Below are 214,904 nucleotides of genomic sequence, written 5' to 3'. Positions count from 1 at the left end.
AGTTATCCCGGTCTTACAGGCAGGTTGCCCACGTGTTACTCACCCGTCCGCCGCTCGTTCCACAAACGTCCATCCGAAGATTTCAGTTTGCTTCCCGCGCTCGACTTGCATGTATTAGGCACGCCGCCAGCGTTCGTCCTGAGCCAAGATCAAACTCTCCAATAAAGTTGTCATAAGACTGACACCGATCAGCCTTATCAATATCTCAGCTTCAAAAATTGATTCAGGGGGTCTAAGAAGCTCTCATCGGCATATAACCGATTTCTAGCTCCCTGCCTCTGACATCTGTTTAGGCATCTTTCTTGGTTGTTTTGTTCAGTTTTCAAAGAGCAAATTCAGTGCCGCCTCTCAAAAAGCGACTTTAATAATATACCATCTTTCAACCACAAAGTCAATAATTTTTTATTGATTTTTTGAAAGCATGTAGTTGCGCTGTTAACGACAACGATAATAAAAGTAACATGTTAACCTCATTGTTATCAAGAGGAAATTTTAAACGAAATCTGTCGGCCAAATTCAATATGAATTTTTGCGACGGATATAAATGTACCATGCATGATAATGAAAGTCAATAAGCATTTTCGAAAAGATTAAAAGCACTTTGTAAATGCCCAATATGAAGAATGATTTGTTCCCCCTTACTCATGGGATAGGAAATCTCCAAACTCTATCACCAACTCGAGTTATTTAACAAATCATACGTAGAACGCTATTGTAAATGCAAAACTGGCACCTGTAAAACAACTGACGATACATGCGTCACCACAATGAAGAACCTGTACAGCAACGGATTTGTCACATGTCTATCCGACGTTCTGATTTGACTTGCAGGACTAAACGGTAGCGTAAGGATTTTACACAGCAGAGAAATTCACCTCTATACCAAACATATCAATGAATACATCCATTTATTTGCGATTGTTTTTGATCATCATATATGTTTAACACTTTCCCATTAGAACTACTACCTTTTTAACACCCTTATGGACTTTTGTAGTGAGTGTTTCTAAGAAAGAATACGTCCTCAGAGCAATTTTATTAGGCTAAACCTCCGTTGACCCGACAATGGCCTATGCTTAGCTACGTTAGCGATATCCCATTTACTGTGGCTTTTAACTTCTTGATGCTTGTATTTGCAGTTCGGAAACAAACCTGGAGAGAACCAAAGGGTTTTAATGCAGTCATAATTCGTTTTTCGTACCATTCAGGTTTCAGGAACGATGGACAATTGAGCGGGTTATAGCGATCTCTTTCCCGAGGGGTGATTGATCCCCGCTTATTGTTGTTTGTAGCTCTCCTCATAATTGAAGTGGGAAACTTCTCATCTTTTATTCATGATAAAGTAAACAGAAACTACTCAAAACATTTCTCCATTCCTTCAAATAAACTTCCGACTGCATTCCTGACAACATACTGGCTATACCTAGCTCTCCTCTATATTCGCCAGATATTTGCGCTGATATACACCTGCAGCTTTCGTTTCAATTTTTTCTGTTGCCATAATTCCTTTTTCGGTCAGATAATTGAGCATTGCAGTCAGATCTAGTTCATACGGTCTAATACTAGGATTTTGTTTCATTTCTCCATATGACCAAGCATTGCTTTTTGTTTCCATAATATCCAATAAATGCTTTGCCGACGTCTTTGCCCTTCTGCTGATCGTAAAATCCGCAGCAATTATCATCAACTGCACTCGTTTAGCTATATCTTCATTGCTTTCAATTAATTCTTCATACAGCTTATATACTTCAGGGTCGATTTTCTTTACTTGGTTCCATAATGTCATTTCCGGATAGTACCCTTTTTCAATGATCGCGAGTCTTGCCAAATAGTGCAGCGAATGAACCATCCGGCTAAATGCATCTTTATACTGTTCGGACATGTAAAGGTCTTTTACCTCCGTATAACTTTTAAGCAATTTCCCAAATTCCATTGCCTTTCTTAAATCTCTTTTTTTGTGCGGGAAATTTCTTAGCTGTTCTTTTAAACCGGATATATACTCATCCCGCTCAAAAATAATGCTTCCTGCCATAATCCATTCGACTGCTTTCCTATACCCGCTTGTGTCGATCCATTCCCTTAATAAGTTTTCAGTTATCGTATGCATGACCGCTGTTTTACCATTGAATTCATAATGCTGTTCCTGCCAGTTCACTTCTGCTGTGCTTACAACAAAAAGTAAAATGACATCGAAATTATCGGTAATCGGGCTGTCCGGACGCCTTTTTTCAATTAAAATAGCCCCTAATGTATAAGGATTGTCCACACGTTCCTGATAAATTGGTCTTAATAAATCCTCCATTTCACAGTTCCTCCATTAAATTGGATACTATATATTATTCGTTACTATTTGGTAAAATCCTCTTTCAAAATCAAAAAAACTGGCTTGTCGTGAAGTCATTGGGTGAAAGTCTTCGTTCTTCCTATATAAATATGCTATACTAGCCTTGTATCCCGTATGTAACAGTCAGTAAAATCCATTACCACTATCTTGGGCAAATACAGAAAACTGCAGTGGATTTACTCCCGTAAATGTCCGATTCGGTTCAACTAACATTCAGCGGGGAAAGCACCCGCTGAATGAAGTTTCACTTTATCCCGCATGTAACGGGCAGTAACAACACGCTTCAAAAGTTTAAAATGAAACCAAGCTAGATTAGCGAGATTCAACTGCCCGTAAATGTCCGATTCGGTTCAACTAACATTCAGCGGGGAAAGCACCCGCTGAATGAAGTTTCACTTTACCCACACAACAAGGAGGACTCATCATGGCTGAAAAGTTGGTCTATTCCAGTAAAATAAATAAGATCCGTTCATTCGCGCTCATATTAATTTTTGTTGGGTTTGCAGTTATGTATGGGGGGCTGTTGTCCAAAAGTATTGAGTGGCTGATGCTGACATTATTTCTGCTCGGCCTGCTGTTTATTATCCTAAGCTGTGTCGTCTATTTCTGGATCGGGCTTTTATCAACGAAGGCCGTTCCAATTATGTGTCCAAGCTGTGAAAAGCCGACAAAAATGCTTGGCAAGGTTGATGCGTGTATGCACTGCAAACAGCCGCTGACACTCGATCAAGATTTGGAAGGCATGGAATTTGATGAAAAGTACAATAAGAAAAAGTACCGCAATGAAGTAAAAGCCAAGATGAAAAATGATCAATGAAAATGAAAAAATCCAGCCGCGAAAGCAGACTGGATTTTTTATTTCATACATTTAATGTTTTTGTGTCTCTACTTGCTGGCAGTCTTCACATTTACCATAAATTTCCATTCGGTGATGACTGACCTCAAACCCTGTTACTTGTTCAGCCAAGGACTCGACTTCATCCAACGTCGGATAATGAAAATCCTCAATCTTGCCGCATTCTTCACAAATAATATGATAATGTTCACTTGAGTTATAATCAAAACGGCTTGATGAGTCACCGTACGTCAATTCCCGGACAAGACCGATTTCGCGCAAAACACGTAAATTGTTGTAAATCGTCGCAACACTCATGTTTGGAAATTTACCTTCAAGGGCTTTATAAATATCATCGGCTGTCGGATGAACCATCGCGTTAAGGAGATACTCAAGAACCGCATGACGTTGTGGTGTTATGCGTACGCCAGAGTCTCTGAGTGTATCGATTGCTTCCTGCAATTTTTTATCAGACACCGTCATGCACCCCGCTTTCAGTATTTATTCAATCCAAAGTATTATTATATTATAATTCTTATAATTAAGTGTACCCGCTCTCACTGCATTCTGTCAATATAAGTATATTTCCATCATGTTCATATTATTAATCCAAAATGCAGAAAAGAGCGATACCAATTTTTGATAGTCGCTCCTTTCCGTGTTAAATATCCGCTTTTAATGTTATTTCTTTTCCGCCAAGTTTCTGGTTGACATATCTTGCTGCTACAAACAAAAAATCGGAAAGCCGGTTCAAATAGGATATGACAAGCGGATTGACCTCTTCCTGTTCATTCAGGGCTATGGCTGTCCGCTCTGCACGCCTTGTAACTGTCCTTGCACTATGCAGCGCACTTGATGCTGAATGTCCCGATGGCAGGATAAAATTCCGCAGCATTTCCAAATGCTGATCCCAGGCATCCATCTGATTCTCCAGCTCCTCGATATGTTCCTGCTTCAATTTCCAGGTCACTTCCTTATCATTTGGTGTTGCAAGCTCAGCTCCGACATGAAATAAAATCGTCTGAACACGGTGCATTTTTTTCAAAAAAGCTTCCTTATCCGTCCAATCCTCCTGATCGAGAAAGCTCAGTGCCAGTCCAATTATGGAATTGGCCTCATCACATGTCCCATATGCTTCAACTCGGAGATCATTTTTCGGTACACGTTTACCGGATATTAATGATGTGTTCCCTTTATCGCCTTTTTTTGTATAAATCCGCAATTTTTAATACCCCCTGGTGACATCAATTTTGTTCACGTAATCTGCTTCACCGTTCAGATAAGTTCTCAGGTTTTGTTCAAAAATGTCAAGCGCACGCCTCTGATAATGCGGAGACACACCGGATAAGTGCGGTGTGACGGTTACATTCTCTTCCTTCCAAAACGGGTGGTCTTTGGGAAGGGGTTCTTCTTCAAAAACATCCAGTACAGCATGGGTAATCTCCCCCGCACGAACTGCTTTTAAAATCACTTCTCCTCGGACAGCATCACCACGCCCCATATTCAGAAACACAGCATGATTCGGCATTCTCCGGAAATGATCATATGTAAAAAATTTGATTGTCTCCTCCGTGCTTGGCATAACAGATACGACAAAGTCTGCTTCAGGCAGCACTTGCTCAAGATCATCCTGTTTGACATTTTGATCAAAATACTCCACCGGGTGGCCGCTTCTTGAAATACCGTATACTTCCATCCGAAATGCCTTCGCAAGTCGGGCCACTTCCTGACCGATTGCACCGGTTCCGGCAATAAGCATGGTTTTGCCCGTTATTTCCTGCATTCGTACCGATTTATCCCAATTTTTTGCCGCTTCATTCGCCGTCAGTTGTTTACTTTGACGATATACTTGCAACAGCATGGAAATGGCATATTCAGCCATCGGGTATTTGTGAATGCCTCTCGCATTGGTAACCAGAATCCCCCGTGCATTGATGGCTTCAAATGGCATTTTATCGAGGCCTGCTGACAGCACCATGATCCATTTCAATTGCAGAGCCTCACTGATCAAACCGCCGTTAAGGTCTTCTCCATAGGTGATCAGAATTTCAGCATTGTCTATGTGCCTGGCTGCTTCGTCCATGTTACTGCAAAAAATAAAGGTTACATCAGGATAGCGTTCACGAAGCCTTATTTGATGTTTTTCCGAAATTTTTGCTGAAGAAAGGATCATCAATTTAATTCCTCCATTATATCTTTATCCCACCTCTATCGTAACCGTTTTCGAATGAAAAAGCTATTACTTCATACGCTGTTTTAATGCACGACAGATGATCACCATATCCCATTTCACTGAACAATTCCGGATATAAAAAAGATCATCCCTGATTTTTTTGCCGTAATTTTGATTGGTGTAGCCATTGATTTGGGATAAACATATTATTCCAGGTTTCACCCGAAGCCGTTGTGCCTGATACTGGTTATAATGATCTGCAATTTCCGGCACTTCAGGACTCGGCCCGACCAGACTCATGTCCCCTTTTAATACATTAAATAATTCCGGAATCCGATCCAGGTGATATTTTTTAAGCCAATTACCTGTTTGAGTAACCGTCTGCGTTGTATCACGTTTAAAATAAAAGGCATCCGGCACCCCATTGTCCCAGTTTTTTGGGAAAGGGTGCGGCGGAAGGGAACGGATCACCTTGGAGGAATTGGTCTTCGTGCGGAACCTCCACAAAACAAATATACGATGCTCCCTGCCAACACGGGCCTGCCTGAAAAATATCGGTTTCCCTTCTTTTTTCATCATCCGGCAGGCAATCCAGACCATGAACGGTGTCAATACAAGCAAACAGACCAGACTGATGGCAATGTCGAGGGACCTTTTTATCATGAAAAACAGCTGCTTATTCCTGACAGAGACAGATCGCAATCGGACATGCTGACGAATCTCCATGACAGCCACACACCTTTAATGTTTTATTCAGTAAATGTTATTCCGGAGAATGAACCTGTATAACATGACGCCTGCAATTATAATGAAACTGTAATATACGAAAGGGTGTGGGAAGCGTGACAGGATCTGATCCTCTGCCCTCCATAAATAATATAAAAACAGCCCATCCCAAAAAGACGGACTGTCGCATTTTATTAACCAGCTTCCCTTAAATAGTCAAGTGCTTCTTCCACATGCCCGTCCACTTTCACTTTACGGAACTCCTTTTGCAGATTCCCTTCTTTATCAATGATGAAAGTGGAGCGTTCGATGCCGTAGTATTCTTTGCCAAAGTTTTTCTTGAATTTCCACACTCCGTAGTCTTCTGCGACTTTATGATCTTCGTCCGCGAGCAATATAAACGGCAGATCGTGTTTATCAATAAATTTCTGATGACTTTCAACCGGATCGGGACTGATGCCAATAATAACTGCATCCAAGTCACTAAAGCTTTCATAAGCGTCACGGAAGTCACATGCCTCGTTGGTGCATCCCGGTGTCATATCTTTTGGATAAAAATACAGGACAACATGTTTGCCTTTGAAGTCAGACAGGCTTACTTGCTTTCCATTCTGATTCGGCAATGTGAAATCCGGTGCTTGTTTACCTAATTCTGCACTCATCGATATCCCTCCATAGAAAATGTCGATTATCTTCACTATAGCATATCTTGTCTCCTGTCTCTATTCTGCTGATTCGATTGCACCAGTTTAAGCACAAATGCTGTCGGCAGGATATATCCAATCAGCGCCTGTACGAGTGCAATAAGCCTGCCAATGCCGATTGGTGTAATATCCCCATACCCAATCGTCAATAATGTGACTCCACTGAAGTAAAGGGAATGGATAATGGAGCCGAGAATACTTACCTCACGCAGTTCCCCGTTCTCAACTAATAGAATATGGTTCATGGACAATATAAAATAGATCAGTCCAAATCCTAAAATGACAATTAAATAAATCATGAGTAACGTATAAAAAATCTCAGCAGAAAAACGACTCTCCCGCATTTGAAGCCGCTTGTGGAATATTCCGCCGCGAATGAAATCCATAATGCTGATCATGACAATCACAGCAATCCCAATTATGATTACCCAAGAAATAATATCCATAGAATCCCCTGCCCCTATATGATTCATATGCTTATTCACTTAAAGAATTGTCATATATTTTTCGTAATCCCTCCGATAGGATATAATCGGATTGAAGGATTTATATTCTTCACGGAGGATAATCTTATTTACATAAGTGAGAATTCATTTAGCAGAGAGGCATTTCCCTGTTGAATGTTAGTTGAACGAATCGGACGGTTACACCGGGACAAAAAGTAATATATCATACAGGAGGCATTTTTATGGATTTTTCAACATCAAAAGCATTGCACAAAGAAGCACTTGATCATATTGTCGGCGGGGTGAACTCACCATCTCGCGCCTATAAAGGTGTCGGCGGCGGCACACCTGTCTACATGGACCAGGCAAAAGGCGCCTATTTCTGGGACGTTGACGGCAACAAATATATTGATTATTTGGGAGCGTATGGGCCAATCATCACCGGGCATGCCCATCCACATATTGCAGAGGCCATAACACATGCTGCCAGCAACGGCGTCTTGTATGGCACACCAACTAATCTTGAAAACAAATTCGCGAAAATGCTTAAAGCGGCCATTCCATCACTAGAAAAAGTGCGGTTTGTCAATTCCGGAACAGAAGCAGTTATGACAACAGTACGGGTAGCACGCGCTTATACGGGCAGAAATAAAATCATCAAATTCTCCGGCAGCTACCATGGCCACTTTGACTCGGTACTGGTTGAAGCAGGCTCCGGACCAGCAACATTGGGAACACCCGATTCAGCAGGAATCCCGCAGTCTGTTGCAGAAGATGTCATTACTGTTCCATTTAATGACCTGGATACATTCCAGCAAGCAATGGAACGTTGGGGTGATCAGGTTGCAGCTGTCCTTGTGGAGCCGATTGTCGGCAACTTTGGCATTGTCGAGCCACATGATGGCTTTTTACAAAGTGTTAAAGATGTTTCGCATGATGCTGGTGCACTGGTTATCTATGATGAAGTCATTACCGCATTCCGGTTTACATATGGCAGTACACAGCAAATTTATGACATCGAACCAGATATGACGGCAATGGGCAAAATCATCGGGGGCGGATTGCCGATCGGTGCGTATGGCGGCCAGCAGGATATTATGGAACAGGTTGCACCACTCGGACCGGCTTATCAAGCTGGTACAATGGCCGGTAATCCGGCATCCATGGCAGCAGGTATTGCGTGTCTGGAAGTGCTTCAGGAAGACGGTGTGTATGACAAACTGGACCGGCTTGGTGAGCGTCTGGAAAATGGTATCTTGGCTAAGGCATCTGAATTGAGCGTTCCAATTTCTGTAAACCGTGTATGTGGTGCCCTTACTGTTTATTTCGGCGGTGATACTGTTGAAAATTATGAACAGGCAGAAGCCAGTGATGGTGAATCATTCGCCCGGTTTTTCTGGCTGATGCTTGAACAAGGCATCAACTTGGCACCAGCCAAGTTTGAAGCATGGTTTTTAACGACCGAGCATACTGAATCCGATATCGACAAAACCATTGAAGCTGCCGGCAGAGCCTTTGCTGCTATGGCTTAACGAAGCAAACAGATACGGCAAACAATTTTCAGATTTGAGGAAATTAGCGCATGCCGAGTTCAACAGACACGCTTACATAAATGCACGCCTTCCGACCGGAGGGGTGTTTTTCTTCTTTTAACTATCATCGAAACAAACGTGAAAAAGGGGATATTACATTTAATTTTCTTGCCCCTTTTTCCGGTTTTATTTCGATGGTAGCAGTAAGAAGGATCCCTTGGTGGATGCGCAAATTTGGCGTTGTCAGCGGTTTGCCGCTCCCAGCATCCTGCATTAATATCAAGATCCCGTATGAGCATCCAAATTTTGTACTTGATACAGATCATAATAATGCCCTTTTCGCTGCATTAATTCACGATGTGTACCGATTTCTTTAATCTCACCATCCTCAATGTGGACAATCCTATCAGCATGTGTGATGGTTGCCAGCCTATGTGCCACGATAAATGTCGTCCGATCAGAAGCAAGCCGTTCCATTGCTTCCTGAATAATATGCTCACTTTCCAGATCAAGCGCTGATGTTGCTTCATCAAAAATCAGGATTGGCGGATTTTTCAAGAACACACGTGCAATAGCAATCCGCTGTTTTTGCCCCCCGGAAAGCTTGACACCACGTTCACCAACCAGTGTGTCATAACCATTTTGCAGATTCTGGATAAAATCATGAGCATTGGCCGCTTTGGCTGCAGCAACAACTTCTTCATCAGTTGCTTCAGGATTGCCCATCCGGATGTTCATGGCGATGGATTCACTGAACAATATATTATCCTGCAGCACCATGCCAATATTATCACGCAACGAACGGGACTCCACATCACGAATATCCATACCATCAACCTTAATTGAGCCGCCCGTCACATCATAAAATCGCGGAATAAGGCTGATCAGCGTCGACTTACCACCGCCGCTCATACCGACAAATGCAATTGTTTCGCCGCTTTTAACATGAAGAGAAACATCGTGTAATACATCAGTTTCTTCGTCTTCATATTTAAATGAAACATAATCGATATCGATTTTGCCATCAATGCGCCCAATTGATTTCGCATCTTTTTTATCAACAATATCGTATTTTTCATTCATCAGCTCAAAAACACGGTCAATCGACGCAATTGACTGAGTCAGGACGGTTGATGAACTAATTAACCGCCGCAACGGACTGTAGACTCGTTCCATATATCCAGAGAAGGCAACCATGGTCCCGACTGTTACGTTCCCCTGAATCACCTGATAGCCCGCAAATGCAATAACCAATAGTGGTGCCAGATCAGTAATGGTGTTCATGACAGCAAAGGTCTTGGCATTCCAGTCTGTATGATTCAGCGCCTTGTTCAGAAAGTTTTCGTTTCGTGCATCAAATTGACCTTGCTCATAATCCTCCAATGCAAAACTTCTTGTGACCGGAATGCCCTGGACGCGCTCATGCAAGTGTCCCTGTACTTCAGCAAGTGACTGTGACCGTTCTCGTGTCAGCCTTCTGAGTCTTCCATAAAAATATTTCACAGAAAATCCAAAGAACGGGAACAAAATGATGGCGACAATTGTCAACCCAACATCCATCGTCATCATAATCCCGATTGCAATCAAGATCGTGATCATATCGAGCCAAATATTCATTAATCCTGTCACAACAAAATTTTTCGTTTGTTCGACATCATGTATTACCCGGGAAATAATTTCCCCGGTTTTTGTCTGAGAATAAAACCGCAGACTTAATTTTTGGATATGGTCAAACAGCTTATCCCTGATATCATAAAGGATCGTGTTGCCAACCCATTGCGCCAGGTATTGTCGAAAGTATTCAATTGGAGGGCGCAAAATAAGAAAGATGACAAATGCTCCACCCATTAACCAAAATAAATGCTCGAGCCTGGCTGCATCTGAGAGATCATCTGCATTAATTATATTGTCAATCACATACTTTAGAATCAGTGGAATAAGAAGGGGAATGCCAAATTTTAAGATTCCGACAATCACTGTTATTAAAATCTTCCACTTGTATGGCTTAACAAACTGTAAATACTGTTTAATACTGCTCATAAGCGTCAATTCCTTCATTATTGATAGGTTGAAGAAAAGCCTTGCTACAATCGTAACAAGGAACTTTCACATGGATACATATTGCATTATAAAGCTTTTCCGTCTTGATAATCAATCAATTAATTTGTGGTTAATAATACGTTAAGTACCGTTCATACCACTGGTCGATGAATTCGGCCGAAAAAGGACCTTGGCGTTGTCTGATCCATCTTAGCAAATGACCGATATGGTGATGCAAAATGCGATCCAGAGAGCCGGGATAGTTCATTTGTTTCTTGTGCTCCTCATATTCATCCTCATCCAGTAATTTATACGTCATATCCGGATACACCTTGACATCAAGGTCATAATCAATATATTTTAACGCTTCTCCATCAAATGCAAATGGGGAACTAATATTACAGTAGTAATAAATACCATCATTACGCAACATCCCAATGATATTAAACCAATAGTCTGCATGAAAATAACAGATGGCAGGCTCTCTGGTTATCCAGGTACGTCCATTACTCTCATTCACTCGGGTTTTATCATTTGCACCAATTACAATCATGTTGGTACCTTTCAATACCAGGGTGTTTTCCCACACACGGTGCAACTGGCCATTATGTTTGTAACTTTGTATTTCTATTGTTGATCCTGCCTGTGGAGCAGCCATCCAATCTCTCCTTAAAAAGTTCTTCAGGTAACAAATAGGAATTCCTTTCTCCGGAAATCCGCAATTCCTTGTCCCTTTATTATAATTCCAATCATCGTCTGTAACAAAGCAGAAGCTCCATTATGCTAAAGTCAGCGATTGGTTAAGCTGACAAATAAAAGAGCTCCCTGGGGAAGGGAGCTCTCTAATGCAAAAATTGGGGGTGGTTACGTTATTTCTTATTTTGCTGTGATTTTTGGTTTTTTTGTCTGACTGATTGTGCGTCTGTTTCAGATCCAAACTCAGTACCGAACTGACCTTGTCCTTGTTGTGCCTGCTGGTTTTGCTGTCTTACTTTTTGTACGTTGGTACCAGCAGATGTTTGGTTGGGCTGTTGTTTTTTAGCCATCAATATCACCTCCGCAGTCATACTTTTTCCATTTTGCAGGCTGTTATCCATCATAAACAGAGTTAAAATTAACTGTTACAGGTATAAAATGGAAAAGCATACCGCGTCAATGCCTGCATATAGTAAATAGGACAAGTTATACTGACTTCAGGTTATATATTGCATCATGTTTTGATGGGACACAGGGAATGGATAATTGTCCATTTCATTACAGCTCACAAATCGCAAGCGTTCGTCTGTTGTCTGATTACTTGCTGTGACCGCAGCAACAACTTCCAACTGCCAAATAATATGGGTAAATACATGTTTGAGTTCACCCTGTTTAGATAATAGTTCAACATCGATGCCGTATTCCATTTCAAACCAATTTTTCGCATGATCTTTCCCGATTTCATCGACCGGAACCATCGGGAACTGCCACATATTTGCCAGCAAACCGTTATCAGGGCGTTTTTCGATCAGGTATTCATTATTGTCATTACGGATTAAGAGTACGATATAAGGAACTTTTTTCTGTTTTTTTGCTTTAGACTTAATGGGCAGATCCTGTTCCATCCCTTCCTGAAACGCGCGGCAAAGTTCCTGAACGGGACACAGCATACACATTGGTTCCTTAGGTGTACATACTAAGGCACCGAGCTCCATAATGCCCTGATTGAATGAAGAAGGATCATCGTGTGAAATGAGCGTCTCCGCATAACGTTCAAATTGCTTTTTTACCTTTGGCTGAGCAATGTCGTCTTCTATTTTTAAAACACGCGAAAGCACTCGCATCACATTACCATCGACAGCCGGCTGTGGCTGATCGAATGCAATCGATAAAATGGCACCTTTTGTATACGGACCGACACCTTTCAGGGATCCTAATGATTTTGGATCATCCGGCACTTCACCGCCATACGAAGCAACAACTTCACGGACAGCGTTTTGCAAATTCCGTGCGCGGGAATAGTAGCCAAGACCTTCCCATGTTTTTAAAACATCCTGCTCGTCCGCATTTGCTAAATCATATACGGTTGGATATTTTAACATAAACCGTTGAAAATAAGGAATAACGGTATCAACCTTGGTTTGCTGCAACATGATTTCGGAAACCCAGACCTTGTACGGATCCTGATCATAGCGCCAAGGCAGATCGCGTTTATTATGTTGATACCATTCGATTAATCGTTCCTGGAATGCATAAATGTCAAAATTCTGTAATAATCTTTCAGTCATTCTGTTACATCCTTTTGTTACAATTAAAATTGGCTTTCAGCTTGCTTTCATTAAATCAATTTACAACATGAACCTAATCTAGGAGGAACCTGACTTATGGACACAGGCACCCATATTGTTATGGGGATTGCAATTGGCGGGCTGGCAACACTTGATCCCGCTGTGCAAAATGATCCTGCTTTATTTAACACTGTACTGGTCGGAACAATCGTAGGTTCACACGCACCAGACTTCGATACCCTTTTAAAATTGCGAAACAATGCTGTTTATATACGACATCACCGCGGAGCCACCCATTCGATCCCCGCTGTTCTCATGTGGAGCGTCCTGATAGCCGGCATCATTCATACAATCGTTCCAAGTGTCAATTTCCTGCATTTATGGGCTTGGACGGCACTTGCGGTTATCATCCATGTTCTTGTTGATATCCCCAATGCTTATGGGACACAAGCATATCGGCCATTTTCCAATAAATGGGTTGCACACGGATTTATTAATACGTTCGATCCGTATATTTTCCTGCTCCATATCGGTGGGATTGTTGCCTGGCTGCTTGGAGCAAACCCAGGCTATACGTTTCTGATCATTTATGCCGTCATTGCGCTTTATTACATGAAACGTTATATGGATAAACGGGAGATCATCCGAAAAATCAGGGAATTTTACCCGAACACCGAACAAATTGCAACCTCTCCAACCATTAAGCAAAACCGCTGGCGGGTTGCCATTACGACGACAGATTATTTTTATGTAGGGCTGGTAAAAGACAGCCATATTGAAATTGTCGATCAATTTGAGAAAGTTCCATTGCCTGACAACGACCTTTTTCGATTGGCAAAAAAGGATAAAAATGTTGATGCATTCTTGTCATTTTCCCCGGTTTATCGCTGGGAAGTCCACAACTTCGATGATTTCACCGAAATACGATTCATTGATTTGCGGTACCGTTCGAATGAACGCTATCCGTTTGTAGCTGTCGTCCAGATTGATGATAACATGCGCATTTTGACATCCTATACGGGCTGGATTTTTTCCGAGCAAAAACTGCAAAACAAACTTGAGATCGGCGACAATCCAATTTAAAGAAGAACCCGGTTTGCAACGGTCATATATCGGAAAGCGAATATGGAGAAATCGGTGATCAGCCGATTTCTTTATATTGCTTGAATAAATCAGCCGCTTAGCGATTACGCCTTGACCTTATCCCCCAGCAATGAAATCGGAAGCGCCTCTTCTTTTTCGTGCACTTCATTCAATAAGTTGACACGGTGACCCCAGGCAAACACGCCATTTATGTAATTGATTTTGAATTTATAGCCAGGATCGCTTTTCAGTTCATGTACATCCTGAGGGGAGAAATCATCCGGATTCAACATGTAGGCAATAGCAACCTGCATTTTCCTTTCATTAATCGCCACTTCACTAATATTTCCCAGCTGTTCAGCTTTTTGGGCTTTTTCCTTTAACCTGCCAACTTCTTCACGTAACTGTTCAACTGTATAATCACTATATCGATAATCCATTTTCCTAGCTCCCTTCTCTATCAGTTTACATTTTATCAATTGTTTAGCAAAATAGAAATCATAATAGTTTACGATATTGGAGGGGGATCCGATATGTCAACAGTTGCAATCACAGGGGCCGGAAGCGGTCTTGGACGTGCACTTGCCCTAAAATATGCCAATAATGATTATAAAGTGTATTTATTGGGACGACATGATACGAAGCTTCATCTGGTACAGAAAGAAATTCAGGAAAATGGCGGCAGTGGAGAGGTGATCCTTTGTGATGTCCGGGAGCCGGCTTCAGTCAGCATCGCTTTTCAGCAAATCGGCGAGCTGGATATTTTCATCAATAGTGCCGGCATCGGAATCTTTGGACCTTTGAAGGAATACACCAGCGAGGATATTGACAAAACACTGCATACCAATGTCAAAGGCGCCATCCTCTGTGTCCAGTCTGCACTTCCAATAATCCGAGAAAGCAAAGGACGGATTTTAACGATCATCTCAACAGCCGGTCGGCGGGGAAAAGTAAATGAATCCATTTATTGTGCAAGCAAGTTTGCCGTTAAAGGTTTTACGGAAAGCTTGCAGAAGGAATGGGAACATGAGCAGATTGCGATCACGGCTGTTTACATGGGTGGCATGAACACACCTTTTTGGAATCATTCATCGCATGTTGAGGATCCGTCCGTACTGCAAGAGCCTGCAGTTGTGGCCGAGCAGATTTTCAATGAGGATGACGGGCGGAACGAAATCATGATTGACCAATAAGAAGCTTCGTAAGCGCGCTGGCGAAAGATCTAATCACCGGATATCATTTTACAGTTATCAACCAATGATTACATTTTTCTACCAAATTATCGCGGTAACAACCAAATCTTCACGGTTATTTATTCAAATGAATTGTTCATTGGACCAGTTCCCAATCCTGTTTATTCTTCAAGATTTTCATTCAAAAACGTGTTAATCAAATCAATCGTAAAACCTTTTCGGTACAATGCTTCCTTCATTTTATTGCGAAGCTGGAAGCCGCTTAATTTTTGCTGGTGTTTAAACAGCAATTTTTCGCCTTGCTTAACAAGCGCTTCCCATTCAGCAGCATCATCTTTCTGTTCCTGGAGTTCTGCTGTCACAGCCTGTACAACATCACCAGAAAAGCCTTTTTGCATCAGTGTACCCTGCAGCTGCTGGATTTGTTGGCGGAACGACTTTCGATTGCCGGAATGAAGCTTTTTCTCTGCCAATTTCTTTGCTTTTTCATACTGCACGTCATACGTGTACAAATCAGCTGCCTCGCCGGCAATCGGCTCATCTACCCCTTTTTGCATCAGCTCTTGCTTGATCAGCATCGGCCCTTTACTTGACGTCTGCATTCGCGTCCGAACAAATGCATCTGCAAATTGCCTGTCATTAACCAGCCCTTCAGCGATGAGTTTTTCCATAATTTTAGATATATGCTCGTCGTCCACTTCCTTTTTGACGAGATGGTCATAAATTTCTTTTTTTGAGCGCATCCGGTAGCTTAAAAAATTGATCGCAAGGGTATATGATTTATGTAGCGTATCTTTATGGATGAGTGCCTTAATGGTTTCATCGTCAAGCTCCATATTTTTACGTAGCCGATATTCAATTAATATGGCTTCATCAACACTGAAACCATACTTCTCGGCTTTGCCGTCATCGAGAAAGATATTGTAGCGGTCTTTATGTTTCTTTTGTGTCGTGATCCGGGAAATTTTCGACAATATGACTCCCCCTCATGCATTATATTGTATCATGAAAATCGCCGGATGGATTAGTATACTATACGACATATTTTGGAATAAACTATAATGAAATGGAGTGAGTCACATGAACATTTTGATTAGCGGCGGAACCGGCTTTGTCGGCAAGCATCTTTCCAATGCACTAACCGAACAAGACCATTATGTATACATAGTAACACGCTCCCCAGAAAAACACAGGAACACCAGGAAAACATCTTTCATCAGTTATAACCATCCAATTGAAGATCTGCCAGAGATTCAGGCGGTCATTAATCTGGCTGGAGACTCATTATTTGGTTATTGGACCAAAAAGAAAAAGGAGGCGATCCGCACTAGCCGGATTGACACAACTCAGCACGTTATCCGGATGATGGAACAAATGGACAAAAAGCCGGATGTATTCATCAGCGGGTCAGCTGTTGGGTTTTATGGCACTTCCGAAGACCTCGTGTTCACCGAAAAAACTACTCAGCCTGGTGATAACTTCCTTGCAGGCGTTGTGACGGAATGGGAGCAAACTGCAAAACAGGCGGAAAAGCTTGAAATCCGTACCGTTTACACACGATTTGGCGTTATTTTAGGGAAAGAAGGCGCGCTGCCGTTCATGAAATTGCCTGTGAAAATGTTTGCCGGTGGCAGAATTGGCAGCGGGGAACAATGGATTTCCTGGATTCATATAAACGATGTCGTCGGGATGATCCAATTTTGTCTGTTTAATGACCATATTAGTGGTCCTGTCAATGTAACCGCTCCAAACCCAAAGCGGAATAAAGATTTTATCAGCGTACTGGCAAACGTCCTAAATCGCCCCAATTGGATTCCGGTGCCCGCCTTGATGATTGGGGCTGTGATTGGAGAAATGAGTATATTGGTTGCCAAAGGGCAATACGTTCTGCCCCAAAAAGCACAAGCATACCATTACGCATTTTCCTACTCAGATCTCAAAGAGGCTTTACAGGAAACAGAACGCTAGGAATCGATTTTGTGTATATTTTCAATGGGACAGGTAATCCTAGATGCAAAGTGAGGGATTATCTATGCCGAAAAAACCCATCGAACAGGAAAAATTTTTGTCCAAAACACAGGAAGTTCTTTACCAAAAAGAATTCAGACGGGCCGACCGAGCGTATAATCGGGTAACCCAAAGAGGAAACCGTAGTTAACAGCGCGGTTTCCTTTTACTAGTCCACCACAAAATATATGCGCTGTTGGTAAAGTGACACTTCATTCAGCGGGGCGTCCTACCCCTTCTGAATGAGTTTACGACGCACAGAACATGCTAGTGCAAGTATGCGACAGGACAAGGAAAGCTGCAGCAGGGAATACATCGCACGAAGAAAAAATGCTTTCCTGTTTCGAGGACGTCTGCACTTAACTGCCGGGCAGCTCACCCCCACTTACCCTTCTTCGTATTACCTCAAATCCTGAGGCGGGAGCTTGCTGACCAGTATATACGGGATTAATCTGTGAAATTCCTCCACATAAAGAGCAATTATTCACACATTTAGTGGATAACTTTCTTTGATTATGTGGATAATGAGGATAAAACTGTTTATTACTTTGTGTTAGCCAATGAAGATGTGGATAACGCTGGGGATGGATCCAGCACCCCTTTGGCCTCATTCAATGCTTCCAGTTTACATGCCCCAAATCCAAATCCTGTATTAATATCTTCCGTTTCAAGTACTAATGCCACCTGTAGAATGCTAGCTTTGTCCACATTCCATAAGTACATCATTACTGTATCTTTATCTATAACATGTATTTCAAAATCTTCTTCTTGAAACACTGCCCTAAGAATCGTAATTTTTGTCAGACTCGTAATCGTCTTATGGAACAGAATCAGACAGCTCACCATTTGTATCCCCTCCTTTAATGTGCCGTTTAAACACATAGTACTATATGTTCATATTAAGCACAACAAAATAGTCTTTATAAGCTTTAAGTCATGATAGGATTTAAATATCCTTGGAAGAATCAGGATAATTTGTCCATTAATATGCAGAGTGTGATAATATGAACTTGGAAAAGATCGCATACAACATTAAGTTTTTACGTGAGCAAAATGGCTGGACACAGGAAAAACTTGCAGCTAAATTGAACATATCTCGCTATGTTGTCATTCGATGGGAAACAAATAAAGTAATCCCGGATTTGGAATCATTAATAAAATTAAGTGAACTATTCGATGTGACCATTGATCATATCGTTGGTAATCATTCATTCCGGGAGGATTTACTGAAAGATTTCAAGCGGATATACAGTTCAAAAACAAAACCATTCGATGAGGAAGCAGTGGAGCTTATCCAATATTTAATGGAAAATCCCTCGTTTAAAAAGCAGGTTTTCCGCCTGCGCAATCTCCCGATTCGGAAGCAGCAGGCCGTACATGATATGCTCGAAAACTTTATCGAAAAGGTTGACAAAATATAATCTTCAACTGAATGGAGAATGAACTGACAGCCATCCTTTATACCGCAACCATCAACTGGCATTTGATCATTGAATAATATGACAAATGCCAGTTTTTCGTTGGTAAAGAATCCTTTTTGCACTATATCCCGTATGACAACTATATAATCAGATGGGAGTGTATCATGATGGAAGAAGTCAATTTATTCAATGACATCAATTGGGCTGTTATAGCACCAATACTGGTCATTCAAGGCATTTTAATAATCGTTGCCATCATCGACCTGATCCGGATTGACAAAACAAACGGACCAAAATGGATGTGGGGACTGATTGTCATACTGATTAACATTATCGGCCCCATTATTTATTTCATTTTCGGAAGGAGAAATGACTAAATGGTATTGCTTAACGTCGAAAATTTAAGCAAAAAATATGATAGAAAACCCGTCATCGATCAAGTCAGTTTTCAATTTGATTCCGGAAAATGTGTTGCCTTGATTGGTCCGAATGGTGCTGGAAAAACGACAACTTTACGCATCCTTTCCGGGCTGTTAAAACCGACGAGCGGATCAATTACATTTACCGGTATAAAACAACATGATGATATCCGGAAGATGATCGGCTATTTGCCGCAGCATCCTGTTTTTTATAAGTGGATGACTGGATGGGAGTTTTTGATTTATACCGGCCGGCTTGCGCACTTGTCAAAAAAGGAAGCAACAAAACGTGCTGAAAAACTGCTAGAACGTGTAAGACTGACCGAGGCCGCAAATAGGCGAATCGGTAAATACTCTGGCGGTATGAAACAACGGCTCGGGATTGCACAAGCCATGATTCACCACCCGACATTGCTTGTACTCGATGAACCGGTGGCATCACTTGATCCAATCGGCCGCCGTGAAGTACTTAGCTTAATGGAAGAATTGAAGACTGACATGACGATTTTATTTTCAACGCATATTTTGAGTGATGCCGACGAAATAAGTGATGAGCTTTTATTGCTGCACGATGGCAGGATCGTTGAGTCAGGGTCAATGGATGAACTTCGCAGCCAGTACCAGACCGCAAAAATGGAGCTTGGTTTTGACGGGAACTTGGATGACTATCAGAAAAAGGTGGTTGCCATGCCTGCTGTGACAACATGTTATATTGACCGGAACCTCCTGCATGTGACAGTGACGGATATCGGGGCAGCACGTCTGCAGATTTTAACGGCAGCTTCAACAGAACAATGGCCATTGACATCATTTGCAATTAACCGGGCATCACTCGAGGATATGTTTATGAAGGCGGTGAATAGCTAATGCAATGGTGGACACTTTTTCAAAAAGAATTGATCGAAAACGTCAGGAATGTCAAATGGATCTGGGTGCCGCTGATTATGATACTGATTGCGATCATGGATCCACTGACCAATTATTATTTGCCGCAAATAATTGAAGCTGTTGGTGGAATGCCTGAAGGTGCTGAGGTACAGCTACCCGAATACCAGCCAGATGATGTCGTCATGATGAGTTTAGGACAATTCAGCACTATCGGCGTGTTGACCATTGCACTCATATCAATGGGGACGATTGCCGGTGAACGTAACAGTGGTGTTTCCGAACTGATTTTGGTTAAACCCGTTTCTTATATGAACTACATTACGGCGAAATGGGCATCATTAGCACTGCTGGTCCTGACTGCCTTTGCACTTGGAATGGCTGCCAGCTGGTACTATATCAATATATTATATGGCGACCTATCTTTTGGAGCGCTGCTGCAGGTTTTATTCTTTTACGGATTATGGCTAACGCTGGTCATATCACTGTCTATTTTTTACAATACGTTATTCAAAACACCTGGGATTGTTGCATTTCTAACTTTAGCTACAATAATACTCATGGGTCTGATCACCACAATTTTTTCTCACGTCCTTGAATGGAGCCCGAATTATATGTCCGACTATATCCAGCAAATGCTCATAACCGGGAGTGTTCCAGGCGAATTAATCGGAACGGCAGGCGTTACCATCATTCTGGTCATTTTACTGGTTTTTGGCTCTGCCAGCATATTTAAAAATAAAGAATTAGCAGGTTAAACGAGGCTGGGACATCACTAAAATAAGGGGGCTTATAAGACGACCAATAGTCCGTTTTAGTGGTGGAAATATACGTAGACGCCAGCAGGAGGAAAGGCCTGAGTGAGATCCCGCAGTGCGAGTGCATGCGGGGCTCACCAGCCGTCTGCGGAAAGCGACGAGCGAAACTAAACTGCGAGTTGCGAGGAGTGCTGCTTCTCCGAAATCTCATTCAACACGACGAGCACCTAATATATTTCCGCAGCGGGATATACCTTGCTTTGTTTGTTCGGGTTCTTGTTTTATAAACGTTTTTTGTCACAGCTTTTTTTAATGGTGTTTTTGTTCGTCTCAATGCCAAAATCGGCTGAATCACTTATTTCCCCGCTCAAGCATCCAACCTCCGGAAAAAAGTGAGACATCCGCACTTATTACTATCTCACTTTAACCGTTGTAATCCTTCGCAAAAACAGAAAAGAAATGGCGTAAATAACTACTCCGATACCGAACAGCTGATAAAAGAATCCTAAATCAATATCAGCAACCAATTCAAACAAGAAATCAATCAGCCATCCCTGTGCTATTCCTATAAGACAGACAATCAGCAACACTCCCAGGAAGCTGCCGCCACCTGCCAGACCATACTTGTAGAATATCAAACCGATGATAAACATCACTGACAGGAAGAAAAACATGATAGACATATCTATTAAAATCCTTGTATACCATGTGTCATCCAGAAAATATGCCGGGTGAAGAAACATAAATAAATCAATCCCTGACACATTCAATAATGACATGACAAGCTCCTGCAGAATACTTGCGGCAACAGACATGGCAAATGAAAGCGCAAGGAAAAATATGCCAACACTGACAAATAAATTTTTACGTGTCGCCCCCATTTTAATTGAAAAAGGCACTGATTCCTTTACGGTCAAAAATCCCAGAATCGCACAATAAACATACATTGGTCCAGTAAGACTAAGTGTGAATAAAGCGTCATCGTCATCTATTCCAGACAGGAAATACGTAAACGCAAGCGAAACAACTAAAATCCCTAGTAAAATCGTCCAAAAGATGGTTAATGAATGCCTGATATCTGCTCCAAAGAAATAGAGTAATCCCTTTATCTGTCTCCCCATTGTTATGCCTCCTTCTTTTCCGTCAAGTAAATCATCAGTTCCTGAATCGGTATGCCTTCAGCCGTCAGCCCTGCTGATTTTGCCTGCTCCATATCACCGTAAATGTAGGCGGTCATCATACCGGCAAGCTCTTTTCTCTTAATAACCTCTTTATCCTTGATAAATTGTTCAACATCCTGAATTGGTCCGGAAACAGCATACGCTTGATTGCGCAGAACATCCGCTTCTTCTTTTAATACAAGTTTCCCATCCTGCAGAATCAGCACTTCTTCAAACATCAGACTGACTTCATCAATCAGGTGTGTAGAAAAGATAATCGTCCGTTTTTCTGTTTCATATTCTTCCAGCAGCATATCGTAAAACGTTTTGCGGGCAGCGGCATCGAGTCCGATATAGGGTTCATCAAAAATCGTGATCGGTGCCTTGCTTGACAGACCAACGATAATGCCTAGTGCCGAGGCCATCCCTTTCGATAAGGTTTTTACTTTCGCGTTCAGATTGAGATTATATTCTTCTATCAGTTCATCAGCCAGATCCTGATCCCATGTTGGATAAAAATAAGCATAAATTTGCAGCACATTTTTCACTTTTAAATCTTTTTTGAAATTATCGCCTTCTTTAATGAGGCAAATCGATTCGGTCAGAAGCTGGTTATCAAACGGGTTATTCCCGTCGATCAGAATTTCACCTTCTGATGCGAGGATCTGTCCCGACAAAATCTCCATAAACGTTGTTTTCCCTGCTCCGTTTCTTCCCAGCAGTCCATAAATTTTTGGCTCTTCCAGTGTAAACGAAATATTATCCAGTGCATTCGTTTCTTTATATGTTTTCGAAACGTTTTTGACGTTAATTTTCATTTCTGGTTTCCTCCCTGTTCATCATTTCCATTAGCTCACTCTTATGAATATTTAATTTTGCTGCTTCGTTTTTTAACGGCAGCACATAATGTTCATAAAATGTCTGTTTCCGTTTTTCGATTAAAATCGCCTTGGCATTTTCGGTCACAAACATTCCAACACCCCTCCGTTTTACCAAAATACCTTCATCCACCAGCTCGTTCGTCCCTTTCGCTGCTGTAGCTGGGTTGATTTGATAATATTTGGCGAATTCATTTGTTGAAGGGACACGTTCACCCGGTTGTACTGTTCCATTGATGATTGAGTCTTCCAGTTGTTCTTTGATCTGCAGAAAAATGGGCTTATTGTCATCCAATTGGAATTTCATAATCGGTGCTCCTTAGCTGATTGGTTAATTGCTTATGTAACTAACCATATAACTGTTTAATGTATTTGTCAATTCTTTTTTTAAAAAAAAGGTAACGGAAATCAACAATAATGATCAAAAGAAAACGCTAAAGTTCACATTCTCTCACCGTACCGGGGCTAATTATCCATAAAAAAACCCCGCACCAAATCAGCGCGGAGTCTATGTTTAATCTTCCCCTATTTTTTTATCCTGAGATTTCGGCAGACGTCCTGCTTTTTTAGCCGATTCTCTCAGCAAAAATTCCACATGACTATTGACGCTCCGGAATTCGTCCTTGGCCCAGACTTGAAGGATCTCATACAATTCCGGGTCTAACCTTAATGGGAAATTTTTCTTTTTAGCCATCGAAACCCTCTTTTTACTGGTAAAGTGTTCCCGTGTTGACAACCGGCTGTGTACCATTGTCCGAAACAATGGAAACGAGCAGATTATTAACCATGGTGACACGGCGCTCTTCATCTAAATCAACTATACCATCTTTCTCTAGCTGGGCAATCGCATCTTCCACCATTCCAACAGCTCCCTCAACAATTTGCTTACGCGCAGCAATAATAGCACTTGCCTGCTGCCGCTGCAGCATCGCCTGGGCAACTTCAGTGGAATAGGCAAGATGTGTTAGCCTTGTTTCAATAACTTCAACTCCGGCAACCGTCAGCCGTTCCTGAAGATCTCTTGCAAGCTGCTCTGATACTTCCTCCGCATTTCCGCGCAGGGTCATCTCCTTGTCCGTGAACGTATCATACGGATATTGTGTGGCAACAGCACGGATCGCTGTTTCACTTTGTATTTCAACATACTTTTCGTAACGGTCCACTTCGAAAACCGCTTTTGCGGCATCAACCACTTTAAATACAATGACAGCTGCGATTTCAATCGGATTTCCATTAACATCATTCACTTTCAGCCGGCTGCTGTTAAAATTCCGAACACGCAATGAAATCATTCTTCTTATGGAGAATGGGATTGTGATGACAATTCCTTCTTTCCGGATACTTCCCATATATTTTCCCAGAAAAATGACGACAGCTGCCTGATTCGGCTGGACAATCGTAATACCACTCCCCAATACAATAGCAATCACCAGCGCAATACCACCGATCACAAACTGTCCTTCCAGAAAGCTCATGACAGTAACTGCCACCAGTACAGCAATGGCAAGAATCCCGACATATCCATTCATCATCCACGCATCTTTTTCACGAATCACATTGACACACCTTCCCCGATTTGATATTTAAATTATATTTTTATGATATCAGTATTGTTTATTTCTGTAAAATACTATCCTGCTCTTAAATTGCTTGCTGGACGCTTTTCATTAAAAATGACAAAGCCTTTACCGTCCGTTCGAATCGTTATATCGCCAAACACTGCTGTCGGATAAATGGCCGTATCAACTTTGTGCAAATTTTCCATGACATGGTCGACAGGATGACCATACTCATTTTTTTTACCATAAGTCAGAACGGCGGCATTAGGACTTACTGCTTGTAAAAATTCCAATGACGTGCTCGTATGTGATCCATGGTGGGCCACTTTTAGAATTTCTGAATCGAGATCATGTTTTTCCATCAGTTTCTTTTCCTGTTCTTTTTCGACATCGCTCATCAGCAGAATATCCATTTTATGAAATGTGATTTTCAGAACGATGGACGATTCATTATTCGTTTTGGAGCCTGCATGTGTATTTAAAATGCGCATTTTTAATAATGGATCAATTTTAATAAGATCATTCCGATCAGCAATTTCAACCGGAATCTGCCGCTTTAGGATCTGGCTGATGTATTGGGCATACGTTCTCGTCGAATGAATTTTCCCGGTATCCATAATTCTATCCACTTCAAACGTTTTCATAACCTCTGTCAGTCCGCCAATGTGATCGATATCCGGATGTGTTGCTATCACTAAATCAAGCTTTTCCACGTTCTGCTCTTTAAGAAATGCGGCAACTTTCTTACCAGCACGTGGGGGACCGCCATCAATCAGGATGTTTTTTTCGGAGGGCGTTTGAACCAGAATACTATCCCCTTGCCCGACATTGATAAAATGAACATCCATATCCGGCTGCTCCCGTGCGTCTATGTATGCTGACGGAATGATTGTTACAGCGGTCAGCAAGATCATTATCAGTAACGTGATTCGCTGCTGCATATGAAACATCCTTCTTAAATCTGATTGCTTTTAGTTTTTCACCTATCAGGTTTACTATTATGCGGAATAATCCGGATAAATATGATGCATCCGGCTGAAGTTTTCAAAAAAGAAAGGCCGCTGAACAGTGTCAGCGGCCTTTCTTTTTATTAAGCAAAGTTTATTCGCTTTTTCCAACAACAATTTCGCCATCTTTAACGTCAACCTGAACGGTGTCAACTGTTTCTTCTTCCAAAATCAGATCGGTCAACTGATCTTCAATTTTGTCCTGGATGACACGACGCAACGGACGTGCACCAAAGCGACGGTCATAGCCGAGCTGAACAAGCTCATGTTTTGCAGCGTCCGTAATGGAGATGGAAATGGCATTTTCTTCGATCGTTTTTTCCAATTCTCCCAGCATTAAATCAACAATTTGCAGCAAGCTTTCTTCCTGTAGTTCGTTGAATTGAATAATGCTGTCAAAACGGTTTAGAAACTCAGGTTTGAAATAGGCACTTAAGTTTTCAAGGGTAGATACAGCATCATGTTCATCACGGTTGAATCCAACATTGATCTGTTTCTCACCGGTTCCGGCATTACTGGTCATGATCATAACTGTATCCTTAAAACTTACGGTGCGGCCGTGTGAATCGGTCAGTTGTCCGTCTTCCATAATTTGCAGGAACGTGTTTTGCACATCAGGGTGCGCTTTTTCAATTTCGTCGAGCAAAATGATATTATACGGATTGCGACGGACTTTTTCAGTCAACTGTCCTGCTTCTTCATGTCCGACATATCCTGGTGGTGAACCAATGATCTTGGATACTGCGTGTTTTTCCATATATTCGCTCATATCAAGCCGGATTAGACTATCACGTGAACCGAACAATTCTTCAGCCAGCGCTTTCGTCAGTTCCGTTTTACCGACACCGGTTGGGCCAACAAACAGGAATGAACCGATTGGACGATATTTGGATTTCAGGCCTGCACGGCTGCGGCGGACAGCTTTGGCAACTTTTTGCACTGCCTCTTCCTGGCCGATGACTTTGGCACTGAGATATTCGCCGAGGTTGCGCATTTTTTCCTGTTCATCTCTCTGCAGTTTTGTAACCGGAATACCCGTTTTTTCCTCAACAATCAATTGAATATCGGAAATATCCACATCGACAACTTGTTCTTCGTCTTTAGCTTTTTCCAATTGTTTTTGCAGCTGGATTTCCTGATAACGCAAGTGGGCTGCTGTTTCGTAATCTTCTTTTTCAGCAGCTGCCTCTTTTTCACGGACGACTTCATCCAGTCGGTTTTGGATGGAATCAGAATCTTTTTCCGCGTTGTCGAGATTCAGGCGTGAGCCGACCTCATCCATCAAGTCAATTGCTTTGTCCGGCAGGAAGCGGTCTTGGATATAACGTTGTGATAGTGTGACAAACGCGCGAATCGCTTCGTCGGAATATTTGACTTCATGGAATTTTTCATAGCGGTCTTTAATTCCCTGCAAAATCTGGACAGCGTCTTCCACGGATGGTTCTTTGACCATAACCGGTTGGAAACGGCGTTCAAGGGCAGCGTCTTTTTCAATTTGACGATACTCTTTCAGTGTCGTTGCACCGATTAATTGCAGTTCGCCACGTGCCAATGCCGGTTTCAAAATATTGCCGGCGTCCATTTGGGAACTTTCGGCGGTACCGGCACCAACCAGCAGATGGATTTCATCAACAAAAAGGATGACATTTTGCCGTTCCTGTAATTCCTGAACAAGTTGTTTCATCCGTTCTTCAAACTGGCCGCGCATACTTGTATTGGCCACAAGCGAGGCGACATCAAGCAGATAAATTTCTTTATCCATCAGTTTAGCCGGTACTTTGCCTTCCGTGATTTTCAGTGCCAGTCCTTCAGCAATGGCTGTTTTCCCGACACCGGGTTCACCGATCAGTACAGGATTGTTTTTATTCCGGCGGTTTAACGTTTCAATCACGCGTTTTACTTCGTTATCACGTCCGATGACCGGATCAATCAAACCAGCACGTGCTGCATTGGTAACGTTTTTGCCCATTTGATCAAGTAAGCCATTGCCATTACCGGATCCTTGCTGTGTTTTCGTTCCAGTGAATCCTTGATTTTGACCATTGCCCTGGAAAAATTTATTGGCAAAATCACCTTGCTGGCCTTGACCAAAATCACCGTTCATCATGCTGTTTTGGATTTCCTGGAAACATTCATTACACAAGTGCATATTCATTCGTTCGTTGTTAATTTGCATTGAGACGTTAATTGCTGCTGGACGAATACCACAATTTTGACATTGCATAATGTGATTCCTCCTTTATTGATTTCAAATGTATATTAAAAGGTTTGACTTTGACTATCTTTGACCTTTTACCGTCATTATACTCTGACCTTTTTTGACTTTCAAGTGTTTTTACTCAATTTTTTTCTAAAGCTATAAATCCTTCATCAGTGTTATTAACGTAAAAAAGGCCGCCCTAAACATAGAACAGCCTTCTTCATTGAAATACTTTTACTGTTTAATTTTTTCCTTCTCCCGCAATTCTATTCTCCTAATCTTCCCTGACGTTGTTTTCGGCAGTTCACTGATAAATTCAATTTTTCTCGGGTATTTATACGGCGCCGTCCATTCTTTAACATGATCCTGCAATGCTTTGACCAAATCCGGATTACCTGTGTTAACCCCTTCTTGTGGTACTATAAATGCTTTGACGATATTCCCGCGCACTTCATGCGGACTTGCCACAACTGCACATTCCTTAACAGATGGATGTTTGACCAATGCATCTTCCACCTCAAATGGTCCGATTGTATAGCCGGAACTGATGATAATATCATCACTTCGGCCTTCAAACCAAAAATAACCGTCTGCATCTTTTGATGCCTGATCACCTGTTACATAATAATCGCCGCGCCGGGATTTTTCCGTCCGCTCCGGATCTTTATAATATTCCCGGAATAGTGCCGGGCTGTCCAGTTTCACCGCGATATCACCGATTTCATTGGCAGGAACCGGCTGTCCGTTTTCATCCACGATTTCCACCTCGTTGCCTGGCGTTGGCTTCCCCATCGATCCGGGCTTTACTTCCATATCTTTCATAAAACCAAGTAATAAGGTGTTTTCGGTTTGTCCATAACCATCACGAACCGTCACATTAAAATACTTGCGGAATGTATCGATCACTTCACGATTTAACGGCTCTCCCGCTGAAACGGCACTATGAAGCGCTGGGAGCTGATAGTCATCCAAATTATCCACTTTGGCCATCAATCGGTACTCGGTTGGTGTACAGCATAATACATTGATGTCTTCATCCTGCAGCAATCCCAAGTAGGTCTTCGGATCAAATTTACCATGATAAACGAATCCGGTTGCACCCGAACCAAGTACAGATAAGAACGGGCTCCATATCCATTTTTGCCATCCCGGTCCGGCTGTTGCCCATACTTTGTCGCCTTCGCTTATACAGAGCCAATTCTCAGGGGCTGTATTCAAGTGAGCATATCCCCAGCCATGTGTATGTACGACCGCTTTGGGATTCCCAGTGGTGCCTGATGTATAGGATAAAAACACAATATCTTCTCTTGAAGTGTCGGCCATTTCAAGCTGATCCGATGCTTTTTTCTTCAAGTCATTCAGGTTATGCCAGCCATCGACTGACCCGCCGACAGAAAATAATATCAGTTGATCATATTCTTTAACATCTGTAAATTGATCAGCAAACGGATAATAACTGACGACAGCACTGACTTCACCATGACTGATCCGGTACTGCAGATCCTTTGTCTTCAGCATTTCCGATCCTGGAATGACAATCATACCGATCTTTAACGCAGCAAGATACGTTTCATATGCTTCTATCATCCGTGGGATCATGATGAACAATTTATCGCCTTTTTCAAGTCCATTTCTTTTGAAAGCGTTACCAATTTTATTGACATTTTTCATCAGCTGTTCATATGTCACTTCTTTTGACTGTCCTTGTTCATCATGCCAAATCAATGCTTTTCTGCTTGGAGTTTTTGCTGCAAAACGTTCCATTTCCATTACAATATTATAATCTTCCGGAGCAATTAAATCTGCTTTGTTCATCCTATTCACTCCCATACTAATATATCTTTTAATTATATCAGAATATATGTAAACTTTAAACAACTCATGTCATGTATGAAACAACAGAATTCCACTTAATATGCTACTTTTTTAATAGAAGTAAAAGAGGCTAGACAAACAATTACAGGGCAGGAAGTGCAGCATTTTGCTTTTTCAATAGTCACATCTTTATTCATCGTCGATATAACAACTACGAACGAGTGACAGTTTGTTTTGGTGCAGCCTTCCTTCCATTCTAATGTTAGTTACGTGCTATCATTCGCTCCGGCAGCATACTGCGCTTTCCATGGGCACGGCCTCAGCCTCCTCGGTAAGCAAAGACCTCTTCCCTGCGGGGTCTTCGGCTCGTGCTGTTCCCATAGAAGTCTCCGTATGCTTCCTCCGCTCACGTTGGGGTTGAACTTGCTGTCACCTGATGAGAACACGATTCTAAGCTGTGGAAAAATGCGACACGCCTGGGCAACAGCGCGAGCAGAAGATCCACTTTGCCAAGTGGTTTTCTTAGCAAAGTTAGCTGAGGCCGTGCCCCCGAAAAGAGCGTAATTTTCCGCAGCGACCATCATGCACTCACCAACAAAAGCATGGAAGAAAGCAAATCTAAGACCAAGTGACTTCTCAGTTGATAGATCATCGGCAACAAATGTTCAAACATACCTCAAAAGATACATCCGAACGGTTCCCATTATAGTGGAATCATCGTTCGGATGTATCTTTGGCTAATATACTTTTGTCCCAGCCTCTTTCGTTTTAAAAAAGTCCAGCAGGGGAATTCAATAGCCGTAAATCGGGCGCGGAAGTTTGTTTTTCAGCACAAGATGATCCAAGCTCCTGAATTGATAACCCTGCTTTTTCAACTCCGTAATCAACTTATCCAATGCTTTGGCATTATCGGACGACACAGTATGAAGCAAAATAATTGATCCCGGGTGCATATGATCCATAATATTTTCATATGCATATTGCCATCCCTTTTGCTCACTCGTTTCCCAATCAACGAACGCAGAGGACCAGAATATGTGAATATAACCAAGTTCTTTTGCCCACTCTAATGTTTTCCTGCTGAACATCCCTTTTGGCGGGCGTAAATATTTGATTTCTTCCTGATCTGACACTTCAGCAACTGCCTGTTCCAGCGTCTTGAGCTCTTCCCGCATTGTTTTTTTACTGACGACTGTAAAGTCCGGGTGATGATAGGAATGATTGCCGATAATATGCCCTTCATCTGCCATTCGTTTCACAAGTTCGGGCTGACTTTCCACGTAATGACCTGTCAGGAAAAAGGCAGCAGGAACATTTTGCGATTTCAAAACATCCAGGATCTCATCGGTATAACCTTCCTCATATCCATTATCAAACGTCAGGTATACTACTTTTTCACCGGAATCATCTGCATAGTAAGCACCATATTCCTCCAGAATCTGTTGATACTTTCCAACATTAGGAATCTTATGTTCCTTATTCTTTTTAAATCCCCACCCATAGCCATCAGCAGCATGCGTCACATCCTGACATGGAACAAAAGTAAGGCAGAACAGGATGATCGGCAATGCTACCGCAATGTATTTTTGCATAGCATACCCCACCTATTTTTTTCCTTACTTTGTCCATGTTTGGTCTCACTTATTCATCAACCGAACGTTTGATACTAGTCAGTATGCCTAAGATCATTAAACGACCACTTAAAGAACCATCGCAGCTGCCCAGCCGAATACAATTAAAGGAATATTAAAGTGAATGAATGTCGGAACACATGTATCCCAAATGTGATGGTGCTTGCCGTCAGCATTCAGCCCTGATGTTGGTCCGAGTGTACTGTCTGATGCTGGTGATCCGGCATCACCCAACGCACCAGCAGTTCCAATCAAAGCAGCCGTTGCAGGCGATGAAAAACCCGCTGTCAGACAAATAGGTACAAAAAGAGCTGCCAGAATTGGGATTGTTCCAAATGAGGAACCAATGCCAATGGTAACAACCAGTCCGACGAGCAACAGGATCAAAGCGATTAATGCTTTATTATCACCGAGAAATCCGGATGATACCTCCACTAACGCATCTACTGCGCCTGTTTCTGTAAGAATATGCCCAAATCCGGATGCCACCAGCATAACAAATGCAATTTGGCCCATCATGGCAATGCCATCAGCCATCACCTGATCACCTTTTTTAAACGGAACAACGACAAGTGCAAACATCAGTACCAGTCCAGTTAACGCACCGGCAATCAGATTTCCGGTCATCAATTGAACAGTCAATGCTCCCACAATAGCGATTAGCGTCAAAAGATGCTTTCTATTGAACGTCACGTTTCCAGCTTCCGGTGCAGTAAAGTTCGCCTCGTTCCCGCCTGCTCCTGGAATTGATTCACGATCTTTGCGGTATGTGAACAAGATGGCAATTAGCAATCCGACAACCATCCCTGCTCCAGGAATCAGCATGGCAAGTGCCGACTCCCCTATTGTAATATCGGCACCATTTTCAGTCATCCCGTTAACGATGGTTTCGTGGAAAATCCAACCAAACCCGGCCGGGATCATGACATACGGCGCTTTTAACCCAAATGTCAAAGCGGTCGCCACGCCACGCCGATCAATTTTCATTTCATCAAAAAGCTTTAATAACGGTGGAATTAAAATAGGTATAAATGCGATGTGCACGGGTACCAGATTTTGAGATAACGAAGCCACACCGGCAATTGCGAATAACATCATCGTTTTTTTGCCGGTCAATACTTTGATTAAATAGTTAACTAGAATAGCTGTAATGCCTGTATAACTGATCGCTACTGCGAAAGCGCCAAGCAAAATATAGCTTAATGCTGTACTTGCCTGGCCACCCATACCGCTCACAAGCATTTCAATAGATCCTATGACAGAATCCCCCGACATCAAGCCTGCCGTAAGTGCTGCGGCAATAATTGCAATGATGACGTTGATCCTTAACAAGCTAAGAATGGTCAACACGAATACAGACACGACAACAACCCATTCCATATTTGTTTCTCCTCTCTATCTCTTTCATAAGTGTTTAACTTTTAATACTTCATCATGATAAAGCATTAAAGTGCAAAAATCAACCCTCTTTGGAGTGGAAAATTATCCAATAGATGTCCACAGAGCGTGTAAAGAAAATAAGTTCCAGGGATGGGCTGTCTTCAAGCCGGACGAGCTGAGGTTCTCTTTCTCCAGCTGATAAAAACCCTCCGGGAAATCCCCGGAGGCCTTTATCCATCCACTTATTTAAGCTGAAAGGAAAATGACACGTGATCCTGTACTGGTATCCATGCACCGATTCCCTGCTTCGTAACATTTTTGATCACGATCGATTTATCGTACCCTTTCAATTGGAAGTACACTTCACCGAATGTCACTTGCCCCCGTTCATTGACTGCAGGTGCATATGCCTGCAGTTCCCCGTACTTTTTCGCCGGCACACTATACGAATTTTCCTTTTTCGTATTCTGACCGATAACAGTTGTATAAGCCAGTGGCAGTTCAATCTTATCTTTTGCTTTTAACAGCATCATTTTTTTAACATCATCCGGATTGCTAATTTTGTTCGTCAGGGCACCTTTAACTTCCCTTTTTTCCTGCTGGTTATATTGCATTTTCTGCTCTGAATCACCACCAATATTATTAAGTTCATTTGTGTTGATTGTTTGATATTCCCAGTTGATATTTGTTTCGTCCGACTGATAATTCAGCGGCCAGCGTCCAACATAAACCATTCCTCTGTAGCCAAAAGCAATTGGCGAGGGCTTAATGGACGTTTCATTGAGCATTTTAATCAGATCCGGATTTTCAATCGGAACTTCAACGCCTTCAATCAATTCCTCTGTCAGTTCACTGGGCTCAACAACTTCCTGATCCTCTGTTGAATTAGGATAAGTGTTTTCCTTTGATATGTTCAGGACATGACTCGGTACTTCAAATTCCTTTTTTGATTCTTCTTTTTCCTCAGCCAGACCGCTGTCAGGAAACAATAAAACCAGTGCCATTAATACGATAATGTAATATCGTTTATTCATGTATCCCATTCCTTTCGTTTGCGTAAACCACGAAAAGTGCTTCATCTTTATCGTTAGTTTTTTCGGTCACATGAATATTATACCTTGTTAAAATTTAACGGCTTAATTCAATCGTTTCCAGCGTTTCTTCAATGGTAATCGTGTCCTCGACTGAACGGATCATCGAGCAATTTTTTCTGGCCACCTCCAGATTTTTATACAATTTATCAACATCTAAATGATACCCCTTGATGACATAATGCAAAGCAATCCGCTCAATTCGGTTGGCATCGTCAGGGTTGCGTTCGACTTCCGCTGTCACCTTCATGTCTGCTATATCTGTCCGCTGTTTCTTTAAAATCTTCCGGAAAACCGATGAGCTGCAGCCTGCAATCGATGCAACCATCAATTGGTACGGGCGGAATCCAAATGCCTCATCCCCTGATATATCCAGTTGTCCATACTCCAAATCAACACGCATACCTTCTTCTTTTAAGTATAAATCCACTGTTTTCAACTCCCTTAAATGAAATCTTATATTATTATGTACCCTTAATCCTATACCATAACGTCCTTTTGGATGAAATATTTGAATTGACCTTTGTTGTGAAAAACATTACATTGAATGCAGCAGCATGAATGGGGAAGGAGAAGAACTATGGTATCCGCACAATCTAGGTTTTGGATCTTAATCGCACTCGTTTTCATATCCGGTTTCTCACAAGGCATGATCCTTCCATTATTGTCGATTATTCTTGAACAAAACGGTGTCCCCTCTTCGGTCAATGGGCTCCATGCAACCGGACTGTATATTGGAATATTGATCGCATCACCTTTTATGGAAAAACCGATGCGGCAGCTTGGTTTCAAACCGGTCATTATGATCGGTGGTATACTTGTATTCATTTCCCTGGCGTTATTTCCTTTCTGGCACGCTTTATGGTTTTGGTTTATTCTGCGTGTCATGATAGGCATCGGGGATAACATGCTTCATTTCGGCACCCAAACATGGATCACGACAACCAGTCCCAAGGAAACACGCGGAAAAAACATTTCGTTCTATGGTTTGTCATTCGGGCTGGGATTTACGATAGGACCGCTGATGACCCGGCTCCTGGAGATTCATCAGGCATTGCCGTTTCTCATATCTGCAGCACTTAGCATGCTTATCTGGTCGTTTATGTTTTTTGTCCGAAACAAGTGGCCAGATGATGAGGAGATTCATAGTGCTGGCGGTTCCAGCTCCTTACGACGTTTCATTCAAACCGGCAAACTTGCCTGGATTGCCCTGTTGCCTGCATTCGGGTACGGATTTTTAGAGGCGACATTACATGGGATTTTCCCGGTTTATGGATTGCGAATTGGGCATGACGTGAATATCTTATCATTAATCATTCCTTTTTTTGCAGGCGCAAGCATTATTACACAAATCCCTTTAGGCATGTTAAGTGACCGGTTGGGGAGACGAAACATTTTACTGGCGGTCCTATCAGGTGGCATAATCTGTTTTCTATTTGCGGCATCGTTTGAAACATCGGCCGCAGCATTGTTTATCTCATTTGCTGCATCAGGCATGCTAGTCGGTTCGCTATATTCGCTAAGCATCGCCTATATGACTGACTTGCTGCCACCTTCACTGTTACCGGCGGGCAATTTGATGACAGGGATTTCGTTCAGCCTCGGCAGCTTGTCCGGACCTTATTTAGGCGGATTATTTATTGAATACTTCCCTAGTATATCCTTTTTCTATGTTATCATTTTTATGCTCGCCCTCATGCTGATCGCCATATCTTTCAAAAAGGATACAGGACGTTTGCAAAGTTAACATTTAAAAGCCTGGGACACAATGAAAACTTTCCTCGCTAAAGACAAACAATACAGGCAGGAGTGCAGCATTTTACTTTTTCAACAGTCACATTTGTCTTGGTGCAGCCTTCCTTCCATTCTGATGTTAGTGGCGTGCGATCATTCGCTCCGGCAGCATACTGATAGGCACACGGCCTCAGCCTCCTCGGAAAGCAAAGACCTCTTTCCTGCGGGGTCTTCGGCTCGTGCTGTTCCGTATGCTGCTTCCGCTCATGTTGGGGTGCTGATTGTTGGAAGAAAAGAACTTATGGAGCAATATTGATTGAACTTGCTGTCATCTTATGAGAACACGATTCTAAGCTGCGGAAAGATGCGACACTCCTGGGGGAACAGCGCAAGCCGAAGATCCACTTTGCCAAGTGGTTTTCTTGGCAAAGTTAGCTGAGGCCGTGCCCCCGGAAAGGGCGTATTTTTCCGCAGCGACCATCATGCACTCACCAACAAAAGCATAGAAGCAAATCTCAGACCAAGTTACTTCTCAGTTTTATCGATCATTCGCAACCAATGTTCAAACCTATATCAAAAGATAAATCCGAACTGTTCCCATCATAGTGGAATCATCGTTCGGATGTATCTTTGGCTAATATCCTTTTGTCTCAGTCTCTTTTATTACAAAAATCTGCTGAACCTAGCCTCAAGCCGATCCTGCATGAATGAAATGAGCACACATATTGGCCAATAAATCAAGGCAACTAATATATACAACGTCATCGCATCAAATTCTCTGCCGACAACAATTTGGGTCCGCTGAAACAGCTCCGGTACTGTAATGACAGCCGCCAAAGACGTGGCCTTGACAATGTCCATAAATACATTCGTCAGTGGCGGTACAGCTATTCTGGTGGCTTGCGGCAAGATAACGATCCACAATGTTTGCCAATATCCTAAGTTGAGTGACCTGGCTGATTCCCATTGCCCAACATCAATACTATTCAGAGATGAACGATTAATTTCGGCTATATAGGCAGCACTGTTCAATCCGAATCCGAGTGATGCAGCTAAAACTGCTGTCAATTCCAGACCGATATATGGCAGACCAAAGTACAAAAGGAAGAGAAACACAAGTATAGGTGTACCGCGCATAAAGGAAATATAAACCCTGGCAGGCCACCTTAATATAATTCTGGATGAACCGCGGGCCAATGCGAGAAACAAGCCCAATATCATCCCGATGGCCATTCCAGCGATGGCTACACCAACCGTAGATGGAAGGCCGCCAAGTATAAATGGAAGACTTTCCAAAGCCAGCTCTACATCAAAAATCCCGCCAAAATTAACCCCATTCATACGTTAAAAGTCCAATCCGTCAATTTCCCGGATATCTCCCTCGGGCTCTTGAGAGGCATCCTCTTCATAAAATTCTTCGGCAAGTGTCGTTAAAGTACCATCTTCCCGCATCGATTTAAGTGCCTGATTAACTTCCGTTTGCAGCTTCTCGGCTCCATCCTCCATAATGACACCTTTTCTTGTCGGATGAAATTTTAATTCCGGGTGCAGTATTATATCAAAATCCGGAAAAGCAGCTATGCCGAATTTTGAAAGATAGTAATCATTAATGACCACATCAGTCCGACCATTATTCACGTCCCGGAGATAAGCCTCATTTGGAGCATTGCCATAGGTTTTAACTTCTGCACCAAATTTTCGGGCAATTTCACTGTATACGGTGGAAGCCGCTCCCCCAGCTTTTTTCCCTTCCAGATCCTCCAATTTTTCAATACCTGAATGTCCATCTTCTCTCACAACCATCGTCGTGTAAGAGTATTTGAACGGTTTGCTGAAATTAAATTTCTCCTTCCGTTTATCCGTGATGCCCATACCTGCCATATCAATTCGTCCGCTTTCAACAGCAGCTAATACACTGTCAAAGCCGATAATTTCAAACGTAATATCCAGATTAAGGCGATCGGCAATTTCACGCATGACTTCCACTTCATACCCTGTCAGGGCTTCTTCAATTTCTTCATCACCTTCGTAATAAGACCCCGCAATCAGTGTCCCGGAAGTGCCAACAACGATTTCACCAGCTTCCTGAATTTCATTCCATTTCTCATCTGCAGCATGATCTCCATCATCACTTCCACCGGAGTTATCGCTGCAGGCTCCTAAAATAAAAATAGCTGCAAGTAATATCGCCACGAACCTTTTTGTACGCATATGTATCCCCCAATCCAATGTTCTGTTATATTTAAAATTTATATAAAAGTATAACAGTTCCCAAATATTATTTCAACATTGTACAAATCTGTTGTTGTTACAATCATAAACTGTATTAATGATATCAATAAAAAACTGCCACACTCACGTGACAGCTTTTTTTATTTCAGGATCTCTTTTCCCGTAAAATCGCGTTTATCACACCACCGATCATAATAATGATGCCTGACAAGTAAAACCAAATCATCAAAACAATGACCGTTCCCAGACTGCCATATGTCGCTGAGTAATTAGCCATTGAATTGACATAAAAAGAAAATACCATTGATGCCAACTGCCAGCCAATGGTTGCAAATAAAGCCCCCCATACGACATTTTTAAAGTATATCCGTTTGTTAGGCGCCATTTTATAAAGAGCCACCAACACGATAAAAATAACCGTGGATGAAATGAGCCAGCGCATCGTGTCCCATATATTCAAAAATGATTCGGAAGCCCCAAAAAACGTAAAAACATATTCGCCGATCATTTTTCCGAAAACAGGCAGCAAAAAAGCCATACATATGACTAAGATCATAGCTATTGTTAAAATAATGGCAATTAACCGCACCACGATAAAAGACCGGTCTTCCTCAACTTCATATGCACGGTTAAATCCTCTCATGATAGCGTTAATACCGTTTGATGCAGCCCATAATGTACCGATGATACCAATCGATAATAATGATCTGTTTTGATTATTGACAAGTTCGGTCACGTTCTCATTGATCAGCCGAGATATTTCCCCGGGTGCATATTGTTCGATAAAATTCGTTATGTTTTGTGTTTCCAGCGGCAAATAACCGACCAGTGTCATCAAGAATAATAAAAAAGGAAATAAGGAAAGCAATAAAAAATAGGCAAGCTGGGCTCCTAACCCAAAAATGTCACCTTCCATAATGCGCTGAAACAATTTTTTAATGAAATCCACCGTTTCCTGCCACATTCTATCGCCCTCACATTATCGTTTACAGATTGTTATTCAATTCCTTTTTCTCTTTATTCGTAAACTGATCCAACGTGTTTTCCACTTGCTCTAATGCATTTATGGCATTATCAGCACCTTTCGTGAATTGTGCATTAAAACGATCAAAGGCATTTTTTGCGCCTTTTACTGCTTCTGATGGACGTTTTACATAGTAAGAAGATCCGCTTTTAACAACCGCCGCTTTTCCTTTTGCATAATATCGTGCATCACGGTCAAATAAAGAAAGTAAACCTCCTGCAACGGCACCAATAAATATCCCAAGACATAATTTTTGTTTTCCCATCTGAATTCGCTCCTTTAATGTTATATATTGTGTTTATTCCTGATATCATTCAGCAATTCATGGCAGCCCTTTGATACTAAATCATAAGTATAATCAAAATTGCCTGTAAAATATGGATCCGGGACATTCACAGCTTCTGCTTCGTCGACAAAATCCATCAATTTTGCAACTGTAACGTTATCACTTCCCCTGTCAAACGCCTGTAAAGCTTCTATATTCTGATCATCCATCGCAATTGTATAATAAAAATCGTGAAAGTCCCGTGTATGTAACTGGCGTGCCTTCATTCCTTCATAAGAAATACGCTGCCGATCAAGCATATTCATTGTCCCTTTATGCGGCATTTCACCAACATGCCAAGGACTAAAACAAGCTGAATCCACTTCGATTTTATCAGAAAGATTTTCTCTTTTCACCAAATCCCTGAAAATCGCCTCTGCCATCGGGGACCGGCAAATATTCCCGAGACATATAAATAATACACACATCACCATCCGTCAGCTCATACCCCCATTTCTTTTATGCTTTCATTATAATAGGAGGTGTTCGTAAATGCCACTTTCCCCCATTGCCAGGGAATAATAAAACTGTTTAACAGCCTATATAAGTGGTGCAATACACCCTTCATCATTATTTTTCGCCGAATTGACATAACTTGCGACATTATAGGCCTGCAAGTCCTCTGTTTCCAGTGATTCCAAAAAATGGTGGGCTTCTGCAGGTGTTTGATCACCAGCTGTAATCCAAGCATTTGCTTTATCCTTTGGCAAAATGACCGGCATCCGGTGGTGAATATCTTGCATAAAATCATTCGCCTCTTTTGTGAGAATGGTACATGTGAAAAGCTTTTTGCCATCGTTTTCCCATTTATCCCACAGTCCGGCAAACGCAAATAACGCCCGGTTGCCTGGCTGAATCCGTTTGGGCTGTTTTTCATTTTCACCCTGCTGCCATTCATAAAAACTGTCCGCCACAATCAGACAGCGTTTTCTGGCCATGAGCTGTTTAAAACTTGGCTTTTCATGCGCTGATTCACTGCGTGCATTAATCATCTTATACCCGATTTTTTCATCTTTTGCCCATGATGGGACAAGCCCCCAGCGCAAATAGCCTGCCCGTTTCTGCTTACCGTCGTGAATAATGGCGAGTACATTTTGTCCTGGTGCAATGTTATAACTTGGCTGATAATCCTCAATCGGCTGGTCAATTCCAAATTCCTGTAAAATCTCCAGTTCATCAGCAAGCAATGTATAACGTCCGCACATAGTTTCACTCCTCTCCTATTATAGAAAAGTTCGGCATCCGACTCATTCCAGAGTCAGACGTGAAAGGCCGGATTGGAGGTATCATTTAAAATATGCTTAAATCCCATTGTTTGGCAATATGCCGAAGCAGACGAATGCCGGCAATACTATTTCCTTTGTCTCCCAGGGCGGGACCATAAACGCCAATTCCGCAGCCGTCTGTAAAGGGCATCGCTTCATCCCGGACTCTTGGTGGCACCGCCGCTAAAATGCCGCCGGACACGCCACTTTTTGCTGGAATTCCTACATAGGTGGCAAATTTTCCCGACGCATCATACATCCCGCATGTCAGCATGAGTACTTTGCTTATCCGTGCCACTTGCCTTGGGATTATTTCTGCGCCGGTTTTCAGATCCATTCCATCATTGGCGAGAATGATGCCAATCTGGGCCAAATCATCTATCGTCACTTCAATTGAACATTGCTTGATATATGTTTCCAATGTGACGTCCAAATCCGACTCCAAAAAATCCATTTCCAATAAATAATACCCGATTGCCCGGTTTCGTGTTGATGAATCCTGCTCCGACTTATATACATCAACATTCAACTCGGGACGGTAGCCCAGCATCTTCTCAAGTAGTTTGAACACGGGTTCGAGTCGCTGATCCGATGTTTTCCCCGGCAAGGCAGACGTCACGGTTATCGCTCCAGCATTATTAAACGGATTAAATGGCTTTTTGACCGGTTTCATTTCGAGATGCATGATGGAATTGAATGCCTCTCCAGTTGGCTCCACATCAACTCTTTGCAGCATATACGACACACCCCGCTCCATACAGGCAACAATAAAACTGATGACTTTGGAAATGCTTTGCAGTGTAAAAGGTATATCTGTATCACCCGAACGCACCGTCAACCCGTTTTTACCAATGATCGCAATACCCAAATCATCCTGATCAGCCTCTGCTAAAATCGGAATGTAGGATGCAACTTCGCCATCACTGGTCTGTTTCCGGTAAAAGGCTACCCAGTCATCAACATATGCTTGCAGCCACTCCTGTGTCTGTCCGGTATTCCAGTTCACTGCTCCTTGTACCATACGATCACCTCATATAGTAGTATGCCTATATGAGGAATTCTTCATGATTTATTTCAAAAAATATGATGTCCAAATCCCATTACCTTCTTCTGAAAAAACGGAAATGCTTACTCTGTGATTGGCGTTGTTTGACAGGAATTTTCAAGGCGCCTGGCAGTTGCATTTGAATCAAGTGCATTTTCAATGATCCCCTGAATTTCTGCAGCCAGTTCACGATGCGTTTTATCTTCATACTCGTCGGGATAAATCGGATCAATTACGGTTAGCGTTATCGTTGAAGTTCCGATACACCCCTTACCTGACTCAAGCAGTTGATACGTCCCGTTAATCGCAACAGGTACGATCGGTACATTTGCCTTGGTCGCCAATTTAAGGCCACCGGATTTAAAGGAGTTAAGCTTGCTCCCTTTACCTCTTGTGCCTTCGGGGAAAATAACGATAGAGCGCCCTTCTTTCAAATTGGCTATTCCCTGATTGATGGCTTCGACCGATTGACGCCGGTCGCTCCGATCAATAAATACACAATTCAACTGCTTCATCCAATTGCTTACAATCGGCAGTTTTTTGATTTCTTTTTTGGCAATAAACCCAATCGGCTTTTCTAAATGACCGAGCAACGTTAAAATGTCAAACAACCCCTGATGATTGGCAACAATCAATACAGGTCCGTCCGGTAATTTCTCCCTGCCGCTCACATGAACGTCGGAGTTCGTCTTTTGAATGATTTTTTGTGAAACGTCTTTTGGGGTCACAAAAATTTGTTCCATAGTGAGGGACGTTCCTGGCTGATGACGTCTCCTTTTGACGTGCAGCAATTTAAAACCGGCCCCGATGATCAGTATACCCGCATATAAGTAAATTTGAAGACTCCTTTAACATTCCCCCTATTTTCCCTTTCATTATACCGTTGATAGAGAATTGTGAAAAGAAACGAAGCATGCTGTCCAAACAACGATAATATTCCAAACATGTTTCATCCTCTTGTGTTTTAATATGATTGGGAGTACGATTAAGTTTCGAGCTTATTGAGAAAGGCGTCATAACATGAATAAACGTGTTTACTTTTTAATGGTCGTCGCGTTCGTTGTCGGGATGGTCGAATTGATTATAGGCGGAATACTGGATTTGATGGCAGAAGATTTAGATGTGAACCTTGGTCAGGTTGGCTTTCTGATCACGATATTTTCCCTGATTTTTGCGGTCGGAGCACCAGTTTTGCTGATCCTTACATCGAGTATTGAACGGAAGCGGCTGACACTCATTTCACTTGCCGTATTTCTTGCTGGAAATCTGGTAACCGTGTTCAGTCCGACATATACTGTGGTCTTCATTGGAAGAGTGATCTCCGCCCTGAGCGGATCTCTGCTGATTATTTTGTGTCTCACGATCGCACCATCAATTGTTCATCCGAAATACCGCGGCCGTGCTATCGGGATTGTTTCTATGGGTGTCAGTGCATCGATTGTGCTTGGCCTTCCTGTCGGTTTGCTGCTGGGCAATGCCTTTGGATGGCGCGCACCGTTCATACTCATTTCAATTTTGACTGTCTTATCCATGGTTGGTGTGTTTTTTCTGATGGGGCATGTTGAACCAAAGCCATCCAGTCCGATCAAACGACAGCTGGCGACATTGAAAAGCAGGGGAGTATTTTTTGGACAAACCATCACCTTTCTGTTTTTGACAGGGCATACGATCCTATATGCGTATCTGACGCCTTTTGCCAAAACGGCTTTAGGTGTGGATGGTGCCTGGGTCAGTATCATTTATATGATTTTCGGTATTGCGGCAGTAAGCGGAGGCGGAATTGGCGGTACGCTCTCGGATATTTGGGGCGCAAAGAATACGATTATAGCCACCACCATTCTGTTTGGGCTGGTGATGTTTGCCATACCGTATACGACATTTGCACTGCCACTATTCCTTATGATCTTGGTCATTTGGGGCATGTTAAGCTGGACATTGGCGCCGGCCACGCAAAGTTATCTAATTAGCCTGTCACCCGAAACATCAGATATCCAGCAAAGTTTGAACAACTCGGCACTTCATCTCGGCATTGCCTTTGGGTCACTAATCGGCGGGCTGGTCGTTGAGCGTGCTTCTGTTGAACAAAATGCAACGATTGGTGGACTGTTTGTCATTCTTTCAATTGGAGCGGCACTGATTTCGATGTATGGACAGGGGAAAATGACAAAACAAAGGGACTGACCCATTAGATCAGTCCCTTTGTTCATCCTATTTACCCGCATATAATGGGAAGTAATCCCCCAAAAACGGGGGTTAACTGCCCATAAATGTCCGATTCGGCTCAACTAACGTTCAGCAGAAAAAAGCACTCTGCTGAATGAAGTTTCGCTTTACTTACCAATAAATTGTTGTGTCCAGTGGTTGCCTTGTTCTACATAGCCGACACCGATATGCGTGAAGTTCGGATTCATGATGTTTTCACGGTGGCCTTCACTCTCCATCCACCCGTTTACAACTTGCTCTGGTGTTTGCTGACCTTTGGCAATATTTTCACCGGCGGTTTGATATGAAATGCCATACTGTTTCATCATATCAAATGGTGAGCCATAGTTCGGGCTGTCGTGGGAGAAATAGTTATTCTCCGCCATATCACGTGACTTCTCACGTGCCACTTTACTTAATTCCGTATCGACTTCAAGTGGCTCCAGACCTTGTGCAGTCCGTTCCTCGTTTGTCAGTTCCACCACTTGCTGTTCAAATTCATTCAGCTGCTGTGACTGTGATTGATTTTGCTGTTCTTGCTGCCCTTCAGCTGGCTGCTGTGGTGTCTGAGCTTCCGGCTGTTCAGCTGGCTGTTCTTCTTGTTTATCTGTCTCTTGTTGTTCTGATTGATCTTGCTGTTGTTCAGAGTTGTCATTGTTTTCAGGCTGTTCCTGGTTTTGTTCAGGTTGATCCTGATTTGACTCTTCCTGTTTTTGTTGCTCTTCATTATTTTGCTTTGGCTCTTCCTGGTTTTGTTGCTCTTCATTATTTTGCTTTGGCTCTTCCTGTTTTTGTTGCTCTTCATTATTTTGCTTTGGCTCTTCCTGTTTTTGTTGCTCTTCATTATTTTGTTGCTTGTCCCAATTCCAATTAATTTGCGGGAAGTATTTATTTAAGTGGTTACTGAACTGATCAGATGATAATTCAGTCCATTCATTCCCGTTAATAGAATAATATACTTGTTGCTGATATGATTGACTCTGAGAATTATCTGCGTTTGCAGATGCGTCTGCAGTTGTTTGAAATGCTCCGCCAAATAACAGTGCTGCGGTCATTGAACCGGCCACTATTTTGTTAAACATTGATGTCACCTCTCCTGTGTTTTTTAATTTGCAAAATCATCATACCATGCTTTTTTTGTAATATAGTTGGCATCGGTTTCCAAATGACCATATTTCTCATAGATTTTTCAGAAAATGGCTCAATATCAGGCTATCGATTTTTTTATGCTAAAAGAATTACAGGAAAAGTTTTAATACAGTGGTAAAATTTACAACGAAATATCTATTGACACCTGTTCAAATTACGCTTCTATATTACAATCCACCGTAAATTGTAAACGAAATGTTACTTGAATTTTCATAGATTATCGTTTCAAATGAAGAAGACGTATAATCGTCCATGTCGAAGAATGGTGGTCGCTCCTAGTCTGACTGCCTCACAATTTAAAAGATTACGTCTGTTATTTCCGACTAAGTATTGTTTATTCACATACCCTGAAGCGAGAGGCTTACGGACGGCTGTCTAAAGGTAACGTATCGGTGGTGTATTAAGTTTCATCCCAGACAATATTTGTAAGTCATTTCCTACCCCCAAAAACTATGATAAATTAGAGAAAGGTATAGTAGTGAAATATGGACTTTTCTATCATAACTTAATTTAAGTATATTCCTATATTAATTGAATCGATTTTATTACATCATTGGAGGAACTAACATGTTATCAACTGCAGAAATCGGAATTGACCTGGGTACTGCCAATATATTGATTTATTCCAAATCAAAAGGAATTGTTTTAAATGAACCATCTGTAGTCGCCATTGACTTAAATACGAAAAATGTTGTAGCTGTCGGAACCGAAGCAAAGGAAATGGTCGGCAAAACGCCACAGAATATTGTCCCAATCCGCCCGTTGAAAGACGGGGTTATCGCGGATTATGATGTCACTGCCCAAATGCTGAAGGAATTCTTGAAAAAAGTCAGCAGGAAAATGGGATTATCCATGCGAAAACCGACTGTTGTTGTCTGCACACCATCCGGAAGCACAACAGTAGAACGGCGTGCGATTCACAATGCCGTCACCAGCTATGGAGCCAAACATGTCCATTTAATTGAAGAGCCTGTAGCCGCTGCAATTGGTGCAGATTTACCGGTTGATGAGCCAATTGCCAATGTCATCGTTGATATTGGCGGCGGGACCTCCGAAGTGGGAATTATTTCATTCGGCGGTGTCGTTTCTTGTAATTCCATTCGCTCCGGCGGCGACAAAATGGATGAGGAAATCATCAATTACATCCGGAAGAAATACAATATCCTGATCGGTGAACGTACCGCAGAAAATATTAAAATGGAAATTGGTTATGCATATGAAAATCATAGCGAGGAATCCATGGATGTCCGCGGGCGTGATATGGTAACCGGATTACCGAGAACAGTGTCTGTATCTTCAAGAGAGGTTTACACCGCATTAAAAGAATCACTCGAACAGATCCTCGAAACGATCCGATTAACACTGGAAAACTGCCCGCCTGAACTGAGTGGCGACATTGTCGATCGCGGAATTGTTCTTACTGGCGGCGGCTCGATGTTAAACGGTCTGAAGGACTGGCTTTCAGAGGAAATTTTTGTCCCTGTTCACATTGCACCAAGCCCGCTTGAATCAGTAGCGATTGGAACAGGTCGTTCACTGAAGATGATTGCAAAATTGCAAAAAGCTGCGAAGTAACCTGCCTGGTCTGGGCTAATAAATTTGAAAACCGCGTTTTCCGTAAAAGGAGCGCGGTTTTTTCATAGGATGATGAAATGACGTGCATGCGATATGTTATGAGGATTTCTGTTGATTCCCACTCTCTTCTGTCGATTCTCTCACGCTTTTCTGTTGATTGTCCTGCCGATCCTGCTCCTTATATTTTCGCACGTCTGCCACAATGCCAAAAATTATCAGCTCCTATAAAAAGGATTTTTCAAACTTATATGGAATTAGTAGTGTAAGGATGGAGAGGTGATCAAATGTATACAGTCATTTACCTTTATCGCGTTAAACAGGAACATGTTCAAACATTTACCAATATTAACAGTCAGGCTAGTGAAATTTATTTGTCAAACGGGGCACTGGAAGATAACACTTATCGTGCTGAAGACCTCAATGGAAATTATGGTGCCAAAGGATTGATTGATGTGATCCAAAAGGAAAAGAATGAGGAGATTTTTTTCGGCCAGTCCGTATTTCGGAACAAATCACACCATGATGACGTTATGGCGCAAGTGAATCAAAACCCTGAAATTAAAGAACTGTTTGATGACATCACTAATATTATTAACCTGTCAAACGTTGTGACAGCTACCTTTACAACAGAACAATAAATAGTTGTTTACAAATTTTTCAGAACAATATATAATAGAATTAATCATGTTAAAGCGGTTCCACGCTATGACGCATGATACATCATAAGCAGAAGTCATGTTGAAGGAAATCGCCGATTGGATTGATTTCCTTATAAAACATCTCTGGTACCAAATAACAAGTTGATAACTGCCTAATCTGTTAACAGTTCAATACCAGTTCTGATGCAACAGATAAAAGCCAGTTCAAATAGACTTACAGCTTTCTTTCTGTGGTCTTTTTGGAGTGGCTTATTTTATTCCGCATGAAGGCTAAGTTCCCATATCAAGACTTCCGGAAAGATCAGGAAATGTAATTGGAAGCAAATGCCCGTAAATCGATTTGGTTCAACTAACCTCAGCGGGGAATAAAAAACCCCAAACGACGGAAGTTTCACTTTATTGTTGTAAAAGGAGTGATGACGTGGCTGGAGCACTTGAAAACATCAAGATTCTCGATTTATCACGCGTGCTGGCCGGGCCGTATTGCACAATGATCCTTGGTGACCTTGGTGCAGAGGTTATTAAAGTGGAAGCACCAGGAGGCAGTGATGAGACACGGAAATGGGGACCGCCATTTCAAAATGGTGTCAGCGCCTATTATCTCTCGGCCAACCGGAACAAAAAAAGCATCACGTTAGACCTCAAGTCCCCGGAAGGCATTGAGGCAATCAAAGAGCTCGCACGTGAAAGCGATGTGGTCATCAATAATTTTAAAACCGGAACCATGCAACGACTCGGATTGGATTATGAAACGTTATCCGAAATCAATCCCGGAATCGTCTATTGCTCAATAACGGGATTTGGCGAAACAGGGCCATATAAGGATATGCCAGGCTATGATTTCATTATCCAGGCGATGAGCGGATTGATGAGTATTACCGGTGACAGCGAATCAGGCCCGCAGAAAGTCGGCGTGGCGATCACGGATATTTTAACCGGTCTGTATGCCTGTATCGGAATTCAGGGAGCACTGCTCGAACGGACACAATCAGGCAAGGGGCAAAAGCTCGATCTTTCTCTGTATGATTCAGCTGTTAGTGCGCTTGTCAATATCGGCAGCAACTATCTGATGGCCGGAAAAATTCCTGCAGCCTTGGGAAATCAGCACGCAAATATTGTCCCGTACCAGACATTTGCAACAATGGACGGTCAAATGGTGATCGCTGTAGGAAATGACAATCAATTCAACAGATTATGCAAGATTTTAGATAAGCCGGAATATGCATCAGATGAACGTTTTCAGACAAATCCGGACAGGGTGGCGAACCGGGAAGCCTTAATCCCGCTGCTTCAAAAGGTGTTCTCAACTAAACCAACCGCTTATTGGCAGGAAAAATGCCAGGAAAACAGTATTCCATGTGGGCCGATTCAAACAATTGATGAGGTGGCGAATGACCCGCAGCTGAGCGAACGGAATATGTTCATCAATGCTGAACATCCAACAGCGGGGGGTATCCAGATGATCGGCAGTCCGCTGAAACTTTCGCGGACACCGGCCAATGTCAACCGTCACCCGCCGGATGCAGGTGAACATACTGAAACGATACTGGAACAATTAGGACTAACGAAATCAAAAAATTAGGAGATGATCAGATGGATTTTAATTTTTCAGAAGAACAGAATATGCTCCGAGATACAGTCAGAAATTTTGTTGACAAAGAAATTATGCCACATATCGCAGAATGGGACCGCGTAGGAAAATTCGATCCTTCTATTATGAAGCGACTTGCTGACCTTGGACTGATGGGCGTCTGTATCCCGGAAGAATACGGCGGCAGTGGCATGGACTACAATTCACTGGCCATCGTGTGTGAAGAACTGGAACGCGGCGATACAGCATTCCGTACAGCGGTTTCTGTTCATACAGGACTGAACAGCATGACGCTGCTGCAATGGGGTACAGAGGAACAGAAGCAGAAATATCTCGTTCCCCAGGCTAAGGGTGAAAAAGTCGGTGCTTATGGGCTAACAGAACCTGGTGCCGGGTCAGATGTTGCCTCCATCCAGTCCACGGCCGTCAAAGATGGTGACCACTACATTCTGAACGGCTCGAAATCATGGATCTCCCTATGTGATACAGCCGATCATTTTCTTGTATTTGCCTATACCGATAAGGAAAAACGCCATAAAGGTATTTCTGCATTTATCGTCGAACGTGACTGGAAAGGGTTCGACTCGAAAGCGACAAAAGGAAAACTTGGCATCCGATCCGGTAATACCGGTGAAATCTTTTTCGATCATATAAAAGTCCCGAAAGAGAATCTGCTTGGTGAGGAAGGAGAAGGATTCAAAATCGCCATGGCAGCACTTGACAATGGACGATTTACGGTTGCTGCCGGTGCTGTCGGACAGATTCGTGCCTGCCTGGAAGCGAGTGTTAAATATGCCCATGAGCGAGAAACGTTCGGAAAACCAATCGGGCAGCATCAGCTTGTCCAGCGTATGATTGCCAATATGAAAGCCGGACTTGAAATGAGCAGTCTGCTTGTCTATCGCGCCGGCGAATTAAAAAATGCCGGTACACGCAACACAGAGGAAACGTCCATGGCCAAATGGCAGGCATGTGATTTCGCCAACAAAGCCGCTGATGATGCCATCCAGGTCCACGGGGCATATGGCTATTCGGATGAATATCCGGTTGAGCGGTATTTGCGCAACTCAAAGGCACCAGTCATTTATGAAGGGACACGTGAAATCCATACGATCATGCAGGCAGAATACGCATTAGGCTATCGGAAGGATAAACCACTCAATAAAATGCTGCCGGCATGGGAAGGCGATCGAGCTAAAGTCTAAATGGTCAAAGGAGGATTTCGACATGATGCTTAAAAGCAAAACAAATAGTATTTTTATCGACGGCAAGTGGCAAGATGTGGACGGACAGGAAACAGAAAGCGTCTATAATCCGGCAACACTTGAACCGATCACGGAAGTTACTTATGGCGGGAAAATGGAAGCCAAAGCAGCGATTGCAGCGGCGTCACGGGCGTTCAAAACGTGGCGAGAAATGACCGGCCGGGAGCGCTCACGCATTTTGTACAGAGCGCATGAATTGATGATGGATGATGCGCAACGCCTTGGAGAAATTTTGACAACTGAACAGGGTAAACCGCTGAAGGAAGCAATCGGCGAAGTGAAAGGTGCTGCCAACTTTTTGCTCTGGTATGCCGAAGAGGCAAGCCGAACATATGGAGAATGGATCCCGTCATCCATTAAATCCAAGCGGCTGCTTGTTATCCCACAGCCGGTCGGTGTTGTCGGGGCGATTACACCATGGAATTTTCCGGCATCCATGATCACTCGCAAAATTGCTCCGGCCCTTGCTGCCGGATGTACGGTTGTTTTGAAGCCGGCACCGGAAACACCGATGTCGGCCATTGAAATCGTCAAAATCCTGGAAAATGCCGGAATACCAAATGGCGTTGTCAACCTAGTGACCGGTGATGACGAGGCAATCGGCAATACGATGCTTGAAAGCAAGGATGTCCGCTTGATGACATTTACCGGATCCACTGAAGTCGGGAAATATTTGATGCGTGAAAGTGCCAATCATGTGAAGAAATTATCACTTGAGCTCGGCGGCCATGCACCAATTGTCGTGTTTGACGATGCGAATATCGATAAAGCTGTCTCACTAGCACTGGCGAGCAAATTCCGTAATAATGGCCAGACATGTATATGTGCCAATCGGATCTATGTTCACGAATCTGTTCAAGATGCTTTCAATGAAAAACTGACCGAAAAAATTGTAGCGCTTAAAGTTGGGAATGGCACCGAAGAAGGAACCGATCTCGGCCCGCTGATCAATGAGCAGGCATTGCAAAAAGTCGAGAAACACCTTGATGACGCTGTGGCAAAAGGGGCAAAAGTCGTTTGCGGTGGCGATAAATGGAACGGCGATTTTGATGGTTATTTCTATCAGCCTACCGTTCTGTCAGGCGTGACCGATGATATGCTCGTCATGAACGAGGAAACATTTGGCCCGCTTATGCCGGTGCAGACTTTCAGTGATGAAGATACTGTTATCGGGAAAGCCAATGATACCGACTACGGACTCGCCGCTTATATTTTCACTGAAACGACCAGCCGCGCGGTCCTAGTCTCGGAAAAACTTGACTATGGCATTGTCGGCATTAATGACGTCTTCCCTGCTGTTGCCGAGGCACCATTCGGCGGCATCAAACAGTCCGGTGTCGGCAAAGAAGGCGGCCACCATGGCATGGATGAGTTTATAGAAATGAAGTATGTATCGATGGGGATTGACAGTACCTATTAATAACTGATGGTCGCATTTCCTGCTGCAAAAGGTGGCTATTAGTTTTAATTTGACATTTTTTGAAATTACCGCTGTAGATTAAGCCGGAATCGCTATAGACTCGTATGAAATCGCCGTAGTTGGGATCATAACTATCCGGTACTGCTACTACAAACTGCATAAAGTGCAGTTGGCCAGCTGTCTGGCTTGTCGATCTGAAGAAGTAATCGCTGACCTTGGCTTGGGGCGATTACTTTTTTCATTCAGGTACACGACAAGCGTGACAATTAAAGTTAAAGTCGCTAACTGGGCCATGACAATAAAGAAGTTTCATTTGAATGGCCATAAAAACGCATTTTTCCTTCTAAATGTGCGCCTTATTTTAACCAAATAGTTGTTTGTTTTGAATCAACCGATAATTGTTAGTACAAAAATGTTGTGTAGGGAATCATTCCAATTTGTTAAAATAAAAGACATCCAGGTGTGTTATAGATTGGAAAAAAGGAGTCTTGAAGAATGGACTTTAAAATTAAAAAGAAAATAAAGCCCAACTTACTTAAAGAATTTGCTGAACTAAAAAATAGTCGAATAAACAATTGGCTTATCGAGATTTGATAAACCCCCAATTCCTTAAATATTATGCTATTTTGATAATGCGATTTTTATATGGGCTAAGTGATGCTCTTCATGCCAAGCTAATTTTGCAACCTTTGTTGCAACTGTTATTTTACCATTTATCTGATGAACAAAAGTTCGATCTAATTGCTCTGCAGTTAAACTATGACCCAAAGATACGATACGCTCATTTATACCTTCCAACATTTTTATAGAACATTCTACGGGAAGTTTTGTATCCGGTTGAATAGCCCACTTTTCTTCATCAAAAGCTGGTACTGTTGCACTCTCACCTGTTAAAGCCAGCTTCAAACGCTGATACATGTTCAACTGAGAGTCAGCAATATGATGAACAAGTTGACGAACTGTCCAGCTACCATCACGATAAGTTTTGCTTAATTCCTCATCACTTAATGAGTCGACAGTTTCTCCTAATCGAATCGTGTAAGTTTCGATTTGCTTTAACCATTCTTGAAGATTTTCAAATGTTACCTTTTCGGGAACTTGTAATTTGCCTATTGGGTATCTTACATCCATTTTAATCCTCTTTTCCCTTTTTTTAGATTTAAAACTCTGCAAATTCCAGAATTTTATCCACTTCCTGTTCGAGTATTTCGTCAATAATTTTAGGTAAACGATCCTTGCAGTATTCATGTAAGATTACCTCTTCCATGAATATTTTATTTAATTATATCACTTAAAGCTACGATACACTATATTCAAAATTGTTACAGAATCGTGCCCGTTAACGGTAAACTGTGTCTTAAAAAATCTAAGAGGGAAGTATAACGACCTTACCCACGTGCTGTCGACCTCGAAATACTTGCTGAGCCTTGTGAATGTCAGTTAACTTGAACGTTTTAGCGACTCGTGGCTGGATTCGACCCTCGTTTGCCTCATCAATCAGTTTCAGAAAGTGAGAAGGTGTATGCATGGATGAGCCGATCAGAAGTCTGTTGTTTAAATAAATTCTACGCAGATCAAAAGTTACTACAGGTCCCCCGACAGCACCGGCAATAACCCAACGCCCTCTTTCCCTGAGAAGAGGCAACAGCCACTCAAAAGTATTCCCACCAACGACATCCGCCACAGCATCCAAACCTGACGGTGCTGCAGCTGATATTTCCGCCGATAGATCAGACTTCTCACGGTCCACAATGGCATCCGTCCCAGATTCAGCAACCAAATCTCTTTTCGCTGAGGTAGTAATGGCAACGACGCGAGAACCACGTGCAGAGGCCAGTTGCACCAGGGCAAACCCGACTCCACCTGAGGCACCAGTTACAAGAATCGTATCACCTTTAACAATTCCTGCACGCTCCAGCATACCCATCGCTGTTCCATATGCAGTCGGTAAACATGCCAACTGCTCATCATTTAATGGGGAGTTGGTTACATCATGGGCTCGTGAATCTGCAACGGCTGCATATTGGGTGAAGCCTCCATCTACCTCACTTCCCAAGAGACCTACCGGGTTGGCATCATCACCAAGTCGGTCATAAAATGCAGGATCCACCAAAACCCGCGTACCCTGCTTCAGCGTTGTACATTTGGGTTGATCCTACATCAAGCGCCAATCCAAGATTGTGTTCACTATGACCTGCTGGCAAAGCATAGTCAGCTCCCTATTAACCATGACCCTCCCGGTAATGCTCATACTGCCGATACAAATCATGCAATGCCGAAACAAGCGCATTGCCAGCTTTTCCCAAATAATGATTTTTCATAGTTTCGGCAGGCTTGTCAATCCCATCCTGGAGACTGTGCCCCCTCAAAAGCTGATGCACGAATTGTCTGCCGTGTTCTGTCGCCAGGGTGCAGTTGGCTGCGACAATCACGCCATATTTTTTATCGATTTCAGCCGTTATCGTCAATGTCTCATAAATACTTTTGGCTGCCATTCCAGATGGTAATCTGGCATGCCCTGCGATAAAAACCGTATACATTTAACATCATCCCCCTGCTAAAAGTCCGGCCCGCGATAACCGAGTTTTCTGGAAATCGTTTCAGCCGTCACTTTTGATTTGGCTTTCAATAGCTCCAAATTCTCCCCTTCAAAATGACTGGATAACCCGCTGACCGCCAATGCAGCAATGACTTGATTGCTGTAATCATAAACCGGATACGATATGCCGGTGGTATCCGGGTCCTGTTCACCGATACTATACGCATAGCCTTCATCATAAATGGTTTGCAATTCTTGCAGCAATTTATTTTGATCAATCGTCCTATGATCAACAACCCGGCGCAGTTCCGATTCCTCTAAAATAGCTTCTTGTCTCTTCCTGGGCATGTTTGCCAACAGCATTTTAGGACCGGATCCCAAATAAAGTGGTGAACTTTTGCCAACTCTAGTATTCAGCCTTAGTGCCCTTGAGCTGTCCACCTTCTCGATATATGTAGCTTCATCCTGATTACTGATGACCAGATGGATAACCTCATTGATATCAGCAGCCAGTTTCTGCATATAAGGCAAGGCGACGTTCCGAATCTCCAGTTGATCGGAAACGATCTGTCCGAGCTCCAGCAGTTTAAGTCCTAACCGATACTTGCTGTCATGCTCGTTCTCTTTTGTTTTATATAAAAAATCACTGGATTCCAGTGCTGATAAAAGTCGGTAAGCGGTAGGTTTCGGGATTTCTGCATTATGGGCTATTTCCTTTAATGTCCATTCGGGTGTTTCCACTGAAAAATAGTTTAATAATTTTAATGCTTTGATCACACTTTGATTCATGGGAAAAAACTCCTTGCCGTTATCTTATTGAATGAATGTTCGTACATTTTATAGAAAAAAGGCTGCCTTATTAAAACAGAGCAGCCCTTGATCAGTAGGTTAATTTGTTACGTGTTCTTTTTCTGCACTGGTTGATTCATAAATAGTCACACCGCGTTTGGCCATTTCTTCTATATATGGATCACCTGGAACAATCTGTTCAGGCGGATAAACGCCTCGTTTTGTGATCGTTCCGCTAGCGATCATCTGGGCAACAGCTGAAATGGTATTGGCAGTGGCACGGGCCATGGCCGTCACGTTATGTTCCCTGTCTTTGTATGTGGTCATTTCGAATACATGCGTTTTCGGCTGTCCGCCTTTCTGACCGCTGACTTTAACCCTCAGAAGTACGACGTCATCTTTATCACGCAGTTCGACAATCGGATCGAGCACTTTTAGCAATACTTCCCGCGGATTGATTTCCTGGCCGTTAACATCAACCGAGTAGTCCATCCGGGTCAAATTCAGGTCAACGAGCAGCTTAAATTTCTCCGCATGACCAGGGTAGCGAATCGTCTTATACTCCAATGTCTTCAGATGCGGATATGAAATAGATAATGTCGATGTCCCACCTGATGTGTGGAATGCTTCAAGCGGGCCGAATTTTTCAAAATGAACGCGTTCAACCTCACTCAAGGATTCGATTTCCTGTTTGATGCCATCACGGATGATCAATGCCGGATCTGTATAATGATCGAAAACACCTTCCATAGAGAAAACATGGTTGTATTCAAACGGCGGCTCCGGATTGACCGGGATTCCACCGACATACAATTTGATCTCTTCCAGTTCATCCAGTTTTCCCGCTCCATGACCAGATAAAATATTGATCATGCCCGGTGCTACACCCAAATCAGGGATAAGCGTAACCCCCGCAGCCTGAGCATCTTCTTTCAGATCGAGCACTTTATCGGTAACATGACCGATATGCCCGCCCAAGTCAACGGAATGAACACCAACTTCAATGGCGGTTTTAGCAACGATTTCATTAAATGAATAAAATAATGCATTAATAATCACATCAAACTGCCGCATATAATTGCCAAGCTCCTGTTCATCCTTGGCATTAACCTGATAGGCTGAAAGCTTTGGGGAATTTAACTGATCAACAACCTGTTGTGCAATGTCCATATCGATATCGGCCAGCCCGACAGCTGTGACCCCTTCATTTGAAACCAAATCACGCGCTGCTTCCTTCCCCATTAAGCCAGATCCCAGTACACCTATTTTCATCTATTCACCACTCCCTGTAAAATACTTCATCTTCTTCAGCTTTTACTTCGTATTTCATTCTATTAGGGAGAGTCTCATCCGCTGTTTCTCCCTCGAATAAATGAACTCCTCTCCCGTTCTATCTCGCTATAATCCCACCATATTAATCATTTCAAACAGCTTATTCTGTATCAATCTGTGCGCGCTGAAGCTTGCCGCTGTAATCGACATAAACAGCTTTCCATTCGGTAAATACATCAAGTGCCTGCACCCCGGAATCACGGTGACCATTTCCGGTTCCCTTTGTACCGCCGAATGGCAAGTGAATTTCCGCACCGGTTGTACCAGCGTTCACGTAAACAATGCCTGTATCCAAATCGCGCTGTGCCTTAAATATACGGTTGGCATCTGTTGTAAAAATCGAGCTTGACAAGCCGAATGTTACACCGTTATTCACCTCGATTGCCTCTTCAAAACTTTTCACGGGGATGAGCGAAATGACCGGACCGAAAATTTCTTCTTGGGAAATACGCATATCCGGTGTGCAATCGGTAAATAATGTCGGTGCAAAATAATGCCCTTTCCTATAATCGCCTTCATCAAGCACATAGCCGCCTGCAATCATGCTGGCGCCTTCTTCCCTGCCAATCTGGGTATATTTTTGGATTTTTTCAAGGCCAGCTTTGTTGATGATTGGTCCTACCTTGTTCGCCTCATCCAGACCGTCGCCGATTGTCAGTTTTTCGATTTCAACAAGCAACCGTTCCTCCAACCGTTCTTTCACATCTTCATGTACAATCACCCGGCTGGCCGCTGTACAACGCTGACCGCTTGTGCCATATGCACTCCAAATAATGCCTTCCACAGCTAAATCCAGATCGGCATCATCCATTACAATAACAGCATTCTTGCCGCCCATTTCGAGGGAAACCTTTTTCAATTGTTTGCCGCACTCACTGGCAATATGGCGGCCAGTATCATTGGATCCGGTGAATGAAATAACCCGGATATCATCATGGTTTACCATCGCATCGCCAACGGACGACCCTTTGCCGTATACGACATTCAACACACCTTTTGGCAGTCCGGCTTCTTCAAAAATTTTCGCAAGTTCATACGCCATAATCGGTGTTTCAGTCGCCGGTTTCCAAATGACCGCATTACCCGCAACGATAGCTGGGAATGACTTCCACGTTGCAATCGCAATCGGGAAGTTCCACGGAGTAATTATTCCGACAACGCCGACAGGAAAGCGCTGGCTCATAGAAAATTTATTCGGAAGTTCCGCCGGTGTCGTGTGACCAAACAGACGACGTCCTTCACCGGCCATATAAAACGCCATGTCGATTCCTTCCTGCACTTCCCCGCGTGCTTCTTCAAGCACTTTTCCATTTTCCATCGTCAGCAATTGAGAAAGACGTTCTTTGCGTTCTTTCATCATTTGCCCAACTTTAAGCAAAACCTCTGCACGCTGTGGCGCTGGTACCAGTGCCCATTCTTTTTGCGCTTTTTTGGCCGCTTCAACGGCCGTATTGACCGACCCGTCATCCGACAAGGGAACATTTACGATTGTTTCACCATTTGCCGGATTCACAACTGCAGCAGATTCATTTGTTTCCACCCATTTTCCGTCAATAAAATTGTTTAGCTGCTCTGTCTTAAGCAAGCTTTGAGCCATATCAAATACCTCCTGTAGTTAATTCTATTTAGCACGATCACGGATTTGTGTAATCGTGGAAGAAACTGAAATCTGTTCCTGATCAGTCATCACCTCAATCACGGCCGGCACGTTTTTCTGCAATGCTGTTTCAAGTGATTCAGCAAACTGTTCTGGTGTGTTAGCCAAATATCCATCTGCGCCTATGCTGCTGGCCAAATCTTTAAATGAAACACGTCCTAAATCCGTTCCGATGACTTTTTCCGGATAATGCATTTCTTGATGCATTCGGATGGTCCCATACATTTGATTGTTAAACACAAGACAAATAACTGGAATATGGTATCTGACGGCTGTTTCCAGTTCCTGCACGGTCATCATGAACCCGCCATCACCGGACAGTGCAATAACCGGTTTATCCGGATAAGCGATTTTAGCCCCGAGTGCCGCCGGCATGCCATACCCCATTGCACCGGATGTTGGCCCGACATACGTATGTTTTTTCTTAAACGGATAATACGCATGGAACCAGCCGGCAAAATTCCCGGCATCATTGGTCAATAACGCATTGTCCGGCAAAATGCCCGCCATCATTGCCACTATATGCTTATTGATTGTGTTTTTATGCGAAACATCGAGACGACTGACCTCCTTGAAAGCACTTCTGCGCTCTGTGACCCAATTTTTCCAGCTGCCCTGGGCATCCATACCGGCTAATTTCTTTAACGCTTCCCCTGCATCTGCAACAATCCCGGCATCTGGACTGAATACTTTGCCAATAGTGCCATAGTTGATGTCAATGTGAATGAGTTTTTTCTCCGGTGTAATGATTTGATAATCCTGTGTCGTCACCTCTGACAAACGTGTCCCGATCGCCAGAATGGTATCTGCTTCCTCAACGGTCTGCAGTATTTTTTGATTGGTACCCAGCCCAAGATGCCCCACATATAACGGATGGTCATTTGGAAACACATCCTGCCTGCGAAAGGCTGCCATAACTGGCAAATGATATTTTTCAGCAAATGCCACGAGTGCTTCTTCGCTTTTTGAACTTTTCACACCCCCGCCGGCAATGATCAGCGGTTTTTCAGCAGAAGCAAACAGCTCTTCAACCTGCCTGACTTCCTCATTGGCAGGTGCCGGACGAGGCTTAACAGCAACAGGGCCAAATGTCATCTCTGCTTCAGCAGGCAGAACATCTTCCGGCAGCGCAACAACAACCGGACCTGGTCTCCCTGTCTTTGCGATACGGAATGCTCGTTGTACAATCTCCGGCATACGCTTCGGATCTTTCACTTCAGCCGACCATTTGGCGATATGCTGAAAATATTGATCCAAGTCTACTTCCTGAAATCCTTCCCTGCCCCGGAATTTGCTGTGTACCTGTCCTAAAAAAACAACCATTGGCGTCGAGTCCTGATAAGCGGTATGAACACCGATGGAAAGATTGGATGCTCCAACTCCCCGGGTAGCCATGACAACGCCTGGCTTCAAGGATGACTTTGCATATCCTTCTGCCATAAACGCTGCACCGCTTTCATGCCTGGCCGATACCAGTTTGATTGAATCTTCATCATGCAGCGCATCCAATAAAGGCAAATAGCTTTCTCCGGGAACGCAGAAAGTATGGCTGATACCTTCGATTTTCATACATTCCACAATCGCCCGTGCTGCTGTTACTGTTTTGACTGATCGTGCTGCAGTTGTCGTTTTCATTTAACTGGTCCCCCCTTCAAATTCAATTTTTCCATGCGGCTGATGACTTCATCGAGACGGTCAGCTGTAACTGTCAGCGCAACCCTGAAATACCCCTCTCCTCTTGAGCCAAATGCATTACCGGGGGTAACGATAACGCCCGCTTCCTGCAGCAATTTGTCTGCAAACGACATGGACGTAAAGCCATCCGGAACCTTAGCCCAGAGAAAGATCGTGCCCTTTGGCTTATCCGCCTCAATATCAAGCTGCCGAAAGCCTCTATGCAGTTTTTCCATTCGTTCCTGGTAGATTTTGTTATGTTCTGTCACTGCGGAAAAATTACTTTTCAACGCCGCAGCAGCAGCTTTTTGAATCGGGAGAAACTGGCTTGTATCGATATTGCTTTTAAACGTCGCCAGCGCCTGGATGATTTCCTTGTTCCCCACAACATAGCCAATCCGCCAGCCGGTCATATTAAAACTTTTCGACAGTGAGCCGATTTCCACTGCATGTTCTTTGGCTCGGGGAACCTGCATGGCGCTCGTTGTTTCATAACCGTTAAACGTGATCATGTCATATGCGGCATCATGTACGAGCAGAAGCTGATTTTCCCTGGCGAATGCAATCGCTTCCAAAAAAATGTCGAAATGAGCGGTTGCCGCTGTCGGATTGCTCGGATAGTTTAATAACATTAATTTCGACTGTTCGATGGTAGCACGATCAACCTGGTTATATAACGGCACATAACCATTCGCATCATCCAGCGGCAATGCAGCACTTCTCCCGTTGGCTAAATGCACAGCAGTCCCGTACACCGGATATCCAGGATCGGGAACCAAAACGGTATCCCCTGGGTTGATCGTGGCATGCATCAGATTGGCAATCCCCTCTTTTGATCCAATCACAGCAAGCACTTCCGATTCCGGATCCAATTCAACGTTATACTGTTTTTGGTAAAAATGAACGACCGCTTCTCTGAATTCCCTGCACCCGCTATACGTCGAATAGCGATGATTCACAGCAAGTCTTGATTCCTCAGCAAGCCGGTCAATAATAAAATCAGGGGTCGGCAAATCCGGAGCACCAATTCCCAAATCGATGACATCTGCTCCATTGGCCTCGAGTTCTTTTTTCTTCCGCTGAAACTCGGAAAATAAATATGGCGGTAAATTGCTCACTTTATCCGAGACAAAAGGCATCCAATATCCTCCTATTTCATATTATGAAACGCTATTTCATTTATCTGAAATGAGTGTAAATCACATTTTGGAAAATTGCAACTGCTTTTAAATAATAAATTTTAAATGGTATTAAAGTCTGCCTTTACCGCCAATTTACCAAACTTGTCAGCATTGTCCTGCTCTTTGACCAGACAACATGGTCGCATGATTATTCCAAAAGTTTAAACATATTAACATTCCAAACGTATCGGTTCCCTGTTATTATATAAGAAGCAATCTATTGAATGGGGTGCTATGATGAATATCGAAAAAACCTATGCAGCGAGTCTGGATCAGCAAGACGATCTGGCAAATTTCCGGAATGAGTTTTATCTGCCAAAAAATACGATATACCTTGACGGCAATTCACTAGGACTTTTATCGAAACGTGCCGAAAACAAGATTAATGACATGGTTGAATCATGGAAACATCATGCGATTGACGGGTGGACAGAGGGAAGTCAGCCATGGTATTACCTGTCCGAAAAGCTTGGTGCCATGTCAGCCCCATTAATCGGAGCCAAACCGGAAGAAGTGATGATAACTGGCTCAACGACAATCAACCTGCATCAGATCACGGCCAGCTTTTATAAACCTGAAGGCAAAAGAACAAAGATCCTCGCAGATACACTGAATTTTCCTTCTGACATCTATGCGCTGAAAAGCCAGTTAAAGCTAAAAGGCTATGATCCGGACGAACACCTTGTTCAGGTCAAAAGCAAGGATGGTCATACGCTTTCAACGCAGGATATTGTCGAAGCGATGACAGATGAGACGGCCTTCATCGTCCTGCCCGGTGTTCTGTACAGAAGCGGACAGGTGCTTGATATGCAGACTTTGACTCGAGAAGCACACAAACGCGATATTCCAATCGGATTCGATCTCTGTCATTCCATTGGATCGATACCGCATCAATTGTCAGAATGGGGTGTTGATTTTGCATTTTGGTGCACATATAAACATTTGAATGCCGGTCCCGGAAGTGTTGCTGGTCTATATGTCAATGAGAAACATCTCTGCCATGAACCGGGACTTGCCGGCTGGTTCAGCTCAGCGAAGGACAAACAATTTGATATGGAACACACATTGACCCCTGCTCAGGATGCAGGTGCCTACCAGATCGGCACACCACATCTGTTAAGTGCCGCACCGCTGCTCGGATCACTGGAAATGTTTCAGGAAGCTGGTATAGAAAAAATCCGTAAAAAATCACTTCAGCTCACGCAATATTTCATGGAGTTGATTGAATCTGAGCTGACAGGTTTCGGGTTTACGATCGCCAATCCTAGGGACACAGCAATGCGTGGCGGGCATGTTTATCTCGAACACCCTGACGCAGCCCGTATTTGCAAGGCTCTGAAGGCAGATGGTGTGATACCGGACTTTCGTAAACCAAATGGCATACGGCTGGCACCTGTCGCCCTTTACAATACCTTTACAGAGGTGTGGGAAACCATTCAAATCCTAAAGACTATCATGAAAGAGGAACGTTACCAATCCTATGTAAATGAAAGGGGAGTCATTGCCTAATGACACAAGCAAAATGGATCGATATTTCACAGCCCCTGACAAATAAAATGGCACACTTTCCCGGTGATACACCATTTAACTACGCGCTGACTTATACGAAAGAACAAACAGGCTCAGTTAACGTCGGACAAATTACGGGAAGTGTTCATACCGGTACACATATTGACGCACCATTCCATTATGACAGTAACGGCAAAACAGTTGACTTGCTTGACCTTGACATTTACATCGGTGAGGCCGTTGTACTTGATGTCAGCTATACGGATAAAATCACGGCAGATACATTGAAACAGTTTGATTTGAGCGGTGTTTCACGCGTTTTATTGCATACTTCACTGCCGAACAATCCTGAACGTTTTCCGGACCAGATGCCGGAGCTTGATCCAAGTATCGCAGCATTTTTGAACGAAAATGGCGTGAACCTGATCGGCGTTGACATGCCATCCGTTGACCCGCCTGAAAGCAAAGATTTGACTGCACATCATGCCCTTTATCAGCATGGCATTTTTATTCTGGAAAATTTAATGCTTGACGACGTAGATCCTGGCTGTTATGAACTGATTGCCCTGCCGCTTGCCATTGACGATGCTGACGGCAGCCCGGTTCGCGCCGTTTTGCGTCCAATTGACTAACAGGAGGGAAAAGAAATGAGCGACTATCCATTCGAAAACGAAAAAGGCATCCATACTGATTTTCTGGATAAGATGACATATGACGACTACCTGCAGCTCGATAATCTGCTCAACAGTCAAAAGCGTCTTTCAGATCATCACGATGAAATGCTGTTCATCATCATTCATCAAGTGAGTGAGCTTTGGCTGAAGCTGATCATTCACGAAACAAAAGGGGCCATTAAAGCGATTGAACGACATAATCTGAGAGCATCATTCAAAATGCTCGCACGTGTTTCAAAGACCCAATCACAAATCATCCATGCCTGGGATGTCCTGGCAACCCTGACGCCTGCTGAATATATGGAGTTCCGCGACAAGCTCGGGAGTGCCTCCGGTTTTCAGTCCTACCAATATCGTTTGGTTGAATTTGTTTTGGGCTATAAAACACCACACATCTTAAACATATACAAAAAAGATCCTGAGCTTTATGCCATATTAGAAGATGCTTATCACAAACCAGGGCTATACGATGTTGCCATTAAGGCATTGGCAAGGAGCGGTTTTGATATTGACCAGGAAATCCTCAACCGGGACTTTTCCAAAACATACGAAGAAAATGCTTCTGTTGCGAAAGCTTGGATGGAAGTCTACCGGAACGTGTCGGCCAATTGGGAGCTCTATGAACTGGCCGAAAAACTGGTTGATATTGAAGATTGGTTCCAGCAATGGCGTTTTCGGCACATGAAGACGGTTGAACGGATTATCGGTCATAAAACCGGGACTGGCGGTTCGTCAGGGGTCGGCTATTTAAAACAGGTGCTGAATCATTACTTTTTCCCGGAGTTGTGGGAACTTCGGAGCCATATTTAATCACTCTTTTGTTTGATTGTGACACCTCTCTAAAATGGTATATAATATTGGGTACACTTTGTGAAGAAATGGGGAACATAATATGCGTGATCAATGGTCATCCAAGATCGGATTTATTTTATCATCAGCTGGTGCAGCAATCGGACTTGGAGCAATTTGGAAATTTCCTTATATGACCGGGATGAATGGCGGCGGTGCCTTTTTCTTGCTGTTTATTGCATTTACTTTAATAATTGGACTCCCGCTATTAATTGCTGAATTTGTCATCGGACGCGGTGGTCAAAAAGAAGCAATCAGTGCTTATCAAAAGCTTGCTCCCGGAAGCAGCTGGCCTGTCATTGGCTACTGGGGGGTTATCGGGGCATTCATCCTAATGTCATTTTACAGTGTTGTCGGTGGGTGGGTGCTTATTTACAGCGTTTTATCCATCTTCGGCTCAGTAATTACCGAAAATGCCAATTATGAACAGTTGTTTGGCATGATTACCGGTGATCCCCTCATAGCCATTTCAGGTCTGGGGCTGTTTTTAATCATCACTGTCATCGTCATTTCGTTTGGCATTAAAGATGGGATCGAAAAAGCAAGCAAGGTGATGATGCCGTTATTATTTATCTTTTTTATCATATTGGTCATTCGGTCCGTGACATTTGAAGGTGCTGCGGAAGGAATCGAGTTTTTCCTGAAGCCTGACTTTTCCAAACTGACAGCAGAAGGAATCCTGTATGCCCTCGGACAATCTTTTTTCGCCCTGGCAGTCGGTTTTTCCGTCATGGTAACCTACAGCTCTTATCTGGGCAAAGATGTCAGTCTGCCATTCTCAGCAGGTTCCGTTTCGATCATGAATATTTTCGTATCATTGCTGGCTGGTCTGGCGATTTTCCCTGTCGTCTTTTCATTCGGACTTGAGCCGACAGAAGGACCTGGCCTTTTATTTATGGTGTTGCCGGAAGCATTCGCGCAAATGCTCTTTGGTGAGCTATTCCTGAGTTTATTCTTGTTATTGTTCCTGTTTGCCATTTTTACATCAGCATTCAGCATGCTCGAGATTATTACCGCAGCAGTCACTGCCAAGAAGAACTATTCGCGTACGAGGGTAGCATGGATTGCAGGACTTATCGTATTCATAGCCGGGATTCCTGCCGCATTGTCTTCCAGTGCACTGGCAGACTTTACGATTTTCGGTCTGACTGTTTTTGATGCCAGCGATTTTCTTGTCAGTAATATTTTATTGCCGGGCGGTTGTTTACTAATTGCCTTGTTCATTGGGATTAAAATGGACCGTGCGCTGATGAAACAGGAGTTTTCCAATGGCAACAAACTGTCTTCCGGTACGTTCCAACTCTGGTTTCAAATCATGCGCTGGGTTGTGCCAATTACCATCGTGATTGTATTTTTAAATTCATTGGGGATTATTTAATCGTTGGAAGTCTGCACAGCAGGCTTCTTTTTATAGTTTGTCTTAGTCGTTCATTCATTTTATCAATTCAAATGTGAACTTTAGCAAATTCATTTTGAGCTTTGGCATTCAAGGTTAAAAACCCGATTAAAAGGGAACTTTATCATGGAAGGAGGTCATCACATATGTCCAAAATAGTCGTCATTGTCGGTGGTGTTGCGGGTGGTGCGAATGTCGCAGCCCAGCTCCGCCGTGATGATCAGGAATCGGAAATTATATTATTTGATAAAGGGGAACACATTGCATTCTCCACTTGCGGCATGCCCTATTATATTGGCGGTGTTGTCGACAAGCGGGAGCACCTGCTCGTTAACGCTGATCAATTTGCCGAAAAATACAACGTAAATGTCCAAACCAATACAGAAGTTACGTTTATTGATCGGGGAAATAAACAGATTACGTATCGAAATAAGACAGGGAAACAGAGAAAATCCTACGATAAACTCGTTCTTTCACCTGGTGCTTCTGCCATCAAACCTGACCTGAAAGGGACGGATGACGAGCGGGTATTTACACTCCACTCCATACCGGATATGGATGCGATTCATAATTTTATACAAACCAAAAAACCAAGAACCTGTGCCATTATCGGTGCTGGCTTTGTCGGACTGGAAATGGTGGAAAATCTGAAAGCACTTGGTATTGACTGTACAGTTGTTGACCGCTCCGAACAAGTCATGAAGCTGGTTGACCAAGATATGGCTTCCATCATTGAGGATCACTTAAAAGCAAAAGATGTACAACTTATATTAAATGATCAGCTTGATTCATTTTCAAATAATAGTAAGACATTACACTTAAACAGCGGAAAAATTCTGCAGGCGGATATGACTATACTGGCTGCTGGGATCCGGCCAAATACAAAATTGGCCAGGGACAGCGAATTGGAAATCGGCAGCACTGGTGCCATCAAGGTAAATGAGTATATGCAGTCAAGTGATCCGGATATTTATGCACTGGGTGATGCAGTTCAAACAAATAACCCTTTGACCGGATCACCAAGACATGTTGCGCTTGCGGGACCAGCACACCGCCAGGCATTCGTCGTTGCAGCCCATCTTAACAGTGATGAGATTGAATATGCCGGAACATTAGGTTCAGCTATTTTCAAAGTGTTTGATATGACTGTTGGGTCAACAGGGCTGAATAAAGCAGTATTGGATCATTTAAAAATCGGATACATAGAAATTACACATGAGACATTATCACATGCTGGATATTACCCCGGGGCGGAAAATATTTGTATCAAAATCCTTTTTGATGAGAAAACCGGACGTTTATATGGGGCACAAGTCATTGGAGAAGAAGGCGTCGATAAGCGTTTAGCTGTGCTGGCAACAGCTATGAAAGCAGGACTGACCGTCCGTGGTCTTCCTGAATTGGAGCTCGGTTATGCCCCGCCGTATTCCTCACCAAAAGACCCGGTCAATGTTATCGGGTACAAGGCGGAAAAAGCGCTGGAATAGGAATTAAAAAGACATCAAAATGAATATTTGATATTTCTTTTGTGGTAAAATGAAGTGATTTTGAGTCAAAAACTCCCGAAAGCAAAAGCCTTCGGGATTTTAGTTTAAAAGCCCTCTTCAAATCGATAAACTAACCTGAACTTCTCTTCATCCATCAGATCTTTTACATGTACTTTCACATTATGACCGAGAAATACTTCATCATCTGTCATAGCAACAATCATAGCTTTTGTGTTGTTTTCCACATCATGGTAAATATCACCGACAACAGGCTTGTCAAAATTATCATTTTCTGCCATTAGAGCTGCCGATTCGTCTTCCTGGAGCTGTTCTTCTGAAACAAGTGCTTTATCATAGTAAGCTATATCATCACTACCCTCGGCTTTCCCCGGAACCATGACGACATATTCACTATGTTTCACACCATTATCTCTTGTTGTGACAACATTTCCGTCTTCCACATTATCTACCTTTTCAATTTCGTTAAGAGAATAATGATCCAAAAAATCAGGAGCCGGCTTAATAATTAAAATATAATCACCTGGTTCAGGCTTCTTATTTTTATCAATGGTATATCGTTTCCCATAAAAAATAAATGTATCATTATGTTTTGGCCGGCACGGTTCAATATTGTTGGCACTCGTTATATCCTGCTGCATATCTTTTAGGCGGTAGAGGTGTATAGATTGCTTGAACATCGGTTTTACGGAATAAACCTTATGAAGTTCATTTTTGTAATAAACAAACTGACCTTTCCTGACCTGAAATAATTTCATTTCTGATACCTCCTTTTATTTTATACATGATATCTTTTTTATTTTCCGCCATACCATATAAATTAAACATAAAATTAGAGAAAATACAAATTCAACTATTTCTTCTCATAACATTTCCAGTTTGGTTGTGGTAATTGCCATTATTTCGATACTACAGAGATGTAATATGTTTCAGTATAGCACAAACAGATACGAACATGATGTGAAAAATTGCAATTCTTTTTCATTATTTTTTTAAGTGGGGGAAAAATTCCGGAATTAGCAGCACCCGGACCGTATCATGATTTTTGCTCCAACTCCTCCGCCAAAAGTGAGAGCTCTTCCCAGCGTTCCATTTTCGCTTCCAATTTTGCCTCGGTTTCCTGTTGTTCCTTATAAAGCTCCTGCACTTTTCCAGCATCACTGCCGGCGTTGGCAATCCTTCCCTGCAGCTCCTCGATCATTGTTTCCAATTCTGTTACCTCATCTTCAATCGTTTCCCATTCCATTTTGTCATAGTAGGACATCTTTTTTCTAGAGGGTTTCGGTTGCGGTTTTTTGACCGGTTTTGAGGTCTGTTGTTTTTCCTGCTCTTGTTGATGTTCCAACAATTCGCTATAGTTTCCATAAAAGTGCTCAATCGGTTCATTCTCTTTGAAAACGAGCAGATGGTCAACGACACGGTCAAGGAAATACCGGTCGTGGGATATCGTTATGACAACGCCCGGAAATTGATCCAGATATTCCTCCAACACGCCCAATGTCTGTGTATCCAAATCATTGGTTGGCTCATCAAGCAGCAAAACATTCGGTTCAGACATCAGCACTTTCAATAAATAAAGACGTCGCTGCTCTCCGCCGGACAATTTCCGGATATAGTTCCACTGATCCGAACGAGAAAATAAAAAGCGCTCCAGCATTTGTTCAGCCGTAATGTCGTCCCCATTTTTCGTATGGATCACTTCGGCGATTTCCCGGATATACTCGATAATCCGTTTATCACCATCAAGCTCCTCGTCACCTTGCGTATAATAGCCTATTTTAACCGTTTGACCCATTTCTACCTCACCGCTGTCAGGGGCAATGCGTCCTGCTATGATATTCAGTAGGGTTGACTTCCCCGCTCCATTCGATCCGATAATCCCTAGACGATCACCAGGGACAACCAAAAAGTCAAAGTCTTTTATTAGGGACTTGCCTTCGTACGCTTTTTCAATACCTTCAAGCTCGATTACTTTTTTGCCGAGCCGGGTTGATCCGGCTTCAAAAGACACATCCTGCTTATCCGTATCAAATGTTTTCTTTTTCATTTCCTGAACTCGTTCAACCCGCGCCTTTTGCTTCGTTCCTCTTGCTTTGGGCCCCCGTTTCAGCCAGGCGAGTTCGCGGCGCAATGTATTCTGGTGTTTTTCTTCATAACTTCTTTCCAATGCTTCCCGTTCAGCTTTTTTATCCAAAAACAATTCATAATTGCCCTCATACACGTAAAGGCTGCCTTTATCCAGTTCAAAAATCTGATTCGTGACCCGGTTCAAAAAGTAGCGGTCATGCGTTACGAGGATCAGCGCACCTTTGTACGATGCCAAATAATTTTCCAACCATTCGACCGCTTCATTATCAAGATGGTTCGTCGGTTCATCAAGAATTAAAAGGTCAGCAGGCTGAATTAATGCCTTCGCAATCGCCACCCGCTTTTTCTGACCGCCTGAAAGCTCGGCAACATGTTTATGGAAGTCCGTAACCCCTAATTTCGTGAGGATCGTTTTAGCGGCTGTGTTTGCTTCCCATGCCTCCTGTTCATCCATCTGCTGCTGTTTATCGATTAATCGCTCCTGAATCTTTTTATTGTTCGGATCACGCTGCAAATTCAAAAGTACCTGCTCATATTCACGCATAACCTTCATCATCGTTGCCTCACCGTAATAAATTTGCTCGATCACGGTCAAACCAGGATCCAATTCAGGATCCTGCGACAGATATTCAATTCTGTAGTCCTTTGCATGTTGAATCGTGCCTTTTTCCGCCGTATCGATTCCGGCAATCACTTTCAGAAATGTGGATTTACCGGTACCATTCACACCAATTAATCCGATCCGGTCATTCGGCTTGATCGTACATGAAATATTGTTCAATAACGTTTTGTCGCCATAAGACTTATATATATTCTCAATCGTGTGCATCCTAATTACCTTCCTATTGTAGAGCCATCATTATTGCGACTATTAATCAGCTGCTTTACGAACATAACCATTAATAATAACAACCAGGATATAAGCCGCGTAAAGTGAAACTTCATTCAGTGAGGGTTCTATCCCGGCTGAATAGTAGTTGAACTGAAATTTAAAAAGAACCCCATCCCAATCCGATGATTGATAGACTCAAAATTTAATATAAATGTGTGCATTACATAATCCCTATCCATAGTGTATCTTATTGGCAGCGACCATGCCATCATGAAATATTGGCACTGGAAAGCGGAAAATGCTGATAAAAAGCAGAAATGCGCTGATAGCCAGCCGATTAGGATGAATGTCTCTCAGTGTTCAAACCTCTGCCGGGCACCTTAACATTAATTTATTTCTTTATCCATCTAATTCCCTGATAACATTTGCTGTTTCAATTGCTGCCATTGCTGCTTCCGATCCTTTATTGCCAGCCTTTGTTCCAGCCCGTTCAATCGCCTGTTCAATCGTTTCCGTCGTTAATACGCCAAAAATAACCGGCTTGCCTGATTCCAGCGCAGCATTGGATATCCCTTTGGCAGATTCATTGCAGACATAGTCAAAATGTGGTGTAGACCCGCGGATAACCGCTCCCAGTGTCACAACGGCATCATATTCGTCTTTAAGTGCCATTTTTTGTGCAACCACTGGAATTTCAAATGCACCTGGTACCCAGGCAATGTCCATGTTATCTTCCTGTACACCGTGCCTTTTCAAGGTATCCACCGCTCCACCTAGCAGCTTGCTTGTAATCAATTCATTAAACCGTGCTACGACAACGCCTATTTTCAAACCTGAACCAACCAGATTACCTTCAAACGTTTTTCCCAATGTAATCATCTCCTTTATCTGATGTTCAGAAAGTCTGGGCAATATGACATGCCACTTTTTTTGAATTCGCACTTTTAGTTACTGATGAAAACTGTATAAAGCGAAACCTCATTCAACGGTGCGCTTTTCCCCGCTGAATGTTAGTTGAACAGAATCGGACCTTTATGGACAGTTAGCCGTCGTTATCTGGCGGGTTACTGTTCGTTAAGGTGGGATAAATGTCCCATCTTATGATATTTTGTGTGAATATACCGTTTATTTTCTTCCCGCTCCCCTATCTCAATCGGTACGCGCGTGTTAATTTGAATCCCGTAAGACTGGAGTCCCTGCATTTTTTCCGGGTTATTGGTAAGCAGATTCACTTTTTCCACACCTAGATCCTTTAAAATCTGTGCACTTATGTCATATTCGCGCATATCCGGCGCAAATCCCAGCTGCTCATTTGCTTCAACTGTATCCATCCCTGCATCCTGAAGCTGGTAGGCGCGCAGTTTGTTAATCAGCCCGATACCCCGCCCTTCTTGACGCATATAGACTAAAACTCCTGCACCCGCTTCATTGATTTTTTTCAAGGCTTCTTGAAGCTGCGGTCCGCAATCACAGCGGTAAGATCCAAACACATCACCAGTCAAACATTCTGAATGTACCCGTGCCAAAATAGGTTCTTCTGCATGGATGTCACCTTTAACGAGGGCAATATGTTCCTTATCGTCCAAATCATTTGTGTAGCCGTATACGTTAAACGTCCCGAACGCAGTCGGCAGTACCGTTTCCACAGCCCGGCTAATGTGAACTTCATGACGCTTGCGGTAAGCAACCAGATCCGCGATCGTAATCAACTTTAAATTAAACCTGTCAGCCATCTCGCGCAAATCTGGAACACGTGCCATCGTTCCATCATCGTTAATAATTTCACAAATGACGCCTGATGGGAAGGAACCGCTTAATTCTGCCAGATCAACGGAAGCTTCTGTATGACCTTGCCGGGTTAGAACGCCACCATCTTTGGCAATCAGCGGAAATACATGACCAGGCTGCTTAAAATCCTCTTCTTTAATTTCTGGATTGAGCAGTGCCTGGATTGTTTTGGATCGTTCCTCAGCACTGATTCCTGTGACTGTGTCTTTATGGTCAATGCTGACGGTAAACGCCGTTCTGAACGGATCGCTGCTCTGACTCGTCATCATCGGAAGCTTTATTTTCCCGGCTAAATCCGGTTTGATGGATGTACACACTAAGCCTTTCCCATGCGTAATCATAAAATTGATAACTTCCGGCGTTGCTTTTTCCGACAATGCAACCAGATCGCCTTCATTCTCCCGGTCTTCATCATCAACCACGATAATTGGCTTTCCTGCTTTTAAGTCATCTATCGCTTCATCTATTTTATAAAACACCTAGTCCACTTCCTTTATTTTACGAGTCTTGATGAACTTGCTGCTGACTTAGCATGTTTTTCACATGTTTGGCGAGCATGTCGCATTCGATATTTACGATGTCCCTCTCGCTTTTATCTCCTATAATCGTTTCCGATACAGTATGCGGAATGAGTGATATTGTAAAAACATTACCGCTGATGCCAAAAATCGTCAGACTGACACCATCCACCGCAATAGAGCCTTTCATCATTAAATAGATGGTAAGCTCTTCAGGGATTTCGATATCATAATAAGTCGCATTTTCCTGCTTTTCTTTTCGGATGATCGTACCTGTTCCATCTACATGACCGGAAACAAAATGTCCGCCAAACCGGCCGTTTACAGGCATCGAACGCTCCAGATTTACGTTCGATCCTTCTTTTAGCATACTTAAGGACGTTGCGTTAATCGTTTCTAGTATCACATCCATTTGAAAAGTATCGTCCGAAAAGTCCGTTACCGTCAAACAGATGCCGTTAACCGAAATACTGTCACCGATATGCATATCTTGCAGGACCTTCGATGATCCGATTGTCAACTCGATTGATTGTTCGGAGACACGCTTGAGTTGTTTGATTTTGCCTTTTTCTTCAATGATTCCCGTAAACATCTGCATCATCCTTTCTAGGTTCAGCAGTCATTTTAATATCCTCATCGATCATCTCCACATTCGTGATTTTCAGCTGCACTGTTTCTGATATACTTTTAAAACCGCTTCCGGCAATGGATGTCGGAGCATTTTTTCCGCCAATCAGTTTTGGTGCCATATATTGCACAAGCTGATTGATTTTTCCGCTTTCCAGAAATGAGCCGTTGACCGCCGATCCCCCCTCCACGAATAGTGACATAATACCCTTGCTCCCCAAATATTTAAGAACAGTTTCAGGATCGAGTGAATCTAGCATGATGATGCTGACACCAGGTTTTTCTTTATACGGTGCCATTCGTTCTTCTATATTATTCCCGGTCAACATCCATGTATCAGCTTTTTGATCATTCACAACATTTGCATCCACTGGTGTGCGCAGATCTCCATCAAGAATAATGCGCAATGGATTTTTGCCGCCGTTTGGAATCCGTGCTGTCAGGCTCGGATTGTCAGCTATAACCGTGTTCACGCCCACAAGAATCGCATCGTGGGTATGCCGGTAATGATGGGCATCAAGCCTTGCAGCCTCACCAGTTATCCATTTACTGTCACCACTATATGTTGCGGTTTTCCCATCCAGACTGACGGCTGACTTCATCGTTACGTATGGCATTTTAGTCCGGGTATAATGGAAAAAGATCCGGTTAATTGCCGTAGCCTCTTTTTCTAAAACACCGAGTTCTGTCTGGATTCCAGCTGATCGAAGTTTTTCTATCCCGCGTCCGGCAACCTTCTCATTAGGATCCGTTACGGCAATGACGGCTCGACTGATTCCCTTTTCAATAATCAAGTCAGCGCACGGCGGCGTTTTGCCATGGTGGCTGCACGGCTCCAGTGTCACATAAATGGTGGCACCCTTTGCTTTTTCACCCGCCATACGGAGTGCATGAACCTCCGCATGTGCTTCACCAGCTTTCAGATGAGCGCCAAATCCTAGCATTTCACCATTTTTGACAACAACAGAGCCAACCGGCGGATTCGGACTGGTTTGGCCTGAAACAGATTTGGCCAGATTCAGTGCCATTTGCATATAATATTTATCGCTCACATCTCTTTCCTCCTTTTGGAAACCAGCACCGGGATTCAGCAGTTAGTCTTAAATGACCGCTTTACTGTTTCGTTTAAGGTACTAAAAAAACCCCTGAATTCACTTCAGAGGTACAAGGACAGAATTTTTAAAGGTATCATTTATTGTTCACAGGGATATATGACAATGGAAAAACGTCCATTGCATATACGTGAGCAAACGACCTGAAAAATTCCTTCTCCCATCCAGACTGTCACTGTCGGTTCCGGAGTTTCACCGGATCCACCGCATGGACTAAAACCGTGCGGGTAGCGGACTGGGAAGCTATACTTCATCACCGCCGATTGGGAATTTCACCCGACCCCGAAGGAATGTGCATTATGATTATTCATCTTAGTTATAACTGAAAAGCGATACTATCGCAAATAATCAGCTTTAGGTATGATTTTGGTTTAATTATGATTCATTTTACTTGTTGTTGACGAATGTAGTCAACAATTTGTCAACAACCTTAAGCATTTTCTTCATTTTTCTTCTGAACCTGCCCATGTCTTGCATCCTCCGTCTGGCTTGATAAAATTCTACATAGCCAAACAGCTCGGCATTAATCCGATGACACTATCACATTATAGAAGTGGTAAACGTCAAATTCCGCTTGAAACAGCGGTTAAACTTGCTGAAATACTGGAATGTGAAGTAACTGATTTATACATAAAATAAAAAATCCCCTCACTTGAGGAGTCAATCAACCGTCACTTCCATAACGTCATTCAAAGAAATTGCAGTACTATCTTCATTGTCAAACCGCAGCAATCGGGCCAAATTATCAACTAACAACAACTTCCCTTTGATTTTCTCATGCAGATCATGACTATAATATTCAATTTCGACGGTTAGATCGTTGCTTAATGCCAACTGCAACTGAGTGTTTATTTCAAATTGCTTTTGTTCGTCTAAAATAGGTTTCTCTTTCTATTCCTGTTCAGTCCATAATCGCCGGAGCATTTCCTCATGTTCCGGCATCATCATGGCAGTCCATTTTTTCGTATCTCTGTCATTCACTTCACTCATTATTATGACCTCCAGCACACAAACATTCGTTCGTATTATAGCATAAGAATAAGATACATATACAATGAATCTTTTTAACAAGTTTTAACTTTTCTTTTCAATGTTCTCTTATAGTCCAGAAAGCACCCGTTTGCTTAAGATTGAATTATGATTCTTTTATACGATAGAACCCGTTTGTATTACACCTAGTCATTTATATTCATGTTATTACTCTGAGATATTATAATAAGTATTAAAAGTACAAAATCTGGAAAAAATAAAAAGGAGTCTTTAGGAGTCTTTACTCTCCCTTCCTCCCCGGTAAACGCCGACGTTTTTTTGTCTAATCAATCACAACTTCCTTAACATCATCAAGTGGAATCACTGTGTGTTTCCTTATCATCAAATCGTAAGATCTTAGTAAATGTGTTCAGCCATAAGCAACTTTCCCTTTATTACTTGAAAGTCATGGACATCATGATCGTAATACTTAACCTCACCTGTGAGATCATTTTTGCCAGCTGCAACTTGGTATTACGAATTATCTTTATACAAAAAGTTAACAATGGCTTTTATGAAGTCCTCATATGAGGAAAAATATTTATTCCGCTGATTGTACCACTTTTGAATTGTTCTTACTAACCAAAACGGAACTGAATTCCCATCAATTAAATGATAGTATTGTTCATATCCTTTTTTTAAATGTTCCCAACGAAAATCGTTACCTGGTAGTACGTATTCAGAAACATCAAGTATTTTGGCCTTCCCATTTTGCAGTAGAATATTTTTCAGATGGATATCACGTGGGTTAAGCCCTTTGGCACGAACGTATTCTCTTGCACTCTCCACGTCATTTATAACTTGTTCAGGGATGTGAATTCCCTGTAGAATACAGTCAAAAAGAGTTTTTCCTTCCTCGTAACTTAAAATGAGGTACTCATCATAAGAAGCAAAAAAAGTTGAAAAGAAAGGTGAATCTCCTAATATTTGATAAACATTTGCTTCAACTTTTGCTTTAGCTACTCTGTCCTCAGCATATTTTTTAAACGCAAAAGCTGGAACGCTTAAAGATTGAAAAACTGCCGCATCCGTCCCTACACCTATACATTTTAAATCGTCAGCGTGACCCTTTATGGTTACAGGTTCATTATTGGAATTTGAAATAACAGTTATTTTGGAAAGAGTATCGAGGATTGTGTCCCAATCGTTTTTCATATAATTTCTCCCGTCATTAACATTTCCTTTGTAGCTCGAGAGTGTCTTTGTCACTCATCAAATACTGGTATCTGATTTAAGTATTTATTTATGTCCCATAAACCCATTCTATCACGGATTTTCGAAAAATAATTTGAAGAAAAAATTAAAAAATCCATTTTTTATCCGCCCCCTTTCATAACCTCTTTCGATATTAGTTGCAGAAGGGAATAATTATGGAAAGGAAAATACCAGGACACATTGTGGGTTTGGATCCGTAAGAGACATGCAGCATTTAGAAAACGTTTTAACAAATTCGATCCAAGAAAAATGGTCAACAATCGGTCAACAAATGAAATTTTGTCAACAAGTCCATATAGGAAAAAGACTAACAAATCAAGGGTTACGGAAGCTAATAAAAACGGGGTTGAGTGATTTTTCACCCGACCCCGAAGGAATGTCATGCATGTGTATTTAAATTTTTTACAGTATAGCACTAAGCAGACAGAATATACCAAAAATACTGTTTTGTACCTCCTTTATAACTACAAGCGATGAATAATCGCAAAAAGGGACAGGGAAAATGAAACATTTCATGTACCTTTTTCAGATCTGGCTTCAATTGTAGTAATGAAAGACAGACTTTTTATATGCGATATTTACACATTTGTTTAAATGTTTGAGCATTCATTTTTTTCATCCTAGTTCCTCCAGTCCGTTTTCATCATAAAGCATCTATATGAAAGTTTGATAAAAAACATATGATTGCTTTCAATGCATTGTCCAGCTACTGATATGTCTTTGATAAATACTCATACATTATACCTACTTTTCGCTATATTGATAGTTTTCAATAAATTTTTTCGCTACGAATCTACTATTTATATGGAAAACATTCTATTTTAAGATAATACTAGAAGGCGTTCAACAATTACTATTATCATTTAAGGAGGGTTATGATGCGTAAAACTTTTCTGCTTGTACTCACCCTAAGCATTCTAATTGCCGGCAGCATTCTGACAATGAATACAGGGTTCACAAATGCTGACAGCGAGAAAAGTAGTCTCAATTCACCCAACAATGGAAAGGTGAAAAACGTTATCGTCATGATCGGTGACGGAATGGGGCCAGCTTTCACCACTGCCTATCGGTACATGAATGATGATGAGTCCACCGCAAAAATGGAACAGACCGTTTTTGATCAGCATTACGTTGGAGATGCCGTCACTCATCCGCAAGACCCGGAGGAGAATGTAACAGATTCTGCGGCAGCGGCAACCTCAATGGCAGCTGGAATCAAAACTTATAATGGTGCTATTTCCGTTGATAACAACCGTGAACCTGTTAAAACAGTGCTGGAAGCAGCAAAGGAGAATGGCATGGCTACCGGACTTGTTGCCACATCACAAATCAACCATGCGACACCGGCAGCATTCGGGGCACACAATGAATCCCGTAATAATTATGATGAAATCGCGGATGACTTTTATGATGAAAAGATAGATGGCAAGCATAAAGTGGATGTCATACTCGGAGGTGGAACAGATTATTTTGATCGTTCGGACCGAAATTTGATTAAGGCATTTAAGAATGACGGCTACAATTATGTGACAAGCAAAGATGACATGCAGGCAAATGACAATGAGCAGCTGCTTGGCTTATTTGCGCCAGTCGGACTGCCCAAAGCAATCGACCGTGAGGAATCTATCCCTTCCCTGAAGGACATGACAAATGAGGCATTGGAGCAATTGGATAAAGAAAAGGAAGGCTTTTTCTTAATGGTTGAAGGCAGCCAAATTGATTGGGCAGCGCACGATAATGATTCAGTGAGCGCCATGAGTGAGATGGAGGATTTTGCTGAAGCATTCGAAACGGTTATTGAGTTTGCTGAAAAGGATAAACATACACAAGTGGTACTGACAGCTGATCACTCAACTGGTGGCTTTTCCATCGGCCGGGATGGCGAATATAATTTTAACCCTGAAGCAATTGAAGCAGCAGAGCGCACACCGGAGTTTTTGGCTGAAGAAATCATCGATGGTGCTGATATTGAAGATATACTGAATGAATATGTGCGTTTTGAATTCACTGAAGAAGAAATGGCATCTGTCAAGGAAGCTGCCGCAACAGACGATTTCGATACGGTTTACAGCGCTATTTCCGATGTGTTCAACAAACGTGCTGGTGCGGGATTCACAACTGGCGGGCATACTGGCGTGGATGTGCCTGTTTACGCATACGGTCCTAAAAGTGATATTTTCTCAAGGTTAATCGACAATACCGATATAGCTAACGAGATTTTTAATTTTATAAGATAGATTGTCAAGGGACAGGCTGTCACGTAATTGCTGTGGCAGTCTTTTTTATGGACGTGTTCAGATGTAAGCACCGTCTGCTATAATAAATGCAAAAAGGAGAATTAGCATGCTATTGCCAAAAGGAAAACACAACTGTATAACCGATATAGGCGGTGTAAAGGTCGGCCACGTTACATTGTATGAAAAAATCAGCAGCCAGGATACCATCTGCACTGGGGTAACTGCTATTTTGCCGCATGGTGGCAACCTTTACAGGCAAAAAGTGCATGCAGCAAGTTCTGTCATTAACGGGTACGGGAAAACAGCCGGGCTGGTGCAGGTTGACGAACTTGGGCTGCTGGAATCACCCATTATGCTCACCAATACCTTCGGCGTGGGAGCTATTATGCAGGGGACACTTCAATATATGCTTGATGACAATCCGGAAATCGGTGATACGGCAAGTTCACTCAATATTGTAGTTGGCGAGTGCAATGACAGCTACTTGAATTCAATGCGACTCCAGGCTGTTAAACCGGAACATGCCGTACAGGCAATCGAGCATGCTTCCAGTGGGCCTGTTGAAGAAGCCGCTGTCGGAGCGGGCAAAGGGATGATGTGCTTCGGCTATAAAGGGGGAATTGGAACAGCATCACGCACTGTGAAGAATTATACAGTCGGCTGTCTCGTGCTAAGCAATTTCGGTAAAGGGGAGGATGCCCTGTTTGCCGATTTTAGCAAACAAGAGAAGGAAACACCCGACGGATCTATTATGATGATAATTGCAACTGATGCACCGCTGTATGACCGGCAGCTGAAACGTCTTGCCAAACGCTGCGCCGCCGGGTTGGGCAGAACGGGCAGCCATATCGGTCATGGCAGCGGCGATATTGCCATTGCTTTTTCCACTGCCAATATATATGATCATGGAAATAAGACCGAAACGGAACATTTAACCTATGTCCGTGATGATGACCCAATTGTGAACGAGTTATTTCAAGCCGTCGTTGAAACAACCGAAGAGTCAGTTATTAACTCACTCCGTCATGCAGAAGCAACGAAAGGGCGAGACGGACGCGTGGTGGAGAAAGCGCCGTTGGATTGAATAGAGTGAAATTTAGCTTTTCTGCCTGGTTATTTGGCAATTCCGAATGATAATTATCTGGTAAACGATGTAAAAAAATAATCATCCTTATTCACAGTGAAAAATAGAGGCTGGAACAAAAGGATATTAGCCAAAGATAAATCCGTACGATGATTCCACTATGATTGGAACAGTTCGGATGTATCTTTTGAGGTATGTTTGAAAATTTGTTGCGCATGATCTATCAACGGATAAGTCACTTGGTCTTAGATTTGCTTGCTTCCATTCTTTTGTTGGTAAGTGCATGATGGTCGCTGCGGAAAAATACGCCCTTTCCGGAGGCACGGCCTCAGCTAACTTTGGCAAGAAACACACTTGGCAAAGTTGATCTTCGGCTCGCGCTGTTCCCCCAGGCGTGTTGCATTTTTCCGCAGCTTAGAATCGTGTTCTCATCAGGTAACAGCAAGTTCAATGAATATCGTTCTATAAGTTCTTTTCTTTCAACCATCAGAACCCCAACATGAGCGGAGGCAGCATACGGAGACTCCTATGGGAACAGCACGAGCCGAAGACCCCACAGGGAAGAGGTCTTTGCTTTCCGAGGAGACTGAGGCCGTGCCCATGGAAAGCGCAGTATGCTGCCGGAGCGAATGATCGCAAGCAACTAAAATCAGTTGGAGGAAGGCTACAACAAATTCCGCTTTCGCAGTCGTTATCAACGATCAATAAGGATGTGACTGTTGAAAAAGTAAAATGCTGCCCTTCCTGCCCTGTAATCGTTCGTCTTTAGCGTGGAAAGTTTTAATTGTGTCCCAGCCTTGTCACTGATTTTAAATGTAAATCACTTTTGCATGAACTTTTGATCTGAAATGTGAAATTGTACTTCTGCTGCATTTTCTATAAACTGCTTATCGTGTGATACAAATATGATGGTTCCTTCATATGAAGTTATAAAGTTTTCCAATGCTTCAATGGCCTGGATGTCTAAGAAATTAGTCGGTTCATCTAACAATAAAATGTTATATTCCCCTAAAAATAAATGGCAAAGTTGAAGGCGAGTCGCCTCTCCGCCACTTAGGTACTTCACACTTTTTTGTATATCTGTTCCGACAAACAACATGGAATGTAAAACACTCCGCAGAAATCCTTCATTATATTCTGAGCGATTTTTCACAAATTGCAATACCGTTTCATCGCTGGTAAATTGATAGCTCATTTGACGGAAGTAACCTAACTTTGCTTTTGGTGAAATGGTTAAACCTTTCCCATCGTATACAATATAGTGCAGCAAAGTGCTTTTCCCGCTTCCGTTGCTACCGGTGATTGCTATTTTTTTACCCAGTGGTATTTGGAAACTTACGTCATCTAATAACACTTTTTCACCCACACGGAGCGTTAGGCTGTCTGCCATAATTGGAAATTTGTTATGCAATTCCAATGCTTTTGACTGGCGAAACACAATTGGTCTTTCTTCTTGTACAGCTTCAACTTCCTCAAGCTTCTCCATTCGATGCTCAATTGATTTTGCCGCACGCTGTATGGCTTTTTGGCTCGAGCCTTTTGATTTTGTCTCAAACATACGATTTGCTTTTGCCTTCGATTCTTTTTTCGACATAGACCCATCTTTAGCAATTTTTTGAGCCTTTTTCATTTTTTCTTGGGAGGCTTTTTCGAGCCGGCTTTTTTCTTTCAAGTATTGTTCATGAGCCTGGCTTTGCTGTTCACGTTCCAACTGCTTTTGAGCCATATAGTCACTGTAATTTCCAAAATATACGTTTATTTTTCCATCATCTACTTCCCAAATCGTTGTAACAAGTTCGTCCAATACAGCACGGTCATGACTGATAAGCAGTAGCGCACCATAATAATAGCGCAGTTCATCAAGTAAAAAAGAAATACCATCGTGGTCCAAGTGTGTAGTCGGCTCATCAATTAATAAGGATTCGTAATAATGTGTAAACAATTGTGCCAGCTTCAGCCTCGTATGCTCTCCACCACTTAGCACATCAGCATATTGTGATACATTCAATTTTCCTAATAACGCAGGATCAGCTTCAGATGCTGTTGGAGCTTCCACCTGTTCAAAATAACCGAAATCTGCATGACAATTCACTTTTCCATTTGATGGTTGTACTATCCCTGCAAGCAGCTTCAATATTGTACTTTTTCCCGCACCATTTCTTCCGACGATACCAATACGATCAAACTGATGTACGGCTAAACGTTCAATCTTTAATACCTCTTTATCCAAATAGGTCACGTCAACATTTTCTAATTCAAAACATATTTGTTCCATTTTGCTACCTCCCGAAATATTGTGATTTCGTATCGATAGCTAGGACCGATACGAGCCTCTAAATCAAGCTCGTATCAAAAAAACAATAAAAATTGCACAGCTCTCCCCTCCTACTTTCACTTTCTTAATGATCATAAAAAATCACAGACTGGCTGCCTGTGATTTGAGAGTAAAGGGAATATTTCCCATCCTTTTCGATTAGGGTAAAGCTAACATTCTTTCCACAAATAACCCCTGTCATAAAAACAAAAGGGGCACAAAATACAAAGACAGACTAATCCGTCTTTCCTCATATGGCACAATTGTGTTTGAACTGAGGATTATTAAAAAATGACAGACTAATCCCATTTACTCCATTACACAAAACAGAGTCTTTGACCATATTCAATTACTGGTTCAAAGCTGGGAAACGCAGTCTCATAGCATGTGTCATTTTTTAATAATCCTCCTTAAAATTTTAAATTCATATGTATTGTATATACCTTTTAAAGAAAAGTCAAGATTATATGACCAAGTCCGTCAATTTCCCATGGATTTTAAAATTAAATACTTCGTCAGCACAAAAGGCAACTATCCTAATTGAACAACTGGTCCCAGTGGGACATGAACCCCGCATAACAAGCGAACTATGAAAATACAAGATTAGTTAGGGGACACACCGGCGAATACAAAAGGAGTAGTGATAAAAGAATGGATCCTGTCATTGGCCTGGATATCGCAAAAGGATAAAACCAGTTCCAAGCTTTTTTACACGGAAAATCATCATTGTCCTATCTAAATAGCGATGTGTTATGATTGATGTTACAAATATGTGACTCATCATAACCGTAATCTAGTCAATCGTACAAGGTGGTTTTCCAATGAGAAGAAAAGATTCTGATAAAAAAAGACACATTTTAATAACGGCGATGAAGCTTTTCTCATCCAAAAATTACAATCGGACATCTATGCAGGAAATCGCCGATATTTGCGACATTTCGAAAGGGAGTCTGTATGTCTACTTTAGGTCAAAGGAGGATTTGCTTTTAAATATTCTTCAATATTACTTTCAATATATTGAAGATCAAATTATGCTTATTGAAGAAGATGCCTCCTTGTCTGCAGCAGAGAAATTTATGAAAGAAATTGAAATCAAACTAGGTCATTATATTAAAAATCAGGAATTCTACAGATTACAAGAACAAGAACTTTCGGATTTGTCGGATAAGAACATTTATCACTATTTGCATCAACAAAAAATTGCTCAGGCTAAATGGTTTGAGCAATATTTAATCAAAATCTATGGAAATCAAATTAAACCCCACGCCGCTGATGGGGCGTTTTTGTTCATAGGAATGATCAAACAATACATGGAGCTGATCATCTTGAAACAGTTTCCTTTAAATATAAAAAAAGTTGTTCGGTTTTTAATGGCTCAAATTGACTTTATGATCAAAGGGGTATTGGATAATAATTTTGAACCGTTAATCAACGAAAATTTATGGTCTTTATACTTAGCAGAAGCCAGTGAAGAAAAGGTCCACCCTCTTGAATTGATTAAGCAAATGAAGAATCAATTAAAAACCGAGTCGATCCCTGAAACACAAAGTGAAGAAGCTCATCAGTCCTTAACTATCATGGAACAGGAACTGATGAGCATGCAACCGAGATCTGCTATTCTTAAGGGAATGCTTCATAACCTTGAACCGATTCGTTCGCTCAAGGAGACGAGGATAAAGTTAGCTGACAGTCTACAAATAAACAAGAATCCAAGTAAATCAGTGATTGAATCCGAATAGATCATGCTACTTAAGGCGTGTGTATATCGAAATTCAGCTTAGCACGGGTTTGAATGATATTAAAGTTGGCAATCCTCCCTCCTCCGTTCTCGCTGCCGAGACATAGGGGGACACGCCCTCACCACCCGGCTCTTGTCCCAGCAACGCTCTCCTTTCAAAACGATTGTTTCAACGGTCCAAACATATTTACCTGCGTAAGGGTTTGAATCGGCATAGAAGGTTTTGTGTGTACTTTTATTGTTCCATAGAATGATGTTAAAGTTCTCATTTTTATGGATACACCTTCATTGGAAGATGCGTTAAGGACTGACCTGGAGCTGAATCAGTTAAACTGTTCTCCAACTCGAATGATTCTACGGGGTCGATACGAGAAAAATTCTGTAAAAATGTCTTTAAGGCAAGCGTTATTTCTAATCGTGCAAGAGGGGCACCCAAACAGAAATGCTGACCCTTTCCGAATGTCAAATGCTTTTTATTGTTTGAGCGATAAATATTGAGAGAGAACGGGTCCTCAAACATCTCTTCATCCATATTGGCTGCGCTCATCCATGCAATGACCGCATCCCCTTTTTTCATTTTTGGACCTAATAAATCATTGTCTTGTTTCACGGTGCGGTCCCTCTTTGCGATCTGGAAACGATAGCGAAGCATCTCTTCAACAGCTTTTGGAACCAAATCTGAATCATTTCGTAGTTCTTGATATAGGGATTGATCATCGTAAAGCAATGAATAAAACGTATTAGCCAGCGCATGACTGGTTGTTTCAACCCCTGCACCTAAAAGAAACATGGATACTCGTACAATTTCATCATCGGTAAACTTCTCACCGTCTACCTCAGCTTTTATTAAGTCAGATAGAATATCCTCGGATGGATGGGATCGTTTCTCAACAACAATCGGGTAGAGATACTGATAATATTCTTTAGCAGCCTCTTGTTTTCTTCGCTCAATTTCCTCCTGGTTTTCTTTGTCATAAGGTTGGAAGAGGATATCCACCCAATGTTTAAACTGAGATCTGTCTTCTACAGGAACACCAAATAATGCTGTGATAACCATACTAGGCAAAGGACCTGCCAATGCTTGAACGATATCAACAGTGGAATTTTTCTGTATGTCGTCAATAAGTTCGGTCGCAATCTGCTGAATGCGAGGTTGCCAATTCTTTAAACTGCGGGGGGTAAAAGCTGCCGATAATAAGGAACGTCTCTTTTGGTGTTCCGGAGGGTCGACCATAATGTTTGTATTATCAGGAATCGTTCCTTCTTCGTTATTCGCTCCTACAGAAATGGATGTTCTAGGACCTTCAACCGAAAAGATTTCGTGATTAGTTAAAATTTGTTTAACGTCCTTATATTTAAAGACATTCCAAGTATTCGTTTTCTCATCGAAGTAAACAGGCGTATCATTGAGCATTTCTTTATACCAATTAAGCGGGAAGAACTCTTCTGAACGGGTTTGGAAGTTTTTAACCTCTTGCAATGAAATAATTTCTTTAGCCATCAGGATAACTCTCCTTTAAATTTAAAATTGAGATATAATACGTTACCGTTGTCATGACCCGTTTATTGTCTAATCCGTTAACGGCTGTATTTATTCTAAAGTAAATATCTCCTTTCAAGTTAAGCAAGTGAATCAAAACGAATTTAATCTTGCTTGCCAAATGGCTGGTCGGATAGCCTTACTGAATCCGTAGGGCACTCCTCAATGGCTTCTATCAAGTTATCCAGTTGATCCTCCGTTATAGGCACAGATCCTTGATTTTGATCTGCTTTCACAAACGCTATTCCATCTTCATCAAGGTCAAAAATGTCTGGAGCTATTTCCTCACAGTTTCCACAACCAATGCATGTTTCTTGATTAATAATCGCGTACTTTGCCATCATAAAACCTCCCATCTTTCACAAGTTTACACTGCCGAATTCGTCTTCATTTTCTCTAAGAGGAGTACAGTACTTAATATGACTTAATAGTTTCAAAATCGACTAAAGGGTCAATTTTACGTTAACATATTTAACAACTTTCAATAATGAGTCCTTCGAATGATTTTTGAAACGAATTCATTCCTAATATCGAGAGATTGTGAATTTCAGTGATAAGAATGGTACTATGACACTCTGGATGGTTTAGCTATCTATCGCTAGATAGATTGCGAAGGGCAATTCGCTTATCCGACAGACCTTCCTGGGTAAGTGCACAAGCTTCCTTTCCATGTACCCGCCTATTGCCCTTTCCTTTTGGTCGTTCGGCTTGATATGCAACCTCATTCAAGAATGACATCCTTATATAAGATCCGTGTTCCTCAGGTCGGAAATTTGCTTCCGTCTTCCTTCAGCTAACGGCTACCACAACCTTCACCGCTTGGGACTCCCCCCTAAAGCGTGTGCACATGCCGGGGCACATATAAAGTACCGTTCGGCTAACCGAACGGTGCTAAACAAGGTTGGGGTATTTAAGTTGTTAAAAATGTTTTCACCCTAAACTCACAAAAAACAAGTCGCTAAACTAGGGTTCGACACAATTGCACCCATAGTTGAAGAACCTTTACCTATTGGGGTTCCTAACAACAAAACTCTTCCTTAAAACAGTCGATTTTGTCGAAAACGTCAACGAGTTTTTTTAGATATTGAATGATACTAATAACCAGGAAACCCCAAACTCATAATCAAATAGCTCAGCAAACTCAACAAGAAACTACAAAATCAAGATTTAAAAACTTCCCTCATAACATAACCGTTTTACCTGGTAAAAGGTAAAGCGGTTTTTATATGCCAATGAATGGGAGATATAGATAAAGTTTTGCCATTCCTTGATTTAACCCCCACGCAAGAGATTAATATTGATATAATATTATTATTACTTAAATATTACATTGACAATAATAGTAATTTGATTTATATTGTATCTTGAAGGATGTTGGTGAGAGAAAATTAATAAATAAGGAGAATGCCATTATGGTTCAAACGAAAGAAACAATTATTGCCATTCGAGATCTTCAAAAATCCTATAAGGACCATCAAGTATTAAACAAAATCAATTTTTCAGTGAAAAAAGGCAGTATTTTTGCTTTGTTAGGTTCAAATGGTGCAGGCAAAACAACCACAATTAAAATCCTTTCTACACTTCTTAAGCCAGATAAGGGTTCTGCTGTAATCAATGGATTGGATGTAACGAAAAAGGCAGAACAGGTCCGTGAAATAATCAGTCTTACTGGGCAATATGCTGCCGTTGATGAGGGTTTAACAGGAAGAGAAAATGTACGTATGATTGGCAAACTGCGTCATGTCACTAATCCAAACAAAGAGGCTGATGCATTACTCGGAAAAGTTAATTTGCTTGAAGCAGCTGACAATCGGGTTGCGACCTATTCAGGTGGTATGCGCCGCCGACTCGATCTAGCCATGAGCTTGCTAGGAAATCCACCGGTAATCTTTCTTGATGAACCAACCACGGGATTAGATCCACAAAGCAGATTATCCATGTGGCAAATGATTAAAGAGCTAGCTGACTCAGGTACAACGGTGTTTTTAACTACACAATATTTAGAAGAGGCAGATTACCTGGCTGACCAAATTTCCATTTTAAATCAGGGAGAAATAGTAGCTGAAGGAACATCACAAGATTTAAAAAAGCTGCTGCCTCAAGGGCATATTGAACTTGGATTTCATCATGAAGAGGAAGTGGGAGCAGCATTTAGTTTGCTGAAAGAGTTTAATCCAAGTATCAATCAGGAAAGTCACAAAATTGTGCTTACTACTGATGGGAGCATCAAGCAAATGACAGACATGTTGAATCGATTAGATCAAGCTGGAATTCCTGTTGCTGAACTGACGCAAAAACAGCCGACACTTGAGGATGTATTCCTTACCATCATCGGAGAAAAGGAGGGTGCTTAATGGAAAAAGTTTCAAGTATGAAAAGTCAATTCAATGATACAAAAGTGATGATTGGACGTAGCATGCGACTCTCATTCAGAAGCCTTGATACAATGATTACCACCATCGCAATGCCGATTATGATTATGTTTGTATTTGTATATGTATTTGGTGGAGCAATCGAAACCGGCTATGAAAATTACGTCAATTATCTAGTTCCGGCAATTATTTTAATGACGATTGCTACAGGAGGTACTTATACTTCCGTCCGATTAAGTGAGGATATTCATAAAGGAATAATGGATCGCTTACGTTCGATGCCTGTTGCAAAGTCTTCCTTATTATCCGGGTATGTGTGGACATCTGTTGTATTTAATACTCTTTCGACTTTGCTAGTAATAATCTTCGCCTTTTTGATGGGATTTAGCCCAAATGCTAATGTTGGTGAATGGCTGCTAACACTTGTCTTTTTGTTTTTGTTTACACTTGCTATTTCCTGGATATCTGTATTATCTGCTTTGTTAGCAAAGTCGGTGGAAGGCGCTGCGTCGTATGGCTATCTCGTGCTGCTTCTTCTCTTTATTAGCTCAGCATTTGTACCAACGGATTCCATGCCTAAATGGGTACGTCTATTTGCTGAAAATCAGCCAATGACATCGATACTGGAAGCCATAAGAAACCTGTTGATAGGTGAACCTGTTGGCGACAATATTTGGATATCTTTTCTATGGCTATTCGGGTTGCTAGTTGTGACCTATATAGCATCCGTACAGGTGTTTAAACATAAAACATCTTAATTAGCTCGTATCTAAACACCTCTCAGAGAAATAAATAGAAATGTAATTGCAATAACAATACAATGAAGGTCAAAGTAATGTATATTATATATAGGAGGTGCAAAAAAAGTGAAAAATAAAGCTTCCTCTGATTTACTTAGAGGACATACAGATACAATTATTTTGAATTTATTAATCAGTGGAGATAAATACGGATATGAAATAACGAAATTGATTGTAGAATATTCAGCTGGAGAGTATGAGCTGAAAGAGGCGACCATGTATTCAAGTCTGAAACGGCTTGAGAAGGATGGCAGTATCGTATCCTATTGGGGTGATGAGACCCAAGGTGGCAGACGTAAATATTACAGGATAACGGAAAAAGGAAAAGATAATTATTACGAAAATAAAAGAAATTGGGAAGCATCCAAACGTATTTTAGATCAATTATTAGAGAAAGGTGGAAATGAAAAATGACGAACAAAATAAAAAAATATGTTGACGGCATATTGTTACCTTATGAAAATACTCACTCTGTTGGGGAGTTGAAGGAAGAGTTAAACAACAATTTACAGGAAAAATTAAATGACTTCATAGAACAAGGTTATGACGAAGATACTGCTTTTAAAATGACTGTTAACTCAATTGGTGATATTAGTGAAATGGTGGAGGAATTTTCAAAAGGAACAGATGAAAATCAGATAGAACAGAAAAAAATGGATTTTACGAAAATGGACCTTTTAAATTCTGACTTTAAAGAAGTTAATCTGCAAGGATCTGAGTTTAGTAAAAGTGATATAAGGGGCTCAGATTTTACTGGAGCAGACTTATCAAATACTAAGTTTGATACTTGTGATCTAAGAAATGTTAGGTTCGACGATGCAAATCTTACGGGAGCTACTTTATCGAAGACAGATTTATCAAAATCAAGTTTTAAAAAGACTGTTTTAGATGAAACAGATTTAAGCTATTCTAATTTATCTGGTATTGATTTCGAGAACCATACATTCAGTGGTACGAATTTTTACCAAAGCGGATTAAAAAGCGTAAACTTTAAAAATGCTGTATTTAGAAATGTATCTTTTAAATATGCTTACTATTGCCACAGGGCGAATTTCGATGGTGCGATGATGGACAAAGTAACATATGCACTCTTAAAAAGGAATAAAGCAGACTTATCAAATGTTACGGTGATATAAAATATAACATGTTTTCATATGTGAGAAGTGGCAAAGAGTCTTTAGAGGCTCTTTACTTTTTTGGGGAGAAAATTTATAAATGGTTATCCACAACTAAAATACTAAAAAAATACGGATCTTTAAAAGGGCATTTTCATTTGGAAATGCGCCTTTTTTGGTTACCTTTATGAAGCTGGCATGATACGCTCTACTGCATTGGTTGTACTTCTCTTTGCGAATGCCTTATAATCTTACTTGGTATTTATTTAACGGCGTTACGAATCAGGTGCACCATTCAGGGGAATTTCGAATTGAATGGCCATTCCTGTCATAAAGAAATTTTAGCTTTGGACAAAAGTCCACATTACCTAAAATACCTAATTATATGATGCCTATTGTCCATTGGATTTAAGCTCCTGCTCTTTTGAACCGGATTTATACTTATCTTTTAACCGTCTGTAAACAACATCGATTTTATTAAACACCCATTGCAATGCCAGTCCTTGAATGGCAATACCTAGAACAGATACGGCGGTCAGGGTCCAAACTGAAATGGATTGTTCAATTTCTAACATCCGGTGACCAAAGAAGAGCAGATAGCCGAACACCACAAATAATCCGTCAAAATAAGTATTAACTGAGTCTTCCATCACCTGAATCAATACAGCTTCACCAAGCAGCAAAAGCAGAACCATAGACAGAATCAGTGACTTTGATTGGATTGTCAGCTTTTCGACAAATGGCACAACATAATATTTGGTAATCGTTTTGATCCGGAATAAATAAATGATCCGTACAATTCTGGCAACCTGAAAAAACTGATCAAATGGGATGATGGCAATTAAAAGAAATGGATTTTGTGTGATAAAATCCCATTTCGCATTCGATATAATAAAACGAACGATAAAATCAGCAAAAAATACCGCCCATACAATCCAGCTGATCGCCGAGTTATAGGTTTCATCCGTCCAAATCGTTATAATCGTAAGCATCACGAGTAAGATCATAATGCTTTCATACATCATTTTTAAAATTTTTTGCATGGTTATCCCTCTTCTACTACCTTGCACTACCTATTATATTGGAAAAGCCAGGGGAGCGTAACCCTGGCGAATTTTCTTATAAGGCTGACCATCATTATATACACGTTATAAATAAGTGATATGATTTGATGGCGGTCGCTAATCAGCGAGCACATCCTGATATTCCGGTGTTTCTTCCATTTTTTGTTTAGCATAAGGGCAGGTCGGATCAATTTTCTTCCCTTCATCACGTGCGTGGGCCACCATCCTTTCGACAAGCTTGCCTCCGATGCCCCCGCCACGGAGTTCTTCCGACACATACGTATGATCGACATTCACTTCATTCTCGCCGGATTCCTTAAAGGTGATTTCCGCTTTTGGGTTCTGTTCATCATCACCGATATAAAACTTGTGATCACCTTTTTTTATTTCTGCCATAAAGATTTCCCTCCTTAACGGATTTACTCTATCTTTCCCGTTTAACGCAGGAACTAATCAAATGGCCTTATCCGAACCACGGCGCCGTAACGATAATCGCCGCTACAAAAATAATCATTAAATAATTGACTGACACCATGAACATGTTATCCGCCCATTTTCGGGTATCCGTGGAAAACAGACCGCTGATGGCAAGCCCCAGATATCCGACATTAAGCAGCGTGGCAATGACAACAAATGCGGTGCCAAGCGAAGATAAATAAAGCGGAAGCGGCAGGAGACAAGCAATATACACGACCATCTGCCGTTTCGTGATTTCCATGCCATGCACAACCGGCAGCATAGCAACATTTGCAGCCTTGTACTCATCATATTTCTGGATGGCAATCGCAAATGTATGCGGCATCTGCCAAATAAAAATAATCAATGCCAGAACGATCGGTACAATATGGGATACGGAATCCAGGGCTCCCCAGCCAATTAATGGTGTTATCGCACCAGAAATACTGCCAATCACCGTATTCAGGGTATACCTGCGTTTCGACCACATCGTGTAAAGGACGACATAGGTAAACCAGCCGATCAACGCATAAATGACGGCCTCAAGTGTCGTGAAGGCCAGCATCATGATACCCAGGATGCTGGCTGACATACCAATCCAAAAAACTGTCCGCAGAGAAATGTTCCCGGTCACCGTCGGACGTGATTTGGTCCTGTCCATGACCGTATCAATATCAACATCATACCAATTATTGATGGCTAGGGCTCCTGCCATTACCAGCGTGCTGCCGAAAATCGTCAGCGAAAACGTATCAAAATGTGCGGCAAACGTTGACTCAGTAAAATATACCGCCAGCCAAAATCCGGCAAAGACCGGTACCGCATTGGCGATCAGCACAGGTAATTTAAGAAGTGCCTTCAGATCTGACACGAATGACGCTTGGCTTTCCCTGTCTGATGCAATCCCGGCTTTATCTATATCTGATGAGGTGACAATTTGTCTGCTCATGTGATTCATCCTCTCAGTGAACATAACCAATTAAAAATACTACCAAATATATTGTAAAACTTTATCGTTATTTATTTAAGCAAAATGAACTGTCAAATTCAGGCGTGAATTTACTTGGGCCATATAAAGGATCTATAAAGCCGCGGATTTCTTTACAATCAATGCCGGCTTCAGCGTTTCTTCGTCATAGAAAAAGTTTCTGCCGGCAAATTCTTTTGACGCAGTTATGATTCTTTTTATGCGAGCTATGCTTGAACTTTCGATCTTCAGTGTATAATGACACCATGACTATTTACACATTATTATACCATGATTCTGTAATATATTCTTCACTTCCATAACCACTGTCTGAGTCAATCCTTTGCACTTCATACTTAAATCCGAAATACTGATAATGCTGGCGCTGATACATCTCTCTCGGTGTGTCCTCTCCCGTCAGCAACCAAGATCACCATATGCTCAGGAAAACTGTCCATGACAAACTGCTGCATATGGGAGCCTATACCTTTTCGCCTTAATGATTTCCGGACAGTCAAATCATCCATTTCCACAAATTCTTCTGAAAGAATTAGATTCATCGAACCAGCCAGTTCTCCTTTATAATAAGCAGTATTGGACTTCGTTTTGTTGTGCAAACTCATCCATCCCAATTCAGCCTTATATACAGTTTCTGTTCGTCAGTTCGGGATTTTGCCTCCGGCTTCCTTCAGATTCCATCTCGCGGTGGACACCCTTGCCATTGGCTAACAGTTCCTAATGCCAAGCCTGTAGTGGACTTTCACCACTAAATTATAGCCCATGCCGGGCACACACAGAAAAAGGGACAAATCCTGATGAAATGTCCCTTTTAAGATAAGCATTTTTAACAAAACGAGTCTTTAGGTTTTGGTACCGATAGTCCAAAGAGCGGCCTCAGATATAATGCGATAAATGTTCCTGCCAGAGCCATGATGCCCCAGATATAGCCATGCAGACTAAATGATGCGATACCACCAAAGTATGCGCCAATATTACAGCCAAATGCCAGACGGGCACCGTAGCCCATGAGCAATCCGCCGATAACAGATGCCGTGACATTTTTCCCATTTATCTTGGAAAATTTGAAAAGTCCCCCTGCTGCTGAAGCAAGAAATGCCCCAAGAATGACACCAAGGTTAAGGACTGTTGTTGAATCGGCAAAGATCGATGTCTCCAATGCCGCTGCGTTACCTTGCCAATATCCCCAGCTGGCCACATCAACCCCAAAGAATCGTGCGACTTTGGAACCCCATAAAGCAAACGCTGAGGTGATTCCCCAGGGCGCACCTCGAACCATTAGCGTCAAGGCATTCAGAACGGCTAATACAATGGCTGCCGCAAACAACGGCCATGACCCGCGAAAAATTCGTTTCCATCCTGTCGTTGATGGTTTAGGAGCCATTTTCGGCGGTTTTTTCTTTCTTTCCACAACCAATGTAATCCAGGCGATAAGGCCAAACAATGCAATCGATAATATCCACGCACCACCATAGCCGAGTCCTGTTGATGTTGCCAGAGAGACAGGCTCAAATGCCGGCAAACCCTCTGTCCAAAATGGCAGATGATAGGCGCCGACTGTTGAACCAATGATAAAGAATAATAGCGTGACAAACATAACAGAGCGACCTCCGCCAACTGCATAAAGTGTACCGGAAGCACATCCTCCGCCAAGTTGCATCCCGATGCCAAACATAAAGGCACCAATTAAGAGACTGACGCCAACCGGAGATACATAGCCGGAAACGCCACTTCCAAAGAATGAGTAGCCAATGGCCAGAATTGGTGCAAATAAGGTTACAGCAACTGCAAGCATTAACAAGTGTGAACGTAATGCTTGCCCGTTTCCAACGGACATTAGTCTGCGAAATGCCGATGTGAAACCAAAGCGGGCATGGAATAATGTATATCCAAGTAATAGACCAATGACGAGCAATAACGGCTGCACGATATTTTGTGAAAACATCAGATAAATCATCAGAATTGCCCCGACGGTGAGCCCGCCAATAATTAGCGGCATTTGCGGCTTATTTAGTTCAGTGCTTTTTTTCTGCACCGGATCTTTTACTTCATCTATCGGTTGAACGCTTGTCGTTTCACTCATTTTATTCACCCTTTTCATATCATTTTAGTCAGAATTACTTCATTATCATAACGGCTGATTGTTTTCGTGTCAAAAAGTTTTTATGAAGCATTTTTTGATTAGGTGTTCAAACAGTCTGCTAAACACTTCTGGCATAAGATATTGAAACAATGAAAGGGGGGATATAGATGCCACGCCACATTCAGATCCACCCTGGCACTTGCATTTTTCCCGGATACCGGTATTGCGGACCCAGATGCAGCGGACCAGGCGCACCAGTTAACGCAGTCGATGCTGCCTGCAGAGCGCATGATGTATGTTTGCAAAGAGGTGGATCACCGTGTGTTTGCGATCAGCAATTCCTTCAGCGTCTCCGCCCGTTAGTCAACCCATATACACAAGAAGGCAGACATGCGAGGATGACTTATAACGCGATGCGGGTTGCGGCACGATTCAGGTGTTAATCTGGATTTCCGAGGCGATTCATCCCTGGTTATTTGCTTTCCTTTTCTCAAAAACGGAATGTTTTCGCACTTTTTTATATTTGAAATTTATTAATGTTTGGTTTTTTTGTATAATTCCTTCATAATAGATTAAAAGACCTATATACAAATGAAAAGCAACCCTCGTATTTTTGCGAACTGCAACAATAGCATTTAGCATCGTGACTACTTTCTGTTTGGAGGTGTTAAAAATGATTTTTTATGAAGGTTTTACCCCATCCAACCATCAAATTCAGGCACCCAAACTAAATTCCGACAGTATACACAGAGAACGCATATCAAATGACCTGGACAAATGCTTGAACGGTAAAATGACACTGGTTTGCACAGCTGCCGGTTTCGGAAAAACAACTACTATTGCCCAATGGCTTCATAACAGGGGTCTCCGTTCAGCTTGGATTTTCTTAAATGAACAAGCAAATGATCCAGTGGAATTTTGGCGTTATCTCACATATTCCATTCACCACACCATACCAGAGTTAAGCGTTCAGTCGCTGGAACTGCATCTCCATTCTGCTGAGGCAACGATGGCATCACTGATTAACACATTAAGATATTTATCTTCACCATTGATTCTCGTTTTTGATAACTATCATGAAATTAATCATCATTGGATTCATGCGGCGACGGAATATCTTATTAAACACACCCCAGATAAACTCCACTTCATTCTGTCTAGTCGCATGAACCCTCCATTTGAGCTTCACCGTTTGCAGCTTGACAGACAAATTCATGAACTGGACACAGATGTATTAAGGCTGAATCGTGGAGAATTACTCGATTATTTGAGCTATATGAATTTACATCTTTCGGAAAATGCAATCACCTACTTAGAGAAGCGGACAGAAGGCTGGATAACCGGTATTAACTTTATAGTTCTCACAATGAAAGATAAACAGACAGCAGAATCCACTGCCATCTCTTTTATTAATGGAAAACATGAAGTCATTTCAGATTACTTGATAAAAGATGTATTGAATCGTTTGCCTGATTCATTGCGGGCATTTGTATTACGGCTATCACTGCTTGATCACTTTTCGCCGCCATTATGTGAAGCCGTGACAGGGTATCCAGATGCCAAATTAATGCTGGAAAAACTGCAGAAAGCTAATATCTTTATTAACGTTTGTGATAACGCGCAACAATGGTTTCGTTTTCATCCGTTGTTTGCCGAAGCGATGCAATTCTATTTGCGGCATTACGAGGATGTTTCGGAATATCATTTGCATGAAAAAGCAGCAGACTGGTTCGGGGAACATAAATATTATGATCAGGCAATCAAACATGCACTGAGTGGACGGCAATATCAAAAGGCAGCAACATGGCTCAGCCACTATGCTCCTTATTTGCTAAGGAAAAGAGAGCTTACATATTTAAACGACTGGCTGAATGATTTTCCCGCAGAACTACGTAAACGTGATGCCGATCTAATGATAATCCACGCTTGGGTGCTGGCGCTAAATGGATATTTAGATGAGGCAGACGGAAAGTTATTGGAAGTAAATGCTTTAGTAGAACAATTAAACAAGACGCAGCAAAAAAAGCTATATGCGGAATTTTTTGCTCTGAGAGGTTATATGGCCATTATTCGCCATGAACCTCATAAATCTCTCTACTCACTGAAAAAGGCGGTAACCATACAACCAACCGTCAGCAAATATTTTCAAGCCGGAGTCGATTTTAACGGGGTCGAGGCTTATCCGATCAGGGGACCTCTGAGCGGAGGGGGAAGGCTTCATACAACACATGCATTATATACAAGCTTACGGCCATTATTGCGTCAAAGGGGACTGGCCGTCGTAGGATACGGATCCATTATTCTTGCAGGAATTCATTATGAACGCTGTGAATGGGAACAAGCCCGTTATTTTATTAACAGAGGAAAAGAATTAGGGTGGAAAAATCAGATGGTCGGCATTTTCGTACCTATTCATTTTTTACAGATAAAATACAACATCGCTCGAGGAGAAACTGATTCTACCTGGAAAATGTTCACCACACTTGAAGCCAGATTAAACGAGTTACACCCTCCAAAGCATTGGTTCCGGATGATCGAAACGTTTAAAACGAGACTTTATATCAAAGAAGGAAAGAAAGATATGGTAGAGAAATGGCTTAGAGAAACCCTAGACGCAGAACAATCCCCGAAATACGACGAAAATCAACCTTTATTGGGGTTTGAAGATATAACAAAAGCAAGGGCATTGATGATGAAACAGCAATATGACACAGCAAATAAAATCCTAAATCAATTGACCCATCACTTTGAAATGAAAGAACGTCTGGGAGATATGATTGAAGTATTCATTTTAAAAAGTTTGGTGTTTCATCATCAAAACCAGCTGCAAAAAGCTATGCTGACCATGGAACAAGCTATTGAAAAAGCTGAACCGGAACATTATATCCGTATATTCCTGGATGAGGGAAAACAAGCAGCTGAGATATTGTATAGCCTGCAACGGCATAAACCGAGGAATTACGTTAAAACGTTGCTATCATTGTTTAAAGAAGAAGGTATCGATTTCCTTAACCAGACACAGGATTCATCCAAACAGCATATTTTGACAAATCGTGAAATTGAACTGCTGCAGCTTGTTGGGACCGGCATGAAAAACAAAGAAATTGCGACAGCGTTATATATTTCCCTCGGATCAGTCAAGGTTTATTTAACGCAAATATATGATAAATTAGGGGTCAATAACCGCACAAAGGCGGTTGCAAAGGCAAGAGAACTTCATATCCTTGATTGAAACCATTGTACCGAATCAAACTGAACAACATCTTGATCCGGTATTTTTGATTTTCGTAAATTTTAGCCAAAAGTTAAGTATGATTCCATGAAGAGGTCTGATAATATTTTTAAATGAAACAGTAATGTTTTGAAACCGCCAACACAACAAAATTTCATAAACAAAATTCATTTTAGGGGGGACGATATGGATATGGAACCATTAGATAAAGAGTGGATCGCATTAATTCTGAAAGCCAAGCGTATGGGCATGACAATTGATGAAATCAGGTTGTATTTACAGCATAACAGGCAGCATGTAACATATAGCAAAGAAAGACTGGTAAAGGGCGAAAAAGCCGATTGATCGAGATGAAGGGTCAGCTACATTAGCCGGTACGAACAAAAATGTTGACCAGTGATGTGTTTTTGGAATGCCAAAAACGATATACACCTACAATTAACAGGAAACATGCCGACGCTAAATTGACATTCTAACAACTGGCCCTTTATTAAAAACAGCGATTTATTTGATTCTCATCAATTATTTCTTTCCTGATTATAATTCTTTTGAAACACTATGATATCATCTATTATGTAATGACATTGTGAATATGTGTTCAAGGCAGCCGAATTATTTTTATTCGTTAGCACCTTTATACTTTTGACACCGCGAGACATAAGTTTTTACTTCCAATAATGCAATCAAAGATGATGCGAACCCCAGTCGTCTCGCTTTCTCTTCAACATATAGTTCCGTCATTTCTCCTTGGGCTGACGAATAACAAAAAGACCTGTAACTTTGTGCACAAGCAAAGCCAACAAATTCCTCATCTAGCATTCCCACTGCGACCAACTCATCATTCTTATTTAAGCTATCGATAATTTCTGAAACAGTACTCGCTCACCCCCATTGAACTTTTGATTAAGGCGGGAAAGCTCCTCGGCATCCTTTTCGTCTGCTAATCTTTCATTTTTATTCATGTCTATCACCGCTTTATAAATTGATATCCCTAAACGACCGCAGTTATTGGATCTCGTGTGATAACTCTTGCTAGATTGGTCTAACTTTTTTCTATTTTAGCATAATGTATGTAAAAACATGACTAAAGTCCTCATTCGTTAGTAACTAAACACTAAATATTTAGATCTAATTGAACGTGAGTGCTTGACTAACCAAATTAAAAATGTAGTATAAAAACGATAATGTTTAATAAGTTGAGGAGTGAGTGAATGAAAAAAATAGTTATCCTAGTTTTGATGCTAGTTTTTCTTTATGCGTGTGGTGAAGAACCATCTAACGGGGCGTACAACGATACAGCGGAAAATAATGGGGCTGCCTCAGATAAAGAAACGCAAGAAGTTCCGAATAAAGAGAACGATGATGAGGCGGAATCAGTTACAGAAGATGAAACACAAAATACCGCTGGCAACGTAACCGACATGGATATTGACAGTGTTTATGAAGCTATTGTTCAAAATGATTTCTTAAATGACGATACTTTGGAGATGAACAATGCCAATCTAGATTGGTTCACCTTTGAGTTCATGAGCTTAGCTAATAAAAGCATTACGGTAGTCGACAACACGGCTTATTTTTCGAATAATCAGGATACATACCCATTAAATTTAAAGGATAACTCTTTTGCAGATGAGATTGATGAAGGTACGGATGTTCAAATCGTCCAATATGATGGCGAATTACTATTTTTACATAGTGATAATGACCAAATCTATATGCATTATCTAAATAAAGATACGGAAGAAATAGCTGACACGGTCGAGTTTAGTAAAGCTAAAGACACGGATGATATTGCAAATACCTACTTGTATGAAGATAAACTCATTGGTGTAACCGGATATGTAGGAAATATTTATATATTTGACCTCTCCACAAACTCATTAGAAGAAGTGATTGATATGGAAGAAGTTCTAGGTGAGAGAAGAGATCTTAACACAATAGGTTTCGACGATGGATTATTATACATAGGAGCTGAGGGACTATCGAGTTCTATATATGCCCTTGATGTAACTTCGGGAGAGTTATCCTGGGATCTGGAATTGGGTGAAGACAGTCTGTATACCATGGTGGGCACCTATCAAAAGGAACCGATATTTGTAGGAGACTCCATGCATATCCATTTAGAAAATAAAGCATACCTGGAGATTGATAAAAATACAGGGGAATTATTGAATGCTGCTGAATTTGGAGTGAGGAGTCATCTTCTGCATGCGACAGAAGAAAATATTTATATGGTTCACGAAAACACTAGGGAAGAAGAAGAATACATTGTTTCTTTAAATAAAGACACATTGGAACCAAATTGGGCGGTTGCTATTGATGGAAGACATAAAGATTTTGCCGCAACAGTGAATGATAATTATTTGTATACAGCTGTCCTGAACCATACCAAGGATCCGGGGGGAACAGATTGGTATAAAATAGACATGGATACAGGAGAAATATTGAAGAAAGACTACATCGAAGAGCTAAATAACCAAAATGCAGAAGGTTTATTTTTTGAAATAATAGAAGATAAGATGATTTTAGCTGATGGTTTTGCGGGAGCCATTTCACAATTGGAATAAAAGTGTTGACATTTCTGATAACGGGCTTCGATATCCATCGCAGCAAAAAAATGACTATACATTGAAGTCCGCCCCAAAAGTTAGAGTAAAACCAACTTTTGGGGTGTATATCATGGTTAAATTGGAAGTACCCAGAGTCTGTAGAAGATATGCAGAATGCACTGAAGGATATATTTGGGCCAATGTTTGAATCCATGTTAAAAGGTGAAATGAACCATCATCTAGGTTATGAATCAAATGATAAAGCCGAAAAGGAAATAGAAAACAGAAGGAATGGATACGGCGATAAAACGGTAAAGACCAGTTCAGGCGAAGTGGCTATTCAGGTTCCACGAGACCGTGATGGCTCCTTTGATCCAAAACTCATACCAAAGCGTCAGAAGGATGTTTCGGCAATTGAAAATAAAGTGATAGCCATGTACGCCCGTGGGATGTCACAACGCGATATTTCTTCAACGATTGAGGATATTTACGGTTTTTCGGTTTCCCATGAAATGATCTCTGACATTACGGACAGTGTACTTCCTGAGTTGGAAGAATGACAGACAAGACCGCTGAGTAACTGTTATGCATTTGTGTTTGTAGACTGCATGTACACAACGATCCGAAACCAATATGAAACGAAGAAATATGCCGTTTATACCATTCTTGGCTACACGATGGAAGGCTCAAAGGACATTCTCGGATTATGGCTGAATGAGACAGAAAGCAAGCATAAATGGATGCAAATTTTTGATGAAATCAAAGCGAGAGGGGTTGAAGACATTTTCTTTATCTCCATGGATGGTGTGAGTGGTTTAGAGGAAGGTGCACGTTCTATTTTCCCCCACGTCATCGTCCAACGTTGTATGGTTCACTTAATTCGTAATTCCGTTAAATATGTTCCGAGCAAGGATTATAAGGCATTCACCAAAGCATTAAGAAAAGTATATGCGGCACCAAGCCTTAAGGCTTGTCATAGTCCGTTCGACTCCTTTAAACACCAGTGGTCTGCCTATCCAGGAGCGATTGATGTTTGGACAAGAAACTTTCATCACGTCGAGCAGCTCTACGACTACGGCAGTGCTATTCGTAAAGTTATGTACACAACCAACGCGGTAGAAAGTATCCATTCCAGCTTCAGAAAAGTAACTAAAAAAGGAGCATTTCCAAACGAAAATGCCCTTTTGAAAGTATTATATTTGCGGATCAAAGAGCTGGAGACTAAATGGGACGGTGGCCATATCCAAAACTGGGCAATAGTTATAAACCAGCTCCTCGTCCATGAAAATCTTAAGAATAGGGTTTTAAAATACCTTGTGTAAATTTTAACTTACGCACTTTATTTGACAAACCCATTTTTAAAAATGGTTTTCTTATGTTTTCCATTCACATATAATCTTCAACTGCCCATCCTTTAACTCACCAGTTATAGTTCCGTTCATTTTTTCCATTAAACTCTTCACAATGGACAAGCCCAGTCCTGTATTTTTGCCGGATCGAGATTGATCTGCCATATAAAATCGATCGAAAAGCAGCTCTACATCCTTTTCGGTTAACGTATGTGCTTCATTTTGGACCATTAATCTAACTGCTGATTCTTTCTCCTCAAGCATTACGGCTACATTTCCACTTGAATGGCTGATGGCATTTAAAATCAGGTTTTCCATGACTCTTGTTGCTGCGGATTTGTCAGTTGTAATGAACACATCATGCTCCGGCATGTTGATGATTGGTTCCATATTTTTATCATTAAAGCGGTCATAAAAACGCATTAATACATCTATTGTTAAGTTCTTCATATTAAATTTCTCTGACTGAAGTTGATAATCTGCAGATTCAATAACAGACAGCTCAAAAAAATCATTTAATAAGGTTTCAAGCCTTTTCGCTCGATTTTTTGCAATGGATATATATTCTTTTCGTTCGACCTCTGGAACTTCATTTGACTCAGCCATCTGAATATATCCTAAAATTGAAGTTAATGGTGTTCTCAGATCATGTGACATATTTGCAACTGCCTGTTTCAGTTCATTTTCAAAGCGGATTCTTTCTCTTTTTTCTTTTACATGCAAATCAATAAGATAATTGATTTCGGCCCCCAATTCTTCAATATTTTGATCCAAAAGAGCCATATCTATTTTTTTGTTTGTTCGTTGATGATTATAATCTTCCACTTGCCTGCCTATTTTTTTCACTTCATTCTTTAAAGAAAATAAGCGAGTGGAAAGAAAAACAACTGCAAGGAACACAATTATGAATAGATACAACCATAGCATTTTCTTCACCCGCTCTTTTAGAAGTTATTTCATTTCCTTTTTGTTAAAAATAGAAATTCCACCCAAGGTTATGATAATGAATGTTACGAATCCAATTAGAATGGACTTAAGCATTTCATCATTTGTCATTGAAAACTTAAAGACTTCATGAAATTGGTAAAAAATAGAATTCTCATAAATCATATTTATCAATGGTGGCTTAGGAAGTTTTTCAAATGCAAACATCACGATTGTTAATAGTATCGAAAAAATTATGGTTTTTCCACTATCTTCAGTAGTAATAGCTATCAGAATTATGATCGCTGTATAGCCTAAAAATTGAAGCACGAATAAGCTTGATGCTCTTCCTAAATACAACATACTGGAAACGGTCAATATATCACCGTGTCCCAATAATATAATTTCTATAATACCTGTCGTTAACGGAATCAGTATCGTAACAACGATTGATCCCAGGGTAAATACGAGATACTTTGATATGAAAATATGACTTCTCTTGCTGCCACTTATTATTTGATTTTTGATTACACCGCTTTGTGAAAATTCATGAGAGATAAAAAAGCCGGCCAACGTACTGACTATTAAATTAAATAGTAACGGTATTGTAAATGCAGATGTAGCATTAAGCTCACTTAAACCAGCACGATCAAAATCAGTACCCTGCATTTGCCACCACTCAATAATCACTAAATAATGCAGCAATGCACTTAAGCCCGTAATGATTAATAATAACATCCAAAATGTCTTATTTCTTTGTAATTTAAACCATTCTGCTCTAAGTTGATTACGCATGTTCCTCACCTCCAACAACCCTTGCAAAATAACTTTCGAGACTGTCCCCGTTTTGTGATAGATGTTCAATCACAAGGTTATTGGCTGTTAGAGCCATTGAAACTTTCCGAACATTATCGAGATTGCTGTATAGTTTTATAGTCCCATCTGGCATTACCTCATAATCACTAGTGGATAGAGCTGATTCTAGCACCGTGGCTCCCTTCGTCGGTTGATCCACTTTAATTCGCAAATGTTGTCTGCATTTTTCATCCAATTCTTTAGCTGAGATTTCTTCTAAAAGTCTCCCTTTATGGATAATACCGTAACGGCTTGCCAGCTGATGCAGTTCACTTAAAATATGACTTGATATTAAAATCGTCAGTCCTTGTTCACGATTCAATTTTTTAAGTAATTCTCTAAGCTCAACGATTCCCATTGGATCCAAGCCATTTGTCGGTTCATCAAGAAGTAAGAATTCTGGATCACTCAATAGGGCAATAGCAAGTCCAAGTCTTTGCTTCATTCCTAGTGAAAAGTTTTTCGCTTTTTTTTTTCCTGTACCGTTAAGTTCAACTAACTCCAATGTTTTGTTGATGCATCCTTTTCCTGGTATGCCTCTTTGCAAGCGATGAACCTCTAAATTTTCATATGCTGTCATATTTGGGAAAAGTGCAGGACTTTCAATGATGGCCCCTATTCTTTTTTGTGCATCTGTTAACATATTTGCATGATCATTTCCAAATAACTCAATTGTTCCATTTGATGGGAAGGATAGTCCCGTTACTATACGTAACATTGTTGACTTGCCAGCTCCATTTTGACCAATGAACCCATAAATTTCTCCCTTTTTGATGGATATATTAACATCTTCAAGGGCAACATCATTTCTGTATTTTTTTGTTAAATGACTTGTTCTTAAGATGTAATCATTCATTCATGTAACCCCCTTTTCTCTATAAATCAGTATGGAACGTAAAACATAAGAAAGACTTAAGATAAATCTAAAAAAAACATTAAGATTTCATACGGTAGCCCATTCCCCAAATCGTTTCAATATATTCTTCATCAGGGTTCGCATTGGAAAGCTTATTTCTTAAGTTACTCATGTGAACATTAACCGTGTTGTCATCTCCGTGAAAATGTTCATTCCAAACACTTTCGAATAAATTTGATTTGGAGAAGACTTTTTTGGGAGAAGTCATAAGCAGCACAAGAATCTTGTATTCCCGAACTGTCAATGTAATCTCTCTACCATTTACATAAACGGTTTTTGTTTCCAAATCAAGGTGAATATCTTTATGGGTTAACACTTGTCTAGGCGTTTCATTCGTATGTTTGTATCTACGCAGCAGAGAATCAATACGAGCAGATACTTCTTCAACATCAAAGGGTTTGGAAATAAAGTCATCTGCACCTGATCGCAAACTTTTAATTTTTGTTTGCTGTTCATTTTTTGCTGAAATAATAATAACTGGAATAGAACCTTTTTCCGTTATTTTTGCGAGAATTTCCTCTCCGACCTTACCCGGAAGCATTAAATCAAGTAAAACTAAGTCCCACTTCTGTTCATCTAAATAAATCAGTGCTTCTGTACCAGAATAGGCAGGTTGCGGATGATACTGGCTTTTTCTTATTATTTTACATAACAATTGGTTAATATCATTGTCATCTTCAACAACTAAAATGTTAATCGTCTGATCCACTTTACATTCTCCCTTTTTCGTGCAAGATATTATGGTAAGAGGATAAAGAAATGTTTATGACATTTCAACTGGGATGTAATGGAGAGGAACACCCAATTCTTCATTTCCATCTTTATGATGATAATTCTTAAGCTTCCCTTCATATACGAATTGAAAATTAGACGCTTTCAGCAAGTCATTTGGTGCTATGAGTGATAGCGGCTTTTCAAAATCTATGATGTTACATTCCTTTAGTACTGCAGCAACAAACTGGGAACAGAAAAATGCTCGTTCTCTTATGATTGGCTTATTAAATATAAATCCGAATAATCCTAAGAAATTATAGCGATAATATTCTTTTTGTCCTTCGATTTCCTTTATATAGCTACTTATTTGTTGCATTTGAGCTTCTGTTACTGTAAAAGAATAGATGGCACAATCTGCCTGTTTAAATAATCCTTTTTTCAAATCTTCTTTTACAAATCCCCCATTAAACGGGTTTTCAACCTTTTTCCTTCCAAAACTATATACCTCTGCTAGTTCAGAGTCGAGGGATATTGACGCATGATTATATGTTTTTTTTGTATATAGTTTGATCATCTTTGTAAATAATGAACCCGTATCTGTTAAAAGAATATATACCTTTTTTTCTGTCATAGCCATTCTCCTCTTCTGTTATCCAAGAAACATATTCTACAATCAATATACTTCGAAAAACATAAGAAGAACTTAATACAGTCCTTAAGAAAACCTTAAGTTTTTAAGAAAGTATCATTTATTGGCCGAAAAAATGACTGAACCCATGATTGGATCATCAAGTATTTTTTAACGAAATCAGGTCGGACTAGCAAATTTATATTTTAACTAGCAGGTTTATTTATTAATTAGACATAGTAGAAAGAAGATTTAAATGGAAAACTAACTCCACATGAAACAGTAAAAATTTATTCACTATTAACAGACACACCTATAATAGAAAGTGCGAAATTAAGATATCTTTGTGTTTTTTTGTTTAAATACTAAAGCTACATAACCTATTATAGAAGCTCCTGTAAAAAGATCATGATACCCCGATATATCTGCGATTACCCCGGAGACAATGGACCCTATTGCTTGACCAAGTGCTAGTATTAAGAAAGGTATACCTAGGCCAAATGATGGGTTTGATTTAAACACGGAAATTCCCCACACGATTAAAACACCTGTCATAAAAATATACGAACTACCAAAAAGGGCTGGTGATAGCCACCCTACTATAATATAATCTGCAAATGTCCCTAATAGGAGAGACGAGGTTGAAAGTGCTAATACAGAAATCCTGTATGCAGGCATTAAACCATATTTATTTACAAATACACCAGCAGTTCCCCCTAATAACCCTGCTATTCCAATAATCACCCAGAGCCATTCTCCGAGGTATAATGGAACATTCTCTATCTGAAACATAAAGTCTCTTGAAAATGTCCAATAGGCTGAACAGGATATTCCTAACAATAAAGAAGCCAGAATTAATGGTGTGGCTCTTCTCCACTCTTCTCTTGAGAAACCAACTATTACCTTTTCTTTTAAAGGTTGATTCTTTGGCAGTACTTTGTAATTAGCGATTAATACAAATATAGCAATAACCATAAATATAAAATACGTTTCTCTCCAACTATCTGTCATTAGGATGGCAACTGCCCCAGTAAAAGCTGTGCCAACACTCGTACCAGAGTTAATCCAGGAATTAGTTTGATTCTGTAATCTTGTTTCTACATTTAATTCAACAATGTTAGCGTATGGTGGGGATGAGAAACCTGTACTTAGTCCTGCCAAAAATATACCTAGACCTAGTACGGCCGGATTAAACGAGATTGAGATAATCCCCAAACCCATTATTGATGATAAGCCAGCTATGACAAGTATAGACTTTGAGGAAACCCTATTAGAAAATACCATTGATAATACGATTGCAATACAGTAAGCGATGTATGACAAAGACGAAATGACACCGCTAGTGGACTGTGCCATATTCATCGTTTCATTAATATATGGAAGCATTAAACCATAACTAAACCGAGATAAACCATACGTCACAGCGATCATTGGTAAACCAACAACAATCAATTTCTTTTCAAACATTAGACCACTCCTATTTATATATAACGTTCATTATAATAAATAAATAAAAAAATAGGGAATAATGTACGGCATTAGTTTCCCTCTTACTATTTCATTTTTCAGCAACATATATATCTTTTATTAAACCATTCGCAGCTTCTTTTACTTCATCTATTGTCTGGATTTGGGCTATTGATGTTAATCCCTCTAGTATAATAAGTAATTGGACACCAAGTGATCTGGGAACATGAAATAGCTCTAAATCATTTTCAATCCTGTTTAGCAGTGTTTTTTTATGTTCCCTACTTAGCGAAGCAACTTCCTCATTTACACCTTCGTACTCCTGCTTTGCTCTTAGGAATAAGCATCCATTAAAACTATCCGTTTCTATCCAATCCAAGTGTATCTTTATTAGAGACTTTATATATGAATTCATTCCGTCTTCCCTTTTAACATTATCTTCTATCAATTGAAGATATTGATCTTCTCTTCGCACTAATATTTCTTTGATTAGATCTTCTTTTGAGTTGAAATGGTAGTACATAGTCATTGGTGCCACTCCTGCTTGTTCCAATATAGATTTCACACCAATTGCATGAAAACCGTACTGATAAAATAGTTTTTCTGCCGTATTCAAAATGGATTCTTTTTTTTGTGACTTTTTCATATGACAACTCCTTTTATATTGAACGTTCATTATAACTTTAACATGTCATGTTCCTTATTGCAAGAAACTATAGTAATTAAAACACATCTCTTCAGGTCGCATTCCACCGTTTCAGTTAAAATGAAGTTTTGCTACAGAACCCCATTTCGAAGAATTTACAGATCAAAAGTGGCCGTTTTTCCGTATCTTTTTCACCTGTTTTTTCACCTTTTTTTCGAAGTTAAAATAAAGTTTTCTCAAAATGTTGCGTAACGGAAAGAAGAGAAAACCGAGCAAAGGGTTAGGCATGAAAAAGACCCGGAAATCGGAAATGTTTATTTTCACGAAATCGGGGTCTGAATCTGAAGTGTTTATTTTAACCGAGAGATTTATGTTTAACTATACAATTTTTGTACCTTAACAAAAAACTCTTGTAAAAATTCACCCTTTAAACCCGCATTCGCCCGTTCTTTTGTTAAAAAAGTCTTGGATCAAACCGTTGTTTTTCTCGATTTCTTTCATCACATATTTCACAAAACTTTATTAATACCATAATAAACTCTTGTAGAAAAAACAAGGGAAACCCCTGTTATAAAAGAATTTCCCATTTTTCTCCACACGCTCTTACAAAACTTTATTCTCATTATTTCGTGTGATTTCACAAAACATTATTATTCTTACAAGACTTTATTGTTGGGCTACAATTTTGACTGTATCTGTGCAACGCACTCAACGTGATGCGTCTGCGGAAACATATCAACCGGCTGCACCTCCTGTGTGGCATAGCCGCCATCTTCCAGTATGCCCAAGTCACGGGCTAGCGTTGATGGATTGCAGGACACATAAACAATTCGCTTTGGCTCCATGTCAATCATCGCCTTCAGCAGTTCTTCATCACAGCCTTTTCGCGGCGGGTCCACCACAATCACGTCCGGACGCAGGCCTTGGGCTGTCCACCATGGCATCACTTTTTCGGCTTCACCCACATAAAATTCAGCGTTCGTGATACGATTCAGTTTGGCATTTTTCTTGGCATCATCAACAGCCTCCGGGACGACCTCCACACCGTAAACTTTTCTGGCTTCTTGCGCCATAAACAGTGAAATGGTGCCAATTCCGCAATAAGCATCGACCACTGTATCATAGCTGCTAATCTTGGCATACGCTAATGCTTTGTCATACAGTTTTTTCGTTTGGGGTGGATTGACCTGATAAAAGGATTTGGCAGATATCGCAAATTTGATATCACCAATTTGATCGTAAATATAGTCTTCTCCCCAGATGGTTTTAGATTTTTTGCCCCAAATAGAATTCGTCTTCCGGTCGTTGATATTGTGGACAATCGACTTGATATGCGGATATGTCTGAATCAGTTCCTTGATTAGCTCTTCCTGATGAAGCAAATCCGGTGTCCGTGTGATGATGACAATCATCGTATCCTTGGTCACCTCACCTGTGCGGACGACAATATGCCTCAGTACGCCAGTGTCATTCTGTTCATCATAAGCTGGAATGCCGAGTCGGTCAGCAATTCTTCTTACTGCTTCCACCATACGGTCATTCACTTCGTCCTGAATATTGCATGTTTCCATTCCTTCTATAATTCGGTGACTGCGTTTTTGATAAAAGCCGGTTATCAGTTCACCGTCGTCTTTTTCCCCGACAGGCATTTGCACTTTGTTGCGATACCGCCATGGATCCTCCATCCGAATGATCGGGTGGACGGGTACATGTTCGAGACGAGCAATTTTCCGCATCGCATTTTTAACCTGATTTTGTTTCATCTCAAGTTGCATATCATAGCTCATATGCTGCAGCTGGCATCCGCCGCACGTATAAAAAACGTCACACGGCGGTTCGACACGCTCCGGGCTGGACTCTGTAACCTTGAGCAATTTCCCGAACCCGAAGTTTTTCTTCACTTTAATGACCTTCACTTCGCCTACTTCCCCCGGCAAAGCATATGGGACAAATAAAGGATAACCGTTTATTTTTCCTACTCCGCTTCCCTCATGGGTCAAATCTTCAAATTGAAGTGTGACGGTCTGATTCTTTTTCACTGGTGCAGATTGTTTAGCCATTTGTATCTTCCTTTTGCGCATTGAATGTAATTCTTATCTTATCATACCCTTTTCGCCAATTAAAAAGACTGCCACGTAAGCAGTCTCTTCATATTTATGCCTCTTCCTCTTTCTCAACAAACTTATCCGGCACAAGGAATTCGATATGCTGCGGCAAATTCCTGAATTCCCCGGGCAGCAGTCCGCCGTATTCACCGTCTATATTCAATTGCATTTTTTCATCGGTCGTCACATTAACATGCTTGGCCTGTGCATAGATGATCCGTTTGTCTTCAAGATGAGCACCTCTTACTGCCAGAGTGGCGATGCGGACAAATTCGGCTAAATTCATTTTCTTTAAAATCAGCAAGTCAAAATATCCATCATCAAGGCGCGCATCTGGTGCTAATTTTTCAAATCCGCCTACTGAATTCGTGTTGGACACAAGGAACAGCATAATATCCTCATCAATAATCGTTCCATCATATTCAATTTTTGTCCGTATCGGCTTTAAGGATGGAAGCATTTCGATTCCCTTCACGTAATAGGCCAAATGTCCAAGCATTGTTTTCAGCTTGCTCGGCACATCATACGTCAGTTCGGTCAATTTGCCGCCCCCCGCAATGTTCACAAAATAGTGATCGTTTACACGGCCAATATCAAGCAGCATCGATTGTCCTGCTAAAATAACATCAACAGCTTTCTCGATACCACGGGGGATGCACAATGCCCTGGCAAAATCATTCGTTGTTCCGGTCGGGATAATGCCAAGCTTCGGGAGGTGCTCCTGTTCTGCCAATCCATTGATTACCTCATTAATGGTACCATCACCACCTGCAACGACTACCAAATCAAAGTGTCTTTCTGCAGCTGTTGCAGCAGCATTGGTTGCATCACCTTCACCTGTCGTAGCATGTGTTGATGTTTCGTATCCGACCTTTTCAAATCGCTCCATGACAGTTGGCAATTCCCGTTTAAATGCTTCCCGTCCGGATGTCGGGTTATAAATAATGCGGGCTTTTTTCATGCCACTCCCCCTCCCAACACGCAAATCAGTTTTTACACCTAACGTCTATAATAGCGCTTTTCAACCTATTTGAAAAGTCATTATGCGATAAGGATGGACTAATGTCATGAATTGGCAGTAGTCCCGGTAAATCAATCGTCTTTGTAGCTGTGTGGGGCCCTTAATTTGGCGTTTTTGAATCCGGAATCTGGCGTTTTCAGCAGCTTAACGTTTATCAATCTCCGCTTGTAAAATCTTATTGACCATTGGCGGGTTTGCCTGACCTTTTGTCGCTTTCATAACCTGCCCGACAAGATACTTGATGGCACGGTCTTTCCCGTTTTTATAGTCGATGATCGATTGTTCATTTTCATCAAGCACTTTTGTAATGATTTCAGTCAGCTGTCCTTCATCGGAAATTTGCACAAGTCCCTTTTCTTTGACGATTTTTTCCGGTTCACCGCCATTTTCCACCAGTTCGGCAAACACTTTCTTGGCGATTTTGGAGGAAATCGTACCGTCGTCAATCAGCTTGATCATTTTAGCTAACGCTTCCGGTGTCAGAGACAGTTCGTTCAATTCTTTGTAATGCTTGTTCATATAGCCGGAAACGTCACCCATCAGCCAGTTGGAAGCTTGCTTGATATCCGCGCCGTTCTTAATCGTTTCCTCAAAGAAATCGGACATTTCCTTGGAGTTGGTCAAAACAGCTGCATCGTATTCCGGCAGCTCCAATTCATCGATATAGCGGTGCTTGCGGGCGTCAGGCAGTTCTGGAATTTCCCGGCGGATGCGCGCTTTCCACTCGTCATCAATATACAGTGGCACAAGATCCGGCTCCGGAAAATAGCGATAATCATCAGATCCTTCTTTGACGCGCATAAGGATCGTCTCCTTCGTTTTTTCATCGTAACGGCGTGTTTCCTGCAAAATTTCGCCGCCTGACAGCAGTTCTTTTTCCTGACGCTTTTCTTCAAATTCCAGTCCTTTTTGCACGAATGAGAAAGAATTCAAGTTTTTCAATTCCGTTTTAACACCGAATTCTTTCTGCCCGATTGGACGAATGGATAAGTTGGCGTCACAACGGAGCGAGCCTTCTTCCATTTTACAATCAGAAACACCTGTGTATTGAATGATGTTTTTCAATTTTTCTAGATAGGCATATGCTTCTTCCGGTGAACGCATGTCCGGCTCAGACACGATTTCAATTAGTGGTGTGCCCTGACGGTTAAAGTCAACCAGAGAATGGCCGTCATCCTGGTGGGTCAGCTTACCAGCATCTTCCTCCAGATGCAGACGTGTAATGCCGATCCGCTTTTTCTCCCCGTTCACATCGATCTCGATCCAGCCGTTTTCGCCGATCGGCTGATCAAACTGGGAGATCTGATAGGCTTTCGGATTATCCGGATAAAAGTAGTTTTTTCGGTCGAATTTTGTATCTGCTGCGATTTCACAATTCAGTGCCAATGCCGCTTTCATCGCAAAATTAACCGCTTCTTCATTCAATACCGGCAAAACACCAGGATAGCCGAGATCAATCGGGTTAACGTTCGAGTTTGGCTCATCTCCAAATGCATTTGGACTCGGGCTGAAAATTTTCGATCCCGTTTTTAGCTCTACGTGTACTTCAAGTCCGATAATCGTTTCAAAATTCATTATTTAGCACCTCCCAATTGAGGCCGTTTTGTATGATGATCAGTTGCTTGTTCAAACGCATGTGCTGTACGATAAACCGTACCTTCATCAAAAGGTTTTCCAATGATTTGCAGACCGATCGGCAGTCCTTCTTCTGAAAATCCGCATGGTACAGAAATCCCCGGAATCCCCGCCAAGTTGACTGGAATCGTTAAGATATCGTTGGCATACATGGTCAGCGGATCGTCAATCTTTTCGCCAATTTTGAACGCAGGTGTTGGCGCAGTCGGCCCGATGACCACATCATAGTTTCCAAAAATGCTATCGAAGTCTTGTTTAATCAATGTGCGTACCTTTTGTGCTTTTTTATAGTAGGCATCATAGTAACCGGAACTTAAAGCAAATGTCCCGAGCATAATCCGACGCTTAACTTCATCGCCAAAACCCTCACTGCGGGAATACGTGAACATGTCCGCCATATTATCCGCCTTTTCAGAACGTACTCCATAACGAACGCCATCAAAACGGGCCAGGTTGGCGGATGCTTCGGATGATGCCAGCAAATAATACGTTGCCACGGCATATTTGGAATGTGGCAAGGAAACCTCCTCCCACTCAGCACCAAGCAATTCATATACTTTCAATGCATTCTGAACAGCCTTCTTCACTTCAGGGGCGACACCTTCTGACAGGTATTCTTTCGGTACTGCAATCTTCATTCCTTTCATATCGCCAGTCAAAGCATCCGCATAGGAAGGGACATCAACATCAGCACTGGTTGAATCCATTTTGTCATGCCCGGAAATAATCTCAAGAACACGTGCATTATCTTCTACGTTACGGGTAATTGGGCCGATTTGATCGAGAGATGATGCAAACGCGACAAGGCCAAAGCGTGACACACGTCCATATGTCGGCTTCATCCCGACAACACCGGAAAATGACGCCGGCTGACGGATCGAACCGCCTGTATCGGAACCGAGGGAAAATAATACCTCACCTGCTGCAACAGAAGCTGCTGCCCCACCGCTGGAACCGCCTGGCACATAGTCTGTATTCCACGGATTGCGGACAGGTGTGAAGCTGGAGTTTTCATTTGAGGAGCCCATCGCAAATTCATCCATATTCAATTTGCCAACTGTGACCGCTTTATCCGTGTTCAATTTTTCCATAACTGTTGCATTATATAGTGGATCGTCAAAGTTCTTTAAAAATTGACTCCCGCACGTGGTACGCAAGCTTTTCGTGACAATATTATCTTTAATGCCGGCCGGGATGCCGAATAAACGCGCATCTTCATCCGGTGCAGCGTCCAGCTGTTTCGCCTGACTGCGGGCATGCTCTTCATCCAGTGTCAAAAATGCCTTTACCTGATCATCAACTTCATGGATACGATCGTATGAAGCATCAACCAAGTCTTCAGCGGAAATCTCTTTTTTATGTAACATTTCTTCCAATTGTTTAATGCTATGGTCAAATAGTGACATATTTTTCCCTCCTTATTCCAGTATCGAAGGCACGCGAAAATAACCATCCTGCTTGTCCGGCGCATTTTTCAGTGCTTCTTCTTTTGAAATCCATTCTTTCGGGTCGTCTTTGCGTAAAACATTTTTCAGATCGAGAACATGTGTCGTCGGTTCTACGTTTTCTGTACCCAGTTCGTTTAATTGTTCAGCATATTCTATGATTGAGCTCAAGTGATCTGCAAACATATCAGCTTCATCTTCAGTGATGGCAAGCCTTGCTAAACCGGCAACATGCTTAACCTGATCCTTTGAAATATCCGCCATGCTGGACACCTCCATACAAATGATTTTATCCTACTTTACATTATAATGATATTTATTAAAACACACTAATGATCATAGCAAAATTCGCCTTCAATAAGCAAATGAATAGAAACATCCGCTTCCCCCGAAACAGCAAGGAAAGCGGATTTGTTATTTTACCTCACACATCATTCACCTTTGCAATTGCTTCATCATATTCAGACTCAACCCCCGCAGAAGGCTTGCCTGTTAAACTGACTGCAACAGCGACAATCAGATTAAGCAGGAATCCCGGGGCAATTTCATACAAGTCAAAAATGCCACCTGACAGGAATCCACCCCAGACAATGACAGTAAGTGCACCTGCTAAAATACCTGCAAACGCGCCATTTCGGGTGAATCTTTTCCAAAATAGTGCAAGTAAAATGGTCGGACCAAATGCCGCCCCAAATCCTGCCCAGGCATAGCTCACCAGTTCAAGCACGGTGCTCTCCGGATTCATGGCGATAATCGCAGCAATCAATGCGATGATAAGCGTGGCTATCCGACCGACCCATACGAGTTCTTTGTCTGTTGCCGCTCGTCTGAAAATTGCTTTATAAAAGTCTTCTGCAACCGCTGATGAAGACACGAGCAGCTGCGAGTCAATTGTGCTCATAATCGCTGAAAGAATAGCGGCCAGTAGTATACCGGCAATGACCGGATGGAATAACAGCTGGGAAAAAGCAATAAAAATCTTTTCCGGATCATTCAGCATCTGCACACCGTTATCCATCACAACGGCAATCCCATATTCATCTAGAACACTGACATCCTGCGAACTGATGAATGCTAACCCAACAAAACCGGTAAATATGGCACCATATAATCCCAGAACCATCCAGGTCGTTCCAATAAACCGGGCTTTCGGAACATCTTTCGGTGATCTTAACGCCATAAATCTGACGATAATATGCGGCTGTCCGAAATAACCAAGCCCCCACGCCAAAGATGAAATGATGGCCAGGATTCCGACACCCTCAATCATATCTAAATGACCCGGATTGATATCCCCGACAGCTTGAACAGCAGCGTCCCAGCCGCCAATTTGATTCATCGCAATAATCGGGACGACAATTAGTGCGAGAAACATTAAAGAGCCCTGAAGAAAATCAGTCCAGGCTACCGCTAAAAATCCGCCTAATAAGGTATACGACACAACAACAATGGTTCCAATCCATAATGCTGTTTGATACTCCAGACCAAAAGATGCCTCAAACAATTTTGCTCCAGCCACCATTCCAGATGACGTATAGAATGTAAAAAACAATAGAATAACAAGTGCCGAAATAACCCGGAGTATATGAGCGTTATCCTTGAAACGATTTTCAAGAAAGTCCGGAATCGTAATAGAGTTGTTGGAAACCTCTGTATAAACCCGCAGACGTTTTGCGACAATCTGCCAATTCAAATATGCCCCGATAGACAGACCTATTGCCATCCAAGCCTCTGCAAGACCCGCAGCATAAACAGCCCCCGGAAGCCCCAGCAACAGCCATCCGCTCATATCCGATGCACCGGCACTTAACGCGGCAACCCCCGGACGCAATTTACGGCCGCCTAGAACATAATCGGATAGATTGTTGGTCATCCGGTACATCATGATACCGATTACAAGTATACCAATCACGTACAAAATAAACGTTATCAATGTTGCCTGATCCATTTACTTTCCCCTCCCTTCCGTAAATAATGTAATAATTGAAAGCAGCATCACAACAGGCATCGGAATGAACATCCACAGCCATGTTGCTCCAGAAATGGCATACTCCACTTGCACCCACTCCTTTCAGAATATTTGTACATTTATTATACCATATGTACCACTGATTGAGTTCATTATAAGTTGTTACATTTACTGCATGCAAATTTGCATGTAAATTCCGGAAAACGAAAAAAGCCTGAAATAGCTTTCCACACTATTTCAGGCAAATCACATCATATAGTAATAGGGTAAAAAATACTGATCTTTCGCTTCAAACTAGATTAAAAGTGACTAACGTCCTGACCTACTGAAAGGATTTTAGGCTCCCACTCCATCGCAGAATCCGTCGGCGCATCTTGCGCTGCCGCAAATCCCACTACAAGAAGTGCTCCAAATGCTAAAGTTACCATTATCTTTTTCAAATTCTCCCCCTCCTTTACAGGCTAACTAGTTCTTCAAAAGTACTATTAGCCATTTTGTAATATTTAACAGATTCTTTATATCTGTTATTCCCTTCAAAATGTTGTGCCAGCATATTGGCATAAATCACCAAGTTGGCATAATCCTTATGTTTCCTTAAGTAAGGTATAAACTCGTCAATCACGAATGATTCAAACTTTTCGGCTTTCTGATTGATTGCATAATCATACGTATAGGTAATGTAATAGAATAGCTGAAACCTTTCTTCGTCATGGACTTCTTCCAATAGACTTTGACTCATTTCAACCATTTCTTTAGCCTTATCAAAATTATAAATACTATGGTATTCTTTAATTAGCGAGGTAGCTGCAAGGATCCGTTCAAATAATAATATTCTCTCCTCTTTCATGATCTCTTCATAATGAAAAATAGCTTTTTCGGTTTCTCCTATCGTTGAATATAGATATCCTAAATTTTGATTAGTCAATTGAATAATATGCTTATGCTGTTTCAATTCCCCTAAATGTTTGGCAAGGTTATAGTTTTTTATCGCCTTATCATACATCCTGATCCTGCGGTAGGAAATGCCCAATAAAATATGACATTCAGCACATCGAATAAAATTATATATTGTCCGAAAAGTGGCGATTGCCTTTTCTGCATATTCAATCGCCTCAAGCGTGTTCCGCAGCTTACTGTGTGTCACAGCTATTACATATTGCAAATCAGCAATTTCCTCTTCTGAAAGATCCACCTGATTCAGTTTTTCCTCAGCAACTTTATACATGCGCATCGCCTGATTAAATTCGGAATTAAGCGAATTATAATTTCCTTTAAATTTATACCAGTAAAACTGATGCAGACTATCAAAAGTGCCGGACATTTCGGCTAGTTTATTAATTTGACTTAATGCGCTGTCCATTTCACTTATGACTAAAAAATACTTGATCTTGTGAATCTCAAACATGACGAGACTGTCAGCAGAATGATTGTTGTACATCACCTGATTTAATTCCTGATAGGTTCGGGTGATTTCTTCCTCATCATTTTCTGTAGATAGCATGCCAAACCATTCCTGCAGCTTTTCTCTGATCATTTCGTCGGTTCCATTATCCAGCTGGATACCAAGTCTGGTGCATAATAAACTTATAACGTTTGGGCTTGCTTCGGTTTTCTCATTTTCGATTTTGGACAAATAAGCGCTGGAGACAATCCCCTCAGCCAGTTCTGCCTGGGTCATTTCCTGTTGAATGCGGTGCAGTTTAATATAGGGTCCGATTTCCATCTTTTTACCCACCCCGCTAGCTGAAATTTAGAATGATTTGGTAATAATGCTATATTTATATGATAACATAAATTCCAAAAATTCATATTGGGAAAGTTGAGGGGTAAAATTGGCAATAAACCCCTCCAAAACTTGCCAACTTTCCTGAAATGAGGAAATCCGGTTAAAAATGGCCCTTTTTTCACTGTTTTTCGTGAAAAAAGGGCATTTTTCTTTGTGCTGAGTCTATCGACTTAAATTGTTTTTTCAGGTTTACGAATCATAAATATGGACAGTCCCTTCATTATCACCTGCTCCCCAATAGATGAAGCTTTCCATTTTTTCGTTCGAGGTAATTCTGACTTCCAGGTCATAGTAATCTTGGAACATTTCCTCCACCAGACCATACGTATATTGTGTAAAACCGATCACCTCGCCTTTACCATAAAACTCCAGCGGGATTTCCAGCGTTAATTTTTGCAATTCTTCATCCTTGTAAAAGCCTTTGCCAATTACACCCACATAGTTTGGAAAATACTCTTCAATCCGTGAACCAAAGTTTTGGACTAATTGCTGGGTATCGTAATATTTTTCTTCGCCTTCATCAGATGGGAATAGTACATTTTCCTCGTCAACTGTTTCCCATTCGCCTATTGACGCCTGTCCGCCTTCAACACCCGTTTTAGCTACATAATTCCCGGGAACAGGAGAGTTTTGGTCTTCTTCCCGGTACAGCGCAATCATAATCGGAACATCACTCAGCTCCTCAATGTTCCGGACACGTTCCAGAACCGTTTGGGCAATTTCCTTTCCTTTTTCCAGCATTTCCGATTGCGAAATATCTCGATGGTAGGTATTGCCATCAACCTCATAGGTGAAGGTTGACTTTAACGCTATCCCGATAGAAGCACCCACCAGTTCCACCGTATCATCTTCATTCCGCTTTAAAAAATTTTGCTCCAGAATGTGGGATACATATTTCGGATTGTTCTCGTAATCTTCCTTTGTTGCTTCGTCTTCATCAAGCGGCGGGTTTAAGGCCTGCTTGCGCGCATTTAAATCAGCTTCACTAAACGAATCAGTATCATCTTCCACTCTTTGCTCGAGTGTTTTAAGCTGTTCGTCCGTCGGATACGTATCAAGCCAATTATACAGCATATCAGACGTCAAATACTGGCCTTCTTCAAAAAAATATTGCTCGGGATCAAAGTATTCTTTAGAAAGCCTTCTTAAGCCTGTCTCCAATTCATCAATATCGACCCTGTTTCCAAGCTGATTGGTCGTAACGCCCCTGGATGCACTGGGGCGATAGGGCAGAATCGTCCGGTAATTTTCATCTGATAGTTGGTGGCTAGAAACAATCGAGTTCTGCTGCTGTTGTGTCTCATCTTCATTTTGAACAACTTCATCTTCATTGTTGATAGACGGTGTACAGCTTGTCAGGATCAGAATGGTGGTCAGCAGCCAGATGACTATTTTTTTCATTTGCTCCACTCCTTAATCATTTAAGACTTCTCTAAGCTGTCGTTCGTTCCAAATTGTCACGCCGAGTTTTTCCGCTTTGTCCAATTTCGAACCGGCGTCTTCTCCGGCAATAAGTATATCAGTATTTTTGCTCACACTGCCGGTGATAGACCCTCCCAGCTGCTCCACCAAGGTTTTTGCTTCCGATCGTGTAAAATTCTCCATTTTCCCGGTCAGTACAACTGTTTTGCCAGAAAATGCGGTATCTCCCTCTATGTCCTGCTGTTTCGGTCCTTTGTATGCCATATTGAGACCGATGTCTTTCAGTTCATGAAGCAAATGCTTCACTTCATCTTCGGCAAAATACTGGACAACCGCGTCAGCCATTTTGTCGCCCATTTCGTTGATCGCGACAATATCTTCAAATGTTGCCTGCTGCAGATTTTCCATTGTCTCAAAATGAGCAGCAAGTATCTTTGCTGCTTTGGAACCAACAAACCGGATGCCAAGACCAAATAATAGCCTTTCCAGTGAATTCTTTTTGGACGCCTCGATTGCTGTAAGCAGATTATCGGTTGATTTCTCGCCCATTCGATCCAATTGCAATAAATCCTCACGTCGCAGACGATAAATATCAGCGATTGTATGAATCAGCTCTTCCCGAAAAAGCTGGATGATCACTTTTTCACCAAGGCCGTCAATATTCATTGCGTTGCGGGAGACAAAGTGAATCAGTCCTTCTTTTAATTGTGCCGGACAGTTCGGGTTCATACAACGTAAAGCCACTTCTTCCTCAAGACGGACAAGTTCACTGCCGCATGCCGGACATTCATCTGGCATAAAAAATTCTTTCTCATCACCGGTGCGTTTTTCCTCAACAGTACGAATAACTTCCGGGATGATGTCACCGGCTTTTTTGATCACAACCGTGTCGCCAAGCCGAATATCCTTTTCCCGGATTAAATCTTCATTATGCAGCGAAGCGCGTTTCACCGTCGTACCAGCCACTCTAACAGGGGCCAAGATAGCTGTCGGTGTAATAACCCCGGTCCGGCCGACGCTTAATTCAATATCGTGCAGTGTTGTAATCACTTCTTCTGCCGGAAATTTATAAGCAATTGCCCAGCGCGGACTTTTGGCGGTAAAGCCCAATTCCTCCTGCTGTGCGAGATTATCCACCTTAATGACAATTCCATCGATTTCATATTCCAAATCAGGGCGTTTTTGTTCCCAATGCTTGACATAATCGATGACGTCATCAATCGTATCGCATTTACGCCACTCGGGATTCGTTTTAAAACCGATTTTGCTCAAATAATCCAGCCGCTCACTGTGTGATTCTAGGGTTCCTGCCTCCCATTCACCCACACCGTACAGAAAAATATCGAGATTGCGGCTGGCGGCTATTTTCGGATCAAGCTGCCGTAATGACCCTGCCGCGGCATTGCGCGGATTAGCGAACGGTTCTTGATCAATTGCTTCCCGCTGTTCATTCAGCTTCAAAAACGATTTATGCGGTATAAAAGCCTCCCCGCGTACTTCTATCGTACTTTCCTCCTGAATGGAAAGCGGTATGCTGCGGATCGTCCTCAAGTTGCTTGTGATATCTTCACCGGTTGTTCCATCACCCCTAGTGGCACCACGGACGAATTTTCCGTCTTCATAAGTGAGCGATACTGCAAGACCGTCAATCTTCAGTTCACATACAAATGAAATCGGCTCATCCGTCAGTTGAGCCGCGCGCCGGGCAAAATCACGGAGGTCGCCTTCATTAAAGGCATTGCCCAGACTGAGCATCGGCACATGATGCTGTACTTTCTGAAATGCATCCAACGGTTCACCGCCAACGCGCTGTGTAGGTGAATCGGCAGTTACCAGCTCCGGAAAGTCATTCTCAAGTTTGATGAGTTCCTGCATTTTCTGGTCATATTCTGCGTCAGGGACACTCGGATTATCAAGAACATAATATTGATGATTATACTGATGTAACAGTTTCCTTAATTCCTCAATTTTCTGTTGTGCTTGTTGTTTGTCCATTCAGCAAGCACCTCCTATTGTTTCGTGATAGGTGCGAATTTGGCTAGCAGCCGTTTGATACCTGTCGGTGCAGGAAATGCAATATCAAGCTCCATCGATTCGCCTTCTCCCTGAACTTTGACGACTGTTCCAACGCCCCACTTCTTATGTTCCGCTTTATCACCTGGATTCCAGGTTTGTGACTCCGCTCCGCTTGTTTGCTGCATTTTCCCGGCACGGCGTTTTGCAGCAGATGGCTGGTTATTCTGCTTTTCAAATGAGCCATACATCGTCTGCCGTACCTGTTCAATACCATCAACCAGATCTTCCGGAATTTCGTTAATGAATCTGCTGATCGGATTCATGTTCGTCCGGCCGTAAAGGGTCCGCATTTTCGCATGGGTCAGATAAAGCTCCTGCTCAGCACGGGTTATCCCTACATAGGCCAGGCGTCGTTCTTCCTCCATCTCTTCCTGATCAAACATCGATCTGCTGTGGGGAAAGACGTTTTCTTCCATTCCAACCAAAAAGACGACCGGAAATTCCAGCCCTTTTGCGGCATGCAGTGTCATCAGTGTAACTTTTGGTTCGTTTTCTGCTTCCTCTTCATCAACACGGTCAATATCGGCTATCAGCGCTAGGTCTGTCAAGAATGCAACAAGCGTTTTGTCCTCGGCTTCTTTCTCAAAATCCTGGGTGACCGTCATGAACTCTTCCAGGTTTTCCAGCCGGCTTTGTGACTCGAGTGACCGCTCATTTTTCAGCATTCGTTCGTAGCCAGTACGCTCCAATACCGCTTCAACCATATCCGTAGCGGTCAAAAACTCCTGCTGCTGCGATAGAGTTTGTATTAAGTTACCGAATTCCGACAGTGCATTGGCAGCTTTTTTCGTGACACCGATGAAATCAACCTCTTTTACGGCCTGGAAAAACGAGATGCCATGTTCTCCTGCATATGCACGCAGTTTGTCTACTGATGTTTTCCCGATTCCGCGTTTGGGAACGTTGACCACACGCTCGAAGCTTATATCATCATCCGGATTGGTAATCAGGCGTAAATACGATGTCAGATCTTTTATTTCTTTTCGGTCATAGAACTTGGTGCCGCCGACCATCTGATAGGCAATATCCGATTTGACGAAGGTATCCTCAACTGCCCGGGATTGTGCATTCGTCCGATACAGAATCGCGATATCATTTCGGGAAAATCCTTCCTCACGCGTCAACTCCTGAATTTTGTCCGTTACATAGAGTGCTTCTTCCTGCTCAGTTGCTCCCTGAAAATAATGAATCTTTTTCCCGTCGTCATTTTCTGTCCAAAGATTTTTCGGTTTTCGGCCGGAATTGTTTTGGATGACTTTATTCGCTGCATCTAGAATCGATTTGGTCGAACGATAATTTTGCTCAAGGTAAATGACCCGTGTGGACGGATAATCTTCTTCAAATGACAGGATGTTCGCAATATCCGCACCCCGCCAGCGGTATATCGACTGATCTGAATCCCCGACAACACAAAGGTTCTGATACCGGTTTGCCAGCTGCTTTACCAAATAGTATTGGGCATGGTTCGTATCCTGATACTCGTCCACATGGATATACTGGAACCGGCGCTGATAATATTCCAGCACTTCCGGGACACGTTTGAATAAATGAATTGTCTGCATAATCAGGTCGTCAAAGTCGAGTGCCTGGTTTTTTTGCAATGTTTTCTGATAGCGTTCGTAAACTTGCGCAACCTGGCGCTGGAAAAAGTCCCCGACTTTCTGGCTGTATTCCTCCGGGGTGATCAGTTCATTTTTTGCCCCGCTGATCTGTCCCAGCATTGCGCGCGGATCGAATTTTTTCGGGTCGATATTCAGGTCTTTCAAAATTTGCTTGATGACCGACAGCTGATCACCGCTGTCCAGGATCGAGAAGTTTTGATTATAGCCAATCCGGTCAATGTCACGGCGCAAAATACGCACACACATTGAGTGGAAGGTGGAAACCCAAATCTGTTCACCGCCTGCTCCTACCAGTTTGTGTACACGCCCCTTCATTTCACGGGCAGCCTTATTGGTAAATGTAATAGCTAGCACATTTCTCGGGGAAACATCCTTTTCACCGAGCAGATAAGCAATCCGGTGTGTCAGCACCCGGGTTTTACCGCTTCCTGCTCCCGCCATGATCAGCAATGGCCCGTCTGTATGCTGTACAGCCTGCTGCTGCTCTTTATTTAATCCGTTTAGTAAGTCATGCATTGTCTGACTCACGATGACACCACCTTCAGATGTTGTTCAAAAAGTCAGGAAATGGAAAACTGGTAACCCACTTTTGCCGACTTTTTATACTTATTTCTTACTGCATTTCCTGAACTGCTTTGACTGTTTTCAGTGCCTTATTCATATCCGTATAAATCAGGTCGCCGACAACAACAGTATCAGCATGTTCCTTCATTTCACGTGCCTGAAAATTATTTTCAATACCGCCGCCGTAAACAAGCTTCGTATTGTGAAGCTGTTCTTTCACCTGTCTGACAAGCTCCGTATGGCCATACGTGCCGCTGTATTCCATGTAAAAAATCGGCAATTGAAAAATGTGTTCCGCCATATACGCATAGGCCACCACATCATCATCGTCCGGCATGCTGCATTTTGTCTGTTTAAATGCCTTGGCTTCCTCATTTAATATACAGTAGCCTTCGACAATAATTTCGTCCCAGTTCATTGAATCCCGATATTCCTTAATCGCCTGATGCTGGATATCCATCATCCATTCTTTCTCCGTACTGTTCATTACCATCGGAATAAAATAATAATCAAATCCAGGTGTAATGGATTCCATATTGGAAATTTCCAAAATGCATGGGACTGTATGCCGGCGGATGCGCGAAAGCAAATCCAGTACATCATCCAGCGTCACATCATCCGTTCCGCCCACAATCACAGCATCGGTTCCTGACTCACAAATGGCATCAAGATCTTCATCCGATATTTCTTTGGCAGGATCCAGTTTAAACAAATGATTCCAATTATCCAATGAATAATTCACGTATAAATCCTCCATTTAAAAAATTAGATTCACAAAGATAACGATTCATATCGAACTTTTTTACAACGTCAAAACGTTTAAATGAATGGTTAATCTTATAAGTAAAAAGATGGCTTTTGCTAACTCGGCGATAAACCAAGTTTTTATAAAAACATAATACTTCCTTTCATTCTAAAAGTATACCAAAAATTGCGCTATGAATTTAGGATTTTGTGTGGTGATTTTTGTGGCATTTCGTGCAGGTGAAATAAAACTTCATTCAGCGAGGTGCTGCAACGTATCATATGTACTATTTCCCGTTACATTCGGATAGTTTTTTTTCTGAATATGAATTGTAAAATTCGTGACGTTTCGACCAACTAAAGCGCGCTATCCCCAAACCGGAGATAGCTGCTTTTATCATTCATCGTTATCCAGCATGCGATCCAGTACGATCTTATACCCGTCACTGCCATAGTTAATACAGCGGCGCACACGGGAAATCGTTGCAGTCGATGCATTTGTTTCATCTTCTATGAAGGTGTAAGTGTGCCCTTCTGTCAGCATTTTGGCTACCTGAAGCCGCTGAGCGATTGCGTGAACTTCAGACATGGTTGCAATATCATCAAAAAATTTATAGCATTCCTCACGATCTTTTAACGAAAGAATCGCATCAAACAGTTGATCCAATTGTTTGCCACGTAGTTTATCAATCTGCATGATGACATCACCTGCCTTTTTTACTCATTTGATATCGTAACTGATTGTGAAATCCCTGGATCTGCAGGTATGACGTTTATCCATGTCTTACCCTGAACAAACTTCACCGGATCGCCATCCTGTACCGGAATAATTCTGCCGTTACGGTTTTCCCACTGGACTTCGCGGACTTTTCCCTTTTGAATCAGATAAGCATTTCCGCCTGATGTTATGTCGATTTCTCTTCTTCCTGCATCATCGATTACGCGATGAGATGTTTCCACAATCAAAATATTGTCTGTTGTAATCGGCTCGCCGGAATTCCGTTCGACGGTCTGCTCCCCGTCACTGTAACGAGTGTACACCCCATTTTTCTCATCATATTTATATTCAACTATATACTTCAGCCTGCTGGAATAGTCAATTTCAACACTTACCGCGGGATCACCGGAGATATCTGCCGCCTCTTCCTCCGTTGTAAACGGCAGCGGATCGTATGTCTCTGACACGCCATATCCCTTTTGCTCTGCTGTATCATACACTGCATCAAACTGCAAATAGGAATTGTGTGGTGCAGACCGGAACGATTCACGTTTGAACAGGTTGCCGTCATTATCATAAATGGCCCCGTCCAAATGATCAATCGCGCGGTTTTGAATCATATCTTTTACAAAATTAGCAGCTCCATGGTGAATATAAAGCGCATCATAGCCATTTGCTATTTCAAAATAATATTCTCTCGCACTCCGGACAGGACCGGCAACATCTGGCTGTTCACTTTGATACATAGCCAATAAACGTGTGATTCGTCCTTCTGCTAACATTTCAAAAATAATATCTGCTTTACTGAGACCTGTTTGCGGCCGTGCTTTTGGATGATTATTGACCATCACGCTGACGATTCGATTGTTGACCGGCTGATCGGTTTTCACCCCTGTCAAAGGGTATGTGTTCATGTCATCCGGCGGCTCGGGAGCTTGCTCTTTCTCATCCACTGCATGTTCTTTTGACTCACTATCTTGGGCACCTGGCTCTTCATCATCTGAACAGGCAACAAGGAGGACCGGCATAAACAAAAACAAGCAAACAAGAAACTTTCTCAAGATTTCACTCCTTTTTTACAAAACTCAGGCCTGGCTTCGTCTTCCCGAAGTCCAATGCCACAAGTTGGATTTGCAGAAATCGGTGAATCAGCCGATTTCACATGTCTTTGTCCTATTATACGTTATCGCATCGTTGCTGGGAAGAGTACTTCACGTTTCTTGACATCTACAATGCCCTGCTGTGTAATTCGGATATATGGCAAATGGGTTGAAGACAAAAATAAGATCGAGTAAATCGGATCATTAAATGGATAGCCAAAATCCTGCAGCAGCTTTTTCAAATAACGTTCACTTTCCATTAACTCAGCCATGCTGCCGGCAAACATACTTCCGCCCAGTTTCAGCGGGAGTTCAAATAAAATGTCTCCTTCATTAACAAGTACAATTCCGCCGCCCAGTTCTTTCAGGCGTTTCCAGGCAAGCATGATATCCTGTTTGCTTTTGCCGATAAAAACGAGATCACCTGTCGTCGAATAAGAACTTGCCAGTGCGCCCAGCTGGTTCGTAAACCCTTTAATGGCTGTGTTGACGCGCCATTTCCCTTGGCGATCCATTAACATAAGAAATGCGTCATCCGTATCAGGCGGGATCACATTAAGCGTCACATCCGTTTTGATCGCATAGGGCTGTATAATAACATCATTGATCATGTGCAGCCCAATCGGAACAGAAAATTGTAAATCTTCTAAATCCAGATCCCAATCAAATGTCAAAGGCTCAATATCATATTTTCCCCAATTGATTTGGGGTGGGATGTTCTGCTCCTGGTGATTTTTTATGATCCATTCACCTTTTGCCAAGACGCTGATCGGATGCGGATTTTCCTTTTTCTGTAATATATTAATATTCGCAATCCGGCCCGGTGCAATACAACCAAGCTCATCAATCAGTCCATAGTGTTTGGCCGCATTGTGGGTAGCCATTCGGTAAGCATCCGCCAGTGGAACACCTTTTTCAATCGCCATTTCGATACAGATATTCATAATGCCGTTTTCATAGAAAGCAGGCGTTGACCCATCCGTCGTCATCGTGACATGATCAAAAGCCTGCAAACCCTCCGCCATCAATTCCTCCAGCAATACAGGAAGATCAGGACGAATCGATGAGTAGCGCAGCCCTGTCTGATAGCCAAGCTGCAGCCGTTTTATGACTTCTTGTCCGGTCATGGCTTCATGCTCCGCTGTCACACCCAGCAGTTTCATCTTGGTTAATGTTTTTTCCGACGCACCGGGTAAGTGACCTTCTACTGGTTTACCCAGGCGATTGGCCTCCTGAATCCAATATAGCAGACGATCATCACCGTCAAGGAGCCTTGGCCAGGCTGTCAGCTCCCCGCCTTGAATGACCGATGGATGCTCTAGCCATGATAACACTTTATCCGTCGTGAAAAATTCCTCCCGCTGCTGTAACGCCGTCTGGGAATCAAACCGTGCCCACCAATACATTGAAACAGGCAGCTGATTAAACGCCTCCAATAAAGTAAACGCTTTCTTTCTGTCCAATAAAAAATTCCACATTAAATTATCATTAATAAAAGCCGTTGTTCCAAATCTTGCTCCGTGCATAGCAAGCAACTCAGGGTTATATAACTGGAATGGATGTGCATGAGGTTCTATATATCCGGGAACCAGGCTAAGACCGTCACAATCGACTATTTCTGCGGACGAACTGTTTTCCGGCAGTTTATCCCCGACATAGACAATCCGGTCTTTAAAAATCCAGATATTTGCACGCAGCCATTGCTTCGTATAAGTATTTAAATAGGTACTGTTTTTTAATACAATGGTCGGTTCATCCACCCCATCGATGACAGCAACGTGCTTTCGCAACTCACGGTTTCTCCAATATAAACTTTCTGCCATACCACAACGCTCCAATATACAGTTTTTTCTATCGTAACATATATTGCACTTTCGTACGGTACTGTTTCAGCTAATGAAATTTAATTTTTTGTGACAGTAGTATTAAAATTTCTTAATAGAGATTGATTGAAGTGAACGACTCAAAATCTCTCACGAAAGCAAAGCAGCCCCATACCCCACAGGCCATATTAAGTAACAAAGGCTAAGAACGCCATGTCTTGTGGCAAACATATTGTATTAGCCTGAAACAGCAAGATGGTTTTGCTTCATGTAATCGGGAAGCGATTGTCTAGAGATGACATCAACCACAAAAACAAAAAAACTGAGAGGAAAAATCAATCCCCCCTCAGACAAGTCACTCGTCCAGCATCGTATCAACGATCTGCTCAGTTAATGCTTTTGCCGATGAAACACCGCCAATTACCGGGGTATCACCAGGCAAATAATGCGTATTTCCTTCTTTAACAAAACTTAAATTTTCCCAAACAGCGTTTCCTGCCAGCTGATCTTCAAAAATATGATCATTCTCTTGAACAATGGAGAAGAATTGAAGATCGTCTTCCTGGAAATATTGCAGTGTTTCGATACCAACTTCAGTAAACCCGTACTGCTCGGCATCATCTGTTTGATAGGCATTCTCAAAACCCAGGTTTTCCATGACCGCGGCCGGGTATGAATTATCGGAATAAAGCCTGAGTACAGGCGAATTTTGAGAAGAAAAAGCCATCGTTGCGATATATTTCGTGCCTTCCAGCCCTGCATCAGCTAAGCGCTGTCTTTGCTCGTCATAAAAATCATTCAGATCAGCAATAGCCTGGTCAGCTTCTTGTTCCTTATCGGTGATTTCCGCTATGGTTTCATATTCACTCATTAACGACTCATACAAGTCGGCAGATCCCTCTTCGCTGTATGGAGCAAACGTCACGACCGGTGCAATGTCCTCCAATCTGTCTAATATTTGCTCATGTCTGAACTGCGCTGCTATAATCAGATCTGGTTCCATTCGTTTAATAGCTTCCAGATTCGGCTCTTCACGTGTACCGACATCTTCAACACTTTCAGCCAGTTCTTCCTCAATGTTCATCCAATCATTGAATCCTTCTACATTCGGTATCCCGGCAGGCTGGATACCCAGCGAAAGTAACTGTTCCGCATTATACCACTCCAGGGCAACGATATCTTCAGGAATGCCCTCGATTGTCTTTTCACCCGTTGCATCTTCTATCGTAACGGTGTGCGCATCCGTATGTTCAGCATCGTTACTGTCTGAATCCGTTTCACCGCCATTTGATCCGCATGCCGCTAACATGGTCAATACCAAAATACTAATTAACAGCAGCCAGTTCCGCATATGAACCACTCCTCGAGGTTATTCATTATAAAACACTGGGAATTCCATCTTAATCTATTATGTAATCTATATTTCCGACCTTATGCTGATAATGATTATCATTTTCGATAACACGTAAAATTTACCCTTCTTTTTTATTTTTGTCAACCTTTTCATTTGTGATGAATTCATGTATAATTAAATGAGAATGATAATCAGTTACATAGATGCTGAGGAGTGAACTGACTTGACCAGAGATGAACTGTTTGATGTGACCATTATAGGCGGCGGACCTGCCGGGCTCTTTTCAGCCTTTTACAGCGGTCTCAGGGAAATGAAAACAAAAATAATCGAATACCAGCCTCATTTAGGCGGCAAAGTTCACGTATACCCAGAGAAAATGATTTGGGATGTTGGCGGACTACCACCACTCACAGGAGCAAAATTTATAGAGCAGATTGTTGAGCAAGGATTAACATTCAATCCTGAAGTAGTGCTGAACGAGAAAATAGAATCGATCACACGTAATCACGAAGGAATTTATGAAATGCACGCTGCTTCAGGGAAAGTACATTTTTCCAAAACTGTCATTGTTGCGGTTGGCAGTGGTATATTAAATCCAAAAAGGCTGAATATAGAAGGTGCAGAGCGGTTTGAGGATTCGAATCTGCATTATTCCGTGAAGTCTCTGCAGCGTTTCAAAGATAAAACGGTGATGATTTCAGGCGGAGGAAGTTCGGCAACAGACTGGGCAAATGAACTGGAATCTATTGCCAAACGTGTCTTTATTGCATGCCGAAAAAATAATTTTGACTGCCATGAATCGCTTGCAACGCAATTACAGAACAGCTCGGTCGTTTGTTTCTTCCATACAGCCATCACAGATCTGATTGTAGATGATGACCATGAAACGATCAAAGAAGTTGAACTAAGCAACCGCGAAACAGGTGCGGTCAATTATTTGCCTGTTGATGACGTCATTGTCAACCATGGTTATGAACGTGATACAACATTACTTGATAACAGTGAATTGGACATTGCCATTGAGGATAATTATTTCATTTCGGGGACTGCCAACAGTGAATCTTCGCTGGATGGATTATATGCTGTCGGCGATATTCTGATGCATGATGGAAAGCTAAACTTAATTGCAGGTGCTTTCCAGGACGCAGCCAATGCGGTCAATCAAGCCAAACAGTTTATCCAGCCTGATGCTGATAAAGCGGCCATGGTCTCTTCACATAATGATGTATTTACGAAACGTAATAAAGAGCTAAAACGGCAAATGGTCAATTAAATATGATAACGCAACCCGCACTCCCTCCCTGACAGAATGCGGGTTTGTTGTTGGGTGGTTCAAAGCGGCTTATCCTTGTTAAAACCGCACACTTATTGATATTTCCCAATATCGTTTCGATAAAAAAAATCTTCTGATCCGACATTTCGTTCCAGCCATTGGTAAGTAGTATCGACAGCGTCAGCCAAATGTTGGCCCTTTGCTCCCGCCAGCAACACCCTGCCGCCGTCAGAAACAAGTCCTGCCGTCGTTTTCCGCGTTCCGGCATGGACGATAAACGTATTCACACCCGGATGCATTTCCGGCAGAAGCGCCCCCTTTTCATAGGATCCCGGGTACCCCTTTGAGGCCAATACCACACCTGCACAAGTTTGATGTTCCCACCTGAGCTCCGGGGCTCTGCCATTGAGCACATCGAGAAAAACCTCCACCAAGTCATTTTTTAGGAGCGGCAGCACGACTTGTGTTTCCGGATCACCAAAGCGGGCATTAAACTCGATTACTTTTGGTCCGTCTCCTGTCATCATTAGCCCTGCATACAAAATGCCAGTAAATGGACACCCTGACTCGGCAAGTCCGTCAGCAGCCCGTTGCAGAATATGCTCCACTGCGAACTTCAGCGTAGCCTCCGAGATATCTGTCACCGGCGCAAATGCCCCCATTCCGCCGGTGTTCGGCCCACGATCATGATCATATGCGCGTTTATGATCACGGGCAGGGATCATCGGGGTAACGCTGCGTCCGTGGACAAAAGCCATCAGGGAAAACTCCCGTCCGCTCAGGCATTCTTCAATCACAACCGACTTACCTGCTTCAGCAAAAGCTTTATTAACAAGTATTTCATCAACTGTTCTCATCGCTTCTTCAGTTGTTTGTGCGACCACCACACCTTTGCCGGCAGCAAGGCCATCAGCTTTGACTACAACGGGGGCTTCTTTTTCTTCTATATAAGTTTTAGCTTCTTCGGCATCTGTAAAACTGGCATACGCTGCCGTCGGAATATCATATTGCTTCATAAAATCTTTTGCATATTGTTTGCTTCCTTCTATGAAAGCAGCCTGCTTTGTCGGGGCAAAAATAGCAAGCCCTGCTTCATGGAATCGATCAGCAATCCCGTCAAGCAGCGGATTTTCCGGTCCGACAATCGTCAAATCAATCTGTTTTTCAACGGCAAAGTCAACTAATCGGTCGATATTCTGCTCATCGATGTTCACACATGATGCGATCTCACTAATCCCGCCATTTCCAGGTGCCGCATATATCCTGTCAGCCTTTTCGCTCTCAGCCAATTTTAAGACAATACTGTGCTCACGCCCGCCTCGTCCGACAACTAATAGATTCATAGGAAACGCCCTCCATCCTAATGTTTGAAATGCCTTCTTCCTGTAAAAATCATTGCGATGCCATATTTGTTGCACATATCAATCGAGTCCTGATCACGCTTAGATCCGCCAGGCTGAATAATGGCTGTAATTCCTGCCTTTGCTGCCTCTTCGACCGTATCAGGCATCGGAAAAAATGCGTCTGATGCAAGAACAGCACCTTTTGCCTTATCATCCGCCTGTTCCAGTGCGATTTTGGCAGCACCTACGCGATTCATCTGCCCTGCTCCCACGCCAAGTGTTTGCCGATCCTTCGCCAGCACAATCGCATTGGATTTAACGTGTTTGACTGCATTCCAGGCAAACAGTAAATCGGCCATTTCCGATTCTTCCGGTTTCTTTTCTGTCGGGTATTTCAGGTCGTCCTGTGAAACTGCAGCGTTATCATTGTTTTGGATCAGCACGCCGCCTTTTACGGTCGTTAACTTATGGAAATCAGCTTTAGCGTCATCCATTTTCAATTCCAGCAGCCGGATATTTTTCTTGTTCGTTAAAATTGCAAAAGCATCATCTGTAAAATTCGGAGCGATGACGATTTCCAGAAAGATGCCACTTAACTTTTCAGCTGTCTCTGCATCGACCGTTCGGTTACAGGCAACAATACCGCCAAAAATCGAAATCGGATCTCCATGGTACGCTTTGGAAAATGCGGTACTCAGATCTTCCGCGACCCCGATACCGCATGGATTCATATGTTTTACAGCGGCAGTTGCAGGTTTGTCATAATCAGCAATGATCTCAAGCGCAGCGTTCGCATCCTGGATATTGTTATAAGATAATGCTTTGCCATGTAGTTGGTTAGCTGATGCAAGACTCATCGCCTGTGTAGAAGGGGATTTATAAAATGCAGCTTGCTGATGCGGGTTTTCCCCGTATCGTAATGTTTTGACCTTTTCATATGTAATCGTATAGTTTTCAGGAAATGGCTCGTCGGTAAAATAATCGGCAACCATCGCATCGTAATGTGCCGTATGCCGGAAAACTTTCGCAGCCAACCTTTTCCGCTTTTCCACATCCATATCATCGTGCTGGATCGCCTGTAAAATATGATCATAATCATTGGGGTCGACAACCACCGTTACATCATGAAAGCTCTTAGCCGCAGCACGCAGCATCGTCGGACCGCCGATATCAATGTTTTCGATGATGTCTGCTTCTGTGACATTCGGTTGTTCCAATGTTTGTTTAAACGGATAAAGGTTTGCAACAACGAAATCAATTGGCCTGATACCTTTTTCGGCAAGCTGGTTTTGGTGGACATCATGATCCCGTTTGGCCAGAAGCCCTGCATGAATCACCGGATGAAGCGTCTTAACTCGGCCATCAAGGATTTCCGGAAAACCGGTAATATCCGCCACAGCTTTAGCTTCAATACCCGCCTCTTGTAATGTTCGCAATGTGCCGCCTGTAGAAATAATTTCATAATTCAGTTCTGACAGCCCTTTTGCAAAATCAGTGATACCGCTTTTGTCAGACACACTGATTAGTGCTTGCTTTTTCATGGAAAAACTCCTTGTTATTATATTTTTGACTGCTTTTATATCAGCACCAATTGTATGTAATCCTCTCGCATGATTTATGCACTTTCGTAAACTCAGTGCATAAATGCTCGCCTCATTCATTGCTCGGATTTCATCAGTTGCTGTATCACCTGCGGATACAACTTGTGTTCCATCTGCTGAATCCGATTTGTCAATATCTCTTTCGTATCATCAGGAAAAACCGATACTTTTTGCTGTGTAATAATCGGGCCTGTATCGACACCATCATCGATATAATGAACGGTTACACCCGTTGTACTGACACCCGCTTCATATGCCTGTCCGATGGCATCCTTGCCTGGAAAGTCCGGAAGCAGTGACGGATGGATGTTAATCATCTTATCCGGATAAGCATTTAATAGCGTTGGTCCGATTATCCGCATATAACCGGCCAAAAACACCCAGGTTATGTTTTTGCCGCGCAGATGCTCCAACACGGCAGACTCATAATCAGCTTTTGAATCATAATGCTTGGGATCAAAAACAAACGTTGGAACAGCAAAGTCTTGCGCTAAATCAATCACCGCAGCACCAGGCTTGTCGCAAACAAGCAGTGCAACGTCATCATGAAGACCCGCCTCCATAATGGCTTGAAAGTTACTGCCAGTACCAGATGCAAAAACGGCTGCCCTTACTTTTTTCATGGCGCAATTTGCACTCCTTCATTTGGCACAATTTTTCCAATTACCGATGCTGTCTCGCCTTGTTTTTTTAAGATTTTCAGCACAGCTTCTATATCCTTTTGTGCGACAACAACAGCCATTCCGATCCCCATATTAAAAATACCGTACATTTCGTCATCCTCAATATCAGCCAGCTGCTGCAAAAACGGAAATAACGGAGGCCGCTCCCAGCTGGATGAATTGATTTCGACACCAAGCCCTTCAGGCAGTATCCGTGGCAAATTCTCGTGAAATCCGCCGCCCGTTATATGGGAGATTCCTTTAACTTCCACTTCATCCATAATTGCACCAACCGATTTGGCATAAATTCTCGTCGGCGTTAGCAATATGTCCCCCAGCGGCTGTCTTGCCAGATTCTCAAATGACTTCGATAAATCAAACCCTTCAACCAGTTTCCTTATCAATGAGTACCCGTTTGAGTGAATACCGCTTGATGTCAGACCAATTACAGCATCACCCTCACCAATATGCTTCCCGGTTATTAAGCGGGATTTTTCGGCTATTCCAACTGTAAACCCTGCCAGATCATATTCATCATCATGATACATACCAGGCATTTCTGCTGTTTCACCGCCAATCAGCGAGGCGCCTGCATCCACACAGCCATCCGAAATACCGGTTACGATTTGCTCAATCACGTCCGGGTTATTTTTGCCGCATGCGATATAGTCAAGGAAAAATAATGGACGAGCACCTTGAGCGACGATATCATTCACACACATGGCCACCAAATCAATGCCAACTGTATCGTGTTTTCCCAGTTCAAAAGCTAGCTTTAATTTTGTCCCAACACCGTCTGTTCCAGAAACTAAAACCGGTTCCTCATAGTTGAATGACGTTAACTCAAAAAGTCCGCCAAACCCTCCGATTTCACCCAGCACTTCTTTTCGTGAGGTCTTGGTGATATGTTTTTTCATTCGCTGAACGGCATCATAGCCTTTTTCAACATCCACACCGGCCGCTTGATATACATTTGTCAATTTAACTCACCTCTTGTTTCTGCCTTTATCCCAATGCATTGTCCGTAAAATTCCCGCCTCAGGAACGTAATTGAACGAAGTAAGTATTGGCTGAAGTTAACGGGCGCTAACACCCAACTAACCATCATCAGGATATGATGGCAGGCTCAGTACGTCGTGTCCCGTGACAACTAGCTTTTCCTGTGTGCCGAATCTCCCACTGATGGAAGTTGGACTTCATGTGCCATAACCTGCTGTCTGTTTTCTGTCACTGGATAGTGACCAGTCATGCAAGCTGTGCAAATGCCCTGATGGATTGTTTTCTCCCTGACAATTGCCTTTTCCAGTCCGGCTTCTGACAAATAGGCTACACTCTCCGCTCCAATAAGCTCGCCTATTTCATCAAGCGAATAATTGGCGGCAATCAATTCTTCCCGTGTTGACATGTCAATCCCGTAATAGCACGGATGCTGAATCGAAGGGGAGGCAATCCGGACATGAACTTCCGCTGCTCCTGCCTGTTTCAGCATGTGAACGATTCGCTTGCACGTCGTACCCCGGACAATTGAATCATCAATCATGATGATCCGCTTTCCGGAGACAATTCCCCGAACCGGTGCGAGCTTCAATTTAACCCCTTGTTCACGCAATTCCTGGGAAGGCTGGATAAATGTTCTGCCGACATAGCGGTTTTTAATGATCCCCATTTCATAAGGCAGCCCGGTCGCTTCGGCATATCCGATAGCTGCCGAAATACTGGAATCCGGAACCCCGATGACGATATCAGCGTCTGCGGGAGATTCTTTTGCCAGCTCTATTCCCATTCGTTTTCGTGACGCATGGATATTCACTTGATTGACATCACTGTCAGGCCGCGACAAATACACATATTCCATCGCACACATTTTCCGCTGACCTCTCATCGCAAAACGGATTGACGTTATTCCCCCATCACTGAACGTTACCAGTTCACCAGGCAATACCTCCCGTTCAAATACTGCCCCGATCTGGTCAAAAGCACACGTTTCAGATGCTATGACATAACTAGCGCCAAGCCTGCCGATTGACAATGGACGGATACCACTCGGATCAAGGGCTGCATACATTTTTTCCTCTGTTAAAATTAAATAAGCATAAGCACCGGTAATCCGGTTAAGTGCATCGGCAATCGACGTCTCATTGATACCCATACCGCCGCGTTTAATCAAATGAGCGAGCACTTCCGTATCTGATGAGGTCTGCAAAATGCTGCCCTGATTTTCAAGCTCACCCCGAAGTTTGTCGGTATTCATGATATTGCCATTATGTGCCAGTGCCATATCTTCTGTTTGGGACCGGAACAGCAATGGCTGGACGTTTTCGTACGTCTTTCCGCCTTGTGTTGAATAACGGACATGACCAATTGCCCGTTCACCTGAAAGCGCATTGAACCTCGTCTGTTTAAAAACATCATTAACAAGTCCCAAGCCTTTATGAGTCTTCAGCTCCTGCCCGTCACTGACAACAACGCCTGCACCTTCCTGGCCACGATGCTGCATTGAATGAAGACCGTAATATGTCAATTCTGCTGCTTTTTCATGACCCCAAATCCCAAAAACGCCGCATTCTTCATTGATGCCTTTCATTTCAGCAAACATGGGATAGCCCCTTTCCATAAATCATGAAGTGTTTGGACATCTTCCTCAATTAACAACTTGTCATTTGCCCTTACGATGAACTCCCCAGTACCGTTCACTGTCCCGATCTGCCGGGCGTCCTTAACTGCCGCTTCAAATCGTTCCTTATGTCCCGGATTGATCGAAACAAGAAACCGTGACTGTGATTCACTGAACAATGCGACTGTCGGATCACCGAAAATCTCCACGTTCAAGCCAATCCCTTTACCATTAAAGACACTCTCGGCAAGTGCAACACCCAATCCTCCCTCAGCCAAATCATGAGCTGACCGGACTAGTCCCTGCTGTATTGCCGCCAGCAGCTGTTTCTGTCGCTTGGCCTCGACCTGCAAATCAATCCATGGTGCTTTTCCTTCATATTTTCCACGAACAATATTTTGCAGTTCACTACCGCCAAATTCCGCTTGGGTTTCACCGATTATATAGATGAGATCACCAGGCTCCTGAAAAAGGTTCGGTGTCAAGTGCTCGAGCGATTCGAGCAAGCCAACCATGCCAACGATCGGTGTCGGAAAAATCGATTGGCCATTTGCTTGGTTATATAATGACACATTCCCGCTAATGACCGGTGTTTCTAGTGTTCGGGCTGCTTCACTCATGCCTTCTACACTTTTTTCCATCTGCCAGAAAACTTCCGGATTGGTCGGATTGCCAAAATTCAATCCATCCGTCAGCCCAAGCGGCCGCGCTCCTGAGCACACGATGTTCCTTGCTGCTTCAGCTACTGCAATTTGGCCGCCGGTTTCCGGATCCAGGTAAATATAGCGCGAATTACAGTCTGTTGTGATTGCAAGTGCCTTATTTGTTCCTTTAATCCGGATGACAGCAGCATCTGAACCCGGCCTAACGACTGTATTCGTCTGGACCATTGAATCATACTGATCATAGACATATTCCTTGCTGGCAATGGTCGGCTGCTGCAGAAGCTGTTTCAGCATGCCGCCATGGTGATCCACTTGAGGAATCGTCATGTCCATTTGCTGAAAAGTCTTCACATAGGCTGCCTCTTTGGACGGCATATGATAAACAGGTGCCTCTTCTGCAAGTGCGTCAACCGGGATATCCGCGACGATTTCAGCATGCTGCCTGAGCAGAAATGTCTTCTCACCGGTAACTTCACCGACTGCCACCGCCTGTAAGCCATACTTTGTAAACACATCAATGATTTCCTGTTCACGCCCTTGTTTCACGACGAGCAACATCCGCTCCTGCGACTCAGACAGCATCAGTTCGTAGGCATTCATGTTCTGCTCACGCTGTGGAACGCGATCCAAATCCATGTCAATCCCTGTACCGGCTTTGCTCGCCATTTCACTTGCTGATGAGGTGAGTCCAGCTGCTCCCATATCTTGCATACCTACAACCGCATCCGTTTGAATCACTTCCAGGCAGGCCTCAATCAGCAGTTTTTCCATAAATGGATCACCTACCTGAACGGACGGCCGGTCCTGATCCAAATCGTCAGTCAAATCATCCGATGCGAAGGTCGCGCCATGAATCCCGTCACGTCCTGTCGGTGCACCGGCATAGATGATCGTGTTACCAATTCCCGCAGCGACACCTATTTGAATATCATCATGATCAATCAGCCCAACACACATCGCATTGACGAGCGGATTGCCTTCATAACAATCATCAAACTGCACCTCGCCGCCAACAGTCGGAACGCCGACACAATTCCCATAGCCGGCAATCCCGTGAACAACTTCCTGAAACAGATATTTCACCCGATCTGTTGTCAGATTTCCGAACCTGAGTGAATTCATCAGCGCAACCGGATGAGCGCCCATCGAAAAAACATCCCGAATAATACCGCCGACACCGGTTGCCGCACCCTGATACGGTTCTACTGCAGATGGATGATTATGGCTTTCCACTTTGAAAACAACCGCCTGATTATCGCCAATATCAATGACACCGGCGCCTTCACCGGGACCCTGCAATACATGCCGTGCAGCCGAAGGGAATTGTTTCAGCAGGGGTTTCGATGTTTTATAGCTGCAATGTTCCGACCACATAACCGAGAAAATACCTGTCTCAGTAAAATTTGGACGCCGCTTCAGAATATTTTTCACCTTGTCATATTCCTCGTCACTTAAGCCCATATCGCGATATAATTGGTCCTGTTCAATTTTTTTCGGGCTGATATCAGCTGTTGAGAGCATAGACGTCCCTCCAATTTTCAATCAGCGACTGGAAAAGCCTGCGTCCATCGTCACTGCCGAGCAAATTCTCCATCGCACGTTCTGGATGGGGCATCATGCCGAGTACATTTCCTTCGCGATTGATGACCCCGGCGATGTCCCCGACAGATCCGTTCGGATTGTTGTTGTAGGTGAAAACAATTTGATTATTCGTTTTTAATGCAGCCAATGTCGCATCATCACAGACATAATTGCCTTCTCCGTGAGCAATCGGCATATGGATAACCTCACCTTTTTTATAGTCTGTGGTGAATGGTGTTCCGTTATGGTGAACGACGAGTGCTTCCTGGTGACACATAAAGGACAGGTTATAGTTGGAAAGCATGGCTCCAGGCAGTAACCGGGCTTCCAGTAAAATTTGGAAACCGTTGCAGACCCCCAGCACTGGTTTGCCTTGTTCAGCGTGTGCTTTTACCTGTTGTATGACATTTGAGGTGGACGCAATCGCTCCCGAACGCAGATAATCACCGTATGAAAACCCGCCCGGCAATAGAATCGCGTCATAGCTTTCGAGATTCGTATGTTCATACCAGACCAACTCAGCTTCCGTCCCAGCGAGTTGACTCACGGCATGATACATATCACGGTCACAGTTCGACCCCGGGAATACAACGACAGCAAATTTCATGTACGGACAGCCTCCTCCACTTCAAAACGATAGTCCTCTATAACCGGATTAGCCAAAAGTTTATCGCACATTTCGGTAATGCGGCTGTCCATATTCTCACGATTTTCCAATAACAGTTCAATTGATTTACCTGTGCGCACTTCTTCCACTTCAGCAAAGCCCAAGTTATTGAGGGATGTCTGGATAGCTTGGCCTTGCGGATCGAGCACACCTTGCTTCAATGTAATGTGGATAGTCACTTTTTTCATGATCTGGCCTCCAGTCGTTCCAATAGTTTCTGATAGACTTCCAGTAAATCACCGGTCCCCTGGCGAAATACATCCTTATCCAGATTTTCATATGTCTTCATATCCCAAAGCCTGCACGTATCGGGGGAAATCTCATCGGAAAGTACGATTGATCTGTCTGCCAGCCGTCCGAATTCCAGTTTAAAATCTACTATTTTAATATTGACTGCCGCGAACAGTTTAGAAAGATGCCGGTTGATTGCCAGTGCTTCCGCTTTTATTTCCGTAAGTTCAGATTCGGTCACATCACTCAAAAACAATGCATGTTCATCATTAATCAGCGGATCTCCTAAATCGTCATCCTTATAAAACAGCTCGATCATCGGGGGATCGAAAGTTGTTTCCGCCTCTATCCCAAGCCGCTTGGTAATACTGCCCGCAGCCACATTCCGGACAACGACTTCAAGCGGGATGATCTTAGTCTGTCGGACAAGCTGTTCAGTTTCTGACAATTTTTCAATAAAATGTGTCTGAATGCCCTGTTCATTTAAAACGCCAAAAATATGGGCGGAAATGTCATTGTTCAGACGACCCTTTCCGCTGAAGACTGCTTTTTTCTCCCCGTTAAACGCCGTGGCATCATTTTTATACGCGAGAACAACCTGATTCGGCTTACCCTGTGCCTGATAAACACGCTTTGCTTTTCCCTCGTACAGCAGATCAGCCACCATCATTCCACCTCAAGTCCGATCCGATGAAATATCGCATCCACATTTTTTAAATGGTACGTATAATCAAAGCAATCCTCAATTTCATCCTGTGTAAGCTTTGCGCTGATCTGATCATCGGCCTCTACAAGCTGTTTGAAATGTGTCCCCGTTTCCCATGCCTGCATCGCCTTAGGCTGTACCAGATCGTACGCCTCTTCGCGCGTCATGCCTTTATCAACCAGGGCAAGCAATACACGTTGTGAAAAAATAACGCCGTGTGTTTTGTCCATGTTACGTTTCATGTTTTCCGGAAACACAGTCAGCTTCCGGACAATACCGGAAAAACGATTCAGCATATAATTCAGTGCAATCGTAGCATCCGGCAAAATAATCCGCTCTGCCGATGAATGAGAGATGTCCCGTTCATGCCAAAGCGATACATTTTCATAAGCCGATACCATATGCCCCCTCAGGACACGTGCGATGCCGGTCATGTTTTCTGAACCGATCGGGTTGCGTTTGTGCGGCATGGCTGATGACCCTTTCTGTCCTTTAGCAAAAAACTCCTCCACCTCACGTGTTTCTGTTTTTTGCAGGCTGCGGATTTCAGTTGCAAATTTTTCTATTGATGTGGCAACCAGTGCCAGCGTGGAGATATAGTTGGCATGACGGTCACGCTGCAATGTTTGTGTTGATACCGGTGCAGCTGTCAATCCAAGGTTCTCACACACATACTGCTCAACGAACGGATCGATGTTAGCGTATGTCCCGACAGCACCGGAAAGCTTACCGAATTCGATCTGTTTGGCCGCTAATTCAAATCGCTCCAGTTGGCGTTTCATTTCTTCATACCACAGCGCCATCTTCAGCCCGAACGTAGTCGGTTCAGCATGAACACCATGTGTCCGCCCCATCATGACCGTATGTTTATGTTCCAGCGCTTTATTTTTCAGAATGTCGGTAAACCTGTACAGATCTTTACGGATGATATCATTTGCCTGCTTTAGTAAGTATGATTGCGCCGTGTCTACAACATCCGTAGAAGTGAGCCCGTAATGCACCCATTTCCTCTCTTCTCCTAAAGATTCGGATACCGCACGTGTAAAGGCAACCACATCATGCCGTGTTTCCTGCTCGATTTCGTGAATCCGATCAATCTGAAAAGAAGCGTTTCGGCGGATTTTTTCCACATCATCAGCCGGGATAATGCCCAGTTCACGCCACGCTTCACATGCGAGAATCTCCACCTCCAGCCATGCCCTGTATTTGTTTTCCTCTGCCCAAATGGCACCCATTTCTTCCCGTGTATAGCGTTCAATCATCATTTATCCTCCTCATATGCTGCAAGACGCTGCTTTGCTTGATCCAATGAATCTCCGAGAAACGTCATATGCCCCATTTTCCGTTTTGGTTTGATCCTCTCTTTCCCATACAAATGGATAAAACCATCTTGCATTGCGGGCATGACGTTCAGTACTGCTTCCATATCGTTACCAAGAATGTTCACCATGACGGCAGGACGCATGAATCTCACCGGCATCAGCGGCAGGCCACAAATGGCCCGGATATGCTGCTGAAACTGTGATACATTACATGCCTCAATGGTGTAGTGACCGGAATTGTGTGGCCGCGGCGCCATTTCGTTCAGGAAAATATCATCGCCTTTGACGAACATTTCAATCGCAAATGTTCCGGTGATATTCATTTTTTCTGCAAGTATCCAGGCCGCTTCCAACGCTTTTTGATGTACCGTGTCACTAATGGCCGCCGGTACAGTTGTCTTATACAATATATGATCACTGTGCTCATTCTCCGCAATTGGAAAAAAGATGATGTCACCTGATTTTCCGCGTGTGAACACAACTGATATTTCCCTGTCGAACGGAATCCATTGCTCAATAATGCAGGTACTGTGCTGTTCGGCAAATTCACGGGCTTTCGTAATATCATCTTCTATGGTTATTTTTAGCTGACCCTTGCCATCATATCCGCCGCTCACTGTCTTCATGACTGCCGGAAGTGGCATGTTTTCCAGGATTCTGCTGCATGATTCACTGTCCTGGACGATTGAAAATTCCGGTACTGGTAATCCGGCATTGCGCATAACTGTTTTTTCCTTCTCACGGTTCTGGGTAATTTCCAATGCATATGCACCTTGTGGCAATTTCCCTTTTCCCGCAATAAATGCAGCGGCATCGAGATCGACATTCTCAAATTCATATGTCACGATATCACTGATTGCTGTCAGTTTTTGAATGCCATCCATGTCATCGTAGGCTGCTGTGATTTGCTCATCGGCAACCTGCGCTGTCGGGCAATCAGGTGTCGGGTCAAGAACAGCAATATGATAGCCCATATCCTTTGCAGCAATGGCCATCATGCGTCCAAGCTGTCCGCCGCCGATAATCCCGATTGTTTTAGGCGGAAGAATCGCATTATTGTTTGGCAATTTCATCCCTCATTTCTGTAACCGATTTATGCATGTTTTCTCTGTGTGCCTGTAATCGATCGGCCACTTGACGGTCAAATGCCCCAATCATCTGCGCAGACAAGATACCGGCATTTTTCGCACCTGACTTGCCGATTGCAACCGTTGCAGCAGGCACGCCACCAGGCATTTGCACGATCGAAAGCAGCGAGTCCAGTCCGTTAAGTGCTTTTGACTGAACCGGTACCCCGATGACCGGCAGTGTTGTCTGTGCCGCGACCATTCCAGGCAAATGTGCAGATCCCCCGGCTCCGGCAATGATCACTTTTAATCCCCGGTCACGTGCTGTCCTGGCATATGTAAACATCTCATCAGGTGTACGATGTGCGGAAATCACATCTTTCTCGTACGGAATCTGCAATTCTTCCAGTATGCTGCACGTATGTTTCATCGTTTCCCAATCGGATATACTTCCCATTATGACACCGACCTGCGCCATCAAACCCCTCTTTCCCTTCTTTATCATAAAAATTTGAACATATCATGTTTTTGTACCAAAATAAATAAGTCTATTCAACTTCCTCATGTCCATGAGAGAAGATGAATAGACTTAGCACAACCAGAAAACTTATCGCCATGCCTCATAACAAAAGCATTGCAGCACAGCGAAGTATGATCCATTTCCGTCTGGTAAAACCAAAACAAACGTGTGACAATATTGAAGATGAAGCTTGACGCTGATACATGGAAGTCCAGTAATCAGACGTATTGCCACACCGTTCCATCCTCCCTCATAGTCCGGCATTTACGGTGCCAGGTAGAAACTTTCAGGCCATATCCCCGAAAATATATGAGGTTATCGTATTTAATTGCTGATTTTAGCATAGCAGAAGAATATTCGACATGTCAATAAAAATCGAACGATTGATCATAAATGACGCTTAATTGTTCGATTTTAAACGCCATTGCTTATCTCATTTTACAATTACTCTGCTGTCGAGGGCTAAAAAATAACTAATCGGCACCCATGAATGGAACTATTCTGGCCCTATGTATGCTCAGTATCATACAACGCGATAAGGACAAAAAATACTAAAAATAAACCTCCTTTCGTTTACTGGAAGAGGGAATTTTTAACGCCTCACGGTATTTTGCTACTGTACGGCGTGAAACCGTTATGCCTTTTTTTGTTTTAAAAAGGTCTGAAATCTTTTGATCAGACAAAGGTTTCTGCTTATCTTCTTTATCTACAAAACGCTTCAGTAAAGACTTTACATTAATTTGTGACAACGGGACACCGTAATCAGTAGCTATTTTTGATGTGAATAAATCCTGATAATCAAAAATCCCTGCTGGTGTTTGAATTACCTTATTCATCGTTGCACGGCTAACAGTAGATTCATGTACTTCTGCATCATTAGCTATTTCTTTTAATGTCATTGGTTTCAAATAAGTGAAACCTTTTATTAGAAAATCTTCTTGCCTTCGAATCATGGCTTTTGTAATTTTTAGAATGGTTTCCCGGCGTTTATCTAAACTGTTTAACAACCATTGATATTGGCGATAGCAATCATGCATATAGTGATTGATATTCCCTTTGCGTTTAAACAAAGAAGTATAATCATGGTTTAAACGAATTGTTGGTAAATAAGAATCGTTTAATGTCACAACAAATTTACTTTTGTCTTGCTCAACCTGAATATCTGGTATTAAATAATCTGACCTTGTATTTGACTGAAAATCACAGGGTTTAGGATTCAGCGTTTGAATTAACTCATAAGATTTTTTTACTTCTTTTAAAGGGATATTTAATCTTTTAGAAATGTCATGCCACTTTTTATTTGCCAGTAAAGGAAGATACGCTTCTATCATTTTTAATGTGTCATGCTGTTCGGGATAATAATGTTTTGCTTGGATAGCTAAACATTCCTGTAAATTTCTTGCACCAACGCCTACCGGTTTTAAGTGTTGTAATATCTGAATTCCTTTCTCCGCTTCTGTCTTACTCAATCCTGGAAAGGCTGCCATCTCTTTCCCATCCATAGGTAAATACCCATTATCATCCAAATTATGAATGAAGTAATAAACTAATTCTCTTTCCCTTTCGGTTATATCAAGCAAAAGTATTTGTTCACTGAAATCATCTCTGGAATTTACGTATTTATCCGGGATAAAATCAATTGCATCTTGTGAGGACACTGCATCCTTGCGAACAAAATTGTTTTTTATTGGATATGCCATATCAATTGATTTTTCTTCGAGTTCTATTAGGGGATTTTCTAACTCTTGTTCTTGAATAAATTGAAATAAATCATATGTCGAGTATTGTAAAAGTTCAATGGCATGCCTTAGTTGTGTGGTCATTACGATGTTGAGTGATTGTTCTTGTTGGAGCATTAAGTCCATTTTTGTCCACCTCCTAACCCATAATGAACCGTTTATAAATCATTATAATATGAATTCATGAGCTAGTCGATGTAATTATAACACTATTTTAAATATAATTATAATTTACATACATTATATTGCTATTGAAGATAGGCATCAGCTCGCAAATGATTAGCATGTATTCTTCCGATCAAAACTAAACTGGGAAGCAAGAGACTTACATTTCTCTCGCTTCCACAGTTTAATTACCTTTCCTATCCAAAAAACTATCCTACTCCTGATAAATCAAAAAAATTTCAACCATCAAGTAACCTTAACCAATACACTTTTGACTTCTGTGTAATTGGCCAAACCATATTCTCCTCCCATTTCACGTCCAATACCCGATTTCTTATATCCACCAAACGGCATTGTTTCCAATTCTAGTCCAAAGTCATTTACCCAAACCGTACCAGCTTGAAGTTTTCCAGAAACCCGATGTCCTTTTCGAATGTTTTCCGTCCATACACTGGCAGCCAATCCATATTCGCTATCATTAGCCCGTTTGATAACTTCTTCTTCTGAATCAAATGGTAATACTGCGATAACTGGTCCGAAAATTTCTTCTCTGGCAATGGTCATATCATCTTCAACATCAGCAAATACTGTGGGTTCCACAAAATACCCCTTATCAAAAGCCTTTCTGCCACCTGCAACTAACCGGGCTCCTTCCGTTTTGCCTGTATCAATATAATTGAGTACGGTTTGTTGCTGTTTCGATGAAATCAATGGTCCCATTTCTGTATTTTCGTCCAATCCGGGACCCAGCTTCATTGCTTTTGCCCGATCTGCCAACGCGTCAACAACCTGGTCATAAAGGCTGCGCTGCACATAAACGCGTGTGCATGCACTGCAATTTTGTCCGTGATTATACATGGTACCATTAAATGCACCTTCAATAGCTTCTTCAATATTTGCGTCTTCAAAAACGATGCTTGGAGATTTGCCACCGAGTTCTAACGTAATGCTTTTAATATCATCGGCGGCTTTTTGCATGACATTCTTTCCAACTGCAGTTGATCCTGTAAAAGCTACTTTCGCAACATCTTCATGCGTAATAATTGCTTCGCCCGCCACACTGCCGGATCCTGGTACAACATTAACAACACCATCTGGAAATCCGGCTTCCTTAAACAATTGAGCAGCATAAAGCAGCGATAAAGGTGTTTCAGGTGCTGGTTTTATAACGACTGTGCAACCAACAGCAAGCGCTGATCCCAGTTTCCAACCTGCCATTGCTAATGGAAAATTCCATGGTATGATCTGTCCAACAACACCCACCGGTTCGTGAACAATATAATTCAAATAATCCGGGGAAACATTTACTGTTTTCCCTGTTATTTTTGTTGCCCATCCCGCATAATAACGGAAATGCTGAACGGTACCGTCCACATCATCTTCAAGAGCAACTTGATAAGGCTTCCCGTTATCAAGTGATTCAAGTTGTGCGAGTTCCTCTCGGTTTTCTTCCAGCAAATCAGCAAATTGATAGATCAAATGTGATCTTTCCGCGGCTTCCATCTGAGTCCATTCACCTTTATCAAAGGCTTTCTTTGCAGATGCAACAGCTTTATCAATATCTTCTGTTTGTGCTTGGCTCACTTCTGCAATAATTTCTTCAGTGGCAGGATTTAACACGTTAAATGTACTGTTATGATGGGATAGAGTATATTCACCATTGATATAAAGGCCTTTAACACCATGCAAGAACTCTTCAACTTTAGGCTTTAAAACAACCTCTGTAGTTTCCATGTCCATAAACCTCCTGGTCATTGATTTTTTTATAAACGAAACGATTCACGACTGTTCTGTTTTATTGAGAAACACCTTGCAATTTATTTAATTGTTTCTTCAACGTTTTATCTTCAGTTTCACTTAATGGCAGTCTCGGTCTACGTGGCGGGCCACCTGCTAACCCTTGTAAATCCATCGCACGCTTTACAATCTGTACATATTTACCTGAGCCTTCAATGAAATTGCATAGCGGTAAAATTTGATCATAGAGCTCCCATGCACGTTTAAGATCGTTTGCAGCAACACTGTTATACAAATCAGTCACAAGACGCGGCGCAATATTACCAGCTACCGATATCCATCCAGTTGCACCGACTAGAAGAGACTCAAGTGCCAAATCATCTGATCCGCAAAATGTTTCAATCAATCCCTTTCCCTGTCTTGTGATGTCACGGACTTTGCCGATATCCCCACTAGATTCTTTAATATGGGTGATGTTTTCTACGTCTTTGGCAACTTGTAAAATCGTTTCTGTTCCAATATTTACACCAGATGTAAAAGGGTTATTATAAACCATGACCGGAAAGGAAACAGATTCAGCAGCCGCTTTAAAATGTTCATAGATCTCTGGATCTTTTGGATGTGCATAATATGAATTAATTAGTAATGCAGCATCAGCGCCAACTGCCTCAGCCTGTTGCGTATACTCTATCGCATCTTTTGTTGTTTCAGCAGCTGTCCCAACAACAAGTGGAATTCTTTCATTCACTTGTTCAATTGCAACTTGTGCTATCTTAAACCGTTCTTCCTTCGTTAAACTTACAAATTCTCCTGTACTCCCATTGACGACAATACCTGCCACTTTTTCGTCAACAAAATGATCAATGTTCCCTTTCAATCCGCCATAATCTACTTCTCCATCCTGTGTCATTGGGGTAATCAAAACTGGGAATGCGCCTTCTAGTTGTAACAACATCATCTCCTCCTTCTAATCTACAAAGGTTCATTAATTCACATTCTCTTTTATTCCAGGTGAATCGGTTTCGTTTGTATTCGTGTACCAGATAAACCTATTGGTTAATCCATATAGTGCTGTAATGATGACCACTAAAAAGTTAAACCATAAGAATGGCAAATAGCCTAACGTGGAAACCCCAAGTGTTGCTGCCATAAACACACCGCCATCAGACCATGGAACCATTGGCGTGGTTACTGTTCCACCTGCTTCTGTATTCCGAGATAACACCCGACGATCAATTCCTAAATCATCATAGTTTTCCTCCGTAATCTTACTTGCCGTAATAACCGATACATAGGCTGCACCACCAAAGAAGTTGCCAAAGAATCCAGAAATTATAGTGGATAGCGTTGTTTTTCCTGCATTATCTGCCCATGCCAACAATTTGACACAAATCACCCGCAAAATACCAATTTGTTCCATTAATCCCCCAACACCGAGCGCAAAAATAATTAAGGCAATTACTTCCAACATGAATGTAATACCACCACGGTTTAACAATTCATCAATAAACGCAACGCCAGATGAAATGGAACTACCTGTATACAATGTCTTAATGGCATCTAAGAATGCCACATCCTGGAAGAAAAACGCCCAAAAAGAACCAAGTAAAGCACCAAATAAAATGACTGGTATGGACGGTTTCTTGAATGCCAGTAAGATGATCACCACTGCAGCAGGAACGACCATTACCCATGAAATGTTAAAAAACGCCGTTAAAGAAGCCATCGTATCTTCCGCCTGACTTAAATCACCACCACCACTGTTAAAAAAGAATCCAGTTGTTAGAAATAGGATTCCAGCAATGACAAATGCCGGTATACTTACATATAACATGGATTTAATATGCTCGATCACATTGACTTTCGATAGTGATGCCGTCATCACAGTTGTATCAGATAATGGAGACAATTTATCCCCAACATAACAACCTGAAATAACAGCACCAGCGACTAAAGCTACTGGAAAACCAAAGCTTATTCCAATCCCCATCATCGCTATCCCAGCTGTGCCTGCTGAACCAAACGAGGTTCCCGTTGCCAAGGATGTTATGGCACATGTAATAAAAGCAGCCAACAGAAAAATACTTGGATCAATGATGGTTAAACCATAATAAATAATGCTAGGGACAATACCACCTGCAATCCACGTTCCAATTAATGCGCCAACTGAAATCAAGATCAGAACCGCTTCTAAACCATCGTAAATCCCTTTTAAGATTCCCCTTTGCATTTCAAAATAGGAATAGCCAATTCTTAAACCAACTGTCATGATGACAAACCAAGTCGTCAACAACGCCAGCTGAATCGGAAGTTCAAACTGGACGATAAACAAAAACATAATCAATACGAACGACATTAACACGAATAATACTTCAGGTAATGTTGGTAATCGCCTTTCGTTACTCATACGTCACCCTCCTTTTCTCCAAATTAAGGTTAGCATTCCAAATGGGCGAAAACGATTACATTATTATAAACATGAATCCCTCCTTTACTTTAGTAAAAATCCATCTGGTAACGGATCATCAATGTCATATATAAATTGCTTCACCCCGGTAACAAATCCTTGTGCAACCATTGAAAATCGATTACTTGATTGCAGTATTACTTTCGATGTCAATTGACTATTGAATATACTGTGATTGGTCAACTCCCCAATCGTCTTCCTGCCTAATCTATCCGCGTGGATGGCAAATGTACTATCCATTCCCGGTGATCGTACTATACTGCCGTCCCGCTCAAATGTCACAGAACGAACTGCATGCGCTGTTGTATCAGAAACTGCTTCAACAAGGACGACCCCAGAAAATTCTCGATGACTGGCTTGTAGCTTTTGGGTCAATTTTTTGCCATAACGCTTAACAGATGCTAAATGATCCAATTGTAAACCAGGAATGACATCAGCCAATGGATAGATATAATAGTTTCGCAATCCATCGACTTTCACCAAACTATATTCCTCATTTTGTTCTTGGAGGTGGCATGCATCACATTCAAACGAAACTGTCTCCACTCTATTGCCATCCATTGATATATGAATCGTATAGATCCCTTGTATTGTTTCAACTTCATACGTATTATTAGCGTTTTTGACTAGATTACCTGTTTCGGTTAATGCGGTTATCGTTGTCACTAACCCACCATATTTAAAATGAATATCAGAATCATGATGGAAAAACAATACAGCAATATCTGCTTTGTCTGATGGCGTAACGATACATCCATTCATACCCCGATGCCCGCGCGGCTCATTTAATAGAAATGCCTTTTCACGTTGAAACCTGTTTTGCAACAATGCTTGGTTCTGTAAGATATCCTTTTCATTTAACACTATCGGGGATTGCACAACAATTCGAAATGCCTCCCCAGCCACATGGGTATCGATTGTCGTAAACATTTTTCCTATATCCATTGAAAGCACCTCCTTTAATGGCCTTCCATTGGCGGGATTAGCAGGAACCCTTCTTTTAACGGATCTTTTTCATTGTAGAAAAAACGATGCATCCCCATGATCCATGCTGCCCCCGTGACCTCCGCAATAACAGCTTGATGATCTTTGACAATTAATGTTTCCAGTACCTTTGCTTTAAATAGCGAGCCAACAATACTTTCATGGACAAACAATTCGCTGACGCCAATTTCATTGTTGGTAAACATCGTCGCTAATTTGGCTGATGTACCAGTACCACAAGGAGATCGATCAATACCTCCAGGAGGAACAACTACTGTATTTTTCACTGTTGCCTCTGAGTGAACTGGATCGGTAAAGAATTCAATATGGGTTAACCCGTTAATAAAAGGGTGTTCTGGGTGAACCACTTCTTCAAGTTCATTAATTTTATCCCGAATGGTAATTGCTTTATCAATAATGGTGGCAGCATTATCTGTCGTTAGATCAAGGTTTAATGGACGCGCATCAATAATGCCATAAAAATTACCACCATAGGCGATATCACATGCCACACTTCCTATTCCTTCCACTTCCACTTCAATAGACTTTAATAAAAATGCTGGAACATTGGAAAAAGACACTTCCATTGCTTTTCCATGCGCGACCTTAATTTTCACTTCCACTAATCCTGCAGGCGTATCCAGTGTTAACGTCGTATAAGGTTCTTGTATTTCAATCATTCCCGCCTCTACGAGTGCTGTACAACAACCAATCGTGTCGTGGCCACACATTGGCAAGTAGCCACCCGTTTCAATATATATAACACCCACATCTGCATCAGGATGACATGGATCAACTAATAGTGCACCTGACATGACATCATGACCACGTGGTTCATTCATTAAAAACTGACGGATCCAATCATAATGTTCTTTCATGTACAGCATTTTTTCCGACATGGTATTCCCCTTTAAGGTTGGTAACCCACTGATAACTGTTCTAGTCGGATTGCCGCCTGTATGGGTATCAATCGTTGAAAATAGCCGTTGAAAATTCATATTAACTACTCACCCTCTCCTTAAAACGGTCGATACGAAGCGGGTCGATTGGAATCGATGTTTCCTGCTCGGAGATCATTTCCTCGATAACTTTTCCAGTGACTGCTGCCAAGCTGATGCCATCCCCTTCATGCCCTGCTGCAACATAGAACCCCGGAACTTCTTCTACATGTGAAACGATTGGCAGATGATCTTCTGTCCACGGCCGCAGTCCCGCATAAGTTCGGATCACAGTCATCTCGGCCATCTTTGGAAAAAAGCGAACTGCACGTTTAGCAATATTCTTGGTAATTTCATGGTTCACTTTTACGTCAAACCCGACAAATTCCCGACTGCTTCCAATAAGAAAGTTTTGGCTTTCAGTAGGTTCAAAAACCAACGCAACACCGTATTTCTCGGTTATCGCATCCACCTGGCGTTTGCCACCGAATTTTGATATTAAATAACCAAACTCCATTACCTTGCGCAACCCGACTGGATGTTGCCTGGATGCAACAATCAGCTGCCCTTTTCGCGGCTGTATCGGAATGTCAACATCAACCATTTCCCCGATATAAGGCGCCCAGATCCCACATGCATTGACCACTTTATGGGCTGTAAAGGAACCATTATTCGTTTCAATCACAAATTGTCCCGATGCATCTTTGGATAAATTGATCACTTCGGTATTCGTATGTATTTTCGCTCCCAATTTATTTGCACTGTCAAACATGGCATATGTAAACATATAAGGGTTCACCGTCGCGTCTGTTTTACACGCTAACCCTCCGTACAAATCATCCGCAAAATAGTCGGATTCGTTACGCAAATCTTCACGGTCCAGCATGCTGAAATCAAGCCCTGCTTCTTGTTGTTGATTTACCCATTTTTGTGCGGCTTCCATTTCCATATCATTCTCACAAACCAATATACTTCCGGGATTTCGGTACTCGAATGGAATATCCAGTTTTTTACCTAATTCATGCACCAATTGCTGGCTCTTTAAGGACATTTGGCTGTCAAATCCTGGGTCCTTATCTATCGCTAAAATGTTCCCATCGCATCTGGATGAGGTGCCACTTGCTATTTCCTTCTTTTCAAGAACGGTTATATCAATGCCAGCCTTTGAACAATAATAAGCAACCGCCGCTCCCATAATGCCCCCGCCAATGACAACCACATCACCATGTATTGAATTCGTCATCCAATCCTCCTCTTATGCTGTCTGTCTATTTTTATGCAATTTTTATGCCAACTTCAACAGGCTAGATTATTCGAAAAAGTATTGCTTTTCCAAAATAATTGTGTAAAAATATTTATAACGTGTAAATAAATTTATACACTAAAAAGGGTGAATATGATGTCTATCAAACCAACTACGGTAAGTGACATAATGAACGATCAGTTTAAGCTTGTACGAGAAGAAAATAATACAGAAAATCAACTGCGAACACTTCTGGGATCGGACTCCTCCTTAAATGTTTTTGTCACTAAAGGGGAATCCTTTTATCGGGCAAAGACAGAAACTGAGACAAATAAAGTCCGCTGCATCCGTTGCGGGGAACTTTCCAATCGAGACACCATTCAGGATAGCTTTTATTTATTACAAAAATATGAAACCGTTATCATTAAACAAAACCGAAAAATGGCTGGATTTATTGATTCTGAATCGTTTTGCAAAAAGTTGGTAACACAATACAACCATTTACATGCTTACACTTCGGCTATATTAACCACCATCGATGAATCCTGCACAGTGATCGATGCCACAAAACGCGTATTAGTTTGGTCAAAAGGAGCAGAAAAACTCTTTTCCGTTAAAAGCGACGATATTATCGGTAAGCCAATAACTGATTTTTTCAATCCTGAACGTCTGGAAATCTTAAAAACGCTGCAAAACGAAACTTCTGTCTACCATAATCAACATACTGCACGTGAAAACCAGGTTGTTTTGATTAATTCGAACCCAGTTCAACACGATAACCAAATAATTGGAGCAGTTGTGTCCGAAACAGATATCACAAGTCAGATAAAACTGAATAAAGAATTGTATAACACATCCGAGCGACTGTTTCATTTGGAAAAAGAAGTGAAAAGATTCATGGAGACAGAGAACCCATTCGGCTCGATCCGAGGCAATAGTAGTGTACTGGAAAAAACAAAGAAAAAAATAACCAAGGCAGCATCCACTGATACAAACATCTTAATACAAGGCGATAGTGGTGTTGGCAAGGAATTATTTGCAAAAGCCGTACACCATATTCGAGAAGGGAAAAACGCACCATTTGTCGCAATCAACTGCAGCGCTATTCCTTATGCCTTATTTGAGAGTGAAATCTTCGGTTATGAAAAGGGTGCATTTTCCGGTGCTGACCAAAAAGGGAAAAAGGGTAAAGTAGAACTTGCAAAAAGTGGCACCTTGTTTCTAGACGAGATTGGTGAAATGCCTTTAGATATGCAAGTGAAGATTTTAAGATTACTGCAGGAAAAGAAATTTTATCCAGTTGGCGGAACGAAAGAAATCGAAGTCGACTTTCGGGTAGTTGCTGCCACAAACCGTGATCTGAAAGAACTGATCCAAGAGGGCAAATTCCGTGAAGACCTCTACTATCGGCTGAATGTAGTCAGTGTAAAAATTCCACCGTTACGAGAAAGACCAGAAGATATCATTGAACTGACTCATTATTTTCTGCATGAGATTTCCATCAAGTACAATCGGCCACTGCATGGTATATCTCAAGTTGTCATGCAAGCACTTCTCAACCACCAATGGCCAGGCAACATACGTGAATTGAAAAATGTTATCGAACGACTCGTCGTCTTTTCAGAGAATGGGGAGATCAAACTGGAAGATCTTCCGTTTGATGCAGAACAAACACAACAAACAGATCCCAACTTCACCCTATATAACGATCGTCGCTCCCTGAATGCTCGATTACAAGAGGTGGAACGAGAAATTATTCTAAAGGAATTAAAAAAAGTGGATGGCAACAAATTATCCTGTGCCAAAAACCTGCAAATCACAAGGGCAACACTGTACAACCGACTGAATAAGTTGGGCATCAAGTGATACTTCAATCAGTGGGGGTTGGGCCTACAGGATGTAGGTCATGCAGACGTTGCCACGGGACGTAGCGGTTTAAGTCTGCGTTTCTTTATCCCCCACTGATCATAAGGAACAATGGCTAAGTACGCAACATCGTGTTGCAACGCCTTTGTGACTTGCATCGTGCAGGCCCGAACAGAATAGGCATTACGACGCACAGGACGTGCTAGTGCAGGCGTTGTCACAGGACGTGACGAAATTAACCTGCCTGGCAGTTGCCCCCCCCCCTTATCAGCTATTAATAGACGCCACGTTATAATTGGGGAGTCTTACTGCCCGTTACATGCGGGATCAAAACACAAAATGTAAACTTTGGCATCATTCTTGCATGAATCATCAGTACAGACATTACATTGGAGTGATTCGATTGACAGAAAACATGATTATCTGCAGATGCGAAGAAGTTACATATAAAGCACTAGTCGAAACTGCAAACCAGTATAACTGTTCAGCAAGAGAACTAAAACTGCGGACAAGAGCTGGAATGGGCTATTGTGGAGGCAGAACATGCCGTCATATGGTCGACAAGATGGCTGCCGACTTAACCATCACGAAACAAACAGATATCACGTTGAAATATCAACCTCCAATCCGTCCAATTAGCTTTGGCCACCTAGGAGCGGATGAGTCATGAGCCGTCGTGTTGTAGATCACCCTGTACTAGGGTCACTCAATGAAAAGGAGCCGGTTTCCTTTACGTTTAATGAAAAAAAATATTGCGGTATGAAAGGCGAACCAATTGCTGCCGCATTGCTGGCTAATGATGTTCGGACACTGCGACATCATGAAGAAAAGGATACACCTAGAGGGATTTACTGTAACATTGGCCATTGTTTTGAATGTCGTGTCACAGTCGATGGCAAACAAGGTGTCCGTTCGTGTCTTACTCCACTCGAAGAAGGAATGGTTATTGAAAGTGGTGGTCAGCTTCCAACTCCTGTCAGAGATTGGAGGTCAAGTCATGAATGACGTCATTATGATTGGTGCAGGCCCTGCTGGGATTTCTGCAGCAATTTCATGCGCTCAAAAAGGATTGGAAGTTCTTGTCTTGGATGAATATTTGGAAGCAGGTGGGAGATTACTTGGTCAGCTTTATGAGGAACCAAACGGGTCATGGTGGAACGGGATCAGCGAGTCCGATAAATTACATCGGCAAGCAATGAATCTTGGGGTTCAGTTTGAATTAAATACACCTGTTAACAATATTGAGAAACTCGGTGATCATTGGATAATTTACACAGAAAATAAAACATTGTCCACTAATCATCTGTTGCTTGCAACAGGAGCTGCAGAGTCCCCGGTTCCGGTACCTGGTTGGACATTACCTGGTGTCATGTCAGTTGGAGCAGCACAAGTCATGACTAATGTGCATCGTGTCAAGCCAGGTGAGCGAGGTGTCATCATCGGTGTAAATGTCCTCTCTTCTGCTATAGCAATGGAATTGAAACTCGCTGGAGTTGATATTGCGTGTATGGCATTACCTAAAATGAATGCCATAACCAATCAGCAAGCACATCCAAAAAAAGTACTCGATTCCTTGCTTCATGTCTCCCATATGGCACCATCTCAATTTGTCAAAATGGGAAGTAAGCTAATGAAAAATGATTTTATGAAAAAGTTAGGGGTTAGCTTTTATCCTAAAAACGGTGTAACAATGTGGGACATTCCCATTCAATTACGCAAGGCAGTTGTCAACATCTACGGGAATAAACAAGTCGAAGGCGTCACACTGGCAAACATCGACACGAATGGTGACCTAGTTGCAGGAAGTGAGGAAAATGTTGCTACAGATTTTGTTTGTATAGCAGGGGGCCTTTATCCACTGACAGAGTTAGCCGCTGTTGCAGATTGTCCCTTTTATTTAATAGAAGAATTGGGTGGCTATGTTCCATTACACAATGAAAAGATGGAGACCCCTTTAAATGGTTTATTTGTCGCCGGAAACATTACTGGTATTGAAGGTGCCAAAGTCGCGATTGCACAGGGAACAACAGCCGGGCTTTCGATAGCACAACATGCTGGAGTTGATGGATTGGAAGATGAGATTAAAGAGTCTATTCAAGTGGTGGAGGAGACAAGGGATAATGCTTACATTCAATTCCATCCAAAAGTGAAAAAAGGCAGAAAAAAGGTTCAGGATAGGTGGGGGAATTATGTGGGAACCGTGTCAGATTAGAGATAAAGTTAGGGGAATGCCCCAATAGCAACTTAACTAGCAGGTAACAATTGGTTAAGGATTGTTTTGACCTAAAAATAAATGTCAACTCCCCTTTCTGTATAGGGTAGTTGACATTTATTATCGGGTTATGGACTCATAAGCCCCTTAATGAACTTGGACAATACCGAGTGCCCCGTTTGTTGTCTTTAATTCTCAATATATACCTCTTCCAATGGATCACTCGTAGATGGATGTGGAATGAAACCTTTCACTTCACTCTTAGCTGCTGCGAGAGGTGTAGAATGCACCAAATTCACTCCTGGAGCATCTTCATGAAGTAAAACTTGGACTTCTTTATACAATTCTGCGCGTTTATCTTGGTCAATTGTTGTTGCTGCCTGATCAATTAATTCATCAACTTCCTCATTTTGATAGAAGGAACGGTTTTCACCGCCAATACTATCGCCATGTAATAAACTGCCGAAGAAATAATCCGGGTCCCCATTAGAACCGGACCATCCTAACAGATACAGTTCTTGTTCACCTTGAGATGTTTTTTCTAAATAAGGTGCCCATTCTTCACGAACAATATTGGTCGTGATTCCAACTTCTGATAGGTTACTTTGAACAATTTCAGCAACTGTCTCAGGATCAGGCATGTATGGTCTGGCAACAGGCATTACCCAAAGGTCCATTTCAAATCCGTCACCATGCCCAGCTTCTGCCAACAATTCTTTAGCACGGTCCGTATCATAATCATATCCTTCGATTTCATCGTTATAACCCATATAGTTAGGTGGAGTTAAGTTTACAGCAGGGGTTGCATAACCTGCATAAAGTGCATCTACAATGGATTGATTATCTACTGCGTGGTTGATGGCTTGACGAACTAATTTGTCATCTAAAGGTTCTTTTTCAACATTCATACCTAAAAATCCAATGTTGTTTTCACCGCGTACATATAGTTCCAATCCATCTTCTGATTCAATTCCAGCTGCATCATCTGGATTAACACCATCAATAAGGTCCACATCACCGGATCGTAGTGCAATGAGACGTGCAGAATTTTCCGGAATCACTTCATAGATAACTTGATCTAATTTCGGTAAGTCCTCTTTACGATAATCCTCAAATTTCTCTAAAACAATCTGATCATCTTTACTCCAGCTGACAAATTGAAATGGTCCAGTACCAACTGGGTTTTCACCAATATCAGGTCCATATTCCTCTAAAGCTGTTGGAGACGTAATTGCAAAATAATGCATTGCCATGTTCTGTAAAAATGATCCTTGTGGCTGTTTTAATACAAACTCGATTTCATAATCATTTACAACATTGATTTCTTCAATGATATGACCTTCATCGCCCTTGTAACCACCAAACATGGTTCCATACAAAGGATAGGCATAGCCTTCATCTTTAAATGCATATTCATGTTCCGGGTCTGCCCAACGCTCGAAATTTATCTTTACTGCTTCTGCATTGAAGTCAGTATCGTCATGGAATGTAACCCCTTCTTCCAATTGAAAGGTATACTTTAGACCATCATCAGAAACTTCCCAGTCATGTGCCAATCCTGGGACAACTTCAAACGAATCCTTTTCATAATCTAGTAGACTCTCAAAGATATTCTTCGTTACACGGGATGATTCCCCGTCTGATACACTAGCAAAGTCTAAACTTGTAGAATCTCCGCCACGTGCATATACTAATACTTGCTCCTCATCTGATGCTGTATCACCATCTGCGTTTTCTTCCGAGCCTTCTTCACTTTCCTCATCTGCAGAACTCGTATCTGCTCCACCATCACCGCTGCAGGCTACTATCACTAATAGAAATGCCAGCACTAGGGTGATTAAAAATGAATACTTCCACTTCATACTTCTCTCTCCCCCTTTTAAAATAAAATAATATAAGATTCCATCTTGTTACAGTTACCTAAGTATATAAATGGCATGCAACAAAATGATTATCTTCAATCTTTTCAAACTGTGGCCTACTTCTTTACAAATAGCCATTGCTTGCGGACATCTCGTATGGAATGTATTTAAAATACATTGAATAATGACTAGTCTTGCAAATTTAATCATTTTACTGTTGTGAAATATAGGTATTACTCTCTATATGATTATGCAAGTTTTGTGCCAATTTTACAGATTTTTTTGGAAGCTTAACAAACACTGATAGGGGCAAGAATTTTTTAATAACCTACATGAAACTATATATTTATTATTCAAATAACTTTGACATATGCCATGATATGTATATTTTTTTGAATAATTCTCAGATCCCAACCGTTCATGATAAATTATTCAAACAAAAATCCCTCTGGTATCTCATCCCGTTCATCCACTAGAAAATTGATGAAATCTGTGATTTTTGCTGTACCTGTAATCTTTGGTACAACTGCTTTATAATTTCTCACTTCCGTATTCCTAATGTCTCTTTTAAAATACTTTCATGGAAGAAAATATCCACTTCAAATATTTCCTGGCGTTCATACAGATTTGCCACCCTGCACTTGTCCCAGTCTCAAACATTCCATAATGTCCACGCAATTCATTCATTAAGATTTTCAAGATGTTGCTCTGCTGTCTGCCTGTGTATCTCCTTTTATTTCAGGAAGGCCATCCATTATGATTCTTAATTGCTCCAGCAACATGTATACCAGCATTTGATAGTATTGGTTAAAATTCATCCTTTTTCTTCCTCTGTCTCCTTAATCGGACTTTTTTTATACCAAACCAAAAAGTCAAACAGTACATTAAACACTAGTGTGCTGTTTGACTTTAAATACTAGAATCAATTTGCTTCTAATTTAGTATCAATGTCATCGTTATCAATGTTTTGAGTAAACTGATCTGGAGCTCTCCGCGCTTTAACTTTCATCGCTATATAATAAACTACTCCGGTAACAATTAACGACTGTACAGCCGGGATTCCAAAAACAATCACATATTGTGTTAAATAACCTACTAATGTTCCCGCTGCCATCGCAATTGTTGCCATCCAGTTCCATCCATCGTTATCTTTCCATGTCTGTTTTCGAATAAAAAAGAAGTCAACCATCATTACGCCTGCAATTGCGGGGTATACGATTGCTGTCATATTCAAAAAATCTGTAAAGTAATCAAGGATTCCTGCAAGTGCCACAATGATAGCAAGTACAGTTCCCGCAAAAGTAAGAAATGCTCTGCCTTTATTCGAATTAACATTAAGCATATTGGAAAAAGCCAGTCCCATACTGTAGTTATTCACTAGTTGGCTCGTCCAAGTAGCAAACCATAAAATTAAAAAGCCCCAAAAAGGAAATCCTAAATTCATCATTACGTTAACAATGTCAGCATCTCCTACTCCTACAGACATAACTGCTCCAACCATAAATAATGGAAATCCTACAAGAACAATACCTGTAGGAATCAGTGCATTATCTTTGATTGATGGCTTTGCATAGCGCGTATAGTCAGCAGCTATTACCCATTGAGAAACATTTGCTCCAATAATAAGACTAATCGCAGCAAAAATACCTATTGTGGGTTCTGGATTCCAATTGGATACCGTTTCCAATCCATTACTATCTAAAGCATAATAAATACCAGCAACAACTAATAGTAAACCAGCAGGAACTGCAATATAATCCGTCCACTTCATCGAACTATAACCAATAATTGATGGGATAGCAAATAGCAAGCCTGCCACTATTGTAATCAGTGCCCATAATCCCCATTGTGAAGTATAATCAACACCTAACATTGCAGAAATTGCGTTTCCTGCGACCGATGTTTGTACAGCCCACCAACCAAGCGAAACAACAAAAATGGTTAGACCGACAATAAATCGTGCCTGCTTTGCTCCAAAACTAGTACGCGCAATGACCGAAGAAGATCGACCTGTTTTTGCTCCAATATAGCCTTGTAATGCGTTCCCGATCCACTGGATACCAAAAAGAGCGATGATTAGAATAAAGAAAATCTCACTAAGGCCATAGCTTCCTGCCAAGGTTGCTCCCACCATTAAAACAGGAATCGTAAATTCAAGTCCACCAAAGATCATGGCGGGAGTGATCCAATGTTGCCTTTTATCATCTGGAATGGCTTGCAATGCTTCATCTTTTACGATACTACCTGCATTTTTATCACTCATTTTTTGTACATACTCCTTTTTTTAATTGTATTTTTTTGTGTTTATCTTGAAAGCTCATTAATACAGTAAACAGAACACTTAACAAATATCAATAATATTCAGAAATAAAGGAAGTAATTGTAGTAGAAAAGTTTAACTTTTCTACTACTCGTTTCCGGTCTATTTTCCTTCACAAGTACCCAGACAACTTAGCATGGGTTTTCACCTGAGTTTGCAGGTCAATGCTGAACTTTCATTTTCTATGTTCCCTTTAACAATAACGTCAAAAAACCCTTATTATTTCGCTCCAACCTTGCAAATCACTTTCTGGCATTCAACTCCTGATACTCGAATGTTGTTGGATCAACTGCAACACCAAATAAAATCTTTGCTTCATCGACAGTATAATATTCATTCTTTACATCACTAGCAACTTGTTTTGCTGGACGTTTTAATGGATCTCCATAACCGCCACCAGTTGCGGTCATCAATTTTAAAACATCATTTTTCTGTAGTGTATAACGGGGATACACCCCATATGGTCCATCTACTTCTCCATTAGCTTTATTAATATAAAATTCGTTGACCGATCCTTCCAATCCACCCCCTGTTCCCCATAAACGATATTGATTACGTCCATAGGTGACTGTAGCTTCCTGTCCATCAGTCAAGGCTCGATACGACCTGATAACTCCCTTACCACCGATATACTCACCAGCTCCCGTGCCATCAACTCTCAGGCTATACTCATCAATCATTACACCATATCGTGTTTCCGCAACTTCTACAGGGACATTATAGGTTTCACCATCTAAAATACAGAATTGTCCGCTTGCTCCATCCTGGCCATCAGCTCCGCCCCACCCGCCAACAGAAGGTTCTACAATCAAAAATGGTTCATCAGTATCTTGATGTGAACCGGATAAAGTAACAGAACAAACTGATAGCAAATGCGCAGCCGCAAGCCTATCTGGTATATGTGGAGCCAATGCTTTCCATATTAAATCCGTACACCCGAGCATCGTTTCAAAATAATTTGACGTTGGGGCAGGTCTTTCAGCTGACATAATCGATTTTTCATCAGTAATAATCCTTAGTGGTCTAAATACACCATCATTTATATTTTGATCAGGATTTGTAATTGCTAAGAAAATTGTTCTAACAGCTGATGCAAGGCCAGTAAACGAACAATTTACAGGACCAGGAACTTGTGGATTGCTGCCTCTGAAATCGCAAACAAATTCATCATCTGTTACAGTCACATCAACTTGTATTGGGAAAGGGCCATTTCCAATGCCATCTGTTTCTACATAGCCATCTGCCTTAAACGTACCCTTCGGTAATTTCTCAAGTTCCTGTCTCGATATTGTTTCACCATGGTCCAACTGGTTATTAATAGCGGAGAGTACCGTGTCTTTGCCGTGCTTTTCACAAATTTCCCTGACCCTTCTCTCTCCCGTTTTAAGCGCTGCCACTTGTGCCCACATATCACCAATAGATAAGTCAGGGAAACGAACATTGGCACGGATGATCTCAACGAGTCCCTCATTTAGTTGGCCACCATCATACAACTTTACAGATGGAAATTGTAATCCCTCCTGAAAGATATCCCTTGAATCATTTGTAAATGAACCAGGATCTTTTCCACCAACTTCAGTCCAATGTGCCTTGTTGGCAGAAAAAGCAATAAGCTCATTATCGTAGAATATAGGCATGACTAATCCAACGTCTGATAAATGAGATCCCCCTCCACCATATGGATCATTAATGACAATGATATCCCCTGGTTTTAACTCACCCTTATCACCGTATTTTTTCAAAGTTTGTTTAACCATGAAAGAAAGCATTCCAATAAACCCTGTAACCCCATTGCCTTGTGTTAACAACTGACCTTTTGAGTCCGTTAAACCACTCGCATAGTCTAATACTTCATAAATTATTGGGCTCATCGATGTTTTTGCTAGAGCAATAAACATTTCATCCCCAGTAGCAAGCAATGAATCTTTTACAATTTCCAGTGTAAATGGATCTACCTTCGTCTCATTTAACATCATTTATCTCGCCCCCGTTTCGATTATTAAGTTTCCATAATCATCCACTTCAAGTGTTTGGCCTTGATAAAGTACGGTAACCGCTGCTTTTTCTTCAACAATTGCTGGCCCTTGAATTATTTCGTTCGCAGGCAACAATTCTCTTTGATAGACATCAGTTTGATTCCATCCTCCTGGAGATTCAAAATAAACATTTCTCGTTTCTATTTTCGCATCCTCCAACGTTGTAGTTGTTTCTCTTTTCTTAAATTCAGGCTTTTCAACTTCACCAAAAGCTGTAACGTGCAAGTTAACAATCTCTGTTTCGGTATCATCAAGTCTAAAGGTATAATTTTGCTCATGTAATTCATGGAATTTTTTGATGATTTTTTGTAAATGATTGTCCGACCAGTTACCATCTGGAATAGGTACTTTTACCGTATGCTCCTGACCAAGATAACGCATATCAGCATAGCGATTGAATACGACATCTTCTTTCCTAATGCCTTCATGACTAAATTGATCATATGCCTCATTGTCAATCTGATTCCACTGCTCCAAAATTTCCTTTTTATCAAGGTTTATCAGTCGTTTAATAAATGTTTTTATATAATCATGACGAAGATCACTCATCAACATGCCCCATGCAGAGAATACCGGTGATGCAACAGGGATAACGACTTTCTTGACTCCTAATTCCTTTGCAAGCGCAGGAGCGTGCATTGATCCACCGCCACCGAACGCAACTAATGTGAAATCTTGGGGGTTATGTCCTTTCCTGACCGATATAAGTTTAAGTGCGTTCAACATATTTGAGTTAGCGATTCGAATAATGCCAAGAGCAGCCTCTTCAGCAGTCATAGCAAAATTATCAGCTATTTTTTTCTGGATGACCTCCCTTACTAAACTTAAATCGACATCATAGTCGAAATTATCAGCTGAAAGGCGGCCAGTTATTAAATTGGCATCCGTCGTAGTAGGTTCTGTCCCGCCTTGTCCATACGATACGGGGCCAGGAATAGCTCCGGCTGACTCCGGTCCCACTTTAAGAGCACCAGCTTCATCCAGCCAAGCAATGGATCCTCCGCCATTGCCGATTTCGACAATATCAACTACTGGTGCTTTAATTGGATAACCCGCATTACGATCATTTCTTTCAATATAATAATCTGTAGAAACCTTCACTTCACCTTTTTCAATCAGGGAACATTTAGCGGTTGTGCCACCAATATCAAATGCTATCATATTTTCTTCGCCTATTAAGTCTCCAAGTACGGCAGCACCATAAATTCCTGCAACAGGCCCGGACTCCACCATGTTAATCGGAACTTTTTTAGCTTCTTCAAAGGTGGTTGTGCCACCATTCGATTGCATAATAAAATTTTGGCTCCCTGTATTGAAATCTGCTAATTTATTATCCAACCTATTGACGTAAGAAGTTGCGATCGGTTGAACGTAAGAATTCAATGCGACAGTATTTGTCCTTTCATATTCGCGCCATTCCTTTGTAACATCATGTGAAGCCGATACTGAAACCTCTGGCCACAGCTCTTTGATTAAATTAACCGTCTCTTTTTCATGATCCGGATTGACGTAGGCGTGCAAGTAAGCCACTGCTATTGCTTCCACATCTTGTTGCTTGAAATAATTAATTATATCTTTTACCTGTTCTTTATCCAAGGGAGTGATAACCTTCCCTTTATAATTAAGTCGTTCACTTACTTCCTTTCGCAGATATCTTTCAACAAACGGTTCAGGCTTTTTATAGCGAATATTGAATAAGTCAGGGCGATTTCCTCTGGCAATTTCTAAAACATCTCTGAACCCTTCTGTAGTAATCAATCCAGTTCTTGCACCTTTTCTCTCTGTTAAAGCATTAATGATAACAGTAGTGCCATGAATAAATGTAGACATAGCTTCTTTATTGATGTCGCTTTTATCCAATATATCAATTACACCCTGTTCAAAGTTTGGAGGTGTCGTAGGGCCTTTGGCAATTTCAACATGTCCGCTGTCATCAACATATACCAAGTCTGTAAATGTTCCTCCAATATCAGTAGCAACCCTCATATTTCCCACCCTTTCCTAGATCTGCCTTTTCAGATAAGTTTTCTAAAAAATAATCGGTGTCAATACACTCAACAATACTGCTTTTTCATTCAAAGGATTTTTCCACTCATGTACTTTCTCAGAAGGGAAATGAATTGAATCACCCGAATTTAAAATGTATTCCTTTTCTTCAATTTTGAATATAACCATACCTTTTATTACATGATAAAATTCTTCTCCAGGATGACTGTATTTTTCAACAAACAACTTGTTTGGAGGTAATGTTACCAGCATAGGTTCCATTTTTCGCTCTGGAAACTTCCCGGCTAAACGGATATGCTGAACATTAGACCCTTCTAGCTTAAATGGTTTTTGTTCCGTTTCACGGACAGCATAATTATGATTTTCAATTTCCCTGAAGAAATAAGTAATACTAATGTTGAAAGCATCTGAGATTTTTTTTAAAGAAGTTATTGCAAGTGATGATGATCCTCGCTCAATTTGCGAAAGAAAGCTTACTGACAATCCTGTTTTTTCGCTCAAGTCTTTAAGCGTCATTTCCTTTTTTAACCGCAAGCCCTTAATTTTTCTATGAATATTTTCCATTACGATTACGTCCTTTTTATTGTACTTATTTAAGTACAAACGGAATTTTTTCACCTCCATTAAATTTTTTATTATATTAACATATAAATTATAGAATTGAAAGAATAATTTATTTATTTTAAAAATTTGAATCAGTGTGTTTAGTTTATATTCTTCAATCTCTTGACAATATTATATAAATATTTATAATTAATCCTACTATTATTCCAAATTCACAATATACGCTAACCGTTCATTCTCAACTTTTTTAAATTCATGAAATAAGACTGGAAGGGGTATTTTTATGAAAGCCAATTACCAAAATAGACTGGGAACACTTCAAGAACGATTAGATGAAGAAAAAATTGATGTAACTATGATCACATCACCTGCAAATGTTTTCTATTATACTGGCTTCAATTCAGACCCACACGAACGATTCATGGCTTTACTTATTGATAACCGCACACAGGAATTCATCTTATTTGTCCCAGCGTTAGATAAAGCACTTGCTGACACCGATTCGTTTGTAAAAAATGTGGTACCCATTTCTGATGAAGAAGATCCTTTTCTTAAACTGAAAGAAAAACTAGGAAATAATATAAAAAATTTCGGTCTGGAAATGAAATCAGTGAGTATGTTTCAGCATGAGCAATTGTCAACTGTATTTCCTAACACTACATATGAAGATATACAACCTCTTGTGAACACCCAACGGCTAAGGAAATCCCAGAGTGAAATTGTGTCTGCTCAAAAAGCTGTCGACATTATTGAAACAGTTCTAGCAGATGGCATTAAAAAAGTAAAACCGGGTATGACAGAACTGGAGTTGACAGCCGAGTTCGAATTTTTGATGAAAAAGCATGGAGCAGTGGGACCTTCTTTTTCGACAATTGTATTATCAGGCGAGAAGGCTGCATTGCCTCATGGGATTCCTGGAAACCGTGTCTTCCAAAAGGGAGACTTCTTATTAATCGATATGGGCGTGGAAATAAAAGAAGGATATTGCTCTGATATAACGAGAACTTTTATTCTGGGAGAACCCACTGATAAACAAAAAGAAATATATGACATTGTTTTGCAATCTAATCAGGCAGGCATAAATGCTGTAAAAGCAGGGAATCAACTCAAGTCTTTTGACATCGAAGCAAGAAATGTAATCAAAGAAAATGGCTATGCTGCGTATTTCAATAATCGTGTCGGACATGGACTGGGTATTGAAGTTCATGAGGAACCATCTATTCATGAAAATAATGAACAGATTGCTGAAGGCGGTTTACTTTTCACGATTGAGCCTGGTATATACATCCCGGGATATGGCGGAATTCGCATAGAAGATGAAGTGTATATTGATGAAAGTGGAGAAGCAGAAGTTTTAACGTCCTATCCAAAAACATTACAAATTATATAATGCGACTCTAAAATTCTATCTTAGTGTTTCTGACATAACGAAAAACTGATGAAGTGATAACAGAAGAAATATGCAGATCTCTGTGGGAAAAACGGGAAAGTCGTGACCCTTTCATGACAGACAAGCGAAAGGCATTGATCAAAGTGTTGGGATTGATATTTACCCGAACGTGTCAACGCCATTTAACAGCAGGAAGCAGAAGATTTTTGTATTCCGGGGATTTTTTAAAGGATTGGATACAATTGGTCCGTATTCGGAAATGATCTTTATGACTTCTGGCCGAGCCTTGGAACCTCAGGCGAAATGAGAGAAGGGGCTTAAAAAAGAGAAAAAGCGCTACCGTAAAATACGTTGATGCTGTTTATTATCCAAGCATTGACGAAAAAGTCAGGATTTATCTTTAACGCTATCCATACCAAAAGGACTAGAAACTCCATTTTTCCATTGATGAGTCTGTCCTTTTGGGAAATGCTTGTATTCTATGTTTTCGGTTGGTCAATGAGGCTTTCTTCAAAGAAAACAATTAATTAAGAATGTACCTTCTTCTTTGACTTCATTGCCATTTCTTTATCAAGTAATCAGTATGAGCGATAAGAGTGTTATATGCACGTTCGGAAATCAACTCATTATCTCGCTGATATTCAAGCAAATCCTGAAATCCTTCCTCCATATGCTTAACAACCTTTTCAGCTTCTTCTTGATTTTCGTAATGGCTTACTGATGTCAAATGAAGCATCAAGGAACGGGCATCGTCAGAGTTCCCAAACTCGCCTTCTTCCTCTAAACTTTCAACTAGTGACTCCATACTATCTGCTGTCACCCTTAATGCATCATCATCCCCTACAATTGGTAATGTTAACTCACTAAGAGCTGGAAGTACTGTAAGTTCAGCGCCAGGATCTGGGCGAATAGTGTATTGAAATTCTCCCCAATCACTCTGATCAAGAACGATACCGATTTGGTTTCTTGGCTCAAATACATAGTCATGCGGCTGCATGTCCCATGTGAAAGTGTACTCCTGATTTGGAGTAAGCGGTACCGACTCTGAAGATGACTCCAAATTCTGTGGATCCATCCAACCGCGTGTTATAATCTCGGGACTTTCTCCATCATAATCAACAAGTAATGCAGTCAAGTTAGTCACTGGGCGATCAATACTAGCTTCTATTTTTATTTCCGGGGTTCCACTGATTCGAACTTGTTCCGTTAGCTCTGGGGAAAGATAGGCCAAACGATCTGAATTGCTTAATTCGATATCATCAATAATTTCATCGTCCCTCATAGATTGGTTGTCCAAAAAATATTCAGTATCCATGGGGTTGTTTACAATTGAATCAACACTTAGAATACCGCTTTCACCGTCTGTTCCAGCCTTGAAATGAAGTGTTGTCTCATCTTGCGGCCAATCATCTTGTTGATGCCATGTACCGTCTTCGCGCTGGACGTCAACGATTGGCTCATCCATGATGCCATTCTCAATACCATACAGCCAGTAATCAAACCATCTATGTTTTGTTTCTTGCCAATCATGATAGTCTGGTTCTTCATGTTCACCTTGGTGAAGCCACAGTTTTCGGTCCACATCGTTCTCCCCTAAAGCCTCCCACCATTGCGAAAAATGCTTAGTCTTCGTATTCCAGTCATGAAGACCATGGACTACAAAAACACTGGCCTCGACGTTTTCCGCGTCCTTCACATAGTTACGCTCATCCCAAAAGTCGTTATAGTCACCTGTTTTACGATCTTGGTTTTGAACAAGCTCTAATAATACATCATCACACACTTCCGGGTTTTCCCGAGTTTAAACATATTCAGCCAAAAGGTTAGCGTCCCAAAAAGGATTGCCAGATACAGCACCGTTGGCACGATAGTAATCATACCAGCTGCTTATGGAGGCGATCGGTATAATCGTCTGAAGCCCCTCAACACCGGTGGTAGCAACACCATTGGGAAGTGTGCCATTGTACGAAACTCCAGTCATACCCACATTCCCGGTTGACCAATCGGCGGTAACTTCCTCGCCATCATCCCACCTCGATACGGACTCATTTCGAAAATCACTGGCACCTGAATGTTCGGCTCAGTATTCGGACGCATGACTTCGATCTCAACTTGATCGGGATTACCGTCACCATCACTATCAACCGTCGTTTCGACAAATAAATTTTCAATAATCACATCATCTGTTGAATAAATCGGTTGCGTCATGCCATCCTTAACCTCAATGCTTGTCGAATCCGATGCAGTTTCTGGAATAAGGTCATTAAGGTTTAAATGTTCTCCTTTGCCATCGGCATTGGCAAACGAAATCTCTACACCTGCTATGGGAGTGAGGGAAAGGAGTAAACACATCAACAAAAAAATGAGTATCTTTTTTCTCAATACTTTCAACTCCTATCATTTAGATTCTAAGATTCTATATTCATAGATTCATAGCCTATAACACTTAAAAGGGATAAAATAAATACAATATATTGGGTCTCTGCAGTTGGTACCTGCAGAGACCCTTGTAATCTAACTCCAAACTTCCTTCAGTGCATCAACCTGAATCGATAGACTCTCATAAGCCTCATTAGTGATTATCCCGTTCTCTAGTTGATGATCAAGTAGGTATTGGAAACCATCCATATGTTGTACAACTTTTTCTGCTTCTTCTTGGTTTTCATAATGAGCAACTGCCATTAAATGGCGTTGCAAAGCTTGGATAGATTCCCCGTTTGAGAATGCACCCTCTTCTTCGAGTTCTTCCACAAGGTTTTGAATGCTGGGTGCACTAACGCCAAGCTCTGCACATTGTCCAATTGCTGGACCATTGATGTCATTAGAAGCACCAAAATCGTTAATTTCAGTGTTATTTCCATTACACACCAACGAACCATTGAGCGTGTTTCCCGCCAAAATGGGTCCATACTCTCCATACTGCTCATTGTGAGAAATCTGGTGATTATTGGAAAGTGTGAGGCTTCCATTGAATTCATTTCCTGCAAGTGTGGTGTCACTGGCTGTTCCATGTATCGTGGATGCACCGCTCACAGCAGTTCCAAACATTTGTAAAACATTCGCATTATCAGCATTCAAACCACCATTTATCGAACTGTCGAAAGCCACGAGCGAAGCACCATCTTGTACCGTGACACCACCGTTCACAACAGTATCCTCAAGACATGTGACCCCTTCGCTTATGATTAATGGACCGTTGTGATCGTCGGAAATAACCTCGGTACATTCTGGTGATTCTCCGGGAAGAACAGTCACTTGGAAGTCTTCTGCTTCACCAATATTGCCCGCTGCATCAATCGCACGGTGTTCTATAATGTGACTGCCAAATCCAGGAATAAATGGACCTCCCGGATCATCTTCTGTATATTCCTGCTCAAAGGCAGCTTTCGATAAACCACCTGTTCCTAAATTACCATAAACTAAAGCTTTTTTCTCAGTACCTGAATGCGAGAATTTAAATGGTGTTCCTTCAGGTTCATCTGGGAAACCAAAATAGTTAAACCATCCATCTTTATTTAGACGGAATTCCCCTACAACAAAACCTGGTTGATCATCTTCTGGTTCAAGCAGCATATCAAATTCGTTGAAGTAAATATGATGCTCATCATTTCCAGATACAGTGGTGAGAGGATCTGATAAAGTTTTAGGTGCCGTTGGAAGTCCATTATCAACAGTCCAGGTAATGGTATCGGATTCACCTTCTGGATCTGATGGATCTGTTACAATTGCAGTCAGCTCCGATGCACCACTTGGCAAGTCAAATTCACTAAGGTCTAGATGTCTCGTATGATTTGAATCTGAAATTTCCTCACCATTTAAATTCCATGTCACGTCTAAAATACGGTCATTTGGATTAGTGGTTTCAACAAAAGCAACCTCATCATTTGCTAATGCATATCCAGTTGGAGAATGATTGGTAAATTTCACTTCGTTAAACGTATTTTCTTGAGATGAACCAATTACCCATTCTCTTGTTTGTGTCATTCTAGAACCATCCAGGAAATCTGGATTTCGGACAAATTCAGTCTGGTCTTTCACTGTTACTTTAACTGTATCCCCATTTTCTAATTCTAAGTTAGCAAGATCTAGATAGCGACTGTTATTCGTATCATCCAGTTTAGTACCATTTACTTCCCATGTTACGTCTAATAAATGGAACCTAGGGTGCATCGTTTGAACCCAGATAATTTCGTCAGAGCCAACTTCACCTTCTGGGGTTGACTGTAATGGCATTTCTCCTGCATCACGCATACCCGTAATACGTTGTGTCATGTGCTCTCTTCCTACTTGATCAAAGTAAAAACCGATCCAACGCATCATGGAATGTTCACTCGGACGCCAGACATTTGAACTAGTGTATGCCCCGCTTTCATACCCATCAGGATCAGCGGCGCGAATAATTCCACCGGATTCACTTTCTTCTCCTAACCATCGCCACCATTTTGCTTGTTGCTCCATCATTTCATCAGATGATAAGCGAGTGTGATGAATAGAGTTCGGTTCATCATCGTCATGAGGACCACCTGGAACGTCACGATCATTGTAAGGATATTCATCCTGTAAGTTACCTAATGAATGTCCTAGCTCATGCAGTGAAATAAGCGGGCCTTGTGGACTTCCTCCTGAAGTAGTGGCATGTACGCCTCCGATTCCACCATACGTAAAGGTATTGGCAATTGCCAATGTCTGGATGTTTTGGGCATCAGGGGATATTCCAAGTTCTGGTGCTAAGTGTTCTCTAATAATTTCATTACGTTTTTCTGCACCGCCATCCCCATAGTAAATACCACGTGCCAGTTCATCTGCAGGACAATCACCTGACCAAACATATTGGAGATTGAAAACGGTATCACGTCGAACATTACCGTCATCAGGATCACAGCTAATGCCAGAATCCTTTGAAGGAGTTTCAACCATGTATACATTAAAGTAATTTCGGTAGCTGCGGAATGGTTCTACACTCCATTGAACGTTTTGGTTCCTGTCCACATCCTCATGAAACTTATCCATTTCGTCTGCTGTATAACCATCACCGAAAATAACTAAATTAAGTCGTTCATCGGCTGGACCAGTCTCTTGAAGAGGAACAATGTTCACATCGCCAACTTCCAATTCTTCTCCTGAAACAGTTGATGTTTCTTGAATTCCTAGGTTATTTCCAATAAAACCTAGATTTGACAGCAAAAGCGTCAACACAAGAAACATGGAAATCATACCAATGCGTCTTTTTATCATGGACGAATTCCTTTCTTAATAAGATTCACAAGACCTTGTGTATCTTAATCTTAGCAAAAACGGAATCGCTTTCAAATATAATGATAGATTTTTTAGAAAATTGATAAAATAGTACTATCCCTAAAGTAATATAAAGTAGCGAGAAAAACTATTAAATGTCAATTTTCCAGGAGAAAAATAGAAAACAGGTCTAACCAAAGATAATAGGTAATTTGGTTAGACCTTTTTCCAACATAAATAATACTCTATATATCAGTTGATGATTAACACGGACCGAATGTAATCAGGCTATAATTTTCGGTTATCCTCCGGTTTCGAAATCGACTGCTGTGCTGCTGATGGGGTCCCGCCTTCACTATTCTTATTATGGTTGTTGACCAGCCGGCCTTTCCGTACTTGCTTCACCCAAAAACCACCATTAATCTGTTTCGGTTCATAGGAGATAATAAATGCTTTCGGGTCAATCGTTTTGATTGTTTCATATAGCTTCAGTTCATATTTCCGAGGGGTCAGAATTTGCATAACAAGACGATCGCCCTCCATTCCATAGGCAAACCAACTTGTTACACCATACCCTTTTTCCCGCAGCTGTCGTGTAAAGTCAATATTCGGGTCGGATGAAATAACATTGACAGTAATATAGCCCAGCGCCAGTTTTTCTTCAATTTTAGTTCCGACGATCACACCAAGTCCAAAACCGAGCGCATAGGCAATGATATTTTGGATCTCATTTAAATTATCCAGTACAAGACCAAGCCCAAGAACATAAATAACGATTTCAAACATACTGACAAAAGCAGCCATGTAACGCCGCCCTTTTAACGTCAGAATCATACGCATGGTGGATAGTGACACATAAACAATATTGATTACTAATATAATGGCCACCATGATAAATGCATTACTGAACAACTTTATACCTCCTGCCGATGATAGCTCTTATTCTATACGACCATGATATTCACCTAGTATAATGCTGATGCATACATTGTAAAGTGAACCTTCAACCAGTGGGAGTTCGATACAGAGGACGTGCTAGCCAAGCATTGAACAAGGCGAACTAGTCTGTCTCACCCCCACTGATTGATAGTTGAACAAATCGGGCATTTACGTATAGCTGAGTCTCCATTTATTCTTCCTTATATTTACTTACATTAAAAATGGAGGTTCTTACTGCCCGTTATATACGGAATAAGCGCATTTCTTATCAGAATGGGGTGTCATCATGGATCCATTTAAACAAATGACTGACTGGCGGAAAAACATGGATCATTTTTTTGGTGATCATTTCTGGAATGAATTTGAAAATATTATAAAGCCAACTATTCCACAAATCAACATTTACCAATACAATCATGAACTGATTTGTATTGCCAGCATTCCAGGTTTAACAGATCTGAATAAAATTGATATCTTTGTTGATCATACAACACTTGAATTGAAAGGCGTCATTGATGTTGCTTATACCGGTGGAACAGTTGTCAAAGAAGAAATCCTTCAAGGTGTGTTTGAACGAAATATTACGTTGCCGTTTCCCGTACGAAGAGACAAAATCAATGCAACCTATCAAAATGGGTTGGTGATCATTCATCTGCACCGGCTCATATCTGATGAGAGCAGCCGCAGCAAAGTAAGCATCCAACTGTCGGATGATTCTTAGGCTTTGTTCGGACCATACACACGTTTTTCATCTGATGACCGCTTTCCACGCAGTCGTTTACGGAGTGTTCTTTTCCAGCTGTCAGCGAGCAACTCACACGATGCTAGCTGCTCAGCAAGACGAAGCGCTTCCTTTTTCACATATATGACATCATTGCAGGCAGCGATTGTCCACTCGGGATATGGCCTTTCAATGAGCTCCAGCTCCATACCAGCCTTTGTATATCCTTCCTGCAGCACGCGATAATACCAGCCTGTCCGACCCGAATTCTGAATACGCAACGCAAAGTCCATCACCCGGTAACGACGGGCAGGCTTCCAGCAAGGCCTCCTGGGTTGTGATACCTGAATAACGCTTTCACCGAACCGATATGTATCGCCAATGCATACGTTTGATTCATCAGCATGTTCAAGTACCAAATTTTCACCCATCGCACCAATGTCGATATCATCCATTTTCAGATCTTCACGCCAATATCTATAATGTGTTGCCGGATAAGCGAAGACGGCTTTTTCCGCGCCGCCATGATTTTTCGTATCTGCTACCTCATCTTCGGAAAATCCCGTGAATCCAAGCCACTGTGGAACATCCACTGACTTTTTAAACATGCCGCTTTGCCACGGCCGATCCATCCGATTTTCAGCGTTGGGAATACCCATTTGCTTCACTTTTCCTGTCAGGATTTTATTTACAATTGGTTTCGTCAACTGAGCCACTCCCTTTCCCTGTCATTATTGTATCTTTATTAACGGAAAAAGAAAAACGGCACGTCCACTTTTGGAAGTATCCTTGTGTTACCCAAGTAGAAACTATGAAATAGGCTTGTTTCTGCATATCAATTGTTACCTTATACCATTCGATCTATGTTATAGTAAATGAATAAATTGATTGCTCTTTGGGGGGACAAACATGACAGACAAGTTGAAGAAAGCAACGTTTGCCGGGGGCTGCTTTTGGTGTATGGTCAAACCGTTCGATCAATGGGACGGGATTTATGGTGTTGTTTCAGGTTATACTGGAGGTCATACTGCCAATCCAACTTATGAAGACGTTAAAAGTGGTGCAACGGGGCATTATGAATCGGTCGAAATCACTTATGACCCTGATGTTATAACGTATAAGGAAATTTTGACTATCTATTGGCGGCAGATTGATCCAACAGATGATGGCGGCCAGTTTCATGATCGTGGTGATTCATACCGGACAGCTATTTTTTACCATGATGATGCACAGAAAGAGCTTGCCGAACAGTCCAGGCAGTCGATTGAAGATAGCGGAAAATTCAAGGATCCGATCGTTACGAAGATTTTGCCTGCCTCAACTTTTTATCCGGCTGAGGACCAGCATCAGGATTACTATAAAAAAAACGCAGAGCACTATCAAAAGGATCGAGCTGCATCCGGCCGTGATGAATACATTGAGAAAACATGGGGGGAACAGGTTTAAATCCGCTCCCTCTTTAATGTTAAAAATTTCCTGTTGTTTCTCCCATTCTTCTGTCGATATTACTCTTCTTCTATCGATACTTCTCTTCTTCTACCGATATTTCCATTCTTTTGCAGATTCTTTTTGTGCTTCTTTTGATACTCTCTTTTCAGCAGGTGCCCCGCCATTGCTCCTTGTTTAAAATCTTTTACTGGAATATACTAGAGTTTCAGCATAAAACAATTACGTTTTCTAGTCAGGAGCGAACTACATTGCCGGACAATCAATCACTCACACCGTTAAAAATGCTATTATTCAGTTTTCACGCAACGAATACGATTATAATCAGTTTTTTGCCGCTTTATCTGGAGTATAAAGGACTAAATGGCACAGAAATTGGCTGGGTGCTGGCAGTAGGGCCATTAGCAGCCATTGTTGCCCAGCCGTTTTGGGGTTATATGAGTGATAAGTACAAAACTGTAAAATATATACTATTTATCTGTATTTCAGGACTGCTGATAAGCAGTGTTGTATTTTTTCAGATGAATAGTCTTGTTGCTATTTTGCTGGCTGGTTTCGTATTTTACTTCTTTACTTCACCAATCGGCGGGCTTGGTGATAGTCTAGGTCAGCGTCGTGCAGATGAACTCAATATATCATTCGGGTCGATTCGTACATGGGGATCGATTGGATTTGCGGTATCATCGTTAATTGTGGGGCAAATTCTTACTGAAATTGGCATTCAGTATATGATCTGGCCTTACTTGTTTTTTGGAACCGTCGCGCTTCTTGTCACCTTTAGATTGACTGATGTAAAGGTTGATTCAGATCCGGTGCAATTTCGTGACATCAAAATGCTTATTCAAAACAAACCGTTAATGCTGTTTTTGTTTTTCATCATGTTTATCACCATGACACACCGTGCAAGTGATAGTTTTATCGGATTATATATTACACAACTTGGCGGAAGTGAAGGTATGGTTGGTGTCGCATGGTTTGTCGGAGTGGCCAGTGAAGCACTGGTCTTTGCCTTGGCCGGCAGATGGTTTCGCAAATATCATACGCTTATGTTTGTTATTATTGCTGGTATATTATATAGCGTACGCTGGTTTGTCTACGCGGCCGTCAATGAACCGATTTATATTATTATACTGCAGTTTCTGCACGGCATTACTTTCGGCGTGTTTTACCTAGCTGCACTTGAATATGTTACACGTCTTATCCCGAAGCTGTTGCAGTCAACCGGGCATTTGATGTTTTACGCAATCTTTTTTGGAATATCCGGAATTGCCGGATCACTTATTGGAGGAGCACTGATTGATTCGTATGGCGGCGGAACATTATATGCTGTATTGGGCTACTCTGCTGCTGCAGGAGCAATATTCCTGATCACCTATCACGCGCTCACATCCAAAAATCGGGTTCGCGAACAATAAAAGCGGAACCACCTGGGATGATTCCGCTCGATTATAACTAGCTCAGGAAGATAAAGTATAAAATAAATATGACAAACAAACCGTACATAACCGGATTGATCTCTTTCATTCGTCCTTTTAGCAACATCGTGATTGGATAGAAAATAAATCCGATTGCGATCCCGGTTGCAATACTGTAAGCAAGCGGCATGGAAACGACTGTTAAAAACGCCGGCACCGCAATTTCAAACTGATCCCAATCGATATCTTTTAACGAAGCTGACATCATCACACCGACAATGATCAGCGCTGGTGCGGTCACTTCAGCTGTTACCACGCTCAATAACGGTGAGAAAAACAATGCCAGGACAAAAAATCCCGCGGTGACAACCGATGCAAATCCAGTCCGGCCGCCTGCCCCAACACCTGCTGTCGACTCAATATAGGAAGTTGTTGTCGATGTACCGATTACCGAGCCGGCAACAGTGGCAGCAGAGTCGGAAAATAATGCTTTTCCTGCTCGCGGCAGTTTATTGTCTTTCATTAATCCTGCCTGGTTAGCGACCGCCACAAGTGTTCCGGCCGTGTCAAAGAAATCAACAAATAAAAACGTCAGTATAACGACAAGCATTTCAATCGTAAAGATGTCACCAAAATGCATAATGGCCTCACCGAATGTCGGCGCTACACTGGGCACTTCCCCGACAATTCCGCTGATACCGGATGGCGGGTCAATCAAGCCGGATAGCATGCCGAGGACCGCCGTAATAATCATCCCGTAAAAAATACCGCCTTTAATATTCAGGCTCAATAAAATAACCGAAATGACAATACCAAAAATAGCCAGCATTACAGTTGGTGACGTCAAATCACCCAATGCTACAAGTGTCGCATCATCCCCGACAATTATTCCCGCATTCTGAAAACCGATAAAGGCAATGTAAACTCCAATTCCGGCGCCGACTGCCATTTTCAGATTGGATGGAATCGCATTAATGACTTTTTGGCGCAGGCCGGTAAATGTCAAAACGATAAAAATAAGTCCGGATGCCAATACACCGGCAAGCGCTGTTTCCCATGGTATTCCAAATCCCAGTACAACAGTATATGAGAAAAATGCGTTAAGTCCCATTCCTGGCGCCAGAGCAATCGGATATTTCGCAAGTACACCCATGATTAATGTACCTAAAGCAGCGGCAATTGCGGTAGCCGTAAAGACCGCACCCTGGTCAATCCGCGTTACGCCTTCAGGCAATTCCTCCACACCAACCAGCGCCAATGTTGACGGATTCACAAACAGAATATAGGCCATAGCCAAAAAGGTGGTCAATCCTGCGATGAATTCACGCTTGTAATTCGTGCCATATTCTTCAAAGCGAAAATATTTTTTCAATGTTTCTCCTCCCTTAAAAATTGGTTGATTTTGCTGAAATTCGGTTGATATATGCAAAATTGGGTTCATATAGACAAAACCATCTTTTCAGTATGGCTATTTTATAATCAGCAGTTGAATTACACGCAGACTTCTGCGGCAAAACCACCGAAACAAGTACCAGCAGTGAAAGAAGAGCGAGGAGACCTATAGTTCGTCCACACGGAAAGCGAAGTGTATTCCCAACTGTGATGATAATAGCAATAAACGATACAAAAACAATCTTCTGCAAAAAAATGAAAACACTCCTGCCGGGGCAAGAGTGCTGTAAAACGTTGCAAGATAAAGCAATCAGAAGAGACATCATAATGCTCATCATCATAGTTCATCCTGCGTAGTCAGACCATTTACGGTGGTCCGGTAGAAACTCTTGGGCCATATTCCCGAAATTATACGCAACGATTAAATTGTACTATTAAGATACTATAAAAATTCAATACCGTCAATTAAAATACGAATATTTTTGTTATTAACTCTTTTCAACGTTCGTTATTCCCATTCAATCGTTGCAGGCGGTTTGCTAGTAACATCATAAACAACCCGGTTAATATGCTCGACATCATTTACCAGACGTGTCGATATTTTTTCCAGCACATCCCACGGAATCCGTGCCCAGTCAGATGTCATGCCATCAACTGACGTAACCGCTCTGATGCCGATTGTGTAGTCATATGTGCGGGCATCCCCCATCACACCGACACTGCGGATATCGGGCAGGACAGTGAAGTATTGCCAGATGTCACGATCCAAACCGGCAGCGGCAATCTCTTCACGCAAAATAGCATCCGATTCACGAACAATCGCCAATTTTTCCTCTGTTACTTCGCCAAGCACCCGGATTGCCAGGCCTGGACCAGGGAATGGCTGGCGCCAGACAATGCTTTCCGGCAGGCCTAGCTGGAGGCCCAGTTCACGTACTTCATCTTTAAATAATGTATTGAGCGGTTCAATCAGCTCAAATTGCATGTTGTCAGGAAGCCCGCCGACATTATGATGCGACTTGATTGTCTGAGCTGTTTCCGTGCCGCTTTCGATAATATCGGTATAAAGTGTTCCCTGCGCCAGAAAGTCGATGTCGGTTAATTTGGCTGCTTCATCATCAAATACATAAATGAATTCGTTGCCGATGATTTTCCGTTTCTGCTCCGGATCATCGACATGTTTTAATTTGGATAAAAAGCGGTCAGCAGCATCAATTTTAATGAAATTCATATCAAAGTCATCCACAAATGTTTTCGTAACCTCATCTGCTTCATTTTTCCGAAGCAATCCATGATCAACAAAAATACATGTGAGCTGTTTTCCAATGGCTTTATGAATCAATGCGGCTACAACCGATGAATCAACACCGCCGCTGAGGGCGCACAACACTTTCCGGTCACCGACTTTACTCCGGATATCGTCAACTTCCATTTCGATAAAGTTTTCAATTGTCCAGTCACCCTGACAGCCACATACATCATAAACAAAGTGCTTCAGCAGCTGATGACCGTATTCTGAATGGCGCACTTCCGGATGGAACTGTACACCATACAACTTTCGGTCCTGATCACTCATAGCTGCAATTGGTGTTGACGGACTCGTTGCGTCAATTTGAAAGGAACCCGGAGCCTTCATGACTTTATCTCCATGGCTCATCCAGACCGTTTGCTTGTTTGGCGTATCCTTAAACAATAGTGGATCTTGCTGCAAGTCCATGACAGCTTTGCCGTATTCACGGTTTGTTGCTTTGGCAACTTCACCGTCAAATTGCAGCGCCATCAGCTGCATCCCATAACAAATACCGAGAATTGGGATCCCCAGTTCAAAAATGTCCGGATCACACCGAAAACTGTTGTCATCATAGACACTGTGCGGACCACCGGATAGAATAATACCTTTTGGATTGATCTGTCTGACCGTTTCAGCTGTTATCTGACGGGAGTGCAATTCACTGTATACACCATGCTCCCTGATACGCCTGGTGATCAGCTGATTATATTGACTGCCAAAGTCTAATACTAAAATCATTTCGTTCTGTCCCATGTACGTCCGCTCCTAACAAATCTGCGTTTTTCTTCATTATGATGACACTGTTGGTTGTTCACGCGATTAAATTGAAAGATTTATATATACTGCTATCCTCGTGTTCGCCCAGTCTCCTATTAAAATAACCTGAACCCCTGCCAATATGCAGCCTATAGCTACACGAAGGCAGAAATCCAGGTTGAATCATACATCACCTATTGAAATTCCGCCTTCATAGTCAGAGCATTTGCGGTGCTCCGGTAGAAACTTTCGAACCATATTATCGAGGATATATGAATGGCATTATAGTCATCTTTTAATACTCATTTATTCTACTAATCAATCAGGATGGCGTCAAGCCATGATCTGCTTCATTAAATTTTTCCATAATTGGCTTAATTTGACTGTTTCCTGATCGTTTACTTCATTTTTATAAAGTATTTGTTCATAATGTTTGGTTAAATGATTCATCGTATCTGTGCTATAACGAGCGTCAATCCGATTGGCGAATTCCCGCAATGTCTGGTCAGGCTTTTTGGCAAGACCCTGATGTGCGAGCAGATCCAGCAGACAATGATAGGCATCCTGAAATGTTTTGGCATCATTCCTCCGCTGCAGCTTCCGGAATAAATACGCTGTTTTCCAGCGAAATCTTGTTCTGTAGAAAAGGAAGACTATCAGTGAAGCGACTGCCACGCTAATCAGCACATACCACCAATTCATTTCAAAATTGCCAAAGTTGTTATCGTTTTGAGCTGCAGCAGGTGTTGTTTCCTCTTCCTCAAGCTGCTCTTCCGATTGCTCTTCAGGCGTCTCCAGGTCTGGAGAATCTTCCGTATCGTCCTGATCTGTTTCATCCAAATTCATATGAAAGTCAGTCAAGTTCGAAAAGCCTTGTGTCGGCTCAAACGGCACCCAGCCTGAACCCGGAAAATAAACTTCAACCCAGGAATGAGCATTGGCATTGGTTACCTCATAAATATCATAGTCATCCTCTGTGTCACCATGCTGAACAACTTCGCCACTTGTAAACCCTTTTACCCAGCGGGCCGGGATATCGAGAGACCGCAGCAACACAACCATGGAAGTAGAGTAATTGTCACAATAACCGACCTGTGATTCAAACAGAAACTGATCGACATAATCCTGATTTTCTTCAGGAACAGGCACATCACTGATCTGATACGCAAACCCATTCCTCCCAAAATAAGACTCAATGGAACGGGCCTGATCATAACGATTGTTATCCGCTTCCGTCACATCTGCTGCCAACTCGCCTACGCGATCCGGCAAATCGTCCGGGAGCTGCGTATAGTGCTCTTTAATCGTCTCCGGATCATCTTCAGGACTTGCTTCACGCAGTTCATCAATCGCAAATGACGGTGTTTCATAAGTGATCGTATATTGATCAAGATGTATTCCATCTCCATTACGCTCTGTCCGGATTTCCCCGAAGCGGTTCTCCAATTGCAAATCGACGTTTTCTTCCGGCTCTACCTGCGAAATACCGTACGGATAGACGAGTTTTTCCATGTAACGCTCGTCCTGAAAATCCAGTATGGTATTGAATTCTTCTGTCTCCACATTTTCTGAAAATGTTGTAAACGTAATATTGCTGTGTTGCTGCAATTCAAATTGTGGATCACGGGACTTTTCCCAGCCTTTCCCGGTATATACATCCTTTGTTTCCACACGCCAGTAGTGTTCATCTTGAGCTGCCGCCTGAAAAACAGGCGAATAATCCTGTACGAAGGATCCGCCTAACCTGCTGTCATTTTCACCATACCCGACTTTTTGTATACCTGCTCCATTGCCTAATCCACCTGCATTTTCGGCAGCACTGTGGATAAATGGAACCGGATCAGGCCATTGCGAATCAAATTTTGGTGCAGCATAACCGATTAATGTCGAAAATAGAACAACCGCAGCAAGCGGAACTACCCACACTGGAGCTTTTTTCACCCACGGGAAACGGATTGACTCCCGGTTCATCTCTTTGAAAAAATTCGACATACCCAATGCTGTAAACGATACGATAAACGTGCGCACAATGGCAGCATTTGCGTCATAAACCGTAAATGTATCCAATAGACTCAAGTAAATAAATGTCAGCAAGATGAATATAAAAATGCGCTTCATGACGATAAACCAATAGTATAATAAGTAGCTCAGCATCCAAATCAGCAGCAAAAATAACACACTGCGAAACAATGGGGTCATTTCATACCATTGCTGCGCAAATAAAGCATTCAGGTTGAACCCGAGTTCCGCCAGTAATTGTTCAACCCACATTCTGCTTAACATCGGGGGTGCCATAAAGAGACTGTCAATCACAAACAGCAGTCCAAATCCTTTCAATGGCATAGACAGCCACCATTTCACACCAAGCATCGAAATAAAGAAGCAGAACAGTGTATATATAATGAATACCGTCATATTCGTCACGTCACCGATTTGATTAACAGGATAAAGCCACTCCAGAAATAAAATAAAGGCACAAATATATAAAAGTGAGGTGTATAGGAACGGAATTTTTGTACTCATACAATACTCACCTCAATGATTTTCCTGGCTAATTCATTTTCCGTCAGTACATTGATCACGATACCATCAGCCCGCAGCTGCCTGATCATGTTTAGTTCATGCTTTGATATTAGTTCTGAAGCTTGGATGAAAATAATGATGAATTTTTTGTTGCGTTGTCTGATCTGCCTGACTGCATTCTGGAATTCATTTTCCAAATGGGTCGTAACGAGAATGATATTGGCACCAGGAGTGATTTGCATCATTTCTTCCCTTAATTTCACAGAAGTCCGAATCGTTCCACCAGGCTGAATCCTCGTCAAATGCTGTTTGATCCAGTCTTTCTTGGCTGGATCATGATGCAGTGGAAGATAAACGGTATTGCCCCCGATTGACAAAAAGCCTGCCTGTGACGTCCGTTTCTGAATTGATCCAAGCAGCGACATGGTCAGTTCAATCCCCGTTTCAAATGCCAGGTCATTGATTCCTTGGTGGTAGCAGGCGTCCAATACAACCACGGTATCTGTACTTTTTTCCTGTTCAAATTCTTTTGTAATGACAGTATTCTTCCTTGCAGTCTGCTTCCAGTCAATCCAGGAAAACTTATCACCCGGTGTATACTCCCGGATACCAGTTGCGACATTTGTATTTTTTAGATTTATAGATTGTGAGGAAACTGACCCTTGCTCATAGCTATTCATGTTTTCTCCCAGCTGAACAGGGCGTTCATTTGGAAAAACTGCTATCTGGTCTTCAACATGAAAAATATGCTCTTTTGTAATGATTCCGAATACATCACCAGTCCGGATCCGCACTGCCTGCAGCTGATGTTCACCACGCGGCAGCTGCTCAATAAAATAGGGCAACTCGATCACACGGCGGAATCCTGGGAAGACGATTTTTTTGATTTTGCGGGCGATGTGCAGTTTGCCCGGCTGCGCCAGATAGCGATAACGCTCATGAGAATCATCCACTTTCTGCAGTGAGTCCGGGAAAATTTCCTCACAAATACAATAATATAATGGAAATGGAATGGATCGTTTGATAAGAAGGTTCACCTGCACATGGTCTCCGGCTCTGGTGACGTGCCGGGAAAGACTCCTTGTTACACGCCAATTTTTTATCGGATAAAACAAAAGCCCTAGGTGGTACAGGAAAATCGGTAAAGCGCCAAAAAACAGAAACCAGCTTACAAATCCGCCCTGGAACATAGCATAGGACAAAAGCAGCAAGAGCAGAGCGATAACAAGACTTAATTTGCCTGCAAACCTGAGCGTACCGTTCATGAATTGAATTCCTTTCGAATCGGAACATGCGTGTTTTTGACGATATGTTCAATAATCGAATCACTCGTAAACCCATCATATTTTGCTTCGGGATTTAAAATGATCCTGTGGGCCAGTATGAATGGTGCTAAATACTTAACGTCATCCGGCAATACATAATCACGGCCATGAATATAAGCGTATGCCTTCGCTGCTTTCATTAAAGCAATTGAACCACGTGGACTTACTCCGAGATAAATAGCATGATGACTCCGTGTCCCGCTTACCAGATTGATAATATATCGCTGCACATTCTGATCAATATAAACATTTTTAACTTCTTCCTGAACAGACAACAATTCCTCTTTCTCCATCACAGCTGAAATGTCCTCAATCGGATGGTTTTTGGATGTCATTTCAAGCATCTGCATTTCCTCGCTGGCTGAAGGATAACCCAGTTTCATCTTTAAAATGAACCGGTCAAGCTGTGCCTCAGGAAGCGAATAAGTCCCTTCATACTCGATCGGGTTTTGTGTGGCCATCACAAAGAATGGACTTTTTAGCGAAATCGTATTGCCATCCACGGTCACATTCTTTTCTTCCATACCTTCAAGCAGCGCAGATTGTGTCTTTGGTGACGTACGGTTAATCTCATCAGCAAGCACAATATTGCCAAGAATCGGCCCTGGACGAAATTCGAATTCCAGATCTTTCGGATTATAAATAGATACACCTGTTACATCAGCCGGAAGCAAATCAGGTGTAAACTGAATTCTTCTGAAGTCACAATTCAGTGATTTCGCCAGCGCCCTGACCAGCATCGTTTTCCCGACACCCGGTACATCTTCCAGTAAAATATGACCTTGCGCCAGGAGGGCAACAATGCTTAGCGTTGCTTCTTCCGCTTTACCAATCATAACTTTATTTACATTGTCTAAAACTCTCTCAATCTTCTCATTATAGACTACAGTATCCTGCATCATTCAGTAAACTCCTCCCCAGCATACACTATTACATTTTAACTATACTAAAGATGACTTATGAAGTAAAAGCAGTAGAAGTTCAAGTTTGTTTACAGAAATTCTTTCAAATAATAACTGCTAGATTTATTATGTGCCAATAGACTTTATTTTAAACGTTCAGCATGGGATTGCCTTTCATACCGATCCAAATATCTGATTGTTCCAGCTGATAGGCTAGTTTCAGCAGCAAGTCCTCTCTGCCTTTGCCTGCCATCACTTGCACGCCTAATGGCAGACCTTCCATTGAAAGATGTACAGGTACGGACATTGCCGGCTGGCCGGTCAGATTTGCCAGTTGCGTGAATGGTGTATACGTAAGGCTCGGCAAAAATATATCCCAAATGACCGCCTGCTGTTCAGTGTTATCGGCCTTCTCCATTTTCTCGCGCCAGCCTTGTTGTTCAGTTGGTGAATAGGTAAGCTCACCTACTTCCGGTGCTGTGTAAGCTGTTGCCGGTGTGATGAAAAGGTCATACGTCCGGTGAAAGGCCGCCATATGTGCTGCCGCCACATCCCATGAGGCCAGACTGGCTGAAAATTGTGCGGCAGATACCGATTTGCCCGCTTGATGCAATAGCCATGTCTCGAATTCAACATCGTCAGGCGTCAGCTGTCGGCCCAACGAGCGTTCAAGTCGGGCTGTAACTGCTGAAATTTCACCACTGTTCATAAGATAATAGTCTTGCATTAACTGAACGCCATCAACATCATGATCCTTTTCCTCGATAATATGTCCTGTGTTTTCCAGCCAGCGTACGGTTTTAGCAACCGCTTCTCTTGCATCATCTGATACGGGTGTGCCGACCGGTGATGTTGTTGTATAGGCAATATGGAGCGGTTCCTTATATGGTGTCGCCATCTCCGCTTTGTAAATCCCTGGGAATGCCGGTGTCTGAAATGCCGCCTCAGGCTGAACCGTTTGCAGGATATCCAGTAGTGCCGCGCTGTCACGCACACTCCGGCTCAGCACAAAATCAATGGAGGCCCCTTGCCACTGCCGTCCAGCACCAGGCCCGACCGGTGTGCGTCCGCGTGTCGGTTTTAACCCGAAGAGCCCGGTGAATGAAGCAGGAATCCGGATTGATCCCCCGCCATCACTGGCGCCCGCTGCCGGAACAATACCAGCAGCAATCGCCGCAGCTGATCCACCACTGGAGCCACCCGGTGAGTGCTTTGTATGCCAAGGATTACGTGTCGGACCGTACAAGGCCGGTTCGGTAATATTTTTCAATCCAAATTCTGGTGTATTCGTATGTCCCATAAACAAAAACCCGGCATCACGCAATTTTCCGACAAAATTGGAGTCCTGGTTACTGATTGTCTCCTTCATTAGTTTCGAGGAAGATGTGAGCGGATCACCTTCAAGTGACTGTGAAAGGTTTTTCAATAACATTGGCACACCTGCAAAGGGTTGTTCGGTATTCACACTTTTCGCATCAGCCATGGCTCGTGTTTTATGATGATGGATCACAGCATTCAACGATGGATTGAGGTCATCAAGCCGCTGAAAAGCAAGCTCCAGAAATTCAGCCGGGCTTATTTCCTTCATTTGTATCAGTTCGGCTATATCCGTTGCATCCAATTGCACGTATGTTTGCAGTTTCATCTTATTCCTCCTGGTCAACTGTTATTCTTTATCCCGCCTTAACAGGCAGTACGCTTCCGCTGCCTGATTTAATACATGCGAAAAATTTATGCGGAGAGCAACTGTCCGTAAATGTCCGATTCGATTCAACTAACATTCAGTGGGGGGAAACGCCCGACTGAATGAAGTTTCACTTTATCCCGCATATAACGGGCAGTAAATCCTCATTTATAAACTGATTTGATATTCAAAAATTTAACCGTAGGATTAACTGCCCGTAAATGTCCGATTCTGTTCAACTATCATTCAGCGGAAAGTACACCCGCTGAATGAAGTTTCACTTTATCCCGCATATAACGGGCAGTAAATCCTCATTTATAAACTGATTTGATATTCAAAAATTTAACCGTAGGATTAACTGCCCGTAAATGTCCGATTCTGTTCAACTATCATTCAGCGGAAAGTACACCCGCTGAATGAAGTTTCACTTTATTGTACCACGTTGCATGGCTGTTGCCGATTTTCTGATACAGGAGGTGGGTTTGCTTCTATTACTGCCGGCCGTTCTCTTTTTTCCAAGGAGGATCCCCAAATTTATGCAGTTTTTCATTCACTTTATAAATCGTGTAGGATATCGCAAAAACAAGCACTGCACAAACCAGTACCCATATTTCTGGTAACTGTTCCATCAAATATTGCCACATACCTTACCACACATCCCTCTAATTTTTTGTCTGATCCGCAGCACCGGATGATTGAACATTGACATTAGCCGATACATCGATACTGGCATCTCTGAAATAGTTTCTGCCGTGATCCCAGTCTTTCTCGATTTCCTGCCAAAAATCATAATGATACTGATTTAACACCCTGTTGACCCCTAATATGTCAGCATTTAATTCTTCTTGCACCTTATGAATCGTCTGGTTCATAAGCCTTTCCATTTTCGCCTCAGCCTTTCCCTCGAGTTCTTTCATTTTCCCCTTCGTTGTCATATTTCCTGACCCAAATGTTTCAGCAATTAACGCTTCCACTTCCGTATTGACAGTGACGCCAATATTCGCTTTCGTTTTATCCGTTATTTTCATCGAACTATTAATACTCATGATCTCCAGCGTTATTGGCTCATCATCTGTTTCAACTTTCACATTGCCGCCGTTCTGCTCTCCAGTTATCAAAATGTAACCTCTCGTTTCTTCCTGATTAAGCGTTCCGACCATTTGGTTACTGTCACCGTGGAAAACACCTATTCCAGAGTAGTTCAGTGTGTTTCCATTTTGAATCATTCTCGGAATGACATAACTTCTGTTGTTCAAAAGATGTTCATGAAGTTCTCCAATCTTTAGCGGCTGGATGACCCCTGCGTTTTTAAAACTGTTTTCCATAATTGACTGGATATGCATAACCGGCAATTGTTCATTTTCAGGCCGGATATCGAGTATTGGTTTGGCCTCACCATCAACAATTACAACATCCACCTCCCTGCGCATTTCATGATCACGGATGAACAGATCCATTACATCAGAAAACAGATTTTCCTTCTGTGCCAGTTCACTTGAAACCGCAATAAGCTGTAAATGTGGTAAAAAGGGCGCGCGGCTTACAAGCGTGGCCATTTCCCTTTCAATGGCGAATAGGCTTTTACCACTTGCTGTTAAATTGGCAAAAGCCTGTTTTTCACTTCCGCCTTGACTTGGTCCTCCTAAACCGGATGGCACAACGAACTGATTTGTAATGGCCACCTTATTTTCATCAGGTCCGCTATTTTCAGCCAAATCGATCGTAATACCGACCACAAATCCTCGATCTTCAATTTCCACCCGGTCCCAGCACCCTGATAAAACAAAAATCATGGACAAATAGAGTAGTATACGGAAACATCTGCGCACAGTCATTGCTTCGTAACCCCTCTCCATCTTGCAATCATCAACAGTAATATAGTGATAATAGCAGTCATGGTCGTTCCATAATAACTGACAAACACTCCGAAAGCAGAAACCTCAGCAATGTCATTGGGAAGCATGGCGATAATGTAAATCAATGGCGCCAGCAGAAAAATCAACTGCATTTTCCGGTCTTTCTTAAATATGGAATTCAGTGCGAACACTCCAGCATCGAACGCCATTGCCGTTGTATTAAAAATGGCCATAATCCAAATCACAAAGAACAATGATTCAAACCGTTCAAAAAAACCACCCGGAATTTGCACATTTTTGGCTAGCTCAATAGTGGGGTAAAGGAGGTTGCCTGCAGCCAGATTGCCAAATACAGCAACACACATGACATAGATTAAAGCATACAAAAACACCGCAACTGACATGCCGATACAAGCCTTTTTAGGAACATTTTTTGGTTTCTTGACCAGCGACGTATAAAATAGCAGAAAACTAAACCCAATGTAGGAAAAAATGCTTTGTTTAAGCGCATCCCAATGCCCGCTGACACCCGTCTTTAAAACGGGGAGCAAGTTACCTCCCTCAAACAGCCCCGTTGTAAGCAGCATGACAAGTATTGAGATGATCAAAATAATAGGAAAGAACATCATATTCAGGCGGAACAGTCCTGTCCGCGAACCTGAAATCGCATATACGACTACTAATAAAAATGATAGACCAACTGCACCATAGGGTGTCTGGTCAAACAAATATTGTTTTGCAACATCGGCAATCACACGTGTTTCAAAAGCCGCCAGCATGAAGCCCTGAACCGCCAATAACAAGGTCAGCACGATTCCAAAGGGTCTGGTTGTAATGAGGGAGGCATAGTCAATAAAGTTTTGCTGCGGAAATTGTGATGCTAATTTAGCTGTAAACCATGTTAGCAGTATAGCCAGCAGCCCTCCAGCAACGATTGTAATAATTCCGTCGACAGCGATCGTCGCGCTTGCTATATCTCTCGGCATTGATAATACCCCAACTCCGATCACGATAGACGGGACAGCAACCAGGATTTCCCTGTCACCTATTGAGTTATCAGCATATTCAAATCGTTCCATAACCTATGTTTCCCCTTTATTGACGGATTTGTTATCATCTGATTTCAAATAAGATGGTCTTCTTGTACGCATCGTTATCGGCGCCCGCAAAACAAGATCTTTCCAGTCCCTGAAAAAGCTTGGGGAAAATGGGGTAGAATACGGCACTCCAATACTCTTCAGATTAACGATATGAATATTGATCATAATATAAACAAGTATGATCCCATACAATCCCAGTAAGGCAGCTGCTAGCATGAAACCAAACCGGAGCAGCCGAAATGAAATCGCCACACTATACGATGGAATGGAAAAAGAGGCAATGGCCGTTACCGCGACCACAATGACCATAATCGGGCTGACAATACCTGCCTGTACAGCCGCCTCACCTATGACAAGCCCCCCAACAATCCCGATTGTATTGCCGATTGTCGTGGGCAGCCTTGCCCCGGCCTCACGCAGCAGTTCCATTGTCAGTGCCATGATGACCGCTTCAACAGCTGCCGGAAATGGGACACCTTCCCTGGTAGCAGCAATCGAAAAGGCAAGTTGGGACGGAATCATCCCTTGATGAAAAGATAGAAGCGCTATATATAAGGCAGGTAAAAACATGGCAATGAAGGCTGCCAGATATCTTAAACCCCTAAGAAATGATCCAATCATCCAGCGTTCATAATAATCTTCAGGTGATTGCATGGAGTTCCCAATGGTAAGAGGGGCAATCAATGCAAATGGTGTTCCATCAAGAATAATGCCGATTTTTCCCTGCAATATAGCTGCTGATACTTTATCAGGCCTTTCCGTATTCATCAGCTGTGGAAAAGGTGATAGAAAACTGTCTTCAATCCATTGCTCCACGAAACCCGATTCCGGAGCATCGTCCAAGTCGATCGATTCAACCCGCCGGTTAACTTCCTTAATCAGATCCGGATGAGCGACCCCTTCTAAATAGGCTACAACTAATTTTTTTCGGGAACGTCTGCCGATATCATATGTTTTGAACCTCAAATCAGGATCGCGGATTTGCCGGCGGATCATCATCGTATTGGTCCGTAAATTTTCCGTAAACCCTTCACGCGGCCCCCGGATCAATGACTCAGATACAGGCTCCATAATCGTACGGGTTTCCCATCCCTTCATACCAATCATTAACACCTTATCGATTCCATCCAGATAAACTAACGTACTGCCATATAAAAGATCATTGATGGCTTCATCCAGATTATCAGCTTTGATTACATCACCAACCGAAATAAGTTCCTTCTCCATTTCATGCAGGACACTGTCTGCCCCGTTAGGAAGATCTGTTTTTTCGGCAAATAGCTGAAGATTTTTCAGTACATTGCTATTGATCTGTTGCTTATCTACTAAACCGTCAATATAGACGATGGCACAGCGATAGTTTGTCTGTCCGAGTGAAAACGCTCGAATTACCAGATCATTCGGCTCCTCCATCAACTGTTTTAATACAGCCAGGTTTTGATCCAGAGATTTTTTGAGCTCAGCAGGATGTTCCTGCTTCTGTTCATCATTCTTTTGCCTATTTTTAAAAAAAGATCCAAATCTCATCCCATTACCTCATTTCTCTCATCTCCCCTTTGGTTTCCCTAAAATTCATGATTTATACGGTATAAGATTTTTCATTCCTGCCAAACTAAACATGTGCATCATGTATTATGAAGGAGGATACCAAAACCATGGCGGCACACATCAAATTGACCTCGGCTGAAATGTCTCAGGTATGGGAAGCCTATCAAAATGCAAGTTTAGCAGTAAAAGTGTTAACGTACTTTCTTGAAAAAGTGGAGGATGACGCTATTCGCTCAATCATCCAGGAAGCCTTCAATTTGTCCCAGTCCCATATTGCTCAATTAACGGTAATGTTCGAAAAAGAAGATATGCCTGTCCCATACGGTTTTACAGATGATGACCTGAATACGGATGCCCCAAGGCTTTATTCAGACAATTATTTCCTTCAGCATATTTTGCAATTGGGGGCTCTGGGCATGCATTCCTATTCCATGTCCATCAGTTATTCCACTCGGCAGGACGTTTATGCATACTTTTCGGAAGGGTTTACCGATTTTAACAAGCTGCATCAGCATGCTGGTGCGATTGCGCTTTCAAAAGGGATCTATACCAAACCACCATATGTACCCGCACCAACAGAACGGGATTTTGTCAAAAAGCAAAACTTCCTGACAGGATGGTTCGGTAAGCGCCGGCCATTGCTCACAGTTGAAATAGCCAACCTGTTTGAAAATATCCAGCGAAATGCATTGGGGGCAGCAACCATTACCGGATTCAGTCAGGTGGCAAAATCAAAGGAAGTACGTGCGTATTTTCAGCGGGGGGTGGAGATAGCCAATAAACATGTGGAAATATTCAGCTCGGTCTTAAGGGAAAATGACATCGTTTCGCCGACAGGATCCGATACGTTCGTCACTGCAGAATCAACCAGTGCACCGTTTTCGGATAAATTAATGATGTTTCATACAACCGGCATGATAACACTTGGTATCGGCTTTTACGGATTAAGTATGTCCACGACCATCCGGAGAGATTTGGCATCACATTACATGCGTCTGGCTGAAGAAATTATGTTATATTCCGAAGATGGTGCGAACATTATGATTAACAACGGGTGGCTTGAAGAACCACCCCGGATGGTCGACCGCAATGAACTTGCCAAAGATTAGGATCTTTTTTGCTGGACGGGTTTGTTGGAGTTGTGAAAGGAGAAAATATGATGAAAGGTCAACAACAATATATACATGATGAAGGCAATAGGGCAACTATGAAACGTAGCAACGTTTGGATACCGAAACAAACTACAGCAGACAAATTAAACTGCAGTAAAAGGTAACCATATGGCAAAACAGTATGGGAAAAACAGGAATAAACTTGAAATGCTGCTATGGAGTATTGCCCTGCCAGGATTTGGACAGCTTTTAAATCACAAATACTTTAAAGGTTTTTTACTGATTGCACTGGAATTTATTATAAATGTATTCGGGAAATTCAATGAAGTGATTATTTTAAGCTTTCACGGCGAAATTCAGGAAGCCATCAACCAGACAAATTACGGGTGGCTGATGTTCTATCCGTGCCTCTATTTTTATGCAATGTGGGACGCTTATAAGGATGCTGAAGGCGAAAGTAAACCATATGCCTTTGTACCCTTTGTATTTTCAGCCTATTTTGTAACATTAGGGCTGATTTTTTCGCCGAATTTTACTTTATTTGGACAGTTGATTGGCCCAATGTGGCTGCCTATGCTGGGAGGATTACCGGTCGGCTTGATAGTTGGCGGAATCATCAGATGGCTGTTATTAAAAAGGCTGAAAAAGAACAACATCATCAACACATAGGGAAGTCTTCAACCTTATCTGATCAGAAATTGATAATGTACAGCATATGTTTCGGCCGATTCAAAAGGATCTCATGTTAAGGTCTACATAAAGATCCTTTTTTCCTGTCTTTGTTTTCTTCTCCAGCGACAAACGATAATCAGAATGCCGATCGTTACAACAACGAACGGAATGACAATCCTAAGTGAGTTGCTTCCCAGCAGCGAATCCCCCTTAACATCGTTTTCTGCCGACTTTTCAGATGTTTCCTGGTCAGCATCTTCCAGCTTGAAGGAAGAAATGACTTGGCCGTCTTGATTAGTGAGTTTCAGTAAGCCATCATCACTTACTTCTTCACTTACTTGTTCGTCCAACTTTTGCGTATATGTCAGCGTTTCTGTTGCTTCATATTCTTCGTTTCCGGCTGCAAATGTTGTTCCTTCTTCAATGACAGACTGCTTGAAGTTTGCAAAACCGTAGTCTAATAGATTAATTGTATCCTGATAGACCTCTTCCTGCAGATTGGTATTTAATGTAATCACAATCAGGTTTAAGTCATCTCTTTTAGCTGTTGTTGCCAACGTATGACCCGACTGGCTGACGAAGCCTGTTTTTCCGCCGTTAACTCCCTCATAAGGCATTTCCCGCATCAATTTATGATGGGTCAAAAGCGTTGTATCCCACGACTTGCCATCCCATTCAAGTTCAACTGTCCCGAATATATCCCGAAACGTTTCATTTCGGATAGCGTATTCGGTGATTGTTGCCAGATCCTGAGCTGTTGTAACGTGATCGGAGTCAAACAGACCGTGCGGATTTTCAAAGTGTGTATCCTGAACCCCAATCTTATTTTGCAAATAACCGTTCATGTCAGAAACAAACTGTTCAACACTGCCACCTACATGTTCAGCAATCGCCACACCTGCATCATTACCAGAATTAATCAGCAGCCCCTGGACAAGCTTCTCTAATGCAACCTGCTCATCTTCTTCGAGAAAAACGCTGCTTCCCTCAGCTTGTCTGGCGTTCCCACTGACTGTTACCGTATCATCAAGGTTAGCCGTTTCGATAACATAAATGGCTGTGGCAATTTTTGTTAAACTGGCCGGGTACATCGAAGCACCGGCGTTTTTCTCATAGAGCACATCACCAGTCTCCGCGTCAATCATAATCGCAGCTTCACTTGCTAAGGAGGGTTCTGAAGGATCCGATTCAGCAAGAGTTACATTCATAAAAAGTGGACTGAAGGCTAAGATAATCATTAGAAAGCATATCCGTGTTTTCACAATTACACCCGCTTTTTCTTTCAAAAATCCTATCATCCATTCTATAATATTTATGTCGAATTTTACCCTTGATTGAATAATTGTTATCTCATTGTAATAGGTAAATACTGGTTCGCATCTAATGAAAAAGGACGTGACATATATGACAACAGTCGACATAGCAATCCGATTTGATCAAGTGAATTATTCCGCAGATGGCACCCAAAACCAAATTTTAAAAAACATTACAGGATCCATTCCGGATGGAAACATTACAACGCTTGTCGGGCCTTCAGGTGCTGGAAAAACAACATTGTTCAAATTATGCAATGGTCTGCAGTCACCAGATTCAGGCGACATTTTTATCAAAGAAAAAAATATTGACAGCTATGAACCTGTCGACTTAAGACGGAATGTCGGGATTGCTCTGCAAAAAGCAACCATGATCACCGGAAGTGTCCAAAAAAATCTGGAGCTTCCATTAAAACTACGAGGAAAAGAATTATCGGAAGATCGTGCCAAAGAATTGCTGAAAATAGTCGGTTTGGAAGATACGTTTTTACAAAAGAAAACAAAGGACTTATCAGGCGGACAGCGGCAAAAGTTATCAATTGCCCGTACACTTGTGAACCGGCCGGAAATATTGCTGCTTGATGAGATCACTTCGTCATTGGATAGTGTCTCCCGTCAGGATATTGAGGCACTTATCGGAAAGATTAACCGTCAATACAGTACGACGATTCTATGGATTACCCATAATTTGCAGCAGGCACTCTCGATCGGCGACTACACATGGGTGATGATGAATGGAGAAGTGGTCGAAACCGGTGAGAGCAGTTTTCTGAGAGATCCACAAAATGACCGGGTCAAGCAATTTGTAAGAGGTGAAATCGAATGAGCTTTCTGACGTTATCCATTTCACTGTTATTTGTCATTATTCCGCTCGTTTTATCCAGGGTTCTGAACCTTGGCCTGGAAAAGGATACAATGATTGCATCGGTAAGATCCATTATCCAGCTGCTTGCTGTTGGATATGTTCTGCAATTTGTATTCGATTCTGAAAACATGATTTATATCGTGTTGATGGTCGCGCTCATGATTGTGGCTGCCACACACAATGCCCAGCGAAAAGGTGCTGCCATCAAGGGGATCATCTGGAAACTGGTCGTTACGTTTATTTTTGTTGAAATCCTGACACAAGCTATTTTACTCGGGTTAAATGTAACACCACCGACCGCCCAATATATTATTCCGATCAGTGGTATGGTTGTCGGTAACTCAATGGTCCTGGCCATTCTGTTCCTCAACCGTTTCACATCTGAAATCGAGACACATCAGGACGAAACCGAACTCATTTTATCGCTCGGGGGAACACCTAAACAGGCGATCCATTCACAGCTGATCGCTTCTATTCAGGCGAGTACCATTCCGACTATCGAGAGCCAGAAAACCATCGGGCTTGTCCAACTGCCAGGGATGATGAGCGGGCAGATCATTGCAGGAGCCAACCCTGTCCAGGCAGTACTTTTCCAACTGCTTGTCCTTTTCCTTCTATTGACGACTGCCGTGGTTACCAGCATCATGCTGGGCTATTTATCATATCCGACCCTATTTAATCAACGAATGCAGCTGTTAAGAAGCGAAGATGAAGAAGCGGACTAACGAAGAGGTTTATCCGGAACTCCCCGGGTAAACTTTTTTTTCTGCAATATAATAGTTGGTTCAGGATTCCTTCCTCAAAGTTCAGGCCTAACGTCCCCATCATAGAATACAATAGAATTTATGTTTAATTTTTCTGCCAATAAGTAAAATTACCTATTTTTAAATTAAAAGAGTATTGCAAATTAAACTAATCATGCTATAATTTGGAATATAGATGATGACTTAAAAAGCACGATATTTTACCGAGGTGAATCGAATGGCACAAAAACCATTATTGGAAGTTGAAGGATTAAAAACCTATTTTTACCTGGATGATAACATGATCGCAAAGGCAGTTGATGGTGTTGATTTCGGGATATCCCCCGGAGAAACCGTGGCAATCGTCGGAGAATCGGGAAGCGGCAAGAGTATCACCTCACTATCCATCATGCAACTCATCCAAAAACCCGGAAAGATTATCGAAGGCACGATATCACTGGAAAATAATAATCTGTTGCAGAAATCCGGTAAACAGATGACTCAAATCCGCGGGAATGACATCAGCATGATTTTTCAGGAGCCGATGACCGCATTGAACCCTGTCTATACGATTGGCAATCAAATCATTGAAACCCTCAAAAAACATAAGAAATTGTCAAAAAAAGAAGCACGGCAACGAACAATAGAACTGTTAGAAGTTGTCGGATTTCCAAGAGCGGAAAAAATCATCGATGAATACCCCCATCAACTCTCGGGCGGCATGCGCCAGCGTGCGATGATTGCCATGGCCATTTCCTGTGATCCAAAATTGTTGATTGCTGATGAACCATCGACTGCATTGGATGTAACCATTCAAGCTCAAATACTGGATTTACTGGCAGAGATGAAGGAAAGACTTGGTATGGCCATTCTGCTCATCACACACGATTTAGGCGTTGTTGCTGAGTATGCCGATCGCGTCCTTGTGATGTACGGTGGTCAGATTGTTGAGGAAACGTCAGTTGAACAGTTATTTGAAAATACGAAACATCCGTATACAACCGGTCTTCTCGAAAGTCTGCCAAACATTGATAAAGAGATGGACAGACTTGGAGCCATTAAAGGAACCGTCCCACCAGCACACAATTTCCCAAGAGGCTGCCGTTTTTCTACGCGTTGCCCGCACGTAATGGATCGTTGTTACGAATCAGATCCGGTTTTACATGAAATTGAACCAAACCATAAAGTCCGTTGTTTTCTCTACGAATAAGGGGGTACATTAAATGAGTGTTTCCGAGCAGCAAGTACATAAAGAAAAGACTGAAAATATTGATAACAATGATCATGAAGTGCTTGTGCAAGCCAACCATATTAAAAAATACTTCCCGATTAGTGGAGGTATTTTTAAACATACAGTCGGGCATGTCAAAGCAGTTGATGATGTTTCACTAAAAATTAGCAAGGGAGAAACACTTGGTATCGTCGGTGAATCAGGTTCAGGCAAATCTACGCTGGGACGTGTTATTCTCCGGCTGCTCGAACCGACTGAAGGTGAAATCCTGTTTGAAAACAATGACATATCTTATTTGGGTAATCGAAAACTGCGTGATTACCGAAAAAACATGCAGATTGTCTTCCAGGATCCGTTTGCCTCTTTGAATTCCAAAATGAGTGTCGGGGAACTGATTGAAGAACCACTGCTTGTGCAATCATCCGCAAGTAAATCGGAAAGAAAAGAAAAGAGTGTAGAATTATTGGAGAAAGTTGGATTGCGCGCAAGTGACCGCATGAAATATCCACATGAGTTTTCCGGCGGTCAGCGTCAGCGTATTAGTATTGCACGTGCCCTGGCCCTTCATCCGAAATTTATTATTTGTGATGAACCGGTATCCGCACTAGATGTTTCAATTCAGGCACAAGTGCTGAACTTGATGGCTGATTTGCAGGATGAATTCAATTTAACGTATCTGTTTATTGCGCATGATCTGAGTGTCGTCAAGCATATCAGTGACCGTGTAGCTGTCATGTATCTCGGACGAATTGCCGAGACTGCACCAAAAAATTCACTTTACAAGAACCCGCTTCACCCATATACACAAGCATTACTTTCATCAATACCATCAACAGACACTCGGAACCATCGCGGGAAAATCAAATTGTCAGGGGACTTGCCGAGCCCTGCCAATCCGCCTTCTGGATGTGCATTTCGAACGCGCTGTTCATATGCGCATGACCGATGTTCCATGGAACGGCCGGAACTGAAGCATTACGGTAACGGCCATTATGTGGCGTGCCATCTATACGATGATACAACCACATAACAAGCGGGTTTTAAGTAAACAGGAGGTGATGTCCGGCATTTGATTGACATCCATGTTGTCCAGATTTCGAAAAATTAAAAGGGGTGAATATGATGAAAATGAGAAAAAACTGGTTTATATTGCTGATTATTGGATTTGCGTTTGGATTATTACTGGCTGCATGCAGCAGTGATTCTGCAAGTGAGGAAGATCCTGCGGAAGGAAGTGATTCCGGAGAGGAAGAACCGGCTGAAGAAGAACCGGCTTCTGATGAACCACAGATGGGGGGTACATTGACGGGTGCGATGGACACGGCCCCTGCTGGTGTGTTTAACCCGATTTTTTACGAAGAGGCGTATGAAGCCAACATTTTGGATTTCACACATGAATCCCTTCTCAGTCAAAATGACAGTCTTGAATTTGAACCGAATTTAGCCAGTGACTGGGAAATTAATGACGACCAGACAGAAATCACGTTAACACTTGAGGAAGGTGTCACATGGCATGACGGGGAACCGTTTACAGCAGACGATGTTGTCTTTACGTACAAAGCAATGTCCAGTCCAGGCTATGTGGAAGCGGGGGGTATTCGTACAGAGTATGTTGTCAGACTGCTTGGCTACGAAGAGTTCAACAGCGGCGAAACGGATGAGTTTGAAGGCGTGGTCGCTGAAGATGACCATACCGTCACCTTTAAATTTGCTGAGCCGAACGTAACTATTTTAAAAGATGTAAACTTCCCAATCATTCCGGAACATATCTTCGGGGACGTTCCAATCGATGAAATGGCTGAACACCCCGCAACGTTAAATGCCGGTGAGGTGATCGGAACAGGCCCATTCAAATTCACCGAAATGCTGGAACGCGAACAATATGTACTGGAAAAGAACGACGATTACTGGAAGAGCGAACCTTACCTTGACCAGATTGTCTGGCGTATTGTCGACCAGTCTGTCATGCTTGGTTTGCTTGAAAATGGTGAGATTGACTTTATAGCAGATCCGACCGGTGTACCGGCACCTGACTTTGATACAGTAGATGCACTTGATCATGTGGAAATCATTGAGCAGACTGACTTCGGCTATCAGCTTATGGGATTCATCATGAATCACCGGCCAGATGAACAAGTCGAAAGTGGAGAGCTTAATCCGGACGAGTGGATTCCAAACGAAGATATGAGCAACCAGCAGGTAAGGCAGGCTATGGCATATGCCATCGACCGTCAGGCGATTGTTGATAATCTGTTGTACGGTCACGGATCAATTATTAATGCACCAATCGCACAGCAATTCTGGGCATACGATGAGAATGCAGCGACTCAATACAAATATGATCCGGAACAGGCCGGAGCGCTGCTGGATGAAGCAGGCTATGAAGATACAAATGATGACGGGTACAGAGAAACGCCGGATGGCGAGGAATGGGTTGTTAACCTGAACTATCCGACCGGCAATCAGCTTCGCGAAGATTCAGCACCAATCATCGCTGATTTCCTTGAACAAGCGGGCATCCAAATTGACTTGCGCCAGCCGAAAGAAATGACAGCATACCAGGAAGATTTAACGAACAACAACGAAGACTGGGACCTCTATCTGCTTGGCTGGAGCCTCGGAAGCGGTGATCCTGATCCGTCTGCACTATGGAAATCAGAGGCAGCCTACAACTTCTCTCGCTGGAATAATCCGGATTCCGACCAGCTAATGCAGGAGGCAATGCAGGCACCGGAAGCATTTGAGCAAGAATACCGCACGGAAAAATACAGTGAATGGCAAACCCTTTTCTCCGAGGATTTACCTGCACTTCTTCTGTATGCACAAAACAAGATTTATGCTTTCAATGAACGGTTGAATGGCGTTGATCCGATGCCATATTCATTCAATAACGATCCTGAGTTATGGTGGGTATCTGAATAACTGTTGTGAATGATCAAGGTGAAAGAGCGTGTGTCTCCCGCCGCATGCTCTTTCTTTTCATTAACATCAAACAAACCTATTGACTGTCAAAGTCCCTAAAAACATCCGGCTCAGGGAGGGGAAAATTGTGTACAAATATATTATCCGCCGTATTCTCGTGTTTTTTCCAATGCTTTTTGCCTTAACCGTTATTGTCTTTGGACTTGCCATGTCAGCACCCGGGGATGCTATATCGGGAAACGAACTCGCTGATCCGAATGTCGATCCGGAAGTGTACGAGGAACAGCGCGATGCATTAGGACTGAATGATCCTGTACCCGTGCAATATTGGCGATGGGTCAGTTCCGTGGCACAAGGTGACTTCGGAAATTCGCTTGTTTTTAATGGCCGGTCCGTAAGTGAGTTAATTGAAGCCAGATTTGCCAATACGCTATATCTTGGACTTTTTTCTCTGGGTATTACAATTATAGTAGGAATTCCAATTGGTATCTATTCAGCACGGCATCCCTATTCGCTGCTTGATTATAGCGCAACAGGATTTGGATTCCTCGGTTTGGCCATTCCGAACTTCTTTTTTGGACTGATTGCTATTTATGTATTATCCATTCATTTAGGCTGGTTCCCTGCACAAGGCACACTTTCTTCACCAGGCATGTCTGGCTTCAACGCATTTTCAGACCGGATTCATCATATGGTGTTGCCCGGTATAACGCTAGGTTTGGCAGGGACAGCGACATATATGCGTTACATGCGTTCAGAAGTTTTGGATGTTCTTGGGAGCGATTTTATCCGTACAGCCAGAGCCAAAGGGATGAGTGACAGTAATGTTCTCTATAAACATACACTTCGCAACGCACTGATTCCCATTATTACGTTAATGGGCTTTGAGATCGGTGTATTACTAAGTGGTGCGGTCATTACCGAGCAAGTGTTTCAGTATCCAGGTCTCGGGACCTTGTTTTTAAGTTCAGTCATGAACCGGGACTTTCCGGTTGTTATGGCGATTGCTCTCATACTGGGCGTACTCATCCTGATAGGGAATTTGCTGGCCGATATTTTATATAGCATTATCGATCCGAGAATCCGTTACGATTGAGGTGAAACCATATGCAATCGAATCCAGAAGAACAGCTGTCGCCGCAGCCGGAAAATACGCCGGGTAGTGAAAAGGAAGAAAGCAAAAGTCCGTTTCAATTGGCAATGCGCCGTTTCATCAAAAATAAAATGGCTGTCATTAGTGTGTTTGTCTTATTATTCATGATTATCGTTTGTGTCATGGCTCCTGTTTTTACTGATCAGGATCCGGAAAAAACCAACCTGCTTTTAATTGAACAAGGGCCAAGCGACGAACATATCCTCGGAACGAATGGGCAGGGTCAGGATAATTTTTCACGGTTACTGTATGGCGGCCGAATTTCTTTAATTGTTGGTTTTAGTGCGATGTTCTTTACGTTAGTCATCGGCGTTATCCTGGGGTCTCTTGCAGGTTATTATGGCGGTAAAATAGACGGTATCATCATGCGTGCCGCCGATATTATGCTTATGCTGCCGTTTTTAGTGCTTGTTCTTACAATTATTGCAATTATAGAAGAGATAACAATCGGAATGTTTGTTACCATCATTGCATTGACAACCTGGCCGAATTTGACACGTATCATCCGAGGGACATACTTATCACTTAGGGAACAGGAATTTGTCCATGGAGCCCGGGCGATCGGTGCCAGTGATTTCCGAATTATCTATAAACACTTTATACCAAATGCAATCGGACCGATCATTGTGAACGCCACACTGATGATGGCAACCTATATCATTATCGAATCAGGTCTTAGCTTTATCGGATTCGGTATTCCGCAGCCAACACCGACATGGGGCAATATGATTTCAGAAGCCATGAATGTCCGGATTCTTCGTGATCATCCGGAGGCCTGGATACCACCTGGGATTGCGATTTTAGTAACTGTTCTGGCCATAAACTTCATTGGGGACGGCCTGCGTGATGCCTTTGATCCGAAAAGTAAACAGCGTTAGTTTCCAATAGAAATTCTTTTAGGTGTTTTTCGAATCGGTTGATAGAAAAGCTAATGATCCGGTAAAGAATCTGATAAACCTACGATCTGCTTAAACATAGAGGCTTCCGAGTTACATCGGAAACCTCTTTTTACGTGTTATTTTTTCCGTCGGATACCAATGACACGTCCGGCTTCTTTCGGTTTTTCAGCCGGTGTATAGTGTTTGGCAAGTGTCTTCACCTGTTTAAATACCTCTTCGGGGAATGGTGCCGCTTTCCCGGCTGCCTGGTCAATACTCATGAGCATTTGCTCGCTTGTTGCCGCACGTTTCCCTTTTTCACCGAAAAGCTCATAAAATACATGCACGCGTTTGGCATCATAATCAATGATTTGCATATGAACTTCAAATGGTTCGCCAAGTTTCATTTCATCCAAGTAGCAAACGTGGCTCTCCATTGTATAGATCGTATGCTTGTTCTGTTCACGAAAATAATCGGTAATGCCGATCATTTTCATGAAGCGGTCAACACCCCAGCTAAATACACGCACAAATTCAGCATCGTTCATATGACCGTTATAGTCGATCCACTCTTCCGGTACCTCATGCTGAATAATCATTTTTGATTCACCCATATCAAATCCTCCTCACTCTATCACGTCCTGTGCGTCGTAATTGTCCGATTCTGTTCGGGCCTGCACGACGCAGGTCACAAAGGCGTTGCAACACGATGTTGCGTTCTTAGCCTTTGTTCCTTTTCCTCAGTGGGGAAAATCGCCCCACTGAATAAAGTTTCACTTTATTTTACAGTTTGCCTAACAGATTGGCGCCTGGCCAATATTTTTCCAATAGCTGCTGGAGTTCGATTAAAAACTGGTCACGGCGGTCTTCCAGCCTTTCCATCTCCACATCACTGGTTTGTTCTTCGGTACCAGTGACCACCTTGTACGCCAGTTCATCCGTTAACTCCGGTGCTTCCAGTTTCGTCCATGGCAATTTCAATGCAGGGCCGAATTGCTCCAGCAGATGGCGCATGCCTTGCTTGCCGCCGCCCATGTGCAATGTCATGAATGGTCCCATCAGTGCCCAGCGCAATCCCGGACCGTATATGATAGATGCATCCACTTCTTCAGTTGTTGCAACGCCATCATTAACAATGTGCAATGATTCGCGCCAGATAGCCTCCATCAGACGATCGGCAATATGTCCTTCAATTTCCTGACGAACAACAAGCGGCTTCATCCCCATGCCATCATAAAAATTCTTTGCCTTGTCGATATACTGCGATTCCGTTTTTTCACCGCCAACAAGTTCAACAAGTGGTACAAGGTACACCGGGTTGAACGGATGAGCGACCATCACACGCTCCGGATGATTGTGACAATCTGCCTGCAACGTGCTCGGCAGTATACCGGATGTGCTTGAAGCAATAACCGCTTCGTTTGGTGAATATTTATCAATATCAGCAATAACCCTTCGTTTCAATTCTTCCCGCTCCGGAACGTTTTCCTGAACAAAATCTGCATTCGATAAAGCTTTTTTCAAATCCTGTTCAAAAAATAAATTATCCTGCGATGCCGCTTGAGACAGCCCCATTTCCTCCATTGAAAGCCATGCCCGCTGGACTGCTTCACGGGTACGGGCTTCAGCTGTCGGGTCAGGGTCTGATGCCGTCACGTGGCAGCCATTTGCTAAAAATCGTGTTATCCATCCGTTACCGATCACGCCTGTCCCGACGACGGTAATATGCTTGATCGATCCTTCTGCTGTCATGCTAGTCTTCCTTTCCGTACGGATTAAGCATATTTAAATGTTTACGTGCTTCTGCCGGTGTCATAATATCAGATCCGAGACTGTGCACAATGCCGACTGCTTTATCGACAAGCTGTTCATTAGTGGCAAGCTGCCCTTTTTTCAAATATAGGTTATCTTCAAGGCCCACACGGATATTTCCGCCCTGAAGAACTGATTCGGCAACCATTGGCATTTGCATCCGTCCAATCCCGAACGCTGCCCATTTGCCATTTCCCGGAATCCGGCTCTTCATGTAAGAAAGGGTTTCTGCATCGGCAGCGGCTCCCCATGGAATGCCAAGACAAAACTGAAAGAGCGGGTCACCGTCAATCAATCCTTCCTCAACCAGTTGATTGGCGAAACGAACATGGCCTGTATCGAAGCATTCCAGTTCAGGCTTCACACCGCTTTCCTGTACGAGTCTCGCTTGTCTTTTAAGCCAGTCAGTCGGGCTGACATACAGCATATTTCCAAAGTTGGTGCTCCCGCAGTCAAGTGTGCACATTTCCGGCAGCAGTTTTCCTACTGGCTCATGGCGTTCTTCCGGTGTTTGAATATCTGTTCCTTCACCACCTGTCGTAGGGTAGGCATCATTCGGTACCCAATCACCCCCGCCACCTGACGTAATATTGATAATGACGTCTGTCTCTGATTCACGGATACGTTCCACCACTTCCTGAAATAAATTAACATCATGACTCAATTGCCCTGTTTCCGGATCACGTACGTGAATATGGGCAATTGTTGCTCCCGCTCGTGCGGCCTTAATTGCTGAATCAGCAATCTCTTTCGGAGTCACCGGTACGTGCGGACTTTTTGCTGTTGTATCACCAGCTCCTGTTAAAGCACACGATAGAATCACTTTATTACTCATTGTTTATCTCCTCCCTGCTTTTTAGGTACATGCTTGAAAATCTCGCCGCTTTCAAAAAACTCGGTTATCCGGCGTATCCAATCATAGTATTCTTTCCACTCGTGCAGTTCTGCCAGCAATTCATCAATCGCCTGTTCGTTTTCTTCCGACAAATCCGGCTGTTGCTGCAATTCATCCATCTTTTTGATGAGCCGCTGTTCAAAATTGCGGCTTCTTCCGATTGCTTTTTGCCATGTTGATGTAAAAAGCGAAATGAATGTCTGATAATAATCTTCTTCAACCTGATAAAGATCTTTCCGGACACCTTTTTTGAACACACGTTCAGCAATATTCATATCAATCATTTCACGAACAACTTGACTCATACGTGTTTTGCTCATCCCTGTTTCGGCTGATAATTCGTCCAGCGTCATAGGCTCTCTGTTCATATAAATAATTCCAAGCACCCGTCCAACGCTTGTTGGCGCACCAAAAGCATTCATATTATCTGTTATTTTTTCAATAAATTGTGTTCTGACATCTTCAATTTTTTCATTTTGATTTGACATGTAAATCTCCCTTTTTGACCTGATTACAGAAATAAGTCTTCTGCAAGCGGCAATGTGAGTTTTGATTCCGTGTCACCGCCGTGATATATTTTTTCGAATGCAACTTTTCCATTGGCATGTGTTTTGGTCGTTGTTCCGTTATTCAAATTGATATCATAATGCGGTGCGTTACTTGCAGCAATATCCAGACACAGACAATGCCCTTTTTTAACCAGATAGGCCGTCGTTCCAATATCTATTTCCATATAGAAGGGCTGATTGACTGTTCCAACTTCTTCCCGGTGGAACGAATCAATCAAGTTATAGACACGTCCGGATGTGTCTACGTCAGAAAGTCTTAACGAAACATCAAATAAACTTGATGGCGAAGACCCCCATATACTCGCTTTTATAGTTCCCAGCAATTGCATACCCTGTTCCAGCCTCCCGGTTGTATAAACCAGCACATCGTCACGGTCCTGTATATCATTGACATCAAACATACCTGACTCATGTCCGGCAATCAATGTGCCGCCGCCACGGGTGGGAACTGGATTGGCAGGGTTCAGTTTCAGGGGACTCGCTGCTTGTGTCCGTGAAGGCTGCGAGACCAGTTCCCCATCACCTCCATGCGTTTGTGATACACTGTTACAATGAAGATATAATTCTTTCGCATGATCAATAACCGGCCATTGATCAAAAGCTGCCCACTTATCCTGTCCCATCAGATAAAGATGAACAGACTTGTTGACAGGCATTGGCTTATCTTTCAGCCATTCATCAAACCATTTAATGTGAAGTTCCGTCGGGTCGGCAATTTGGTCGACACCGATATCTTCCGCAGCATTGTTGAAAAATTTATCCCCGGCACGACCAGTCATTTCCTCATGTGTCCATGGGCCGATCCACAGCATGCTCAACCCATTGTAAGCCTGATAAGCTTCCAATGTAGGCGCTAATAACGCATCAAACCAGCCACCCATAAACAAAGCAGGAATATTAGCGTTTTGAAGTTTTTCAGTCAGCTTCACGTCTTCCTTCCATTCAGGTGCCAATTTCCCCTTTATCACGTCAAAAAAGAATGAATCCGGATCAAGATCTTTCATCGGCTGCCATTCATCAGCAGGTGCATAATGCAGCCATTCAACTATGTTTTCTAAATACCCGTGCAGTTTCGATTCATCAAGGTGGTTCCGTCGCTTCAGCTGATCCTCGATAATGGATCCTAACACCCATGTTTCAAGTTTGCCGGTTGCACTGGGAGCACCTTCTCTGCCAAGAAAATCACCCCACGGATCGCCCATTGTCATAACTGGGGCAATTGCTTTTAAGGAAGGCGGCTTCTCAACTGCTGCAGCAAGCTGTGTAAAGCCATGATAGGACATACCGAACAGACCGACTTTTCCATTCGAAAAAGGAAGTCCGGCTGCCCATTCGACCGCCTCATATCCGTCTCTTCCTTCATGAATAAATGGGTAAAATTCACCCTCAGACGCAAACCGTCCGCGGACATCCTGAAGAATCACGGCATAACCTGCTTCAACCATTCTGGGGACTTCCAGATACTCATCATAGTATCGCCGTTCTTCCTTATCATACGGCAAACGCAGCATCAGAACTGGGTATACTCCCTCTTCATCCGGACGGTACACATTCGAGCGAAGAATGGTCCCATCCGATAATCTGCAAGGGATATTTTTTTCTGCTTTCATGCTTTCATTCCCCACAAATATCACCTCTTCATACAATCAGAGCTTGTGTTCAAAAACCAGGTGCCTAAAAATTCATGCTGTGCGCGGCTTGGATGACTTGACAGGCTGAAGTTTGCGTTCAATCCACCCCATAATCAAATCAGCAATAATAGCCATCAATGCTGTTGGAATCGCACCGGCCAGAATAATCGGTGTTCCATCGGTTGCGTTTGTTCCGGTTAAAATAATCGCACCAAGACCACCTGCACCAACGAATGCCCCAATTGCTGCAATGCCGATGCCTATCACCAGTGCCGTCCTGAGCCCTGCCATTATCACACTTACTGCCAGCGGAAGTTCAACCATACGTAAAAGCTGAAACCGGGTCATCCCGGAGGCAAACCCTGATTCAACCACGGTTTTATCCACATCTTTCATACCGACATACGTGTTTTGTGTAATTGGCAGAATCGAATAAAGCATTAATGTAACAATCACTGTATTCGTCCCAAGTCCCATGACAATCATGATAACAGCCATCGCTCCCAAAGCCGGAATCGTCTGGATTATACTTCCTAAAGCCAAGACCCAGCTGCTCAATTTTCCATATTTCGCAATCAGAATACCTAAAGGAATCGAAATAATCGCCGCAAATAAAACACCATACACTGCCATCAGAAAATGCCTGTAAAATTGCACCCAAATATAGCCACTATTCTGGCTGAAGTAGTTTATAAACTGATCCAGTGTGTCCATATCAATTTCCTCCCTTCTCTATGTCCTCAAAGTAGTTATGATTTTCCAGGAATTGTATGGCGACTTTTCTTGGATTCATCAGTTCAACATCCGCATTGTAATTTAATTCCTGCATGTTTTCCGTGGAGATTTGTCCAGCCAGCCGTTCAGTAATATCTTTTATTTCGGGATATTTTTCGAGAACCTCATTGGCAATAACAGGAGAAGCATCATATGGCGGAAAAAACCGCCCGTCATCTTCCAGTACTTTCAAATCAAATTCTTTAATTCGTCCATCCGAGGAATAAGCCAGCACAACATCCATATAGCCGCTTGCAGCTGCCTGATACACCAAGCCAACATTCATTGGATAAACTTCCCCAAATGAGAAGTATGTCTCCTGAAAGCCGTCATATCCGTCGCCTTCCCGGTTTATCCAGGCATTGTCGACTCCAAAACGCAGCTCATCTGCATATGGCTCCAGGTCTGAAACCGTTTCAATGTTATTCTTTTCAGCGAATTCCTTTGTAACAGCGACTGAATAACTGTTCTCAAATCCATAAGTGTTAGCCCATGTTTGATCAAAACGTTCTTGAAATTCACGTTCGACAATATTCAATGCTTTGTCCGAGTCGGTAATCGGATCCATTCCAAGCGCCCCGGATAGGTCTGTACCCGTATAACGTGTACTTGTTATATCAAGGTCCCCTCTTGTCATGCCCTGGTGCTGGACGATCGATGAACCAAGGTGTGTGACAAGATCGGTATCAGCATCTGTTTCACGTTCAATCATAATGGATAGTATTTCGGCAATGATTTGTGATTCAGATGTACCAAGTGCTCCGATTTCAATCGTATCTTTGGTCGTACTGGCGAGACCTGGCAGTGAACAACCTGTGAGCAACACCAGCAGCAATATAATTCTTCCTTTATACAACGTTTTTTTCACCGTTTTCACCTCCAACATTACGCCGTCTTATAAGAATCCTTTAATCCTTCTGGCGTTAATCGATTTTCCAAAAAGGCCAGTGAACGATCAGCGATTAACGCAAGAATCGTCGCTGGTACAGTTCCGGCAATAATCAATGACGGCTGATAAAGATTCAATCCATCAAAAATAAAATCACCAAGACCACCGCCGCCGATAAATGCAGCCAATGTTGCCCAGCCGATCAGATAGACCGTTGACAAACGAATACCAGCCATAATAACCGGAAGTGACAATGGAAGCTCCATCTTTAAAATCGATTGCCAATTACTCATTCCCATGCCTTTGCCTGCTTCCACAACGCCTTTATCAACGTCACGGACGCCAATATAGGTGTTACGCAAAATCGGCAGTAATGAGTAAAAAAACAGTGCCAGAATCGCAGGGATTTTCCCCACACCCATAATCGGGATGAAAAAAGCAAGAATCGCCAGGCTTGGAATGGTCTGTAAAATACCAATAAACGATATGAATCGATCGGCGAAGTTTGGTACTCTCGAAAGTATAATGCCTAGTGGTACAGCAACAAGCACGCCAAGTAAAATGGCCGCCAGTGAAATATAAAAATGTTCCCATGTTTTGATAATGAGGTCATTACCATGTTCTGTAAACAATTCCATCATTGTCATCCTCCTCCTACTCTACTGCAGTTGCCATTTCATCCAGTTCCATACCATCTCCCCAGATCGTGTCATAAACAATATTGGCAAGAGTTGCACGCGTAACAATTCCTGTCAGCCGCTGCTGTTCATCGACAACAGGCACATATTTAGCCCCGCGGCGAAGAATTTTATGAACCGTGTCACGCAACAGGCTGTCCTGGGTAACCGAAAAGATTTCCTTCTCCATTATTTCTTCTACAAGATTGGCTTTTTTGTAATTCAGATTAATTGCCTCAATATCAATAACCCCTTTTAAAACATTGCCCGGATCAACGACAAGAAGTGAATCAACATGTCTGTTGCGCATTGTGTAAATCGCGGATTTTAGGGTTGTCCCGGTTTGTACTGTAACCGGAAATCCTTCCATGATTTGTCCAACAGTTGTGACATCAGGACGGCCTTGAATTAAGCGATCTTTACCAAGAAATTCTTCCACAAACTCATTCGCCGGGTTTCGGAGGATTTGATCCGGCGTATCTGCCTGAACAACTTCCCCCTCACGCATAATTACAACACGATCAGCAAGTTTCAGCGCCTCATCCATATCGTGGGTAACGAACAGAATCGTTTTATGAAGTTCTTTTTGCAGTTTTTTAAATTCCTCTTGCAGTGAATCCCTCGTAATCGGATCGAGTGCTCCGAATGGCTCGTCCATCAGGATTAATGGCGGATTGGCAGCAAGAGCACGCAAAACACCAATACGCTGCTGTTGTCCCCCGCTTAGCTCATGCGGATATTTTTCTAGATATTCTTCCGGTAAATCAACCAATTTTAATAGCTCACGTGCCCGTTTATCTTTCTTTTCTTTCGACCATTTCAGCAATGTACCGACAAGCACGATATTTTCCTTAATCGTCATATGCGGCATCAGTCCAATTTGCTGAATGACATATCCAATCGACCGCCGCAATTCGACCGGATCCTGTTTCTTAATACTTTTACCGTCAACGAGAATGGAGCCTTCGCTGATGTTAATCAGCCGGTTAACCATTTTCATCGTTGTTGTTTTACCGCATCCGCTCGGTCCTATAAAACAGACAAATTCGCCCTTTTCAATTTTTAAGTTCAAATTGCTGACAGCAGGCTTTCCGTTATCATAGCGCTTCGTTACATGATTAAACTGTAACAATATCTTACACCTCCAAAAGTACTTTCGTGCTGAAATCACTCCTATAAGTATAGGAGAATGGCTGATTTGAGAAAACAAGCATATAAGTCCATACAATTTCAAAAATCTATACAATATTTATTGTATAGATTTCATAAACTATATATCGCAAAATCCCTCCAATTTTCGAGTGATTTTTAGCCTATCTGAATTTTTAAATGCAAATGCCCTTTTAAACACAATTGAAACCTAGGCAAAAAAAAGTGGCATGATCAAAGAAAAATAAATTTTCCGATCATGCCACTTATTCCGATTTTGATACGATTGTAAGTGTGAAGGTACCGTCAATAATTGAGCAAGTCCACTCTATGCATTCCGTTCTTCTTTCACGAAATCTGCCTGTTTCTTATCAAGGCGGGCCTCAATCTCTGATAAACGCTGGTTATCCTTTAAGATATCCTGTTTATTTTCCTGAACCAGCTGCTCAAATTTTAATGATGTCACTCTCATCCCATTACACTCCTCATATGGTTGACATTCAAGTTTTCATCAGGCATCTCATCGACAATTCTGTATTTTTTATGATTAACAACTGTGTTCGGGTACCCGTAGTTCATTTTTTCATAGCCTTTAATGGCTGATATATCGACAATAATACTGTTCTTCGTTTTGGATGGCAGGACTTCTCCTTTAACAAGCATACCGCCCATTTCAAATTCGACGATCTCTCCAGGTTTAGCTTTTTTTCTATCTGGTTTAAACATTATGAACCTCCTTGCAGGATGCACCATGTTTGTGCATCCGCTTTTGTATCATCTATATGAATAGGAAAAACCATTCAACTGGTGTTTCCTTTGTTTGCTGCTACTCAATCTGATCTGGTTGTCAGAATATATATCTATCATAAATGGGAATATTGGCATGGTTTTGGTGAATTTGTGGCATAAATGAGTAATTTTAGCCGTTCATGTAATACCAGTTATTAAAAAAGAGCCCTCCCTAATGTGGGAGAGCCCTTAATAGACGATAGCATTCACTGATTGTTCGGCCGGACGATCACTTCATTCACATCAACATTGTGCGGCTGATTAGCAGCATAAAACACTGCATTGGCGATGTCTGAACTTTGAAGAGGCGTAAACTGACGGTCAGCTTTACCCATGTTATCCAGGGTTTCCTCGTCGGTAATGGTGTCCAGCAATTCCGTATCGACTACGCCCGGAGATATGGATGTCGTGCGAATGTTACTTTTGGCCACTTCCTTTGCCAACCCTTCCATAATCACTCTGGCAGCAAATTTAGTGCCTGAATAAACCGCACCTGTCGGGAATACTTCATGTCCTGCAACAGATGAAGTTGTTAAAATATGACCCTCATTCCGTTCGAGCATATGCGGCAATACCGCACCAATACCGTACAGTACACCTTTGATATTGACATCCACCATTCGTTCCCATTCATCCACCTTCTTATTTTTCATAAAGCTGAGCGGCATAAGACCTGCGTTATTGAACAGCACATCTACCTGATTGAATTCATCGAGTGCATATTGAATCAAGTCTTCCACTTCCTGCTGCGACGTAACATCCGTTGTTTTGATGGCGATGGCACCTTCGTATTCACTTAACCGACGCTGTATTTCTTCCAACTTGTCCTTTCTTCTCGCGGCAAGTACGACGTTTGCACCCTCCTTAACAAATCGCTCAGTGGTTGCTTCACCAATCCCGCTGCTTGCTCCGGTAATGACAACTGTTTTTCTGCTCCAATCCATATGTTTATACCCCCATTTTTGTAGTTACAATTATTGTATTTCTTTTTCAGGGTTATATTAAACATAATCTTTTAATAGAAAGCTAAAAACAAAATACCTGCCATGCAAAAGATATTGCATGACAGGCATCGGTGGATTCCCTAATTTTTATCTTTTTCAAATAATACCAGCAATCCCGGCAGCAATACGCCTCTGACCAGGAATGTATCAATCAAAATTCCGACTGCCACAATAAAGCCAAATACGAACAGCAATTGTATTGGTTGTGTCATCAATACACTGAATGTTGCAGCAAGAATGATACCGGCAGATGAAATAACACCGCCTGTATTGGCAACTGCCTTTTCCACCGCTTCTTTAACAGGGTATTTCTCCCTTTCCTCCATGAATCGCGAGACGAGCATGATATTATAATCGATACCCAGTGCAACGAGAAATACGAATGCGTAAAGCGGTACCCGATTACTGATCGTGTCAATGCCAAAGAATAGATCACTCAGGAATGAACCTAGCCCAAGCGCTGCCACAAAGGAAACGAGAATGGTCCCCATCATATACAATGGCAGTTTGAAAGATCTCGTCAAAAATATAAGCATACCGAAAATCAATACGGTTTCCAATATAACGATCACGATTAAATCACGGTTGTTTAATGAGCGATCATCAACAGATTTGGCCGTTTCCCCGGCGAAATATAATTCACCCTGCACATTACTGCTTTGCAAAATCCCGTCAGCGTCCAGCATCATTTCTTCCAATGCATCCATCGTTTCACTTGAATATGGATTCATCTCAAAAGTCATTTGGTAAGAAATGACTTCCTGATCATCTGTCATATTTTGAATCCGGACATCGCTTACAAGTGACTGCTCAGTAAGCTCATCCATCACCGCTTGGCGATCTGCTTCAGTGACTGTTTCGCCTGCTTCCAGTAATACCGTTGTAGGTGCTAATTCACCAGGTGCAAAGGTTTCTTCCAACTGTTCATACCCTTCTCTGGATGGCATATCTTCAGGGAAGGATTTCATCGTGTTGAACTCATATTCCAGATTGAACACATTAGTTGTCGAAAGCAGCAGAAAAACACCGATCGAGGCAACCGACATGACAGGTTTTTGTGTCACGAAACGGCCAACTTTGCTCCAGAAAGAACTTTGCTTTACACGTTTATCGCCCACATGCGGAACTCTTGGCCAGAAGGATCTCCTGCCAAACAAAGCAAATAATGCTGGGACAAGCGTTAATACTGCTATTAATACAAAAACAATCGCCGTACCAAATACCGGTGCGAAATTCTGATATTCAACAAACACGGCAAACAATAGCATTAGCATTGCCGCCAGCACCGTTCCACCTGAATAAAAGAGTGGAATACCCGTGCCGCGCATGGCCTGTTTCATCGCTTCGTATTTATTTTCATATTCCTTTAATTCCTCTCTGTAGCGTGAGAATACAAAGAGCGAATAGTCAATAATCGCAGCAAACAGCAAAATCGTCATGATCGAAAAAGACTGCTGTCCTAATGTAAATCCAGCTATTCCCATAAGCCCAAGTACCTGATTGACCACCACGAACACAAATCCCGCTGCAAGCAGTGGAATCAGTGACAAAAACGGCGACCGATAGATAACAATTAATAACACTAATATGATAGCTACTGTCGACATCATAAGAACAATATCTGCACGGGAAAATAGTTCAATCGTATCCGCTCCTATTGCAGCAGGACCAGTAATCTCCAGTGTCATATCTTCCTCTTCTTCGGCAAGTGAATAGATGTCATCAAGCGAATTCTTTATAGCCGCATTTTCTAAAGAGCTATCAAACGTCATCGGAATGAGGACAGTGCTCTTATCCTTAGAAAAAAACTGTGCTGTAGCTTGTGGAGGTATGTCCGCCAATGGAACCATATTATGCAGACCATCAATATTCTCCTGTTTCATTGTTTCTAAAAAGCTGACAAGTTCCGCTTGTTCCATCTGTTCATCATCTGCTTGAAAAACCAGCATCGCCGGTACACCATCACTGTCATCAAAATACGCGTCCACTTTATCCTGAGCAATTGACGAAGGTGCATCATCCGGAATAGTCTCTATACTCGAAACCTGATACTCTTGGGCTGTGGGGGCAAAAAAAGTTAATAACAGCATAACTGCCAACCAAATTGAGAGCGTGACCCACGCTCCTTTTCTTGTAGAAACACGGTCTGTTATCGATTGTAAAAAGCTTCTCATATATGTAACCTCCTTTTAGGATAGGCTATTTAGTTACACAAGTGTCACTTTGGGTAAAACAAAATGGCGCAAGTGTCACTTTTAGCATTCATGATAGTAATACTAGTGTCAACTATGTATCTGTGAACATTCCATGACTTAATATTTCTGTTACCTTTTCCACCCATTCCTCCCGCGTAACGCCGGAAAGATTAGGGATTTCAACAAGCTGGAAAATCAACACTAAAATCAGCTCATCAGGGATGTCGGGTTTTAAGATTTTCTCCTTTCTTCCTTGCTCAATTAACTCCTGTAATTGTGTATACATATCATGATGCATATGATCGAGACGCTCTTTACTTGTTTTGGTTTTCAAGTTTGTTTTAGCTGGTATATGCTGAGAAGCTTTTAAAATCTGATGAATTTTACTATGTTTATACATTAAATGGATTACAAAATTAAATTGAGCTGTGAAATCATTATATTCCTGAATACCTCTCAAATCTTCCATAAACTGATGCATATGATAAAGCATGTAATCCATAACTAATTCGTCTTTATTCGCATAGTATTTGTACAAAGCACCTCTGGACACATTCAGCCGTTCAGCCAAAATACTGAATGTAAATCCCTCATAGCCATGATTAAGCAGAATATCTTTTGTTGCCTGAAATAACGAATCTTTTGTGAATTTCCGGTCACGCGCCATATGTTCACCTCATCGTTATTATAACGTTAAGAATCATAATATGCATGTTTCGCTGACTATCATAATAAAAGTGAGAAGCTTAATGGTTTGATATAGTGTTTGAGTGATCCATTAAAAATATGGAGGGTCACGGTTTCATGACCCTCCATATTTTCATCATCTAAAGCGAATCTCACACCCTATAGGGATATAGTATAGGGCGGAATCACTCACTTTTTAAATAAGGTTATGGTTTGTTCAACATGTGCTTTATAACTTAAACTGGCGAACCAGTCCATTTAAATCTTCAGCCAGCTTTGCAAGATCGTCTGCATTGGCTGCCACTTCTTCCATCGAGCTAGTTGTTTGCTGTGATGCAGCCGATGTTTGCTCAACGCCAGCCGCAGACTCCTCAGAAACGGCTGCAATTTCCTGAATCGAGCTGTTCATTTGCTGGCTGTTCGCTGCCATTTCAGATAAGCTATCCGACACAGTTTGAATACGGCTCACAACGTCGGTTACAGCCGTGTCAATTCCGCCAAATTTGTCACCAGTGGACTTAATTTGTTCCGTCCCTTTTTCGACCTCTTTGTAGCCTTCCTGTAAAGAATCAGTGACCACACTGGATTCACGCTGGATATTCGTGACAATGCTTGTAATGTCCGTAACGGATTCAGAAACTTGTTCTGCCAATTTCCTGACTTCATCTGCAACAACTGCAAATCCTTTGCCGTGCTCACCTGCCCTGGCTGCCTCAATCGCTGCATTTAATGCTAACAGGTTCGTCTGTTCAGCAATATCTTTAATAACCGATACCAGTTTGGAAATCTCCTGAGACTGCGTATCCAGTCCTTCTACTTTTTGAACGGCATCCTGTACAATCTGGTCGATTTTCTCCATCTGCTCACTGGAAGCGTTCATCAGCTGGGTTCCTTCATCTGTTATGCCCAGCACTTTATTGGAAAAGTCTTTAATCTGCTCGCCGTTTTCGCTCACTTCCTGAACTTTTGTCGTAAACGTTGACATGGCAGAAGACAGCTCACTTGAACTATTCGCCTGTGTTTCCGAACCGGATGCCAATTCCTGCATCGTTGTCGCGATTTGTTCTGACCCGGATTTCACTTCGCTGGCAGACTGTGTTAATGCTTCACTCTGCGTACTGACCGTTTCCGAAACCTCGTTTATTTGATTGATCAGATCACGCATGTGATGATTCATGTCATTTGTAGCCGTTACCAGCTGTCCTATTTCATCACGTGATGTCGTT

General features: G+C 42.1%; 192 protein-coding genes, 1 rRNA gene, 2 pseudogenes and 4 riboswitches. Of the genes and pseudogenes, 53 read left to right on the top strand and 142 right to left on the bottom strand.

Annotated features, from left to right (window positions below; all coding sequences use genetic code 11):
• Together BM195_RS11450 and BM195_RS11445 are read right to left on the bottom strand one after the other, a co-directional pair.
• Nucleotides 1–165 (bottom strand): 16S ribosomal RNA (locus BM195_RS11450); the annotation flags it as partial.
• Between the two features lie 1,258 nt (nucleotides 166–1,423).
• Nucleotides 1,424–2,302 (bottom strand): nucleotidyltransferase-like protein, encoded by an 879-nt coding sequence (locus BM195_RS11445; protein ID WP_090238095.1) that lies wholly within the window; start codon nucleotides 2,300–2,302, stop codon nucleotides 1,424–1,426.
• Between the two features lie 466 nt (nucleotides 2,303–2,768).
• Between BM195_RS11445 and BM195_RS11440 the strand changes: the two genes are divergently transcribed.
• Nucleotides 2,769–3,161 carry a DUF2614 family zinc ribbon-containing protein gene (locus tag BM195_RS11440; protein WP_090238093.1) on the top strand — a complete coding sequence of 131 codons (393 nt, stop codon included), beginning with the start codon at nucleotides 2,769–2,771 and terminating at the stop codon, nucleotides 3,159–3,161.
• A gap of 51 nt (nucleotides 3,162–3,212) precedes the next feature.
• Here BM195_RS11440 and perR read toward each other — a convergent pair whose 3' ends face one another.
• The 6 genes from perR to BM195_RS11410 all read right to left on the bottom strand — a co-directional run bounded on the left by perR (nucleotide 3,213) and on the right by BM195_RS11410 (nucleotide 7,228).
• The gene (gene perR / locus BM195_RS11435; RefSeq protein WP_090238089.1) at nucleotides 3,213–3,662 is read right to left on the bottom strand and encodes a peroxide-responsive transcriptional repressor PerR; all 450 of its coding nucleotides are present in this window, start codon (nucleotides 3,660–3,662) and stop codon (nucleotides 3,213–3,215) included.
• A 178-nt stretch (nucleotides 3,663–3,840) separates the two neighbouring features.
• Nucleotides 3,841–4,401, bottom strand: coding sequence for a cob(I)yrinic acid a,c-diamide adenosyltransferase (locus BM195_RS11430; RefSeq protein ID WP_090238086.1), 561 nt, complete (start codon nucleotides 4,399–4,401; stop codon nucleotides 3,841–3,843).
• A gap of 3 nt (nucleotides 4,402–4,404) precedes the next feature.
• Nucleotides 4,405–5,352, bottom strand: a complete 948-nt coding sequence (locus tag BM195_RS11425; RefSeq protein WP_342028037.1) for a D-2-hydroxyacid dehydrogenase — start codon at nucleotides 5,350–5,352, stop codon at nucleotides 4,405–4,407.
• 66 nt (nucleotides 5,353–5,418) lie between these two features.
• Nucleotides 5,419–6,015 (bottom strand): sugar transferase, encoded by a 597-nt coding sequence (locus BM195_RS11420; RefSeq protein WP_170848236.1) that lies wholly within the window; start codon nucleotides 6,013–6,015, stop codon nucleotides 5,419–5,421.
• 257 nt (nucleotides 6,016–6,272) lie between these two features.
• The gene (bcp, locus tag BM195_RS11415; protein WP_090238076.1) at nucleotides 6,273–6,740 is read right to left on the bottom strand and encodes a thioredoxin-dependent thiol peroxidase; all 468 of its coding nucleotides are present in this window, start codon (nucleotides 6,738–6,740) and stop codon (nucleotides 6,273–6,275) included.
• Between the two features lie 35 nt (nucleotides 6,741–6,775).
• Nucleotides 6,776–7,228, bottom strand: coding sequence for a potassium channel family protein (locus BM195_RS11410; protein WP_090238072.1), 453 nt, complete (start codon nucleotides 7,226–7,228; stop codon nucleotides 6,776–6,778).
• 242 nt (nucleotides 7,229–7,470) lie between these two features.
• Here BM195_RS11410 and BM195_RS11405 point away from each other — a divergent pair, with 242 nt between their 5' ends.
• Nucleotides 7,471–8,760, top strand: a complete 1,290-nt coding sequence (locus BM195_RS11405) for a glutamate-1-semialdehyde 2,1-aminomutase (RefSeq protein ID WP_090238069.1) — start codon at nucleotides 7,471–7,473, stop codon at nucleotides 8,758–8,760.
• A 279-nt stretch (nucleotides 8,761–9,039) separates the two neighbouring features.
• Here the strand turns inward: BM195_RS11405 and BM195_RS11400 are convergent, their stop codons facing one another.
• From BM195_RS11400 to mutY, 4 genes are all read right to left on the bottom strand, one after another.
• Nucleotides 9,040–10,800 carry an ABC transporter ATP-binding protein gene (locus tag BM195_RS11400; RefSeq protein WP_090238066.1) on the bottom strand — a complete coding sequence of 587 codons (1,761 nt, stop codon included), beginning with the start codon at nucleotides 10,798–10,800 and terminating at the stop codon, nucleotides 9,040–9,042.
• Between the two features lie 130 nt (nucleotides 10,801–10,930).
• A complete protein-coding gene (gene ntdP, locus BM195_RS11395; RefSeq protein ID WP_090238063.1) occupies nucleotides 10,931–11,458 on the bottom strand; it encodes a nucleoside tri-diphosphate phosphatase in 528 nt (175 codons plus the stop codon).
• A 211-nt stretch (nucleotides 11,459–11,669) separates the two neighbouring features.
• Nucleotides 11,670–11,846 (bottom strand): gamma-type small acid-soluble spore protein, encoded by a 177-nt coding sequence (locus tag BM195_RS11390; RefSeq protein ID WP_090238060.1) that lies wholly within the window; start codon nucleotides 11,844–11,846, stop codon nucleotides 11,670–11,672.
• Between the two features lie 147 nt (nucleotides 11,847–11,993).
• Nucleotides 11,994–13,064, bottom strand: coding sequence for an A/G-specific adenine glycosylase (mutY, locus tag BM195_RS11385; protein WP_090238057.1), 1,071 nt, complete (start codon nucleotides 13,062–13,064; stop codon nucleotides 11,994–11,996).
• Nucleotides 13,065–13,160: 96 nt separating this feature from the next.
• Here mutY and BM195_RS11380 point away from each other — a divergent pair, with 96 nt between their 5' ends.
• Nucleotides 13,161–14,147, top strand: a complete 987-nt coding sequence (locus BM195_RS11380; RefSeq protein ID WP_090238054.1) for a metal-dependent hydrolase — start codon at nucleotides 13,161–13,163, stop codon at nucleotides 14,145–14,147.
• Between the two features lie 104 nt (nucleotides 14,148–14,251).
• On the opposite strand, the gene BM195_RS11375 is transcribed toward BM195_RS11380, so the two are convergent.
• Nucleotides 14,252–14,587, bottom strand: coding sequence for a YfhH family protein (locus tag BM195_RS11375; RefSeq protein ID WP_090238051.1), 336 nt, complete (start codon nucleotides 14,585–14,587; stop codon nucleotides 14,252–14,254).
• 93 nt (nucleotides 14,588–14,680) lie between these two features.
• Here BM195_RS11375 and BM195_RS11370 point away from each other — a divergent pair, with 93 nt between their 5' ends.
• Nucleotides 14,681–15,340: an SDR family NAD(P)-dependent oxidoreductase gene (locus BM195_RS11370; protein WP_090238048.1), complete on the top strand. Its 660-nt coding sequence runs from the start codon at nucleotides 14,681–14,683 to the stop codon at nucleotides 15,338–15,340.
• 161 nt (nucleotides 15,341–15,501) lie between these two features.
• Here BM195_RS11370 and recX read toward each other — a convergent pair whose 3' ends face one another.
• Complete coding sequence (gene recX / locus BM195_RS11365) at nucleotides 15,502–16,314, bottom strand: recombination regulator RecX (protein ID WP_090238044.1); 813 nt, start codon at nucleotides 16,312–16,314, stop codon at nucleotides 15,502–15,504.
• A gap of 106 nt (nucleotides 16,315–16,420) precedes the next feature.
• Here recX and BM195_RS11360 point away from each other — a divergent pair, with 106 nt between their 5' ends.
• Nucleotides 16,421–17,308 (top strand): TIGR01777 family oxidoreductase, encoded by an 888-nt coding sequence (locus tag BM195_RS11360; protein ID WP_090238042.1) that lies wholly within the window; start codon nucleotides 16,421–16,423, stop codon nucleotides 17,306–17,308.
• 64 nt (nucleotides 17,309–17,372) lie between these two features.
• Nucleotides 17,373–17,498, top strand: a complete 126-nt coding sequence (locus BM195_RS11355) for a YfhE family protein (RefSeq protein WP_090238039.1) — start codon at nucleotides 17,373–17,375, stop codon at nucleotides 17,496–17,498.
• 392 nt (nucleotides 17,499–17,890) lie between these two features.
• On the opposite strand, the gene BM195_RS11350 is transcribed toward BM195_RS11355, so the two are convergent.
• Nucleotides 17,891–18,193 (bottom strand): hypothetical protein, encoded by a 303-nt coding sequence (locus BM195_RS11350; protein ID WP_090238036.1) that lies wholly within the window; start codon nucleotides 18,191–18,193, stop codon nucleotides 17,891–17,893.
• A 158-nt stretch (nucleotides 18,194–18,351) separates the two neighbouring features.
• On the opposite strand from BM195_RS11350, the gene BM195_RS11345 reads away from it, so the two are divergent.
• The 4 genes from BM195_RS11345 to BM195_RS11330 all read left to right on the top strand — a co-directional run bounded on the left by BM195_RS11345 (nucleotide 18,352) and on the right by BM195_RS11330 (nucleotide 20,830).
• A complete protein-coding gene (locus BM195_RS11345) occupies nucleotides 18,352–18,768 on the top strand; it encodes a helix-turn-helix domain-containing protein (protein ID WP_090238033.1) in 417 nt (138 codons plus the stop codon).
• A gap of 164 nt (nucleotides 18,769–18,932) precedes the next feature.
• Nucleotides 18,933–19,145, top strand: coding sequence for a PLDc N-terminal domain-containing protein (locus BM195_RS11340; protein WP_425283917.1), 213 nt, complete (start codon nucleotides 18,933–18,935; stop codon nucleotides 19,143–19,145).
• The gene (locus BM195_RS11335) at nucleotides 19,146–20,054 is read left to right on the top strand and encodes an ABC transporter ATP-binding protein (RefSeq protein ID WP_090238026.1); all 909 of its coding nucleotides are present in this window, start codon (nucleotides 19,146–19,148) and stop codon (nucleotides 20,052–20,054) included. It begins immediately after the preceding gene.
• Nucleotides 20,054–20,830: an ABC transporter permease gene (locus BM195_RS11330; RefSeq protein ID WP_090238023.1), complete on the top strand. Its 777-nt coding sequence runs from the start codon at nucleotides 20,054–20,056 to the stop codon at nucleotides 20,828–20,830. Before BM195_RS11335 ends, BM195_RS11330 begins: the two co-directional genes overlap by 1 nt.
• 413 nt (nucleotides 20,831–21,243) lie before the next feature.
• Here BM195_RS11330 and BM195_RS11325 read toward each other — a convergent pair whose 3' ends face one another.
• The 12 genes from BM195_RS11325 to BM195_RS11265 form a co-directional block, all read right to left on the bottom strand.
• Entirely contained in the window at nucleotides 21,244–21,951 is a 708-nt protein-coding gene (locus BM195_RS11325) for a hypothetical protein (protein ID WP_090238020.1), read from the bottom strand.
• A 2-nt stretch (nucleotides 21,952–21,953) separates the two neighbouring features.
• Complete coding sequence (locus BM195_RS11320; protein ID WP_090238017.1) at nucleotides 21,954–22,808, bottom strand: ABC transporter ATP-binding protein; 855 nt, start codon at nucleotides 22,806–22,808, stop codon at nucleotides 21,954–21,956.
• On the bottom strand, nucleotides 22,798–23,175 hold the full coding sequence (locus BM195_RS11315) for a GntR family transcriptional regulator (RefSeq protein ID WP_090238014.1): 378 nt from the start codon (nucleotides 23,173–23,175) through the stop codon (nucleotides 22,798–22,800). Before BM195_RS11315 ends, BM195_RS11320 begins: the two co-directional genes overlap by 11 nt.
• A gap of 207 nt (nucleotides 23,176–23,382) precedes the next feature.
• A complete protein-coding gene (locus tag BM195_RS11310; protein ID WP_090238011.1) occupies nucleotides 23,383–23,562 on the bottom strand; it encodes a type II toxin-antitoxin system antitoxin in 180 nt (59 codons plus the stop codon).
• 13 nt (nucleotides 23,563–23,575) lie between these two features.
• Nucleotides 23,576–24,421: an SPFH domain-containing protein gene (locus BM195_RS11305; protein WP_170848239.1), complete on the bottom strand. Its 846-nt coding sequence runs from the start codon at nucleotides 24,419–24,421 to the stop codon at nucleotides 23,576–23,578.
• Nucleotides 24,422–24,498: 77 nt separating this feature from the next.
• A complete protein-coding gene (locus tag BM195_RS11300) occupies nucleotides 24,499–25,341 on the bottom strand; it encodes a ComEC/Rec2 family competence protein (protein WP_425283920.1) in 843 nt (280 codons plus the stop codon).
• 187 nt (nucleotides 25,342–25,528) lie between these two features.
• Entirely contained in the window at nucleotides 25,529–27,658 is a 2,130-nt protein-coding gene (locus tag BM195_RS11295; RefSeq protein WP_090238001.1) for an ATP-dependent Clp protease ATP-binding subunit, read from the bottom strand.
• A 210-nt stretch (nucleotides 27,659–27,868) separates the two neighbouring features.
• Complete coding sequence (mbcS, locus tag BM195_RS11290) at nucleotides 27,869–29,449, bottom strand: acyl-CoA synthetase MbcS (protein ID WP_090237998.1); 1,581 nt, start codon at nucleotides 29,447–29,449, stop codon at nucleotides 27,869–27,871.
• 791 nt (nucleotides 29,450–30,240) lie between these two features.
• Complete coding sequence (pdaA, locus tag BM195_RS11280) at nucleotides 30,241–31,041, bottom strand: delta-lactam-biosynthetic de-N-acetylase (protein WP_090237992.1); 801 nt, start codon at nucleotides 31,039–31,041, stop codon at nucleotides 30,241–30,243.
• A 108-nt stretch (nucleotides 31,042–31,149) separates the two neighbouring features.
• Nucleotides 31,150–32,460: a Na+/H+ antiporter family protein gene (locus BM195_RS11275; RefSeq protein ID WP_090237990.1), complete on the bottom strand. Its 1,311-nt coding sequence runs from the start codon at nucleotides 32,458–32,460 to the stop codon at nucleotides 31,150–31,152.
• Nucleotides 32,461–32,702: 242 nt separating this feature from the next.
• Nucleotides 32,703–33,494, bottom strand: a complete 792-nt coding sequence (locus tag BM195_RS11270; RefSeq protein WP_090237987.1) for a YfkD famly protein — start codon at nucleotides 33,492–33,494, stop codon at nucleotides 32,703–32,705.
• A 94-nt stretch (nucleotides 33,495–33,588) separates the two neighbouring features.
• A complete protein-coding gene (locus tag BM195_RS11265) occupies nucleotides 33,589–33,981 on the bottom strand; it encodes an OsmC family protein (protein ID WP_090237984.1) in 393 nt (130 codons plus the stop codon).
• 150 nt (nucleotides 33,982–34,131) lie between these two features.
• On the opposite strand from BM195_RS11265, the gene BM195_RS11260 reads away from it, so the two are divergent.
• A complete protein-coding gene (locus BM195_RS11260) occupies nucleotides 34,132–35,298 on the top strand; it encodes an MFS transporter (RefSeq protein ID WP_090237981.1) in 1,167 nt (388 codons plus the stop codon).
• 650 nt (nucleotides 35,299–35,948) lie between these two features.
• Here the strand turns inward: BM195_RS11260 and BM195_RS11255 are convergent.
• From BM195_RS11255 to BM195_RS11220, 8 genes are all read right to left on the bottom strand, one after another.
• Nucleotides 35,949–36,626, bottom strand: coding sequence for an amino acid ABC transporter permease (locus tag BM195_RS11255; protein ID WP_090237977.1), 678 nt, complete (start codon nucleotides 36,624–36,626; stop codon nucleotides 35,949–35,951).
• Nucleotides 36,627–36,629: 3 nt separating this feature from the next.
• Nucleotides 36,630–37,496 (bottom strand): transporter substrate-binding domain-containing protein, encoded by an 867-nt coding sequence (locus tag BM195_RS11250; RefSeq protein ID WP_090237974.1) that lies wholly within the window; start codon nucleotides 37,494–37,496, stop codon nucleotides 36,630–36,632.
• Nucleotides 37,497–37,662: 166 nt separating this feature from the next.
• A complete protein-coding gene (locus BM195_RS11245; RefSeq protein ID WP_090237971.1) occupies nucleotides 37,663–38,481 on the bottom strand; it encodes a YihY/virulence factor BrkB family protein in 819 nt (272 codons plus the stop codon).
• Nucleotides 38,482–38,503: 22 nt separating this feature from the next.
• Nucleotides 38,504–38,806: a hypothetical protein gene (locus BM195_RS11240; protein ID WP_090237968.1), complete on the bottom strand. Its 303-nt coding sequence runs from the start codon at nucleotides 38,804–38,806 to the stop codon at nucleotides 38,504–38,506.
• A gap of 20 nt (nucleotides 38,807–38,826) precedes the next feature.
• Nucleotides 38,827–39,294, bottom strand: a complete 468-nt coding sequence (locus tag BM195_RS11235) for a low molecular weight protein-tyrosine-phosphatase (protein WP_342028036.1) — start codon at nucleotides 39,292–39,294, stop codon at nucleotides 38,827–38,829.
• Between the two features lie 111 nt (nucleotides 39,295–39,405).
• A complete protein-coding gene (locus tag BM195_RS11230; protein WP_090237962.1) occupies nucleotides 39,406–40,071 on the bottom strand; it encodes an SOS response-associated peptidase in 666 nt (221 codons plus the stop codon).
• An 85-nt stretch (nucleotides 40,072–40,156) separates the two neighbouring features.
• Nucleotides 40,157–41,152 carry a glutaminase gene (locus tag BM195_RS11225; protein WP_090237960.1) on the bottom strand — a complete coding sequence of 332 codons (996 nt, stop codon included), beginning with the start codon at nucleotides 41,150–41,152 and terminating at the stop codon, nucleotides 40,157–40,159.
• A gap of 107 nt (nucleotides 41,153–41,259) precedes the next feature.
• Nucleotides 41,260–41,919, bottom strand: a complete 660-nt coding sequence (locus BM195_RS11220; RefSeq protein WP_244535743.1) for a lysophospholipid acyltransferase family protein — start codon at nucleotides 41,917–41,919, stop codon at nucleotides 41,260–41,262.
• 277 nt (nucleotides 41,920–42,196) lie between these two features.
• Between BM195_RS11220 and BM195_RS11215 the strand changes: the two genes are divergently transcribed.
• Nucleotides 42,197–43,357 (top strand): MFS transporter, encoded by a 1,161-nt coding sequence (locus tag BM195_RS11215; protein ID WP_090237954.1) that lies wholly within the window; start codon nucleotides 42,197–42,199, stop codon nucleotides 43,355–43,357.
• Nucleotides 43,358–43,506: 149 nt separating this feature from the next.
• On the opposite strand, the gene BM195_RS11210 is transcribed toward BM195_RS11215, so the two are convergent.
• Complete coding sequence (locus tag BM195_RS11210; protein WP_090237952.1) at nucleotides 43,507–44,460, bottom strand: CAP domain-containing protein; 954 nt, start codon at nucleotides 44,458–44,460, stop codon at nucleotides 43,507–43,509.
• 634 nt (nucleotides 44,461–45,094) lie between these two features.
• On the opposite strand from BM195_RS11210, the gene mreBH reads away from it, so the two are divergent.
• The 5 genes from mreBH to BM195_RS11185 all read left to right on the top strand — a co-directional run bounded on the left by mreBH (nucleotide 45,095) and on the right by BM195_RS11185 (nucleotide 51,037).
• Nucleotides 45,095–46,102, top strand: a complete 1,008-nt coding sequence (gene mreBH, locus BM195_RS11205; protein ID WP_090237949.1) for a rod-share determining protein MreBH — start codon at nucleotides 45,095–45,097, stop codon at nucleotides 46,100–46,102.
• 284 nt (nucleotides 46,103–46,386) lie between these two features.
• Complete coding sequence (locus tag BM195_RS11200) at nucleotides 46,387–46,740, top strand: DUF1428 family protein (protein WP_090237946.1); 354 nt, start codon at nucleotides 46,387–46,389, stop codon at nucleotides 46,738–46,740.
• A 442-nt stretch (nucleotides 46,741–47,182) separates the two neighbouring features.
• Nucleotides 47,183–48,343, top strand: coding sequence for a CaiB/BaiF CoA transferase family protein (locus tag BM195_RS11195; RefSeq protein WP_090237943.1), 1,161 nt, complete (start codon nucleotides 47,183–47,185; stop codon nucleotides 48,341–48,343).
• Nucleotides 48,344–48,354: 11 nt separating this feature from the next.
• Nucleotides 48,355–49,557 carry an acyl-CoA dehydrogenase family protein gene (locus BM195_RS11190; protein ID WP_090237940.1) on the top strand — a complete coding sequence of 401 codons (1,203 nt, stop codon included), beginning with the start codon at nucleotides 48,355–48,357 and terminating at the stop codon, nucleotides 49,555–49,557.
• Between the two features lie 25 nt (nucleotides 49,558–49,582).
• Nucleotides 49,583–51,037: an NAD-dependent succinate-semialdehyde dehydrogenase gene (locus BM195_RS11185; RefSeq protein WP_090238128.1), complete on the top strand. Its 1,455-nt coding sequence runs from the start codon at nucleotides 49,583–49,585 to the stop codon at nucleotides 51,035–51,037.
• A 621-nt stretch (nucleotides 51,038–51,658) separates the two neighbouring features.
• On the opposite strand, the gene BM195_RS11180 is transcribed toward BM195_RS11185, so the two are convergent.
• From BM195_RS11180 to BM195_RS11145, 8 genes are all read right to left on the bottom strand, one after another.
• Nucleotides 51,659–52,168, bottom strand: coding sequence for a YfiT family bacillithiol transferase (locus BM195_RS11180; protein WP_090238125.1), 510 nt, complete (start codon nucleotides 52,166–52,168; stop codon nucleotides 51,659–51,661).
• Nucleotides 52,169–52,403: 235 nt separating this feature from the next.
• Nucleotides 52,404–53,147, bottom strand: a complete 744-nt coding sequence (locus BM195_RS11175) for a zinc-binding dehydrogenase (RefSeq protein ID WP_244535742.1) — start codon at nucleotides 53,145–53,147, stop codon at nucleotides 52,404–52,406.
• Nucleotides 53,148–53,259: 112 nt separating this feature from the next.
• On the bottom strand, nucleotides 53,260–53,577 hold the full coding sequence (locus BM195_RS11170; protein ID WP_090237935.1) for a DUF3870 domain-containing protein: 318 nt from the start codon (nucleotides 53,575–53,577) through the stop codon (nucleotides 53,260–53,262).
• Between the two features lie 17 nt (nucleotides 53,578–53,594).
• On the bottom strand, nucleotides 53,595–54,365 hold the full coding sequence (locus tag BM195_RS11165) for an IclR family transcriptional regulator (protein ID WP_090237932.1): 771 nt from the start codon (nucleotides 54,363–54,365) through the stop codon (nucleotides 53,595–53,597).
• Nucleotides 54,366–54,464: 99 nt separating this feature from the next.
• Complete coding sequence (locus tag BM195_RS11160; protein WP_090237929.1) at nucleotides 54,465–55,637, bottom strand: saccharopine dehydrogenase family protein; 1,173 nt, start codon at nucleotides 55,635–55,637, stop codon at nucleotides 54,465–54,467.
• 160 nt (nucleotides 55,638–55,797) lie between these two features.
• On the bottom strand, nucleotides 55,798–57,294 hold the full coding sequence (locus tag BM195_RS11155) for an aldehyde dehydrogenase family protein (RefSeq protein ID WP_090237926.1): 1,497 nt from the start codon (nucleotides 57,292–57,294) through the stop codon (nucleotides 55,798–55,800).
• A 24-nt stretch (nucleotides 57,295–57,318) separates the two neighbouring features.
• A complete protein-coding gene (locus BM195_RS11150) occupies nucleotides 57,319–58,989 on the bottom strand; it encodes a thiamine pyrophosphate-dependent enzyme (protein WP_090237923.1) in 1,671 nt (556 codons plus the stop codon).
• Complete coding sequence (locus BM195_RS11145) at nucleotides 58,986–60,167, bottom strand: aminotransferase class I/II-fold pyridoxal phosphate-dependent enzyme (RefSeq protein ID WP_090237920.1); 1,182 nt, start codon at nucleotides 60,165–60,167, stop codon at nucleotides 58,986–58,988. Before BM195_RS11145 ends, BM195_RS11150 begins: the two co-directional genes overlap by 4 nt.
• A gap of 279 nt (nucleotides 60,168–60,446) precedes the next feature.
• On the opposite strand from BM195_RS11145, the gene kynU reads away from it, so the two are divergent.
• The 5 genes from kynU to BM195_RS11120 all read left to right on the top strand — a co-directional run bounded on the left by kynU (nucleotide 60,447) and on the right by BM195_RS11120 (nucleotide 66,124).
• Nucleotides 60,447–61,718: a kynureninase gene (gene kynU / locus BM195_RS11140; RefSeq protein WP_090237918.1), complete on the top strand. Its 1,272-nt coding sequence runs from the start codon at nucleotides 60,447–60,449 to the stop codon at nucleotides 61,716–61,718.
• On the top strand, nucleotides 61,718–62,350 hold the full coding sequence (kynB, locus tag BM195_RS11135) for an arylformamidase (protein WP_090237916.1): 633 nt from the start codon (nucleotides 61,718–61,720) through the stop codon (nucleotides 62,348–62,350). The genes kynU and kynB overlap by 1 nt, the downstream gene beginning before the upstream one ends.
• Before the next feature lie 15 nt (nucleotides 62,351–62,365).
• Complete coding sequence (gene kynA, locus BM195_RS11130; RefSeq protein ID WP_090237913.1) at nucleotides 62,366–63,202, top strand: tryptophan 2,3-dioxygenase; 837 nt, start codon at nucleotides 62,366–62,368, stop codon at nucleotides 63,200–63,202.
• A gap of 82 nt (nucleotides 63,203–63,284) precedes the next feature.
• On the top strand, nucleotides 63,285–64,619 hold the full coding sequence (locus BM195_RS11125) for a sodium-dependent transporter (protein ID WP_090237910.1): 1,335 nt from the start codon (nucleotides 63,285–63,287) through the stop codon (nucleotides 64,617–64,619).
• A gap of 164 nt (nucleotides 64,620–64,783) precedes the next feature.
• Nucleotides 64,784–66,124 (top strand): CoA-disulfide reductase, encoded by a 1,341-nt coding sequence (locus tag BM195_RS11120; RefSeq protein ID WP_090237906.1) that lies wholly within the window; start codon nucleotides 64,784–64,786, stop codon nucleotides 66,122–66,124.
• A 104-nt stretch (nucleotides 66,125–66,228) separates the two neighbouring features.
• Here the strand turns inward: BM195_RS11120 and BM195_RS11115 are convergent, their stop codons facing one another.
• The 6 genes from BM195_RS11115 to ribD all read right to left on the bottom strand — a co-directional run bounded on the left by BM195_RS11115 (nucleotide 66,229) and on the right by ribD (nucleotide 73,047).
• Nucleotides 66,229–66,900 carry a hypothetical protein gene (locus tag BM195_RS11115; protein ID WP_090237903.1) on the bottom strand — a complete coding sequence of 224 codons (672 nt, stop codon included), beginning with the start codon at nucleotides 66,898–66,900 and terminating at the stop codon, nucleotides 66,229–66,231.
• A gap of 278 nt (nucleotides 66,901–67,178) precedes the next feature.
• On the bottom strand, nucleotides 67,179–69,059 hold the full coding sequence (locus BM195_RS11110; protein ID WP_090237900.1) for an ABC-F family ATP-binding cassette domain-containing protein: 1,881 nt from the start codon (nucleotides 69,057–69,059) through the stop codon (nucleotides 67,179–67,181).
• 402 nt (nucleotides 69,060–69,461) lie between these two features.
• Nucleotides 69,462–69,941 (bottom strand): 6,7-dimethyl-8-ribityllumazine synthase, encoded by a 480-nt coding sequence (gene ribH / locus BM195_RS11105; RefSeq protein ID WP_090238122.1) that lies wholly within the window; start codon nucleotides 69,939–69,941, stop codon nucleotides 69,462–69,464.
• A 185-nt stretch (nucleotides 69,942–70,126) separates the two neighbouring features.
• Nucleotides 70,127–71,329, bottom strand: a complete 1,203-nt coding sequence (locus BM195_RS11100; protein WP_090237897.1) for a bifunctional 3,4-dihydroxy-2-butanone-4-phosphate synthase/GTP cyclohydrolase II — start codon at nucleotides 71,327–71,329, stop codon at nucleotides 70,127–70,129.
• Between the two features lie 19 nt (nucleotides 71,330–71,348).
• On the bottom strand, nucleotides 71,349–71,960 hold the full coding sequence (gene ribE / locus BM195_RS11095) for a riboflavin synthase (RefSeq protein WP_090237895.1): 612 nt from the start codon (nucleotides 71,958–71,960) through the stop codon (nucleotides 71,349–71,351).
• Nucleotides 71,941–73,047 (bottom strand): bifunctional diaminohydroxyphosphoribosylaminopyrimidine deaminase/5-amino-6-(5-phosphoribosylamino)uracil reductase RibD, encoded by a 1,107-nt coding sequence (ribD, locus tag BM195_RS11090; RefSeq protein WP_244535741.1) that lies wholly within the window; start codon nucleotides 73,045–73,047, stop codon nucleotides 71,941–71,943. Before ribD ends, ribE begins: the two co-directional genes overlap by 20 nt.
• A 208-nt stretch (nucleotides 73,048–73,255) precedes the next feature.
• A riboswitch (FMN riboswitch) is annotated at nucleotides 73,256–73,401 on the bottom strand.
• Nucleotides 73,402–73,578: 177 nt separating this feature from the next.
• Here ribD and BM195_RS19175 point away from each other — a divergent pair.
• On the top strand, nucleotides 73,579–73,746 hold the full coding sequence (locus tag BM195_RS19175) for a helix-turn-helix domain-containing protein (RefSeq protein WP_090237892.1): 168 nt from the start codon (nucleotides 73,579–73,581) through the stop codon (nucleotides 73,744–73,746).
• A 21-nt stretch (nucleotides 73,747–73,767) separates the two neighbouring features.
• Here BM195_RS19175 and BM195_RS19170 read toward each other — a convergent pair whose 3' ends face one another.
• Both BM195_RS19170 and BM195_RS11075 read right to left on the bottom strand, forming a co-directional pair.
• Nucleotides 73,768–73,986: a YolD-like family protein gene (locus tag BM195_RS19170; RefSeq protein ID WP_090237889.1), complete on the bottom strand. Its 219-nt coding sequence runs from the start codon at nucleotides 73,984–73,986 to the stop codon at nucleotides 73,768–73,770.
• Between the two features lie 624 nt (nucleotides 73,987–74,610).
• On the bottom strand, nucleotides 74,611–75,291 hold the full coding sequence (locus BM195_RS11075; protein ID WP_090237886.1) for a serine/threonine protein kinase: 681 nt from the start codon (nucleotides 75,289–75,291) through the stop codon (nucleotides 74,611–74,613).
• A 938-nt stretch (nucleotides 75,292–76,229) separates the two neighbouring features.
• Here BM195_RS11075 and BM195_RS11070 point away from each other — a divergent pair.
• Nucleotides 76,230–77,588, top strand: a complete 1,359-nt coding sequence (locus BM195_RS11070; protein ID WP_090237883.1) for an alkaline phosphatase — start codon at nucleotides 76,230–76,232, stop codon at nucleotides 77,586–77,588.
• Between the two features lie 106 nt (nucleotides 77,589–77,694).
• Nucleotides 77,695–78,672 (top strand): DmpA family aminopeptidase, encoded by a 978-nt coding sequence (locus tag BM195_RS11065; protein WP_090237880.1) that lies wholly within the window; start codon nucleotides 77,695–77,697, stop codon nucleotides 78,670–78,672.
• Between the two features lie 820 nt (nucleotides 78,673–79,492).
• Here BM195_RS11065 and BM195_RS11060 read toward each other — a convergent pair.
• Nucleotides 79,493–80,947: an Msr family ABC-F type ribosomal protection protein gene (locus tag BM195_RS11060; protein WP_090237877.1), complete on the bottom strand. Its 1,455-nt coding sequence runs from the start codon at nucleotides 80,945–80,947 to the stop codon at nucleotides 79,493–79,495.
• Nucleotides 80,948–81,335: 388 nt separating this feature from the next.
• On the bottom strand, nucleotides 81,336–81,380 hold the full coding sequence (locus BM195_RS19165) for an erythromycin resistance leader peptide (RefSeq protein WP_108721263.1): 45 nt from the start codon (nucleotides 81,378–81,380) through the stop codon (nucleotides 81,336–81,338).
• Between the two features lie 427 nt (nucleotides 81,381–81,807).
• Here BM195_RS19165 and BM195_RS11055 point away from each other — a divergent pair, with 427 nt between their 5' ends.
• Nucleotides 81,808–82,725: a TetR/AcrR family transcriptional regulator gene (locus BM195_RS11055; protein WP_090237874.1), complete on the top strand. Its 918-nt coding sequence runs from the start codon at nucleotides 81,808–81,810 to the stop codon at nucleotides 82,723–82,725.
• Nucleotides 82,726–82,995: 270 nt separating this feature from the next.
• On the opposite strand, the gene BM195_RS11050 is transcribed toward BM195_RS11055, so the two are convergent.
• Nucleotides 82,996–84,225: a cytochrome P450 gene (locus BM195_RS11050; RefSeq protein ID WP_090237872.1), complete on the bottom strand. Its 1,230-nt coding sequence runs from the start codon at nucleotides 84,223–84,225 to the stop codon at nucleotides 82,996–82,998.
• Between the two features lie 143 nt (nucleotides 84,226–84,368).
• Nucleotides 84,369–84,605 carry a ferredoxin gene (locus tag BM195_RS11045; protein ID WP_090237869.1) on the bottom strand — a complete coding sequence of 79 codons (237 nt, stop codon included), beginning with the start codon at nucleotides 84,603–84,605 and terminating at the stop codon, nucleotides 84,369–84,371.
• 1,071 nt (nucleotides 84,606–85,676) lie between these two features.
• Here BM195_RS11045 and BM195_RS11040 point away from each other — a divergent pair.
• The 4 genes from BM195_RS11040 to BM195_RS11025 all read left to right on the top strand — a co-directional run bounded on the left by BM195_RS11040 (nucleotide 85,677) and on the right by BM195_RS11025 (nucleotide 88,572).
• Nucleotides 85,677–86,618 (top strand): ATP-binding cassette domain-containing protein, encoded by a 942-nt coding sequence (locus BM195_RS11040; RefSeq protein ID WP_090237867.1) that lies wholly within the window; start codon nucleotides 85,677–85,679, stop codon nucleotides 86,616–86,618.
• Entirely contained in the window at nucleotides 86,618–87,394 is a 777-nt protein-coding gene (locus BM195_RS11035) for an ABC transporter permease (RefSeq protein ID WP_090237864.1), read from the top strand. Before BM195_RS11040 ends, BM195_RS11035 begins: the two co-directional genes overlap by 1 nt.
• 108 nt (nucleotides 87,395–87,502) lie before the next feature.
• Nucleotides 87,503–87,850 carry a PadR family transcriptional regulator gene (locus tag BM195_RS11030; protein WP_090237861.1) on the top strand — a complete coding sequence of 116 codons (348 nt, stop codon included), beginning with the start codon at nucleotides 87,503–87,505 and terminating at the stop codon, nucleotides 87,848–87,850.
• Nucleotides 87,847–88,572 carry a pentapeptide repeat-containing protein gene (locus BM195_RS11025; RefSeq protein ID WP_090237858.1) on the top strand — a complete coding sequence of 242 codons (726 nt, stop codon included), beginning with the start codon at nucleotides 87,847–87,849 and terminating at the stop codon, nucleotides 88,570–88,572. The genes BM195_RS11030 and BM195_RS11025 overlap by 4 nt, the downstream gene beginning before the upstream one ends.
• Nucleotides 88,573–88,943: 371 nt before the next feature.
• Here the strand turns inward: BM195_RS11025 and BM195_RS11020 are convergent, their stop codons facing one another.
• The 5 genes from BM195_RS11020 to BM195_RS11000 all read right to left on the bottom strand — a co-directional run bounded on the left by BM195_RS11020 (nucleotide 88,944) and on the right by BM195_RS11000 (nucleotide 93,139).
• On the bottom strand, nucleotides 88,944–89,594 hold the full coding sequence (locus tag BM195_RS11020) for a transporter (protein WP_090237855.1): 651 nt from the start codon (nucleotides 89,592–89,594) through the stop codon (nucleotides 88,944–88,946).
• Nucleotides 89,595–89,732: 138 nt separating this feature from the next.
• A complete protein-coding gene (locus BM195_RS11015; RefSeq protein WP_090237852.1) occupies nucleotides 89,733–90,011 on the bottom strand; it encodes a GNAT family N-acetyltransferase in 279 nt (92 codons plus the stop codon).
• A gap of 67 nt (nucleotides 90,012–90,078) precedes the next feature.
• Nucleotides 90,079–91,029, bottom strand: a complete 951-nt coding sequence (gene cyoE, locus BM195_RS11010) for a heme o synthase (protein WP_425283916.1) — start codon at nucleotides 91,027–91,029, stop codon at nucleotides 90,079–90,081.
• Nucleotides 91,030–91,394: 365 nt separating this feature from the next.
• The gene (locus tag BM195_RS11005; RefSeq protein WP_090237846.1) at nucleotides 91,395–91,655 is read right to left on the bottom strand and encodes a GNAT family N-acetyltransferase; all 261 of its coding nucleotides are present in this window, start codon (nucleotides 91,653–91,655) and stop codon (nucleotides 91,395–91,397) included.
• Between the two features lie 227 nt (nucleotides 91,656–91,882).
• Entirely contained in the window at nucleotides 91,883–93,139 is a 1,257-nt protein-coding gene (locus BM195_RS11000) for a YeeE/YedE family protein (protein WP_090237843.1), read from the bottom strand.
• A gap of 167 nt (nucleotides 93,140–93,306) precedes the next feature.
• Between BM195_RS11000 and BM195_RS10995 the strand changes: the two genes are divergently transcribed.
• From BM195_RS10995 to BM195_RS10980, 3 genes are all read left to right on the top strand, one after another.
• Nucleotides 93,307–93,582, top strand: coding sequence for a phospholipase (locus tag BM195_RS10995; RefSeq protein WP_090237840.1), 276 nt, complete (start codon nucleotides 93,307–93,309; stop codon nucleotides 93,580–93,582).
• A gap of 230 nt (nucleotides 93,583–93,812) precedes the next feature.
• Nucleotides 93,813–96,371 carry a winged helix-turn-helix domain-containing protein gene (locus BM195_RS10985; RefSeq protein WP_090237834.1) on the top strand — a complete coding sequence of 853 codons (2,559 nt, stop codon included), beginning with the start codon at nucleotides 93,813–93,815 and terminating at the stop codon, nucleotides 96,369–96,371.
• Nucleotides 96,372–96,557: 186 nt separating this feature from the next.
• Entirely contained in the window at nucleotides 96,558–96,716 is a 159-nt protein-coding gene (locus tag BM195_RS10980; protein WP_090237832.1) for an anti-repressor SinI family protein, read from the top strand.
• Nucleotides 96,717–96,989: 273 nt separating this feature from the next.
• Here BM195_RS10980 and BM195_RS18595 read toward each other — a convergent pair whose 3' ends face one another.
• The gene (locus tag BM195_RS18595; RefSeq protein ID WP_244535747.1) at nucleotides 96,990–97,190 is read right to left on the bottom strand and encodes a GNAT family N-acetyltransferase; all 201 of its coding nucleotides are present in this window, start codon (nucleotides 97,188–97,190) and stop codon (nucleotides 96,990–96,992) included.
• 392 nt (nucleotides 97,191–97,582) lie between these two features.
• On the opposite strand from BM195_RS18595, the gene BM195_RS10970 reads away from it, so the two are divergent.
• Together BM195_RS10970 and BM195_RS10965 are read left to right on the top strand one after the other, a co-directional pair.
• Nucleotides 97,583–98,938, top strand: a complete 1,356-nt coding sequence (locus BM195_RS10970) for a PQQ-binding-like beta-propeller repeat protein (protein ID WP_090237829.1) — start codon at nucleotides 97,583–97,585, stop codon at nucleotides 98,936–98,938.
• A 131-nt stretch (nucleotides 98,939–99,069) separates the two neighbouring features.
• Nucleotides 99,070–100,242 (top strand): annotated as a pseudogene (locus BM195_RS10965) (IS256 family transposase); the annotation flags it as partial.
• Between the two features lie 51 nt (nucleotides 100,243–100,293).
• Here the strand turns inward: BM195_RS10965 and BM195_RS10960 are convergent.
• The 23 genes from BM195_RS10960 to BM195_RS10855 all read right to left on the bottom strand — a co-directional run bounded on the left by BM195_RS10960 (nucleotide 100,294) and on the right by BM195_RS10855 (nucleotide 127,800).
• The gene (locus BM195_RS10960) at nucleotides 100,294–101,196 is read right to left on the bottom strand and encodes a sensor histidine kinase (protein ID WP_090237826.1); all 903 of its coding nucleotides are present in this window, start codon (nucleotides 101,194–101,196) and stop codon (nucleotides 100,294–100,296) included.
• A gap of 24 nt (nucleotides 101,197–101,220) precedes the next feature.
• Nucleotides 101,221–101,988, bottom strand: coding sequence for an ABC transporter permease (locus BM195_RS10955; protein WP_090237823.1), 768 nt, complete (start codon nucleotides 101,986–101,988; stop codon nucleotides 101,221–101,223).
• On the bottom strand, nucleotides 101,981–102,904 hold the full coding sequence (locus tag BM195_RS10950; RefSeq protein ID WP_090237820.1) for an ABC transporter ATP-binding protein: 924 nt from the start codon (nucleotides 102,902–102,904) through the stop codon (nucleotides 101,981–101,983). The genes BM195_RS10955 and BM195_RS10950 overlap by 8 nt, the downstream gene beginning before the upstream one ends.
• 79 nt (nucleotides 102,905–102,983) lie before the next feature.
• Nucleotides 102,984–103,673, bottom strand: coding sequence for a response regulator transcription factor (locus BM195_RS10945; RefSeq protein ID WP_090237817.1), 690 nt, complete (start codon nucleotides 103,671–103,673; stop codon nucleotides 102,984–102,986).
• A 54-nt stretch (nucleotides 103,674–103,727) separates the two neighbouring features.
• Complete coding sequence (locus BM195_RS10940) at nucleotides 103,728–104,309, bottom strand: hypothetical protein (RefSeq protein ID WP_090237814.1); 582 nt, start codon at nucleotides 104,307–104,309, stop codon at nucleotides 103,728–103,730.
• Nucleotides 104,310–104,639: 330 nt separating this feature from the next.
• Complete coding sequence (locus tag BM195_RS10935; RefSeq protein ID WP_090237811.1) at nucleotides 104,640–105,773, bottom strand: MFS transporter; 1,134 nt, start codon at nucleotides 105,771–105,773, stop codon at nucleotides 104,640–104,642.
• Between the two features lie 91 nt (nucleotides 105,774–105,864).
• Nucleotides 105,865–106,419, bottom strand: a complete 555-nt coding sequence (locus BM195_RS10930; protein WP_090237808.1) for a TetR/AcrR family transcriptional regulator — start codon at nucleotides 106,417–106,419, stop codon at nucleotides 105,865–105,867.
• A gap of 677 nt (nucleotides 106,420–107,096) precedes the next feature.
• On the bottom strand, nucleotides 107,097–108,479 hold the full coding sequence (gene rlmD / locus BM195_RS10925) for a 23S rRNA (uracil(1939)-C(5))-methyltransferase RlmD (protein WP_090237805.1): 1,383 nt from the start codon (nucleotides 108,477–108,479) through the stop codon (nucleotides 107,097–107,099).
• Between the two features lie 94 nt (nucleotides 108,480–108,573).
• Complete coding sequence (locus tag BM195_RS10920; protein WP_090237802.1) at nucleotides 108,574–109,485, bottom strand: diacylglycerol kinase; 912 nt, start codon at nucleotides 109,483–109,485, stop codon at nucleotides 108,574–108,576.
• A gap of 204 nt (nucleotides 109,486–109,689) precedes the next feature.
• Nucleotides 109,690–111,120 (bottom strand): Asp-tRNA(Asn)/Glu-tRNA(Gln) amidotransferase subunit GatB, encoded by a 1,431-nt coding sequence (gatB, locus tag BM195_RS10915; RefSeq protein WP_090237799.1) that lies wholly within the window; start codon nucleotides 111,118–111,120, stop codon nucleotides 109,690–109,692.
• Complete coding sequence (gatA, locus tag BM195_RS10910; RefSeq protein ID WP_090237796.1) at nucleotides 111,120–112,586, bottom strand: Asp-tRNA(Asn)/Glu-tRNA(Gln) amidotransferase subunit GatA; 1,467 nt, start codon at nucleotides 112,584–112,586, stop codon at nucleotides 111,120–111,122. Before gatA ends, gatB begins: the two co-directional genes overlap by 1 nt.
• Nucleotides 112,587–112,598: 12 nt before the next feature.
• Complete coding sequence (gene gatC, locus BM195_RS10905) at nucleotides 112,599–112,889, bottom strand: Asp-tRNA(Asn)/Glu-tRNA(Gln) amidotransferase subunit GatC (protein WP_090237793.1); 291 nt, start codon at nucleotides 112,887–112,889, stop codon at nucleotides 112,599–112,601.
• A 160-nt stretch (nucleotides 112,890–113,049) separates the two neighbouring features.
• Nucleotides 113,050–114,573 (bottom strand): sodium/proline symporter PutP, encoded by a 1,524-nt coding sequence (gene putP, locus BM195_RS10900; protein ID WP_090237790.1) that lies wholly within the window; start codon nucleotides 114,571–114,573, stop codon nucleotides 113,050–113,052.
• Between the two features lie 320 nt (nucleotides 114,574–114,893).
• Nucleotides 114,894–115,034 (bottom strand): hypothetical protein, encoded by a 141-nt coding sequence (locus BM195_RS18355; protein WP_170848234.1) that lies wholly within the window; start codon nucleotides 115,032–115,034, stop codon nucleotides 114,894–114,896.
• 14 nt (nucleotides 115,035–115,048) lie between these two features.
• On the bottom strand, nucleotides 115,049–116,317 hold the full coding sequence (locus BM195_RS10895; protein ID WP_090237787.1) for a helix-turn-helix domain-containing protein: 1,269 nt from the start codon (nucleotides 116,315–116,317) through the stop codon (nucleotides 115,049–115,051).
• Nucleotides 116,318–116,569: 252 nt separating this feature from the next.
• The gene (locus tag BM195_RS10890; protein ID WP_090237784.1) at nucleotides 116,570–117,781 is read right to left on the bottom strand and encodes a CamS family sex pheromone protein; all 1,212 of its coding nucleotides are present in this window, start codon (nucleotides 117,779–117,781) and stop codon (nucleotides 116,570–116,572) included.
• 12 nt (nucleotides 117,782–117,793) lie between these two features.
• A complete protein-coding gene (gene ligA, locus BM195_RS10885) occupies nucleotides 117,794–119,797 on the bottom strand; it encodes an NAD-dependent DNA ligase LigA (protein WP_090237781.1) in 2,004 nt (667 codons plus the stop codon).
• Between the two features lie 14 nt (nucleotides 119,798–119,811).
• Complete coding sequence (gene pcrA / locus BM195_RS10880) at nucleotides 119,812–122,016, bottom strand: DNA helicase PcrA (protein ID WP_425283919.1); 2,205 nt, start codon at nucleotides 122,014–122,016, stop codon at nucleotides 119,812–119,814.
• Nucleotides 122,017–122,113: 97 nt separating this feature from the next.
• Nucleotides 122,114–122,806, bottom strand: coding sequence for a heptaprenylglyceryl phosphate synthase (gene pcrB, locus BM195_RS10875; protein ID WP_244535740.1), 693 nt, complete (start codon nucleotides 122,804–122,806; stop codon nucleotides 122,114–122,116).
• Nucleotides 122,807–123,205: 399 nt separating this feature from the next.
• Complete coding sequence (locus BM195_RS10870) at nucleotides 123,206–123,505, bottom strand: YerC/YecD family TrpR-related protein (RefSeq protein WP_090237772.1); 300 nt, start codon at nucleotides 123,503–123,505, stop codon at nucleotides 123,206–123,208.
• 20 nt (nucleotides 123,506–123,525) lie between these two features.
• Nucleotides 123,526–124,587 (bottom strand): DUF3048 domain-containing protein, encoded by a 1,062-nt coding sequence (locus BM195_RS10865; protein WP_090237769.1) that lies wholly within the window; start codon nucleotides 124,585–124,587, stop codon nucleotides 123,526–123,528.
• A gap of 122 nt (nucleotides 124,588–124,709) precedes the next feature.
• The gene (locus BM195_RS10860; protein WP_090237766.1) at nucleotides 124,710–126,449 is read right to left on the bottom strand and encodes an adenine deaminase C-terminal domain-containing protein; all 1,740 of its coding nucleotides are present in this window, start codon (nucleotides 126,447–126,449) and stop codon (nucleotides 124,710–124,712) included.
• Between the two features lie 355 nt (nucleotides 126,450–126,804).
• Nucleotides 126,805–127,800: an ABC transporter substrate-binding protein gene (locus tag BM195_RS10855; protein WP_090237763.1), complete on the bottom strand. Its 996-nt coding sequence runs from the start codon at nucleotides 127,798–127,800 to the stop codon at nucleotides 126,805–126,807.
• 226 nt (nucleotides 127,801–128,026) lie between these two features.
• Here BM195_RS10855 and BM195_RS10850 point away from each other — a divergent pair, with 226 nt between their 5' ends.
• Nucleotides 128,027–129,076: an NAD(P)/FAD-dependent oxidoreductase gene (locus BM195_RS10850; RefSeq protein ID WP_090237760.1), complete on the top strand. Its 1,050-nt coding sequence runs from the start codon at nucleotides 128,027–128,029 to the stop codon at nucleotides 129,074–129,076.
• A gap of 92 nt (nucleotides 129,077–129,168) precedes the next feature.
• Here the strand turns inward: BM195_RS10850 and purD are convergent, their stop codons facing one another.
• The 19 genes from purD to BM195_RS10755 form a co-directional block, all read right to left on the bottom strand.
• On the bottom strand, nucleotides 129,169–130,419 hold the full coding sequence (gene purD / locus BM195_RS10845) for a phosphoribosylamine--glycine ligase (RefSeq protein WP_090237757.1): 1,251 nt from the start codon (nucleotides 130,417–130,419) through the stop codon (nucleotides 129,169–129,171).
• A gap of 17 nt (nucleotides 130,420–130,436) precedes the next feature.
• Complete coding sequence (gene purH, locus BM195_RS10840; RefSeq protein ID WP_090237754.1) at nucleotides 130,437–131,960, bottom strand: bifunctional phosphoribosylaminoimidazolecarboxamide formyltransferase/IMP cyclohydrolase; 1,524 nt, start codon at nucleotides 131,958–131,960, stop codon at nucleotides 130,437–130,439.
• Nucleotides 131,961–132,076: 116 nt separating this feature from the next.
• Complete coding sequence (gene purN / locus BM195_RS10835; RefSeq protein WP_090237751.1) at nucleotides 132,077–132,643, bottom strand: phosphoribosylglycinamide formyltransferase; 567 nt, start codon at nucleotides 132,641–132,643, stop codon at nucleotides 132,077–132,079.
• Complete coding sequence (gene purM, locus BM195_RS10830; protein ID WP_090237747.1) at nucleotides 132,640–133,662, bottom strand: phosphoribosylformylglycinamidine cyclo-ligase; 1,023 nt, start codon at nucleotides 133,660–133,662, stop codon at nucleotides 132,640–132,642. Before purM ends, purN begins: the two co-directional genes overlap by 4 nt.
• A gap of 170 nt (nucleotides 133,663–133,832) precedes the next feature.
• The gene (gene purF / locus BM195_RS10825; RefSeq protein ID WP_090237745.1) at nucleotides 133,833–135,278 is read right to left on the bottom strand and encodes an amidophosphoribosyltransferase; all 1,446 of its coding nucleotides are present in this window, start codon (nucleotides 135,276–135,278) and stop codon (nucleotides 133,833–133,835) included.
• Entirely contained in the window at nucleotides 135,263–137,482 is a 2,220-nt protein-coding gene (gene purL / locus BM195_RS10820; protein ID WP_090237742.1) for a phosphoribosylformylglycinamidine synthase subunit PurL, read from the bottom strand. The genes purF and purL overlap by 16 nt, the downstream gene beginning before the upstream one ends.
• On the bottom strand, nucleotides 137,466–138,149 hold the full coding sequence (gene purQ / locus BM195_RS10815; protein WP_090237741.1) for a phosphoribosylformylglycinamidine synthase subunit PurQ: 684 nt from the start codon (nucleotides 138,147–138,149) through the stop codon (nucleotides 137,466–137,468). Before purQ ends, purL begins: the two co-directional genes overlap by 17 nt.
• On the bottom strand, nucleotides 138,146–138,397 hold the full coding sequence (gene purS / locus BM195_RS10810) for a phosphoribosylformylglycinamidine synthase subunit PurS (protein ID WP_090237740.1): 252 nt from the start codon (nucleotides 138,395–138,397) through the stop codon (nucleotides 138,146–138,148). Before purS ends, purQ begins: the two co-directional genes overlap by 4 nt.
• Nucleotides 138,394–139,107 carry a phosphoribosylaminoimidazolesuccinocarboxamide synthase gene (gene purC / locus BM195_RS10805; protein ID WP_090237738.1) on the bottom strand — a complete coding sequence of 238 codons (714 nt, stop codon included), beginning with the start codon at nucleotides 139,105–139,107 and terminating at the stop codon, nucleotides 138,394–138,396. Before purC ends, purS begins: the two co-directional genes overlap by 4 nt.
• Nucleotides 139,107–140,408, bottom strand: coding sequence for an adenylosuccinate lyase (gene purB, locus BM195_RS10800; RefSeq protein WP_090237736.1), 1,302 nt, complete (start codon nucleotides 140,406–140,408; stop codon nucleotides 139,107–139,109). The genes purC and purB overlap by 1 nt, the downstream gene beginning before the upstream one ends.
• Nucleotides 140,408–141,535, bottom strand: a complete 1,128-nt coding sequence (gene purK, locus BM195_RS10795; protein WP_090237733.1) for a 5-(carboxyamino)imidazole ribonucleotide synthase — start codon at nucleotides 141,533–141,535, stop codon at nucleotides 140,408–140,410. The genes purB and purK overlap by 1 nt, the downstream gene beginning before the upstream one ends.
• Nucleotides 141,522–142,013, bottom strand: a complete 492-nt coding sequence (purE, locus tag BM195_RS10790; RefSeq protein ID WP_090237730.1) for a 5-(carboxyamino)imidazole ribonucleotide mutase — start codon at nucleotides 142,011–142,013, stop codon at nucleotides 141,522–141,524. Before purE ends, purK begins: the two co-directional genes overlap by 14 nt.
• 275 nt (nucleotides 142,014–142,288) lie before the next feature.
• Nucleotides 142,289–142,388: riboswitch (purine riboswitch) on the bottom strand.
• A 218-nt stretch (nucleotides 142,389–142,606) separates the two neighbouring features.
• Nucleotides 142,607–143,920: an RNA polymerase factor sigma-54 gene (rpoN, locus tag BM195_RS10785; protein WP_090237728.1), complete on the bottom strand. Its 1,314-nt coding sequence runs from the start codon at nucleotides 143,918–143,920 to the stop codon at nucleotides 142,607–142,609.
• Between the two features lie 285 nt (nucleotides 143,921–144,205).
• Complete coding sequence (locus tag BM195_RS10780; protein WP_090237726.1) at nucleotides 144,206–145,693, bottom strand: aldehyde dehydrogenase family protein; 1,488 nt, start codon at nucleotides 145,691–145,693, stop codon at nucleotides 144,206–144,208.
• 61 nt (nucleotides 145,694–145,754) lie between these two features.
• Nucleotides 145,755–146,648 carry a 4-hydroxy-tetrahydrodipicolinate synthase gene (gene dapA, locus BM195_RS10775; protein ID WP_090238116.1) on the bottom strand — a complete coding sequence of 298 codons (894 nt, stop codon included), beginning with the start codon at nucleotides 146,646–146,648 and terminating at the stop codon, nucleotides 145,755–145,757.
• Nucleotides 146,649–146,681: 33 nt separating this feature from the next.
• Nucleotides 146,682–148,103 (bottom strand): Na+/H+ antiporter NhaC, encoded by a 1,422-nt coding sequence (gene nhaC / locus BM195_RS10770; protein WP_090237725.1) that lies wholly within the window; start codon nucleotides 148,101–148,103, stop codon nucleotides 146,682–146,684.
• An 84-nt stretch (nucleotides 148,104–148,187) separates the two neighbouring features.
• Nucleotides 148,188–149,108, bottom strand: coding sequence for a proline racemase family protein (locus BM195_RS10765; RefSeq protein ID WP_090237723.1), 921 nt, complete (start codon nucleotides 149,106–149,108; stop codon nucleotides 148,188–148,190).
• 14 nt (nucleotides 149,109–149,122) lie between these two features.
• Nucleotides 149,123–150,145 carry a proline racemase family protein gene (locus BM195_RS10760; RefSeq protein ID WP_090237721.1) on the bottom strand — a complete coding sequence of 341 codons (1,023 nt, stop codon included), beginning with the start codon at nucleotides 150,143–150,145 and terminating at the stop codon, nucleotides 149,123–149,125.
• Nucleotide 150,146: 1 nt separating this feature from the next.
• Entirely contained in the window at nucleotides 150,147–151,328 is a 1,182-nt protein-coding gene (locus BM195_RS10755) for an NAD(P)/FAD-dependent oxidoreductase (protein ID WP_090237719.1), read from the bottom strand.
• 156 nt (nucleotides 151,329–151,484) lie between these two features.
• On the opposite strand from BM195_RS10755, the gene BM195_RS10750 reads away from it, so the two are divergent.
• The 4 genes from BM195_RS10750 (at nucleotide 151,485) to BM195_RS10735 (ending at nucleotide 155,406) form a co-directional block, all read left to right on the top strand.
• Nucleotides 151,485–153,194: a sigma-54 interaction domain-containing protein gene (locus BM195_RS10750; RefSeq protein ID WP_244535739.1), complete on the top strand. Its 1,710-nt coding sequence runs from the start codon at nucleotides 151,485–151,487 to the stop codon at nucleotides 153,192–153,194.
• Between the two features lie 364 nt (nucleotides 153,195–153,558).
• On the top strand, nucleotides 153,559–153,864 hold the full coding sequence (locus BM195_RS10745; RefSeq protein ID WP_090238113.1) for a (2Fe-2S)-binding protein: 306 nt from the start codon (nucleotides 153,559–153,561) through the stop codon (nucleotides 153,862–153,864).
• Nucleotides 153,861–154,199: a (2Fe-2S)-binding protein gene (locus BM195_RS10740; RefSeq protein WP_090237715.1), complete on the top strand. Its 339-nt coding sequence runs from the start codon at nucleotides 153,861–153,863 to the stop codon at nucleotides 154,197–154,199. The genes BM195_RS10745 and BM195_RS10740 overlap by 4 nt, the downstream gene beginning before the upstream one ends.
• The gene (locus tag BM195_RS10735; protein WP_090237713.1) at nucleotides 154,192–155,406 is read left to right on the top strand and encodes an NAD(P)/FAD-dependent oxidoreductase; all 1,215 of its coding nucleotides are present in this window, start codon (nucleotides 154,192–154,194) and stop codon (nucleotides 155,404–155,406) included. Before BM195_RS10740 ends, BM195_RS10735 begins: the two co-directional genes overlap by 8 nt.
• A gap of 188 nt (nucleotides 155,407–155,594) precedes the next feature.
• Here the strand turns inward: BM195_RS10735 and BM195_RS10730 are convergent, their stop codons facing one another.
• From BM195_RS10730 to BM195_RS10710, 7 genes are all read right to left on the bottom strand, one after another.
• Nucleotides 155,595–157,268, bottom strand: coding sequence for an ABC transporter substrate-binding protein (locus tag BM195_RS10730; protein ID WP_090237711.1), 1,674 nt, complete (start codon nucleotides 157,266–157,268; stop codon nucleotides 155,595–155,597).
• 428 nt (nucleotides 157,269–157,696) lie between these two features.
• The gene (locus BM195_RS18090) at nucleotides 157,697–157,813 is read right to left on the bottom strand and encodes a proline racemase family protein (protein ID WP_170848231.1); all 117 of its coding nucleotides are present in this window, start codon (nucleotides 157,811–157,813) and stop codon (nucleotides 157,697–157,699) included.
• A gap of 150 nt (nucleotides 157,814–157,963) precedes the next feature.
• On the bottom strand, nucleotides 157,964–158,086 hold the full coding sequence (locus BM195_RS18865) for a hypothetical protein (protein WP_280141263.1): 123 nt from the start codon (nucleotides 158,084–158,086) through the stop codon (nucleotides 157,964–157,966).
• 104 nt (nucleotides 158,087–158,190) lie between these two features.
• Nucleotides 158,191–159,531, bottom strand: coding sequence for a purine-cytosine permease family protein (locus BM195_RS10725; RefSeq protein ID WP_090237707.1), 1,341 nt, complete (start codon nucleotides 159,529–159,531; stop codon nucleotides 158,191–158,193).
• Nucleotides 159,532–159,830: 299 nt separating this feature from the next.
• The gene (locus BM195_RS10720; RefSeq protein ID WP_425283915.1) at nucleotides 159,831–161,564 is read right to left on the bottom strand and encodes a hydantoinase B/oxoprolinase family protein; all 1,734 of its coding nucleotides are present in this window, start codon (nucleotides 161,562–161,564) and stop codon (nucleotides 159,831–159,833) included.
• Nucleotides 161,565–163,610, bottom strand: coding sequence for a hydantoinase/oxoprolinase family protein (locus BM195_RS10715; RefSeq protein ID WP_090237705.1), 2,046 nt, complete (start codon nucleotides 163,608–163,610; stop codon nucleotides 161,565–161,567). It abuts the gene before it with no gap.
• A gap of 42 nt (nucleotides 163,611–163,652) precedes the next feature.
• Complete coding sequence (locus tag BM195_RS10710; RefSeq protein ID WP_090237703.1) at nucleotides 163,653–164,195, bottom strand: helix-turn-helix domain-containing protein; 543 nt, start codon at nucleotides 164,193–164,195, stop codon at nucleotides 163,653–163,655.
• Nucleotides 164,196–164,478: 283 nt separating this feature from the next.
• Between BM195_RS10710 and BM195_RS10705 the strand changes: the two genes are divergently transcribed.
• Nucleotides 164,479–165,585, top strand: coding sequence for a M24 family metallopeptidase (locus BM195_RS10705; RefSeq protein ID WP_090237701.1), 1,107 nt, complete (start codon nucleotides 164,479–164,481; stop codon nucleotides 165,583–165,585).
• 553 nt (nucleotides 165,586–166,138) lie between these two features.
• Here the strand turns inward: BM195_RS10705 and BM195_RS19160 are convergent.
• The 4 genes and pseudogenes from BM195_RS19160 to BM195_RS10690 all read right to left on the bottom strand — a co-directional run bounded on the left by BM195_RS19160 (nucleotide 166,139) and on the right by BM195_RS10690 (nucleotide 171,732).
• A complete protein-coding gene (locus BM195_RS19160) occupies nucleotides 166,139–166,390 on the bottom strand; it encodes an FIMAH domain-containing protein (protein WP_425283918.1) in 252 nt (83 codons plus the stop codon).
• 33 nt (nucleotides 166,391–166,423) lie between these two features.
• Nucleotides 166,424–167,967, bottom strand: a pseudogene (locus BM195_RS10700) (CocE/NonD family hydrolase); the annotation flags it as partial.
• Nucleotides 167,968–168,099: 132 nt separating this feature from the next.
• Nucleotides 168,100–170,820 (bottom strand): M64 family metallopeptidase, encoded by a 2,721-nt coding sequence (locus BM195_RS10695; protein ID WP_090237699.1) that lies wholly within the window; start codon nucleotides 170,818–170,820, stop codon nucleotides 168,100–168,102.
• A 288-nt stretch (nucleotides 170,821–171,108) separates the two neighbouring features.
• A complete protein-coding gene (locus tag BM195_RS10690) occupies nucleotides 171,109–171,732 on the bottom strand; it encodes a DUF2179 domain-containing protein (protein ID WP_090237698.1) in 624 nt (207 codons plus the stop codon).
• A gap of 313 nt (nucleotides 171,733–172,045) precedes the next feature.
• On the opposite strand from BM195_RS10690, the gene BM195_RS10685 reads away from it, so the two are divergent.
• On the top strand, nucleotides 172,046–172,480 hold the full coding sequence (locus BM195_RS10685) for an Hsp20/alpha crystallin family protein (protein ID WP_090237696.1): 435 nt from the start codon (nucleotides 172,046–172,048) through the stop codon (nucleotides 172,478–172,480).
• Here BM195_RS10685 and BM195_RS10680 read toward each other — a convergent pair.
• Nucleotides 172,477–173,187, bottom strand: coding sequence for an MOSC domain-containing protein (locus BM195_RS10680; protein ID WP_090237694.1), 711 nt, complete (start codon nucleotides 173,185–173,187; stop codon nucleotides 172,477–172,479). The genes BM195_RS10685 and BM195_RS10680 overlap by 4 nt on opposite strands.
• A gap of 214 nt (nucleotides 173,188–173,401) precedes the next feature.
• Here BM195_RS10680 and msrA point away from each other — a divergent pair, with 214 nt between their 5' ends.
• Both msrA and BM195_RS10670 read left to right on the top strand, forming a co-directional pair.
• Nucleotides 173,402–173,926, top strand: a complete 525-nt coding sequence (gene msrA, locus BM195_RS10675; RefSeq protein WP_090238107.1) for a peptide-methionine (S)-S-oxide reductase MsrA — start codon at nucleotides 173,402–173,404, stop codon at nucleotides 173,924–173,926.
• Nucleotides 173,927–174,177: 251 nt separating this feature from the next.
• Entirely contained in the window at nucleotides 174,178–175,341 is a 1,164-nt protein-coding gene (locus BM195_RS10670; RefSeq protein ID WP_090237692.1) for an MFS transporter, read from the top strand.
• Between the two features lie 37 nt (nucleotides 175,342–175,378).
• On the opposite strand, the gene BM195_RS10665 is transcribed toward BM195_RS10670, so the two are convergent.
• The 10 genes from BM195_RS10665 to BM195_RS10620 all read right to left on the bottom strand — a co-directional run bounded on the left by BM195_RS10665 (nucleotide 175,379) and on the right by BM195_RS10620 (nucleotide 189,697).
• Nucleotides 175,379–176,713 (bottom strand): NCS2 family permease, encoded by a 1,335-nt coding sequence (locus BM195_RS10665; protein ID WP_090237690.1) that lies wholly within the window; start codon nucleotides 176,711–176,713, stop codon nucleotides 175,379–175,381.
• 354 nt (nucleotides 176,714–177,067) lie between these two features.
• A riboswitch (purine riboswitch) is annotated at nucleotides 177,068–177,169 on the bottom strand.
• A 72-nt stretch (nucleotides 177,170–177,241) separates the two neighbouring features.
• Complete coding sequence (guaA, locus tag BM195_RS10655; protein WP_090237684.1) at nucleotides 177,242–178,777, bottom strand: glutamine-hydrolyzing GMP synthase; 1,536 nt, start codon at nucleotides 178,775–178,777, stop codon at nucleotides 177,242–177,244.
• Nucleotides 178,778–178,974: 197 nt separating this feature from the next.
• A riboswitch (purine riboswitch) is annotated at nucleotides 178,975–179,076 on the bottom strand.
• Nucleotides 179,077–179,113: 37 nt separating this feature from the next.
• On the bottom strand, nucleotides 179,114–181,303 hold the full coding sequence (locus tag BM195_RS10650; RefSeq protein WP_090237681.1) for a DUF4129 domain-containing transglutaminase family protein: 2,190 nt from the start codon (nucleotides 181,301–181,303) through the stop codon (nucleotides 179,114–179,116).
• Nucleotides 181,300–182,568, bottom strand: coding sequence for a DUF58 domain-containing protein (locus BM195_RS10645; RefSeq protein WP_090237678.1), 1,269 nt, complete (start codon nucleotides 182,566–182,568; stop codon nucleotides 181,300–181,302). Before BM195_RS10645 ends, BM195_RS10650 begins: the two co-directional genes overlap by 4 nt.
• Complete coding sequence (locus BM195_RS10640) at nucleotides 182,565–183,530, bottom strand: AAA family ATPase (protein WP_090237676.1); 966 nt, start codon at nucleotides 183,528–183,530, stop codon at nucleotides 182,565–182,567. Before BM195_RS10640 ends, BM195_RS10645 begins: the two co-directional genes overlap by 4 nt.
• 148 nt (nucleotides 183,531–183,678) lie before the next feature.
• Nucleotides 183,679–185,175 (bottom strand): amidase, encoded by a 1,497-nt coding sequence (locus BM195_RS10635; protein ID WP_090237673.1) that lies wholly within the window; start codon nucleotides 185,173–185,175, stop codon nucleotides 183,679–183,681.
• Nucleotides 185,176–185,705: 530 nt separating this feature from the next.
• A complete protein-coding gene (locus BM195_RS18350; protein ID WP_170848227.1) occupies nucleotides 185,706–185,843 on the bottom strand; it encodes a hypothetical protein in 138 nt (45 codons plus the stop codon).
• 33 nt (nucleotides 185,844–185,876) lie between these two features.
• Nucleotides 185,877–187,049 carry a Ger(x)C family spore germination protein gene (locus tag BM195_RS10630; RefSeq protein ID WP_170848230.1) on the bottom strand — a complete coding sequence of 391 codons (1,173 nt, stop codon included), beginning with the start codon at nucleotides 187,047–187,049 and terminating at the stop codon, nucleotides 185,877–185,879.
• Entirely contained in the window at nucleotides 187,046–188,149 is a 1,104-nt protein-coding gene (locus tag BM195_RS10625) for a GerAB/ArcD/ProY family transporter (RefSeq protein WP_090237667.1), read from the bottom strand. The genes BM195_RS10630 and BM195_RS10625 overlap by 4 nt, the downstream gene beginning before the upstream one ends.
• Before the next feature lie 3 nt (nucleotides 188,150–188,152).
• Nucleotides 188,153–189,697 (bottom strand): spore germination protein, encoded by a 1,545-nt coding sequence (locus BM195_RS10620; protein WP_090237664.1) that lies wholly within the window; start codon nucleotides 189,695–189,697, stop codon nucleotides 188,153–188,155.
• Between the two features lie 128 nt (nucleotides 189,698–189,825).
• Between BM195_RS10620 and BM195_RS10615 the strand changes: the two genes are divergently transcribed.
• Both BM195_RS10615 and BM195_RS10610 read left to right on the top strand, forming a co-directional pair.
• Nucleotides 189,826–190,827 (top strand): DUF3231 family protein, encoded by a 1,002-nt coding sequence (locus BM195_RS10615; protein WP_090237661.1) that lies wholly within the window; start codon nucleotides 189,826–189,828, stop codon nucleotides 190,825–190,827.
• Nucleotides 190,828–190,998: 171 nt separating this feature from the next.
• Nucleotides 190,999–191,499 (top strand): hypothetical protein, encoded by a 501-nt coding sequence (locus tag BM195_RS10610; RefSeq protein WP_090237658.1) that lies wholly within the window; start codon nucleotides 190,999–191,001, stop codon nucleotides 191,497–191,499.
• A gap of 83 nt (nucleotides 191,500–191,582) precedes the next feature.
• Here BM195_RS10610 and BM195_RS10605 read toward each other — a convergent pair whose 3' ends face one another.
• Nucleotides 191,583–192,764, bottom strand: a complete 1,182-nt coding sequence (locus tag BM195_RS10605; RefSeq protein WP_244535738.1) for a D-alanyl-D-alanine carboxypeptidase family protein — start codon at nucleotides 192,762–192,764, stop codon at nucleotides 191,583–191,585.
• A gap of 142 nt (nucleotides 192,765–192,906) precedes the next feature.
• Here BM195_RS10605 and BM195_RS10600 point away from each other — a divergent pair, with 142 nt between their 5' ends.
• From BM195_RS10600 to opp4C, 7 genes are all read left to right on the top strand, one after another.
• Complete coding sequence (locus BM195_RS10600; RefSeq protein ID WP_090237655.1) at nucleotides 192,907–193,641, top strand: ABC transporter ATP-binding protein; 735 nt, start codon at nucleotides 192,907–192,909, stop codon at nucleotides 193,639–193,641.
• The gene (locus tag BM195_RS10595) at nucleotides 193,638–194,405 is read left to right on the top strand and encodes an ABC transporter permease (protein ID WP_090237652.1); all 768 of its coding nucleotides are present in this window, start codon (nucleotides 193,638–193,640) and stop codon (nucleotides 194,403–194,405) included. The genes BM195_RS10600 and BM195_RS10595 overlap by 4 nt, the downstream gene beginning before the upstream one ends.
• Nucleotides 194,406–194,661: 256 nt before the next feature.
• Nucleotides 194,662–195,633, top strand: a complete 972-nt coding sequence (locus tag BM195_RS10590) for an ABC transporter ATP-binding protein (RefSeq protein WP_090237649.1) — start codon at nucleotides 194,662–194,664, stop codon at nucleotides 195,631–195,633.
• A gap of 13 nt (nucleotides 195,634–195,646) precedes the next feature.
• Nucleotides 195,647–196,684: an ABC transporter ATP-binding protein gene (locus BM195_RS10585; RefSeq protein ID WP_090237646.1), complete on the top strand. Its 1,038-nt coding sequence runs from the start codon at nucleotides 195,647–195,649 to the stop codon at nucleotides 196,682–196,684.
• Nucleotides 196,685–196,776: 92 nt separating this feature from the next.
• Nucleotides 196,777–198,576 carry a peptide-binding protein gene (locus BM195_RS10580; RefSeq protein ID WP_342028035.1) on the top strand — a complete coding sequence of 600 codons (1,800 nt, stop codon included), beginning with the start codon at nucleotides 196,777–196,779 and terminating at the stop codon, nucleotides 198,574–198,576.
• 127 nt (nucleotides 198,577–198,703) lie between these two features.
• Nucleotides 198,704–199,672, top strand: coding sequence for an ABC transporter permease (locus tag BM195_RS10575; RefSeq protein ID WP_090237644.1), 969 nt, complete (start codon nucleotides 198,704–198,706; stop codon nucleotides 199,670–199,672).
• 11 nt (nucleotides 199,673–199,683) lie between these two features.
• On the top strand, nucleotides 199,684–200,607 hold the full coding sequence (gene opp4C / locus BM195_RS10570; RefSeq protein WP_090237642.1) for an oligopeptide ABC transporter permease: 924 nt from the start codon (nucleotides 199,684–199,686) through the stop codon (nucleotides 200,605–200,607).
• A gap of 137 nt (nucleotides 200,608–200,744) precedes the next feature.
• Here the strand turns inward: opp4C and BM195_RS10565 are convergent, their stop codons facing one another.
• The 15 genes from BM195_RS10565 to BM195_RS18345 form a co-directional block, all read right to left on the bottom strand.
• The gene (locus BM195_RS10565; RefSeq protein WP_090237640.1) at nucleotides 200,745–201,221 is read right to left on the bottom strand and encodes a thioesterase family protein; all 477 of its coding nucleotides are present in this window, start codon (nucleotides 201,219–201,221) and stop codon (nucleotides 200,745–200,747) included.
• Between the two features lie 169 nt (nucleotides 201,222–201,390).
• Nucleotides 201,391–202,359 carry a 3-hydroxyacyl-CoA dehydrogenase NAD-binding domain-containing protein gene (locus BM195_RS10560; RefSeq protein WP_090237638.1) on the bottom strand — a complete coding sequence of 323 codons (969 nt, stop codon included), beginning with the start codon at nucleotides 202,357–202,359 and terminating at the stop codon, nucleotides 201,391–201,393.
• A gap of 1 nt (nucleotide 202,360) precedes the next feature.
• The gene (locus BM195_RS10555; RefSeq protein ID WP_090237636.1) at nucleotides 202,361–203,254 is read right to left on the bottom strand and encodes a beta-keto acid cleavage family enzyme; all 894 of its coding nucleotides are present in this window, start codon (nucleotides 203,252–203,254) and stop codon (nucleotides 202,361–202,363) included.
• Complete coding sequence (locus tag BM195_RS10550; protein WP_090237633.1) at nucleotides 203,251–203,802, bottom strand: GbsR/MarR family transcriptional regulator; 552 nt, start codon at nucleotides 203,800–203,802, stop codon at nucleotides 203,251–203,253. Before BM195_RS10550 ends, BM195_RS10555 begins: the two co-directional genes overlap by 4 nt.
• 23 nt (nucleotides 203,803–203,825) lie before the next feature.
• Nucleotides 203,826–205,493 (bottom strand): CocE/NonD family hydrolase, encoded by a 1,668-nt coding sequence (locus tag BM195_RS10545; RefSeq protein ID WP_090238099.1) that lies wholly within the window; start codon nucleotides 205,491–205,493, stop codon nucleotides 203,826–203,828.
• 72 nt (nucleotides 205,494–205,565) lie between these two features.
• The gene (locus BM195_RS10540; RefSeq protein WP_090237631.1) at nucleotides 205,566–206,228 is read right to left on the bottom strand and encodes an ABC transporter permease; all 663 of its coding nucleotides are present in this window, start codon (nucleotides 206,226–206,228) and stop codon (nucleotides 205,566–205,568) included.
• A gap of 1 nt (nucleotide 206,229) precedes the next feature.
• A complete protein-coding gene (locus BM195_RS10535; RefSeq protein ID WP_090237628.1) occupies nucleotides 206,230–207,174 on the bottom strand; it encodes an osmoprotectant ABC transporter substrate-binding protein in 945 nt (314 codons plus the stop codon).
• Nucleotides 207,174–207,824 carry an ABC transporter permease gene (locus tag BM195_RS10530; RefSeq protein ID WP_090237625.1) on the bottom strand — a complete coding sequence of 217 codons (651 nt, stop codon included), beginning with the start codon at nucleotides 207,822–207,824 and terminating at the stop codon, nucleotides 207,174–207,176. Before BM195_RS10530 ends, BM195_RS10535 begins: the two co-directional genes overlap by 1 nt.
• A 7-nt stretch (nucleotides 207,825–207,831) precedes the next feature.
• On the bottom strand, nucleotides 207,832–208,986 hold the full coding sequence (locus tag BM195_RS10525; protein WP_090237622.1) for a betaine/proline/choline family ABC transporter ATP-binding protein: 1,155 nt from the start codon (nucleotides 208,984–208,986) through the stop codon (nucleotides 207,832–207,834).
• Between the two features lie 345 nt (nucleotides 208,987–209,331).
• On the bottom strand, nucleotides 209,332–209,475 hold the full coding sequence (locus tag BM195_RS10520) for an FbpB family small basic protein (RefSeq protein ID WP_090237617.1): 144 nt from the start codon (nucleotides 209,473–209,475) through the stop codon (nucleotides 209,332–209,334).
• Complete coding sequence (locus tag BM195_RS10515; RefSeq protein ID WP_090237615.1) at nucleotides 209,472–209,729, bottom strand: YkvS family protein; 258 nt, start codon at nucleotides 209,727–209,729, stop codon at nucleotides 209,472–209,474. Before BM195_RS10515 ends, BM195_RS10520 begins: the two co-directional genes overlap by 4 nt.
• A 269-nt stretch (nucleotides 209,730–209,998) precedes the next feature.
• Nucleotides 209,999–210,736 carry an SDR family oxidoreductase gene (locus tag BM195_RS10510; protein ID WP_090237612.1) on the bottom strand — a complete coding sequence of 246 codons (738 nt, stop codon included), beginning with the start codon at nucleotides 210,734–210,736 and terminating at the stop codon, nucleotides 209,999–210,001.
• Between the two features lie 140 nt (nucleotides 210,737–210,876).
• Nucleotides 210,877–212,970, bottom strand: a complete 2,094-nt coding sequence (locus tag BM195_RS10505; protein ID WP_090237610.1) for an MMPL family transporter — start codon at nucleotides 212,968–212,970, stop codon at nucleotides 210,877–210,879.
• Nucleotides 212,971–213,082: 112 nt separating this feature from the next.
• Nucleotides 213,083–213,658 carry a TetR/AcrR family transcriptional regulator gene (locus tag BM195_RS10500; protein WP_090237608.1) on the bottom strand — a complete coding sequence of 192 codons (576 nt, stop codon included), beginning with the start codon at nucleotides 213,656–213,658 and terminating at the stop codon, nucleotides 213,083–213,085.
• Between the two features lie 249 nt (nucleotides 213,659–213,907).
• Nucleotides 213,908–214,904 (bottom strand): methyl-accepting chemotaxis protein (locus tag BM195_RS18345; protein WP_170848228.1); only part of this gene is annotated, 997 nt, incomplete at its 5' end.

This window comes from Lentibacillus halodurans (assembly GCF_900112045.1).
Classification (GTDB): domain Bacteria; phylum Bacillota; class Bacilli; order Bacillales; family Amphibacillaceae; genus Lentibacillus; species Lentibacillus halodurans.
The sequence above is the reverse complement of the archived record's forward strand: the minus strand, read 5'-3'. Positions and strand labels throughout refer to the sequence as shown.

Coding starts and splice junctions, on each gene's coding strand:
- BM195_RS11200 (WP_090237946.1), top strand. CDS start 46,387: ATGTATACAGTCATTTACCTTTATCGCGTTAAACAGGAACATGTTCAA.
- BM195_RS11250 (WP_090237974.1), bottom strand. CDS start 37,496: ATGCGTACAAAAAGGTTCGTGGCGATATTACTTGCAGCTATTTTTATT.
- BM195_RS10580 (WP_342028035.1), top strand. CDS start 196,777: ATGAAAATGAGAAAAAACTGGTTTATATTGCTGATTATTGGATTTGCG.
- BM195_RS10555 (WP_090237636.1), bottom strand. CDS start 203,254: ATGAGTAATAAAGTGATTCTATCGTGTGCTTTAACAGGAGCTGGTGAT.
- BM195_RS10755 (WP_090237719.1), bottom strand. CDS start 151,328: ATGACGAATTCAATACATGGTGATGTGGTTGTCATTGGCGGGGGCATT.
- BM195_RS11180 (WP_090238125.1), bottom strand. CDS start 52,168: ATGGATGTAAGATACCCAATAGGCAAATTACAAGTTCCCGAAAAGGTA.
- gatC (WP_090237793.1), bottom strand. CDS start 112,889: ATGGCGGATATTTCAAAGGATCAGGTTAAGCATGTTGCCGGTTTAGCA.
- kynB (WP_090237916.1), top strand. CDS start 61,718: ATGACACAAGCAAAATGGATCGATATTTCACAGCCCCTGACAAATAAA.
- BM195_RS18350 (WP_170848227.1), bottom strand. CDS start 185,843: ATGGAACAGTTACCAGAAATATGGGTACTGGTTTGTGCAGTGCTTGTT.
- gatB (WP_090237799.1), bottom strand. CDS start 111,120: ATGAATTTTGAAACGATTATCGGACTTGAAGTACACGTAGAGCTAAAA.
- BM195_RS11150 (WP_090237923.1), bottom strand. CDS start 58,989: ATGAAAACGACAACTGCAGCACGATCAGTCAAAACAGTAACAGCAGCA.
- BM195_RS10895 (WP_090237787.1), bottom strand. CDS start 116,317: ATGGAAATCGGACCCTATATTAAACTGCACCGCATTCAACAGGAAATG.
- BM195_RS10695 (WP_090237699.1), bottom strand. CDS start 170,820: ATGATAAAAAGACGCATTGGTATGATTTCCATGTTTCTTGTGTTGACG.
- BM195_RS11065 (WP_090237880.1), top strand. CDS start 77,695: ATGCTATTGCCAAAAGGAAAACACAACTGTATAACCGATATAGGCGGT.
- purC (WP_090237738.1), bottom strand. CDS start 139,107: ATGGTGGCTGATCTGCTGTACGAGGGAAAAGCAAAGCGTGTTTATCAG.
- BM195_RS11050 (WP_090237872.1), bottom strand. CDS start 84,225: ATGGCTAAAGAAATTATTTCATTGCAAGAGGTTAAAAACTTCCAAACC.
- BM195_RS11040 (WP_090237867.1), top strand. CDS start 85,677: ATGGTTCAAACGAAAGAAACAATTATTGCCATTCGAGATCTTCAAAAA.
- BM195_RS11335 (WP_090238026.1), top strand. CDS start 19,146: ATGGTATTGCTTAACGTCGAAAATTTAAGCAAAAAATATGATAGAAAA.
- BM195_RS10685 (WP_090237696.1), top strand. CDS start 172,046: ATGGATCCATTTAAACAAATGACTGACTGGCGGAAAAACATGGATCAT.
- BM195_RS10535 (WP_090237628.1), bottom strand. CDS start 207,174: ATGTTGGAGGTGAAAACGGTGAAAAAAACGTTGTATAAAGGAAGAATT.
- BM195_RS11015 (WP_090237852.1), bottom strand. CDS start 90,011: ATGGCAGAAATAAAAAAAGGTGATCACAAGTTTTATATCGGTGATGAT.
- perR (WP_090238089.1), bottom strand. CDS start 3,662: ATGACGGTGTCTGATAAAAAATTGCAGGAAGCAATCGATACACTCAGA.
- BM195_RS11025 (WP_090237858.1), top strand. CDS start 87,847: ATGACGAACAAAATAAAAAAATATGTTGACGGCATATTGTTACCTTAT.
- ribH (WP_090238122.1), bottom strand. CDS start 69,941: ATGATTACATTGGGAAAAACGTTTGAAGGTAATCTGGTTGGTTCAGGT.
- BM195_RS11035 (WP_090237864.1), top strand. CDS start 86,618: ATGGAAAAAGTTTCAAGTATGAAAAGTCAATTCAATGATACAAAAGTG.
- BM195_RS11165 (WP_090237932.1), bottom strand. CDS start 54,365: ATGAATCAAAGTGTGATCAAAGCATTAAAATTATTAAACTATTTTTCA.
- BM195_RS10955 (WP_090237823.1), bottom strand. CDS start 101,988: ATGCGTAATCAACTTAGAGCAGAATGGTTTAAATTACAAAGAAATAAG.
- BM195_RS10585 (WP_090237646.1), top strand. CDS start 195,647: ATGAGTGTTTCCGAGCAGCAAGTACATAAAGAAAAGACTGAAAATATT.
- BM195_RS11330 (WP_090238023.1), top strand. CDS start 20,054: ATGCAATGGTGGACACTTTTTCAAAAAGAATTGATCGAAAACGTCAGG.
- BM195_RS11255 (WP_090237977.1), bottom strand. CDS start 36,626: ATGAATGGGGTTAATTTTGGCGGGATTTTTGATGTAGAGCTGGCTTTG.
- BM195_RS10565 (WP_090237640.1), bottom strand. CDS start 201,221: ATGGGTGAATCAAAAATGATTATTCAGCATGAGGTACCGGAAGAGTGG.
- BM195_RS10960 (WP_090237826.1), bottom strand. CDS start 101,196: ATGCTATGGTTGTATCTATTCATAATTGTGTTCCTTGCAGTTGTTTTT.
- purB (WP_090237736.1), bottom strand. CDS start 140,408: ATGATTGAACGCTATACACGGGAAGAAATGGGTGCCATTTGGGCAGAG.
- kynA (WP_090237913.1), top strand. CDS start 62,366: ATGAGCGACTATCCATTCGAAAACGAAAAAGGCATCCATACTGATTTT.
- BM195_RS10950 (WP_090237820.1), bottom strand. CDS start 102,904: ATGAATGATTACATCTTAAGAACAAGTCATTTAACAAAAAAATACAGA.
- BM195_RS10520 (WP_090237617.1), bottom strand. CDS start 209,475: ATGAGAGTGACATCATTAAAATTTGAGCAGCTGGTTCAGGAAAATAAA.
- BM195_RS10620 (WP_090237664.1), bottom strand. CDS start 189,697: ATGAGATTTGGATCTTTTTTTAAAAATAGGCAAAAGAATGATGAACAG.
- BM195_RS11235 (WP_342028036.1), bottom strand. CDS start 39,294: ATGTGTGTATTATTTATATGTCTCGGGAATATTTGCCGGTCCCCGATG.
- BM195_RS10515 (WP_090237615.1), bottom strand. CDS start 209,729: ATGTTTAAACCAGATAGAAAAAAAGCTAAACCTGGAGAGATCGTCGAA.
- BM195_RS11345 (WP_090238033.1), top strand. CDS start 18,352: ATGAACTTGGAAAAGATCGCATACAACATTAAGTTTTTACGTGAGCAA.
- nhaC (WP_090237725.1), bottom strand. CDS start 148,103: ATGAGTAACGAAAGGCGATTACCAACATTACCTGAAGTATTATTCGTG.
- BM195_RS11300 (WP_425283920.1), bottom strand. CDS start 25,341: ATGATCTTGCTGACCGCTGTAACAATCATTCCGTCAGCATACATAGAC.
- BM195_RS10855 (WP_090237763.1), bottom strand. CDS start 127,800: ATGCGGAACTGGCTGCTGTTAATTAGTATTTTGGTATTGACCATGTTA.
- BM195_RS10590 (WP_090237649.1), top strand. CDS start 194,662: ATGGCACAAAAACCATTATTGGAAGTTGAAGGATTAAAAACCTATTTT.
- BM195_RS10510 (WP_090237612.1), bottom strand. CDS start 210,736: ATGGATTGGAGCAGAAAAACAGTTGTCATTACCGGAGCAAGCAGCGGG.
- BM195_RS11320 (WP_090238017.1), bottom strand. CDS start 22,808: ATGAAAATTAACGTCAAAAACGTTTCGAAAACATATAAAGAAACGAAT.
- BM195_RS10780 (WP_090237726.1), bottom strand. CDS start 145,693: ATGGAAACTACAGAGGTTGTTTTAAAGCCTAAAGTTGAAGAGTTCTTG.
- BM195_RS10920 (WP_090237802.1), bottom strand. CDS start 109,485: ATGAAAAAAGCCCGCATTATTTATAACCCGACATCCGGACGGGAAGCA.
- purL (WP_090237742.1), bottom strand. CDS start 137,482: ATGCTCTCAACAGCTGATATCAGCCCGAAAAAAATTGAACAGGACCAA.
- BM195_RS10600 (WP_090237655.1), top strand. CDS start 192,907: ATGACAACAGTCGACATAGCAATCCGATTTGATCAAGTGAATTATTCC.
- BM195_RS18865 (WP_280141263.1), bottom strand. CDS start 158,086: ATGAATTTTAACCAATACTATCAAATGCTGGTATACATGTTGCTGGAG.
- BM195_RS11115 (WP_090237903.1), bottom strand. CDS start 66,900: ATGAAATTATTTCAGGTCAGGAAAGGTCAGTTTGTTTATTACAAAAAT.
- BM195_RS10740 (WP_090237715.1), top strand. CDS start 153,861: ATGAGCCGTCGTGTTGTAGATCACCCTGTACTAGGGTCACTCAATGAA.
- BM195_RS10720 (WP_425283915.1), bottom strand. CDS start 161,564: ATGATGTTAAATGAGACGAAGGTAGATCCATTTACACTGGAAATTGTA.
- BM195_RS11405 (WP_090238069.1), top strand. CDS start 7,471: ATGGATTTTTCAACATCAAAAGCATTGCACAAAGAAGCACTTGATCAT.
- BM195_RS10610 (WP_090237658.1), top strand. CDS start 190,999: ATGGCAAAACAGTATGGGAAAAACAGGAATAAACTTGAAATGCTGCTA.
- BM195_RS11410 (WP_090238072.1), bottom strand. CDS start 7,228: ATGGATATTATTTCTTGGGTAATCATAATTGGGATTGCTGTGATTGTC.
- BM195_RS11155 (WP_090237926.1), bottom strand. CDS start 57,294: ATGGCTCAAAGCTTGCTTAAGACAGAGCAGCTAAACAATTTTATTGAC.
- BM195_RS11000 (WP_090237843.1), bottom strand. CDS start 93,139: ATGAGTGAAACGACAAGCGTTCAACCGATAGATGAAGTAAAAGATCCG.
- BM195_RS10650 (WP_090237681.1), bottom strand. CDS start 181,303: ATGAGTACAAAAATTCCGTTCCTATACACCTCACTTTTATATATTTGT.
- BM195_RS11125 (WP_090237910.1), top strand. CDS start 63,285: ATGCGTGATCAATGGTCATCCAAGATCGGATTTATTTTATCATCAGCT.
- BM195_RS10745 (WP_090238113.1), top strand. CDS start 153,559: ATGAATCATCAGTACAGACATTACATTGGAGTGATTCGATTGACAGAA.
- BM195_RS11310 (WP_090238011.1), bottom strand. CDS start 23,562: ATGGCTAAAAAGAAAAATTTCCCATTAAGGTTAGACCCGGAATTGTAT.
- BM195_RS11210 (WP_090237952.1), bottom strand. CDS start 44,460: ATGTTTAACAAAATAGTGGCCGGTTCAATGACCGCAGCACTGTTATTT.
- BM195_RS11240 (WP_090237968.1), bottom strand. CDS start 38,806: ATGGGAAAACAAAAATTATGTCTTGGGATATTTATTGGTGCCGTTGCA.
- kynU (WP_090237918.1), top strand. CDS start 60,447: ATGAATATCGAAAAAACCTATGCAGCGAGTCTGGATCAGCAAGACGAT.
- BM195_RS11110 (WP_090237900.1), bottom strand. CDS start 69,059: ATGCACACGATTGAGAATATATATAAGTCTTATGGCGACAAAACGTTA.
- BM195_RS11170 (WP_090237935.1), bottom strand. CDS start 53,577: ATGTATACGGTTTTTATCGCAGGGCATGCCAGATTACCATCTGGAATG.
- BM195_RS11340 (WP_425283917.1), top strand. CDS start 18,933: ATGATGGAAGAAGTCAATTTATTCAATGACATCAATTGGGCTGTTATA.
- BM195_RS10595 (WP_090237652.1), top strand. CDS start 193,638: ATGAGCTTTCTGACGTTATCCATTTCACTGTTATTTGTCATTATTCCG.
- BM195_RS10930 (WP_090237808.1), bottom strand. CDS start 106,419: ATGAAAAAGTCACAAAAAAAAGAATCCATTTTGAATACGGCAGAAAAA.
- BM195_RS10560 (WP_090237638.1), bottom strand. CDS start 202,359: ATGACAGCAGAAGGATCGATCAAGCATATTACCGTCGTCGGGACAGGC.
- BM195_RS11360 (WP_090238042.1), top strand. CDS start 16,421: ATGAACATTTTGATTAGCGGCGGAACCGGCTTTGTCGGCAAGCATCTT.
- BM195_RS10615 (WP_090237661.1), top strand. CDS start 189,826: ATGGCGGCACACATCAAATTGACCTCGGCTGAAATGTCTCAGGTATGG.
- mbcS (WP_090237998.1), bottom strand. CDS start 29,449: ATGAACAAAGCAGATTTAATTGCTCCGGAAGATTATAATATTGTAATG.
- BM195_RS11380 (WP_090238054.1), top strand. CDS start 13,161: ATGGACACAGGCACCCATATTGTTATGGGGATTGCAATTGGCGGGCTG.
- BM195_RS11060 (WP_090237877.1), bottom strand. CDS start 80,947: ATGGAACAAATATGTTTTGAATTAGAAAATGTTGACGTGACCTATTTG.
- BM195_RS11295 (WP_090238001.1), bottom strand. CDS start 27,658: ATGCAATGTCAAAATTGTGGTATTCGTCCAGCAGCAATTAACGTCTCA.
- BM195_RS10970 (WP_090237829.1), top strand. CDS start 97,583: ATGAAAAAAATAGTTATCCTAGTTTTGATGCTAGTTTTTCTTTATGCG.
- rlmD (WP_090237805.1), bottom strand. CDS start 108,479: ATGGCTAAACAATCTGCACCAGTGAAAAAGAATCAGACCGTCACACTT.
- BM195_RS10540 (WP_090237631.1), bottom strand. CDS start 206,228: ATGGACACACTGGATCAGTTTATAAACTACTTCAGCCAGAATAGTGGC.
- BM195_RS11375 (WP_090238051.1), bottom strand. CDS start 14,587: ATGGATTATCGATATAGTGATTATACAGTTGAACAGTTACGTGAAGAA.
- pcrA (WP_425283919.1), bottom strand. CDS start 122,016: ATGCATGACTTACTAAACGGATTAAATAAAGAGCAGCAGCAGGCTGTA.
- BM195_RS11075 (WP_090237886.1), bottom strand. CDS start 75,291: ATGAAAAACGATTGGGACACAATCCTCGATACTCTTTCCAAAATAACT.
- purS (WP_090237740.1), bottom strand. CDS start 138,397: ATGAAAAAAGTGACTATCCACATTACATTGAAGCAAGGTGTGCTCGAT.
- BM195_RS11045 (WP_090237869.1), bottom strand. CDS start 84,605: ATGGCAAAGTACGCGATTATTAATCAAGAAACATGCATTGGTTGTGGA.
- BM195_RS11120 (WP_090237906.1), top strand. CDS start 64,784: ATGTCCAAAATAGTCGTCATTGTCGGTGGTGTTGCGGGTGGTGCGAAT.
- cyoE (WP_425283916.1), bottom strand. CDS start 91,029: ATGAATCACATGAGCAGACAAATTGTCACCTCATCAGATATAGATAAA.
- BM195_RS10705 (WP_090237701.1), top strand. CDS start 164,479: ATGAAAGCCAATTACCAAAATAGACTGGGAACACTTCAAGAACGATTA.
- BM195_RS11225 (WP_090237960.1), bottom strand. CDS start 41,152: ATGGTACAAGGAGCAGTGAACTGGAATACCGGACAGACACAGGAGTGG.
- purD (WP_090237757.1), bottom strand. CDS start 130,419: ATGAATCTATTAGTTGTCGGACGAGGCGGGCGTGAGCACAGTATTGTC.
- mutY (WP_090238057.1), bottom strand. CDS start 13,064: ATGACTGAAAGATTATTACAGAATTTTGACATTTATGCATTCCAGGAA.
- BM195_RS11055 (WP_090237874.1), top strand. CDS start 81,808: ATGAGAAGAAAAGATTCTGATAAAAAAAGACACATTTTAATAACGGCG.
- BM195_RS11215 (WP_090237954.1), top strand. CDS start 42,197: ATGAATAAACGTGTTTACTTTTTAATGGTCGTCGCGTTCGTTGTCGGG.
- BM195_RS11355 (WP_090238039.1), top strand. CDS start 17,373: ATGCCGAAAAAACCCATCGAACAGGAAAAATTTTTGTCCAAAACACAG.
- BM195_RS10625 (WP_090237667.1), bottom strand. CDS start 188,149: ATGGAACGATTTGAATATGCTGATAACTCAATAGGTGACAGGGAAATC.
- ntdP (WP_090238063.1), bottom strand. CDS start 11,458: ATGGCTGCTCCACAGGCAGGATCAACAATAGAAATACAAAGTTACAAA.
- BM195_RS11425 (WP_342028037.1), bottom strand. CDS start 5,352: ATGATCCTTTCTTCAGCAAAAATTTCGGAAAAACATCAAATAAGGCTT.
- BM195_RS10530 (WP_090237625.1), bottom strand. CDS start 207,824: ATGACAATGATGGAATTGTTTACAGAACATGGTAATGACCTCATTATC.
- BM195_RS10760 (WP_090237721.1), bottom strand. CDS start 150,145: ATGAATTTTCAACGGCTATTTTCAACGATTGATACCCATACAGGCGGC.
- opp4C (WP_090237642.1), top strand. CDS start 199,684: ATGCAATCGAATCCAGAAGAACAGCTGTCGCCGCAGCCGGAAAATACG.
- BM195_RS10890 (WP_090237784.1), bottom strand. CDS start 117,781: ATGAAAAAAATAGTCATCTGGCTGCTGACCACCATTCTGATCCTGACA.
- BM195_RS11350 (WP_090238036.1), bottom strand. CDS start 18,193: ATGGTGAGCTGTCTGATTCTGTTCCATAAGACGATTACGAGTCTGACA.
- BM195_RS10940 (WP_090237814.1), bottom strand. CDS start 104,309: ATGACAGAAAAAAAGGTATATATTCTTTTAACAGATACGGGTTCATTA.
- BM195_RS11230 (WP_090237962.1), bottom strand. CDS start 40,071: ATGTGCGGACGTTATACATTGCTTGCTGATGAACTGGAGATTTTACAG.
- BM195_RS11315 (WP_090238014.1), bottom strand. CDS start 23,175: ATGAAATTCCAATTGGATGACAATAAGCCCATTTTTCTGCAGATCAAA.
- BM195_RS10870 (WP_090237772.1), bottom strand. CDS start 123,505: ATGCAGATTGATAAACTACGTGGCAAACAATTGGATCAACTGTTTGAT.
- rpoN (WP_090237728.1), bottom strand. CDS start 143,920: ATGGACTTAATGCTCCAACAAGAACAATCACTCAACATCGTAATGACC.
- BM195_RS10715 (WP_090237705.1), bottom strand. CDS start 163,610: ATGAGGGTTGCTACTGATATTGGAGGAACATTTACAGACTTGGTATAT.
- BM195_RS10645 (WP_090237678.1), bottom strand. CDS start 182,568: ATGAACGGTACGCTCAGGTTTGCAGGCAAATTAAGTCTTGTTATCGCT.
- BM195_RS10505 (WP_090237610.1), bottom strand. CDS start 212,970: ATGAGAAGCTTTTTACAATCGATAACAGACCGTGTTTCTACAAGAAAA.
- BM195_RS10860 (WP_090237766.1), bottom strand. CDS start 126,449: ATGGCAGAAAGTTTATATTGGAGAAACCGTGAGTTGCGAAAGCACGTT.
- BM195_RS10985 (WP_090237834.1), top strand. CDS start 93,813: ATGATTTTTTATGAAGGTTTTACCCCATCCAACCATCAAATTCAGGCA.
- BM195_RS11245 (WP_090237971.1), bottom strand. CDS start 38,481: ATGTGGCAGGAAACGGTGGATTTCATTAAAAAATTGTTTCAGCGCATT.
- purH (WP_090237754.1), bottom strand. CDS start 131,960: ATGAAAAAGCAAGCACTAATCAGTGTGTCTGACAAAAGCGGTATCACT.
- BM195_RS11185 (WP_090238128.1), top strand. CDS start 49,583: ATGCTTAAAAGCAAAACAAATAGTATTTTTATCGACGGCAAGTGGCAA.
- guaA (WP_090237684.1), bottom strand. CDS start 178,777: ATGGGACAGAACGAAATGATTTTAGTATTAGACTTTGGCAGTCAATAT.
- BM195_RS10730 (WP_090237711.1), bottom strand. CDS start 157,268: ATGAAGTGGAAGTATTCATTTTTAATCACCCTAGTGCTGGCATTTCTA.
- BM195_RS11160 (WP_090237929.1), bottom strand. CDS start 55,637: ATGAAAATAGGTGTACTGGGATCTGGCTTAATGGGGAAGGAAGCAGCG.
- BM195_RS10630 (WP_170848230.1), bottom strand. CDS start 187,049: ATGACTGTGCGCAGATGTTTCCGTATACTACTCTATTTGTCCATGATT.
- BM195_RS11190 (WP_090237940.1), top strand. CDS start 48,355: ATGGATTTTAATTTTTCAGAAGAACAGAATATGCTCCGAGATACAGTC.
- BM195_RS11440 (WP_090238093.1), top strand. CDS start 2,769: ATGGCTGAAAAGTTGGTCTATTCCAGTAAAATAAATAAGATCCGTTCA.
- BM195_RS11390 (WP_090238060.1), bottom strand. CDS start 11,846: ATGGCTAAAAAACAACAGCCCAACCAAACATCTGCTGGTACCAACGTA.
- BM195_RS11070 (WP_090237883.1), top strand. CDS start 76,230: ATGCGTAAAACTTTTCTGCTTGTACTCACCCTAAGCATTCTAATTGCC.
- bcp (WP_090238076.1), bottom strand. CDS start 6,740: ATGAGTGCAGAATTAGGTAAACAAGCACCGGATTTCACATTGCCGAAT.
- BM195_RS18595 (WP_244535747.1), bottom strand. CDS start 97,190: ATGCTAGATGAGGAATTTGTTGGCTTTGCTTGTGCACAAAGTTACAGG.
- purN (WP_090237751.1), bottom strand. CDS start 132,643: ATGAAAAAAGTAAGGGCAGCCGTTTTTGCATCTGGTACTGGCAGTAAC.
- mreBH (WP_090237949.1), top strand. CDS start 45,095: ATGTTATCAACTGCAGAAATCGGAATTGACCTGGGTACTGCCAATATA.
- BM195_RS11420 (WP_170848236.1), bottom strand. CDS start 6,015: ATGATAAAAAGGTCCCTCGACATTGCCATCAGTCTGGTCTGTTTGCTT.
- BM195_RS10500 (WP_090237608.1), bottom strand. CDS start 213,658: ATGGCGCGTGACCGGAAATTCACAAAAGATTCGTTATTTCAGGCAACA.
- BM195_RS10765 (WP_090237723.1), bottom strand. CDS start 149,108: ATGGATATAGGAAAAATGTTTACGACAATCGATACCCATGTGGCTGGG.
- purE (WP_090237730.1), bottom strand. CDS start 142,013: ATGGCGCAGGTCGGTGTCATAATGGGAAGTATATCCGATTGGGAAACG.
- BM195_RS10980 (WP_090237832.1), top strand. CDS start 96,558: ATGGATATGGAACCATTAGATAAAGAGTGGATCGCATTAATTCTGAAA.
- BM195_RS11400 (WP_090238066.1), bottom strand. CDS start 10,800: ATGAGCAGTATTAAACAGTATTTACAGTTTGTTAAGCCATACAAGTGG.
- putP (WP_090237790.1), bottom strand. CDS start 114,573: ATGGATCAGGCAACATTGATAACGTTTATTTTGTACGTGATTGGTATA.
- BM195_RS10550 (WP_090237633.1), bottom strand. CDS start 203,802: ATGTCAAATCAAAATGAAAAAATTGAAGATGTCAGAACACAATTTATT.
- BM195_RS11325 (WP_090238020.1), bottom strand. CDS start 21,951: ATGGGGAGACAGATAAAGGGATTACTCTATTTCTTTGGAGCAGATATC.
- pdaA (WP_090237992.1), bottom strand. CDS start 31,041: ATGCAAAAATACATTGCGGTAGCATTGCCGATCATCCTGTTCTGCCTT.
- BM195_RS11445 (WP_090238095.1), bottom strand. CDS start 2,302: ATGGAGGATTTATTAAGACCAATTTATCAGGAACGTGTGGACAATCCT.
- BM195_RS10640 (WP_090237676.1), bottom strand. CDS start 183,530: ATGATGCAGGATACTGTAGTCTATAATGAGAAGATTGAGAGAGTTTTA.
- BM195_RS10710 (WP_090237703.1), bottom strand. CDS start 164,195: ATGGAAAATATTCATAGAAAAATTAAGGGCTTGCGGTTAAAAAAGGAA.
- ribE (WP_090237895.1), bottom strand. CDS start 71,960: ATGTTTACGGGAATCATTGAAGAAAAAGGCAAAATCAAACAACTCAAG.
- BM195_RS19160 (WP_425283918.1), bottom strand. CDS start 166,390: ATGGAGTCACTAGTTGAAAGTTTAGAGGAAGAAGGCGAGTTTGGGAAC.
- purQ (WP_090237741.1), bottom strand. CDS start 138,149: ATGAAATTTGCTGTCGTTGTATTCCCGGGGTCGAACTGTGACCGTGAT.
- gatA (WP_090237796.1), bottom strand. CDS start 112,586: ATGTCACTATTTGACCATAGCATTAAACAATTGGAAGAAATGTTACAT.
- BM195_RS10635 (WP_090237673.1), bottom strand. CDS start 185,175: ATGAAACTGCAAACATACGTGCAATTGGATGCAACGGATATAGCCGAA.
- BM195_RS11220 (WP_244535743.1), bottom strand. CDS start 41,919: ATGGAACAAATTTTTGTGACCCCAAAAGACGTTTCACAAAAAATCATT.
- BM195_RS10725 (WP_090237707.1), bottom strand. CDS start 159,531: ATGAGTGATAAAAATGCAGGTAGTATCGTAAAAGATGAAGCATTGCAA.
- BM195_RS10750 (WP_244535739.1), top strand. CDS start 151,485: ATGTCTATCAAACCAACTACGGTAAGTGACATAATGAACGATCAGTTT.
- BM195_RS10995 (WP_090237840.1), top strand. CDS start 93,307: ATGCCACGCCACATTCAGATCCACCCTGGCACTTGCATTTTTCCCGGA.
- BM195_RS10545 (WP_090238099.1), bottom strand. CDS start 205,493: ATGAAAGCAGAAAAAAATATCCCTTGCAGATTATCGGATGGGACCATT.
- ligA (WP_090237781.1), bottom strand. CDS start 119,797: ATGGACAAACAACAAGCACAACAGAAAATTGAGGAATTAAGGAAACTG.
- BM195_RS10935 (WP_090237811.1), bottom strand. CDS start 105,773: ATGTTTGAAAAGAAATTGATTGTTGTTGGTTTACCAATGATCGCTGTG.
- BM195_RS10735 (WP_090237713.1), top strand. CDS start 154,192: ATGAATGACGTCATTATGATTGGTGCAGGCCCTGCTGGGATTTCTGCA.
- BM195_RS11370 (WP_090238048.1), top strand. CDS start 14,681: ATGTCAACAGTTGCAATCACAGGGGCCGGAAGCGGTCTTGGACGTGCA.
- BM195_RS11270 (WP_090237987.1), bottom strand. CDS start 33,494: ATGAATAAACGATATTACATTATCGTATTAATGGCACTGGTTTTATTG.
- BM195_RS11020 (WP_090237855.1), bottom strand. CDS start 89,594: ATGCAAAAAATTTTAAAAATGATGTATGAAAGCATTATGATCTTACTC.
- BM195_RS11260 (WP_090237981.1), top strand. CDS start 34,132: ATGGTATCCGCACAATCTAGGTTTTGGATCTTAATCGCACTCGTTTTC.
- BM195_RS11145 (WP_090237920.1), bottom strand. CDS start 60,167: ATGCCTTTTGTCTCGGATAAAGTGAGCAATTTACCGCCATATTTATTT.
- purF (WP_090237745.1), bottom strand. CDS start 135,278: ATGTTTGCTGAAATGAAAGGCATCAATGAAGAATGCGGCGTTTTTGGG.
- BM195_RS11275 (WP_090237990.1), bottom strand. CDS start 32,460: ATGGAATGGGTTGTTGTCGTGTCTGTATTCGTGTTGACCATTCTTAGC.